At 73.9% G+C, this 228,691-nt stretch carries 203 protein-coding genes, 2 pseudogenes and 1 riboswitch (2 of these 206 only partly in view); of the genes and pseudogenes, 84 read left to right on the forward strand and 121 right to left on the reverse strand.

The features are described 5' to 3' along the window. From ACFY23_RS19085 to ACFY23_RS19100, 4 genes are all read right to left on the reverse strand, one after another. Window positions 1–676, reverse strand: partial view of a hypothetical protein gene (locus ACFY23_RS19085; RefSeq protein WP_350686373.1) — the 5' portion only. Its footprint begins 248 nt before the window's first position; the window shows 676 of its 924 coding nt (coding positions 1–676); the start codon lies at window positions 674–676; the stop codon falls past the left edge of the window. Beyond that, on the reverse strand, window positions 666–1,175 hold the full coding sequence (locus ACFY23_RS19090; protein ID WP_350686371.1) for a SigE family RNA polymerase sigma factor: 510 nt from the start codon (window positions 1,173–1,175) through the stop codon (window positions 666–668). Before ACFY23_RS19090 ends, ACFY23_RS19085 begins: the two co-directional genes overlap by 11 nt. 165 nt (window positions 1,176–1,340) lie before the next feature. Further along, window positions 1,341–4,367 carry a UPF0182 family protein gene (locus ACFY23_RS19095; RefSeq protein ID WP_350686369.1) on the reverse strand — a complete coding sequence of 1,009 codons (3,027 nt, stop codon included), beginning with the start codon at window positions 4,365–4,367 and terminating at the stop codon, window positions 1,341–1,343. A 223-nt stretch (window positions 4,368–4,590) separates the two neighbouring features. Beyond that, window positions 4,591–5,604, reverse strand: a complete 1,014-nt coding sequence (locus tag ACFY23_RS19100) for a PDZ domain-containing protein (RefSeq protein WP_350686368.1) — start codon at window positions 5,602–5,604, stop codon at window positions 4,591–4,593. A gap of 113 nt (window positions 5,605–5,717) precedes the next feature. Here ACFY23_RS19100 and ACFY23_RS19105 point away from each other — a divergent pair, with 113 nt between their 5' ends. Next, entirely contained in the window at window positions 5,718–7,016 is a 1,299-nt protein-coding gene (locus ACFY23_RS19105; protein ID WP_350686367.1) for a zinc-dependent metalloprotease, read from the forward strand. Window positions 7,017–7,226: 210 nt separating this feature from the next. Here the strand turns inward: ACFY23_RS19105 and ACFY23_RS19110 are convergent, their stop codons facing one another. Both ACFY23_RS19110 and ACFY23_RS19115 read right to left on the reverse strand, forming a co-directional pair. Beyond that, a complete protein-coding gene (locus ACFY23_RS19110; protein WP_350819001.1) occupies window positions 7,227–7,841 on the reverse strand; it encodes a hypothetical protein in 615 nt (204 codons plus the stop codon). A 163-nt stretch (window positions 7,842–8,004) separates the two neighbouring features. After that, window positions 8,005–8,535: a M48 family metallopeptidase gene (locus ACFY23_RS19115; RefSeq protein WP_350687257.1), complete on the reverse strand. Its 531-nt coding sequence runs from the start codon at window positions 8,533–8,535 to the stop codon at window positions 8,005–8,007. A gap of 513 nt (window positions 8,536–9,048) precedes the next feature. On the opposite strand from ACFY23_RS19115, the gene ACFY23_RS19120 reads away from it, so the two are divergent. The 3 genes from ACFY23_RS19120 (at window position 9,049) to ACFY23_RS19130 (ending at window position 12,159) form a co-directional block, all read left to right on the forward strand. Next, window positions 9,049–9,216, forward strand: coding sequence for a DUF5679 domain-containing protein (locus tag ACFY23_RS19120; RefSeq protein WP_165945332.1), 168 nt, complete (start codon window positions 9,049–9,051; stop codon window positions 9,214–9,216). A 278-nt stretch (window positions 9,217–9,494) separates the two neighbouring features. Further along, window positions 9,495–10,544 (forward strand): hypothetical protein, encoded by a 1,050-nt coding sequence (locus ACFY23_RS19125; protein WP_350687255.1) that lies wholly within the window; start codon window positions 9,495–9,497, stop codon window positions 10,542–10,544. A gap of 268 nt (window positions 10,545–10,812) precedes the next feature. Continuing rightward, window positions 10,813–12,159: an AarF/ABC1/UbiB kinase family protein gene (locus ACFY23_RS19130; protein WP_350682263.1), complete on the forward strand. Its 1,347-nt coding sequence runs from the start codon at window positions 10,813–10,815 to the stop codon at window positions 12,157–12,159. Between the two features lie 316 nt (window positions 12,160–12,475). Here ACFY23_RS19130 and ACFY23_RS19135 read toward each other — a convergent pair whose 3' ends face one another. The 3 genes from ACFY23_RS19135 to ACFY23_RS19145 all read right to left on the reverse strand — a co-directional run bounded on the left by ACFY23_RS19135 (window position 12,476) and on the right by ACFY23_RS19145 (window position 15,518). Next, window positions 12,476–12,841: a WhiB family transcriptional regulator gene (locus ACFY23_RS19135; RefSeq protein WP_350682265.1), complete on the reverse strand. Its 366-nt coding sequence runs from the start codon at window positions 12,839–12,841 to the stop codon at window positions 12,476–12,478. A 133-nt stretch (window positions 12,842–12,974) separates the two neighbouring features. After that, window positions 12,975–13,232 (reverse strand): hypothetical protein, encoded by a 258-nt coding sequence (locus ACFY23_RS19140; RefSeq protein WP_350682267.1) that lies wholly within the window; start codon window positions 13,230–13,232, stop codon window positions 12,975–12,977. A gap of 126 nt (window positions 13,233–13,358) precedes the next feature. Continuing rightward, on the reverse strand, window positions 13,359–15,518 hold the full coding sequence (locus tag ACFY23_RS19145) for an ATP-dependent DNA helicase UvrD2 (RefSeq protein WP_350682268.1): 2,160 nt from the start codon (window positions 15,516–15,518) through the stop codon (window positions 13,359–13,361). Between the two features lie 92 nt (window positions 15,519–15,610). Between ACFY23_RS19145 and ACFY23_RS19150 the strand changes: the two genes are divergently transcribed. Then, the gene (locus tag ACFY23_RS19150; RefSeq protein ID WP_350682269.1) at window positions 15,611–15,853 is read left to right on the forward strand and encodes a mycoredoxin; all 243 of its coding nucleotides are present in this window, start codon (window positions 15,611–15,613) and stop codon (window positions 15,851–15,853) included. A 147-nt stretch (window positions 15,854–16,000) separates the two neighbouring features. Here ACFY23_RS19150 and ACFY23_RS19155 read toward each other — a convergent pair whose 3' ends face one another. After that, entirely contained in the window at window positions 16,001–17,296 is a 1,296-nt protein-coding gene (locus tag ACFY23_RS19155; RefSeq protein WP_387036361.1) for an MFS transporter, read from the reverse strand. A gap of 226 nt (window positions 17,297–17,522) precedes the next feature. Here ACFY23_RS19155 and ACFY23_RS19160 point away from each other — a divergent pair, with 226 nt between their 5' ends. From ACFY23_RS19160 to ACFY23_RS19170, 3 genes are all read left to right on the forward strand, one after another. Then, window positions 17,523–18,503, forward strand: coding sequence for a helix-turn-helix transcriptional regulator (locus ACFY23_RS19160; RefSeq protein WP_350682272.1), 981 nt, complete (start codon window positions 17,523–17,525; stop codon window positions 18,501–18,503). A gap of 72 nt (window positions 18,504–18,575) precedes the next feature. Continuing rightward, window positions 18,576–18,812: a DUF397 domain-containing protein gene (locus ACFY23_RS19165; RefSeq protein WP_350682274.1), complete on the forward strand. Its 237-nt coding sequence runs from the start codon at window positions 18,576–18,578 to the stop codon at window positions 18,810–18,812. A gap of 214 nt (window positions 18,813–19,026) precedes the next feature. After that, window positions 19,027–19,302, forward strand: a complete 276-nt coding sequence (locus ACFY23_RS19170) for a hypothetical protein (RefSeq protein WP_350682276.1) — start codon at window positions 19,027–19,029, stop codon at window positions 19,300–19,302. Between the two features lie 171 nt (window positions 19,303–19,473). Here the strand turns inward: ACFY23_RS19170 and nudC are convergent, their stop codons facing one another. The 3 genes from nudC to ACFY23_RS19185 are packed head-to-tail and all read right to left on the reverse strand — an operon-like array spanning window position 19,474 to window position 23,115. After that, window positions 19,474–20,412 carry an NAD(+) diphosphatase gene (nudC, locus tag ACFY23_RS19175; protein WP_350682278.1) on the reverse strand — a complete coding sequence of 313 codons (939 nt, stop codon included), beginning with the start codon at window positions 20,410–20,412 and terminating at the stop codon, window positions 19,474–19,476. Continuing rightward, entirely contained in the window at window positions 20,409–21,749 is a 1,341-nt protein-coding gene (locus tag ACFY23_RS19180) for a pitrilysin family protein (protein WP_350682280.1), read from the reverse strand. The genes nudC and ACFY23_RS19180 overlap by 4 nt, the downstream gene beginning before the upstream one ends. 55 nt (window positions 21,750–21,804) lie before the next feature. Next, a complete protein-coding gene (locus ACFY23_RS19185) occupies window positions 21,805–23,115 on the reverse strand; it encodes a pitrilysin family protein (RefSeq protein ID WP_350682282.1) in 1,311 nt (436 codons plus the stop codon). A 263-nt stretch (window positions 23,116–23,378) separates the two neighbouring features. Here ACFY23_RS19185 and ACFY23_RS19190 point away from each other — a divergent pair, with 263 nt between their 5' ends. Genes ACFY23_RS19190 through ACFY23_RS19205 form a run of 4 tightly spaced genes read left to right on the forward strand, consistent with a single transcriptional unit; the run spans window position 23,379 to window position 26,544 of the window. Then, window positions 23,379–24,443: an ABC transporter substrate-binding protein gene (locus ACFY23_RS19190; protein ID WP_350682284.1), complete on the forward strand. Its 1,065-nt coding sequence runs from the start codon at window positions 23,379–23,381 to the stop codon at window positions 24,441–24,443. Beyond that, the gene (locus tag ACFY23_RS19195) at window positions 24,440–25,219 is read left to right on the forward strand and encodes an ABC transporter ATP-binding protein (RefSeq protein WP_350682286.1); all 780 of its coding nucleotides are present in this window, start codon (window positions 24,440–24,442) and stop codon (window positions 25,217–25,219) included. Before ACFY23_RS19190 ends, ACFY23_RS19195 begins: the two co-directional genes overlap by 4 nt. Further along, on the forward strand, window positions 25,209–26,093 hold the full coding sequence (locus ACFY23_RS19200; RefSeq protein ID WP_350682288.1) for an ABC transporter permease: 885 nt from the start codon (window positions 25,209–25,211) through the stop codon (window positions 26,091–26,093). Before ACFY23_RS19195 ends, ACFY23_RS19200 begins: the two co-directional genes overlap by 11 nt. A gap of 1 nt (window position 26,094) precedes the next feature. After that, window positions 26,095–26,544, forward strand: coding sequence for an Rrf2 family transcriptional regulator (locus ACFY23_RS19205; protein WP_350682290.1), 450 nt, complete (start codon window positions 26,095–26,097; stop codon window positions 26,542–26,544). Window positions 26,545–26,562: 18 nt separating this feature from the next. On the opposite strand, the gene ACFY23_RS19210 is transcribed toward ACFY23_RS19205, so the two are convergent. The 7 genes and pseudogenes from ACFY23_RS19210 to ACFY23_RS19240 form a co-directional block, all read right to left on the reverse strand. Continuing rightward, the gene (locus ACFY23_RS19210; protein ID WP_350682292.1) at window positions 26,563–26,751 is read right to left on the reverse strand and encodes a hypothetical protein; all 189 of its coding nucleotides are present in this window, start codon (window positions 26,749–26,751) and stop codon (window positions 26,563–26,565) included. Between the two features lie 306 nt (window positions 26,752–27,057). Further along, window positions 27,058–28,410: a DEAD/DEAH box helicase gene (locus ACFY23_RS19215; RefSeq protein ID WP_350682294.1), complete on the reverse strand. Its 1,353-nt coding sequence runs from the start codon at window positions 28,408–28,410 to the stop codon at window positions 27,058–27,060. A gap of 222 nt (window positions 28,411–28,632) precedes the next feature. Next, window positions 28,633–28,836, reverse strand: coding sequence for a cold-shock protein (locus tag ACFY23_RS19220; protein ID WP_007464836.1), 204 nt, complete (start codon window positions 28,834–28,836; stop codon window positions 28,633–28,635). Window positions 28,837–29,041: 205 nt separating this feature from the next. After that, complete coding sequence (locus ACFY23_RS19225; protein ID WP_350682297.1) at window positions 29,042–32,536, reverse strand: UvrD-helicase domain-containing protein; 3,495 nt, start codon at window positions 32,534–32,536, stop codon at window positions 29,042–29,044. Between the two features lie 107 nt (window positions 32,537–32,643). Then, complete coding sequence (locus ACFY23_RS19230) at window positions 32,644–36,300, reverse strand: ATP-dependent DNA helicase (RefSeq protein WP_350682299.1); 3,657 nt, start codon at window positions 36,298–36,300, stop codon at window positions 32,644–32,646. 168 nt (window positions 36,301–36,468) lie between these two features. Further along, window positions 36,469–37,014 (reverse strand): TIGR00730 family Rossman fold protein, encoded by a 546-nt coding sequence (locus tag ACFY23_RS19235; RefSeq protein ID WP_350682301.1) that lies wholly within the window; start codon window positions 37,012–37,014, stop codon window positions 36,469–36,471. Window positions 37,015–37,161: 147 nt separating this feature from the next. Then, a pseudogene (locus ACFY23_RS19240) lies at window positions 37,162–38,001 on the reverse strand (TIGR00730 family Rossman fold protein); the annotation flags it as partial. 154 nt (window positions 38,002–38,155) lie between these two features. Here ACFY23_RS19240 and ACFY23_RS19245 point away from each other — a divergent pair. Continuing rightward, window positions 38,156–38,320, forward strand: coding sequence for a hypothetical protein (locus ACFY23_RS19245; RefSeq protein ID WP_350682303.1), 165 nt, complete (start codon window positions 38,156–38,158; stop codon window positions 38,318–38,320). Window positions 38,321–38,465: 145 nt separating this feature from the next. Here ACFY23_RS19245 and dapE read toward each other — a convergent pair whose 3' ends face one another. After that, window positions 38,466–39,539: a succinyl-diaminopimelate desuccinylase gene (dapE, locus tag ACFY23_RS19250; RefSeq protein WP_350682305.1), complete on the reverse strand. Its 1,074-nt coding sequence runs from the start codon at window positions 39,537–39,539 to the stop codon at window positions 38,466–38,468. Window positions 39,540–39,667: 128 nt separating this feature from the next. Here dapE and dapD point away from each other — a divergent pair, with 128 nt between their 5' ends. Further along, a complete protein-coding gene (gene dapD / locus ACFY23_RS19255; RefSeq protein WP_350682307.1) occupies window positions 39,668–40,624 on the forward strand; it encodes a 2,3,4,5-tetrahydropyridine-2,6-dicarboxylate N-succinyltransferase in 957 nt (318 codons plus the stop codon). A 51-nt stretch (window positions 40,625–40,675) separates the two neighbouring features. On the opposite strand, the gene ACFY23_RS19260 is transcribed toward dapD, so the two are convergent. Beyond that, entirely contained in the window at window positions 40,676–44,047 is a 3,372-nt protein-coding gene (locus ACFY23_RS19260; RefSeq protein WP_350818997.1) for a S8 family serine peptidase, read from the reverse strand. A gap of 97 nt (window positions 44,048–44,144) precedes the next feature. Between ACFY23_RS19260 and ACFY23_RS19265 the strand changes: the two genes are divergently transcribed. Next, window positions 44,145–44,702 carry a sugar O-acetyltransferase gene (locus ACFY23_RS19265; protein WP_350684591.1) on the forward strand — a complete coding sequence of 186 codons (558 nt, stop codon included), beginning with the start codon at window positions 44,145–44,147 and terminating at the stop codon, window positions 44,700–44,702. Window positions 44,703–44,789: 87 nt separating this feature from the next. Here ACFY23_RS19265 and ACFY23_RS19270 read toward each other — a convergent pair whose 3' ends face one another. The 5 genes from ACFY23_RS19270 to fdxA form a co-directional block, all read right to left on the reverse strand. Then, complete coding sequence (locus ACFY23_RS19270) at window positions 44,790–45,437, reverse strand: nucleoside/nucleotide kinase family protein (RefSeq protein WP_350684590.1); 648 nt, start codon at window positions 45,435–45,437, stop codon at window positions 44,790–44,792. Further along, on the reverse strand, window positions 45,437–46,081 hold the full coding sequence (locus ACFY23_RS19275) for an SIMPL domain-containing protein (RefSeq protein WP_350684589.1): 645 nt from the start codon (window positions 46,079–46,081) through the stop codon (window positions 45,437–45,439). Before ACFY23_RS19275 ends, ACFY23_RS19270 begins: the two co-directional genes overlap by 1 nt. A gap of 141 nt (window positions 46,082–46,222) precedes the next feature. Beyond that, a complete protein-coding gene (locus ACFY23_RS19280; RefSeq protein ID WP_350684588.1) occupies window positions 46,223–47,248 on the reverse strand; it encodes a prephenate dehydrogenase/arogenate dehydrogenase family protein in 1,026 nt (341 codons plus the stop codon). Window positions 47,249–47,298: 50 nt separating this feature from the next. Beyond that, window positions 47,299–48,405 carry a succinyldiaminopimelate transaminase gene (gene dapC, locus ACFY23_RS19285; RefSeq protein WP_350819012.1) on the reverse strand — a complete coding sequence of 369 codons (1,107 nt, stop codon included), beginning with the start codon at window positions 48,403–48,405 and terminating at the stop codon, window positions 47,299–47,301. After that, the gene (gene fdxA, locus ACFY23_RS19290) at window positions 48,402–48,728 is read right to left on the reverse strand and encodes a ferredoxin (RefSeq protein WP_089005361.1); all 327 of its coding nucleotides are present in this window, start codon (window positions 48,726–48,728) and stop codon (window positions 48,402–48,404) included. Before fdxA ends, dapC begins: the two co-directional genes overlap by 4 nt. Window positions 48,729–48,807: 79 nt before the next feature. Here fdxA and ACFY23_RS19295 point away from each other — a divergent pair, with 79 nt between their 5' ends. After that, window positions 48,808–49,767, forward strand: coding sequence for a GNAT family N-acetyltransferase (locus ACFY23_RS19295; protein WP_350684587.1), 960 nt, complete (start codon window positions 48,808–48,810; stop codon window positions 49,765–49,767). 124 nt (window positions 49,768–49,891) lie between these two features. Here the strand turns inward: ACFY23_RS19295 and ACFY23_RS19300 are convergent, their stop codons facing one another. The 3 genes from ACFY23_RS19300 to mshB form a co-directional block, all read right to left on the reverse strand. Continuing rightward, a complete protein-coding gene (locus ACFY23_RS19300; RefSeq protein ID WP_350684586.1) occupies window positions 49,892–50,359 on the reverse strand; it encodes a hypothetical protein in 468 nt (155 codons plus the stop codon). A 78-nt stretch (window positions 50,360–50,437) separates the two neighbouring features. Continuing rightward, window positions 50,438–50,878, reverse strand: a complete 441-nt coding sequence (locus ACFY23_RS19305) for a hypothetical protein (RefSeq protein WP_350684592.1) — start codon at window positions 50,876–50,878, stop codon at window positions 50,438–50,440. 17 nt (window positions 50,879–50,895) lie between these two features. Continuing rightward, window positions 50,896–51,822 (reverse strand): N-acetyl-1-D-myo-inositol-2-amino-2-deoxy-alpha-D-glucopyranoside deacetylase, encoded by a 927-nt coding sequence (mshB, locus tag ACFY23_RS19310; RefSeq protein WP_350684585.1) that lies wholly within the window; start codon window positions 51,820–51,822, stop codon window positions 50,896–50,898. Window positions 51,823–51,908: 86 nt separating this feature from the next. Between mshB and ACFY23_RS19315 the strand changes: the two genes are divergently transcribed. Then, window positions 51,909–54,050: a prolyl oligopeptidase family serine peptidase gene (locus ACFY23_RS19315; protein ID WP_350684584.1), complete on the forward strand. Its 2,142-nt coding sequence runs from the start codon at window positions 51,909–51,911 to the stop codon at window positions 54,048–54,050. A gap of 135 nt (window positions 54,051–54,185) precedes the next feature. Here the strand turns inward: ACFY23_RS19315 and ACFY23_RS19320 are convergent, their stop codons facing one another. The 5 genes from ACFY23_RS19320 to ACFY23_RS19340 form a co-directional block, all read right to left on the reverse strand. Further along, the gene (locus ACFY23_RS19320) at window positions 54,186–55,928 is read right to left on the reverse strand and encodes an ABC transporter substrate-binding protein (RefSeq protein ID WP_350684583.1); all 1,743 of its coding nucleotides are present in this window, start codon (window positions 55,926–55,928) and stop codon (window positions 54,186–54,188) included. Window positions 55,929–56,084: 156 nt separating this feature from the next. After that, window positions 56,085–57,071 carry an ABC transporter permease gene (locus tag ACFY23_RS19325; RefSeq protein WP_350684582.1) on the reverse strand — a complete coding sequence of 329 codons (987 nt, stop codon included), beginning with the start codon at window positions 57,069–57,071 and terminating at the stop codon, window positions 56,085–56,087. 9 nt (window positions 57,072–57,080) lie between these two features. Next, the gene (locus ACFY23_RS19330) at window positions 57,081–58,088 is read right to left on the reverse strand and encodes an ABC transporter permease (protein ID WP_350684581.1); all 1,008 of its coding nucleotides are present in this window, start codon (window positions 58,086–58,088) and stop codon (window positions 57,081–57,083) included. After that, window positions 58,085–59,200, reverse strand: coding sequence for a dipeptide ABC transporter ATP-binding protein (locus ACFY23_RS19335; protein WP_350684580.1), 1,116 nt, complete (start codon window positions 59,198–59,200; stop codon window positions 58,085–58,087). The genes ACFY23_RS19330 and ACFY23_RS19335 overlap by 4 nt, the downstream gene beginning before the upstream one ends. Before the next feature lie 55 nt (window positions 59,201–59,255). Beyond that, window positions 59,256–60,311 (reverse strand): ABC transporter ATP-binding protein, encoded by a 1,056-nt coding sequence (locus ACFY23_RS19340; protein ID WP_387036493.1) that lies wholly within the window; start codon window positions 60,309–60,311, stop codon window positions 59,256–59,258. Window positions 60,312–60,585: 274 nt separating this feature from the next. Between ACFY23_RS19340 and ACFY23_RS19345 the strand changes: the two genes are divergently transcribed. From ACFY23_RS19345 to ACFY23_RS19370, 6 genes are all read left to right on the forward strand, one after another. Then, window positions 60,586–60,759: a hypothetical protein gene (locus ACFY23_RS19345; protein ID WP_350684578.1), complete on the forward strand. Its 174-nt coding sequence runs from the start codon at window positions 60,586–60,588 to the stop codon at window positions 60,757–60,759. A 113-nt stretch (window positions 60,760–60,872) separates the two neighbouring features. Then, window positions 60,873–62,309, forward strand: coding sequence for a TldD/PmbA family protein (locus ACFY23_RS19350; RefSeq protein WP_350684577.1), 1,437 nt, complete (start codon window positions 60,873–60,875; stop codon window positions 62,307–62,309). Window positions 62,310–62,433: 124 nt separating this feature from the next. Beyond that, window positions 62,434–63,873 carry a metallopeptidase TldD-related protein gene (locus ACFY23_RS19355; protein ID WP_350818996.1) on the forward strand — a complete coding sequence of 480 codons (1,440 nt, stop codon included), beginning with the start codon at window positions 62,434–62,436 and terminating at the stop codon, window positions 63,871–63,873. Window positions 63,874–64,209: 336 nt separating this feature from the next. Continuing rightward, window positions 64,210–65,016, forward strand: a complete 807-nt coding sequence (locus tag ACFY23_RS19360; RefSeq protein WP_350679393.1) for a hypothetical protein — start codon at window positions 64,210–64,212, stop codon at window positions 65,014–65,016. A gap of 13 nt (window positions 65,017–65,029) precedes the next feature. Further along, the gene (locus ACFY23_RS19365) at window positions 65,030–66,979 is read left to right on the forward strand and encodes a fumarate reductase/succinate dehydrogenase flavoprotein subunit (RefSeq protein ID WP_350679395.1); all 1,950 of its coding nucleotides are present in this window, start codon (window positions 65,030–65,032) and stop codon (window positions 66,977–66,979) included. After that, on the forward strand, window positions 66,979–68,076 hold the full coding sequence (locus tag ACFY23_RS19370; RefSeq protein WP_350679397.1) for a succinate dehydrogenase/fumarate reductase iron-sulfur subunit: 1,098 nt from the start codon (window positions 66,979–66,981) through the stop codon (window positions 68,074–68,076). The genes ACFY23_RS19365 and ACFY23_RS19370 overlap by 1 nt, the downstream gene beginning before the upstream one ends. 76 nt (window positions 68,077–68,152) lie before the next feature. On the opposite strand, the gene ACFY23_RS19375 is transcribed toward ACFY23_RS19370, so the two are convergent. Next, on the reverse strand, window positions 68,153–68,590 hold the full coding sequence (locus ACFY23_RS19375) for a (deoxy)nucleoside triphosphate pyrophosphohydrolase (protein WP_350679399.1): 438 nt from the start codon (window positions 68,588–68,590) through the stop codon (window positions 68,153–68,155). A 183-nt stretch (window positions 68,591–68,773) separates the two neighbouring features. Between ACFY23_RS19375 and ACFY23_RS19380 the strand changes: the two genes are divergently transcribed. Continuing rightward, complete coding sequence (locus ACFY23_RS19380) at window positions 68,774–69,079, forward strand: 4a-hydroxytetrahydrobiopterin dehydratase (protein ID WP_350679401.1); 306 nt, start codon at window positions 68,774–68,776, stop codon at window positions 69,077–69,079. Between the two features lie 128 nt (window positions 69,080–69,207). Here ACFY23_RS19380 and ACFY23_RS19385 read toward each other — a convergent pair whose 3' ends face one another. Together ACFY23_RS19385 and ACFY23_RS19390 are read right to left on the reverse strand one after the other, a co-directional pair. Further along, the gene (locus tag ACFY23_RS19385; protein ID WP_350679403.1) at window positions 69,208–69,600 is read right to left on the reverse strand and encodes a VOC family protein; all 393 of its coding nucleotides are present in this window, start codon (window positions 69,598–69,600) and stop codon (window positions 69,208–69,210) included. Continuing rightward, window positions 69,597–69,734: a hypothetical protein gene (locus tag ACFY23_RS19390; RefSeq protein ID WP_350679405.1), complete on the reverse strand. Its 138-nt coding sequence runs from the start codon at window positions 69,732–69,734 to the stop codon at window positions 69,597–69,599. Before ACFY23_RS19390 ends, ACFY23_RS19385 begins: the two co-directional genes overlap by 4 nt. Window positions 69,735–69,821: 87 nt before the next feature. On the opposite strand from ACFY23_RS19390, the gene ACFY23_RS19395 reads away from it, so the two are divergent. The 3 genes from ACFY23_RS19395 (at window position 69,822) to ACFY23_RS19405 (ending at window position 71,916) form a co-directional block, all read left to right on the forward strand. After that, window positions 69,822–70,706: a LysR family transcriptional regulator gene (locus ACFY23_RS19395; protein ID WP_350679493.1), complete on the forward strand. Its 885-nt coding sequence runs from the start codon at window positions 69,822–69,824 to the stop codon at window positions 70,704–70,706. 75 nt (window positions 70,707–70,781) lie between these two features. Continuing rightward, on the forward strand, window positions 70,782–71,519 hold the full coding sequence (locus tag ACFY23_RS19400; protein ID WP_350679407.1) for a class I SAM-dependent methyltransferase: 738 nt from the start codon (window positions 70,782–70,784) through the stop codon (window positions 71,517–71,519). 34 nt (window positions 71,520–71,553) lie between these two features. Then, entirely contained in the window at window positions 71,554–71,916 is a 363-nt protein-coding gene (locus ACFY23_RS19405) for a PH domain-containing protein (RefSeq protein WP_350679409.1), read from the forward strand. Between the two features lie 250 nt (window positions 71,917–72,166). Here ACFY23_RS19405 and ACFY23_RS19410 read toward each other — a convergent pair whose 3' ends face one another. From ACFY23_RS19410 to ACFY23_RS19425, 4 genes are all read right to left on the reverse strand, one after another. Continuing rightward, complete coding sequence (locus ACFY23_RS19410; RefSeq protein WP_350679411.1) at window positions 72,167–73,177, reverse strand: hypothetical protein; 1,011 nt, start codon at window positions 73,175–73,177, stop codon at window positions 72,167–72,169. Then, a complete protein-coding gene (locus tag ACFY23_RS19415) occupies window positions 73,174–73,734 on the reverse strand; it encodes a DUF3995 domain-containing protein (RefSeq protein WP_350679413.1) in 561 nt (186 codons plus the stop codon). Before ACFY23_RS19415 ends, ACFY23_RS19410 begins: the two co-directional genes overlap by 4 nt. Continuing rightward, complete coding sequence (locus tag ACFY23_RS19420; protein ID WP_350679415.1) at window positions 73,721–74,182, reverse strand: hypothetical protein; 462 nt, start codon at window positions 74,180–74,182, stop codon at window positions 73,721–73,723. The genes ACFY23_RS19415 and ACFY23_RS19420 overlap by 14 nt, the downstream gene beginning before the upstream one ends. Window positions 74,183–74,262: 80 nt before the next feature. Continuing rightward, window positions 74,263–74,877 (reverse strand): TetR/AcrR family transcriptional regulator, encoded by a 615-nt coding sequence (locus ACFY23_RS19425; protein ID WP_350679417.1) that lies wholly within the window; start codon window positions 74,875–74,877, stop codon window positions 74,263–74,265. A gap of 113 nt (window positions 74,878–74,990) precedes the next feature. On the opposite strand from ACFY23_RS19425, the gene ACFY23_RS19430 reads away from it, so the two are divergent. The 3 genes from ACFY23_RS19430 to ACFY23_RS19440 all read left to right on the forward strand — a co-directional run bounded on the left by ACFY23_RS19430 (window position 74,991) and on the right by ACFY23_RS19440 (window position 77,590). Continuing rightward, window positions 74,991–75,854, forward strand: coding sequence for an SDR family oxidoreductase (locus tag ACFY23_RS19430; RefSeq protein WP_350679419.1), 864 nt, complete (start codon window positions 74,991–74,993; stop codon window positions 75,852–75,854). Window positions 75,855–76,251: 397 nt separating this feature from the next. Further along, window positions 76,252–77,031 carry a hypothetical protein gene (locus ACFY23_RS19435; protein WP_350679421.1) on the forward strand — a complete coding sequence of 260 codons (780 nt, stop codon included), beginning with the start codon at window positions 76,252–76,254 and terminating at the stop codon, window positions 77,029–77,031. Between the two features lie 217 nt (window positions 77,032–77,248). Beyond that, window positions 77,249–77,590 (forward strand): hypothetical protein, encoded by a 342-nt coding sequence (locus tag ACFY23_RS19440; RefSeq protein WP_350679423.1) that lies wholly within the window; start codon window positions 77,249–77,251, stop codon window positions 77,588–77,590. Window positions 77,591–77,791: 201 nt separating this feature from the next. On the opposite strand, the gene ychF is transcribed toward ACFY23_RS19440, so the two are convergent. Continuing rightward, window positions 77,792–78,877, reverse strand: coding sequence for a redox-regulated ATPase YchF (gene ychF, locus ACFY23_RS19445; RefSeq protein WP_350818994.1), 1,086 nt, complete (start codon window positions 78,875–78,877; stop codon window positions 77,792–77,794). 131 nt (window positions 78,878–79,008) lie between these two features. On the opposite strand from ychF, the gene ACFY23_RS19450 reads away from it, so the two are divergent. Beyond that, on the forward strand, window positions 79,009–79,569 hold the full coding sequence (locus ACFY23_RS19450) for an exonuclease (protein ID WP_350679427.1): 561 nt from the start codon (window positions 79,009–79,011) through the stop codon (window positions 79,567–79,569). A 3-nt stretch (window positions 79,570–79,572) separates the two neighbouring features. Here ACFY23_RS19450 and ACFY23_RS19455 read toward each other — a convergent pair whose 3' ends face one another. Continuing rightward, entirely contained in the window at window positions 79,573–80,307 is a 735-nt protein-coding gene (locus ACFY23_RS19455) for a Type 1 glutamine amidotransferase-like domain-containing protein (protein ID WP_387036323.1), read from the reverse strand. Between the two features lie 82 nt (window positions 80,308–80,389). Continuing rightward, a complete protein-coding gene (locus ACFY23_RS19460) occupies window positions 80,390–80,872 on the reverse strand; it encodes a hypothetical protein (RefSeq protein WP_350679431.1) in 483 nt (160 codons plus the stop codon). Between the two features lie 142 nt (window positions 80,873–81,014). Here ACFY23_RS19460 and ACFY23_RS19465 point away from each other — a divergent pair, with 142 nt between their 5' ends. The 5 genes from ACFY23_RS19465 to ACFY23_RS19485 all read left to right on the forward strand — a co-directional run bounded on the left by ACFY23_RS19465 (window position 81,015) and on the right by ACFY23_RS19485 (window position 88,448). Beyond that, window positions 81,015–82,475, forward strand: a complete 1,461-nt coding sequence (locus ACFY23_RS19465; RefSeq protein ID WP_350679433.1) for an AlkA N-terminal domain-containing protein — start codon at window positions 81,015–81,017, stop codon at window positions 82,473–82,475. Then, entirely contained in the window at window positions 82,472–82,972 is a 501-nt protein-coding gene (locus tag ACFY23_RS19470) for a methylated-DNA--[protein]-cysteine S-methyltransferase (protein ID WP_350679435.1), read from the forward strand. The genes ACFY23_RS19465 and ACFY23_RS19470 overlap by 4 nt, the downstream gene beginning before the upstream one ends. A 48-nt stretch (window positions 82,973–83,020) precedes the next feature. Then, window positions 83,021–84,838 carry an ABC transporter ATP-binding protein gene (locus ACFY23_RS19475; RefSeq protein ID WP_350679437.1) on the forward strand — a complete coding sequence of 606 codons (1,818 nt, stop codon included), beginning with the start codon at window positions 83,021–83,023 and terminating at the stop codon, window positions 84,836–84,838. After that, window positions 84,835–86,703 (forward strand): ABC transporter ATP-binding protein, encoded by a 1,869-nt coding sequence (locus ACFY23_RS19480; RefSeq protein ID WP_350679439.1) that lies wholly within the window; start codon window positions 84,835–84,837, stop codon window positions 86,701–86,703. The genes ACFY23_RS19475 and ACFY23_RS19480 overlap by 4 nt, the downstream gene beginning before the upstream one ends. Window positions 86,704–86,858: 155 nt before the next feature. Continuing rightward, the gene (locus tag ACFY23_RS19485) at window positions 86,859–88,448 is read left to right on the forward strand and encodes a trypsin-like serine protease (protein ID WP_350679441.1); all 1,590 of its coding nucleotides are present in this window, start codon (window positions 86,859–86,861) and stop codon (window positions 88,446–88,448) included. Between the two features lie 94 nt (window positions 88,449–88,542). Here ACFY23_RS19485 and ACFY23_RS19490 read toward each other — a convergent pair whose 3' ends face one another. Next, complete coding sequence (locus ACFY23_RS19490) at window positions 88,543–89,202, reverse strand: nitroreductase family protein (RefSeq protein WP_350679443.1); 660 nt, start codon at window positions 89,200–89,202, stop codon at window positions 88,543–88,545. A gap of 56 nt (window positions 89,203–89,258) precedes the next feature. On the opposite strand from ACFY23_RS19490, the gene valS reads away from it, so the two are divergent. Continuing rightward, the gene (gene valS, locus ACFY23_RS19495; RefSeq protein WP_350679445.1) at window positions 89,259–91,823 is read left to right on the forward strand and encodes a valine--tRNA ligase; all 2,565 of its coding nucleotides are present in this window, start codon (window positions 89,259–89,261) and stop codon (window positions 91,821–91,823) included. 36 nt (window positions 91,824–91,859) lie between these two features. Here the strand turns inward: valS and ACFY23_RS19500 are convergent, their stop codons facing one another. The 5 genes from ACFY23_RS19500 to ACFY23_RS19520 all read right to left on the reverse strand — a co-directional run bounded on the left by ACFY23_RS19500 (window position 91,860) and on the right by ACFY23_RS19520 (window position 96,055). Beyond that, window positions 91,860–92,510, reverse strand: a complete 651-nt coding sequence (locus ACFY23_RS19500) for a hypothetical protein (protein WP_350818992.1) — start codon at window positions 92,508–92,510, stop codon at window positions 91,860–91,862. A 90-nt stretch (window positions 92,511–92,600) separates the two neighbouring features. Beyond that, window positions 92,601–93,311: an ABC transporter permease gene (locus ACFY23_RS19505; RefSeq protein ID WP_350679449.1), complete on the reverse strand. Its 711-nt coding sequence runs from the start codon at window positions 93,309–93,311 to the stop codon at window positions 92,601–92,603. Window positions 93,312–93,313: 2 nt separating this feature from the next. Continuing rightward, a complete protein-coding gene (locus tag ACFY23_RS19510) occupies window positions 93,314–94,273 on the reverse strand; it encodes an ABC transporter ATP-binding protein (protein WP_350679451.1) in 960 nt (319 codons plus the stop codon). Further along, the gene (locus ACFY23_RS19515) at window positions 94,270–95,148 is read right to left on the reverse strand and encodes an ABC transporter permease (protein ID WP_350679453.1); all 879 of its coding nucleotides are present in this window, start codon (window positions 95,146–95,148) and stop codon (window positions 94,270–94,272) included. The genes ACFY23_RS19510 and ACFY23_RS19515 overlap by 4 nt, the downstream gene beginning before the upstream one ends. Next, window positions 95,141–96,055, reverse strand: a complete 915-nt coding sequence (locus ACFY23_RS19520; protein ID WP_350679455.1) for an ABC transporter ATP-binding protein — start codon at window positions 96,053–96,055, stop codon at window positions 95,141–95,143. Before ACFY23_RS19520 ends, ACFY23_RS19515 begins: the two co-directional genes overlap by 8 nt. 226 nt (window positions 96,056–96,281) lie before the next feature. Here ACFY23_RS19520 and ACFY23_RS19525 point away from each other — a divergent pair, with 226 nt between their 5' ends. The 4 genes from ACFY23_RS19525 to galT all read left to right on the forward strand — a co-directional run bounded on the left by ACFY23_RS19525 (window position 96,282) and on the right by galT (window position 101,493). Continuing rightward, on the forward strand, window positions 96,282–97,796 hold the full coding sequence (locus ACFY23_RS19525; protein WP_350679457.1) for a glycosyltransferase family A protein: 1,515 nt from the start codon (window positions 96,282–96,284) through the stop codon (window positions 97,794–97,796). Between the two features lie 175 nt (window positions 97,797–97,971). Beyond that, window positions 97,972–99,501 carry an adenylyl-sulfate kinase gene (cysC, locus tag ACFY23_RS19530; protein WP_350679459.1) on the forward strand — a complete coding sequence of 510 codons (1,530 nt, stop codon included), beginning with the start codon at window positions 97,972–97,974 and terminating at the stop codon, window positions 99,499–99,501. Between the two features lie 106 nt (window positions 99,502–99,607). Continuing rightward, complete coding sequence (locus ACFY23_RS19535; protein WP_350679461.1) at window positions 99,608–100,411, forward strand: DeoR/GlpR family DNA-binding transcription regulator; 804 nt, start codon at window positions 99,608–99,610, stop codon at window positions 100,409–100,411. Further along, window positions 100,408–101,493: a galactose-1-phosphate uridylyltransferase gene (gene galT, locus ACFY23_RS19540; protein WP_350679463.1), complete on the forward strand. Its 1,086-nt coding sequence runs from the start codon at window positions 100,408–100,410 to the stop codon at window positions 101,491–101,493. Before ACFY23_RS19535 ends, galT begins: the two co-directional genes overlap by 4 nt. Window positions 101,494–101,859: 366 nt before the next feature. On the opposite strand, the gene ACFY23_RS19545 is transcribed toward galT, so the two are convergent. Further along, entirely contained in the window at window positions 101,860–103,077 is a 1,218-nt protein-coding gene (locus ACFY23_RS19545; protein WP_350679465.1) for an NADP-dependent isocitrate dehydrogenase, read from the reverse strand. 136 nt (window positions 103,078–103,213) lie between these two features. Here ACFY23_RS19545 and ACFY23_RS19550 point away from each other — a divergent pair, with 136 nt between their 5' ends. Next, window positions 103,214–104,020 (forward strand): MBL fold metallo-hydrolase, encoded by an 807-nt coding sequence (locus ACFY23_RS19550; protein WP_350679467.1) that lies wholly within the window; start codon window positions 103,214–103,216, stop codon window positions 104,018–104,020. A gap of 57 nt (window positions 104,021–104,077) precedes the next feature. On the opposite strand, the gene mdh is transcribed toward ACFY23_RS19550, so the two are convergent. Further along, complete coding sequence (gene mdh, locus ACFY23_RS19555) at window positions 104,078–105,028, reverse strand: malate dehydrogenase (RefSeq protein ID WP_350679469.1); 951 nt, start codon at window positions 105,026–105,028, stop codon at window positions 104,078–104,080. Window positions 105,029–105,214: 186 nt separating this feature from the next. Beyond that, entirely contained in the window at window positions 105,215–106,075 is an 861-nt protein-coding gene (locus ACFY23_RS19560) for a bifunctional methylenetetrahydrofolate dehydrogenase/methenyltetrahydrofolate cyclohydrolase (RefSeq protein ID WP_350679471.1), read from the reverse strand. A 430-nt stretch (window positions 106,076–106,505) separates the two neighbouring features. On the opposite strand from ACFY23_RS19560, the gene ACFY23_RS19565 reads away from it, so the two are divergent. The 5 genes from ACFY23_RS19565 (at window position 106,506) to ACFY23_RS19585 (ending at window position 112,374) form a co-directional block, all read left to right on the forward strand. After that, window positions 106,506–108,110, forward strand: coding sequence for an ABC transporter substrate-binding protein (locus ACFY23_RS19565; protein WP_350679473.1), 1,605 nt, complete (start codon window positions 106,506–106,508; stop codon window positions 108,108–108,110). Window positions 108,111–108,195: 85 nt separating this feature from the next. Further along, window positions 108,196–109,134, forward strand: coding sequence for an ABC transporter permease (locus ACFY23_RS19570; protein WP_350679475.1), 939 nt, complete (start codon window positions 108,196–108,198; stop codon window positions 109,132–109,134). A gap of 60 nt (window positions 109,135–109,194) precedes the next feature. Beyond that, a complete protein-coding gene (locus tag ACFY23_RS19575) occupies window positions 109,195–110,151 on the forward strand; it encodes an ABC transporter permease (RefSeq protein WP_350679477.1) in 957 nt (318 codons plus the stop codon). Between the two features lie 173 nt (window positions 110,152–110,324). After that, on the forward strand, window positions 110,325–111,362 hold the full coding sequence (locus ACFY23_RS19580; protein ID WP_350679479.1) for an ABC transporter ATP-binding protein: 1,038 nt from the start codon (window positions 110,325–110,327) through the stop codon (window positions 111,360–111,362). Beyond that, window positions 111,346–112,374, forward strand: a complete 1,029-nt coding sequence (locus ACFY23_RS19585; protein WP_350679481.1) for a dipeptide ABC transporter ATP-binding protein — start codon at window positions 111,346–111,348, stop codon at window positions 112,372–112,374. The genes ACFY23_RS19580 and ACFY23_RS19585 overlap by 17 nt, the downstream gene beginning before the upstream one ends. Before the next feature lie 181 nt (window positions 112,375–112,555). Here the strand turns inward: ACFY23_RS19585 and purH are convergent, their stop codons facing one another. Continuing rightward, window positions 112,556–114,127: a bifunctional phosphoribosylaminoimidazolecarboxamide formyltransferase/IMP cyclohydrolase gene (gene purH, locus ACFY23_RS19590; RefSeq protein WP_350679483.1), complete on the reverse strand. Its 1,572-nt coding sequence runs from the start codon at window positions 114,125–114,127 to the stop codon at window positions 112,556–112,558. Further along, window positions 114,124–114,744, reverse strand: coding sequence for a phosphoribosylglycinamide formyltransferase (gene purN, locus ACFY23_RS19595; protein ID WP_350679485.1), 621 nt, complete (start codon window positions 114,742–114,744; stop codon window positions 114,124–114,126). Before purN ends, purH begins: the two co-directional genes overlap by 4 nt. A 183-nt stretch (window positions 114,745–114,927) precedes the next feature. On the opposite strand from purN, the gene ACFY23_RS19600 reads away from it, so the two are divergent. Then, entirely contained in the window at window positions 114,928–115,227 is a 300-nt protein-coding gene (locus tag ACFY23_RS19600; RefSeq protein ID WP_350679487.1) for a CD225/dispanin family protein, read from the forward strand. 21 nt (window positions 115,228–115,248) lie between these two features. Beyond that, window positions 115,249–115,836, forward strand: coding sequence for a DUF4190 domain-containing protein (locus tag ACFY23_RS19605; RefSeq protein WP_350679489.1), 588 nt, complete (start codon window positions 115,249–115,251; stop codon window positions 115,834–115,836). 89 nt (window positions 115,837–115,925) lie between these two features. Here the strand turns inward: ACFY23_RS19605 and ACFY23_RS19610 are convergent, their stop codons facing one another. After that, window positions 115,926–117,218: a DUF6350 family protein gene (locus ACFY23_RS19610; RefSeq protein WP_350818990.1), complete on the reverse strand. Its 1,293-nt coding sequence runs from the start codon at window positions 117,216–117,218 to the stop codon at window positions 115,926–115,928. Window positions 117,219–117,375: 157 nt separating this feature from the next. On the opposite strand from ACFY23_RS19610, the gene ACFY23_RS19615 reads away from it, so the two are divergent. After that, window positions 117,376–117,633, forward strand: coding sequence for a hypothetical protein (locus ACFY23_RS19615; protein WP_350684226.1), 258 nt, complete (start codon window positions 117,376–117,378; stop codon window positions 117,631–117,633). 46 nt (window positions 117,634–117,679) lie between these two features. Here the strand turns inward: ACFY23_RS19615 and sucD are convergent, their stop codons facing one another. The 3 genes from sucD to ACFY23_RS19630 all read right to left on the reverse strand — a co-directional run bounded on the left by sucD (window position 117,680) and on the right by ACFY23_RS19630 (window position 120,697). Continuing rightward, window positions 117,680–118,567 carry a succinate--CoA ligase subunit alpha gene (sucD, locus tag ACFY23_RS19620; protein WP_350684227.1) on the reverse strand — a complete coding sequence of 296 codons (888 nt, stop codon included), beginning with the start codon at window positions 118,565–118,567 and terminating at the stop codon, window positions 117,680–117,682. 2 nt (window positions 118,568–118,569) lie between these two features. Then, on the reverse strand, window positions 118,570–119,748 hold the full coding sequence (gene sucC, locus ACFY23_RS19625) for an ADP-forming succinate--CoA ligase subunit beta (RefSeq protein ID WP_350684228.1): 1,179 nt from the start codon (window positions 119,746–119,748) through the stop codon (window positions 118,570–118,572). Window positions 119,749–120,292: 544 nt separating this feature from the next. Next, window positions 120,293–120,697, reverse strand: a complete 405-nt coding sequence (locus ACFY23_RS19630) for a cobalamin B12-binding domain-containing protein (protein ID WP_350684229.1) — start codon at window positions 120,695–120,697, stop codon at window positions 120,293–120,295. A 441-nt stretch (window positions 120,698–121,138) separates the two neighbouring features. Here ACFY23_RS19630 and ACFY23_RS19635 point away from each other — a divergent pair, with 441 nt between their 5' ends. Both ACFY23_RS19635 and ACFY23_RS19640 read left to right on the forward strand, forming a co-directional pair. Then, window positions 121,139–121,858 (forward strand): M23 family metallopeptidase, encoded by a 720-nt coding sequence (locus tag ACFY23_RS19635; protein WP_350684230.1) that lies wholly within the window; start codon window positions 121,139–121,141, stop codon window positions 121,856–121,858. A gap of 272 nt (window positions 121,859–122,130) precedes the next feature. After that, window positions 122,131–122,892 (forward strand): peptidoglycan DD-metalloendopeptidase family protein, encoded by a 762-nt coding sequence (locus tag ACFY23_RS19640; protein WP_350684231.1) that lies wholly within the window; start codon window positions 122,131–122,133, stop codon window positions 122,890–122,892. A gap of 57 nt (window positions 122,893–122,949) precedes the next feature. On the opposite strand, the gene pcrA is transcribed toward ACFY23_RS19640, so the two are convergent. Next, complete coding sequence (pcrA, locus tag ACFY23_RS19645; RefSeq protein WP_350684232.1) at window positions 122,950–125,355, reverse strand: DNA helicase PcrA; 2,406 nt, start codon at window positions 125,353–125,355, stop codon at window positions 122,950–122,952. A 446-nt stretch (window positions 125,356–125,801) separates the two neighbouring features. Here pcrA and ACFY23_RS19650 point away from each other — a divergent pair, with 446 nt between their 5' ends. Continuing rightward, complete coding sequence (locus ACFY23_RS19650) at window positions 125,802–126,191, forward strand: chorismate mutase (RefSeq protein ID WP_350684233.1); 390 nt, start codon at window positions 125,802–125,804, stop codon at window positions 126,189–126,191. Between the two features lie 128 nt (window positions 126,192–126,319). Here ACFY23_RS19650 and ACFY23_RS19655 read toward each other — a convergent pair whose 3' ends face one another. The 5 genes from ACFY23_RS19655 to ACFY23_RS19675 all read right to left on the reverse strand — a co-directional run bounded on the left by ACFY23_RS19655 (window position 126,320) and on the right by ACFY23_RS19675 (window position 132,144). Further along, the gene (locus ACFY23_RS19655; protein ID WP_350684234.1) at window positions 126,320–127,333 is read right to left on the reverse strand and encodes a dipeptide ABC transporter ATP-binding protein; all 1,014 of its coding nucleotides are present in this window, start codon (window positions 127,331–127,333) and stop codon (window positions 126,320–126,322) included. Further along, window positions 127,326–128,348 carry an ABC transporter ATP-binding protein gene (locus ACFY23_RS19660; protein ID WP_350684244.1) on the reverse strand — a complete coding sequence of 341 codons (1,023 nt, stop codon included), beginning with the start codon at window positions 128,346–128,348 and terminating at the stop codon, window positions 127,326–127,328. The genes ACFY23_RS19655 and ACFY23_RS19660 overlap by 8 nt, the downstream gene beginning before the upstream one ends. A 26-nt stretch (window positions 128,349–128,374) precedes the next feature. Further along, window positions 128,375–129,352, reverse strand: coding sequence for an ABC transporter permease (locus ACFY23_RS19665; protein WP_350684235.1), 978 nt, complete (start codon window positions 129,350–129,352; stop codon window positions 128,375–128,377). Between the two features lie 75 nt (window positions 129,353–129,427). Then, the gene (locus tag ACFY23_RS19670; RefSeq protein ID WP_350684236.1) at window positions 129,428–130,354 is read right to left on the reverse strand and encodes an ABC transporter permease; all 927 of its coding nucleotides are present in this window, start codon (window positions 130,352–130,354) and stop codon (window positions 129,428–129,430) included. Window positions 130,355–130,500: 146 nt separating this feature from the next. Then, on the reverse strand, window positions 130,501–132,144 hold the full coding sequence (locus ACFY23_RS19675; protein ID WP_350684237.1) for an ABC transporter substrate-binding protein: 1,644 nt from the start codon (window positions 132,142–132,144) through the stop codon (window positions 130,501–130,503). A 430-nt stretch (window positions 132,145–132,574) separates the two neighbouring features. On the opposite strand from ACFY23_RS19675, the gene ACFY23_RS19680 reads away from it, so the two are divergent. Beyond that, complete coding sequence (locus tag ACFY23_RS19680; protein ID WP_350684238.1) at window positions 132,575–133,309, forward strand: PIG-L deacetylase family protein; 735 nt, start codon at window positions 132,575–132,577, stop codon at window positions 133,307–133,309. A gap of 68 nt (window positions 133,310–133,377) precedes the next feature. On the opposite strand, the gene ACFY23_RS19685 is transcribed toward ACFY23_RS19680, so the two are convergent. The 3 genes from ACFY23_RS19685 to ACFY23_RS19695 form a co-directional block, all read right to left on the reverse strand. Next, window positions 133,378–134,550: a Cys-Gln thioester bond-forming surface protein gene (locus ACFY23_RS19685; RefSeq protein ID WP_350684239.1), complete on the reverse strand. Its 1,173-nt coding sequence runs from the start codon at window positions 134,548–134,550 to the stop codon at window positions 133,378–133,380. A 187-nt stretch (window positions 134,551–134,737) separates the two neighbouring features. Beyond that, the gene (locus ACFY23_RS19690) at window positions 134,738–135,424 is read right to left on the reverse strand and encodes a response regulator transcription factor (RefSeq protein ID WP_350684240.1); all 687 of its coding nucleotides are present in this window, start codon (window positions 135,422–135,424) and stop codon (window positions 134,738–134,740) included. Beyond that, window positions 135,424–136,689: a PspC domain-containing protein gene (locus ACFY23_RS19695; RefSeq protein ID WP_350684241.1), complete on the reverse strand. Its 1,266-nt coding sequence runs from the start codon at window positions 136,687–136,689 to the stop codon at window positions 135,424–135,426. The genes ACFY23_RS19690 and ACFY23_RS19695 overlap by 1 nt, the downstream gene beginning before the upstream one ends. Window positions 136,690–136,860: 171 nt before the next feature. On the opposite strand from ACFY23_RS19695, the gene ACFY23_RS19700 reads away from it, so the two are divergent. From ACFY23_RS19700 to ACFY23_RS19710, 3 genes and pseudogenes are all read left to right on the forward strand, one after another. Beyond that, window positions 136,861–138,525, forward strand: a complete 1,665-nt coding sequence (locus tag ACFY23_RS19700; protein WP_350684242.1) for a PspC domain-containing protein — start codon at window positions 136,861–136,863, stop codon at window positions 138,523–138,525. Continuing rightward, window positions 138,522–138,773, forward strand: a pseudogene (locus ACFY23_RS19705) (hypothetical protein); the annotation flags it as partial. The gene ACFY23_RS19700 and the pseudogene ACFY23_RS19705, both read left to right, overlap by 4 nt. Window positions 138,774–139,266: 493 nt before the next feature. Then, window positions 139,267–140,520 carry a phosphatidylserine decarboxylase gene (locus ACFY23_RS19710; protein WP_350679905.1) on the forward strand — a complete coding sequence of 418 codons (1,254 nt, stop codon included), beginning with the start codon at window positions 139,267–139,269 and terminating at the stop codon, window positions 140,518–140,520. 60 nt (window positions 140,521–140,580) lie between these two features. Here the strand turns inward: ACFY23_RS19710 and ACFY23_RS19715 are convergent, their stop codons facing one another. The 3 genes from ACFY23_RS19715 to ACFY23_RS19725 form a co-directional block, all read right to left on the reverse strand. Continuing rightward, the gene (locus tag ACFY23_RS19715) at window positions 140,581–141,498 is read right to left on the reverse strand and encodes a CDP-alcohol phosphatidyltransferase family protein (protein ID WP_350679911.1); all 918 of its coding nucleotides are present in this window, start codon (window positions 141,496–141,498) and stop codon (window positions 140,581–140,583) included. 379 nt (window positions 141,499–141,877) lie between these two features. After that, entirely contained in the window at window positions 141,878–142,786 is a 909-nt protein-coding gene (locus ACFY23_RS19720) for an NUDIX domain-containing protein (RefSeq protein WP_350679903.1), read from the reverse strand. Window positions 142,787–142,911: 125 nt separating this feature from the next. Next, entirely contained in the window at window positions 142,912–143,859 is a 948-nt protein-coding gene (locus ACFY23_RS19725; RefSeq protein WP_350679901.1) for an NUDIX domain-containing protein, read from the reverse strand. A 144-nt stretch (window positions 143,860–144,003) separates the two neighbouring features. Here ACFY23_RS19725 and ACFY23_RS19730 point away from each other — a divergent pair, with 144 nt between their 5' ends. Continuing rightward, a complete protein-coding gene (locus ACFY23_RS19730; RefSeq protein ID WP_350679899.1) occupies window positions 144,004–144,321 on the forward strand; it encodes a PspC domain-containing protein in 318 nt (105 codons plus the stop codon). Window positions 144,322–144,328: 7 nt separating this feature from the next. Here the strand turns inward: ACFY23_RS19730 and guaA are convergent, their stop codons facing one another. Together guaA and ACFY23_RS19740 are read right to left on the reverse strand one after the other, a co-directional pair. Then, window positions 144,329–145,882, reverse strand: a complete 1,554-nt coding sequence (gene guaA, locus ACFY23_RS19735; RefSeq protein WP_350679897.1) for a glutamine-hydrolyzing GMP synthase — start codon at window positions 145,880–145,882, stop codon at window positions 144,329–144,331. A gap of 144 nt (window positions 145,883–146,026) precedes the next feature. Next, a complete protein-coding gene (locus ACFY23_RS19740; protein WP_350679909.1) occupies window positions 146,027–147,724 on the reverse strand; it encodes a GMC family oxidoreductase in 1,698 nt (565 codons plus the stop codon). A 136-nt stretch (window positions 147,725–147,860) separates the two neighbouring features. On the opposite strand from ACFY23_RS19740, the gene ACFY23_RS19745 reads away from it, so the two are divergent. After that, window positions 147,861–148,991 carry an LCP family protein gene (locus tag ACFY23_RS19745; RefSeq protein ID WP_350679895.1) on the forward strand — a complete coding sequence of 377 codons (1,131 nt, stop codon included), beginning with the start codon at window positions 147,861–147,863 and terminating at the stop codon, window positions 148,989–148,991. Between the two features lie 6 nt (window positions 148,992–148,997). Here the strand turns inward: ACFY23_RS19745 and ACFY23_RS19750 are convergent, their stop codons facing one another. The 4 genes from ACFY23_RS19750 to guaB all read right to left on the reverse strand — a co-directional run bounded on the left by ACFY23_RS19750 (window position 148,998) and on the right by guaB (window position 154,753). Then, window positions 148,998–150,455 carry a M1 family metallopeptidase gene (locus ACFY23_RS19750; protein WP_350679893.1) on the reverse strand — a complete coding sequence of 486 codons (1,458 nt, stop codon included), beginning with the start codon at window positions 150,453–150,455 and terminating at the stop codon, window positions 148,998–149,000. Between the two features lie 106 nt (window positions 150,456–150,561). Beyond that, on the reverse strand, window positions 150,562–151,986 hold the full coding sequence (locus ACFY23_RS19755) for a M1 family metallopeptidase (protein ID WP_350679891.1): 1,425 nt from the start codon (window positions 151,984–151,986) through the stop codon (window positions 150,562–150,564). A gap of 56 nt (window positions 151,987–152,042) precedes the next feature. Next, window positions 152,043–153,161, reverse strand: coding sequence for a GuaB3 family IMP dehydrogenase-related protein (locus ACFY23_RS19760; RefSeq protein WP_350679889.1), 1,119 nt, complete (start codon window positions 153,159–153,161; stop codon window positions 152,043–152,045). Between the two features lie 29 nt (window positions 153,162–153,190). After that, complete coding sequence (gene guaB, locus ACFY23_RS19765) at window positions 153,191–154,753, reverse strand: IMP dehydrogenase (RefSeq protein WP_350679887.1); 1,563 nt, start codon at window positions 154,751–154,753, stop codon at window positions 153,191–153,193. A gap of 185 nt (window positions 154,754–154,938) precedes the next feature. Here guaB and ACFY23_RS19770 point away from each other — a divergent pair, with 185 nt between their 5' ends. Next, window positions 154,939–155,349, forward strand: a complete 411-nt coding sequence (locus ACFY23_RS19770; RefSeq protein ID WP_350679885.1) for a DUF5319 domain-containing protein — start codon at window positions 154,939–154,941, stop codon at window positions 155,347–155,349. 99 nt (window positions 155,350–155,448) lie between these two features. On the opposite strand, the gene ACFY23_RS19775 is transcribed toward ACFY23_RS19770, so the two are convergent. After that, window positions 155,449–156,282, reverse strand: coding sequence for a LuxR C-terminal-related transcriptional regulator (locus ACFY23_RS19775; protein ID WP_350679883.1), 834 nt, complete (start codon window positions 156,280–156,282; stop codon window positions 155,449–155,451). A 253-nt stretch (window positions 156,283–156,535) separates the two neighbouring features. Between ACFY23_RS19775 and ACFY23_RS19780 the strand changes: the two genes are divergently transcribed. Then, on the forward strand, window positions 156,536–156,919 hold the full coding sequence (locus ACFY23_RS19780) for a WhiB family transcriptional regulator (RefSeq protein WP_350679881.1): 384 nt from the start codon (window positions 156,536–156,538) through the stop codon (window positions 156,917–156,919). Between the two features lie 172 nt (window positions 156,920–157,091). Here ACFY23_RS19780 and groL read toward each other — a convergent pair whose 3' ends face one another. After that, on the reverse strand, window positions 157,092–158,738 hold the full coding sequence (groL, locus tag ACFY23_RS19785) for a chaperonin GroEL (protein ID WP_350679879.1): 1,647 nt from the start codon (window positions 158,736–158,738) through the stop codon (window positions 157,092–157,094). 70 nt (window positions 158,739–158,808) lie between these two features. After that, the gene (gene groES / locus ACFY23_RS19790) at window positions 158,809–159,123 is read right to left on the reverse strand and encodes a co-chaperone GroES (protein ID WP_088998427.1); all 315 of its coding nucleotides are present in this window, start codon (window positions 159,121–159,123) and stop codon (window positions 158,809–158,811) included. Window positions 159,124–159,372: 249 nt separating this feature from the next. Between groES and ACFY23_RS19795 the strand changes: the two genes are divergently transcribed. From ACFY23_RS19795 to ACFY23_RS19820, 6 genes are all read left to right on the forward strand, one after another. After that, window positions 159,373–160,596 carry a methyltransferase domain-containing protein gene (locus tag ACFY23_RS19795; protein WP_350679877.1) on the forward strand — a complete coding sequence of 408 codons (1,224 nt, stop codon included), beginning with the start codon at window positions 159,373–159,375 and terminating at the stop codon, window positions 160,594–160,596. 51 nt (window positions 160,597–160,647) lie between these two features. Further along, window positions 160,648–161,127, forward strand: coding sequence for a Cys-tRNA(Pro) deacylase (gene ybaK, locus ACFY23_RS19800; RefSeq protein ID WP_350679875.1), 480 nt, complete (start codon window positions 160,648–160,650; stop codon window positions 161,125–161,127). A 190-nt stretch (window positions 161,128–161,317) separates the two neighbouring features. Continuing rightward, a complete protein-coding gene (locus ACFY23_RS19805) occupies window positions 161,318–162,418 on the forward strand; it encodes a substrate-binding domain-containing protein (protein ID WP_350679873.1) in 1,101 nt (366 codons plus the stop codon). Window positions 162,419–162,526: 108 nt separating this feature from the next. Further along, on the forward strand, window positions 162,527–163,357 hold the full coding sequence (locus ACFY23_RS19810) for an ATP-binding cassette domain-containing protein (protein WP_350679871.1): 831 nt from the start codon (window positions 162,527–162,529) through the stop codon (window positions 163,355–163,357). Continuing rightward, complete coding sequence (locus ACFY23_RS19815; RefSeq protein WP_350679869.1) at window positions 163,354–164,613, forward strand: ABC transporter permease; 1,260 nt, start codon at window positions 163,354–163,356, stop codon at window positions 164,611–164,613. Before ACFY23_RS19810 ends, ACFY23_RS19815 begins: the two co-directional genes overlap by 4 nt. 27 nt (window positions 164,614–164,640) lie before the next feature. Continuing rightward, window positions 164,641–165,822, forward strand: coding sequence for an ROK family protein (locus tag ACFY23_RS19820; protein WP_350679867.1), 1,182 nt, complete (start codon window positions 164,641–164,643; stop codon window positions 165,820–165,822). A gap of 76 nt (window positions 165,823–165,898) precedes the next feature. On the opposite strand, the gene ACFY23_RS19825 is transcribed toward ACFY23_RS19820, so the two are convergent. The 13 genes from ACFY23_RS19825 to ACFY23_RS19885 form a co-directional block, all read right to left on the reverse strand. Next, the gene (locus ACFY23_RS19825) at window positions 165,899–167,671 is read right to left on the reverse strand and encodes an ABC transporter ATP-binding protein (protein ID WP_350679865.1); all 1,773 of its coding nucleotides are present in this window, start codon (window positions 167,669–167,671) and stop codon (window positions 165,899–165,901) included. Beyond that, on the reverse strand, window positions 167,671–169,371 hold the full coding sequence (locus tag ACFY23_RS19830) for an ABC transporter ATP-binding protein (RefSeq protein WP_350679863.1): 1,701 nt from the start codon (window positions 169,369–169,371) through the stop codon (window positions 167,671–167,673). Before ACFY23_RS19830 ends, ACFY23_RS19825 begins: the two co-directional genes overlap by 1 nt. Before the next feature lie 214 nt (window positions 169,372–169,585). Next, window positions 169,586–169,840: a hypothetical protein gene (locus ACFY23_RS19835; protein WP_350679861.1), complete on the reverse strand. Its 255-nt coding sequence runs from the start codon at window positions 169,838–169,840 to the stop codon at window positions 169,586–169,588. Window positions 169,841–169,857: 17 nt separating this feature from the next. After that, complete coding sequence (gene tsaD / locus ACFY23_RS19840; protein ID WP_350679859.1) at window positions 169,858–170,904, reverse strand: tRNA (adenosine(37)-N6)-threonylcarbamoyltransferase complex transferase subunit TsaD; 1,047 nt, start codon at window positions 170,902–170,904, stop codon at window positions 169,858–169,860. A gap of 3 nt (window positions 170,905–170,907) precedes the next feature. Further along, window positions 170,908–171,363, reverse strand: a complete 456-nt coding sequence (rimI, locus tag ACFY23_RS19845; RefSeq protein ID WP_350679857.1) for a ribosomal protein S18-alanine N-acetyltransferase — start codon at window positions 171,361–171,363, stop codon at window positions 170,908–170,910. Continuing rightward, window positions 171,360–172,037, reverse strand: coding sequence for a tRNA (adenosine(37)-N6)-threonylcarbamoyltransferase complex dimerization subunit type 1 TsaB (gene tsaB, locus ACFY23_RS19850; protein ID WP_350679855.1), 678 nt, complete (start codon window positions 172,035–172,037; stop codon window positions 171,360–171,362). Before tsaB ends, rimI begins: the two co-directional genes overlap by 4 nt. A gap of 46 nt (window positions 172,038–172,083) precedes the next feature. Continuing rightward, a complete protein-coding gene (locus tag ACFY23_RS19855) occupies window positions 172,084–172,935 on the reverse strand; it encodes a maleylpyruvate isomerase family mycothiol-dependent enzyme (RefSeq protein ID WP_350679853.1) in 852 nt (283 codons plus the stop codon). An 86-nt stretch (window positions 172,936–173,021) separates the two neighbouring features. Continuing rightward, window positions 173,022–173,723, reverse strand: coding sequence for a uracil-DNA glycosylase (gene ung, locus ACFY23_RS19860; protein ID WP_350679851.1), 702 nt, complete (start codon window positions 173,721–173,723; stop codon window positions 173,022–173,024). Window positions 173,724–173,783: 60 nt separating this feature from the next. Beyond that, on the reverse strand, window positions 173,784–174,266 hold the full coding sequence (tsaE, locus tag ACFY23_RS19865) for a tRNA (adenosine(37)-N6)-threonylcarbamoyltransferase complex ATPase subunit type 1 TsaE (protein ID WP_350679849.1): 483 nt from the start codon (window positions 174,264–174,266) through the stop codon (window positions 173,784–173,786). Then, the gene (locus ACFY23_RS19870) at window positions 174,263–175,354 is read right to left on the reverse strand and encodes an alpha/beta hydrolase (RefSeq protein WP_350679847.1); all 1,092 of its coding nucleotides are present in this window, start codon (window positions 175,352–175,354) and stop codon (window positions 174,263–174,265) included. The genes tsaE and ACFY23_RS19870 overlap by 4 nt, the downstream gene beginning before the upstream one ends. Next, window positions 175,351–176,469: an alanine racemase gene (gene alr / locus ACFY23_RS19875; RefSeq protein WP_350679845.1), complete on the reverse strand. Its 1,119-nt coding sequence runs from the start codon at window positions 176,467–176,469 to the stop codon at window positions 175,351–175,353. The genes ACFY23_RS19870 and alr overlap by 4 nt, the downstream gene beginning before the upstream one ends. 63 nt (window positions 176,470–176,532) lie before the next feature. Further along, a complete protein-coding gene (locus ACFY23_RS19880; RefSeq protein ID WP_350679843.1) occupies window positions 176,533–178,002 on the reverse strand; it encodes an NAD(P)H-hydrate dehydratase in 1,470 nt (489 codons plus the stop codon). Window positions 178,003–178,051: 49 nt separating this feature from the next. Then, window positions 178,052–178,420: a holo-ACP synthase gene (locus ACFY23_RS19885; protein ID WP_350679841.1), complete on the reverse strand. Its 369-nt coding sequence runs from the start codon at window positions 178,418–178,420 to the stop codon at window positions 178,052–178,054. Between the two features lie 175 nt (window positions 178,421–178,595). Here ACFY23_RS19885 and ACFY23_RS19890 point away from each other — a divergent pair, with 175 nt between their 5' ends. Both ACFY23_RS19890 and ACFY23_RS19895 read left to right on the forward strand, forming a co-directional pair. Beyond that, window positions 178,596–178,892 (forward strand): type VII secretion target, encoded by a 297-nt coding sequence (locus ACFY23_RS19890; protein WP_350679839.1) that lies wholly within the window; start codon window positions 178,596–178,598, stop codon window positions 178,890–178,892. 155 nt (window positions 178,893–179,047) lie between these two features. Further along, a complete protein-coding gene (locus ACFY23_RS19895) occupies window positions 179,048–180,631 on the forward strand; it encodes an alpha/beta hydrolase (RefSeq protein WP_350679837.1) in 1,584 nt (527 codons plus the stop codon). A gap of 106 nt (window positions 180,632–180,737) precedes the next feature. Here the strand turns inward: ACFY23_RS19895 and glmS are convergent, their stop codons facing one another. Beyond that, window positions 180,738–182,651, reverse strand: coding sequence for a glutamine--fructose-6-phosphate transaminase (isomerizing) (gene glmS / locus ACFY23_RS19900; RefSeq protein WP_350679835.1), 1,914 nt, complete (start codon window positions 182,649–182,651; stop codon window positions 180,738–180,740). 204 nt (window positions 182,652–182,855) lie between these two features. Between glmS and ACFY23_RS19905 the strand changes: the two genes are divergently transcribed. Further along, window positions 182,856–184,052, forward strand: a complete 1,197-nt coding sequence (locus ACFY23_RS19905) for a pyridoxal phosphate-dependent aminotransferase (RefSeq protein WP_350679833.1) — start codon at window positions 182,856–182,858, stop codon at window positions 184,050–184,052. A gap of 20 nt (window positions 184,053–184,072) precedes the next feature. On the opposite strand, the gene ACFY23_RS19910 is transcribed toward ACFY23_RS19905, so the two are convergent. Beyond that, the gene (locus tag ACFY23_RS19910) at window positions 184,073–184,678 is read right to left on the reverse strand and encodes a helix-turn-helix transcriptional regulator (protein ID WP_350679831.1); all 606 of its coding nucleotides are present in this window, start codon (window positions 184,676–184,678) and stop codon (window positions 184,073–184,075) included. A 97-nt stretch (window positions 184,679–184,775) separates the two neighbouring features. On the opposite strand from ACFY23_RS19910, the gene ACFY23_RS19915 reads away from it, so the two are divergent. Then, window positions 184,776–187,610, forward strand: coding sequence for an FtsX-like permease family protein (locus ACFY23_RS19915; RefSeq protein ID WP_350679829.1), 2,835 nt, complete (start codon window positions 184,776–184,778; stop codon window positions 187,608–187,610). Between the two features lie 2 nt (window positions 187,611–187,612). Then, on the forward strand, window positions 187,613–188,362 hold the full coding sequence (locus ACFY23_RS19920) for an ABC transporter ATP-binding protein (protein ID WP_350679827.1): 750 nt from the start codon (window positions 187,613–187,615) through the stop codon (window positions 188,360–188,362). A gap of 71 nt (window positions 188,363–188,433) precedes the next feature. Here the strand turns inward: ACFY23_RS19920 and glmM are convergent, their stop codons facing one another. From glmM to ACFY23_RS19955, 7 genes are all read right to left on the reverse strand, one after another. Further along, on the reverse strand, window positions 188,434–189,789 hold the full coding sequence (gene glmM, locus ACFY23_RS19925; RefSeq protein WP_350818989.1) for a phosphoglucosamine mutase: 1,356 nt from the start codon (window positions 189,787–189,789) through the stop codon (window positions 188,434–188,436). A 111-nt stretch (window positions 189,790–189,900) separates the two neighbouring features. Then, window positions 189,901–190,368, reverse strand: coding sequence for a 30S ribosomal protein S9 (rpsI, locus tag ACFY23_RS19930; protein WP_350680952.1), 468 nt, complete (start codon window positions 190,366–190,368; stop codon window positions 189,901–189,903). A gap of 20 nt (window positions 190,369–190,388) precedes the next feature. After that, entirely contained in the window at window positions 190,389–190,832 is a 444-nt protein-coding gene (gene rplM, locus ACFY23_RS19935) for a 50S ribosomal protein L13 (RefSeq protein WP_018720634.1), read from the reverse strand. A gap of 191 nt (window positions 190,833–191,023) precedes the next feature. Beyond that, the gene (locus tag ACFY23_RS19940) at window positions 191,024–192,400 is read right to left on the reverse strand and encodes an MFS transporter (protein ID WP_350681008.1); all 1,377 of its coding nucleotides are present in this window, start codon (window positions 192,398–192,400) and stop codon (window positions 191,024–191,026) included. A gap of 133 nt (window positions 192,401–192,533) precedes the next feature. Then, window positions 192,534–192,827 (reverse strand): type II toxin-antitoxin system PemK/MazF family toxin, encoded by a 294-nt coding sequence (locus tag ACFY23_RS19945; protein WP_350680954.1) that lies wholly within the window; start codon window positions 192,825–192,827, stop codon window positions 192,534–192,536. Beyond that, the gene (locus tag ACFY23_RS19950) at window positions 192,817–193,074 is read right to left on the reverse strand and encodes a DUF6364 family protein (protein ID WP_208417965.1); all 258 of its coding nucleotides are present in this window, start codon (window positions 193,072–193,074) and stop codon (window positions 192,817–192,819) included. The genes ACFY23_RS19945 and ACFY23_RS19950 overlap by 11 nt, the downstream gene beginning before the upstream one ends. 218 nt (window positions 193,075–193,292) lie before the next feature. Beyond that, window positions 193,293–193,988, reverse strand: a complete 696-nt coding sequence (locus tag ACFY23_RS19955; RefSeq protein WP_350680956.1) for a class I SAM-dependent methyltransferase — start codon at window positions 193,986–193,988, stop codon at window positions 193,293–193,295. 238 nt (window positions 193,989–194,226) lie between these two features. Here ACFY23_RS19955 and ACFY23_RS19960 point away from each other — a divergent pair, with 238 nt between their 5' ends. From ACFY23_RS19960 to ACFY23_RS19980, 5 genes are read left to right on the forward strand one after another with little or no spacing between them, the layout of a single operon-like run. Further along, on the forward strand, window positions 194,227–196,326 hold the full coding sequence (locus ACFY23_RS19960) for a molybdopterin oxidoreductase family protein (RefSeq protein WP_387036487.1): 2,100 nt from the start codon (window positions 194,227–194,229) through the stop codon (window positions 196,324–196,326). Then, window positions 196,323–197,762, forward strand: a complete 1,440-nt coding sequence (locus tag ACFY23_RS19965; protein WP_350680960.1) for an FAD-dependent oxidoreductase — start codon at window positions 196,323–196,325, stop codon at window positions 197,760–197,762. Before ACFY23_RS19960 ends, ACFY23_RS19965 begins: the two co-directional genes overlap by 4 nt. Next, window positions 197,759–200,314, forward strand: coding sequence for a nitrite reductase large subunit NirB (gene nirB / locus ACFY23_RS19970; RefSeq protein WP_350680962.1), 2,556 nt, complete (start codon window positions 197,759–197,761; stop codon window positions 200,312–200,314). Before ACFY23_RS19965 ends, nirB begins: the two co-directional genes overlap by 4 nt. A gap of 55 nt (window positions 200,315–200,369) precedes the next feature. Further along, window positions 200,370–200,753: a nitrite reductase small subunit NirD gene (nirD, locus tag ACFY23_RS19975; RefSeq protein WP_350681010.1), complete on the forward strand. Its 384-nt coding sequence runs from the start codon at window positions 200,370–200,372 to the stop codon at window positions 200,751–200,753. Next, a complete protein-coding gene (locus ACFY23_RS19980) occupies window positions 200,754–201,842 on the forward strand; it encodes a uroporphyrinogen-III synthase (protein WP_350680964.1) in 1,089 nt (362 codons plus the stop codon). Window positions 201,843–201,908: 66 nt separating this feature from the next. On the opposite strand, the gene ACFY23_RS19985 is transcribed toward ACFY23_RS19980, so the two are convergent. The 4 genes from ACFY23_RS19985 to ACFY23_RS20000 all read right to left on the reverse strand — a co-directional run bounded on the left by ACFY23_RS19985 (window position 201,909) and on the right by ACFY23_RS20000 (window position 206,515). Continuing rightward, the gene (locus tag ACFY23_RS19985; RefSeq protein WP_350680966.1) at window positions 201,909–202,532 is read right to left on the reverse strand and encodes an ATP/GTP-binding protein; all 624 of its coding nucleotides are present in this window, start codon (window positions 202,530–202,532) and stop codon (window positions 201,909–201,911) included. After that, window positions 202,513–202,878 (reverse strand): DUF742 domain-containing protein, encoded by a 366-nt coding sequence (locus ACFY23_RS19990; RefSeq protein ID WP_350680968.1) that lies wholly within the window; start codon window positions 202,876–202,878, stop codon window positions 202,513–202,515. Before ACFY23_RS19990 ends, ACFY23_RS19985 begins: the two co-directional genes overlap by 20 nt. A gap of 86 nt (window positions 202,879–202,964) precedes the next feature. Continuing rightward, window positions 202,965–203,372, reverse strand: a complete 408-nt coding sequence (locus tag ACFY23_RS19995; protein ID WP_067359650.1) for a roadblock/LC7 domain-containing protein — start codon at window positions 203,370–203,372, stop codon at window positions 202,965–202,967. Beyond that, window positions 203,369–206,515 carry a nitrate- and nitrite sensing domain-containing protein gene (locus tag ACFY23_RS20000; RefSeq protein WP_350680970.1) on the reverse strand — a complete coding sequence of 1,049 codons (3,147 nt, stop codon included), beginning with the start codon at window positions 206,513–206,515 and terminating at the stop codon, window positions 203,369–203,371. The genes ACFY23_RS19995 and ACFY23_RS20000 overlap by 4 nt, the downstream gene beginning before the upstream one ends. A 448-nt stretch (window positions 206,516–206,963) precedes the next feature. Here ACFY23_RS20000 and ACFY23_RS20005 point away from each other — a divergent pair, with 448 nt between their 5' ends. Continuing rightward, window positions 206,964–208,145: an ABC transporter substrate-binding protein gene (locus ACFY23_RS20005; RefSeq protein ID WP_350680972.1), complete on the forward strand. Its 1,182-nt coding sequence runs from the start codon at window positions 206,964–206,966 to the stop codon at window positions 208,143–208,145. A 185-nt stretch (window positions 208,146–208,330) separates the two neighbouring features. Here the strand turns inward: ACFY23_RS20005 and ACFY23_RS20010 are convergent, their stop codons facing one another. Continuing rightward, window positions 208,331–209,146, reverse strand: a complete 816-nt coding sequence (locus ACFY23_RS20010; RefSeq protein WP_350681012.1) for an ABC transporter permease — start codon at window positions 209,144–209,146, stop codon at window positions 208,331–208,333. Window positions 209,147–209,328: 182 nt separating this feature from the next. Continuing rightward, a complete protein-coding gene (locus ACFY23_RS20015) occupies window positions 209,329–210,357 on the reverse strand; it encodes an ABC transporter substrate-binding protein (RefSeq protein WP_350680974.1) in 1,029 nt (342 codons plus the stop codon). A gap of 312 nt (window positions 210,358–210,669) precedes the next feature. Between ACFY23_RS20015 and ACFY23_RS20020 the strand changes: the two genes are divergently transcribed. The 4 genes from ACFY23_RS20020 (at window position 210,670) to ACFY23_RS20035 (ending at window position 215,576) form a co-directional block, all read left to right on the forward strand. Then, window positions 210,670–211,455 carry an ABC transporter ATP-binding protein gene (locus ACFY23_RS20020; protein WP_350680976.1) on the forward strand — a complete coding sequence of 262 codons (786 nt, stop codon included), beginning with the start codon at window positions 210,670–210,672 and terminating at the stop codon, window positions 211,453–211,455. A gap of 2 nt (window positions 211,456–211,457) precedes the next feature. Continuing rightward, a complete protein-coding gene (locus ACFY23_RS20025) occupies window positions 211,458–212,408 on the forward strand; it encodes an LLM class F420-dependent oxidoreductase (RefSeq protein ID WP_350681014.1) in 951 nt (316 codons plus the stop codon). Continuing rightward, the gene (locus ACFY23_RS20030) at window positions 212,405–212,707 is read left to right on the forward strand and encodes a cupin (RefSeq protein ID WP_350680978.1); all 303 of its coding nucleotides are present in this window, start codon (window positions 212,405–212,407) and stop codon (window positions 212,705–212,707) included. The genes ACFY23_RS20025 and ACFY23_RS20030 overlap by 4 nt, the downstream gene beginning before the upstream one ends. Before the next feature lie 76 nt (window positions 212,708–212,783). Beyond that, the gene (locus ACFY23_RS20035; protein WP_350680980.1) at window positions 212,784–215,576 is read left to right on the forward strand and encodes a hypothetical protein; all 2,793 of its coding nucleotides are present in this window, start codon (window positions 212,784–212,786) and stop codon (window positions 215,574–215,576) included. Window positions 215,577–215,637: 61 nt separating this feature from the next. On the opposite strand, the gene thiC is transcribed toward ACFY23_RS20035, so the two are convergent. The 7 genes from thiC to thiE form a co-directional block, all read right to left on the reverse strand. After that, window positions 215,638–217,230, reverse strand: coding sequence for a phosphomethylpyrimidine synthase ThiC (gene thiC / locus ACFY23_RS20040; RefSeq protein WP_350680982.1), 1,593 nt, complete (start codon window positions 217,228–217,230; stop codon window positions 215,638–215,640). Window positions 217,231–217,246: 16 nt separating this feature from the next. Further along, the gene (thiD, locus tag ACFY23_RS20045; RefSeq protein WP_350680984.1) at window positions 217,247–218,035 is read right to left on the reverse strand and encodes a bifunctional hydroxymethylpyrimidine kinase/phosphomethylpyrimidine kinase; all 789 of its coding nucleotides are present in this window, start codon (window positions 218,033–218,035) and stop codon (window positions 217,247–217,249) included. Then, on the reverse strand, window positions 218,032–218,790 hold the full coding sequence (locus tag ACFY23_RS20050) for a thiamine phosphate synthase (protein WP_350681016.1): 759 nt from the start codon (window positions 218,788–218,790) through the stop codon (window positions 218,032–218,034). Before ACFY23_RS20050 ends, thiD begins: the two co-directional genes overlap by 4 nt. A 68-nt stretch (window positions 218,791–218,858) precedes the next feature. After that, window positions 218,859–219,629, reverse strand: a complete 771-nt coding sequence (locus ACFY23_RS20055; RefSeq protein ID WP_350680986.1) for a thiazole synthase — start codon at window positions 219,627–219,629, stop codon at window positions 218,859–218,861. 4 nt (window positions 219,630–219,633) lie between these two features. Beyond that, window positions 219,634–219,834: a sulfur carrier protein ThiS gene (gene thiS / locus ACFY23_RS20060; protein WP_350680988.1), complete on the reverse strand. Its 201-nt coding sequence runs from the start codon at window positions 219,832–219,834 to the stop codon at window positions 219,634–219,636. Next, a complete protein-coding gene (gene thiO / locus ACFY23_RS20065; RefSeq protein WP_350680990.1) occupies window positions 219,825–220,946 on the reverse strand; it encodes a glycine oxidase ThiO in 1,122 nt (373 codons plus the stop codon). Before thiO ends, thiS begins: the two co-directional genes overlap by 10 nt. Beyond that, on the reverse strand, window positions 220,940–221,566 hold the full coding sequence (gene thiE, locus ACFY23_RS20070; protein WP_350680992.1) for a thiamine phosphate synthase: 627 nt from the start codon (window positions 221,564–221,566) through the stop codon (window positions 220,940–220,942). The genes thiO and thiE overlap by 7 nt, the downstream gene beginning before the upstream one ends. Further along, window positions 221,561–221,669, reverse strand: a riboswitch (TPP riboswitch). It overlaps the preceding gene by 6 nt. Before the next feature lie 122 nt (window positions 221,670–221,791). On the opposite strand from thiE, the gene ACFY23_RS20075 reads away from it, so the two are divergent. Further along, window positions 221,792–222,073 carry a DUF559 domain-containing protein gene (locus ACFY23_RS20075; RefSeq protein ID WP_350680994.1) on the forward strand — a complete coding sequence of 94 codons (282 nt, stop codon included), beginning with the start codon at window positions 221,792–221,794 and terminating at the stop codon, window positions 222,071–222,073. 283 nt (window positions 222,074–222,356) lie between these two features. Here ACFY23_RS20075 and ACFY23_RS20080 read toward each other — a convergent pair whose 3' ends face one another. From ACFY23_RS20080 to ACFY23_RS20095, 4 genes are all read right to left on the reverse strand, one after another. After that, on the reverse strand, window positions 222,357–223,319 hold the full coding sequence (locus ACFY23_RS20080; protein WP_350680996.1) for an aldo/keto reductase: 963 nt from the start codon (window positions 223,317–223,319) through the stop codon (window positions 222,357–222,359). A gap of 197 nt (window positions 223,320–223,516) precedes the next feature. Further along, complete coding sequence (locus tag ACFY23_RS20085; protein WP_350680998.1) at window positions 223,517–224,314, reverse strand: nucleotidyltransferase domain-containing protein; 798 nt, start codon at window positions 224,312–224,314, stop codon at window positions 223,517–223,519. After that, the gene (locus ACFY23_RS20090) at window positions 224,311–225,990 is read right to left on the reverse strand and encodes an ATP-binding cassette domain-containing protein (RefSeq protein ID WP_350681000.1); all 1,680 of its coding nucleotides are present in this window, start codon (window positions 225,988–225,990) and stop codon (window positions 224,311–224,313) included. The genes ACFY23_RS20085 and ACFY23_RS20090 overlap by 4 nt, the downstream gene beginning before the upstream one ends. Window positions 225,991–226,031: 41 nt before the next feature. Continuing rightward, window positions 226,032–226,637, reverse strand: coding sequence for a methyltransferase (locus ACFY23_RS20095; protein ID WP_350681002.1), 606 nt, complete (start codon window positions 226,635–226,637; stop codon window positions 226,032–226,034). Window positions 226,638–227,184: 547 nt separating this feature from the next. Between ACFY23_RS20095 and ACFY23_RS20100 the strand changes: the two genes are divergently transcribed. Continuing rightward, the gene (locus tag ACFY23_RS20100; RefSeq protein ID WP_350681004.1) at window positions 227,185–228,060 is read left to right on the forward strand and encodes a hypothetical protein; all 876 of its coding nucleotides are present in this window, start codon (window positions 227,185–227,187) and stop codon (window positions 228,058–228,060) included. Window positions 228,061–228,276: 216 nt separating this feature from the next. On the opposite strand, the gene truA is transcribed toward ACFY23_RS20100, so the two are convergent. Continuing rightward, window positions 228,277–228,691, reverse strand: the end of a protein-coding gene (truA, locus tag ACFY23_RS20105) for a tRNA pseudouridine(38-40) synthase TruA (protein WP_350681006.1). Its footprint extends 416 nt past the window's final position; only the last 415 of its 831 coding nucleotides appear in the window; its start codon lies off the right edge, out of view; the stop codon is at window positions 228,277–228,279.

Below are 228,691 nucleotides of genomic sequence, written 5' to 3' on the forward strand. Positions count from 1 at the left end.
GCGAGGTGGACGGGTTGCCGCCGCTCACCCCCGGCTGCTCCGGGCAGGCCCGCACCGCCGCCCGCAACTCCCCCAGGAAGTCGTCGGCCCGCCCCGGGCGGTAGACGGTGACGCTGTGCGCGTAGCTGCCGTCGGGGACGTACCCCCGCGGGGTCTGCGGCAGCTTGTAGGCCAGGTTGCGGGTGCGGCGCTGCACGATCCCGGCGTCGCTCGGGTACCGGGCGTCGCAGAGCTTCGGCAGCGCCGTGGTGTCGCGGAAGACCGGGTCGATGCCCGTCCGGTTCGCGGCCGCCTGGACGAAGAACGCCCGGTCCGGAATCGAGGCGGGCGTACGGGGCGGCGCGGCGCCGGTGCTCCCCGCCGTCGTCGCGGGCGCGCCCGTCGCCGGTGGCGTGCTCGTCGCCGCCGCGGACGGGGACGGGGTGGGCGCCGGGGCGGTCGCCGTCGGTGCCGGGGTGCCGGCGGGCGGCGGAAGGGGGGCGGCGTCCCCGGCCAGCACCAGCCGGGTGCCGGTGGCCACCCCACCGACCAGCAGTGCCGTCGCTAGCGCCGCACCGGTGATCCGGACCCGGGCCCGCCGGTCGGCGCGCCGCCGCACCTGCTCGGGGGCGGCCAGGGTACGGCCGTCGGCACCCTCGGCGAGCGACCGGTAGAAATCGGACAGTTTACGCGACATCGTTCGCCTCCAGCTCCTCGACGGACAGGTCGGGCAGCAGCGTGGCCAGCCGGGCCCGCCCCCGCGCCAACCAGGACTTCACGGTGCCGGTCGGTACCTGCGTCTCCTGGGCGATGTCCCGCACCGACATGTCGAAGAGGTAGTGCAGGGCGAGCGCCTGCCGCTGGGCGGCCGGCAGTTGACGCAGCGCGCCCACCAGCAGCACGCCGTCCTCGCCCGGCGGCGGCACCGGCTCCGGCGGCCCCGTACGGCTCAGCATCGCGCGCCAGCCGTGCAGCCGGCGCCACCGGTCGGTGGCCAGCCGCGCGACCACCAGCCGCAGCCACGCCTCCGGCGCCGGGTGGGTGGTCAGCCGGCCCCACTGCCGCCAGGCCCGGGCGTACGCCTCCTGCACGAGGTCCTGCGCCTCGGTGTGGTCACCCACCACCGCGTAGCCGTAGCGGAGCATCCGCCGCGAGGTGCTCCGGTAGAACTCGTCGAAGCTTGTTGCGTCCCTCATCTCCCGACCACGCTCCCCCGGCCGTTCCCGCCTCTTGCAGGGAAGACGGCGTCAGGAGAGGGCGGGTTGCGGGGGTCGGGCCGCCGGTCGGGAAAGCGACAGCGCCCCCGGCGCCGCGGACCGGATCGGTCCGCGGGCCGGGGGCGCTGCGGCGGGTGGCCGGGGTCAGCCGCTCGGCGTCGGTGCGGCGCTGCCGCTGGCCGCCGGGGACGCCGGCGGGCTGCCGCTGGGCGTGGCGCCGGGCGTCGGGGCGGCCGCCGCCCGCTGGGCCTGCTGGAAGGCGGTGAGCGCCTCGTCCAGCGCCTTCAGCGCGCGCCCGTACCGCTCGAAGTCGCCGGACGTCTGCGCGGCCCGAACCTCCGTGATGGCGGTCTGCACCCGGTCGGCCGCCTCGGCCAGCTCACCGGTCAGCGCGGGCGGCGTCCCGCCCGGCGGGGTGCCGCCGGGAGGGGTGCCGCCGGGCGGCGGTGGCGCACCCGGGGCGGCGGCCTGCTTGCCCTGCTCGACGAGCTGCTTGATGCCCTCCGCGACGTTGTTGGCCAGCACCACGTAGGAGCCGCCGTCGCCGTAGGACATCAGCACCCGCTGCAACAGCGGCGGCGCGTTCTGCGCGGCGGTCTTCACGTAGACCGGCTCGACGTAGAGCATGCCGTCGCCGAACGGCAGGGAGAGCAGGTTGCCGTACTGCACCTGCGCCTGCGCGGACTGGAGCAGGTTGAGCTGCTGTCGGATGGTGGCGTTGTTCGTCATCGACTGGTGCACCTGCACCGGGCCGGAGACCCGCGTCTGGTCGGGCAGGTCGAGCACCTCCAGCTTCGGCTGCCCGTCGACGTACGACCCGGAGATCAGCGCGGCGAGGTTCTCCCGGCCGTTCGGGGTGACCGCCGAGGTGAGCTGGAAGCGCGGCGACTCCTGGCCGGGGAACTGCGTGAACAGGTAGTACGGCGGCTGCTTCTGGCCGGTGTCGGGGGCGTCCGGCACGTTCGGCACCTGCCAGAAGTCCTGCGCCGAGTAGAAGTCGCCGGGGTCGGTCACGTGGAACCGGGTCAGCAGGTTGCGCTGCACCTTGAACAGGTCGGACGGGTAGCGGAAGTGCTCGGCCAGCTCCACCGGGGTCTCCGACTTCGGCACCACCAGGTCGCCGCCGAACGCCTTGTTCCACGCCTTGAGCACCGGGTCGGTCTCGTCGAACTCGTAGAGCCGGACGGTGCCGTCGTACGCGTCGACGGTGGCCTTGACCGAGTTGCGGATGTAGTTGACGTTCTCCCGGGCGAGCTGGAACGTGCCCCGACCGGTCAGCTCGTCGGCCGTCTGCTCCTGGAGGTTGATCCGCTCGGCGTACGGGTACGTCGCCGCCGTGGTGTAGCCGTCGATGATCCACTGGATCCGGCCGTCCACCACCGCCGGGTACGGGTCGCCATCCAGGGTCAGGAACGGGGCGACCTTCTCCACCCGGTCCCGCGGGTTGCGCACGTAGAGCAGCTTGGAGTTGTCGTTGACCGCGTCGGAGAGCAGGAAGTTCGACTCCTGCTCCTTGATCGCGTAGAGCAGCCGGCGGGTGAACGAGCCGATCTCGACGCCGCCCTCACCGGTGTAGGTGTAGGACTCGCCGCCCTCGCCGACGGGCCGGTCGAACTCCGCCTTCCGCTCCGGGTCGGTCTGGCCGACGATCGCGTAGTCGCCCTCGTCCATCCGCTCGCCGTAGTAGATCCGGGGCTGCTTCGCCGGGACCTGCTCGGTCTGCGCGGCGCACTGCTCGTTCGTCTGCGCCTGGCCCTCCTGCTTCTGCTGTTCCTGGGGGTCGCCGAGGAAGCCGGAGACGAAGAACGGCTGACCGCCGCAGACCACCCGGCTGCCCGGCGCCGCCACGAGGCCGTAGCCGTGGGTGTAGACGGTGTGCCGGTTGATCCAGGTGTTCTGCTGGGGGGTCAGCTGCCGGTAGTTGACCTCGCGGAGGCCGACCACGTAGTCCTGCACCTTGCCGTTGACCGCGTACCGGTCGACGTCCAGCTTCTCGCCGAAGTCGTAGAACTGCCGGACCTGCTGGCGCTGGGTGTACGTCTCGGAGACCAGTTGCGGGTCGAGCAGCCGGATGTTCGGCACCACGGAGGTGTCCGTGGCCAGGCTCGCCGGCGGGGTCAGGTTGCTCGCCGCGTACGGCGTGGTGGTGGCCCCCTCCAGCCCGAACGCCGCCCGGGTGGCCTTGATGCTGCGCTCGATGTAGGGCGCCTCCTTCTCCTTGGCGCTCGGCTTGACCTCGAAGGTCTGGACCGCCCAGGGGTAGACGCCGCCGATGGCGACCGCGGAGACGCCGAGCAGGGCGAGCGAGATGCCGGGCCAGACCAGGTTCCGCATCCACGCGTTGGAGAAGACGATGATCGCGATGGCCACCACGATGGAGATGTACGCGAGGATCTCCTTGGCCGGCAGCAGCGCGTTGACGTCGGCGTAGCCGGCGCCGTAGACGTTGGCGCCGTCGTTGTACTCCAGCAGCATCGCCCGCCGGTCCAGCACGTACGCGACGGCCTTGAGCAGGACGAAGACCGCGACCAGCGTGCTCAGGTGGGCCCGGGCGGCGTTGGTCATCCGGTCGCCGACGCCCTGGAGCCGGACGCCGCCGAAGATGTAGTGCACGGCCAGCGCGCCGACCACGGACAGCACCACCGCGGTGAAGCCGACCCCGAGCAGGTAGCGCCAGAACGGCAACTGGAAGACGTAGAAGCCGATGTCCACCCCGAACTCCGGGTCCTCGACGCCGAAGTCCCCGCCGTTGCGGAAGAGCAGCCACTGGTTCCACCGGCTCTGCGCCGACAGCCCGGCGAAGAGGCCCACCACGCTGGCGACCAGCGCGATCCACAGGCCGAGCCGGGGGCTCAGCAGCATCCGGTAGCGCTCCAGGGTGGCCTGCTCCGGCGAGTGCGGCCGCATCCGGGGGCGCAGCCGGTGGGCCAGCCAGAGGTTGCCGCCGACGATCACGGCCATGCCGAGGCCGACGGCGAGGAAGAGCAGCAGCCGGGTCGCCAGCACGCCGGTGAAGACCTGCGTGTAGCGGACCTCGTCGAACCACAGCCAGTCCGTCCACGCCTGGACACCCCAGCCGAGCAGGGTGAAGAGCACGAACACCCCGACCAGCACACCGATCGTGACGCGTCCGCGTCGGCTCATCCTCGGCAGGGGGCTGCTGCTACGCATGACCACTGTTGGCTCCGCACGCTCGATGTGATCGGCTCCGACCAGGCACCCAGAGTACGGGGTGTTCCTGAACGTGTCGGTCCAAGGTCACGCGGCGACCACGCGGGGCCGCCCCGCGCCGGCCGACGGCGCCCACCGCGGCGACCGGGCGCGCACCTGATCGGCGCGTGCTCCCCGACGCGACGGGGTCGGCGGCGGCGACGGGACCGGCCGCGCGCGGCGGTCAGCAGCGGGTCGGCTGGCCGCCGGCGCGCAGCGTCTCCAGGGCGGTCAGCGCCTCGTCCAGCGAGCCGACCCGCAGCAGCGGCAGGCCGGGCTGCGGGTTGCGGACGGCCTCGGCGCAGTTGTCCGCCGGCACCAGGAACGCCACGGCGCCGGCCTCCTTCGCGCCCACCAGCTTCTGCGCGATGCCGCCGATGGGGCCGACCCGGCCGGCGTCGTCGATGGTGCCGGTGCCGGCGATGATCTTCCCGCCGGTCAGGTCCTCCGGGGTCAGCTTGTCCACGATGCCGAGGGCGAACATCAGGCCGGCGCTCGGCCCGCCGATGTCCTCCAGGTCGATGTTGAGGGTGAACGGGTGCGGCTGCTGCTGCTCGATCTCGACGCCGATGCGGGGCCGGCCGTCCTGCTCCCGGCTGGTCACCTTCGCCGTGGCGGCGGCGCCGCCCCGGGTGTAGCCGATCTCCAGCGCGGTCCCGGCGGGCTTGGCCCGGATCAGCTCGGTGAGCCGGGCGGCCACCGGCACCGGCTGCCCGTCCACCGAGGTCAGCACGTCGCCGGGCTTGAGCACCCCGGCGGCCGGGCCGTCGCCGGCCACGGTCTTGACCACCACCTGGACCGGGTACCCCAGCTCGCTCAGCGCCGCGGTCTCCGCGCTGGTCTGCGAGACCTTGAAGTCCTCCGCGTTGCGCTCCTCGACCTCCTCGCGGCTCTCCCCGGGCGGGTAGACCAGCTCGCGCGGCACGACCGCCTCGTCGTCGGAGAACCAGCCCTGGATCGCCGAGCGCAGCTTGACCGTGGGCTGTACCCCGACCGTGGTCAACCGGAGCTGCCCGGCGGACGTGGACGTCTCCCGGCCGGAGACCTGGATGACCTCCTTGCCGTTCTCCTTGCCCAGCGTGTTCACGGTCGGCCCGGGGCCGAGCACCACGTACGGGATGGGCGCGCCGAGCACGCCGATGCTGAGCAGGGTGGTGAGCAGAGCACCGAGCAGGACGGTCACGCCGCGACGTCTCATGCGGCAGAGCGTACCGACCGGGGTGGGGCGCGCCGGCGGGTGAACCACGACTTCGCCCTCAGCGCAACGCCAGCGGCGGCGACCTGGGGCGCGGCGCGCGTACCGTAGACGTCGTGCCTGATATTCCGTTCGGTTTCGCGCTCCCGGGTGGGCAACCACCAGACCCCAACGATCCCGCGCAGATGCAGCAGTTCATGTCGCAGTTGCAGCACCTGCTCTCCGCGTCGGGCAGCGGGCCGGTCAACTGGGACCTGGCCCGGCAGGTGGCCGCCAGCCAGCTCGCCGCCGCCGGTGACCCGGCGGTCTCGCCCTACGAGCGCAACGCGGTGGAGGAGGCGCTGCGGCTCGCCGACCTGTGGCTGGAGCCGGCCTCCGCCCTGCCCTCGGGCATCCAGACCTCGGTGGCCTGGAACCGCAACGAGTGGATCTTCAAGACCCTCGACGTCTGGCGCAAGCTCTGCGACCCGGTGGCCAGCCGGATGGTCGGCGCGATGGGCGACCTGGTGCCGCCGGAGGCGCGCGCCCAGCTCGGCCCGATGCAGTCCATGGTCGCCACCCTCGGTGGCGCGCTCTTCGGCGGCCAGCTCGGCCAGGCGCTCGGCTCGCTCGCCGCGGAGGTGCTCTCCGCTGGCGACATCGGGCTGCCGCTCGGCCCGGCCGGCACGGCCGCGCTGATCCCGGCCAACATCCGGGCGTACGGCGAGGGCCTGGAGCTGCCGGAGGATGAGGTCCGCCTCTACGTGGCCCTGCGCGAGGCCGCCCACCAGCGGCTCTTCCAGCACGTGCCGTGGCTGCGCGGGCACGTGCTCAGCGCCGTGGAGATGTACGCGGCGGGCATCCGGGTCAACCGGGAGGCGATCGAGGAGGCGATGGGCCGGGTCGACCCGACCGACCCGGAGTCGATGCAGGCGATCGCGCTGGAGGGCATCTTCACCCCGGAGGACAGCCCGGCGCAGAAGGCGTCCCTGGCCCGGCTGGAGACGGCCCTGGCCCTGGTGGAGGGCTGGGTCTGCCACGTGGTGGACAGCGCGGCCGGCGGCCGGCTGCCCAGCGTGGTCAGCCTCGGCGAGGCGTTCCGCCGTCGCCGGGCGGCCGGCGGACCGGCCGAGCAGACCTTCGCGGCCCTCGTCGGCCTGGAACTGCGCCCGCGCCGGCTGCGCGAGGCGGCGGCGCTCTGGGCGGCGCTCACCGAGCACCGGGGCATCGCCGGCCGGGACGCCCTCTGGGGCCACCCCGACCTGCTCCCCTCGGACGCCGACTTCGCCGACCCGGTGGCCTTCGCGATGGCCCAGTTCGACCTCAGCGAACTGGAGAACTTCGACTTCACCGCGCCGGGCGGCCCCGAGGAGAAGGCCCCGGGCGAGCCGGAGCAGCGCCCGGACGACACCGAGGGCGGCGACGCCCGCCCCTGACCCGGGTCCACCGACGGGTGCCGCCCGACCCGCCCGGGTCGGGCGGCACGGTCAACGCCGCTCGCGCGGTGCCGTCGTGCCCCTCGTCGCGGTGTGGCCGCGACCCTCGTCGCCGTGCGGTCAGCGCCCGTCGCACGCTCCGGTCAGCGCCGCTCGCGCAATGCGGTCACGGCCTATCGCCGCCGGGTGCGCGTGGCCCTTCCGGTGCCGTCAGCAGGCTCGGCCGGTGCCGGAGAGCAGGGCGCGGGTGGTCTCCCAACCCTCCACGGCCGGGTCGAGGAAGGCCAGGTCGGCCGGCCCGCGCAGGCGGCGCCACGCCGGGGTGACCGCCACGTCGCCGGGGCGCGGCGCCGCCGCGCGCACGACCGCGGGCCGCGCGGTGTCCAGGTCCAGCGTCGGCAGCCACGCCGGCGCGGGCAGCCGCGCGGCCACGCCGAGCAGCCCCGGTCCGTCGCCCTCGACGGGCGCGACCGCCACCGGTCGGGTGGTGAGCGGGCGGAGCAGCTTGCCGATCGTCAGGCCCGGCACGTCGGGGGCGTCCCCGGCGACCACCGCCGCCTGGTCGTACCCGGTGCCGGCGAGGGCGGCGAAGACGGCGTTCGGGGTCGGCTCCGGCACCTCGTGGACGGCCGTGTCGGGCCAGACCACCGCGTCGGCCAGCCAGCGGTCCTCCGGTGTGACCGCGACCGCCGTCTCGACCTCGTTGAGCGTGGCGAACAGGTCGACCACGTCCTCGGCGAGCGCGGCCCGCCAGTCCACCGGATCGATGCCGGGCGGCGACCAGGTCACCGGTCCGAGCAACGCCACCACCACACGTCGGGTCACCCGCCGACCCTAGCCGGCACACCCGTCACGGGACGAGCGACGGCGCGGATGCGGGGCGGCGTCAGCCGGCCGGCGGAGGGCACCCACGGTGTGGCACGGGGTCACGGGCGAAGTGGGCCGGCCCGGCACCGGCGGGCCGACGACGGCGCGGGCGCGAGCGGCTTCAGTCGGCCAGCGGGGCGCCCGCGGCCGCGGCGACGCCCTCCAGGTAGCCGCGCGCCCGCTCCGTCTTGGGGTAGCGCGCGACGAGCGCCCAGAACCGGGCGTTGTGGCTGGGCACGATGAGGTGCGCGAGCTCGTGCAGGAGCACGTAGTCGATCACCCAGTCCGGCATGTCCTGGACGCGGTGCGAGATGCGGATCGTGCCGTCGGCGGGGGTGCAGGACCCCCAGCGGCCGTTCTGGTTGGTCACCCAGCGGATGCTCGTCGGCACCGCCTGCGTGCCGTGCTCGGCCAGATAGAGCTTGATCAGTCGGGTAGCCCGGGCGAGCAGCTCGGCGTCGGACCGGGCGAGGCGCCCCTCCCGGGCTGCCAGGCGGGCGAGCATGCGGTCGACCCACTCGCTCTCCTCGGCCCGGGAGAACTGGTCCGGTATGAGGACGACGACCCGCTCACCGTCGCGGTACGCGGACACCGTACGTCGCCGGCGCTGGCTGCGCCGTACTTCGACGACCGGCTTGCGCGCCCCTGCCATCAGCAGACCGCGCAGCCTCGGATTCCTGCCACGAAGGAAAGCTAATGCGTACTGACCAGGGGTCCGCAAGAGTCAACACGACGACACGCGCCCGGAAAATGGTGATTGGTCGGCAGAGTCCCGAAAAAACTTTGAACCGGCGGCCGTGAATCGCCGCCGTCACCCTTCGTGGCGGCCGGTGGCGGGCGTACGGCGACGCACCCCCACCGTAGGTGATCATCCCGCAGGGCGCAGCTCGGGGCCCCCGTGCGGGGGCATTCGACCGGGTTCGGTCGGCGTGTCCCCGCCAAACTGACTTATCAGACGTAATTCGCCATGCACACTCTCGACGTCGACTTGCTCACAGTGACGAAGCACAGCTGACATGGAACCGCCCACATCTGGGTAGGGTCCGCGGACCAGCGGTCACGACGGTGGCCGCGGGAGAACGACCCAGCGCCGGCGCCCGCGTGGCCCGCCGCCGGGCAACCCGCCGGGACGGCATCGGCCGGCGGACGAGACGAGGAGGGCACCGTGGCCGACCAGGCCCAGACCTACAACGGTTACTGCGTCAAGTGCAAGGAGAAGCGGGACTTCGAGGGACGCATCGAGGTCTCGAAGACCGGCATGAACATGGCCAAGGGCAAGTGTCCGGTGTGCGGCACAACAGTGAACCGCATCCTGGGCAAAGCGAAGGTCTGACCCGTACGGGTGCTTCGGAGGGGGTGGCCGCCGGCCACCCCCTCCGGCGTCCCCGCCCCTGATCCGGGTCACGGGCCACCACCCGAGCCGCCCGGCCCCCTCCCGGGGCCGGTCGCACGCTCCGCGATCCCCGCCCGGCCGACACTGTCGGCTCACCGACATGATTACCGGCCGGTTGTGGATATCGCGGGATTTCCTGTGGACAGCGCTGGACAGAGCGCCGCGCACCTGTGGACAACGATCGACGGACAGCACAGACGCGGTCACGATTCGTTGTCATGCACCGAGCCCCGCTCCCCCGCCCCACGCTGCTGCCCGGCCTCACCCGCCTCTGGCGGGACCGGCACACCCTCCAGCTCGGCGTCGAGCCGGGCCGCGCCGTACTGCTGGAGATCGCCGACCCCCGGGCGGCCCGGCTGCTCGACCTGCTCGACGGCACCCGCAGCGAGCGGCTGGTGCTGGCGCAGGCCGTCGCCGCCGACGTGGCGCCCGACGCGGCCCGCATCCTGCTCGACGCGCTGCGGGCCGCGGGGCTGGTCGTACCCGCGCACACGCTGCTGCCGAGGGACCTGGCCGGCCCGTCCCGGGCCCGGCTCGCCGCCGAGGCCGGGTCGCTCGCGCTGACCGCCGCCCGGCTGCCCGGCACGCCCGCCCAGGTGCTGCGCCGCCGGCTGGCCGCCCGGGTCGTGGTCACCGGGGCCGGCCGACTCGGCGCCCCGATCGCCCTGGCGCTGGCCCAGGCCGGGGTCGGGCACGTGCACCCGGACCTGACCGGCCCGGTGCGCCCGGCGGACCTGGTCGGCACCGGGATCCCGGCCGCCGCGATCGGCCGCCCGCTGGCCCCGGCGGTACGCGACGCCGTCGAGCGCGCCGCCCCGGGCACGGGCACGGGTCCGCTCCGGCCCGGTCGGGCCGACCTGGTCGTCCTGCTCGGCGCGGACCGTCCGGCCGCCCTGCTCGCCGCCGCGCACGCCCGGCGCCGCCAGCCCCACCTGGTGGTCGCCCTCCGGGAGGGCGTGCCCGTCGTCGGCCCCCTCGTCCGCCCGCCCGCCGGCCCCTGCCTGAACTGCCTCGACCTGCACCGGACGGACCTCGACCCGGACTGGCCGGCGCTGGCCGCCCAGCTCGCCGGCGGCGCGGAGCAGGCGTGCGCCACCGCGACGCTCCTCGCGGCCGGGGCGTACGCGGCGGCGGAGGCGCTCGCCCAACTCGACGGGAGCGCCCCGGAGACGCTCGGCTGCGCGGTGGAGGTCGCCGGGCCCGGCCGGTTCCGCCGCCGGGTGTGGCCCCCGCACCCCTCCTGCCTCTGCGCTCGGGGACGCCGGTGACCGCCGGCGGGCAGCTCGACAGGTGCCCGGGGGGACGTCGGTGGCCGCCCCGGCAGGTGCCCAGCAACGCCGGTGGCCGCCGCCGGTGGCCACTCCGGCGGGGCGCCCGGTGACCCGGATCCGCCACCCCGCAGGCCCGCAGCGCCTCGCGCCGGGGCGCGGCGACGGCCGTCCCGCGGACCCGGTCGGCGGCCCCGAAGGGCGGGGTCCACCACCCGGCCCGGCGGCAGAGCAGCCGCAGGCCCCCCGAGTCGGTAACAATGACCGGGTGACCGACATCCCGCGCCGGGCCGTGTCCCGGACCGCCAAGCTCGCCGCTCTGCCGCTCGGCTTCGCCGGTCGGACCGTCCTGGGCATGGGTAAGCGCGTCACCGGGCTCGCCTCCGACGTGATCTCCGCAGAGATCCAGCAGCGCACCGCCGAGCAGCTCTTCAGCGTGTTGGGGCAGCTCAAGGGCGGTGCCATGAAGTTCGGCCAGGCGCTGTCGGTCTTCGAGGCCGCCCTGCCCGAGGAGATCGCCGCCCCCTACCGGCAGGCGCTGACCAAGCTCCAGGAGGCCGCGCCGCCGCTGCCGGCGGCCAGTGTGCACAAGGTGCTCACCGAGCAGCTCGGCCCGGACTGGCGGGACCGGTTCGTGGAGTTCGACGACACGCCGGCCGCCGCGGCCAGCATCGGCCAGGTGCACCGGGCGGTGTGGCGGGAGTCGGGCTACGACCCCTCGGGCGCGCCGCACAGCCGCGACGTCGCCGTGAAGATCCAGTACCCGGGCGCGGGCGACGCCCTGCTCGCCGACCTCAAGCAGCTCTCCCGGCTGGGCGGGATGTTCCGGGCGATCCAGCCCGGGCTGGACGTCAAGCCGCTCCTGGTCGAGTTGCGGGAACGGATCACCGAGGAACTCGACTACGAGCTGGAGGCCGAGTCGCAGCGCGCCTTCGCCGCCGCGTACGCCGACGACCCGGAGATCCACATCCCGGCGGTGGTCTCCGCGTCGCCCCGGGTCCTGGTCACCGAGTGGGTCGAGGGCACCCCGCTGGCGGACATCATCCGCGACGGCACCGAGGAGCAGCGCGACGAGGCCGGCCGCCTGATGGCCATCCTGCACCTGTCCGCGCCCCAGCGGGCCGGGCTGCTGCACGCCGACCCGCACCCGGGCAACTTCCGGCTGCTGCCGGACGGCCGGCTCGGCGTGATCGACTTCGGCGCGGTGGCCCGGATGCCGGAGGGTACGCCCGAGCCGATCGGCCGGATCGCCGCGCTGGCCCTGCGGGGCGACGCCGACGACGTGGTGGCGGGCCTGCGCGCCGAGGGCTTCATCGCCTCCACCGAGGAGATCGACGCCCAGGCGGTGCTCGACTTCCTCCGTCCGATGCTGGAGCCCATCGCCACCGAGGAGTTCCGGTTCACCCGGGCCTGGCTGCGCGCCGAGGCGACCCGGCTGGCCAGCCCCCGCTCCCCCGCGTACCAGCTCAGCCGGCAGCTCAACCTGCCGCCGTCGTACCTGCTCATCCACCGGGTGACGCTCGGGTCGATCGGCGTGCTCTGCCAGTTGGAGGCGAAGGCGCCCTACCGGGGCATCCTGGAGCGCTGGCTACCGGGTTTCGCCCCGGCCCCCTGAGCGGTCGCCACGACGACGGAACGCGCCGAGGGGCGGTGGCCGAACCGGCCACCGCCCCTCGGGCATCGGTGTGGATCAGAGAACGCCCAGGTCGCGCGCCGACTGGTTGCGGCTGTGCATGGCGACGGAACGGGCGGAACGGGTTGCCTCAGTGCTCGTGGTGGTACGACCGGCCTGAGGCCGGCGCATTCGAGCCCGGGACAACGCTTCGTGAAGTAATTGCATCTCGGCGACTCCGTCAAGAACGTTCAGCATGGTGGTCAGCTCTCTCGTCGCCGGTGTGACACCGGCGTGGGTGGTACGGATCGGGTTCATGTCAGGCCGCCAGCCGGACCGCGTTGCGCGACTCGGACAGCCCACTGGCCGCCAGCCGCGCCTCGGCCTCGACCCGGAGCGCCGCGTCGCGGGCGAGGTCCTCCTTGCGCGGGCGGCCACGGGGCCGCTTGCGCGGGACGACCGCGCCACGCTCGAAGATCTCGCCGCCCCAGACGCCCCAGGGCTCGGCCCGCTCCACCGCGCCGGCCAGGCACTCGACGCGCAGCGGGCAGTCCCCGCAGAGCGACTTGGCCAGCTCGAGCTCGGCGGGCGAGTCGGAGAACCACAGGTCGGGGTCGAACTTCCGGCAGGGCAGGTTCGCCTCCACCTCGACGCTCACGTCGAGCGGGGCCAACGCCAGACTCATCGCCCGGTCACCTCTCTCTCGTTTTCGATCTCGTGGATCGCACTTCCGACGTACTTGGCGGGCAAAAAAACTGAGGCCGCGGATCCCGGTATGCGGGTTCCGCGGCCTCGAGGTGAGCCGGTGGTCTGATGAATCAGACCGGTCTACCTCGAGGTGGAACTCCGCGGACGTCCATGCGCTTGTTGGCGACATCGACGCCCTTGCCCGTGAAGCCACTGGTCCCCTGGATTCCGGTCGGCGCGACGGCGAGGATCAGCTCGGCCTGAGCCTCGACCTGGTGCACCTGCGGAACCGACGGTCGCGCAGCGGCGAGGGCCACCCGGACAGCCGACAGTGGAGCGACGGCAGCGGGCAGCGCCGCCGGACGCTCGTTGATGTAGAAGATCACCATTGGTGCCACCTCCCTGACGTTCTCTCGTGCCGACACGGTCTCGACCCCTCGTGAGCAGCCCGAATGGCGCCGCTCGCGAGGTGTGCCATGAGGCTATTCCTCGCTTGGGGGCGAGGGCAAACGAATTTACGACGAGATTTCGAAAGTTTTCTCCGGGCAGACGTCGTCGACCGCCGCGCCCGCCACCAGCGCCAGCACCGCCTCCCCGTAGAGGCCGAGCTTGCGCGGCCCGATGCCGGCGATCGCGATCAGTTCCTCCGCCCGGGCGGGACGCCGCTCGGCCAGCGCGACCAGCGTGGCGTCGGTGAAGACCACATAGGCCGGAACCCGCTGCCCACCGGCCACCCGCTGGCGCCACTCGCGCAGCCGTCCGTGCAGCTCGTCGTCGATGTCGGAGGGGCAGGTGGGGCAGCGGCCGAGCTTGCGGTCCGGCCCGGCGAGCAGGGTGGCGCCGCAGATCCGGCAGGAGACGATCTGGGTCCGTCGCCGCTCCGGCCGCCGCCCCGGGCCGGCGCCGGCCCGCTCCGTGCCGCCCGAGCGGTCCAGTTGCGGCAGGAACCGCGACGGCCGCCGGGCCCGCCCGCCCGGCGAGCGGGCCGAGGCGTACGACAGCCACAGCCACTCCCGCGCGCGGGTGATGCCGACGTAGAGCAGCCGGCGCTCCTCCTCGACCTGCTCGACGGTCTTGGCGTACGTGGTGGGCAGGGTGCCCTCGGAGAGCCCGACCAGGAAGACCGCGTCCCACTCCAGCCCCTTGGCCGAGTGCAGTGAGGCCAGGGTCACCCCGTCGACGGTCGGCACGTGCTGGGCGGCGGCCCGGCGGGCCAGCTCGTCGTTGAAGTCGGCCAGGGTGACCGGGCGCTCGACGGAGGCGGCCGGCCCGATCGGCAGCACCTCCGGGGTGGCCGCGTACTCCTCGGCGAGCTGGACCAGCGCGGCGAGCGCCTCCCACCGCTCGCGGGCGGCGCCACCGGCCGGGGCGGCGTCGGGGGCCCAGCCGACCGCCGCCAGCGCCTCGACGACGGCGGCCGGCAGCGGGGTCTCCCCGGGGATCGCGCGGGTGGCGGCCCGCAGCGCGACCATCGCCTGGCGGACCTCGGCCCGCTCGAAGAACCGCTCCGCCCCCTGCACCACGTACGGCACCCGCGCCTCGGTCAGCGCCTTCTCGTACGCCTCGGACTGCGCGTTGGTCCGGAACAGCACGGCGATCTCCTTCGCCGGGGTGCCGGCGTCGACCAGCGCGCGGCAGCGGGCGGCGACCGCGTTCGCCTCGGCCGGCTCGTCGGTGAAGATCCGCAGCTCCGGTTCGGGGCCCGGCGGGCGCTGGCCGACCAGCTCCAGCCTCAGCCGCGCCTCGGCGCCCCGCGCCTGCGAGATCACCGCGTTGGCCAGCCCGACGACCTGCGGGGTGGAGCGGTAGTCGCGGACCAGCCGGACCACCGTCGCCCCCCGGTACCGGCGCGGGAAGTCGACCAGGTAGGACGAGGTGGCCCCGGTGAACGAGTAGATCGTCTGGCTGGCGTCGCCGACCACGGTCAGGTCGTCCCGGCCGCCCAGCCACGCCTCCAGCAGCCGCTGCTGGAGCGGGTTGACGTCCTGGTACTCGTCGACCACGAAGTGCCGGTACTGGGCGCGGACCTGCTCGGCGACGTCCCGGTGCTCCTCGATCCCCCAGACCGCGGCACGCAGCATGTCCTCGAAGTCGATCACGCCGTTGGAGCGCTTGAGACGCTCGTACGCGGCGAAGACGTCGGCGACCTTCGCCGGCTCGTGCGGGGTGTCCCGCAGCGCCTTGGCCGCCGCGACGACGTACTCCGCCGGCTCCACCAGCGACGACTTGGCCCACTCGATCTCACCGGCCAGGTCCCGGGCTGCCGCCCGGTCGGCGCGCAGGCCGACCTTGGCGGCGGCGAGGGTGACCAGCCGCACCTTGCTGTCCAGCAGCTCGGGCATGGCCCGCCCCTCCAGCAGCCGGGGCGCGAAGTACCGCACCTGGCGCAGGGCCGCCGCGTGGAAGGTCCGCGCCTGCACACCCGGCACCCCCAGCACGGCGAGCCGGCTCCGCATCTCGGCGGCGGCCCGGGCCGTGAAGGTCACCGCGAGCACGTGCCGGGCCGAGACCTCCCCGGACAGCGCGCGGTGGGCGATCCGGGAGGTGACGGCCCGGGTCTTGCCGGTGCCGGCGCCGGCCAGGATGCAGACGGGGCCGGCGGGGGCGGTCACCGCCGACCGCTGCTCCGGATCCAGACCGGCGAGCACGCGTTCGGACGCTGAGTGAACCACCACAGCGAGGAATTGTCTCAGCTCCGCCGGGCGTTGCAGCGGTTAGCCTGGGCTTGATCGGCAAGCCGCCGGGCGGACCGTTGGAGGATCTGACCATGCTGACGATGTATTCCACCCCCTGGTGCGGCTACTGCTACCGGCTGAAGTCGCAGCTCGACCGCGAGGGCATCGGGTACGAGGTGGTCGACATCGAGCAGGACCCGAAGGCCGCGGAGTTCGTGATGAGCGTCAACGGCGGCAACCAGACCGTCCCGACGCTGCGCTTCGCCGACGGCAGCGCCCTGACCAACCCCTCGATCACGCAGGTCAAGCAGCACCTGGCCAGCCTGTCCGCCTGACCTGGCGCACCACCCGCCCACGAGCGGCCGACCCGGACGGGCCGGCCGCTCGTCGCGTCGGGCCGCCCTCAGTGCTCCGGCCACCCCCGAGGCCCCGGCCGCCCCCCGGAGGCCCCGGCCGGTGCGGGGTCGACCCGCTGGGAGCCGTCACCTTCCCCGACGTGGGCGGGTCGTGCCGACGACCTCCTGACCTGCCGAGACGAGCCCGTCGGCGGGGCCGACCCGGTCGGCCGGGCGTCGCGGGGCGGGGATCCGGGCGGCCGGCGGCGGGCTGAGGGCGCGGCCGTGCCAGAGGTAGCCGCCGGCGAGCAGGGTGGCCAGGCCGATCAGGGCGAAGAGCAGGCGGTAGTCCAGCGCCCCGACGAGCAGCGCCCCGGCGCCGATCGAGAGCGCCTGCGGGCCGCTCACCACGGCCTCCGAGGCCGCGGCGACCCGGCCGAGCAGCCCGGACGGGGTGCGCCGCTGGATGAGCGTGTGCAGGCCGACCATGGTCAGCGGCAGCGACACCCCGGCCAGCAGCACCGCGACGAAGCCGAGCCAGATGCTCGGGTACGTCAGCGCCAGCGAGGCCGGCCCGAAGAACGCCACCCCGGCGGCGAGCGTGCCCACCTCGCCGGCCCGGCGCACCACCGCCGGGGAGAGCAGCCCGCCGACCAGCCCGCCGATCCCCTGAACGGTGACCAGCACGCCGACGAACGCGGCGTCGCGGCCGAGACCTTGGTCGACGTACGCGAAGATCAGCGACTCGCTGAAACCCATCGCCAGCGAGCCCAGCCCGTAGCCGAACAGCGCCCGGCGCAGCGCCGGCTCCCCGGCCAGGTGCCGCAGCCCGGCGCCCACCTCCGCGGGCCAGCGCGACCCCGGCCCGGCCGGCGGTGTATCCGTCGTCCGCAGCGCCCCGACCACGGCCGCCGCGGACAGGAAGCCGACCATCCCGATCGCGGCCAGCATCCACCCGCCGACGGCGGCGTAGAGGCCGGCGCCGGCCAGCGGGCCGATCAGCCGCAGCCCCTGGCGTACGGTCTGGAGCACGCCGTTGGCCTCCGCCAGCAGGTCCAGCGGCACGACCTGCCGGATCAGACCGCTGAGCGCGGCGCTGAGCGTGATGTACGACAGGCCGTACAGGGCCGCCACCGCGTAGATGATCCACACGTCGGCCCGGTCGCGGACGGCGAACAGCGGAGTGAGCAGCACCGCCGTGACCAGGTTCGCGGCCACGAAGAACGGGCGGCGCGGGTAGCGGTCGACGAACCATCCGACCAGCGGGGCCAGCGTCATCGGCGCGATGACCGCGAAGATGGTGGCCCCGGCCAACCCGTCCGACCCGGTCAGGTCCTTCACCCAGATGGCGAGGGCGAGCAGCAGGATCGACTCGGCGGCCATGCTGGCGAGCAGGCCGCCGAAGAGCAGGCGGAAATCCGGGCGGCGCAGGACGGTGCGCATGGGGTCCCTCCGGCGGGGGTGGTGCGCGCTCGGCGCGGTCGGGGGTCGCGCGGTCGGGTCGGAACGGCGTCGTACCGGCCGCCGCGCCCTTCCACGGTCCTCTTTTCTGCGAGACACGCGCCCGCCGGAACCTCCGGCGGGGGTTGCGCCGTCCATACTGACCGTGGGGGGCGAATTTCATACAGTTACCGTCGCGTCTGCGGCGGTCCACGGGAAAGAGGACGTCGTGCCTCCTGCCTCACCCAGCCCGATCCTGCGCCGTCGCAGGTTGGGCACCGAACTGCGCCGGCTGCGCGAGGCCAGCGGTCTCACCGGGGACCAGGTCATCGAGCGGATCGGCTGGGCCTCCGCGTCCAAGTTGTCCCGCCTGGAGAACGGCCGTAGCCGTCCGGATCCCGACGACGTCCGCGTCCTGCTCGACCTCTACGGCGCCGAGCGGGCGGTGCGCGAGGAACTCCTCGGCATCACCCAGGAGGCCGGCGACATGCGCGGCTGGCTGAAGAACTACCCGGTGATGACCCAGCAGCAGCGCAGCTTCGCCGAGCTGGAGGCGGGCTGCGCCGAGATCTCCGAGTACAACCCCGTCCTGGTCCCGGGCCTGCTCCAGACGCCGGGCTACGCGTCGGTGCGGATCGCCTCGGCCCGCCAGGTCGGCGAGGAGGCGGGCGACCCGGAGACCGGGGAGGACATCGACACCGAGGTGCGGGCCCGGCTGGCCCGCCAGTCGCTGCTGACCCGCACGCCCGACGCGCCCCGCTACACGGCGGTGCTGGAGGAGGCGGCGCTCGGCGGCCGGGCCGGGCCGCCCGAGGTGCTGCGCGAGCAGCTCGGGCAGCTCTGCGAGCTGGCGATGCTGCCGAACATCACGCTGCACGTACTGCCCCGTGACACCCAGATCGGCAACTGGTACCTCCCGCCGACGGCGTTCTCCGTCTACCGGTTCGCGGACCCCCTCGATCCGGAGACGCTGGCCATCGAAGGGGGCTTCACCGACGTCATGTCGACCGAGGTAAACGCGCTAAATCGCTATAAAGTGGTGTTCGAGTGGTTATGCACGGCGGCGCTCTCCGCATCGGACACCCTCTCCTGGCTGATCGAGGCGACGGGACGGCTGCCCGGCACGGCGACCGCGTCCGCGGTGGCGTACGGATCGGCAACGGCGCCGACCCAGCGCCGCCGGCACTCAGGGCGCCTGACGGAACGGTGATCACGGGGGACCACCGTCGGGTCGTGCGACGCCACTCGTTCCATCGGTGCAGTTCACCTCAGGAGTGACGCCATGAACGAGATCCGTAACACCCCGTCCGTCCGCGCGCGGCTCGCCGACGCCCCGTGGCGAAAGAGCACGCGCAGCCAGACCTCGAACTGCGTCGAGGTCGCGCCACTGGGGACGGGGCCGGCCGCGGTGGCCCTGCGGGACAGCAAGGACCAGGGCGGTCCGGTGCTGCTGTTCAACCGGGCGGGCTGGCTGGGCTTCATCGCCGGCGCCAAGAACGGACAGTTCGATCTGAACTGATCCGCCGACCGTCGCGGGGCCGCCGGCACGGCGCCGGCGGCCCCGCCGCGTCTTCGGCCCGCGTCTGCTGTGACCAGGCATCCGCTGATCGGACGAGGCTCCCCACCGATCGTCGAGTTTCACTTGCTGAGACCCTGGCGCGGCGTAGCATGGCGACAGAGTGACGTGGAACTTCCACCCGTTCCCTGCCGTCGCGGTTCATCCGGAGACCCACATGCGTTTCCTGATCGTTCGCACCGACATCCGCGCCGCCGCCGACGTGGACATCGCCGCCGTCTGGGCGTGCGGTGGCCGCCTGCGGGACGAGACCACCACGCCGGAACCGCGCCGACAGATCGTGCACGCCGAGGACCGGGACGCCGCGCTGCTGCTGGCCCGGGCCCTGTCCACGGTGGGCGCGGTCCGCTCCGGAAAACAGCGGGTCAAGGTGCTCCCGCTCGACGAGCCGGCCCTCGGCTGGCGCGCCGCACGCGGCGACCGGGGCAGCTGACCCGGTCCGAGACGTCCGTCGTGGCCGACCGGCTCCCCCGCCGCGTTCCTTGCCCAGCCGACCACGACGGCCCGTGTTCCCGGCCCGTGACCGTCGCGGCAACGGCGGCCACGGGCCGGGACCACATGTCCGCCCGGTCCCCGGCCCGGCCTCCCGGGTGCCGGGGCCGGTTCAGCAGTGGCCGTCGAGCCAGCGGTGGATCAGGAACAGCGCGATCGACGACCTCGGCGGCAGCACCAGCCGGGCCCCGCCCACCTCCACCGGCCGACCCGCCAGGACCGCGCCGATCTCGGTGCGGGTGAACCACCGGGCGTACGCGATCTCCGCCGGGTCGAGCCGCACCGGGTGCTCCGGGTCGGCCGTGGCGAGGAAGCCCAGCATCAGCGAGCCGGGGAACGGCCACGCCTGGCTGCCCGCGTACGCGATGTCCTCGACCGGGACGCCGACCTCCTCGCGGACCTCGCGCAGCACCGCGGCCTCAGCCGACTCCCCCGGTTCGACGTAGCCCGCCAGGCAGGAGAATCGGCGCTCGCCGGGGGTCTGCGGCCAGGTGGCGTTGTTGCCGAGCAGGCACCGCCCGCCCGGCCCCGGCACGCCGTCGTGCACCAGCACGATCATCGCCGGATCGGTACGCGGCCAGATCCGCTCCCCGGCCCGGTCGACGCGGGACCAGCCGGCCTCGTCCACCTCCGTCGGATGCCCCGTGGCCGACGAGTAGTGGTGCCGCAGGTGCCAGTTGACCAGCGCCAGCGCGGTGGTGAACAGCCCGGCGTCCCGGTCGACCAGCAGGTGGCCGACCTCGCGCAGGTGCGCCGGCCGGGCCCCGGGCACCGCCGGCAGCGGGGCGTCCACGGCGAAGACCGGCACGCCGTCGGGCTCGACGCCGAGAAACATCGGGGACGCCGCCTGCGGCACGTCGGCCGAGTCCAGCAGCACCAACGCCGGCGGCGACGTGTCGGTACGCACGAGCGCCCGGCCCTCGTCGCCGGAGTCGAGCACCAGCACCCGCGCCCGGTCCCACGCCTGCGCCAGCCACCCCGGGTCCGTGCGCCGGTGTGCCGCCCGGTCCAGGGTGGAGCGGGCCAGCGGCGGCGTGGGCTCCCCGCTCACGGCGCCGGCTCGGTGACGACCGGGGTGAGCGCGGCGAGCTGCGGTGCGATCCGCTCGGCGTCGCCGAGCACCACGGTCACCGCACGGGCCGGGGCGAGGTAGCGGGCCGCCGCCTCGGCCACGTCGGCCACGGTGGCCTTCGCCAGCCGGGCGGCGTGCTCGGCCAGGAACTCCAGACGCAGCCCGTTGCCGGCGTACGCGCTGGTCAGCGAGGCCAGCCCGGCCTGGGTGGACATGCCGAGCTGGAGGGTGCCGAGGGCGTACTGGCGGGCCTGTTCCAGCTCGTCCTCCCGGGGCGGGAGGCTGGCCAGCCGGCCCAGCTCGTACGTCGTCTCCAGCAGCGCCGGCCCGGTCACCTCGGTGGCCACCTCGGCGGCGGCGACCAGCACCGACCCGGCCACCGAGTGCTCGACGAGCGAGTGAGGCCCGTACGTGTAGCCCTTGTCCTCGCGGATGTTCTCCACCCAGCGGGAGGAGAAGTAGCCGCCGAAGACCAGGTTGGCCAGTTGCAGCGCGGCGTGGTCGGGGTGGGTGCGGGGCACCGCCGGCAACGCGATGCGCAGCGAGGACTGCACCGACCCCGGCCGGTCGACCAGCAGCAGCGGCCCGGGCTCCAGCGGCGGGGCGGGCGGCAGGTCGGCGGTGTGCCCGGCGCCGTTCCACCCCGACAGGGCCTTCTCGGCGGCGTCCAGCGCCCGCTCCGGCTGCACGTCGCCGACCAGCACCAGCACCGCGTCGGCGGGGTGCACCCGCTGGGCGTGCAGGGTGCGCAGCACCCCCGGCCGGACCGCGCGGACCGCGTCCGGGTCCGGGGTCTGCACCGCGTACGGGTGCCTGCCGTAGACCCGCTTGAGCAGGGCGGTGCGGGCCAGGTGCGAGGGCTGGCTCTGCGCAACCTGGATCCGGTCGACCAGCCGGTCCCGCTCGGTCGCCACGTCCTCGTTCGGGTAGGTCGCGCCGGTGAGCACGTCGGCGAGGATCTCCAGCATCCGGTCCAGCCCGGTGACCAGGCCGGCGCCGGAGAGCATCAGCCGGTCCGGGTCGATCCCGGCGGACAGCCCGCCGCCGACCTTCTGCAGCTCGGCGGCGATCTGCACGCTGGACATGCCCTCGGTGCCGGAGAGCAGGGTCTGGGCGAGCATCGCGCCCCGGGCGAGGTGGGTACGGCCGAAGGGCATCCAGAGCCGCAGCTCGACCAGGGGGACCGCCGGTCGGCGTACGGCGATCACGGTCAGCCCGTTGCCCAGCGTGCGCTCGGCCTGCTTCGGCAGCTTGAGCCGGCGGTTCGGGCCGAGCGGCGGCAGCTCCCGCGGCCCGGCCGGTGCGGTTGCCGTCACCTGATCTCCTTCGTTCGCGGCTGCGGGGCTCGCAAACCCGGCTCACTCCTCGCGCTCACCGGCCACCGCCGGCGATGACCTCGATGGACGCGCGGCGCTCGGGCCGCAGGGTGGCCGCGGCGGCGCGGACCTGCTCGTCGGTGACCTCGCCCACGAGCCGGGGCAGGTCGTTGAGCAGCCCCGGCTCGCCGCGCTGCTGCTCCAGCACGGCCATCCGCAGCGCCCGGCCGAGCACCGCGTCGGTGTCGCGCAGCAGGTGGGTCGCCATCCGGGCCTGGGTGCGGGCCAGCTCACCCTCGGTCAGGCCGTCGGTGGCCAGCCGGTCCAGCTCCTCGTCGATGGTGCGCAGCACCTTGTCCACGTCCCCGCCGGGCGGCAGGTGCGCCTGGAGCAGCAGCGCCGTCGGGTCCCGCACGTCGAACGGGTCGCCCATGAAGCCGAGGTAACCGCCGAGGCTGGTCACCGCCCGGTCCCGCTGCACCAGCCGCTCCACCAGCCGGGAGGCGTCGCCGTCGGTGAGCACCTCGGCCAGCACGACGTACGGCAGGTAGCCGGCGAAGTCGGTGACCGGGTCGGGCACCCGCCAGGCGCCGGCCACCGCCGGCAGCGGGGCCAGCTTGTCCGTGTACGAGGTGCGCCGCTCCGCGGTCAGGTCGGGCTCGGCGAAGTCGGGCCGCTCCGGCGCGGGCCGGGCCGGGACGTCGCCGAAGTGCCGCTCGACCAGCGCGGTCGCCTCGGCGACGTCGATGTCGCCGCTGACGGCCAGCACGGCGTTGCCGCTGGCGTAGTAGCGGCGGAAGAAGTCGGCGGCGTCGGCGACGGTGGCCGACTCCAAGTCGACGAAGGAGCCGTAGCCGTCGTGCGCGTTCGGGAAGGTGTCGAACATGACCGGCGGCAGGGTCAGCCAGGGGAAGCCCCCGTACGGCCGGTTGAGGACGTTGACCCGGATCTCCTCCTTGACCACGTCGACCTGGTTGCGCAGGTTCTCCTCGGTCAGCCGGGGGCCGCGCATCCGGTCGGCCTCCAGGAACAGCGCCCGCTCCAGGGCGTTGCTCGGCAACGTCTCGAAGTAGTCGGTGTAGTCGAGATGGGTCGAGCCGTTGAAGGTGCCGCCCGCCCCCTGCACGTGCCGGAAGTGGGCCAGCTTCTCCAGGTTCTCCGAGCCCTGGAACATCAGGTGCTCGAAGAGGTGGGCGAAGCCGGTGCGTCCCTCCGGTTCGGAGCGGATGCCGACGTCGTAGACCACGGCCACCCCGATCACCGGGGCGCTGCGGTCGGGGGTCAGGACCACCCGCAGGCCGTTGTCGAGGGTGAACCGCTCGACCGGGTACTTCGTCGCTGGAATTCTCGATCTCCGCGCCGCCACGGGATCGACCCTAGCGCGTCGGCACCCCCGCCATCGCCGACCTTCGGCCAGCCGCCGCGGCCGGCGCGCCAACCGGCGCGCCCGGCGGTCCCGGCGACCGGCGGCGACGCCGGTCCGGCAGGCCACAAAGCCCATCCAATGGGTAGAGATTGCCGCCTTTGCTGGGACGCCAGTCTCGCCATGTGGTTGACCCTTGACGCTAGCTCACCGCCTGACCCACTCTTCCTACCAACTAAGTAGGAATACTGCGGATTGGATGGACGATGAGACGGCTCCCCTTGCGTCGGTTGGTCTCCCTGGCCACCCTCGCCGTCGTCGGCGCGGCGACCCTGGGCACCGCCGCCGCCTGCGGCGACGACAGCGAGAGCGCGGGTGGCGGCTCCGGCCCGGTGCCCCTGCGGCTCGGCTACTTCCCCAACATCACCCACGCGCCGGCGGTGGTCGGCGTGGAGAAGGGCATCTTCGCCGAGAAGCTCGGCACCGGCGTCACGCTGGAGACGAAGACCTTCAACGCCGGCCCCGCCGCGATCGAGGCGATCTTCTCCGGCGCGCTCGACGCCACGTACATCGGCCCGAACCCGACCGTGAACGCCTTCTCGAAGTCGAAGGGCGAGGCGGTCCGGGTCGTCTCCGGCGCGGCCTCCGGCGGTGTGGCGCTCGTGGTGAAGCCCGAGATCACCTCGGTCGAGCAGCTCCGGGGCAAGAAGATCGCCACCCCGCAGCTCGGCAACACGCAGGACGTGGCGATCCGCCACTGGCTCAAGGAGAAGGGCCTCACGACGACCAAGGAGGGCGGCGGCGACGTCAAGATCATCCCGCAGGAGAACGCCCAGACGGTGGAGACGTTCGGCAGCGGGGCGATCGACGGCGCCTGGGTGCCCGAGCCGTTCGTCTCCCGGCTGGTCAACGCCGGCGGCAAGGTGCTCGTCGACGAGCGCGACCTCTGGCCGGACGGCAAGTTCGTGATCACCAACCTGATCGTCAGCACCAAGTTCCTCAAGGCCCACCCCGACGTGGTGCGGAAGCTCGTCGAGGGCCAGGTGGCGGCGAACGAGTTCGTCAACGGCAGGCCCGACGAGGCGCAGCAGGCCATCTCCGACCACATCGGCAAGATCAGCGGCAAGCCGCTGGACCTCAAGCTGATCAAGCAGGCCTGGCCGACGCTGGAGTTCACCAACGACCCCATCGCGTCCTCGCTGAAGACCGGGCTCGACCACGCCGTCGCGGTCGGGCTGACCCAACCGGTCAGCCTCGACGGGCTCTACGACCTGACGTACCTCAACGAGGTGCTCAAGGGCCAGGGCAAGGCCGAGGTCGGCCAACCATGACGTCGACCACGACGACGCCCCGCAGCGCGACCGGCCCGGTCGCGCTGCACGGCGTCACCAAGGTGTACGGGCGCGGGGCGAACGCCGTCCTCGCCCTGGACGGGGTCTCCCTCGACGTCGTGCCCGGCGAGTTCGTCTGCCTGGTCGGGGCCTCCGGCTGCGGCAAGAGCACGCTGCTCAACCTCGTGGCCGGCCTGGACCGGCCCAGCGGCGGGCGGATCGCCCTCGGCGAGGGGGTCGAGCCGGGGCTGATGTTCCAGGAGCCGGCCCTCTTCCCCTGGCTGACCGTCGAGGGCAACGTCGAGGTGCCGCTCAAGCTGCGCGGGCTGCCCCGGGCCGCGCGCCGGGAACGGGTCGCCGAGCTGCTGGGAACGGTGCACCTGACCGACTTCGGCCGCAAGCGCCCGCACGAACTCTCCGGCGGCATGCGCCAACGGGTGGCGCTCGCCCGCACCCTCGCCCTGGACACGCCGGTGCTGCTGATGGACGAGCCGTTCGGCGCGCTGGACGCGATGACCCGCGACATCCTGCACGACGAGCTGGAACGGATCTGGACCGAGCGGCGGCTCACCGTGCTCTTCGTCACGCACAACGTCCGGGAGGCGGCCCGGCTCGCCGACCGGATCATCCTGCTCTCCAGCCGGCCCGGCCGGATCATCTGGTCCACCCCGGTCGACGTGCCCCGGCCGCGACGCATCGACTCCCCCGAGGTCGCCGCTGTCGCCGCCGACGTCACCGACCGCCTGCGTACGGAGGTGGGCCGCCATGGCCGGTGACACCCTCGCCGCCGTCCCGCGTACCGACGCGGAGATCTCCGGGCTGGACGCCCTGGAGCTGGCCGGACGGGAGCAGAGCCGGCCGCGGGCCGCCCGGCTCTGGGCGGCGACCTGGCCGAAGCTGGCCGCGCTCAGCATCGCCGTCGCCGCGTGGCAGGTCGTGGTCTGGACCGGCTGGAAGCCCGAGTACGCGCTGCCCGGCCCGGCCGCCGTGGGGCAGGAGCTGCTCCGGCAGGTCAGCGGCGTCCAGCTCTGGGACGGACTCGCGACCACCCTGCGCCGGGCGGCCGTCGGCTACCTCTTCTCGGTCGCCGTGGGCCTGCTGGTCGGCCTCGCGGTGGCCCGGTCACGGATCCTCCGGGCGGCGATCGGTTCGATGATCACCGCATTGCAGACGATGCCGTCGATCGCCTGGTTCCCGCTGGCGATCCTGCTCTTCGAGCTGAGCGAGAAGGCGATCTTCTTCGTGGTGGTGCTCGGCGCCGCGCCGTCCATCGCCAACGGCGTGATCGCCGGCGTGGACTACGTGCCGCCGCTGCTGCTGCGCGCGGGCCGCAACCTCGGTGCCCGGGGGCTGAACCTGTACCGGTACGTCATCGCGCCAGCCGCGCTGCCGGCCATCGTGGCCGGGCTCAAGCAGGGCTGGGCCTTCTCCTGGCGCAGCCTGATGGCCGGCGAACTGATCGTGGTCGGCATCTCGCAGACCTCGCTGGGCGCGCAGCTGACCTACTCGCGGGAGCTGTCGGACTCGCCCTGGCTGATCTCCACCATGATCGTGATCCTGGTCCTGGGCCTGGTGGTCGACGCCGCGTTCGGGGCGGCGGACAAGGCGATCCGGCGCCGCTGGGGCGTGCTGGACCAGGCCGGTCAGTGACGTGTACGTCTCCGCGCGCAGCGACTACGCGCTCCAGGCCATGCTCGCCGTCGCCGCCGCCGACCCGGTCGGCGGCGGCGGGCTGGTCAAGGCCGCGGCCCTGGCCGCCCGCCAGGACATCCCGTTGAGCTTTCTCCAGGGCATCCTGGTCGACCTGCGCAGGGCCGGCCTGCTGCACAGCCACCGCGGCACGGACGGCGGGTACACCCTCGCCCGCCCCGCGGCCGAGATCAGCGTCGGCGACGTGCTCCGTGCGGTGGGCGGATCGCTGACGACAGTCCGCGGGCTACCAGCCGAACAGGCCGGCTACCGGGGCGCGGCGACCGGCCTCCGGGATGTCTGGCTGGCCGTGCACGGGGCGGTCGCCCTGGTCGTCGACCGGACCACCCTCGCCGACCTGCTCGGCACGGAGCACCCGGCGGCCAGCACGCGGCAGGCCCCCACCCGCTGACCGCCGCCCCGGCCGGGCTCAGCCGGCGATGGTGGTCGGCCCTCCGGTCGGGCTGTGCAGCTCGACCGGAGCGGCCGGCGCGGCCCCGCCCGGGGTGGCATGCCACGGCGTGAAGACCGCGACCATGGCGAGCAGCAGCCCGGCGAGCGCGACCGCGAGCACCAGCAGCAGCTCACGCACCGCGCCCGTGCCGACGTCGCCCGCCATGATCACCCCTCCCGCGCCGGGCGGTCCCGCCCGGGTCGTTCCCCCCGCCCCAGCTTCCACCACCACGGGCCACCGGAACAGTCGCCGATCGGACGTAACGTCCGCTGTTTACCGACTCAGCCGTCGCCGTCCGGAACGGGTGCCGGCGTACCGTCACGACCGGCCCGGCGCGGGTGCCTGCCCGCCGCGCGACCGGGGCCGGGCCGGGCCGGGCCGGGCCGAGGGAGGGCAGTCGTCGGGAGGATGCGCGGGTCGCCGGGGACGGCAACCCACCGGCCACCCCGGGGGACGGGAACGGAGCCGGCGTCAGGAGGCGCGGGGCGTCCGGGGACGCCGTGGCCGGCGCGGCCGTCCGGAGGCGCGGTGCGGAGCCCGACCGCCCTCACCGGCCCGCCCGCCCTCGCCGGACCGGCCACCCGAGCGTCCGGCGGCCGGCGTGGCGGAGGCGGCGGCCTGCGGCGGGGGCGGCGCGATCGTCACCGGCACCCCGGACGGCTCGCGGGCGCCGGTCACCCGGGCCAGCGCCTCGTCGCCGGGGCGCACCTGGACGGACTCGGGCCGGATGCCGGCGGTGGCCATCAGCCGGGACACGTCCCGGCGCTGCTCCGGCAGGACCAGGGTGACCACCGTGCCGGACTCCCCCGCCCGGGCGGTACGCCCGCCCCGGTGCAGGTAGTCCTTCGCCTCGGTGGGCGGGTCCACGTTGACCACCAGGTCCAGCCCGTCGACGTGGATGCCCCGGGCCGCCACGTCGGTGGCGACCAGCGCGGTCACCTGCCCGTTGCGGAACTGCTCCAGGATCCGGGTGCGCTGCGGCTGCGACTTGCCGCCGTGCAGCGCGGCCGCGCGTACGCCCTTGGCCAGCAGCTGGCGGGCGACCCGGTCGGCGCGGTGCTTGGTGCCCATGAACAGGATGGTGCGGCCCTCGCGGGCGGCGATCCAGGTCAGCGCGGCCGGCTTGTCCGCCGCGTCGACGTGCAGCACGTGGTGGGTCATCGCGGTGACGGTGGCGGTGCCCGGGTCGACCGAGTGCGAGACCGGGTCGGTGAGGAAGCGGCGGACCAGCTTGTCCACGCCGCCGTCCAGGGTGGCCGAGAAGAGCATCCGCTGCCCGTCCGGGGCGACCTGCTCCAGCAGCTTCGTCACCTGCGGCAGGAAGCCCATGTCGGCCATCTGGTCGGCCTCGTCGAGCACCGTGATCGCGACCTGGTCCAGCCGGGCGTCGCCGCGGTTGATGAGGTCGTGCAGCCGCCCGGGGGTGGCCACGACCAGCTCGGCGCCCGCGCGCAGGGCGTCCGCCTGCCGCTGCAGCGACAGGCCGCCGACGACGGTGGCGCAGCGCAGCCCGACGGCCCGGGCGTACGGGTCGAGCGCGGTGGTGACCTGCTGTGCCAGCTCCCGGGTCGGCACCAGCACCAGGGCCAGCGGCCGGCCCGGGCGGGCCCGGCGGCCGGCGGTGCGGGACAGCACGGGAAGGCCGAAGGCGAGGGTCTTGCCGGAGCCGGTGCGGCCCCGGCCGAGCACGTCCCTCCCGGCGAGCGAGTCCGGCAGGGTCGCCGACTGGATCGGGAACGGCTCGGTGATGCCCTGGGCGGCCAGCTCGGCGAGCAGCGCCGGGGCCAGCCCGGTATGGGCGAACGACGGAATGACAGTGGTCATGCGGAAGCCTTCCTCGACGCGGCACGTGTCGAGGGAGGGCGCCGGATGCGGCGCTGTCACCGGCGGACCAGGCCGCGGGTGACTCACAAGCACGAACCGAAAGGGGTACGGGGCCCGGCCCGCCGCCGACTCGCCGCCTGCTCACGCAGGTCGACGGGGCGGCGGACCGGTCCCGTCACCACGCCCGGAGGGCGCGGTGGGTGTTACCTGAAGATCCGAAGATCAGAGCGGGCGGATGTTCTCCGCCTGCGGGCCCTTCTGGCCCTGGGTCACCTCGAACTCGACCCGCTGGTTCTCGTCCAGGCTCCGGTAGCCGGAGGACTGGATCGCCGAGAAGTGGGCGAAGACGTCGGCGCCGCCGCCGTCCGGGGTGATGAAGCCGAAGCCCTTGTCAGCGTTGAACCACTTGACGGTGCCAATAGCCATTTTTGTCTCGTCTCCTTGACGGAACGTCGAACCCGCACCTGTTGCGGGCTCGAAGAGGAGCGCGCCACGCGGAACTGCCTGGCTCGCTTGTCGCTTCTGGTCGCCCCGCCCGGAGAACTCCGGACACAACAAAGAGCGCCTGGGCCACAATCCTCCAGGCGCACACAGAGTCTCTGGGAACCATAACTGCAACGCGACCAACCTATCACGGATTCGCCGGATGGCCATCGTCTGCCGGATTTTCCGGCACCGAAATGATCAGCGCGGTCAGCCCGTCGGCGTCGAGCAGGTCGGCGGGGCGCACGGTGACCCCGTCGCGCACGTAGTGGAACGCCGCGCCGACCCGCTCCACCGGCACCCCGACCAGCTCCGCCCAGGCCAGCCGGTAGACCGCGAGCTGCACCGCGACCACGTCGGCGGCGGGACCGGCGGGCTGCCGGCCGGTCTTCCAGTCGACCACGTCGAACCGCCCGCCGGGGCGGGCGAAGACCGCGTCCATCCGGCCCCGCACCACCACCCCGGCGATCACCGTGGCGAACGGCACCTCCACCTCGACCGGCACCCGGTCGGCCCACTCGCTGGCCAGGAAGCGCTCCTGGAGTTCGGCGAGCGCCTCGTCGGGCGCGGCGTCCGCGTCGGCCGCGCCGGGCAGCTCGTCCAGGTCGAGCAGCCGGTCGGCGCCGAACCGCTGCTCCAGCCAGGCGTGGAAGGCGGTGCCCCGGCGGGCGTACGGGCTCGGCTCGGTGGGGACCGGACGGCGCAGCGCCCGGGCCAGCGCCGCCGGATCCCGGCGCAGGGCCACCAGCTGGGTCACCGAGAGCTGCCCCGGCAGCGCCACCTCGACCGCACCGGCCTGCCGGGTCAGCTCGGCCCGCTCGGCGAGCAGCAGGTCGGCCTCCCGCCGCCACCGCGCGACGTCCGGGTCGTCGACCGGCGGCTCGGCACCCTCCCCGGCCGGCCGTTCCGGGCCCGTCCCGGCGGCGTCGTCGGCGGGCCGTTCCGAGCTCGTCCCGGCGCCGGGTTCCGGGCCGGCGGCGCCCCGCTCGCCGGCCGGCGGGCGGCCCGCCGCGTCGCCGTCGGCGAGGAAGCGGCGGACCAGGACGGCCGCCTCGGCCAGCGCCGGGCGGCGGGCGCCGAGCGGGTCGGCCGGCCACTCGGCGCGGAGCACCACCTCGGTGGTCGGGTTGACCGCGTCGCCCGGCGGCTCCGGCGCCCACTCGTCGACCAGATGCCCCGCGCGGCCGTCCAGGCAGGCGTCGTGCACCTCCCGCAGCAGCACCGACGGGCCACGCGGCCGCTTGGTCCCCTCCCCCCACCAGTGACCGGAGCAGAGCAGCAGCCGGCGGGGCCGGGTCACCGCCACGTACGCCAGCCGGCGCTCCTCCCGCTCGTCGTGCGCCCGCCAGGCGTCGGTGAAGTCCTCCAGCGCCCGGGCCACCCCCCGCTGGTCCTCGGCCTCGGCCAGCCCCAGCCCGGGCAGCCCGTCGGCGTCGCCGCGCAGCGGGAACGGCAGCACGCCGAGCCCGCCCAGCCAGTGGTCGGAGTTGCGCACCGGCCCCGGCCACACGCCCCGGCTCAGCCCGGCCACCGCGACCACGTCCCACTCCAGGCCCTTCGCGGCGTGCGCGGTGAGGATCTGCACCGCCCCCTCGACCACTTCCACCTCGCCCGGGCTGAGGCCGCGCTCCTCGTCCTCGGCGGCGGCGAGGTAGGCCAGGAAGCCCGACAGGGTGGCGCCCGGCGTCTCGCCGCTGAACCGGGCGGCGACGTCGCCGAGCGCGTCCAGGTGGCCCCGGGCCAGGCCGGCGTCTCCGGCGCCGTCCCGGCCGGCGCGCACGGCCACCTCCACGTCCAGACCGATCGTGCGCTCGATGTCCGCGATCAGCTCCGGCAGGGACTGGTCCAGCCGGTAGCGCAGCAGCCCCAGCTCGTGGGCGTACGCCCGCAGCCGGGCGTAGCCCTCCGCCGAGTACGCCTGGGCCGGGCCGAGGTCGGCCAGCGCCTCGACGAGGGTCGCCTCGTCGAGCAGGTCGGGCGTGATCTCCGGGCTGCCGTCGTCGGCGAGCTTCCGCCGGGCGGCGGCGATGCCCTTCGCCCGGCGGTGCAGGGCCACCAGGTCACGCGGGCCGATCCGCCAACGCGCCCCGGTCAGCAGCCGCAGCAGCGCCGCTCCGTCCGTCGGGTCGGCCAGCACCCGCAGCGTGCACACCACGTCCCGCACCTCGGGGGTGTCCAGCAGGCCGCCCAGGCCGACCACCTCGACGGGCAGCCCGCGCTCGCGCAGCGCCGACTCGATCGCGGGGATCTGGCTGCGCAGCCGCACGAGCACGGCCGTCGTCGGCCGCAGCGGCACCGGGATGTGCTCGGGCAGCGCGCCGGGCATGGCGGCCGCGCCGCGCCAGGCGTGCAGCACGCTGTCGGCGATCCAGTCGGCCTCGTCGGCGTACGTCGGGAGCAGGGCGCAGTGGACGGTGCCGCCGGCGGCGCCACGGGCGCTACGGTGCGGCACCGGATCCTTGACGCTCATCGCGGCGTGCAGCTCCGGCACCCGGGCGCCGGCGGCCCGCAGCGGGGTGGCCAGGGCGTTGGCGACGCCGAGGATCTCGGGGCGGTTGCGCCAGCTCGTCGTGAGACCGAGCACCTCGGCCGGCGCGCCGTCGGCGCGGGCGAACTCCGTGGGGAAGCGGTCCAGGGTGCCGGCGCTCGCCCCGCGCCAGCCGTAGATCGACTGGCAGGGGTCACCGACCGCCGTCACCGGGTGCCCGCCGCCGAAGAGCGCGTTGAGCAGCACCACCTGGGCGTGGCTGGTGTCCTGGTACTCGTCCAGCAGCACCACCCGGAAGCGGTCCCGCTCGATCTCGCCGACCCCGGGATGGTCCCGGGCCACCCGGGCCGCCCGGGCGAGCTGGTCGGCGAAGTCCATCGCCTCGAAGTCCTCCTTGCGCCGGGCGTACGCGCGCACCAGCGGGAGCAGCTTCAGCCGAGTCTGTTGGAGGGCCAGGGCCTTCCGCACGTCGGCGTAGACCCGGCCGGGTCGGGCCTGCACCTCGGCGAAGAACCGGCCCGTCCAGGCGGCCAGCTCGTCCGGGTCGACCAGGTGCTCGTCCAGCTCGCCGGCGAGCGCCAGCACGCCGTCGGTGACCGTGCTCGGCATCCGGTCCACCTCGGACATGTCGCCGTCGTAGTTGCGCACCAGCAGGTCGACGAGCTGCCAGCGGGACGCCTCGGTGAGCAGCCGGGTGGATGGCTCGTAGCCGGCCCGCAGCCCGTGCTCGGTGACGATCCGGCCCGCGTACGAGTGGTAGGTGGAGACGGTCGGCTCCCCCGCCAGCGGGTCGTCGAGCGGGTCCCGCCCCCGCCGCCCGAGCCGCCGCACCAACTGGTCGAGCCGCGTACGCACCCGGTGCGCCAGCTCGCCGGCGGCCTTGCGGGTGAAGGTGAGCCCGAGCACCTGCTCCGGCCGCACGTACGAGTTGGCGACCAGCCAGACCACCCGGGCCGCCATCGTCTCGGTCTTGCCCGAGCCGGCGCCCGCGACCACCAGCAGGGGCTCCACGGGCGCGGCGATGATGGCCGCCTGCTCCCGGGTGGGCGCCGGCAGTCGCAGCAGCTTCGCCAGCTCCACCGGCGTGTACCGGGGGCCGGCGTCGGCCACCCGGGGCGCCGGTGTCGCCGTGCCGAACAGGGCGGGCTGGGTCACCGCACCACCACCTCAGTCCGCGGCTGCGGGGCTCGCAAGCTCACTCCTCACACTCAGGGTGCCGTCCTGCTTGGCGGCCGCGGGGCTCGCAGGTCCGCTCCTCGCGCTCACGGTTGCTCGGGGCGGCGGGCGGTCGGGGGCTCGACCACCTGGCGGCCCTGCCCGGACACCGGGCAGCTCGACCGCACCGGGCAGACCCGGCACTTCGAGTTGGCGACCGCGGCGAACGTGGCGGCGGCCATCGTATCGGCGGTGCGCCGTACCAGCGCGGTCGCCCAGCCGGCCTCCGGGCCCTCCCCGGCCGGCGGCTGGCTCTGTTCCTTCGCGTCCTTCGCCCCGGTGCCGAGCTGCACCAGCGCCGCCCCGCCGGACTCCTCGCCGAACTCGGCGAACGCCCCTGCCTCGACCGCCGCCTGGTACGCGCCGAGCTGCGGGTGCTCGGCCAGGTCGTTCGCGGTGACCGCGGTGGACTTCCCGGTCTTCAGGTCGATCACGACCAGCCGGCCGTCGGCGTCGACCTCCAGCCGGTCCACCCGGCCGACCAGCTCGACGGGCCGGTGCGGGTCGTCGAGGCGCACCGCGAACTCGTGCTCGATCGCGAGCAGCCGGCGCGGATTGGCCGCCAGCCAGCGCAGCAGCTTGTCGACCATCGCCTCGGCGCGGGCCCGCTCGGGCCCGACCATCCAGCGGGCGGCCAGCTCGATCACGTCGAACCGGGCGGCGACGTAGTCCAGCAGGGCACCCCGGTCGGCGCTGGCGTCCTCGGCGAGCATCGCGGCGGCGTGCACGAGGTTGCCGACCCCCTGGGCGGCGCTGGCCGGGGCGCTGCCGCCGTGCCGCTCCAGCAGCCAGCGCAGGCTGCACCGCAGCGCGCTCTCCATGCCCGACGGGGTGACCCGGACGGGCTCCCCCTCGTCGACGAGCGGGCGGTCGTCGGAGAGCTGCCGCAGCCCCCACCAGTCGTCGGGGTGCGCGCCGGCCACCCCGGCGGCCGCGAGGCGGGCCAGCTCGACCGCCGCCGCCTGCCGCCGGGTGTAGGGCGCGTCCGGGTCGCTGACGGCCGTACGCAGCTCCGCCACCAGCGCCGGCAGGGTGAGCGCGCGGGGCGGCCGGCTCACCGGCAACGTCCCCGGCCGGTCCGGTTCCTCCTCGGCCGCCACCGGGTCGTCGCCCACCGGCGCCGCCCCGGCTCCCGGCCGGTCCGGGCCGGACCCGCCGGGCGTCGATCCCGCCCGCGCCGGCTCGGCCGGGGCCGGTGCCGCGGGGTCACCGGCCTGCGACGGCCCGGCCGGGGCCTGGCCCGCCGGCTCCCCGCCCGGAGTCGACCCCCGCGGGACCGGCCCCGCCGCGCCCGGTCCGGCCGGCGACGGCCCGGCCGGGGGCGGGCCCGCCGGGTCCGGCCGGCCGGGGGGCGGGGGGCCGTCGTCCGGCGCGGGCGGGTCGGTGGGGCCCAGCTCGTAGAGGAATCGGCTCGGCTGTTCCTCGTGGTCGTCGCCACCGACGGCGGCGGAGGCGACCGCGCTGACCAGCAGCCGGCGCCGGGCGCGGGTGACCGCCACGTGGAACAGCCGCCGCTCCTCGTCCAACAGCGCCGAGGTCTGCCCGACCAGGGTGGCCACCGTGCCGGCGCCGGCCGCCCGGCCGGCGAGCAGGTCGACCAGCCGCTCGGAGCCGAGCAGGCTGCCGCGCAGCCGCAGGTCGGGCCAGACGCCCTCCTGCACCCCGGCGACCGCCACCAGGTCCCACTCCAGCCCCTTGGCGGCGTGCGCGGTGAGCAGCCGGACCGCCTCGCCCCGGTCGGCGGTGGGGGCGATCGTGTCGGCCGGCAGGTCCTGACCGAGGACGTGGTCGAGGAAGACCTCGGTACGCGCGCCGGGCAGCCGATCGGTGAACCGGGCCGCCGCGTCGAAGAGCACCATCACGGCGTCGAGGTCCCGGTCGGCGGCCTCGGCGCGCCGGCGACGGGCGACGTCCCCCTCGCCGGCCACCGTCTGGCCCCGGCCGATCGCGGCGGACCACAGCTCGGCCAGCCCGCTGGCCCGCCAGACCGCCCACAGCACGTCCTCCGCCGTGGCGCCGGGCCGGGCGGCGGTCTCCCGGGCGACGGCCAGCAGGCCGGCCACCGTCTGCGCCGGCTCCGCCCAGCGCCGCTCGATCCCGGCCAGCTCGGCAGGGTCGCGCAGCGCCTCGACGATCAGCTCGCCCGAGGGCCGGCGGTCACCGGCGGCCAGCGCCAGGGCGCGCAGCCCCTGCCGCAGCCGCCGCTCGGCCAGCGGATCGGCGCCGCCGAGCGGCGAGTGCAGCAGGGCGACGGCGGCCTCCTCGTCGAGCCGCTCGGGCTCCAGGGCGCAGCGCAACAGGAGCAGCAACGGCGCGACCGCCGGTTGCAGGTGCAGCGGCAGGTCCTCGCCGTGCACCACGGTGGGCACCCCGGCGGCGTGCAGCGCGCGTTGCAGCGAGGGCAGTTGCCGCCCGGTGGAGCGCACCAGCACGGCCATCTCCGACCACGGCACGCCGCCGAGCAGGTGCGCCTCGCGCAGGGCGTGGGCCAGCCAGGCCGCCTCGCTGGTGGCCGAGCGGAAGGTGCGTATCTCCACCGAGCCGGGCGGCGCGTCGGGCAGCGGGTGCAGCCTGCGGTGCGCCGCCGGGCCGCGCAGCCGCCGCGCCAGCCGGCCGGACGCGGCGAGCAGCCGGGGGCCGGCCCGGTAGGAGGTGGTCAGCACCACCTGCGCCGCCGGCGCCCCGGAGGCGGTGCGGAAGCGGTGCGGGAACGCGGTCACCACGGCGGGGTCCGCGCCGCGGAAGGCGTACGTGGACGAATCCGGGTCGGCGAACGCGACGAGGGGCTTGCCGCCGCCGGCCACCGTCGCCAGTAGCTCCTGCTGGGCGGGGTCGGTGTCGGCCAGCTCGTCGACGTAGACGTACGCCAGCCGGCGGCGCTCGGCCGCGAGCAGTTCGGGGTCGTCGAGCAGCATCCCGGTGGCGGCCCGGACCAGCTCGGCCGGGTCGTACGCGACGGAGCCGCGGTTGCTGACGTCGCGCAGGGCGAGCACGGCGACGTACTCCCGGAGGAAGCGCGCGGCGGCCGGCCAGTCGGCGCGGCCGAGCTTCTCGCCGAGCCGGGCCAGCTCGACGGGGCCGACGCCGCGCTCGGCGGCGCGCATCAGGAGATCGCGCAGCTGCGCCGCGAAGGCCCGGGTGCGCAGCGCGGGGCGCAGGTCCTCCGGCCAGCCGACCGGGTCGTCGCCCGGTTCCTCGCCGACCACGTCGAGCAGCTCGCGGATGATCAGATCCTGCTCGGGACCGGTGAGCAGCCGGGGCGACGGCTCGCCCCGCTCGGCCGCGGCCCGGCGCAGCAGCCCGAACGCGTACGCCGGGAAGGTGCGCACCAGCGGCTCGCGCAGCACGCGGTGCCCGCCGCCGGCCGCCCGGGCCTCGATCCGCTGGCGCAGCGCGGTGGCGCCCCGGCGGCCGAAGGTGAGCACCAGGATCCGCTCCGGGTCGACGCCCTCGGCCACCCGCGCGGCGACCGCCTCGACCAGGGTGCTGGTCTTGCCCGTGCCGGGACCGCCGAGCACCAGCATGGGCCCGTCGGTGTGCGCGACGACCTCCGCCTGGCGCGGGTCGCTCAGCCGCGCCGTCCCACGGTGCGCGTCACCGCCGGCCGGTCCACCGGACCGCCCGTCCCCCCGGGCCGGCCCGCCGGACCGGTGGCCCTCCGGGGCCGCCTCGGCGGGCCGGCGCACCAGCCGGTACGCCTGCATCCCCTCATCCCACCACGCCGGTACGACACCCCCACCCCGCCACCCCGGCCCGCACTGCCTCGCGGGAACGACTCGCGTCGATCACGAGGTCGGCCGCACGGTTCGCCCCTTTCGTCCCCGCCGACCTCGTGACCGGCGGAGCGGCCGGGGCGGGCACGCGCGGCCGGGTCAGGTGAGGCGGAGTTCCAGGGTGTCCAGGGCGGCGGGGACCGTGTCGGTCACCGTGAGCAGGCCCAGCCCGGCGGGCTTGAGGAAGGTCTGGTCGGCCAGGGCGCGCAGCCAGTCGAGCATCGGGCGGTAGAAGCCGTCGGTGTCGACCAGCACCATCGGCTTGGCGTGCAGGGCGAGCGTCGCGGTCGTCCAGATCTCGAACAGCTCGTCGAGGGTGCCGAGGCCGCCGGGCAGGGTGAGGAACGCGTCCGACTTGTCGATCATCAAAGTCTTACGGCTGGCCATCGAGCCGGTGACGAGCAGTTCGTCCGACGCCAGGTCGGCGACCTCCAGGTCGACCAGCGACTGCGGGATGATCCCGATCGTCCGCCCGCCGGCGGCCCGCGCGCCGTCCGCCAGCGCGCCCATCATGCCGACGCACCCACCGCCGCTGACCAGCGTGTGCCCGCGCCGGGCGATCTCCGCGCCCGTCTCGGCCGCGAGGTCCAGCCAGCGCCGGTCGAGCGTACGGGAGGAGGCGCAGAACACGCAGATCGCCGCCACGCCTCAGCGCTCCCCGCTCGCGTCGCCCGCCCGGCGGGGCCCGGCCGACGCGGCCCCGCCCGACGCACCGCCACCCGCCGCGCCACCGCCCGACGTGGCGTCGCCGGTCACGTCGGCGCCGCCCGCCGATCCGGCGCCGTTCGCCGCCCCGGCCGCGGCGGCGGCCTGCTGTTCGGCGGCGGCGACGGCGACCGCCTCCTCGCGGACCGCGTCCTGCTCGACGGAGAGGGCGGCCTCGGCCTCCACGATGTGCCGGACCGCCGCGTCGACGTCGTCGGTCACGCAGATCAGTTCCAGGTCGACCGACCCGATCTTGCCGTCGGCCGCCATCGTGTCGCGGAGCCAGTCGAGCAGGCCACGCCAGTAGTCGGCGCCCATCAGCACCACGGGGAACCGGGTGACCTTGCCCGTCTGCACGAGGGTGAGCGCCTCGAAGAGCTCGTCCATGGTGCCGAATCCGCCGGGGAGCACGACGAACGCCTGCGCGTACTTGACGAACATCGTCTTGCGGGCGAAGAAGTAGCGGAAGTCGATGGCCAGGTCGACCCAGTCGTTGAGGCCCTGCTCGAAGGGGAGCTCGATGCCGAGCCCCACGGAGAGCCCGCCCGCCTCGCTGGCGCCCCGGTTGGCCGCCTCCATCACGCCGGGCCCGCCGCCGGTGATCACCGCGTAGCCGGCCCGGGCCAGGGCCCCGCCCAGCGCCTCCGCCAGCCGGCACTCCGGGCTCTCCGGCCGGCTCCGGGCGGAGCCGAAGACGCTGACCGCCGGGGGCAGGTCGGCGAGGGTGTCGAAGCCCTCCACGAACTCGGAGAGGATGCGCAGGGCCCGCCAGGCGTCCTTGGTCTTCCAGTCGCCGCGCCCCCGGGAGTCGAGCAGGCGCTGGTCGGCGGTGCTGCTCGTGATCGCCTGCCGGCGCAGCGTCACGGCGCCCCGGTGCCGTTCCCGTCCCGGCTCGCGGCCGGCCTCGCGCCCGTTGCTCTGACCCATGGAAGCAACCGTAGTGGAGCGACACCCGTCGGGCGCGCGGGGCGACGAGCCCGGAAATTAGTTCCGGATCATGGGCAACTAATTCGGTCGCCCGCACGTCTTACTATTCACATACCGGGTATGCCCGGCGCGCGCCTTCGGGGGAGGAGCCAGCGTGATCAGCAACAGCGAGATGATCCGGATCCGGCGACAGATGCAGCGCCGGATCCGCGACGTGGTGGCCGAGCGCCGCCGCGCCCGTCTGATGGAGCCGTCCGCCGCCGACCACGGCGGCCCGGCCGACGCCCGACCCACCGCCGACGCGTCCGTCACCGTCTGACCGCACCACCGTCCGACCGCACCGACGACACGCGACCGGGAGGCTCGCGTCACCGGGCACCACCCGGCCGACGCGGACCTCCCGGTCGCGCATGGGCAGGCCGCCGGGGCGACCGGCAGGCGGCAGGACGACCCCGGGGAGGCCGTCAGGCGGGGGCGAGCCAGCGGTGCAGCGTGGCGGCGCCGTCCCGGATCTTGCTGATCTCGACGTGCTCGTCCGGGTGGTGGGCCAGGTTCGGGTCGCCGGGACCGAAGTTCAGGGCCGGGATGCCCATCGCCGCGAACCGGGCCACGTCCGTCCAGCCCAGCTTGCCGATCGGGGCGGCGCCGACCGCCGCGAGGAACTCCCGGGCCGGGGCCGCCTCCAGCCCGGGCGGGGCGCCGGCGGCCGAGTCGGTGACCCGCACGTCGAAGCCGGCGAAGACCTCCCGCAGGTGCGCCTCGGCCTCGGCCGGCGTACGGTCCGGCGCGAACCGGTAGTTGACCTCGACCTCGCACCGGTCCGGCACCACGTTGCCGGCCACGCCGCCGTTGATGCGGACCGCGTTCATCCCCTCCCGGTAGTCGCAGCCGTCGATGGTGACGCGCCGCGCCTCGTACCGGGCCAGCCGGTCGAGCACCTCGCCCGCCGCGTGGATCGCGTTCACCCCGTGCCACGAGCGGGCCGAGTGGGCGCGTACGCCGGTGGTGGTGACGACGGACCGCATGGTGCCCTGGCAGCCGGCCTCGACGATCCCGTACGTCGGCTCCAGCAGCACCGCGAAGTCCGCCTCCAGCCACTCCGGGTGCGCTTCGGCGACGAGGAACAGGCCGTTGTACTTCGACTCGATCTCCTCGGCCTCGTAGAAGAAGTACGTCACGTCGTAGCGCGGGTCCGGCAGCGTCACCGCCAGGTGCAGCGCGTACGCCACCCCGGACTTCATGTCGGAGGTGCCGCAGCCGTACATCAGGTCGCCGCGCATGCTCGACGGGAAGTTGTTGTTCAGCGGCACCGTGTCCAGGTGGCCGGCGAGCACGATCCGCTGGTCCCGACCCAGGTCGGTCCGCGCCATCACCGTGTTGCCGTGCCGGTAGGTGGTCAGGTGCGGCACGCCCCGCAGCACCTCCTCCACGCAGTCGGCGATGGCCTTCTCGTTGAGGGACACGGACTCTATGTCGACCAGCGCACGGGTCAGGGCCACCGGATCGGCCAGGACCTCGGGGGTCAGCGGGTTCTCCATGCTTCGCACGGTACCGTCAGGTCGGGTGGGCGCGAGGAGCGAGCGTTCCCCGGGCGGCCGGCGTGGGACGCGGCCGCGCGGGGGCGCGAGGGGAACCCGACCCGCAGCCGCGAACGAGAGGTGAATCAGTGACGTCCGAATCCGCCTGGGGCATCGGCCTGGCCACCGTGACCGCTGAAGACCAGGTGCTCGACGCCTGGTACCCGACCGGCAAGCTGGGGCTCGGCGAGCTGCCGCTGGTCGCCGGCGAGGACGAGGCGGACGTGCTGGACCTGCCGCCGGGGGCGGTCGGCGACCGGGCGCTGCCCGGGCTGCGTACCGTCCAGGTGGTCACCGTGATCGGCTCGCTGGACGACCCGATCAAGGACGCCGCCGACGCGTACCTGCGGCTGCACCTGCTCTCCCACCGCCTGGTGCGGCCCAACGAGCTGAACCTCGACGGCATCTTCGGCAAGCTGGCGAACGTCGCGTGGACGTCCGCCGGGCCGTGCCCGCCGGAGCGGGTGGACGAGCTGCGGGTCATCGAGCGGGCCGCGGGCCGCCACCTGGCCGTCTACGGGGTGGACAAGTTCCCCCGGATGACCGACTACGTGGTGCCGTCGGGCGTGCGGATCGCCGACGCGGACCGGGTGCGGCTCGGCGCGCACCTCGCCGCCGGCACCACCGTGATGCACGAGGGCTTCGTGAACTTCAACGCCGGCACGCTCGGCACCTCGATGGTGGAGGGGCGGATCGTGCAGGGCGTGGTGGTCGGCGACGGCTCCGACATCGGCGGCGGCGCCTCCATCATGGGTACCCTCTCGGGCGGCGGCACCGAGAGGGTGCGCATCGGCGAGCGGAGCCTGATCGGCGCGAACGCCGGCGTCGGCATCTCGCTCGGCGACGACTGCGTGGTGGAGGCGGGCTGCTACGTCACCGCCGCCTCCAAGATCACCCTGCCCGACGGCCGGGTGGTCAAGGCCCTGGAGCTCTCCGGCGTGGACGGGCTGATGTTCTGGCGCAACTCGGTCACCGGGGCGCTGGAGGCGAAGCAGCGCACCGGCCGGGGCATCGAGCTGAACGCCGCCCTGCACGCCAACGACTGACGGCCGCCCCGCCGGGCCCGCGGTCGGCCGCGGACCCGGCGGGGGTACGCCTCACCGCAGGCGGTACGCCTGGATGACGCGCTGGGTGACCGTGTTGCCGGCGGTGTCCCGGGCGGTGGCCCGCAGCGAGACGTGTCCCGTGCCGGCCGGGTGCCGCACGGTGGCCGTCCAGCCGTCCCCGCCCGGCCGGACCCGGGCCGGCTGCCACGTCTTCCCGCCGTCGTAGGAGACGTCGACGGTCAACGCGGCCACCCGGGCCGACGGTGCGCCCGGCTGCCGCTGCACCTGGACCGGGATCGCGAAGGTGCGCCCGGCCGGGGCCGCATGGTCCTGGTCGAGCCGGGGCGCGAAGCGGATCGCCGACGCCGGCAGCGCGGCCGGTTCGTCCTCGGCGACGTGCCGGGACCGGAACGTCCACGTCGCCGCCACCTCGGTGGCGAGGTCGGTGAAGCTCCGCTTCGACAGCACCTCCACCCGGTAGTCCGCCGCGCCGGGCGGCACCTCGAACTGGCCGTACGCCGGATCCGGGGTCTCCCCGACCAGCACCCCGTCGCGGTAGAGGGCGGTGCGGGCGGTGTCGGCGACGGAGCCGCCCGGGTGCCCCTCGGCGTCAGTGTGCAGCGGCAGGCTCACCTCGACGCGGTCGCCCTGGCGGGTGATCCCGGCCACCGGGAACGATGGCCCGTACGGCGCTCCGTTCCAGCTCTCCCGGTAGTGCCGGCCGGCCCGCAGGCTCCGCTCCTCGGAGAACAGCACCGCCTTGACGTCGGTCCAGCCGTCCTCGGTCGGCACCCCGAAGTCCAGCTCGGACGACCAGCGCACGCCCCGGGTGTTGTAGCGCTCGACCCGCTGCCCCGGCGCGGCGGTGGGCAGGACGACGGCCCAGCCGCCGACGTCGGGCTCCCGGTGCGGGAAGACCACGCGCTCGGCGACCATGCCGGGGGGTCCGCCCCGGAACCGGTGGGTGACGGTGGCCAGGTCCTCCGCCCGGTAGTGCCGGACGAAGCCGGTCGGCATCCGGCCGGGCACCGCCTCGCTCAGCGCGTAGAGGTAGGGGCTGCTGGCGGCCTCCAGGTCGGCCAACTGACTGCTGATCGTGGCGACGAAGCGCTCCCCGGGCACCGACGGGCCGAGACCGGCGCTGAAGAGACCCTCGAAGTCGAAGGCCAGCAGGCCGAAGCTGTAGCTGCCCTCGTCGGTGAAGAAGTTCGCGCCGATGTCGACCAGCACCGGGGTGGCCGAGCGCTCCGGAACGCTCATCCGGACCGGCTTGCCCCGTCGGGCGTCCACCGTGACCCGCGTGTCCCCGGCGACCACCAACTCCGGCTGGGCGAACTGCGTGACCCCGGCGAACCGCTCGCCGTCCACCTCGAACACGAGGCTGTTCAGCCCGTACCGGCCCTTCGGCAGCCGCAGCTCGGCGGTGCCGTCCGGGTCGTACAGGTCGTACGGGGTGCGCCCGTCCAGCGAGACCAAGGTGGTGCCGTGCTCCGCGGCGGCCCCGCCGGCGCGGTTCAGGTGCTCGACCGTCACGGTGTAGCTCTCCACCTCCCGGTGCACGGCCAGCGGGGTGACCACCGCCACCGTGCCGCCGCTGCGGGCGACGACCCGACCGCTGTAGTGGCCGTCCGGGCCGTCGACCCGGGTGTCGGCGGTGACGGCGGCACTCGCCGTGCCGCCCGCCGGCACGCTGAGCCGGGTCGCGCCGAGGGTGAACATGCCGGCCGGGGCCGGCTTGCCGTCCGGGCCGGTCGCCTCGACGGCCAGGTCCAGGGTGACGGCGGCCGGGCCGTCGTTGTGCCAGGTCACGGTGCGGGTGACCGGGGTGTCGTCGTCGTGCGGCCAGAGCGCCCGGCCGAAGGAGACACTCGCTGGGTCGCTGGTCACCGCCTGGGTGACGGCGCGGGCCACGTCGACCCGCCCGGCCCCCTGCTGGTACGCGGTCAGCCCGGCATGGGGCTTCGCCGAGGCCATCAGGGCGGCCTTGAGCCGGCCGGCCGTCCAGCCGGTGTGCTGCTGGGCCAGCAGCGCCGCCGCGCCGGCGACGTGCGGGGCGGCCATCGACGTGCCGGACAGGGCGACGTACCCGTCCCCGGCCGGCTCGCCGATCACCCCGTCCCGGCTGCGGGCCGCGACGATCCCCACGCCGGGGGCGGTGATGTCCGGCTTGAGCCCGTCGTCGCCGACGCGGGGTCCACGGCTGGAGAAGCCGGCGAGGTCGTCGTCCCGGTCGACGGCGCCCACCGAGAGGGCGGCGTCGGCGGTGCTGGGGGAACTGACCGGGGCGAAGGTGCCGCTGTTGCCGGCGGAGACCACGAAGAGGGCGCCGGTCTGCGCGGTGAGCGTGTTGACGGCCTCCTCCAGCGGGTCGACCTCCGGGGTGTCGAAGCCGCCGAGACTCAGGTTGATCACGTCCGCCCGCTGCTCGACGGCCGCCCACTGCATGCCGGCGAGGATCGCCGACTCGGGGCAGCCGAACGTCTCACAGACCTTGCCGTCGAGCAGCGTCGCGTCGGGGGCCACGCCCCGGTGCCGGCCGCCGGAGGCGGTGCCGCCGCCGGCGATGATCGAGGCGACGTGGGTGCCGTGCCCGACCACGTCGCCCGACGCGGTCTCCTCGGTGAAGTTGCGGGCCTGCGCCACCCGGCCGGCCAGGTCCGGGTGCGTGGCGTCGACGCCGGTGTCCAGCACCGCCACCCGCACGCCCCGACCGGTGAACCCGGCCTGATGGGCGGCCGGCGCGCCGATCTGCGGCACGCTGCGGTCGAGGGTGATCCGCCGCCGGCCGTCGAGCCAGATCCGGGCGACACCCCCCGCCGCGCCGACCCGCGCCCCGGCGGCGGTGACCGCCGCCCACACCTCGCCGGCCCGGGCCTTGGCCGCCGTCCCGGCGACCCCGCCCACGGCGGGCAACTCGCGGGTGACGGTCACCCCGGCCGGCGCCGCCGCACGCCGGGCCGCGCCCGACCGGCCGGTGACCAGCACCGGCAGGTCGTCGCGCCGGGCGTCGTCGTAGCCGGCCTCGATCAGCCCGGTGACGTCGAACAGCCGCCGGTCGACCCGCCCCGCCTGGATCAGCGCCACCGCGTCCTGCGGCACGACACTGAGCCGCCCCTGCTCGCGGCGGGTCAGGAAGCGGATCTTCTCGCGCCCCGGCCCGGGACGCACACTTGCCCCGGCGCCGGTGACGGTGACCCGGTCCCCGGTGAGCAGGGTGACGGTGCTGGGACGGCTGCCCGGCTGCGGCGTCGGGGCGACGCCGGCGGTCGGGTCAGGACCGGCGGGGCCGGCGGGCGCCTGGGCCACGGCCATCCCCGGCGTCCCGAGCACCAGGCCGAGCACGAGACCGAGACCGGCCAGTTTTCTTCTTCGCTGCAACGGATCCTCCTCGTCGGGCGTTACTACCTGTGGAGAGACGTGCATTGACGGTCATCATATTTACATACCGGGTATGCAGAATAAAGACGCGAAGATGACGGACCAGCCAACGGATGCGCCCGACCGTCGGGATGATCGACCGGTGACCTCCATGAAGGAACGCATGCTGGCCGGCGAGCCGTACATCGCCAACGAGCCGGAGATCCTCGCCGACCTGGACCGCGCCGCGCGGCTGATGGAACGCTTCAACACCAGCCCCGCGGCCGACCCCGAGGGCCGGCTCGCGGCCCTGCGCGACCTGCTCGGCGAGGTGGGCGAGGAGACCTGGGTGCGGCCGCCCTTCCACTGCGACTACGGCCGGCAGATCCGGATCGGGCCGCGCAGCTTCGTCAACTTCAACGCGGTCTTCCTCGACGTCGCCCCGATCACCATCGGCGCCGACGTCCAGATCGGACCGAACGTGCAACTGCTCACCCCCACCCACCCCGTCGAGCCGGGGCCGCGCCGCGACAAGTGGGAGGCGGCCAAGCCGATCACCATCGGCGACAACGTCTGGCTCGGCGGCGGGGCGATCGTGCTCGCCGGCGTCACCATCGGGGAGAACACCGTCGTCGGCGCGGGCGCCGTCGTGACGAAGGACCTGCCGGCCAACGTCGTCGCTCTGGGCAACCCGGCCCGCGTCGTACGCCAGCTCGACTGACCCCGGTCAGGCCCTACCACCTGCGCAAACGTCCATCCGCGGCTGTCGCGGACGACCCCGTCCACGGCACTGTGGGTGGTGACGTCGTCAGGCCGGCGGCGGCTCGTCGAGCCGGACGACCAGGTCCGCGGCGTGCGCGGTGCCCGCCACCAGGGCGGCGTTGGCCTCGTCGCTGCCCGTCGCCCAGGCCCGGGCCTGCTCCGCCGACCGCCCGTACGCCTGGTGCCGGGCGGTCAGCCGGCGCAGCCGCAGCTCGGCGTCCAGGTCGAGGAACCACGTCTCGTGCAGCAACGACCGCACCTCGTCCCAGGGCGGCGCGTCCACCAGCAGGTAGTTGCCCTCGGTGACGACCAGCCGTACCGACGGCGGCACCTCGATCGCCCCGGCCACCGGCTCCTCCAGGTCCCGCCGGAACGCCGGCGCGTAGACCGCGGTCGGCTCCAGCCGGCGCAGGCGCCGCAGCATCGAGACGTAGCCGTTGGCGTCGAACGTGTCGATGGCGCCCTTGCGCTCCGCCCGGCCCAGCCGGTGCAGCTCGGCCTGGGCCAGGTGGAAGCCGTCCATCGGCACCAGCCGGGCGGCCGGGCCGATCTCGTCGACGATCCGCTCCGCCAGCGTGGACTTCCCCGCGCCGGGCGCTCCGGCGATGCCGAGCAGCTGTCGCGGGCCGGCGTCGGCGAGGGCGCGCGCCCGCGCGACCAACTCGTCGGCCCCGACGACCCGGGCGGTCGTCATCAGCGGAGGACCGGCTCGCTGATCGAGAACCGCGCCTGCACCGCCGCCTGCACGGTCTGCGGCTGCGGGTCGAGCTCCAGCTCCGGCGGCCCGCCCTCGGCGCCGCCCGTCCCGTACGCCATCCGGCTCATCATGGGCCGCTCCGCCGCGCCCACGTCGGCCAGCTCGATCAGGGCGGTCACCCGGGCGCCGAGCGCCTCCGCGTACTCGCGGGCGCGCAGCAGCGCGTCGGCGATCGCGGCATGCCGGGCCTCCCGGTGGGCCGGGCTGTCCGGCCGCAGCGACCACCACGGCCCGGCCACCTCGACCTGGTCCTGGTCGGCCAGGCGCAGCATCAGGTCGCCGAGCGCGGTGAAGTCGCTGACCGTCACGGTGGTCGCCACGCTGCCGTGGTACGCGATCACCCGCTCGCCGGAGCGCTTGGTCTCCGGCCGGACCCGCAGCTCGCCGGTCTCCCGCCGGTCGATGGCGGGGCCGTAGCCGTCGAGCAGCACCCGGACGGCGGCGGCCCGCTCGGCCAGCCGGGTCAGGGTGGCCTCCCGCTCCCGGTCGCGGGCCGTGGCGGTCACCGTGAACCGGGCGATCTCGGGAGGGACCTCCCGGTACGCCTCGCCGCGCACCGCCACCACCGGCCCGTCCACCATGCCCTCACCCTAACCGCGCGCCCGTCCGCCACGCGCGGGAAGCAACGCGGACGACGAGCGGCCGACGTGCCGCGGTGCGCCGCCGACCGTCCTGGCCCCCGGTGTGCGGGCGCAGGGGATCTGCCGGGCGGTGCGCCCCCGTCAGGCGGGGTCGGCGGGCGCCGGGAGGTGGCCGGTGTAGGCGACCGTGTCGGGCCCGACCCGGCAGCCGGTGAGGTGCCCGCCCGCCTCGCCCAGCGCCAGCAGGTACGCGAGTTCGTCGGCGTGGTCCCCGTCGGTCGGGAACTCCCGCCGGGACGCGTGCAGGTCCCGGTCGAGCAGGGCCATCCGCAGGTCGCGGGCCTGCCGGTAGCCCCCGACGAGCGCGTCCAGGTCGTCGCGGGCCAACGCCGCCGACAACTCGTCCAGGAAGGCGCGCACCCGGTCGAGCTGCCGGACGACCTGCTCGCGGTTGTGGAACAGCATGTCCGCGGTCCGCTTCGCCGGCGTGCCGGCGATCCGGGTGCCGTCCCGGAAGCTGCCCGCGGCGAGCCCGAGCACGGCGTCCCGGACGTCCGACCGGGCCACCGCGCCGGCGAGGCTGCCGGCCAGCAGGTGGGGGACGTGGGACGACAGGGCCACCACCGCGTCGTGCACGGACGGGGACATCGGCACGACCCGGGCCGCGAAGACGTCCACGACGAGGCCGGCCAGGAGCCGGAACGCGTCGATGCCCTCCGGCGCCGGGCAGAGCACCCAGGCCGCCCCCTCGAACAGCGCCGGCACGGCGGCGGTCAGCCCGAACCGTTCCGTGCCGGCCATCGGGTGCCCGGGGACGAACCGGCCGGTCAGGCCGTGCTCGACGGCGAAGGCCGCCAACCCGCCCTTGGTGCTGCCCACGTCGGTGACCACGCAGCCCTCGGCCGTGTGGGCGGCGACGGTGACCAGGGCGTCCGGCAGGGTCGGCAGTGGCCCGCCGAGGAACACCAGGTCGCGGTCGCGCACCGCCTCGACCAGCTCGTCGGCGAAGGCGATCCCCCGCCGACGGCCCTCCGCCCGGGTGGCCTCGTCGGGATCCCAGCCGGCGACGTCGACGCCCGCCTCGTGCAGCCGCACCAGGATCGATCCGCCGATGAGGCCGGTGCCCACCACGGCGGCCCGCAACGGCCCGCCGGGTCTCTCACGCATCAGGCACCTCGGCGTTCCGGTCGGTACATGTCGAGGACGCCGGCCGTGCCTCAGCCGCGCAGCCGGCCGGCGACCGCCGCCACGTGCGCGTCGGACGCGGTCAGCGCCACCCGGACGTGCTGCCCGCCGCTCGGGCCGTAGAGGGCGCCGGCGGCGGCCAGGATGCCCCGGCGGGCCAGCCAGTCGACCGTCTCCCAGCAGTCCTCGCCCCGGGTCAGCCAGAGGTAGAGGCCCGCCTCGGAGTGCTCGACGGTGAAGCCGGCCCCGGTGAACGCGGCGTGCAGGATCTCCCGCCGGGCCCGGTAGCGCTCCCGCTGCTCGTCGGCGTGCCGCTCGTCGCGCAGCGCGGCCACCATCGCGGCCTGCACCGGCGCGGGCACGATCATCCCGGCGTGCTTGCGGACCTTGAGCAGCTCGGCCACCAGCGCCGGATCGCCGGCGACGAACCCGGCCCGGTAGCCGGCCAGGTTGGACCGCTTGGAGAGCGACTGCACCGCCAGCACGCCGTCGTACGACCCGCCGCAGACCTCGGGCGAGAGCACCGAGACCGGCTCGGCGGACCAGCCCAGAGGCAGGTAGCACTCGTCGCTGGCGACCACCGCGCCGCGCTCCCGGGCCCAGTCGACCACCTTGCGCAGGTGGGCCGCCGGCAGCACCCGCCCCGTCGGGTTGCCCGGCGAGTTGACCCAGACCAGGCGTACCCGGGGGGTGGGGCCGACCGCGGTCAGCGAGTCGGCGCGCACGACGGTGGCCCCGGCGAGCCGGACCCCGTCCTCGTACGTCGGGTAGGCGACCGACGGCACCACGACGACGTCACCGGGGCCCACCCCGAGCAGGGTGGGCAGCCAGGCGACGAGTTCCTTGGAGCCGATCGTCGGCAGCACGCCGAGGCCGTCGACGCCCGCCCCGCAGGCCCGCGCGACCCAGGCGGCGATCGCCTCGCGCAACGCTGGCGTGCCCGCGGTCAGCGGGTAGCCCGGGGCGTCCGACGCCTCGGCGAGCGCCCGCCGGATCACCTCGGGCACCGGATCGACCGGCGTGCCCATGGAGAGGTTGATCAGGCCCTCCGGGTGCGCCGCGGCCAGCGCGGCCGCGGCGTCCAGGGTGTCCCAGGTGAACTCGGGCAGCCGCGACGAGACCGGCACGGGGCGGCTCAGTGGCCCTCGCCGCGCGGCGGCTGCGCGGCGACGAAGGACGCGTCCTTCTCCACCTTGCCGATCTTCGAGGCGCCACCGGGCGAGCCCAGGTCCTCGAAGAACTCGTAGTTGGCGCCGGTGTAGTCCTTCCACTGCTCCGGGACGTCGTCCTCGTAGAAGATCGCCTCGACCGGGCAGACGGGCTCACAGGCACCACAGTCGACGCACTCGTCGGGGTGGATGTAGAGCATCCGGTTGCCCTCGTAAATGCAGTCGACCGGGCACTCCTCGATGCATGCCTTGTCGAGCACATCCACGCACGGCTCGGCGATGATGTAGGTCACCGGTCTTCTCCTCCGCAAGACACGCCGCGATCACCCGCGACGGTAAGAGCCTAGTATCTCGCCGGGGAGGGGGTCGATCGTGCTCCGACAGCAGGATGTGGGACACCGGATCGTGGTTCGCCGGATTGTGGGGATTCGCGAAGGCCGGCCCCTCTTCTCGGACGCTCTCGGCGAGCTGGTCGAGCTGAGCGAGACCCATCTCACTCTCGCCACCGCCCAGGGCCGGCTCCGGGTCCCGGTGGCCGAGGTGCACCGGGCCAAGCGGGTGCCGCCGACCCGCCGGCCCACCGCCGCGGCCGTGGTCGAGCTGGAGCTGGCCGCCGACGAGGCGTGGCCCGCCGCCGTCCGGGATCGCCTCGGGGAGTGGCTGCTGCGCGCCGCCGACGGCTGGACCGGCCGGGCCAACTCGGCGCTGCCGGTGGGCGATCCGGACCGGCCGCTGCCCGCCGCGCTCGACGCGGTGGAGCGCTGGTACGCCGACCTCGGCCAACCGGCCCTGGTCAACACCCCGCTGCCGCTCGCCGCCCCGGTCGGCGCCGAGCTGGACGCGCGGGGCTGGGGCAGCCGGCCGCCCGTGCTGGTGCAGACCGTGCCGCTGGCGGGACTGCCGCCGGCCGCGCCGGCGCCCGCCGGGTCACCGCCGGTCGAGCTGGCCGCCGCACCCTCGGACGACTGGCTCGCCGTCGCCGCGGGCCGCAAGGGCGGCCTGCCGGACGCCGCCCGGCACGTGCTCACCGCCGTGGACCAGGTCCGCTTCGCCCACGTGTACGCCGACGGCACGCTGCTCGCCATCGGCCGCGGCACGGTCACCGGGCCGGGGCGCTGGCTCGGGCTCAGCCTCATCGAGGTGCGGCCCGAGGCGAGGCGGCAGGGCCTGGCGGGCCGGATGATCCGGGCGCTCGCCGACTGGGGCGCCGCCACCGGCGCCTCGCGCGCCTTCCTCCAGGTCGAGCAGCGCAACACCCCGGCGGTGGCCCTCTACCGCACCCTCGGCTTCACCACCCACCACACCTACGTGACCCGCACCGCCCCGCACTGACCGCGCGACGCCCCCGCCCGCCCACCAAACTCGGCGATCTTGCACCTTCCGCCCCGACATCCTCCGCGAATCATGGGCACAAACTGCAAGACCGCGGGCGGAAGGGTGGGGATGGGTGCGCGGGTCAGCGACGGACGACCTTGCGGGGCTTGGTGACCTTCAGTTCGGCGTACCGCTTGAGGGACTGCGAGCGGTGGTCGAGGCCGAGCGCCGTGAGGAGCAGGTAGCCGAGCAGCACCCCGACGCCGGTGGCCGCGAGGTAGAGCCAGATCTGGGCGAAGAAGGTGCCCGCGCCCCCGCCGAACGGGTTCTCCCCTACCAGCAGCGGCCCGACCAGCACCGTCAACAGCAGCGCGATGCCGACCGCGGCGGCCATGTCGGACCCCCAGGCGGCGACCGGCTGACGCCTGCCCCAGAGGAAGGCGACCGCCGCCAGCACCAACCCGATCACCGCGAACATCCCCAGCGACACCCGGTCGGCGACGGCGGTGTCGTCACCGTCGAAGCCGAACCGGATGACCAGCCGGGCGACCACGTTGACCGCGAACAGCGCGACCGCGAGCACCCCGATCGCGCGCCACCGCTCCCTCATCGCACGCCTCCCGCCGTACCGCCCGCCTCGGCGGCGGGCTTCCTGGCAGGAATATCTACCACCGGAACCTGTGTGTCGTCAGTCCCCCGGACGGGCCGGCGGCGGCGCCAGGATCTGCCGGAAGCCCATCACCGCGAAGGTCATCGCGCCGGCCACGATCATCGCCAGGCCGACCCAGTTGTCGCCGGCGACGAGCAGATCCCCCTCGGCGGTGCGGACGGCCGCGACCGCCATCAGGACGAACCAGGGCAGCGCGGGCAGCGCCACCGCCCAGCGACGGCCGACCGCCTCGTGGGCGAACCAGCTCAGCGCGATGTTGGCGGCGACGGCCAGGACCACCGAGAGGCCGATCAGCTGCCCGCCGACCCGGAGCGTGGCGAACAACAGCTCCAGCACCGCGGTCAGCACCCCGCCGAGAACGGCGACCAGCGCGCCGGCCACCCGCAGGGCCAGGTCGAGCAGCAGCCGGGACCGGCCGGGCGGCGGTGGCGGGGCGCTCTCCTCGGGGACGACCGACATCGGCGCGGCGGGCAGCGTCACCGGAGACCGGCCGCCCCGACCGGGGACCGGTCCGGGCCGTCGGCGACGTCGAGCCCGGCGAAGAGGTCGTCCTCCCAGCCGTACGGCCCGCTGCCCGGGCCCTTCTCGCCGACCGCGAGGGTGTAGTACTCCACGCCCATGAACTCGCTGCCGAAGTTGCCGGCGATCGAGTAGAGCCAGGAGGAGTCGGGGATCTGGGTGGCGTGGGCGCGCATCGCCGCCTCCTTGGCGGCATGCTGGTCGGTGGCGTCGATCCGCGCCGCGATCTGCGCGTCCGGCGTGCAGAACGGCAGCTCGGTGGCCTGGTCGATGCCGGCGAAGGGGTTGTCCGACGAGCCGGCGAAGTGCTCCATGCCGGCTTCCAGCACGCTCTGCGGCATGGCCGTCCAGTAGACCTTGGCCGGGGCGAGGCCCTCGGCGCGGGCCAGCTCGACGGCGCGCATCGTCACCCGGTGCGCCTGGATGTGGTCGGGGTGCCCGTAGAAGCCGTTGCCGTCGTACGTGACCACGACCTGCGGGCGTACCTCCCGCATGATCTCCACCAGGTGGCCGGCGGCCTCGTCGAGGTCGGCCTGCCAGAAGGCCCGGGGGTGCTCGTTGGTGGCGAGCCCCATCATGCCGGAGTCGCGGTAGCGGCCGGCGCCGCCGAGGAAGCGGTGGTCGGTGACGCCGAGCGCGGCGCACGCGGCGTTCAGCTCGGCGATCCGCCACCCGCCGAGCTGGTCGGCCTCGGCCGCGGCGAGCTGGGCCAGCGCCGGCACGTGGATCTCGCCCTCCTCGCCGAGCGTGCAGGTCACCAGGGTGACGTGGGCGCCGGTGGCGGCGTAGTGCGCCATCGTCGAGCCGGTGCCGATGGACTCGTCGTCGGGGTGCGCGTGGACCAGCAGGAGGCGGCGGTCGGGCAGCGTCGTCACGGTGGTCACTCTATCCGGCGGTTCTCCCCCGCCAGCCGTGACGCGTCCAGCCAGGTCGGCCACATCACCCCCGGCACCGCTCTACGATCTGGCCTGTGGACTTTCCGGAGCTGGCCGCCCGTACCCGCCGGTTCAGCCGCGGAGCGCCGCGCGCGGTCGCCGTGGCCGACGACGGTTCCCGGGTGGTCTTCCTGCGCTCCGCCGGCCCGGAGGACCCGGCCGACGCGCTCTGGCTGCTGGACGTGGCGACCGGCGAGGAACGGCTGGTCGCCGACCCGGCGGCGCTGCTCGGGGCGGACGCCGACGTCGACGCGCTCAGCCCGGGCGAGCGAGCGCTGCGCGAACGGCTGCGGCTGAGCGCCTCCGGCATCGGCTCGTACGCGCTGGACGCCGCCGGCCGGGTGGCGGTCTTCGCGCTGGCCGGCCGGCTGTTCCGGGCCGACCTGGTGCACGGTGACGTGGTCGAGGTGGCCACCGTCGGCCCGGTGCTCGACCCGCGGCCCGACCCGACCGGGCAGCGCCTGGCGTACGTGACCGACGCCGCCGAGGGGGTCCGCCGGGGTCAACTACGGGTGGTCGAGCACGACGGCACGGACACCCTGCTGGCCGGCGAGGACTCCGGGGTGACCTGGGGGTTGGCCGAGCACATCGCGGCCGAGGAGTTCGACCGGTTCCGCGGCTACTGGTGGGCGCCCGACGGGCGTTCGGTGCTGGCCGCCCGGGTGGACGAGTCCCGGCTCGACCGCTGGCACCTGCACGACCCGGCCGACCCGGCGAGCCCGCCGACCACGGTCGCGTACCCGCGGGCGGGCGGCCCGAACGCCGAGGTCAGCCTGCACCTGCTCGACCTCGACGACGGCTGGGTCGACGTGCACTGGGACCGGGAGACCTACCCGTACCTGACCGCGGTGCACTGGGCCGACGGCGGACCGTTGATCACCGTGCTGCGCCGTTCCCAGCAGCACGGCCTGGTGCTCGCGGTCGACCCGCGCACCGGCGAGACGCAGGTGCACGCCGAGCTGGCCGACCCGCGCTGGGTGGAGCCGATCCCCGGCACCCCGGCGCACCTGCCCGACGGTCGGGTGCTGGTCGGCGGGGAACTGGCCCACGACGGGTACGACGCCCGTTGCCTCTTCGCCGACGGCACCCTGCTCACCCCGCCGTCGCTCTACGTGCGGCGGGTGGTGGGGCGGCTGCCCGGCGGCACCGGCCCGGCCGACCTGCTGGTGGAGGCGAGCGACGGGGAGCCGAGCGAGCGGCACCTGTTCCGGGTACGCACCACGATCGGCGGGGGCGTCGACGCCCGCCGGATCACCACCGACCCGGGCTGGCACACCGCCGCCGTCGGCGGGGACGTGCTGGTGGTGGGCAGCGCCTCGCTCGACCACCCGGGCACCCGGTGGACGGTGTGGCAGGGCGAGCGCGAGGTGGCCGTGCTGCGCTCGCTCGCCGCCACCCCGCCGTACTCGCCGCTGCCGCTGCTGGAGCGGGTCACCGACCGGCGGCTGCCGACGGCGGTGCTCTACCCCGACAACTACGTCACCGGGCGGCGGCTGCCGGTGCTGCTGGACGTCTACGGCGGGCCGGGGCACCAGGAGGTGCTCGCCGCCCGTTCGGCCTGGCTGGAGCGCCAGTGGTGGGCCGACGCCGGCTTCGCGGTGGTCACCATCGACAACCGCGGTACGCCGGGCGTGGCCCCCTCCTTCGAGAAGGCGATCCACCGGCGGGTGGCCGACGTCGTGCTGCTCGACCAGGTGGACGCGCTCACCGCGCTGGCCGGCAAGCACCCCGACCTCGACCTCGGCCGGGTGGCCGTGCGCGGCTGGTCGTTCGGCGGCTGGCTGGCCGGGCTGGCGGTGCTGCGGCACCCGGAGCTGTTCCGGTGCGGCATCGTCGGGGCGCCGGTCACCGACTGGGCGCTGTACGACACCGCCTACACCGAGCGCTACCTCGGCCTGCCGGCCGACGGCACGGACATCTACGCGCACCACTCGCTGGTGGAGTTGGCCGGCGAGCCGGTGACCGACCCGGCGGCGGCCCGGCCGCTGCTGCTGGTGCACGGCCTGGTGGACGACAACGTGGTGGCCGCGCACACCCTGCGCCTGTCGGCGGCGCTGCTGGCCACCGGTCGGCCGCACTCGGTGCTCCCGCTGACCGGGGCCACCCACATGGCCGCCGGCGGCACCGCGGAACGCCTGCTCAGACTGGAGCTGGACTTCGTCCGCCAGCACCTGTGAGGAAGGGCACCTTGTTAACGCCTGCGGTAGAGGAAGGGGCCCTTCCTCACAGCTGGGCGTGCGCGGGGCGGATGCGCGGCGGCCCCGGTCGACGACGCTGTCGACCGGGGCCCGTCCGTGCGGTTGGTGCCTGAGTTACTGCTTGACGTACGCGTTCACGAAGGACGGGTAGCCGAAGACGCTGGAGACGAAGACCCCGCCGGCCTTGGAGCCGTGCACGAGGTAGGCCACGTCGACGTAGAGCGGCACCACCGGGGCGTGCTCCTTCATGATCCGCTCGTCGAGCTTGGCCCACTCCGGGCCCTGCTCGGCCGGCGGCAGGGCCAGGATCCGGTCGAACTCGGCGTTGATCGCCGGGTCGTTGAAGAAGGCGCTGTTGCTGTTGCCCTCGGGCTTGATGGTGCGGCCGTCGTAGAGCACCGGCAGGATCGAGGCGCCGCTCGGCCAGTCCGCCGCCCAGTTACCGATGTACAGGTCCCAGGGGTTGTCCTTCTTCTTGACCTCGTCGAGCTTCGAGTCGTCCGGGATGTTGCGGACGGTGATCTTGAAGCCGGCCCGCTCCAGGTTGCCCTTGAGCTGGGTGGCCATCTGCTGCTCGGTCGTGTTGTCGGCGACGCCGAGGACCAGCTCCGGCGTCTGGCCGCCGAGCAGCTCCTTGGCCTTGTCGACGTTGCCGTTGGCGCCGGCCGGGTAGGCGTCGTACGCCTTGTAGCCGATCGTCGACGGCGGCATCAGCGTGGTCATCGGGGAGGCGACGGTCTGCCCGCCGACGGACTTGATCAGGCCCTCGCGGTCGATGGCGTAGTTCAGCGCCTGGCGGACCTTCAGGTCCTTGACCCGCTGGTTGTTGATGACGAGCTGGTTGGAGCTCGGCGTCGGGGAGAGGATGGTCCGCTCCTTGAGCGCCGGGTCGTTGGCGACCTTGGCGACCAGCGAGGCCGGCACGTAGTTGAAGGCGACCGCGCTCTGGTCGGCGCCGTTGTCGGCGATCACCCGGTTGTTCGCGGCGTCGGCGGTCGGGCCGAAGCTCCAGACGAACTGGTCCGGGTACTGGTGCCGCACCGGGTCGGTGTTCGGGTCCCAGTGCGGGTTGCGGTCCAGGGTGATCTGCACGCCGACCTGGTTCTTGGCGATCTTGTAGGGCCCGGACGAGAACGGCGCGTTGTCCAGGTTGACGCCGGTGTCCTTGTCCGGCGGCAGCGGCGCGGTGGTCGGCAGCGAGACCGCGAACGGCAGGTCACAGCGGGGCTTGGCGAACTCGAAGCGCAGGGTCTTCGCGTCCGGGGTGGTCAGGCCCGGGGGCAGCGAGGTCTTGTTGGCCTTGAAGTCCCACTTGGTGTCGAACTGCGGGCTGTCGGCCAGCCACTCCTGGATGTAGGTCGGGCCGCCCGACAGGTCCGGGTCGAAGGAACGGGCGATGCCGTACGCGATCTCCTTGGAGGTGATCGGCCGGCCGTCCTCGAACTTGACCCCGTCCTTGATCTTGAATTCCCAGACCTTGCAGTCGTTGTTGACGTTGGTGCCCGGCGTCTCGGCCAGGTCGCCGACGAGGACCAGGCCGCCCTTGCCGTCGTCCTTCCACGTCGTCAGGTAACGGGAGAACAGCGGCGACGTCATCAGGCCGGCGAACGAGTACGTCCGCTGCGGGTCCAGGTGGGAGATGGGGGTCTCCCGGATGATGGTGAAGGTGCCGCCCTTCTGGGCACCCGGCACCTCGGCCGCCGGACCCCTGGAGTCCTTCGGGTCGGTCGCGATGACCCCGGTCTGCTGCCGGTTCGTGTCCACCGTGGTGCCCTCGCCCGTGTTCTCCGAGCACGCACCCAATGTCACCACCAGTGCGATCGCGCCGCCTGCGGCGGCCGCCACGCGTGGTCGCATCTCCTACCTCCTCCACCCAGGTGCCGCCGGGCGTGAACGCCGACGTCCCGAGGATCGTAAAGAAGAAAACCTACGAGTTGTGTAACGTTGTCGATAAATTTCACCGCCGCCCGACCGGCGGACACCCGGTGGGGCGTGCCGGCCGGGACGGTCGGGTCACCCCAGCCGTACGCGGGGGTCGATCGCGGCGTAGAGCAGGTCGACCAGCACGTTGGCGAGCACCACGAAGACCGCCGAGACGAGCACGGTCGCCATGATGGTGGGCAGGTCGCCCGCGCGCACCGCCTCGACCGCGGTCCGCCCCAGCCCCTGCATGCCGAAGGTGGTCTCGGTGATCACCGTGCCGCCCAACGCCGCCCCGACGTCCAGGCCGGCGATGGTGACCACGGGGGTGATGGCGGCGCGCAGCGCGTGCCGCCCGTACACCTTCGGTTTCGCCAGGCCCTTCGCCCGCGCGGTGCGGACGAAGTCCTCGGAGAGCGTCTCCAGCATCTGCGCCCGCGACAGCCGGGCGTAGATAGCGGAGAAGAGGAAGGCCAGCGCGACCCAGGAGAGCACCAGCCCGCTGGCCCACTTCACCGGATTGTCGAAGATCGACGTGTAGCTCGGCACCGGCAGCAGGCGCAGGTTGTAGACGAAGACCAGCAGCAGCACCGCGCCGACGAAGTAGAGCTGGAGCGAGGCGCCGGTCAGCGAGAAGCCGATCGCGGCCCGGTCCAGCCAGGTGCCCCGGCGCAGCGCCGAGACCATGCCGAGGCCGACGCCGAGCAGCAGCCAGAGGATGGCCGCCGGGATCACGATGCTCAGCGTCACCGGCAGCACCCGGACGATGGTGTCCAGCACCGCCTCGTTGTTGACGTACGACCAGCCCAGGCAGGGCGCGTCGCACCGGCCGCCCTGGGCGCTGCCCAGGTCCCGCCCGGTGAAGATGCCCTTCATGTAGCCGGCGTACTGGGTGATGAGCGGGTCGCGCAGGCCCAACTCCTCGCGGACCCGCTCCAGCCGCTCGGGGTTGCAGTTCTTCGGGCACATGCCGCTGACCGGGTCGCGGGGCAGCGCGAAGAACATCAGGAAGGTCAGCACGCTCACCGCGAACAGGGTGAGCACCGCCGAGAAGATCCGCTTGATCAGGAAGCGCGTCATCGGAAACCCCTACCGGGACGACTTCGGGTCGAGCGCGTCGCGCAGCGCGTCGCCGAAGAGGTTGAACGCGAACACGAGCGCGAAGATCGTGATGCCGGGGAAGAAGACGAACGCCGGGTCGGTCTGGAGGTAGTCCAGGCTCTGGTAGATCATCCGTCCGAAGCTCGGCGTCTCCTCGGTCAACCCGACGCCGATGAACGACAGCGCGGCCTCGCTGGTGATGAACTGCGGTACCGCGAGCGAGAACGAGACCAGGATCGGCGCCCAGATGTTCGGCAGCAACTGCCGGAAGAGCATGTGCCCCAGCCCGGCGCCGCTGGCCTTGGCGGCCTCCACGAACTCCCGCTCGCGCAGCGCGATCACCTGACCGCGGACCAGCCGGGCGGTGCTGGTCCAGCCGAAGAGCGCGAAGACGGCGATCAGCACCCCGACCCCGAAGGCCGGGGAGACCGCGTCCCGCTCGCCGTAGAAGCGCAGCGTCAGGGTCGGGGTCAGGGCCAGCGCGATGACCAGGAACGGCATGGCCAGGGTCAGGTCCGTGAACCAGTTGATGACGGCGTCGAGCCAGCCGCCGAGGTAACCGGCGAGCGCGCCGAGCGCGATGCCGATGACCGCCGTGATCACCGCCGCCGCGAACGCGATCAGGAGGGAGGTACGCAGGCCGTAGACCAGCCGGATGAAGATGTCCCGGCCGAGGTTGGGCTCCAGCCCGAAGAAGTGGTCGCCCGACACGCCGCCGGCGTAGCCCAGCGGCATGCCGAAGCCGTCCAGCTTGCCCTGGAACTGGTCGCGGGGGCTGATCCCGTAGAGCATCTCGATCAGCGGCGCGGCGAGCGCCACCAGCACGAAGAAGACCAGCATCCCCCCGCTGACCATCGCCGTCCGGTCGCGGCGCAACCGGATCCAGGCGAGTTGGCCGGGCGAACGGCCGACGAAGCCCTTCCCCTTCGGCGCGTCGGCGTCGCCGCCCGACTCGATCTCGACCAGCGCCACGCCCTCCACCGGGGACATGCTCATCTCGACACCTCCTCGACGCCCGCACCCGTGTCCGCCGCGCCCGCGCCCGCGCCCGCGTCCACGGGTCCGGCACCCACGCCGGCTTCCGCCCGCTCGGCGCCCGCGGCGGCCGGCGGCGCGTCCTCGACGGAACCGCGCTCCGGGAAGTGGCAGGCCGTGGCCTGGTTGCCGCCGTCGCGCGGCGCCAGCGCCGGCTCCTCCGTGGCGCAGATCTCCTGCGCCTTCCAGCAGCGGGTGCGGAACCGGCAGCCCGACGGCGGGTTGAGCGGGGTGGGCACGTCGCCGGCCAGCCGGATCCGGCCGGCCGGGCCGAGCTTGGTGACGTCCGGGATCGCCGAGAGCAGCGCCCGGGTGTACGGGTGCTGCGGGCGCTCGTAGATGTCGTCCCGGTCGCCGATCTCGACGATCTTGCCGAGGTACATGACCGCGACCCGCTGGCAGAAGTGCCGCACGACGGCCAGGTCGTGCGCGATGAAGACGAACGCCAGGCCCAGGTCGCGTTGCAGGTCGCGGAGCAGGTTGACCACCTGCGCCTGGATCGACACGTCCAGGGCGGAGACCGGCTCGTCGGCGACGATCAGCTTCGGCCGCAGCGCCAGCGCGCGGGCGATGCCGATGCGCTGGCGCTGGCCACCGGAGAACTCGTGCGGGTACCGGTTGTAGTGCTCCGGGTTCAGCCCGACCAGCTCCAGCAGCTCCTGCACCCGCGCCTTGATCCCGCCCGGCGGGTCGATCCCGTTCACCTGCAACGGCATCGCGACGATCCGGCCGACGGTGTGCCGGGGGTTCAGCGAGGCGTACGGGTCCTGGAAGATGATCTGCAGGTCCTGCCGCAGCGGGCGCAGCTCACGACGCCCGGCGTGGGTGATGTCCCGGCCCTCGAACTCGATGCTCCCCGCGCTGGGCTCCAGCAGGCGGACCAGCATCCGGCCGGTGGTCGTCTTGCCGCAGCCGGACTCCCCTACCAGGCCGAGCGTCTCGCCCGGGCGCACGTCGAAGTCCAGCCCGTCCACGGCCCGCACCAGGCCCGTGTTCCGCAGCCCGCTGCGCACCGGGAAGTGCTTCGCCAGCCCGCGCACCCGCAGCAGCGGCTCCACCGTGTCCACACTCATCGGGTCCCACCTTCGTTCGCGACCGCGGGACTCCGCTCCGCCGCGTTCCTCGCGCTCACCGGGCAACCCCCACGTGGGCGATGTCCTCCGCGTACAGCCGGGTCCGGTCGTCGGCGGAGAGGTGACAGGCCACCAGGTGGCCGGGCGCGCCGGCCGGGCGCAGCTCCGGGACCTCGGTGCGGGACCGGTCGCCGTTGCGGTCGGCGTACCGGCAGCGTGGGTGGAAGGCGCAGCCGGGCGGCAGGTTGATCAGGCTGGGCGGGTTGCCCTTGATCGGCACCAGGTCCGCGTCCGCGTCGCCGTGCAGGGAGGGCACGCTGGAGAGCAGACCCCAGGTGTACGGGTGCTGCGGCCGGCGGAGCACCTGCTCGACGCTGCCGTGCTCGACGGCCCGGCCGCCGTACATGACCAGCACCTCGTCGGCGACCTGGCTGACCACGCCCAGGTCGTGGGTGATCATGATGATCGCGGAGTGGAACTCGGACTGGAGGTCGGCCAGCAGGTCGAGGATCTGCGCCTGCACGGTCACGTCCAGGGCGGTGGTCGGCTCGTCGGCGATCAGCAGGTCCGGGTCGTTGACCAGCGCCATGGCGATCATGGCCCGCTGCCGCATGCCGCCGGAGAACTCGTGCGGGTACTGGTCGAAGCGGCGCGCCGGCTGCGGGATGCCGACCCGGCCCAGCATGTCCACCGCGCGCTGGCGGGCCTCGCGTTTACCGGCGCTCGGGTGGTGCACCCGGTACGCCTCGGCGATCTGCCTGCCCACCGTGAAGTACGGGTGCAGCGCGGACAGCGGGTCCTGGAAGATCATCGCCATGTCCCGGCCGCGCAGCCGGCGTACCTCCTCCTCGGACAGGCCGACCAGTTGGCGCCCGCCGACGGAGATCTCCCCGGTGATGGTGGTCCGCTTGGCGTTGTGCAGGCCGAGGATGGCCAGCGAGGTGACGCTCTTGCCCGAGCCCGACTCGCCGACGATGCCGAGCGTGCGCCCGCGCTCCACCGCGAACGACACCCCATCGACGGCGCGCACCACGCCGTCCTCGGTGTCGAAGCGGACCCGCAGGTCGCTCACCCGCAGGTACGGGTCCTGGCCGGAGCGCTGCTCCGGCACGCTGGGGCGGCCCGGTTCCCCGGACGACGCCGACTCCGGACTGCCCACGACCGCCTCCCTCAGTGACGAAGAGAACCTACAGGAATTCACTGAGGGTGAAAATAAGCTACATAACCGGAGGCTGTCAGCGGGCCCCAGCGTAACGACTCTGCAACAGGCTCCGACACCCCCCACCAGCACATCCACGAGCATTGACCCCTCGGCTCGCACGCCGGGTGCGACGATGGTGTTGGCGAACAGCGGAGCATTCCGGGCAGCACGAGGTGGAGGTGACATGACCGCGGCGGTGTTCGACCACCTCCTGGTCGAGCAGGAGACCGGAGGGCTACGCCTGTACCGCCGTCAGGGCCGCCACTACGTGGAGCGGTCGGCGGCCAAGCGGGGAGAGTCGCTGGAGCTCGCCGAGCCCGTCCGGGCCACGATCCGACCGGAGCAGCTCGTCCCCTGACGGATGTCGGTGGGCTCGCCTAGGGTCGGGCGCATGAGCGAGCGCCAGCGAGCGAATCATCGACGCGGTCCGGTGGTGCCTCATGACGGCACACAGCGCAGCGAGGTGCCGTCATGACCGAGTTCGACGCGGCGGCCGCCGCGGTGCAGGCCGCGCTCGACGCGGGAGCCCGGTATGCCGACGCCCGGGTGATGCACCGCCGCTACGAGTCCATGTCGGCCCGCAACGGCGACATCGAGGAGCTGACCCAGGACGAGAGCATCGGGCTGGGCGTCCGCGCGCTGGTCGGGTCGAGCTGGGGCTTCCACGCCGTACCGGAGCTGTCGGACGCCGCCGCCCGCGAGGCCGGCCGGCGCGCCGCACGGATCGCCGCCGCGAGCGCGCGGGTCCCGGGGCCACCGATCGACCTGGTGCCGGTCGAGGCGGTCACCGCGAGCTGGGCGTCCCCCTGCGCGGTGGACCCGCTCGGCGTGCCGCTCTCCGACAAGGGCGACCTGCTGGTCGGGGCCACGCGGGCGATGGCGGAGCAGGGCGCGGACGTGGCCGAGGGCCTCTACCAGATCTGGGACACGGCCAAGTGGTTCGTCTCCAGCGAGGGGCACCGGATCGACCAGCGGATCCGGGAGTGCGGCGGCGGCATCTCCGCCACCGCCATCGGCGACGGGGAGACCCAGCGTCGCTCCTACCCGAGCTACCGCGGCCAGTACGGCACCACCGGCTGGGAGCTGGTCACCTCGCTCGACCTGGCCGCGCACGCGGCGCGGATCGCCGAGGAGGCCCGGGCACTGCTCACCGCGCCGCCCTGTCCCGCGGGCGAGACCGACCTCATCCTCGGCGGCGAGCAACTCGCCCTGCAGATCCACGAGTCGGTCGGGCACGCCATCGAGCTGGACCGGATCCTCGGCTGGGAGGCCGCCTTCGCCGGCACCTCCTGGTTGGACCTGGCCCAGCTCGGCTCGCTGCGCTACGGCTCCGAGCTCATGAACGTCACGATCGACCCCACCATCCCCGGCGCGCTCGGCAGCTTCGGCTTCGACGACGAGGGCTCCCCGGCCGTCAAGCGCGACGCGGTGCGCGAGGGGCGCTGGGTGGGCGTGCTCGCCGGGCGGGACTCGGCCGCCGTCGCCGGCCTGGACCACGGCGGCAGCGTACGCGCCGACGGCTGGGCCCGGCTGCCGATGGTCCGGATGACCAACGTGGGCCTGGAGCCCGGCCCGCACACCCTGGAGGAGATCGTCGCCGCCACCGACGACGGGGTGCTGATGGACGTCAACCGCTCCTGGTCGATCGACGACAAGCGGCTCAACTTCCAGTTCGGCTGCGAGATCGGCTGGGAGGTGAAGAAGGGCCGGCGCGGGCGGATGCTGCGCAACCCCACCTACACCGGCATCGGTCCGCTCTTCTGGCGCTCGATGGACATGCTCTCCTCGGAGACCGTCGCCTGGGGCACGCCCAACTGCGGCAAGGGCCAGCCCGGCCAGGTCGGCCACACCGGCCACCCGGCCGCACCGGCCCGCTTCCGCAACGTCCGGGTAGGAGTTCGCGCGTGAGCGCGAGGAATGAGCGAGCGCAGCGAGCGAGTCCCGCAGTCGCGAACGAAAGCGACACCGTGAGCGCGAGGAATGAGCGAGCGCAGCGAGCGAGTCCCGCAGTCGCGAACGAAGGAGGTGCAGCATGAGTGAGCTGGAGATCGCCGGTCAGGTGGTGGAGCTGGTCCGCCGGCTCGGCGGGCGCGACGCGCAGGCCGAGGCGGTGGTCACCCGGGCCGACCTGGCGCTGACCCGGTTCGCCAACTCGTTCATCCACCAGAACGTGGCGGAGTCCGGCGTCGAGGTCCGGCTGCGGCTGCACGTCGACGGGCGCACGGCCGCCGGCGGCGGCAGCGTGGTCACCGCCGACGGGCTGCGCGCGCTGGTCGAGCGCACCCTCGCCGCGGCGCGGCTCTGCCCGCCCGACCCGGCCTGGCCCGGCCTCGCCCCGCCGGCGCCGGCGCCGACCGCCGCGACCTTCGACGAGGCCACCGCGTACGCCGAGCCGGACGAGCGGGCCGAGCGGGTGCGCGCGTTCGTCGCGGCGGCCGGCGGGCTGGAGACGGCCGGCTACTGCCGCACGGCACACCGCTCCTCCGCGTTCGCCAACTCGGCCGGCCACTCGGCATGCGGCCGCGCCGCCGAGGCGGCGATGGACGGCATCGCCCGCACCGGCGGCTCCGACGGCGTGGCCCGGTTCTGCGCCGACCGGCTGGCCAATCTCGACGGTGCCGCGCTCGGCGCCCGGGCGGCGGCCAAGGCGCGCGCGGCGGCCGACCCGGTCGAGTTGCCGCCCGGCCGCTACGAGGTGGTGCTGGAGCCGGCCGCGGTCGCCGACCTGCTCCAGAATCTCTCCTGGTTCGGTTTCAACGGCAAGCGGTACGCCGAGCGGCAGTCCTTCGCCGAGCCAGGGGCGGCCCAGTTCGACCGGGCGGTCACCCTGGTCGACGATCCGCTCGGCGGCTCCGGGTTGCCGTTCGACGTCGAGGGCACGCCCCGGCGCGCGGTGACCCTGGTCGAGGCGGGCACCACCCGGGCGGTGGCGCACGACCGGCGTACCGCCGCCGAGGCCGGCGCGGCGTCGACCGGGCACGCGCTGGCCGGCGCGGCGACGTGGGGCCCGATGCCCCGTAACCTGCGCCTGGGCGCGGCCGGGCCGACCGGCGGCGGGCCGGGGGCGACGCCGGGCGCCCACGCGACGGGCCCCGACGTGCCGGGCACGGCGGACGCGGGCGGCGGGGTGTCGGGCGTGGTGGTCGACGGGGACACCGCCGCGCTCGTCGGCCGGGTGCGGCGGGGGCTGCTGGTCAGCGACCTCTGGTACACCCGGGTGCTCGACCCGAAGAGCCTGGTCGTCACGGGCCTGACCCGCAACGGCGTCTGGCTGGTGGAGGACGGCGTGGTGACCCGGGCGGTCCGCGACCTGCGCTTCACCGAGTCCTACCCCCGCGCCCTCGGCCCGGGCGCGGTGCTCGGCGTCGGCAGCCGGGCCGTGCGCCAACCGGACCGGACGGACGGCGTCTGGTGGGAGGCCCCGCCGCTGCGGCTGGCCTCCTGGAACTTCACGGGCGGCGCGTCCGGCTGACCCCAGGCCCGGCGGGCGCGCTCCACGACGGAGTCCGGGCCGGCGACGCTTCCGGGTGAGTGGCGCGCGTACGCCGGACAGGCGTCCGGTGAGGTTCTTAACATCCGGACATCGATCATCGTTCGGGGCTTTCCACCGGCCGGGACACACGGGACACTGCCTTGCGCGGACGGCCCGCAAAGATCGGCGTAACGTGTGTCACTTAGCTGCGCCGTATCGCCGGCGCGGTCGTTGGTGTGCGCATGACGTGGCAAGCGGGTGCGGGTTCGCCGGTCCGCGTGCCGACCGGAAACTGATCCGCCCGCGCCTGCGGGCCCCGTCAGGGAGACGACTCGAATGACATCAACGGCAACGAGGCCGCGGGGAGCGCGGGCGCGCGCCGCCATCGCGGCGAAGACGTTGCGTACCGATCGCTGGTGGCTCGCCCCGCTGCTCACCGTGATCGGGCTCGGCGCGTGGGTCGCGTACGCGACGGTCCGGGTCTTCATGCACAAGTGGTACTGGGTCGAGGACTTCCACTACCTGACCCCGTTCTACTCCCCCTGCGTGACGGACCGGTGCGTCGAGGGCGCCGCGCACTTCGGACGGTTCCTGCCCGGCTGGTGGATCATCCCGGACGCCGCGCTGACCCTGCCGTTCCTGCTGCTGTTCCGCCTCACCTGCTACTACTACCGCAAGGCGTACTACCGGTCGTTCTGGCTGTCGCCGCCCGCGTGCGCCGTGCCGGACGGGCACCAGTCCTACGGCGGCGAGACCCGGTTCCCGCTGCTCGGCCAGAACCTGCACCGCTACTTCTTCTACGCCGCCGCCGTCATCTCGCTGATCAACACCTGGGACGCGATCCTGGCCTTCCACTCGCCGAAGGGCTTCGGGTTCGGCCTGGGCAACATCATCCTGCTCGCCAACGTGGTCATGCTGTGGGCGTACACGATCTCCTGCCACTCGTGCCGGCACATCATCGGCGGGCGGCTCAAGCACTTCTCCAAGCACCCGGTGCGCTACCGGGCCTGGACCGGCGTGTCCTGGCTGAACGTCCGGCACATGCAGCTCGCCTGGATCACCCTCGGCACCCTGGCCCTGACGGATTTCTACGTCATGGCGGTCGCGGCCGGCTGGTTCAACGACCTGCGGTTCATCAACTAGAGGGCCCCCTGACATGACAAATCCTCACCAGCACACGTCCACCACCCGGATCGAACGACACCACTACGACGTCGTCGTGATCGGGGCCGGCGGCGCCGGCCTGCGCGCGGCGATCGAGGCCCGGCTCGCCGGCAAGAAGACCGCGATCATCTCGAAGTCGCTCTTCGGCAAGGCGCACACGGTGATGGCCGAGGGCGGCGCCGCCGCCGCGATGGGCAACGTGAACAGCCGGGACAACTGGCAGGTGCACTTCCGCGACACCATGCGCGGCGGCAAGTTCCTGAACAACTTCCGGATGGCCGAGCTGCACGCGAAGGAGTCGCCGCAGCGGATCTGGGAGCTGGAGACGTACGGCGCGCTCTTCGACCGCACCAGGGACGGGAAGATCTCGCAGCGCAACTTCGGCGGCCACGAGTACCCGCGCCTGGCGCACGTCGGCGACCGGACCGGCCTGGAGCTGATCCGCACCCTCCAGCAGAAGATCGTCTCGCTCCAGCAGGAGGACAAGAGGGAGCACGGCTCCTACGACGCCCGGATCAAGGTGTTCGCCGAGACGACCATCACCGAGCTGCTGCTCGACGGCGACCGGGTCGCCGGCGCGTTCGGCTACTACCGGGAGTCCGGCGAGTTCGTCCTCTTCGAGGCGCCGGCCGTGGTGCTGGCGACCGGCGGCGTCGGCCGTTCCTACAAGGTCACCTCGAACTCCTGGGAGTACACCGGTGACGGGCACGCGCTGGCCCTGCGGGCCGGCGCGACGCTGATCAACATGGAGTTCCTCCAGTTCCACCCGACCGGCATGGTCTGGCCGCCCTCGGTGAAGGGCATCCTGGTCACCGAGTCGGTCCGCGGCGACGGCGGCGTGCTGAAGAACTCCGACGGCAAGCGGTTCATGTTCGACTACGTTCCCGACGTCTTCCGCAAGCAGTACGCGGACAACGAGGCCGAGGCCGACCGCTGGTACAAGGACCCGGACAACAACCGGCGCCCGCCGGAGCTGCTGCCCCGCGACGAGGTGGCCCGGGCGATCAACAGCGAGGTCAAGGCCGGCCGGGGCACCCCCGCCGGCGGCGTCTACCTGGACATCGCCTCGCGGCTGCCGGCCGAGGAGATCCGCCGCCGCCTGCCGTCGATGTACCACCAGTTCAAGGAGCTGGCCGACGTCGACATCACCAAGGAGCCGATGGAGGTCGGCCCGACCTGCCACTACGTGATGGGCGGCGTCGAGGTGGAACCGGACTCGGGCGCCGCGTACGGCACCGTCCGGGGGCTCTTCGCGGCGGGTGAGGTCTCCGGCGGCATGCACGGCTCCAACCGGCTCGGCGGCAACTCGCTGTCCGACCTGCTGGTCTTCGGCAAGCGCGCGGGCGGCCACGCCGCCACGTACGCCGACAGCCTGCCGGCCCGTCCCAAGGTCCACGTCGCGGCGGTGGAGGCCGCGGTGGAGACGGCGCTGGCGCCGTTGCAGCGGGACACCGGCGAGAGCCCGTACACCCTCCAGCAGGACCTCCAGGCGGTGATGGGCGACCTCGTCGGGATCATCCGGCGTGAGGGCGAGCTGGCCGACGCGCTGAGCCGGCTGGCGGAGCTGCGCGAGCGGGTGGCCAAGGTCAGCGCGAGCGGCGGCCGCCGCTACAACCCGGGCTGGCACCTGGCGCTGGACCTGCGCAACATGCTGGTGGTCTCGGAGTGCACCGCGAAGGCGGCGCTGGAGCGGCAGGAGTCGCGCGGCGGCCACACCCGGGAGGACTACCCGGCGATGGACCCGAAGTGGCGCCGGGTCAACCTGGTCTGCTCGCTGGACGGCGACACCGTGCGCCTGGATCGCAAGCCGTTGCCGAAGATGCGCGCGGAGCTGATCGGCCTCTTCGACCGCGCGGAGCTGGCCAAGTACCTCACGGACGAGGAACTCGCCGAGTTCGACGCCCTCGTCGCCGACGCCGAGGCCGAGGAGGCGGGCAAGTAATGGCGGAGAAGAAGTCCCCCGGGGCCGGCAAGCCCGGCACCAAGCGCCAGTTCCGCATCTGGCGCGGCGACGAGAACGGCGGCGACCTGCAGGACTACATGGTCGAGGTGAACGAGGGCGAGGTCGTCCTCGACGTCATCCACCGCCTTCAGGCCACCGACGCCCCCGACCTGGCCTGCCGGTGGAACTGCAAGGCCGGCAAGTGCGGCTCCTGCTCGATGGAGATCAACGGCAAGCCGCGGCTGAGCTGCATGACCCGGATGTCCACCTTCACGGAGGACGAGACGGTCACGGTCACCCCGCTGCGCACCTTCCCGGTCATCCGGGACCTGGTCACCGACGTCTCGTTCAACTACGAGAAGGCGCGGGAGACCCCGGCGTTCGCGCCGCCGGCCGACCTGGCTCCCGGCGAGTACCGGATGCAGCAGGTCGACGTGGAGCGCTCGCAGGAGTTCCGCAAGTGCATCGAGTGCTTCCTGTGCCAGAACGTCTGCCACGTGATCCGGGACCACGAGGAGAACAAGCAGGCGTTCTCCGGGCCGCGGTTCTTCATCCGGGCCGCGGAGCTGGACATGCACCCGCTGGACGCGAAGACCGACCGCAAGGAGTACGCGCAGGCCGAACAGGGCCTCGGATTCTGCAACATCACCAAGTGCTGCACCGAGGTCTGCCCGGAGCACATCAAGATCACGGACAACGGGATCATCCCCATGAAGGAGCGGGTCGTCGACCGCAGGTACGATCCCCTTGTGTGGCTTGGTAGCAAGATCTTCCGGAGGGGTCAGGTGCCTCAGACCATCGTGACCAGCGGGCACGCCAGCGGTGCGGTGCACGGCAGCGCGGCCCACGGGGGCGTGCACTCGCACGCGGGCGGCTCGCACGACCCGCGGGCCGAGGTGCAGGCCCAGCGCGGCGTCAACTGGCACCGCGAGGTGCCGAAGCCGACGGCGCCGGCGGTGGACGACCACGGCAAGCTGCCGCTGACGGAGCTCACCTTCGACCGGGCGGCGGCGCCGTCGCCGTTCGGCGAGGACGTGAAGTTCCCGCTGCCGCCGGAGCACCTGAACTTCGCCCACCCGGAGCAGGACAAGCACTGAGAGCGTCGACGATGACGGGGGCCGCGGCTGTTGCCGACGGCCCCCGTCCCGTTTTCGCCGTGGTGTCCGCTTCGGCTCAGCCGGGCGCGAGGATCGGGCGGAGGGCGGCGACGATGGGTGCGTCGGCCGGCAGCCAGGTGACGGTGTCCAACTCGTCGGCGGAGAGCCAGCGCAGCGCCGAGTGCTCCAGCGCCTGCGGCTCGCCGTGCAGCAGTCGGGCCGCGTACACCTTGAGCACCGAGCGGCCGTGCGCCATCCGGACGTTACGGCCGACCCGGTCGCCGATCTCCACGCGTACGGCAAGTTCCTCGGCGCACTCGCGGACGAGCGCGGCGGTCTCGCTCTCGCCCGGCTCCACCTTGCCGCCGGGGAACTCCCACATGCCCGCCACCTCGGGCGGGGCGGCCCGGGCACAGGCGAGCACCCTGCCGTTCCTGATGATCGCCGCCCCGACGACGACCTTCAGGTCCCGTCGTTCGGCCTGCCCGCCGTTGTTAGCCCGTTCGGTCCGCACGGGCGTCCAGCGTGCCAGATCAATCGGCGGTTTGGGTAGCGTGGCCGACCGTCAGGGCAGGAGAACACGGAAGTGTGGGCGTGGACACACCAACCGTGCGGCGACAGACTAGAGGGCACCGACAAGACACGGGGCGGCGACGATTTGGCCACAAGCCGGCAACGGCGCCTGGGAGGTGCGGTGATGCGCGTGCTGTTCAACGGCCGGGCGAAGCACGACTACCTCAGCGACGCCCTCACCCTGCTCACCGGTTGGACCCGGGAGGGTGAGCAGATCCGCCGCACCCTCGTGATCGACGACTCGCAGCACGCGGCCCTCACCGAGCGGGTGAAGGTGGTCGCCGACGCGCTGCACCTGCGGCCCGAGATCAACCGGCGCGCCGGCCACACGCACATCAAGGTCGGCCACGGCAACACCCCGCTGACCGAGCGCGAGGTGCTGCTGGCCGCACGGATCGAGGACGCGTATCGCGCGGTCACCCAGCCCTGACCGACGCTTCCGCGTCGCGCCGGCCACGCCGCGACAACGACCCGCGCGCCAACCGCTGACTCGTCGCACACCCGTCGGACAGGCCCCGCCGGCCGTCGCGCCGGCGGGGCCTGTCGCACGTCGGCCCGCTACGCGGCGTCCTGGGGATACCAGCGCAGCTCGACGGAGTTGCCGTCCGGGTCCCGCACGTAGAGGGAGGTGGCGCTGCCGCGCGCGCCGAACCGGCCCACCGGTCCCTCCAGAACCGTGAACACGCCCGCGTCGACGACGTGCTGCCAGTCCAGCGGCTCCACCACCAGGCAGAAGTGGTCCACGTTGGATTCGCCCCGGTCCCGGTGGACGAGGTCGATGATGGTCTCCGGGCTGACGCGTACCGACGGGAACGGGACCTTGCCGGCCCGCCACTCGTCGACCCGCACCGGGGCCAGGCCCAGCACGTCGCAGTAGAAGCCCAGCGCCCGCTCGACGTCGGAGACGTTGAGCACCAGGTGGTCGAAGCCCGTGACCCGCACCGCGCTCACTTCGCCTCCAGGTCCTTGGCCTGGCGCAGCCAGTCGGTGAACAGGGCCGGCTCGACGGGGAGGAGCTGCTCGCCGATCTCCCGCAGCGGGCCGTCGAGGCCGGCCAGGTGGTCGATCACTGTCGTCGTTTCCATGCCCCCCACGATGCGCCGGCCGGGCGGGCCGACCAAGACGCGATCACACTACGATCGTTGAGCCGGATTCAACGACGGGACGCCGACGTGCTGGAACGCCACGAGCTGGAGACCTTCCTGACGCTCGCCGAGGAGTTGCACTTCGGCCGGACGGCCGAACGCCTGCGGGTGACGACCGGGCGGATCAGCCACGTGGTCAAGAAGCTGGAACGCCGGATCGGAGCCCCGCTGTTCGCCCGCACCAGCCGGGTCGTGCAGCTCACCCCCATCGGCCGGCAGCTCGCCGACGACCTGGCGCCGCTGGTCGCCGGCATGGACGAGGCGGTACGCCGGGCCGTCGAGGCGGGGCGGGGCGTCACCGGACGGCTGCGGGTCGCCTTCCTCGGCGAGTGGACCGCCCCGGTGCTGCTCAAGGCCGTCGCCCTGTTCTCGCAGCGCCATCCGGACTGCCAGGTCGAGGTGCACGAGGTCCAGCTCTTCAACTCGCGCCCGAGCCTGGTGGACGGCTCGATCGACATCCTGATGGCCGCGTACCCCTTCGACGGGATGGCCTGCGGGCCGGCGCTGCTGGAGGAGGAGCGGGTGCTCGCGGTGGCGGCGGGGCACCCGCTGACCCGGCAGGAGTCCGTCTCCCTGGAGGTGCTCGGCGACCACCCGGTGGTGCAGTACCCGGCGGTGACCTCGGCGGGGTTCAAACGCGACCGCACGCCCGAGCACACCCCGTCGGGACGGCCGGTGCCGAAGGGGCCGGCCGGCAACACCTTCTCGGAGATGCTGACGCTGGTCGCGATGGGGCGGGGCGTGCTGCCGGTGGGCGAGCACACCCGGCGGTACTACCCGCGCCCCGACGTGGCGTACGTGCCGATCCGTGACGCGCCGCCGATCCGGCGCGGCCTGGTCTGGCAGGAGAGCAACACCACGGCCCGGGTCCGCGAGTTCGTCCGGGCCGCGACCGACGCGAACGGGCGCTGACCCGCGCGGTGGAGGCCCGGCCGTTCCGGTCCGGAGGGCAGCCTGGCGCGGCACCGGATGGCACGATCAGCGTCGATGAGACACGGCGAGTTCCACCATCCGCGGCTGGTCCGCGTCTACGACGCAGAGTGCCCCTGGGGGCGCGACGACGACTGGTTCCTGGCCCTGGTCGACGAGACGCCCGCCGCCCGCGTGCTCGACCTGGGCTGCGGCACTGGGCGGTTCACCCTCGGCATGGCCGCCGCCGGCCACACCGTCACCGGCGTCGACCCGGCCGGCCCCTCGCTGGCCGCCGCCCGCGTCAAGCCGGGCGCGGGCCGGGTGACCTGGATCGAGGGCACCTCCGCGCTGCTGTCGGACCGGTCGTACGACGTGGCGGTGATGACCAGCCACGTGGCGCAGTTCTTCGTCGACGACGCCGAGTGGGCGCGTACCCTCGCCGACCTGGCCCGGGCGCTGGTGCCCGGCGGCCGGTTGGCGTTCGACTCGCGCGACCCGGCGGACCGGCGGTGGGAACGCTGGAACCCGGTCGACTCGCGGCGCCGGATCACCCTGCCGGGCGGCGAGGTGGTGCGGGCGTGGACGGAGGTGACCGCCGTCGAGGGCGACACGGTCGCCTTCACCCACCACTACCTGTTCGGTGACGGCGAGGAGTTGCTCAGCTCGGCCACCCTGCGCTTCCGCGCCGAGGACGAGCTGCGCGGGTCGCTGCGGGCCGCCGGGTTCGCGGTCGAGCGGATCCACGGTGGCTGGGGCGGGGAGCCGGTGGGCCGGGGCGACGGCGAGTTCGTCGTGCAGGCCCGCCGAGAGTGATCTTGGGTTGGCACGCCCGGCCTACCGTGGGGTCATGGCCAACGCGACGTACGACCGCAAGGAGCAGTTCCAGCAGATCCAGAGCGGCCTGCTCCACGGGGAACAGATCATCGCCGTCTACGACGCCGTCGGCACGGGCACGGGCTTCATCGGCCTGACCGACCGGCGCGTGATCATCCAGGACCGTTCCTTCGTCGGCAAGCGGTACGCCATCACCAGCATCCCGTACTCGAAGATCACGAGCGTCAGCGTGGTCAGCAACAAGTCCTGGGGCGGCTCGTTCTTCTCCACCGGCGCGATCGCGATCCACGTCGGCACGCACACCTACGAGGTGGAGTTCCGCGGCGCCCAGAAGAGCCACCACGTGCACAACGTGATCCTCCACCACATCAGCTGAGCCGGTCGGCGCGATCGGGCAGGGCGCGGCGCTCCGCCGCGGCAGCCCGGCGGAACAGCGCGGCGGCCCGCACCGTCGCCCTGCCTGAGCTGGCCGCCGATCAGACGCCCCGCCAGCGGCTGACCGCCGTCGGCAACGGGCCTGCCCCGCTACTCCCGCGCGTGGAACACCATGGCTGCCAACGCACCTGTTTGACACCCATGGTGTTCCACTCGTCCCCTGGAGGACGGATTCGTCGACACCACGGGCGTTACTGCTGGTCGAGCAGGAAGGGGACGTCCGGGCAGCTCAGGCACACGAAGATGCGCAGCGCCCCGTAGCGACCGACGACCACGCCGGTCGGCTCGTACGGGTCGTCGTCGTCCGGTGCGCCGTCCGCCCGGGCGGGTTGCCACCGGTCGGCCCCGCGCTCGGACGAGTCGATGACGAGGGCCAGCGTGGTGGGGCCGGCGCAGCGGGGGCACGGCGTCGGGAGCAGGTCCGTGAGGCTCCACCGGGCGTACCCGCCGACCTTCCATCCGGGCGCCATGAAGGTGTCGAGGTACTCCTCGTCCTCGTCCGCCTCGGCGAGCGCCCGCAGCTCCGCCGGCAACTCCTCGATGTACGGATACTCGACGATCTGCTCCGGGTGCAGCCGGCACGGCTGGGGCACGTACCCGTCCGCCCCGGTCTCGCCGCGCGGCGGCTCCGTCAGGATGCCGGTGACGTCCGCCTCCCGCCGCCACCGCAGTTCCACGGTCGGCCCCCACGGCGGTGTGTCGTGCTCGAACGGGCACCACAGCACCTGCAACAGGTCCGCCCCGCCGGGCCGGGGCAGGTCGGGAACGTCCGCCGCGCGTAGTTGCGCCAGCGCCACCATCGGGTTCGGCCGGGGGTGGGGTCGCGGCCCGTACCGGTAGCCCACGGTCGGGCCACCGTTCACCGAGCCCCAACCGCTGAACCCCGGGCCGACCAGCCGGGCGAGCTCCTCGTGCAGCTCGATCTCGCCGTCGGCCAGCACGTGCGGCACCGTACGGCGGCTCTCCGCCTCGCGCATCCGGGCCAACAGCTCCGCCGGGATCGGCACCTCCTCCTGCACCATGCACGGCGTGGCACAGGTGGGCCAGGGCTCGTCGGCCGGCCAGAGCAGCGGCCCTCCGACGTGGCTCCCGGTGGCCGTGACCGCCCCGCGACGGGGGTGCAGCCGGGTGGCCGTGCGGCCGAGCTTCTCCAGCCCGGGGTAGCGGGCGAGCACGTCGGGCGCCAACGGCGGAGTGATCACGACCAGATGGTAGGGCTCGCCGCATCCACCGCCGGCGCCGGACCATCGGACACAGTGGACCTGCGGTGCAGCCGCCATCCCGCCACCGTCCAGGACGCGCCCCAGAGCAGGAAGAACGGCGACCACAGCAGCAGGTCCCACCGCGCCAGTTCGCGCGCCAGCGCGGCGTGCTCGGCCGGCGGCGGGCGGACCCCGGTCAGCAGCAGCGCGTCACCGACGAAGCCGAACCCGAGCACCCCGACCGACCGGGCGATCATGAAGATCCCCAGCGTCCCGGCGATCGCGAGCAACAGGCGGCGCGGGAGGGCCGCCCGCCAGGGTCGCAGCGTGGCCAGCGCGACCACGACGCCGACCACGGCCGCGGTGGCCAACAGCCAGTGGCTCGCCACGAACATCGGGTCTCGCGCGAGCAGCCGTTCCCGCAGCTCCGGGGGCAGCGGATCCTTGTCGGCCAGCGCGTTGGCCCCCAACGCCTGCGCCAGCTTCATCGAGCCGTACGCCGCCGCGCAGGCCGCCGCCCCGTAGGCGCCCCAGCGCGCGGCGTCAGGCCGCGACACGCTTCGTCGCCGTCGCGTAGGACCGGATCGTCTCCAGGAGCAGCCCGATCACGACGAGCCCGAGGATCGCGTGGTACCACTGCCAGCCCACACCGATGCCGACGAAGCCGTCCACCACCATGATCATCGCGCCGGCCCCGACGGCCAGCAGCATGCCGGCGAGCGCCAACAGCATCAGCGTCCTCGGCACCCGGCGCCCCAGCGTCGTCACCGTGGCGACGGCGAGGCAAGCGGCCAACAACCCGGTCGCGGTCGCCGACCACTGCGCGGTGGCCACGCCCATGACGTCGCGGGCGTAGCTCTCGTGCTCGGCGGCCGACACGACCGGGCCACCCGGGAACCCGAGCCGGGACTGCGCGGCGAAGACGGCCTTCCCCGTGGCGTACGCGAGGAACAGCACCGCCAGGGCGTACGCCGGCCATCGCCGGGGGTGAACATGATCGACCATGGATACGACGGTATTGACGGTGACCCCCCGGCCCCTCCCGTCGGTGAGGGATCCTCCTCCCCCACGGGAGGGACAGCGGGCTACCGGTCGCGGGGCCGGAGGCCGCGCAGCGCCGTGTCCACCACCTGATCGGCGTATTCGGGGTTCAGCGGGCCGGTGCGCTGGAGCCACCGGTTGAGGACCGGCCCGAACAGCATGTCGACGGCGACGTCGAGCTCGACGTCCTCGGCCAACTGCCCCGAACGCTGGGCGGCGCGCAGGCGCTCCTTCTTCAGCTCCCGCATGGGCTCGTCCAACCGCTTCGCGTAGTCGGCGGCCAGCGCGGGATCGTGGACGATCTCGGTGTGCAGGGCGCGCATGGGCTGGTCGTAGCGCGGGTCGTTCAGTTCGGCGACGGTGGCCCGCAGGACCACCTTCAGGTCGGCCGCCAGGTCGCCGGTGTCGGGCAGGGCAACACTCTCGCCGTCCTGCCCCTCGGTGGTGAGCGCGAGGAAGGCGTCGAACAGCAGCGCGCCCTTCGAGGGCCACCAGCGGTAGATGGTCTGTTTGCCCACGCCTGCGGCGGCGGCGATGCCCTCGATGCTGAGCTTCGCGTACCCCACCTCACCGACGAGGTCGAAGGCGGCGGCGAGGATGGCTCGCCGCGCCGTCTGGCTGCGGCGACTGGAGTCGGGGGCGACCTTCTGCGTGGGCACGGGCTAAATCTAGCAAGAGAGACGAGACGGTCCGTCTTGACAGTCGGGCCCGATCGGGTAGGGTCACCCGCAACAAGACGATACGGTCCGTCTCGTCTGACGGAAGGACTTCCATGGAAACCTCAGGCACCGCCGCATCCCGCGTCTGGTTCATCACCGGGGCCAGCCGCGGCCTCGGCCGCGCCTTCACCGAGGCCGCGCTCGCCGCCGGTGACCGGGTCGTCGGCGCGGCCCGCGACGTCTCGCCGCTCGACGACCTCGCCGCGCGGCACCCCGGCCGGCTGCTGGCACTGCGCCTCGACGTCACGAACCGCGAGGCGGTCGTCGACGTCGTCGCCCGGGCGGTGCGACACTTCGGCCGGCTCGACATCGTCGTGAACAACGCAGGGGCGCTCTTCGCCGGCATGGTGGAGGAGTTCACCGAGGCCGAGGCCCGCGCGCAGCTGGACCTCAACTTCTTCGGCGCGCTCTGGGTCAGCCAGGCCGTCCTGCCGCACCTGCGGGCCCAGGGCGCCGGACACATCGTGCAGATCTCCAGCATCGGTGCGCTCGGCGGCTTTCCCAGCACGGGGCTCTACAGCGCGAGCAAGTTCGCGCTGGAGGGCATGAGCGAGGCGCTGGCCGCCGAGGCCGCCCCGTTCGGCGTCAAGGTCACCATCGTCCAGCCGGGAGGCTACTGGACGGACCTCTACACCAGCAGCACGGCGACCACCCCGCATCCCGCCTACGACGCGCTGCGCGCGGAACTGGAGAAGCAGTGGGCCGAGGGGTCGATCGACAGCGAGCCACGGCTGGCCGCCGAGGCCCTGATGACGCTGGTCGCCAGCGACGACCCGCCGCTGCGACTGCTGCTGGGCAGCATGGTCTACGACCTCGCCTTCGACATCTCCAGGCGACGCATGGACACCTGGGCGGGCTGGGAAGAGGTGAGTCGCGCCGCCGAGAAGGCGGTCCCGGCCCCGGGCGCGCCGAGCTGACCCGGTGCACGCCGGCGGTCACCAGTGCCCGGCCGCGCTCGACCGGCTACTGCCCGGATCCCGACTGCTGGCCGGCGGTCGCCGCAGCACTCGATCGCCTGGGCGTACCGCATCCCGGCGGCTTCACCGAAACGGTGACCTTCCGACGTTGCACAGTCTGCGGGGAGCGCAACATCGTGCGAGACAAGGACTTCGTGTGCGTCCTCTGTGACGGTGTCCTGCCGCCGCACTGGAACTTCGCCTGACTGACAAGACACTCCAGCCGGACGTTCACCACCATCCGAGATCGATCCGGCACCCATCAGACGGAGCCCGACATCGCCGGCAGGTGTTGACCGCCGCATCGGGCAACGGCCTGCGCTCTGCGGTATCAACGGCCGATCTGTAACCTCTTCGCGTGACGCCTACCCGCCACACGGGCGAGCCTGCGAGGGTTGGTCCGCTGCTCGATCCTCATGCGCTGCTTCACGGCACGGACTGGGCCTCGCTCTGCCACGCGTATGGGTCAGCCGAGGATACGCCGTCGACGCTCACCAAACTGATGGACGACGAGCCCGCAGTCAGAGCCGATGCGTTGCAGCACCTGTTCAACACGGTGTACCACCAGAACAGCATCTACCCAGCCACCGTACCCACCACCCTGTACCTCGCGGCGATCCTGTCCGAACCCCGCGCCGCCACCACCCTCGTCGATGAGCGGATCGGCTATCGGTCAGCCCCGCCCCGTCCGCTGCGAGTGCTGCTCCTGGACTGGCTTGGCGGAATTGCCGAGGACGTCAACGACGCTGTAGTAGCACAGTTGGAGCGCGTCGGATTCTCCCTGGACGGCTACCCGGCAATGGCCGAGCTCCGCGCCCAGCGCCCGGTAATCCTCCAGGCCGTCTCCGCCTTCCTGCGCGACCCTGACCCTGCCACCCGGCACGCGGCCGCAATCGCGGCCGCGCTGCTCCTCGACAGTCCCGACCTGATCCGCCGAGCGGACCTTCCTCTCTTGATACGCGCGGCGTCAGCCGAAACCACCGATGAGCGTCATCGTGACCGCGCCACCGACATCCTTGACGCCTGCACTACGAAGACCGAAACCGCGACGCTGCCTTCTGCTGCCCCGCACCAGGAAAGCCAGCCCACCGGCCGTACCACGTCAGGCTCACCTTTGACGGCTCGTTCGCCGTCATAACGGAGGCTGACGACGATGCGCTGGACGTCCGCGAGCTTGTTCCGGTCGAAGGGGGAACGTGGGCGGGCTGCTGTTCGACAACCCGAGGCTGGGGTTGGCCCCGCATCTGACGTGGAGTTTCCGATTTCCCTTCGACGAGGTGACCCGGGACTACGGGAGCAGCCCAGTCTCCCTGGACATCGAATAGCTGTCTCTCTCTACAGCCAGTTGGCGCAGCATGACCGGTCAAGCGGTTCGAGGCGTCGCCGAACCTGCCGAGTCCAGCGTCTACTTCTTCCAGCATCACCGGTACGGCCTCACCGACCTGGAGATCTTCGAGCAGCGTGACCTGTGGATTCATGCCCGGGCCACGCTGTCCGGCGACCTGGACGGCCTGGGTGTGGACCCTCTGATCGCCGACGCCCGGTTACGCTTCGACGGCATTCGGGTCCATCTTAGTGACACGACCTCGGATGAGTCAGCGCTCGCTCGGCTCCAGGACTTCGCCGCCACCGACGGGTTGTCGTACACGCCGACGCCCGGCAGCCCTTCCTTTCGGTTCGCGCCTGCGGATTCCTAGCGGCGGTCCAGGGCATCGCAGCACGTCGCCCCTCGGCGCGGCGACCATTCGCTGCGCCGGTCACCGACCCCGATTCGTACGGGCACCCGATGCCGGGCTCGGAGGAGCGCATCCGTCGCGCCGTCGATGAGGCGTGGGGTGTGCCCCCGGTGTGCCCCAGGGCAAGAGGACAACACCCTGACCAGGGCGAACAGGCCGGGTTCAGACGTTGAAGCGGAACTTTACGACGTCGCCGTCCTGCATCACGTACTCCTTGCCCTCGATGCGGACCTTGCCCGCCGCCTTGGCCGCCGCCATCGACCCGGCGGCGACCAGGTCGGCGTAGGAGACCACCTCGGCCTTGATGAAGCCGCGCTGGAAGTCGGAGTGGATGACCCCCGCGGCCTCCGGCGCGGTCGCGCCGACCGGGATGGTCCAGGCCCGCGCCTCCTTGGGGCCGGCGGTGAGGTACGTCTGGAGCCCGAGCGTGCGGAAGCCGACCCGGACGAGCTGGTCCAGGCCCGGCTCCTGCTGGCCGATCGACTCCAGCAGCTCGCGGGCCTCCTCCTCGGGCAGGTCCACCAGCTCGGACTCGATCTTGGCGTCCATGAAGACGGCCTCGGCCGGGGCGACCAGGGCGCGCAACTCGTCGAGGAACTCGGCGTTGCCCAGCTCGGCCTCGTCGACGTTGAAGACGTACAGGAAGGGCTTGGTGGTGAGCAGGTGCAGCTCGCGCAGGTGCTCCAGCTCGATGCCCGCGTCCTTGGCGCCCGCGTAGAGGGTGACGCCGGTGTCGAGCAGCTCGGCGGCCTTCTTGGCGGCGGTCAGCGCGGCGGCCCGGTCCTTGCGGAGCTTGGCCTCCTTCTCCAGCCGCGGCACCGCCTTCTCCAGGGTCTGGAGGTCGGCGAGGATCAGCTCGGTGTTGATCGTCTCGATGTCGTCGGCCGGGGAGACCTTGCCGTCGACGTGCACCACGTTCGGGTCGGAGAAGGCCCGCACCACCTGGCAGATCGCCGAGGCGTCGCGGATGTTCGCCAGGAACGCGTTGCCCCGGCCCTGCCCCTTGGAGGCGCCGCGTACGAGGCCGGCGATGTCGACGAACGACACGGGGGCGGGCAGCACCTTCTGCGAGCTGAAGATCTCGGCGAGCTTGTCGAGCCGCTCGTCCGGCAGCCCGACGACGCCGACGTTGGGCTCGATGGTGGCGAACGGGTAGTTCGCCGCGAGCACGTCGTTCTTGGTCAGCGCGTTGAACAGGGTGCTCTTGCCGACGTTGGGCAGGCCGACGATGCCGATGGTGAGACTCACGACGGGCCAGCTTACGCCGCTCGCCGCCGGCCTTGGACAGGCAGGCTCCACCCGGCGGAAAAACGACCGCCGGAGATCGCCCGACCGTTGTTACCGTGCCACCGTCCGCGCGAGCGACCCAAGGAGGCGGGATGAGCCGGCTGCCGGAGTTGTACGTGGCGGTCGACGTGGAGGCGGACGGGCCGATCCCCGGGCCGTACAGCATGATCTCGCTGGGCATGGCGGTCGCCGGCCGCCCGGAGCTGGCCTTCTACACCGAGCTGAAGCCGATCTCCGACGAGTTCGTGCCTGCCGCGCTCGCGGTCTCCGGGCTGGACCGGGACCGGCTGATCCGCGAGGCGCCCACGGCCGAGGAGGCGATGGGCGCCGCCGCGAGATGGGTGAACGGGCTACGCGGGATCGGCCGGCCGGTGTTCCTGGCGGCCCCGGCGGTCTGGGACGGCATGTTCGTGCACTGGTACTTCACCCGGTTCGTCGGGCACAGCCCGTTCGGCGCCACCGGTTCCGGTGTCGACCTGCGCAGCTACTGGATGGGGCTGACCGGCTGCGAGTGGGTGCAGACCCGCAAGGGCACGATCAAGCACGAGCTGGGCCTGACCGACGTGCCGCACACCCACCACGCCGGGGAGGACGCCGCCGAGCTGGCCCAGGTCTTCGACGCGGTCCTGCGGCGCCGCGGCCAGGAGCGGTAGGAGTCAGCCGAGCAGGCGCGGCCCGATCGGGGTCTCCCGCACGCTGCCGTCCGGGCCGCGGCTGACCTCGTACGCGCAGACGCCCGGGCGGTCCGCGACCGCCTCGACCAGCCGCTCGCCCCGGTAGAGCAGGCCGGTGCCGTCGTCGGTGCAGTGCGCGGTCGGCAGCGTGCCGTCGCCGACCAGCCGGTGCATCAGCGGCCGGCGCTGCGCCTCGCTGTCGTAGTGCACGCCGTTGCCGTAGGGCAGCCAGCCCAGCCCGTCGGTGAAGCCGCGCAGGGTGGTGCCGAAGCTGTCGGTGGCGCCGCCAGCGTGCCAGCAGATCGAGCCGGCGGATACGCCGCCGAGCACGACGCCCGCCTCCCAGCACTCCCGCAGGATCTCGCCGAGGCCGTGCACCCGCCACACCGCGCAGAGGTTCGCGACGCTGCCGCCGCCCACCCAGACCACGTCCTGCGCGAGCAGGTGGGCGCGGATGTCGTCGACGTTCGGCATCGGGAAGAGCGCCAGGTGCGTCATCCGGAACCGGCTGCCGGCAAACGCCTCGTAGACCCGGGCCAGCGTGGTCGGCTGGTCGCCCTCGGCCTGGTTGAGGAAGCAGATCCTCGGCTCGGGCCCGGCCCCGGCCAGGTCGGCGGCGAGGTCGAAGACGGGGTTGACCCGCCGGGCCTCGCCCTCGCGGCGGGGAGCGTAGATGCCCATGCTGGTGGCGAGGATGGTCGGTTCGCTGGCGGGCACGGTCGTCCTTCCGTCGGTGTCGGCGCCGCCCATCCTGCCGCCCGGACGGTCAGCGGCGAGGGCCGGGCTGCCGCGCGGCCGGTCAGTCGCGGGGGCCGGGCTGCCGCGGGACGACCGGCTCGATCCGCAGGGCGTCCGGGGCCAGCCCCCCGGCGGCGGCGAGGGGCAACGTGAAGCGGGCGTCGGCGGCGGGACCCGCCGCGTACGACTCGCGGAGCATCCAGCGCACCTCGTCTGCCGTCCAGCCCAGCCCGGGACGGCCGGCGATCTCCCGGACCAGGCGCAGCGCCACCCGGGTGTCGTCGTCGTAGAAGCGCATGCACCAGTGGTGCACCCACATGCCCAGCGCGCGGAGCCCGTCGGCGTCCAGCGAGCGCACGAGCCGGCCGCAGGCGGTGTCGCCGAACGCCCGCCCCGGGTCGCCGGCCCGGTCCCGCTCGATCGCGCCGACGGCGGCCGGGGCGACCGCGCGCATCCGGTCGTAGAAGCCCTGCACCACCGCGTCGTCCAGCGGGAGGTGCCCGTCCCGTGTCGACGCCGCTTCCCGACCCGCCACGCTCACCATTGCCGCGCCCCTTCTTGAGTTGGTGGCCCGGACGGTACCGACCACAACCGACACTTTCGGCGCCGGACGTCCCGTTCCCACCCGCACGGCCGCGTCCGATTTCCGCGAGCCCAGGGCGACGAGCAGGGGCATCATCGGTGACGTGGAATTGGACTTTGAGCGGTGCTACCGGGCCGTCGACAGCCGCGACCAGCGGTTCGACGGCTGGTTCTACACCGGCGTGACCTCGACCGGGATCTACTGCCGGCCGTCCTGCCCCGCGATGACGCCGAAACGGCAGAACGTCCGGTTCTTCCCCTCGGCCGCGGCGGCGCAGGGCGCCGGGCTGCGCGCCTGCCGGCGGTGCCGGCCGGACGCCGCCCCGGGCTCTCCGCAGTGGGACGTCCGGGCCGACGTGGTCGGCCGGGCGATGCGGCTCATCGCCGACGGGGTCGTCGACCGGGACGGCATCCCGGGACTGGCCGCCCGGCTCGGCTACACCGAGCGCCACCTGCACCGGATGCTCCGGGCGGAGATGGGCGCCGGCCCCCTCGCCCTGGCCCGGGCGCAGCGCGCGCAGACCGCCCGCACCCTGATCGAGACCACCGGCCTGGGCATGACGGAGATCGCGTTCGCCGCCGGGTTCGGCAGCGTCCGGCAGTTCAACGACACGGTCCGCGAGGTGTTCGGCAAGGCCCCGTCCGAGCTGCGTACCGCCCGTGGTCGGTGCCCCGCGCCGAGCGGGTCGGGCACGATCACGCTGCGGCTCGCGTACCGCCCGCCGCTGCACGCGGGGGCGCTGCTGGACTTCCTCGCGCTGCGGGCGCTGCCCGGCGTCGAGGAGGTGCGCGACGGGACGTACCGCCGGGGGCTGCGGCTGCCGCACGGCCCGGGCGAGGCGACCCTGGCCCCGGCGGACGGGCACGTGACCGCGACCCTGCGGCTGACCGACATGCGCGACCTGGCCCCCGCGGTGGCCCGCTGCCGCCGCCTGCTCGACCTCGACGCCGACCCGGTCGCCGTCGACGGCACCCTCGCCGCCGCCCCGGCCCTGGCCGGGGCGGTCGCCGCCGAGCCGGGCGTCCGCCTCCCCCGCTCGGTCGACGGCTTCGAGATGGCCCTGCGCGCGATCGTCGGCCAGCAGGTCTCCGTCCGCTCGGCCCGCACCACCCTCACCCGCCTGCTGGAGCACCTCCGCCCGCCCGTCCCCCACCCCTCCGACGCCGGGGACGGGCCGGGGCCGTGGCTGGCCGCGTTTCCCACCGCCGAGGAGGTGCTCGGGGTGCCGGACGAGGTGTTCGGGATGCCGGCCGGGCGGCGGGCGACGATCCGCGCCCTGGCCGGGGCCGTCGCCGACGGGTCGCTGGACCTGGCGCCGGGCGGGGACCGGGAGGAGACCGTCCGGCGGCTGCTGGCGCTGCCCGGGATCGGCCCCTGGACCGCCGGCTACGTCGCGATGCGCGCCCTCGGCGACCCGGACGTCCTCCTCCCCACCGACCTCGCGGTGCGCCGGGGCGCCGCCGCCCTCGGCCTGCCCGACGACCCGAAGACCCTCGACACGTACGCCGACCGCTGGCGCCCCTGGCGCTCGTACGCGGTGATCCGACTCTGGAGAGCAGCATGAGCATGAACGACAGCACCGTGGTCGCCACCCCCGCCGGACCGCTCAGCATCGTGGCCGGCCCCGACGGGGCGGTCCGGGCGGCGGGCTTCACCGGCGAACCCGAGCACCTGCTCCCCCTGGTGCACCCGACGCTGCGGGCCCCGCTGCGGCACCGGGCCGACCTCGGCCCGGTCACCGCCGCCGTCGCGGCCTACCTGGACGGCGAGTTGACCGCGATCGACACCGTGCCGGTGGAGCAGCACACCGGCGGCGTGTTCATGGCGCACGCCTGGCAGGTGCTGCGCGAGGTGAAGCCGGGTGATCCGGTGACCTACACCGGGTTCGCCGGGCTGGCCGGCCGGCCCGCGGCCGTACGGGCCGCCGCGGCGGCCTGCGCCCGCAACGCGGTCGCCCTGTTCGTCCCCTGCCACCGGGTGCTGCGCACCGACGGGACGCTCGGCGGCTACCGCTGGGGGCTGGACGTGAAGAAGTGGCTTCTCGGACACGAGCGGCCGTGACGGGAAGCTGACAGGGGCGCCATTCACATTTGCCGCTACCGTCGGATGGTGCCTGCGGACGGCGACGGGAATCCGGCTTCCCGGGTCGAGGCCGGCCCGCATCCGCTGCGCAACCTCTGGCGACTGCGCCACTACCTGCGCCCCCACGCGGCCGAGTTCGGCTGGCTGCTGCTGGCCGGGCTCGCCGCCACCGGGGCGGGCATCGCCGTCCCGCTGGTGACGCAGCGGGTGGTGGACGGCCCGGTCGCGCGGCAGGACCCGGCCGGGCTGTTCCGGCTGGCCGGGCTGGCGCTGCTGCTCGGCCTGGTCGAGGCGCTGCTGATCTTCATCCGACGCTGGGTGCAGTCGTCGTCCTCGATGCGGATCGAGGCGGCGATCCGCGCCGACGTCTACGCCCACCTACAACGGCTGCCGGCCAGCTTCCACGACCGGTGGCAGTCCGGCCAGCTCCTGTCCCGGATCACCAGCGACCTCTCGGTGCTGCGCCGGTTCCTCTCCTTCGGCCTGTTCTTCCTGGTCCTCAATCTGGTGACCTACCTGGCCGTGGTGGCGCTGCTGATCCGGCTGCACCCCGCCCTGGGGCTGCTGGTGGCGGCGAGCGCGGTGCCGCTGTTCCTGATCACCCGGCGCTTCGCCCGGCACTACCACGCCGCCTCCCGCCGGATGCAGGACCAGCAGGGCGACGTGGCCACGCTGGTCGAGGAGACCGCGCAGGGGCTGCGCACGATGAAGGCGTACGGGCGGGGGCGGGAACTGGCCGCCCGCTTCGCGGCCGGCGCCCGGGCGCTGCACGACACCGGGGTCGGCAAGGGCCGGCTGCTGGCCCGCACCTCCGCCCTGCTCGACCTGGTGCCGAACCTGACCCTGGGCGTGGTGCTGGTGGCCGGCGCGGCGGCCGTCGCCGGGGGCGTGCTGACCATCGGCGAGCTGGTCGCGTTCGTCAGCCTCCAGTTGATGCTGATCTGGCCGGTGCAGTCGCTGGGCTGGATCATCGCCAACGGCCAGGAGGCAGCGACCGCCGCCGACCGGGTGCTGGAGGTGCTGGACAGCCCGCCCGCCATCGTGGACGCCCCGGGTGCGGTCGCCCTGCGCCGCGGCGAGGTGCGCGGCCGGCTGCGCTTCGAACGGGTCTCGTTCCGCTACCCGGGCACCGCCGCGCCGGTGCTGCGGCAGGTCGACCTGACCGTCGAGCCGGGCGAGACCGTGGCGCTGGTCGGGGCGACCGGCTGCGGCAAGAGCACGCTGCTCTCCCTGGTGCCCCGGCTGCACGACGTGACCGGCGGCCGGATCACCCTGGACGGGCACGACCTGCGCGACCTGCGGCTGTCCTCGCTGCGCCGGCTGGTCGGGGTGGCCTTCGAGGAGCCGACGCTGTTCTCCATGTCGGTGTGGGAGAACCTCACCCTGGGCCGGCCGGAGGCCGGGGAGGAGGAGGTCCGGGCCGCCCTCGCGCTGGCCCAGGCGGACTTCGCGTACGAGCTGCCGTGGGGGCTGGCCACCCGGGTGGGTGAGCAGGGGCTGTCGCTCTCCGGCGGGCAACGCCAGCGGCTGGCCCTGGCCCGGGCGGTACTCGGCCGGCCGGCGCTGCTCGTGCTGGACGACCCGCTCTCCGCGCTCGACGTGCACACCGAGGCGCTGGTGGAGGCCGCGTTGAAGCGGGTGCTGCGCAGCACCACGGCCCTGCTGGTGGTGCACCGGCCCTCCACGATCGCCCTCGCCGACCGGGTGGCGCTGCTGGAGGGGGGCCGGATCACCGCCGTCGGGCGGCACTCCGAGCTGCTCGCCGACGTGCCGGCGTACCGCGCGGTGCTCTCCGCCGAGCCGACCGCGGCACCGCCCGACGGACGCGGCCTGGTGCGGTCGTGACCGGCGGGGCCGCCCACCCGGGCGGGGCGGACCTCGCCCGGTGGCGCGGCGTCGCCACCGACCCCGACGCCGACCGCAGCCAGGCCGAGGACACGGCGCCGGAGGCGGTGGCCCGGCTCCGGGCCCGCAGCCGGGTGCTGCTGCGCGACCTGCTGCGCCCGCACCGGCGCCGGCTCGGGCTGGCCGTCGCGCTGCTGCTCGGCCAGAACGCGGCCGCGATGGCCGGGCCGTACCTCGTCATGCTCGGCATCGACCGGGCCATCGCGCCGCTGCGGGCCGGCGAGCCCGGCCCGTTGCTGGCCGTCGCCGCGGCGTTCGCCGCCGCCGCCGTCGTCGAGTACGCCGCCCGCCGGGGCTTCCTGAGCCTCTCCGCGCGGATCGGTCAGGCCGTCCTGCTCGACCTCCGCGAGCGGGTGTACGGCCACTTTCTGCGCCTGTCGGTGGCGTTCCACGAGCGGTACACCTCGGGCCGGATGGTCTCCCGGCTCACCAGCGACCTGGACTCGATCGGGGAACTGGTCGGCGGCGGCATCGACGGCCTGGTGCTGGCGGTGCTGTCGATCCTGTCGGTGGCCGGCATCCTGCTCTGGCTGGACCTGCCGCTGGCCGCGGTGACCCTGCTCGCGTTCCCGTTCCTGTTCTGGCTGTCCCGCTGGTTCGCGCGGGCGTCGGCGGACGCGTGGCGGCGCACCCGCGAGACCGTGGCGCTGGTCATCGTCCACTTCGTGGAGTCGATGCGGGGCATCCGGGCGGTGCAGGCGTTCCGTCGGGAGCCGCGCAACCAGCGGATCTTCGCGGCGGTCAACGACGACTACCGGCTGGCGAGCCGGCACGCGTTCCGGCTGATGGCGACGTACTCGCCGGGGATCAAGGTGATCGGCAACGTGACCGTGGCGGTGGTGCTCTGCTACGGCGGTTGGCGGGTGCTCGGCGGGGCGACCGAGATCGGGGTGCTGGCGGCGTTCCTGCTCTACCTGCGGCGGTTCTTCGAGCCGATGCAGGAGCTGAGCCAGTTCTACAACTCGTTGCAGTCGGCCACGGCGGCCCTGGAGAAACTGGCCGGGGTGCTGGACGAGCGGCCGTCGGTGGCCGAGCCGGCCCGGCCCGTGCCGCTGCCCGCCGGGCCGGGGCGCGGGGCGGTCGCCTTCCGCGCGGTCACCTTCGGCTACCGGCCGGACGCGCCCATCCTCGCCGGGCTGGACCTCGCCGTCCCGGCCGGGCAGACCGTGGCGCTGATCGGGCCGACCGGCGCCGGCAAGTCGACCATCGCCAAGCTGCTCGCCCGGTTCCACGACCCGCTCGCCGGCACGGTCAGCCTGGACGGCGTCGACCTGCGCGAGGTCGCCGACGCGGAGCTGCGCCGCGCGGTGGTGCTGGTGACCCAGGAGACGCACCTCTTCGGCGGGACGGTCGCGGAGAACATCCGGTTCGGCCGTCCCGGCGCCGACGACGCCGCCGTGGAGGCCGCCGCGCGGGCGATCGGCGCGCACGACTTCATCGCGGCCCTCCCCGAGGGGTACGCCACGCAGGTGCACCGGCGTGGCGGCCGGCTCTCCGCCGGGCAACGGCAGCTCGTCGCGTTCGCCCGGGCGTTCCTGGCCGACCCGGCGGTGCTGGTCCTGGACGAGGCGACCTCGTCGTTGGACGTGCCGACCGAGCGACTGGTGCAGCGCGCCCTCGGCACCGTCCTGCGCGACCGCACCGCCCTGGTGATCGCGCACCGGCTCTCCACCGTGGAGACCGCCGACCGGGTGCTGGTGCTCGACGGCGGCCGGATCGTCGAGGACGGCCCGCCCGGGCGGCTCGTCGCCGCCGGCGGCCGCTACGCCGCCCTGCACCGGCAGTGGCGCGAATCCCTGGTGTGAGCGCCGGTCCCTGGTGTGCGCCCCGGCCGGTCGCGCCGACCATCGCCCACGGTCCATGGGCCCCACGATGAACACCGGTGCCACTAGACTCACCGCGCCGAGCGGAGCGGTCCACCGGGTGGCCGTCCCGACGGCGGCGACGGGGGAGGTTGCGAGTGCGGTTCGGACGACGGGTGATGGTGGCCGGGGTGGTCATCGCCTGCGCGCTGGGGGCGGCGGCGGTCGCCGGGATGCCGTTCGGCGACGCCGGCCGGACGACGGCCACGCCCACCGCCGGAGAAACCCCGGCGGTGCCGGGCGAGGACGCCGCGCCGGCGGACGCACCGGCGGACGCGCCGGCCCGCGGAGACAGCGGCCTCGGCAGCCGCCCCGCAGGCGGCGCCACGCCGAGCGCGGCGGTGACCCTCCGGGCCCGCCCGGCCACCGAGGTCGCCGCCGACAGCCCCGCCTCGGTCTCCTACCTGCGCGACCGCTACCGGGTCGACGCCGACGAGGCGGCCCGGCGGCTCGCCCTCCAGGAGCTGTCCGCGCCGCTGGCCGCCCGGCTCGCCACAGAGTTCCCCGACGCGTACGGCGGGATGTGGCTGGACCAGGCCGCCGGCGGCGTGTTGACCGTCGCCGCCAGCGGCGTCGAACCGGTCCGGGCGGCGCTGGCCGGCATGCCGGACGCGGCGCACGTCCGGGTGGTGCCGGTGCGCCACCCGCTGCGGCAGCTCACCGAGGCGGCGGCCCGGCTGGCCACCACGCTCGACGCCACGGCCGGCGCCGACGTGGTGGTGGACGAGCGGGCCAACGAGGTCGTCGTGCTGACCGGCGACCGGATCGCCGCCGACGACCCCCGGCTGGCCGGCGCGCTGCGCACCGCCGGGGTGCCGGCCCGCGCGCAGGCCCGGATCGCCGACACCGCGGTGCAGAAGGCCTGCGACCCGCGCGACTGCGCGCAGGCGCCGATGCGCGGCGGCATCCGGCTGGACGTGCCGCGCGACGACGGCACCGTGGGCGGCTGCACGACGGGCTTCAACGTGATCGTCGGGGTGCGCGACCCGTACGTGCTGACGGCGGGGCACTGCGTCGTCGGGGGGCGGCACCAGCTGGTGGACCGCACCTGGCACCAGTTCCTCGGCCCGAAGGTGCCGGTGACCGTCGAGGCGTCGCGGGCGGGGCTGGCCGAGAACGCCTACCCGTACGACTACGCGATCATGCCGTACCAGACCGGCGCGGTGAGCCGGTGGGCGTACCCGGCAGCCGCCACGCAGACGCCCAGCCTGGTCAACTACTGGTGCGTGCCGGACAACCCCCGCTGCGCCACCGGAGGCAGCCGCGACGTGGCGATCACCGGGCACGTGGCGTGGAGCGCCATCCAGCCCGGCTGGGTGGTCTGCGCGACCGGCGCGGCGTACACGCCGAAGGCCGGCGAGCAGTACGTCGACTCGGGCGCCGGGGCCGGCTACGTGCCCGGCACCCGCTGCGGGGAGATCATCGGCAAGACCAGCGGCGGCATCGACGTACGCATCTGCGCCCGCCCGGGCGACAGCGGCGGCCCGCTCTTCACCGAGACCGACGGCAAGGCGCTGGGCATCCTGTCGCACGGCGACCCGGGGCAGGGCGCGTGCACCAACCCGGACGAGCGCAACTCCTACGCCCCGGTCTCCACCATCCTCGACCGGGCGAACGCCCGCACCTACGGGGGCCTGCGGATCCGACTGGCCACCAAGGGCCCGCTGAGCGGCCCCATCGCCCGCTGACCCGGCCGGCGGCCCGTCGACCGGGTCGCCGGCACCGGGCCGACCGACCGTCGCGCCGGCACCGGGCCGATCGACCGTCGCGCCGGCCGGCGGCTCACCAGCGGTCGACGTGCAGGACCTCGTCCAGGGGCTGCCGCCGCGCCGGCCGGAAGCCCTCGCCGGTGTGGAACGCGGTGGGAATCAGCGCGGCCTGGCGCACGGTCGCGGGCAGCCCCAGCAGCTCGGCGACCTCCGCCTCGTACGCCAGGTGCAGCGTGGTCCACGCGGTGCCGAGGCCGCGCGCCCGGGCGGCGAGCATGTAGCTCCACGCGGCCGGCAGCACCGACCCCCAGAGCCCGGCCTGGTTGCCGGCCGGCAGCTCGCCGGAGTCCACCTGGATGCACGGGACGAGCAGCACCGGCACCTGCCCCATCCGGTCGGCGAGCCAGGCCACGCTCTCCCCCACCCGGCGCTGCACCTCGGCCCGCTCCGGGTCGTCGGCGAAGAGCCGGGCGGCCGAGTGCTCCGAGGCCAGGTAGCCGTGCGCCGCGCGCTGGTAGATCCGGCCGATCAGGTCCCGCTTCGCCGGATCGGTGACCACGATCCACTGCCAGCCCTGCCGGTTCGACCCGGACGGCGCCTGGAGGGCGATCTCCAGGCACTCGCGGACCAGCTCCATCGGCACGGGCCGGGTGAGGTCCAGCCGCCTGCGGACCGAGCGGGTGGTGGTGAGCAGCTCGTCGGGGCTCAGCGGGAGTGTCGGCACGACTTCCATCGTGGCACGCCGGTTAACCCGTGGTCCGGTCGTTGGCCGGTGCCTACCATCGACGGATGACTGATACGGCGAGGACGGCCCGCGCCGGCGTCCCCGAGCGTCCGACCCTAAACGGGCTCGAGGAGACCTGGGCGCGCCGCTGGCAGGAGGAGGGCACGTACGCGTTCGACCGCAGCAAGGAGCGGACGGACATGTACGCGATCGACACCCCGCCGCCGACCGTATCCGGCGAGCTGCACATGGGCCACGTCTTCTCGTACACGCACACCGACATCGTCGCCCGGTTCCAGCGGATGCGCGGGCGGGCGGTGTTCTACCCGATGGGCTGGGACGACAACGGCCTGCCGACCGAGCGCCGGGTGCAGAACGTCTACGGCGTGCGCTGCGATCCGGCGCTGCCGTACGACCCGTCCTGGGTGCCGCCGGCCGCCCCCGTCGACGACGCCGCCCGCAGGGACCCGACACCGGTCTCCCGGCGCAACTTCATCGAGCTGTGCGAGCGGCTGACGATCGCCGACGAACAGGTCTTCGAGGCGCTGTGGCGGCGGCTCGGGCTGTCCGTGGACTGGTCGCTGACGTACACGACGATCGGGCGGGTGGCCCGGGCGACCTCGCAGCGGGCGTTCCTGCGCAACCTGGCCCGGGGCGAGGCGTACCAGGCGGAGGCGCCGACGCTGTGGGACGTCGGGTTCGCCACCGCCGTCGCCCAGGCGGAGCTGGAGGACCGGGAGCGGCCCGGGGCGTACCACCGGCTGCGGTTCGCCGGGCCGGGCGGGCGCGAGGTGCTGATCGACACCACCCGGCCGGAGCTGCTGCCGGCCTGCGTGGCGCTGGTCTGCCACCCCGACGACGAGCGGTACGCCGACCTGGTCGGCGGCACCGCGCGTACGCCGCTCTTCGGGGTCGAGGTGCCGGTGCGGGCGCATCCGCTGGCGGACCCGGCCAAGGGCACGGGCATCGCGATGGTCTGCACGTTCGGCGACCTGACCGACGTGACCTGGTGGCGGGAGCTGCGGCTGGACACCCGGGTGGTGATCGGCCGGGACGGCCGGCTGCTGCCGGACGCGCCCGCCGGGATGCCGGCGCAGCCCTACGCGGCGCTGGCCGGGCAGACCGTCAACGGGGCCCGGCGGACCCTGGTGCAGCTGCTGGCCGACGCCGGCGACCTGGTCGGCGAGCCGCGCCCGATCACCCACCCGGTGAAGTTCTACGAGCGCGGCGACCGGCCGCTGGAGATCGTCTCGACCCGGCAGTGGTACCTGCGCAACGGCGGCCGGGACGCCGCCCTGCGCGAGGAGCTGCTGGCCCGGGGCGGGGAGCTGCGCTGGGTGCCGGAGCACATGCGGCACCGCTACGAGCACTGGGTGGGCGGCCTGACCGGTGACTGGCTGGTCAGCCGGCAGCGCTTCTTCGGCGTGCCGGTGCCGGTGTGGTACCGGCTCGACGACGCTGGCGAGCCGGACTACCGCCACCCCCTCACGCCGGACGAGTCCGCGCTGCCGGTCGACCCGTCCAGCGACGCCCCGCCCGGGTTCGAGGAGTCCCGGCGCGGCCGGCCCGGCGGCTTCGTCGGCGACCCGGACGTGCTCGACACCTGGGCCACCTCGTCGCTGACCCCGCAGATCGTGGGCGGGTGGGAGACCGACCCGGACCTGTTCGCGCGGGTCTTCCCGATGGACCTGCGCCCGCAGGGGCAGGAGATCATCCGCACCTGGCTCTTCTCCACGGTGGTCCGCTCGCACCTGGAGCACGGGGTGCTGCCCTGGCGGGACGCGGTCCTCTCCGGCTGGATCCTGGACCCGGACCGGAAGAAGATGTCCAAGTCCAAGGGGAACGTGGTCACCCCGATGGCGTTGCTGGAGCAGCACGGCTCCGACGCGGTGCGGTACTGGGCGGCGAACGGCAGGCCGGGCATGGACCTCGCCTTCGACCCGGCCCAGATCAAGGTCGGCCGGCGGCTGGCCACCAAGCTGCTCAACGCGTCGAGGTTCGCCCTCGGGCTGGGCGCCGCGGACGCGTTGCGCGCCCCGGCGACCGAGCCGCTGGACCGCGCGATGCTCGCCGAACTGTCCGGCGTGGTCGCCGCCGCGACCGCCGCCCTGGAGGCGTACGACCACACGGCGGCGTTGCAGGCGGCCGAGTCGTTCTTCTGGCGGTTCTGCGACGACTACATCGAGCTGGTGAAGGAGCGCGCCTACGGCTCCGGGCCGGGGGCGGACTCGGCCCGGGCGGCGCTGGCCACCGCGCTCTCGGTGCAGTTGCGGCTGTTCGCCCCGGTGCTGCCGTACGCGACCGAGGAGGTCTGGTCCTGGTGGCGCTACGGCTCGGTGCACCGCGCGCCCTGGCCGACCACGTACGAGGTGGACCGGGCGATCGAGGGCACCGGCGAGCCGGCGCTGCTGCGGCTGGCCGGGGACGCGCTCAGCCAGGTGCGCCGGGCCAAGTCGGAGCGGAAACTGTCGATGCGGGCGGAGGTGCCGCTGGCCGAGGCGCTCGGCCCGGCGGCCCTGCTGGACCAGCTCACCGTGATCGCCGACGACCTGCGTGCCGCCGGCCGGATCACGAAACTGGACCTGCTCCCCGACCGCACCACCGAGCTGGTGATCGCCTGCGCCTTCTGAGCGCGGCCCCGCCGCGCCCGACGGGGCGCGGCGGGGTCACCAGCCGCGCAGCAGGCGCAGGCCGAGCAGGAAGGCGACGACGGCGGGACCGACCAGCAGGGTGATCGCCTGGAGCCGGTACGGCATCCGGTGCCGGGTCAGCTCGACGGCGTTGCCCAGCACGATCACCCCCGCCAGCATCAGGAACGCGCCCCACATCGGGGCGGTCCCCACGTCGACCAGGCCGACGCGGGTCAGTTGCAGCGTCCCGCCGAGCAGCAGGGCGCCGGCCAGCGCCAGCAGGGCGGCCGTCCGGTGCAGCCCCCGGGCCAGCGGGTGCAGCGGCCGCCAGTGGTAGGTGCCGGCGACCGCCAGGCACGGCAGGATGACCATCAGCGGCCAGCCCCTGCCGAACGCGCCGAACATCAGCAGCGCCCCGACCGCGAACACCAGCGTGCCGAGGCAGGCGACCACGTAGCCGGCGAAGGCGCGCCCGCCGCCCCGGGCCAGCAGCGGCCCGCCGGCGGCGGCGATCAGCGCCCCGGGGATCAGCACGAACCCGGCCCACCAGTGGAAGTGCCCGCTGGCCTGGGCGGCCGTGGTCGTCGTCGCCGCCGCCAGCCCGGCGACCGCCAGGCTGACCAGCCGGTGCCGGCCGGCGCCGGGGTAGGAATCGCGCGACATGACCAGACCCGCTTCCGCACTCACTCCCACAGCCTCGCCCAGCGGCGCGGCCCGGTCCATCCGGCCAGCCCTACCATCGGGGGTCGGGCCGCCCGGACGGCCGTCACGCGGGGGTCAGCTCGTCTCGCCGGCCACGCTGAACGATCGGAGCCGGTCGATCGCCAGCACCGTGAAGCCCACGCTGATCAGCACGGTCATCACCGCCGCCACCGGCACCGAGACGCTGGTCTCCAGCAGCCCGGTGGGGGCCAGCCGGTCGGCGAGCGCGATCACGTACTGCTGGATGGAGAGGACCTTGGTGCCGCTGACGAAGTTGCCGAGCAGCCCCTCCCAGATGAGCACGTAGACCAGGCCGAGCAGCACGGGCCGCCGGGTGAGCAGACTCAGCGCCACGAACAGCGCCGAGTACGCCAGCGCCCCGACCGCCGCGGCGGCGGCGAGCGCCAGGCCGAGGCGTACCGAGTGGGCTAGCACGCCCGCGACGTAGAGCGGCACCGCGACGGTGACGGCGCTGACGCCGGTGGCCACGGCCAGCTTCGGCAGCACGATCTGCCAGCGCGGCAGCGGCTTGGTCAGGATGTGCACGACGGTGCCGTCGTCGATCTCGGCCCCCAGCACGCCGGTGCCGACGATCAGCGCGACCACGGGCAGCACCACGGCCAGGCCGAGGCCGACCAGCACCGGCGGGCCCCACTCGCCCGGGTCCACCCCGAGCCCGCGGGAGAGCACGGCGAGCACCACCAGCACCGCCGGGAGCGGCACCAGCAGGAGGAACCGGCGACGCCCGAACAGCCCCCGCGCGGTGATCCAGGAAACGGTAGACATGCTCAGGCCTCCACCAGGTAGGAGAAGACGCTCTCCAGGGACTCGTCCTCGGGCACCAGTTGCCGCACCCGGATGCCCTCGGCCAGGGCGATCTTCGGCAGCGCGCGGGTGAACGCGCCGTAGTCGCCGGCCCGCACGGTCAGCCCCGTGCGGCCCAGCTCCACCCCGGTCACCGACGCCTCGGCCATCAGCGCCACGGCGAGCGCCCGGTCGTCGGTGGAGTGGACCGCGAAGACGTGCGGCCGGTTGGTCATCAGCCGGCGGATGGTGCGGAAGTCGCCGGAGGCGGCGAGCCGGCCGGCGACCATCACCTGGACGGTGCCGGAGACCTGCTCGACCTCCTCGAGGATGTGCGAGCTGAACAGGATCGTCCGGCCGGCGTCGCCGAGGCGGTGCAGCAGCTCCATCATGTGCAGCCGCTGGCGCGGGTCCATCCCGTTGAACGGCTCGTCCAGCAGCAGCACCTGCGGCTCGTGCACGAGCGCGGCGGCCACCCGGGCGCGCTGCCGCATGCCCTTGGAGTACGTGCCGATCCGGCGGTCCTGCGCCCCCTCCATCTCCACCAGGGCGATCGCCCGGCGGGCCGCCTCCGCCGGGTCCGGCAGCCGGTGCAGCTTCGCGCTCGCCAGCACGAACTCGTGCGCGGTGAGGAACGTGTGCACCGCCTCCCGCTCGCTCACCAGGCCCAGCCGGCGGTAGACCTCCGGGTTGCGCCAGGTGGGCCGGCCGTCCAGGGTCACCGCGCCGCGCGACGGGGCCAGGAAGCCGGCCATCATGTGCAGCAGGGTGGTCTTTCCCGCGCCGTTCGGGCCGAGCAGCCCGGTGACGCCGGGGCCGAGGGTCATGCTGACGTCGTTGACCGCCACCACGTTGCCGTACCAGCGGGAGACGCCGGCGAGGTCCAGGGTGCTGGCGGCGGCGGTCGCGGCCCCCGCCGTGGACTCGGCGCTCGTCGTGGTCATCGGGCGGCCACCTTCCGGTATCGCAGCAGTAGCAGGGCGACACAGCCGCCCACCAGCAGGACGGCGGCGGCCGCGTAGACCGGGCCGAAGTCGCCGATCATGAGCCCCTCCTCTCCCTTGGGGAGCAGGTCGCCGAGGGTCCAGTCGCCGACGCCCCGCACCAGCGTGGACGGCGAGGCGAGGAAGGCCAGCTCGTTGATCGTCTGGGACGGCATGATCGACAGGGTGCCGACGACCGGGGTGGTCATCAGGAACACCGCCACGATCCCGCCGGCCGCGAACGCCCGCTTGCCGGTCAGCGACGCGACCAGCAGGCCGACCGAGGCGAAGACCACCGCCCAGAGCCCGGCGTAGAGCAGGCCGGGCAGCAGGTCGAGCAGCTCGTTCCAGACCCCGCGCATGCCGGCGTCGGTGGTGAAGGCGGCGCCGAGGAACATCACCAGCTGCGGGCCGCCGAGCAGCAGCCAGAGCGCGGTCACCAGCGCCAGCAGCTTGGCCAGCGGGTAGTCCGACCGGGGCAGCGGCCGGGAGAAGTAGAGCGGCAGCACCCCGCTGTGCAGGTCCCGGGAGACCAGCTCGGGGGCGACCACCGCGACGAAGAAGATGACCAGCCAGCTCATGTTGTCGGCGAACTGCGCGTACGTCATCACCGCCTCGCCGATCTGGCTGCGCACCGCGGTGAGGCCCGCGGCCACCACGGTCACGATGCCGACCACCAGCCAGGGGAAGATCTTGGCCTTGGCGCTGCGCCCGAAGCCGAACGCGGTGCGCAGGCCGTGCAGGTAGAGCGCGCCGAAGACCTGCCGGCGACCCAGTCGGGGGCCGGTGTAGCGCTGGTATCCGATGTCGTGGATGACACCGGTCGGCTCAGGCATGGCTGGGCTCCCTCGTGGCGAAGAGCTCGGCGACCCGGTGCCGGCGCTGGTCCAGCCGGTGCAGCGGCAGGTCCAGCTCGGCGACCGCACCGAGGATGAGGTCGTAGGTGGCGTCGTCGGCGAGCTCGACGAGCAGCAGCCGTCCGTCCCGGCGGACCGGCAGGCGCAGCGCGGCGAGCCGGGCGGCCAGCTCCTCGGTGCCCTCGCTGACCTCGACGGCGAGCACGTCGGTGGCCGAGGTCATGGCGGAGATGTGGTCGGCCCGCAGCAGCCGCCCGCCGTCGATGGCGACCAGCGTGTCGCAGATCCGCTCCACCTCGCCGAGCAGGTGCGAGCAGACCAGCACGGAGATGCCGAACTCGGTGCCGATCCGGTGCACCAGGGCCAGCATGGCGTCGCGGCCGGCGGGGTCGAGGCCGTTGGTCGGCTCGTCGAGCAGCAGCAGGTCGGGGTCGTGCACCAGGGCCTGGGCGAGCTTCACCCGCTGCTTCATGCCGGTGGAGTAGCCGCCGACCGGGCGGTAGCGCTCCTCGTAGAGCCCGACGTGCCGCAGCGCCTCGGAGGCCCGCTCGCGGGCGACCGTACGCGGCAGCCCGCTGATCCGGCCGAGGTGGGTGACCAGTTCGGCGGCCGAGAGGTCCGGCGGCAGGGCGTCGTGCTCGGGCATGTAGCCGACCCGGGCGCGAACCCCGGCGGCGTCGGTGGTCGGGTCGAGCCCGAGCACCCGGACCCGCCCGCTGGTCGGGGCGAGGAGGCCGAGCAGGATCTTGATCAGGGTGGACTTGCCGGCGCCGTTCGCGCCGACCAGTCCGATGATCCCCGGCTCGACCGCGACGGTCAGGTCGGCCAGCGCGGTGACCCCACCCCCGTACGTCTTGGTCAGCGACTCGGTCGCGATCAGTGTCACGACCTCCAGCGTAGGAGGCGGAAGCCCCCGTCGGCAGCGGCACGCCCCCGGCGCTCCCCTGATCCTCGCGGCCCGCGTCCCCTAGGGTCCGCCCTCCGGACGCGGAACCTCGCGGAAATCTCCGTGCAACCGGGACGGCGGGAACGGCGTCCACTATAGAGCGGTGCCACCGCTACCCGGGGTGGACCAGAGGTCCGCCGGGGCCGACCGACACACGGGGGAGAGCATGATCGGCGGTACGACGTCGCCCAAGGTGAGCGTGGTGGTGCCCACGCACGACAGCGGGCCACACATCGAGAAGCTGGTGGCCTCGCTGCTGCGCCAGTCACTGCCTCCCACGGAGTTCGAGGCGGTCTTCGTCGACGACGGCTCGACCGACGGCACCCCCGCCCGGCTGGCGGAACTCGCCGCCGCGCACCCGCACTTCCGGGTGCTGCGGATCGAGAACTCGGGCTGGCCGTCCCGGCCGCGCAACCTCGGTGTGACGCAGGCCCGGGGCGAGTACGTGCTGTTCGCCGACGACGACGACTGGCTCGGCGACGAGGCGCTCGAACGGATGCACGACTGCGCGCGGACGCACGACGCCGACGTGGTGATCGGGCGGATGGCCGGGCACGGGCGCGGCGTGCCGCGCGAGCTGTTCCGACGGAACCGGTTCGACGCCACGCTGGCCAACGCGCCGCTCATCGACAGCCTCACCTGCCACAAGATGTTCCGCCGCGCCTTCCTCGACGAGCACCGGCTGCGGTTCTCGGAGGGGCCGCTGCGGCGCCTGGAGGACCACCGGATGGTGGTCCGGTCGTACTTCCTGTCGAGGCGGACGTGCGTGCTGTCGGACTACACCTGCTACCACCACGCCCGCCGCGGCGACGCCGGGAACGTCACGGCCAACCGACTGGACCCGGCGGAGTACTACGCCAGTCTGCGGGAGGCGCTCGACATCGTCGACGCGCACACCGAGCCGGGGCCGCTGCGCGACCGGCTGCACCGGCGGTGGCTGCGCAACGAGATGCTCAACCGGGTACGCGGCCGGAGGATGCTCGACGCGCCCGAGGAGTGGCTCGCGCAGGTCGTCCGGGAGATCCAGGGGGTGATCCGGGAGCGGTTCGCCCCCGGGGTCGCCGCCGGCCTGCCCCCGCTGCAACGGGTGCTGGCCCACCTCGCCGAGCAGGGCCGGGTCGCGGACCTGCGCCGGCTGGCCGAGTGGGAGGCGGGCGTCCGCGCCGTCGGCGCCGTCGACCGCCTCGAGCGGGCCGGCAGGACGCTGACCGTCGACGTCTCCGCCCGGCTGGTGTCCGCCGACCGGCCGATCGCCTTCGCCGAGGACGGCGGCCGGGACCTGCTGGTGCTCCCGGTCGACGGGCTGGACCGGGAGCTGCGCGACCTCACCGGGGCGCTCGGCCGCAGCAGGCTGGACGTCGTCGCCCGCCACGGGCAGACCAGCGAGGAGGTCTTCCTGCCGGTGTCGTTCGCCGCGGAGCGGGTGCCCGCCGGCGACGGCACCGCGCACGTCGTGCACCGGGCCACCGCCACGATCGACTTCACCGCCCTCAACGGGGGCCGCACCGCGGGCACCTGGTCGCTGAGGGCCCGGGTCACCAGCGCCGGGTGGACCGAGGACGCCCGCCTGCCGCTGCTGCTGAGCTGCGCCGCCGACGGCGCCGCCCCGGTGGTGGAGGACGAGCGGGCGTTCGGGCACCGGCTGCGCCGGGCGGTGCGGCGCCGGCTCGGGCGGCGCTGACCGGCCGGGGCAGCGTCTCGACCTGGTGCAAGCGGTTCGCCGTCTCGTTCGGCGCGGCGCCGCTGGCTCCGCTCCGCTGATCCCCGGCCGCCGGTACGGGCGGCGTGGAGTGGCGCTCTCGACCGATCGCCGACAGGCTGAGAAACTGTGTGCCGGTCAGCGGGTTGGGGGATGGATGAGCAACGGCTGGGTGGTGCCCGACGAGGTGCTCCGGGACGCGCCGGCGTACACGCCGCGCCCCGGCGAGCTCGCCGACCTGGAGCTGCTGCTGACCGGGGCGTACGCCCCGCTGACCGGCTTCATGACCCGCGCCGACCTGGTCTCGGTGAGCCGCCGGGGTCGGCTCACCGACGGCGCCCCGTGGCCGGTGCCGGTCACGCTCCAGGTGCCCGCGGCGCTCGCCCAGGGGCTGGACCCGCGCGACGAGGCGCGCCGCACTCTCGTGCTGACCGACGGCGAGGGCGCGCCCGTCGCGGCGTTGGAGGTCGCCGACGCCTGGCAGGTCCGCGACGGGGTGGCGGGCGTCGGGGGCCCGGTCCGCCGGCTCGGCGACGGCGGTCACGGCCCGTTCCAGCGGCTGCGCCGCACGCCCGAGGAGGTACGCGCGCTGCTGCCGCCCGGCCGGGTGCTCGGGGTGGTCGCCGACCGCCCGTTGCACCGGCCGCAGCTCGCCCAGATCGCCCACGCCGTCCGTACCCTCGGCGCCCACCTGCTGGTGATGATCCCCGTCGGCGAGGACGGCCTTGGTGGGCTGCCCCCGGAGGCGCTGGTGCGCGGCATCTTCGCCGCCCGGGACCGGATGCCGCCGGCCACCCTGGTCGCCGTGCCGCTCAACCGGCGCCGCGACGAGATCAGCGACGCGCTGCTGCGGGCCCGGGTTTCGGCGGCGTACGGGGTGACGCACCTGCTCTCCACCGGCGAGATGCTCTCGGGCGCGGGCCTGCGGGTGCTGGTGCCACGCGAACTGGCCTACGACAACCGCGACGGGCAGTGGCGCTGGCGGGAGGACATCCCGCCGCGCAACCGGCGCCTCGCGCTGACCCAGGCGGAGATCGACGACCTGCTGGACCGGGGCTTCCCGCTGCCCGAGTGGCACACCCCGCCGGCGGTGGCGAAGGAGCTGGCCCGGGCCCGCCCGCCACGGCGGCACCGGGGCCTGGTGGTCTTCCTGACCGGGCTCTCCGGCTCCGGCAAGTCGACGATCGCGCGCGGCCTCGCCGACGCGCTGCGCGAGCAGGGCGACCGGACGATCACGCTGCTCGACGGCGACGTGGTGCGCCGGGAGCTCTCCGCCGGCCTGGGCTTCAGCAAGGCCGACCGCGACCTCAACGTGCGGCGGATCGGCTGGGTGGCCGCCGAGATCGCCCGGCACCGCGGCGTCGGCATCTGCTGCCCGATCGCCCCGTACGCCCAGGCGCGCGCGACCGCCCGGGAGATGGCCCTGGCCGCCGGGGCGGGTTTCCTGCTGGTGCACGTCGCGACCCCGCTCGAGGTCTGCGAGCAGCGCGACCGCAAGGGTCTGTACGCCCGGGCCCGGGCGGGCCTGCTCACCGGGATGACCGGCATCGACGACCCCTACGAGGAGCCGACCGACGCGGACCTGGTGGTCGACACCAGCGACCTGACGGTCGACGAGGCGGTCCAGGCCGTCCTGCACCACCTGACCGAGACGGGATGGGTGGAGCCCAAGCTCCAGTCCGTCTGATCCGCCCGCGCCTCCTTCCGTGGGTGGCCCCTCCGCGCTAGTGTTCATCTTTGTTCGAACACGTTTGGTCGCGTGAGAGCGCGCGGGGAGCACGGAGGGGCGGCGGATGCTGGCTCAGCAGCGCCAGGCGGCCATCCTGGACCGGGTGCGTGCCACGGGCGGGGTGCGGGTCACCGACCTGGCCGTCGAGTTCGGCGTCTCCGACATGACCATCCGGCGCGACCTGGAGGCGCTGCACGAGCGTGGCCTGCTGGCCAAGGTGCACGGCGGCGCCACGGTCGCCGGATCGACCGACGAGCCGGGGTTCCGGGCCAAGTCGGTGCGGCAGTTGGCGGAGAAGGCGGCCATCGCGGGACGGGCCGCGGAACTTGTCCGGCCCGGCGCGGCGATCGCCCTCTCCGCCGGCACCACCACCGCCGAGCTGGCCCGCCGGCTGGTCGACGTGCCGGGCCTGACCGTGGTCACCAACTCGCTGCCGGTGGCCGAGATCCTGCACGCCGGGGGCCGTCCGGACCAGACCGTGGTGCTCACCGGCGGGGTGCGTACGCCGTCCGACGCCCTGGTCGGGCCGCTGGCCGTCGGCGCGATCCGGTCGCTGCACCTGGACCTGCTCTTCCTCGGCGTGCACGGGATCAGCGAGCGGGCCGGGTTCACCACCCCCAACCTGATGGAGGCGGAGACCGACCGGGCGCTGGTCGCCGCGGCCGACCGGCTGGTGGTGCTCGCCGACCACACCAAGTGGGGCACGGTCGGCATCTCCTCCATCGTCGCGCTCTCCGCCGCCCACGTGCTGGTCACCGACGACCGGTTGCCGCCCGAGGCGCGGCGGTCGCTCGACGACCGGGTGGGCGAACTGGTGGTCGTGCCGGCGACGGACGGGACGCGGGCGGCGACGGGGGTGGCGCGATGAAGCGGACCGCGATCGAGCTGGCCGACGGCCGCGAACTGATCTACTTCGACGAGCGGGACGACGCCGTCCGCGACCAGCCGGACCGGCGCGAGCTGTCCCCGCCGCCGCCCGCGTCGCAGCTGCGCCACGACCCGCTGACCGACGAGTGGGTGGCGGTCGCCGTGCACCGGCAGACCCGCACCTTCCTCCCGCCGGCCGACCAGTGCCCGCTCTGCCCCTCCACCGCCGACCGGCTCAGCGAGATCCCGGCCCCCGACTACGACGTCGCAGTCTTCGAGAACCGGTTCCCCTCGCTGAGCGGCCGGGTGGCCGACGAGCCGGCCGGGATCACGCCGTTCACCCCGGTCCGGCCCGGCCGGGGCCGCTGCGAGGTGGTCTGCTTCACCGACGACCACAACGCCTCCTTCGCCGGCCTGCCGCCGCGCCGGGTGCGGACCGTGCTGGACGCGCTCGCCGACCGGACCACCGCGCTGAGCGAGCTGCCCGGCGTGGAGCAGGTCTTCCCGTTCGAGAACCGGGGCGTGGAGATCGGCGTGACGCTGCACCACCCGCACGGCCAGATCTACGCGTACCCCTTCGTGACGCCGCGCACCCGGGCGATGCTGGCCGCCGCCCGCCGGCACGCCGACCGCACCGGCGGGCGCAACCTCTACGCCGACGTGCTCGCCGCCGAGCGGGCCGCGGGCGACCGGGTGGTCGCCGCCAACGAGCACTGGACGGCGTACGTCCCGGCGGCCGCGCGCTGGCCGTTCGAGGTGCACGTGGCCCCGCACCGGCCGGTGCCGGACATCCCGGCGCTGGACGACGCCGAGCGGGACGCCTTCGGGCCGCTCTACCTGGACGTGCTGCGCCGCTTCGACGGGCTGTTCGACCTGCCGATGCCCTACATCGCCGCCTGGCACCAGGCCCCGGTACGCGTCGACCGCGAGCTGGGCCACCTGCACCTGCAGCTGTTCAGCATCCGGCGGGCCCGGGACAAGCTGAAGTACCTGGCCGGCTCGGAGTCCGGCATGGGCGTCTTCATCAACGACATCGCCCCGGAACGCGCCGCCGAACTTCTGAAAGGAAGGGCACCTTCCTAACGCCCACGGTGGAGGAAGGGCCCCTTCCCAACGTCTGGCGGCACCAGCACGTCAGGCCGGAGGTGGTGCGGACAGGGCGCGGGGGGCCCGGGACAGGGCCCCCCGCAGGGAAGGGACGGCTGGCTGTGCGCGACAGCCGGGAAGGCTGGCTGATCGGCACGCATGCCACGAGGCGACCGCGGTCAACCTTCCTGGACGCGACTGGCATCTCGTCCACACTGGTCAACGAGGCGCGCCGGACGAAGTGACGCACTCCGCGTGTCGGCCCGCGACACGCCGCGCGAGGGCCACGGAACCCGTCCGGGGCAAAAGACGACGGAGCCCGCCGGCGGGGCCGGCGGGCTCGGTCGGTGTGACGGAGGAGAATCAGGCGGCGAGCTTGCGCGCCAGGTTCTCGTCCAGGGCGTTCATGAACTCGTCGGTGGTCAGCCACGGGGCGTCCCGCGAGATGAGCAGCGCGAGGTCCTTGGTCATCTGGCCGCCCTCGACGGTGTCGATGATGACCTGCTCCAGGGTGTTCGCGAACTCGGTGACCGCCGGGGTGCCGTCCAGCTTGCCCCGGTGGGCCAGGCCCCGCGTCCAGGCGTAGATGGAGGCGATCGGGTTGGTCGAGGTCTTCTCGCCCTTCTGGTACTGCCGGTAGTGCCGGGTGACGGTGCCGTGCGCGGCCTCCGCCTCGACCGTACGGCCGTCCGGGGTCATCAGCACCGACGTCATCAGGCCCAGCGAGCCGAAGCCCTGCGCGACGGTGTCGGACTGCACGTCACCGTCGTAGTTCTTGCAGGCCCAGACGAAGCCGCCCTCCCACTTCAGCGCGGCGGCGACCATGTCGTCGATCAGCCGGTGCTCGTAGCTGATGCCGGCGGCCTCGAACTCGGCCTTGAACTCGTTCTCGAACACCTCGGCGAAGATGTCCTTGAACCGGCCGTCGTACGCCTTGAGGATGGTGTTCTTCGTCGACAGGTAGACCGGGTAGCCGCGGTCCAGGCCGTAGCGCATCGAGGCGCGGGCGAAGTCCCGGATCGACTCGTCGAAGTTGTACATGCCCATGGCGACGCCGCCGCCGGGGAAGTTGGCGACCTCCATCTCCACGGGCGCGGAGCCGTCGGTCGGGGTGTAGGTGATGGTCACCGTACCCGGGCCGGGGACGACGAAGTCGGTGGCCTTGTACTGGTCACCGTGGGCGTGCCGGCCGATGATGATCGGCTTGGTCCAGCCGGGGACCAGCCGCGGCACGTTGGACATGATGATCGGCTCGCGGAAGACGACGCCGCCGAGGATGTTGCGGATGGTGCCGTTCGGCGACCGCCACATCTTCTTCAGGCCGAACTCCTCGACCCGGGCCTCGTCGGGGGTGATGGTCGCGCACTTGACGCCGACGCCGTGCTCCTTGATGGCGTTGGCGGCGTCCACGGTGACCTGGTCGTCGGTCTCGTCGCGGTGCTGAATCGACAGGTCGTAGTAGTGCAGGTCGACGTCGAGGTAGGGCAGGATCAGCTGCTCCCGGATCTGCTTCCAGATGATCCGGGTCATCTCGTCGCCGTCGAGCTCCACGACCGGGTTGTTTACCTTGATCTTCGCCATCGGCCGGCGCTCCTCTCGGGGGACACGTGCTCAAGCAGTACGAGCGTACTGGAAACTGGTCGGCAGTCCCCAGCCGGCCTCGGTCGGCCGGAAAAACGGGTGGCACGGCACGGGACCGCGCTGGCACCATCGCCCGATGCCACCGCGCCGCATCCTCGGGTCTATCACGGTCACCGCGCTCACCGACGGCGAGGGGCCCTTCTTCCAGCCCCGCGCGGAGGCGTTCCCGGACGCCACGCCGGAGCACTGGCGCGCGGCCGATCGGCGGGACCCGGGCACGGTGACCGCCGACGGGCGGTGGTGGTTGCCGTTCCGCGGCTTCGCGATCCGCGCCGGGGACGGCCCGGTGACCCTGGTCGACGCCGGGATCGGCCCGGCCGGCTCTCCCGCGTCGAGCTGGGCGCCGGTGCCCGGGCGGCTGCCGGCCGAACTCGCCGCCGCCGGCATCGACCCGGCCGACGTGCGCACGGTGGTGCTCACCCACCTGCACAGCGACCACATCGGCTGGGCGGTCACCGGCTCGCCGGGCACGCCGTACTTCCCGAACGCCGACTACGTCCTCCAGCGGGCCGAGCTGGCCGCCGTGGAGAGCATCAACCCGGCGCTGCCGGCCGGCCTCGTCGCGCCGTTGCGCGCCGCCGGCCGGCTCCGGGTGGTCGACGGCGAGGTGCGGCTCGATCCGACGGTACGACTGCTGCCGACGCCGGGGCACACGCCCGGACACCAGTCGGTGCTGCTGGAGGTCGGCGACGAGCGGCTGCTGGTCACCGGCGACCTGCTGGTGCACGCCGTGCAACTGGTCGACCCGGAGCTGGCGTACGCCCACGAGGAGGACGCGGCGGCGGCGCGCGCGTCGCGGGTGGCGCTGCTGCGCGACCTGGCCGCGCGCGGCCCCGCGGTGCTCGCCACCCCGCACCTGGGCGACGCGTTCGTGGCGCTGTAGGGGGCGCAACGACGAGGGGCACGCCGGCGGACCGGCGTGCCCCTCGACAGTGGTGGATCACATGTTGGCGACGTCGCCCTGCTTGGCACGGACGGCCTCGGCGGCCTCCTTCAGGCTGGCCAGCTCGTCGGCGTCCAGGTCGGTCTCGACGACCCGCTTGACGCCCTCGGCCCCGATCTGGGCCTCGACGCCCAGGTAGACGCCGGAGATCCCGTACTCGCCGTCGACCCAGGCGCAGACCGGCATGACCTCGCCGGAGTCCTCCGCGACGGCCTTGGCCATCCGGGCGGCGGCGGCGGACGGGGCGTAGTACGCCGAGCCGGTCTTGAGCAGCGCGACCACCTCGGCGCCGCCGTTGCGGGTCTTGACGACCAGCTCCTCGATCTGCTCGGCCGGCATCGCGTCGCGCAGCGGCTTGCCGTTCACCGTGCTCTTCGACGGCACCGGCACCATCGTGTCGCCGTGCGAGCCGAGGGTCAGGGTCTTCACCGACTTCACCGGTACGCTCAGCGCCTCGGCGACGAAGTTGGTGAACCGGGCGGTGTCCAGCATGCCGGCCTGGCCGAGCACCCGGTTCTTCGGGAACTGGGTGGCGAGCTGGGCCAGTGCGGTCATCTCGTCCAGCGGGTTGGACACGACGATGACGACGGCGTTCGGGGCGTACTTGGCGACGTTCTCGGAGACCTGGCGGACGATCTTGGCGTTCGTCTCCAGCAGGTCCATCCGGCTCATCCCGGGCTTGCGCGGCAGGCCGGCGGTGATCACCACGACGTCCGAGCCCTCGATCGCCTCGTAGCCCTCGCCGTTCGGGCCCGTGGTCACGCCGACGACCTTGGTCTCGAAGCCCTCGATCGCGCGCGACTGGTTGAGGTCCAGGGCGAGACCCGCGGGCTTGCCCTCCACGATGTCGGTGATCACGACGGTGTCGAAGACGTCGTACTCGGCCAGGCGCTGCGCGGTGGTGGAGCCGTAGAAGCCGGCCCCGACGACAGTGACCTTCTTACCCATGGTCGTCCCACTCCCTGCTACCAGTCGGTTTTCCGGACCGTATCAGTCATCCTGGCACCGATCAGGTCAGGGGCGGACGGTTATGACCCCGATGGGCCGTACGCGCGGGCACAGTCGCCCTGGCAGGTGTGAGGAAGGGACCCTTCCGCTACCTCAGGCGATAGGTAAGGTGCCCTTCCTGACGCCTCAGTCGCGTTCAGCGCGCTCGACGACGTTGGTCAGCAGCATCGCGCGGGTCATCGGGCCGACGCCGCCCGGCATGGGCACCAGCTTGCCGGCCACCTCGGCCGCCTCCGGGGCGACGTCGCCGGTGTAGCGGCCCTTGCCGTCCGGGCCGATCACCCGTGTGATGCCGACGTCGACCACCACCGCGCCCGGCGTGACCATGTCGGCGGTGAGCAGGCCCGGCACCCCGGCGGCGACGATGACGATGTCGGCGGCGCGGGTGTGCGCGGCGAGGTCGAGGGTGCCGGTGTGGCACAGCGTCACGGTGGCGTTCTCGCTGCGCCGGGTCAGCAGCAGGCCGAGCGGGCGGCCGACCGTGTTGCCCCGGCCGACCACGGCGACCTTCGCCCCGCGCAGCGCCACGTCGTGCCGGCGGAGCAGCTCGACGATGCCGCGCGGGGTGCAGGGCAGCGGGCCGTCGTAGCCGAGGACGAGCCGGCCGAGGTTGACGGGGTGCAGGCCGTCGGCGTCCTTGTCGGGGTCGATCAGCTCCAGCACCCGCTGGGTGTCGAGGTGGCCCGGCAGCGGGAGCTGGACGATGTAGCCGTGGCAGGCCGGGTCGGCGTTGAGCTCGGCGAGCACCGCGTCGACCTGCTCCTGGGTCGCGTCGGCCGGCAGCTCCCGGCGGATCGAGGCGATGCCCACCTCGGCGCAGTCGCGGTGCTTGCCGTTGACGTACGCCTGCGACCCGGGGTCGGCGCCGACCAGGACGGTGCCCAGCCCGGGCGTGATGCCGCGTTCCGCCAGTGCCTTGACCCGCGTCCGCAGCTCGTCCTTGATCTCGGCCGCGGTCGCCTTGCCGTCCAGAAGCGTCGCCGTCACGCCCAGATCGTCTCACGGTCGACGCCCGGTGATCCGACGACCTGCGCCAGCCCGTCGCTTGATGACGAAGAGTGACGTGCGGTTCATCACTGTGAGTTACCACATGTGGATTACGTCACGGCGGCATCCGGACGCCGCGACCGCCACGGGGACGAGCCCGGACAGGCGGGCAGAGGCGGCGCGAGAGGGTCGGGAGGCGGCGGGAGCGGCCACGCGCACGACGACGACGCGCAGGTGAGCCGCCCCTCGCCGCCCCGACCGCCTATAGCAGGGGCGAGTCCGCCCGGCAAGCCCCTGGACGGGGTTCCGTTATCGCTTCGCAACGCGCTCGTTGTCGAACGCCGACCCGCGACCTACCGTTGCCCGATGTTGCGCAGCGTAAACCCAGCGCCGGGCCTGATTGCGCAGCGTGAGGAGATGAGGAGGCTACATGCGCGTTCGCAGGCTCGCTACCTGGACCGCCCTCCCGCTCGCGGTGACCCTGGGCCTGGTGGCCTGCGGCTCGGGCGGCGACGGCGGATCCGGCGAGAGCAACCCCGACGCGGCCGTGCGGATCGAGATCGCCGAGCCGCAGCACCTGGTGCCGACCAACACCAACGAGACGAGCGGCTCGCAGGTGCTCGCCGCCCTGTTCAGCCCGCTGGTCGACTACGACGAGGCCAACAAGCCGTACGAGGTGGCGGCCGAGTCGGTGACGTCCGAGGACAACACCACCTGGACGGTCAAGCTCAAGGACGGTTACACCTTCCACAACGGCGAGAAGGTCACCGCCGACAACTACATCGACGCCTGGAACTACGGCGCCTACGCGCCGAACGGGCAGAACTCGAGCTACTTCTTCGAGAAGATCGCCGGCTACGAAGACCTGCAGGGCGAGACGCCGAAGGCCAGGACGCTGACCGGCCTGAAGAAGGTCGACGACCTGACCTTCACCGTCACGCTGTCCGAGCCGTACAGCGAGTTCAAGACCATGCTCGGCTACACCGCCTTCTACCCGATGCCGAAGGCCGCGTTCTCCGCGCCCGGCGTGCTGGCCGAAGGGTACGAGCAGGCGCCGATCGGCCAGGGCCCGTTCAAGATGAAGGGCACCTGGCAGCACGACGCCAAGGTCGAGGTCGAGAAGTACGACGCCTTCCCCGGCGAGAAGCCGAAGGTGGCCGGCGTCGAGTTCCGGATCTACCAGCAGCCGACCGCCGCGTACGCGGACGTGCTGTCGGACAACCTGGACGTCATCAAGACCATCCCGACCGAGAACCTGTCGACGGCCGGCACCGACCTCGGTGACCGGTTCAAGCAGAGCCCGGCCTCGTCGCTCCAGGTGCTGGCGTTCCCGACGTTCCAGAAGGAATTCAGCAACCCGGACGTGCGCAAGGCCATCTCGATGGCGATCGACCGCGACGAGATCACCAAGTCGATCTTCAAGGACTCGCAGCAGCCGGCCCGCTCGTTCGTCTCGCCGGTCGTCGCGGGCTACCGCGACAACACCATCGGCGAGGCCGGCGAGTTCGACCCGGCCAAGGCCAAGGCGCTGTACCAGGCCGCGGGCGGCCCGGCGAAGATCGAGCTGTCCTACAACGGCGACGGCGGCCACAAGGACTGGATCGACGCGACCTGCAACCAGCTCAAGGCCAACCTGGGCGTGGACTGCGTGGGCAACGCCGAGCCGAAGTTCGCGGACCTGCTGACCAAGCTCAAGGCCAAGCAGCCGGTCGGCCTGTTCCGGATGGGCTGGGTCATGGACTACCCGTCCATGGAGAACTACCTGGGCCCGCTGTACAGCAGCAACGGCTCGTCGAACTACTACGGCTACAGCAACCCGGCGTTCGACAAGCTGCTCGCCGAGGGCGCCAGCGCCGCGAACGAGGACGAGGCGATCAAGAAGTACCAGGCGGCGGAGGACCTGCTGGCCAAGGACCTGCCGGTCATCCCGCTGCGGTACGGCCAGAACAACTTCGGCCACTCGACCAAGGTCAAGAACGTGGAGATGGATCTCTTCGACCGGATCGACCTGCTGAAGATCGAGGCCGTCAAGTAACAGCGCGGCACGGCGGGTCGGGTCATCGGCGGACGGTGACCCGACCCGCCATCCTCTTCGCACTTTTTCAGAGAGACTGCCAAGTATGTTCCGCTTCATCCTGCGGCGTCTGCTCCAGATGGTCCTCGCGTTCTTCGGGACCACGCTGATCGTCTACGCGCTGATGTTCGCCGGTCAGGGTGACCCGATCCAGGCGCTCGCCGGCGAGCGCCCGGTCACGGCCGCGCAGCGGGCATACCTGACGGAGAAGTTCCACCTCGACCAGACCGGGGTCGGCGGCTTCTTCTACCGCTACTTCGACTACATCAAGAACCTGCTGCAGGGCGACCTCGGGCAGTCGCTGACCGGGCGCTCGATCGGCGACATCCTCGCCGCCGCCTGGCCCGTCACGGTCAAGCTGGCGCTGATCGCCATGGTCGTCACCATCGTCTTCGGGGTCACCGCGGGCGTCCTCGCCGGCATCCGGCGGGCCAGCATCTTCGACAACTCGACGCTGCTGCTGACCCTGCTGGTGCTCGGCATCCCCACGATCGTGCTCGCCCCGCTCGCGCAGTACCTCCTCGGTGTCAGGTGGCAGCTCTTCCCACCCACCGCCGGCGCCGACCCCGACCTGTACGCGCTGCTGCTGCCCGGCATCGTGCTCGGCTCCCTCTCGCTGGCCACCGCGCTGCGGCTGACCCGGACCTCGGTGGCGGAGAACCTGCGCGCCGACTACGTCCGGACCGCCCGCTCCAAGGGACTGGCCAGGCGGCGCATCGTCAGCGTCCACGTGCTGCGCAACTCGCTCATCCCGGTGGTCACCTTCCTCGGCGTCGAGCTGGGCAACCTGATGAGCGGCGCGATCATCACCGAGGGCGTGTTCAACATCCCCGGTGTCGGCTTCAACCTCTTCCGCGGCATCCGCACCGAGGACGGCCCGCTGGTGGTGGGCATCGTCAGCGTGCTCGTCGTGGTCTACCTCGTCTCCAACCTGGTGGTGGACGTCCTGTACGCCGTACTCGACCCGAGGATTCGCTATGAGTGAGCGCAGCGAACGAGTCAGGGCAGCGTTTCGTGCCAGCGCCGAGCGGATCGGGGTGCGGGCATGAGCGACTTCGAGACCGTCGCGGCGAGCGAGAACCAGGCCGCGCGGCGGGGGCCGTCGGGCGAGCCGGGGGCGCCCGGTCAGGCGGGCGTACCGCAGAAGCCCCGCAGCCTGGCCGGCGACGCCTGGCGCGACCTGCGCCGCAAGCCGATCTTCTGGATCAGCCTCGCGCTGGTGGTGCTGGTCGCCGCCATGGCCGCGGTTCCCGGACTGTTCACCGCGAACGACCCCCGCGACTGCGTACTGGCCCGCCAGCACGCCGGCCCGTCCGGTGGGGCGATCTTCGGGTACGACTTCCAGGGCTGCGACACGTACTCCCGGGCGGTGCACGGCGCCCGCGCGTCGCTGCTGGTCGGCGCCCTCTCCGCGCTGCTCACCGGCCTGATCGCGCTCGTCGTCGGGATGGTCGCCGGCTACTTCGGCCGCTGGGTCGACGCGGTGCTCTCCCGGGTGATCGACATCGTGCTCGGCATCCCGCTGCTGCTCGCCGCGATCGTGCTGCTGAAGCGGGTGAACAGCGACAGCTCCGCGGTCCGGATCGGCGCGGTGATCTTCGTGCTGGCGATCCTCGGCTGGACCACCGCCGCCCGCGTCGTCCGCTCCTCGGTGATCACCGCGAAGGAGCAGGACTACGTGGCGGCGGCCCGGATGCTCGGCGCCGGCGACGGCCGGATCATGCTGCGACACATCCTGCCGAACGCCCTCGCCCCGGCGATCGTGGTGCTGACCATCGCGCTCGGCTCGTTCATCGCCGCCGAGGCGACGCTCTCCTTCCTCGGCATCGGGCTGAAGGCGCCGACCATCTCCTGGGGCATCGACATCGACGCCGGCCGGGTGCACATGCGGGAGTCGGCCACCCCGCTGGTCGTCCCCTCGACGTTCCTCGCGCTGACCGTGCTGGCGTTCATCATGCTCGGCGACGCGATCCGCGACGCGTTCGACCCGAAGCTGCGGTGACGGATGCGCGCGAGCGAAACGAGCGCGGCAGTCGCGAACGAGAGGCAGGAATCCGTGCGAGCGCGAGGAGTGGGCGCAGCGAACCCAGCGGTCGCGAGCGAAAGGCAGAAACCCGTGCGAGCGCGAGGAGTGGGTGCAGCGAGCCCCGCGGTCGCGAGCGAAAGGCGAGCGCAGTGAGCCAGTCCGCCGTCCGGCCGACGCCGGCCTCCCCGACGCCCGAGGGCGGGCACCTGCTGGACGTACGGGACCTGCACGTCGAGTTCCGCACCGGCGAGGGCGTGGCCAAGGTGATCAACGGCGTCTCGTACCACCTGGACCCCGGCGAGACCCTCGCCGTGCTCGGCGAGTCCGGCTCCGGCAAGTCGGTCACCGCGCAGGCGATCATGGGCATCCTCGACACTCCCCCCGCGGTGATCCGCTCCGGCCAGATCCTCTATCAGGGTCGCGACCTGCTGAAGCTGTCGGAGGAGCAGCGCCGGCAGGTGCGGGGCAAGGAGATCGCGATGATCTTCCAGGACGCCCTCTCCGCGCTGAACCCCGTCTTCCCGGTGGGCTGGCAGATCGGCGAGACCCTGCGCCAGCGCGCGGGCATGTCCAAGGCGGACGCCCGCCGGCGGTCCGTCGAGCTGATGGACCTGGTGAGGATCCCGGCCGCCGCCAACCGGCTCGGGGACTACCCGCACCAGTTCTCCGGCGGCATGCGCCAGCGGGTCATGATCGCGATGGCGCTGGCCATGAACCCGAAGGTGCTGATCGCCGACGAGCCGACCACCGCGCTGGACGTCACCGTGCAGGCCCAGATCATGGACCTGCTGGCCGACCTGCGCCGCGACCTGAACATGGCGATGATCCTGATCACCCACGACCTCGGCGTGGTCGCCGGCGTGGCGGACCGCATCGCCGTCATGTACGCGGGCCGGATCGTCGAGCACGCCGACGTCCGCTCGCTGTACCGGGCGCCGGCCCACCCGTACACCAAGGGGCTGCTGGAGTCGATCCCGCGGATGGACGTGCGGGGCCAGCAGCTCTCCACCATCAAGGGGCTGCCGCCCAACCTGATGCGGATCCCGTCCGGCTGCCCCTTCCACCCCCGGTGCCCGTACGTGCAGCAGGTCTGCGTGGACGTGGTGCCGCACGACCTGGTCCTCGGCGACGGCCGGACCAGCGCGTGCCATTTCGCGCAGGAGGTTCGTGATGACAGCGCCCGCTAGCCCGACCAAGGTCCGGGGCGAGACGATCCTCGCCGTCGACCACCTCGTCAAGCACTTCCCGATCCGCCGGGGTGTGCTGTTCCAGAAGCAGGTCGGCGCGGTCAAGGCCGTCGACGGGGTCAGCTTCGAGCTGCGCCGCGGCGAGACCCTCGGGGTGGTCGGCGAGTCCGGCTGCGGCAAGTCCACCCTGGCCCGGCTGCTGATGCGGCTGGAGACGCCGACTGCGGGCCGGGCCACCCTGGAGGGCCGGGACCTGTTCAGGGCGTCCGGCGCCGAGCTGCGCCGGCTGCGGCGCAACATGCAGATGGTCATGCAGGATCCGTACACCTCGCTGAACCCGCGGATGACGGTCGGCGACATCATCGGCGAGCCGTTCGAGATCCACCCCGACGCGGCGCCGAAGGGCAGCCGGCGGCAGCGGGTGCGGGAACTGCTCGACGTGGTCGGCCTCAACCCGGAGCACATCAACCGGTACCCGCACCAGTTCTCCGGCGGTCAGCGGCAGCGCATCGGCATCGCCCGGGCGCTCGCCCTGCGGCCCGAGATCATCGTCTGCGACGAGCCCGTCTCCGCCCTCGACGTGTCGATCCAGGCGCAGGTGATCAACCTGCTGGAGCAGCTCCAGGACGAGTTCGGCCTGTCGTACATCTTCATCGCCCACGACCTGTCGGTGGTCCGGCACATCTCCGACCGGGTGGCGGTGATGTACCTCGGCAAGATCGTCGAGATCGGCACCGAGGACGAGATCTACGAGCGGGCCACCCACCCGTACACCCAGGCGCTGCTGTCGGCGGTGCCGGTGCCGGACCCGGACGCCCGCGACCAGCGCACCATGATCCGTCTCACGGGGGACGTGCCGAGCCCGGCCGACCCGCCGAGCGGCTGCCACTTCCGCACCCGCTGCTGGAAGGCCCAGGAGGTCTGCGCCCGGGAGGAGCCGCACACGGTGCCCCGCGCGGCGGACCCGCACCCCTCGGCGTGCCACTTCGCCGAGCTCCGCCCGGTCGGCTGACCCGCCCGACCCGTCCGACCCGTCCGACCCGCCCACGCCCACGCCCACGCCCACGCCCACGCCCACGATCTTGCACTTTGTGCCTGCGGATCGCGCTCTTTGTCCGATGTGCCAGGGCACCAGGTGCAAGATCGACGGCAAGCCGGCGCGGAAGGCGTGGGCGTGGGCCAGGGGTCAGTGGTCAGTGGAAGAAGTGGCGGGTGGCGGTGAAGTACATGGTGATGCCGGCCTGCTTGGCGGCGGCGATCACCTCCTCGTCGCGGATCGAGCCGCCCGGCTGGACGATCGCACGGACGCCCGCGTCGATGAGGATCTTCGGCCCGTCGGCGAACGGGAAGAACGCGTCGGAGGCGCAGACCGCGCCGCGGGCGCGATCCGCCCCGGCCCGGCTGACCGCGAGCTGCGCCGAGTCGACCCGGTTGACCTGGCCCATCCCGACACCGACGGTCGCCCCGTCCTTCGCGAGCAGGATCGCGTTGCTCTTCACCGCGCGCACCGCCCGCCAGGCGAAGGCCAGGTCACGCAGGGTCGCCTCGTCGGCCGCCTCGCCCGCGGCCAGTCGCCAGTTGGCCGGGTCGTCGCCGTCGGCGTCGATCCGGTCCGCCATCTGCACCAGCACGCCGCCGGTGACCTGCCGCCACTCGGCCGGCAGCGGGTCGAAGGCCGGCGCGCGGAGCAGCCGGATGTTCTTCTTGCCCTGGAGGATCTCCACGGCGCCCTCGTCGAAGCCGGGCGCCACCAGCACCTCGGTGAAGATCTCCGCGACCTGCCGGGCCAGCTCGACCGAGACCGGCCGGTTGACCGCGATCACCCCGCCGTACGCGGACACCGGGTCGCAGGCGTGCGCCTTGCGGTGCGCCTCGGCCACGTCGGCGCCGACCGCGATGCCGCACGGGTTGGCGTGCTTGATGATCGCCACCGCCGGCTGGTCGGGGAAGTCGTTGGCCGCCCGCCACGCGGCGTCCGCGTCGACGTAGTTGTTGTACGACATCTCCTTGCCGTGCAGCTGCTCCGCCTGCGCGAGCCCGGCCGGGCTGGACGGGTCGACGTAGAGGGCCGCCGCCTGGTGCGGGTTCTCGCCGTAGCGCAGCACCGCCGAACGGCGCAGCGACAGCCCGGCGAAGCCCGGCCAGCCGTCCTGCTCGGGCGCCAGCACGGCGGCGCACCACTCGGCCACCGCCACGTCGTACTCGGCGATGACCGCGAACGCCTGGGCGGCCAGCACGCGCCGCTGGGCCAGGGTGAAGCCGCCCTCGTCGAGCGCGGCGAGCAGGGCCGGGTACGCGGCCGGGTCGGTCACCACGGCGACCGAGGCGTGGTTCTTGGCGGCCGCCCGGACCATCGCCGGCCCGCCGATGTCGATCTGCTCGACGCACTCCTCGACGCCCGCGCCGGAGGCGACCGTGGCCTGGAACGGGTAGAGGTTGGAGACCAGCAGGTCGATCCCCGCGATGCCGTGCTCGTCGAGCTGGGCGGCGTGCGAGTCCTTGCGCAGGTCGGCGAGGAGCCCGCCGTGCACCTTCGGGTGCAGCGTCTTGACCCGGCCGTCGAGGATCTCCGGGAAGCCGGTCACCGCCTCCACCGGGGTCACCGGCACCCCGGCGTCGGCGATGGTCGAGGCCGTGCTGCCGGTCGAGACGATCTCCACCCCGGCCGCGTGCAGCGCCCGGGCCAGCTCGACCAGGCCGGTCTTGTCGTAGACGCTGACCAGCGCCCGTCTGATCGGGCGGCGTACGTCCTGAGTGGAACTCACGGAACCGTGACCTTTCTTCCGGTGATCGTCCAACCTTCGCGGACCAGGCGGCCCACCTGCTCGACGAGCTGGCGCCGCTCGGCGTCCTTGATGCGCTCGGTGAGCGTCTCCACGTCGTCGTCGTCGCGCACCGGCACGGCGACCTGCGCGACGATCGGGCCGGTGTCCATCCCGGCGTCGACGAAGAAGAGGGTGGCCCCGGTGATCTTCACGCCGTAGGCGAGCGCGTCGCGGGGGCCGTGGATGCCGGGGAACGCCGGCAGCAGCGTGTTGTGTGTGTTCAGGTAGCGGTCGCCGAAGGCGGCCAGGAAGCGCGGGCCGACCAGCTTGAGGAAGCCGGCGGAGACGACCAGGTCGGGCCGGTGCTCGGCGACCCGGGCGGTCAGCGCCGCGTCCCAGTCCTCGCGGGTGGGATGGTCCTTGACCCGCTCGACGAAGGTCGGCACGCCCGCCGCGGCGGCCCGGTCCAGCCCGGCGATGCCGTCGCGGTCGGCCCCGACCGCGACCACCCGGGCCCCGTACGCCGGATCGGCACCGGCGTCGAGCAGGGCTTGGAGGTTGCTCCCGGAGCCGGAGACGAGGACGACGATGCGGGCGACGGACGCGGGCTCGGTCACCTGACCAGCCTATCGGGCAGGTCGGAGGGTCCAACCGCTGGGCAGCGCGACATTCACCGACGACGTGACTGGGCAGAACCGGGTACGCTGCCGGTCGCTCGGGACCGGCGCGCGCGTCCGGCCCGCACCCGTCAGTGATCCGGCGCCCTTTGTGGTGTCGAGTGGAATGAGGAGTACGCCGAGATGCAGCCCGGATACCCGCCGCAACAGCCCCAGGTCAACAACAACATGGCGATGTCGATCGTCGCCATCTTCCTCTTCTGGCCGCTGGCCATCCCGGCGATCATGAACGCCTCCAAGGTGAACCCGCTGCTCGCGCAGGGCGACTACGCCGGGGCCCAGGCCGCGGCCGCCGAGTCGAAGAAGTGGTCCAAGTGGGCCCTGATCGTCGGCATCAGCTGGTATGTGATCGTTCTGGTGTGCTGCCTGCTCGGTGGCCTCGCCGGGCTGATGGGCGACAGCAGCTCGGCCAGCAGCTACTGACAGAACTGACGAGGAGTTCGCATGCAGCCCGGCTACCCCGGTCAGGATCCCTACGGTCAGCAGCCGTACCAGGACCCGACCGCGCCGCACCACGACCCGTACGCCCCGCCGCCGGCGGCGCCGTACGGGCAGCAGCCCGTCACCGGGCAGCCGAACGACCCGTACGCCGCACCGCAGAACCCGTACGGCCAGCCGCCGACCTCGGGCCAGCCCTACGGCCAGCCGCCGACCTCGGGGCAGCCGAGTTCGGGCCAGCCGTACGGGCAGCAGCCGTACCCGGATCCGTACGCCCAGCAGGCGTACCCGCCGCCGCCCATGTACCCGAACGCCGGGTTCGCCGGCAAGGGGCCGGGGCAGCAGCAGAACACCCTCGGCCTGGTGTCGATGATCCTCGGCATCGCGTCGATCCCGCTGGTCTGCTGCTACCTCGGCATCCCGCTGGGCATCGCCGCCGTGGTGACCGGCTGGATGGGCAAGCAGAAGGCCGCCCAGGGGCTGGCCGACAACCAGGGTCAGGCCCTCGCCGGCCTGATCTGCGGCGCCATCGGCGCCGTGCTGGGCCTGCTCCAGATCGTCCTGCTGATCTTCGGGTTCGCCTACCAGCCCTGACCGGCACGGCACGAAAGGGCGTCCCGGCTCGTCCGGGGCGCCTTCGTCGTACCGGAAGGTCGAGCCGGCCCGGGGGCGTGCGGCGGGGGTCAGCGGAGCGTCGAGCGGGAGAGCACCCGGGTCCCGGCGGCGCCCAGCAGCGCGCCCACCGCGATCACCGCGGTCGCCACGCCGGCCACCTGCCAGGGGACGGGGCCCACCTCGGCCAGCCGGCCGCCGCCCAGCGACCCGGCGGAGGCGGCCGCGGCGGCGCCCAGCAGCACGCCGGCCACCGGCCCGGCGAGCGCCGCCGGCCCGAGCAGCGGGCCCCAGCGCAGCGGCGTCCGGTCGTCGGCGGCGAGCCGGAGCAGCCGGCGGGCCAGCAGCCAGCCCGCTGCCATCCCGGCGAGGACCGGCACCGCGAGCAGGGCCGCCCCGATGCCGTCGACCGGACCGCGCGGCAGCCCCGCCAACAGCGGCAGGGCCGGCAGCGCGCCGACGGAGACCTCGCTGGTGCGGACCGCCGTGTCGGTGCCGACGGCGAAACCGGGCCCGAGCAGGTAGCTGACCGACCAGATGGTGGCGTTCGGCGCGTAGGCGAGGCTGACCAGCGTGATCCCGGCCTGCCCGGCGACCCCGGTGCGGTAGGCCCCGATGAGGTCGGCGGCGTCCCCGCCCCCCGTGGCCACGGCGAGCCCCGCCGCCCCGCCGCCGGCGGCGAGCAGCAGCAGCCCGGCGACGAGCCCGGTGCGGATCCCGTCGCGCAGCGGCTCCGGGGACCGCGCGGCCAGCAGGCCGGCGACGTGGGTCGTCCGGGCCGAGCCGACCAGGGCCGCGAGAGTGCCCAGCACCGCGAGGGTGACCCCGGCGCGGACCGGTGACGCCCCGGGGCCGCCCGCGCCGGCCAGCACCGCCGCGAGCACGCCGATCAGCGCGTACGCGATGCCGACCGCGCCGGCCGCGACGAGCGCCTGCCGGGGTGACCGCCCACCGCGCGCGCCGATCGCCCGGCTGGTGTGCACGCCCGCCCGGGTCAGTCGCCAGACCACCAACGCGGTCAGCGCCAGCGGGGCCAGCCCGAACGGGCCGGCGCCGGTGTCGAGCGGGACGCCGTGCCCGAGCAACCAGCCGGCCAGCCCGGCGCGGAGCGCGCCCGGCACGGAGGCGGCGTCCTCGCTGAGCTGGAACAGCCAGAGCACGACCACCACCGGCAGCCACGAGGTGAGTGCCGCCCAGCCGGCGGCGACCGCCGCCGCGACGGCCAGCGGGGCGCGGCTGCGAGGGGGCTCGCCGCCCCGCGGCGCGGGCACCCGCCGGCCCCGCCCGGTGGGTGCGGCCGCCCGGGCGTCGGTGCCGGCCGCGACGCCGGGGCGGCTCGGCTGATCAGGGGTGACGGAGGACATCGGGTCTACTCTGGCATGCCGCGGGCGCGGTGGCAGTCCGATACCGCCCCCGAGCGGCGGCGAGTTCCGTGATCCACCGTCTCCCGCCCCCGATCCGGTCTAGCCTCAGCCCCAGGGACGCGACCGAAGTCGCGGCACCGACGCCCGGAGGGAAGCCGTGAACGCTCCGCCACCGCCGCCACCGCCCACGACCGGCCAGGACCGCACCACGCTCTGGGGCGTGCTCGGCATCATCCTCGGCCTGCTCTGCTGCGGCATCCTGGGGATCGTCTTCGGCTACCTGTCGATCCGGGACGCCAAGCGCTTCGGCCAGTCGCCGGTGCTCGGCTGGCTGGCGATCGCGTTCGGCGTGCTCAACATCATCGGCAGCGGCATCCTCTGGGCCGGCGGCAACTACCCGCTCTACAACGACTGAGGGCCGACCGCGAACGGTCGGCCCCCTGGTCGTACGCCAGCCCGGGTCAGCCCGCGGACATGATCTCCCGCATCAGCTTGGCGGTCTCGGTCGGCGTCTTGCCGACCTTGACGCCGACGGCCTCCAGCGCGCTCTTCTTGGCCTCGGCCGTGCCGGCGGAGCCGGAGATGATCGCGCCGGCGTGCCCCATGGTCTTGCCGGGGGGCGCGGTGAAGCCGGCGATGTAGCCGACCACCGGCTTGGTCACGTTCGCCTTGATGAACTCGGCGGCCCGCTCCTCGGCGTCGCCGCCGATCTCACCGATCATGACGATCGCGTCGGTGTCCGGGTCGGCCTCGAACGCGGCCAGCGCGTCGATGTGGGTGGTGCCGATGATCGGGTCACCGCCGATGCCCACGCAGGTCGAGAAGCCGATGTCGCGCAGCTCGTACATCATCTGGTAGGTCAGCGTGCCGCTCTTGCTGACCAGGCCGATGCGGCCGGTGCCGGTGATGTCGGCCGGGATGATGCCGGCGTTGGAGGCGCCCGGCGAGGCGATGCCCGGGCAGTTCGGCCCGATGATCCGGGTCCGCTCGCCCTTGGCCACGTTGTACGCCCAGAACGCGGCGGTGTCGTGCACCGGCACGCCCTCGGTGATCACCACGGCCAGGTCGATCCCGGCGTCGATCGCCTCGACGACCGCGCCCTTGGTGAACTGCGGCGGTACGAAGATCACGGTCACATCGGCACCGGTCTGCGCCATCGCGTCCGCGACGCTGGCGAAGACCGGCAGCTCGGTGCCGTCGAAGTCGACGGTCTGGCCCGCCTTGCGCGGGTTGACGCCGCCGACGACGTTGGTGCCCGCGGCGAGCATCCGCCGGGTGTGCTTGGAACCCTCGGAACCGGTCATCCCCTGGACGATGACCTTCGAGTCCTTGGTCAGCCAGATAGCCATTGTCAGACCCCCGCAGCCGCCAGCTCGGCGGCCCGCTCGGCCGCGCCATCCATCGTGTCGACCCGCTGGACCAGCGGGTTGTTCGCGCCGTCGAGGATCGCCCGGCCGGCCTCGGCGTTGTTGCCGTCGAGGCGGACGACCAGCGGCTTGGTGACCTTCTCGCCGCGCTGCTCGAGCAGGGCCAACGCCTGCACGATGCCGTTGGCGACCTCGTCGCAGGCGGTGATGCCGCCGAAGACGTTGACGAAGACGCTCTTCACCGACGGGTCGGACAGGACGATCTCCAGCCCGTTCGCCATCACCGCGGCGCTCGCGCCGCCGCCGATGTCGAGGAAGTTGGCCGGCTTGACGCCGCCGTGCCGCTCACCGGCGTACGCGACCACGTCGAGGGTCGACATGACCAGGCCCGCGCCGTTGCCGATGATGCCGACCTCGCCGTCGAGCTTGACGTAGTTGAGGTCCTTCTCCTTGGCGGCCTGCTCCAGCGGGTCCACCGCGGCCTGGTCGACGAGCGCCTCGTGGTCCGGGTGCCGGAAGCCGGCGTTCTCGTCCAGGGTGATCTTGGCGTCGAGCAGCAGCAGCTTGCCCTCGCCGGTCTTGGCCAGCGGGTTCACCTCGACCAGCGTGGCGTCCTCGGCGACGAAGGCCTTCCACAGGCCCACGGCGACCTCGACGACCTGGTCGGCGACCTCGGCCGGGAAGCCGGCGGCGGCGACGATCTCGCGCGCCTTCGCCTCGTCGACGCCGGTGTTGGCGTCGATCGGGGCCTTGACGACCTTCTCCGGGGTGTCGGCGGCGACCTGCTCGATGTCCATGCCGCCCGCGACGCTGGCGATGCAGAGGAAGGTGCGGTTCGCCCGGTCGAGCAGGTAGGAGAAGTAGTACTCCTCGGCCACGTCCGCGGTCACGGTGATCATGACCTTGTGGACGGTGTGACCCTTGATGTCCATGCCGAGGATGTCGGTGGCCCGGGCCACCGTCTCATCCGCGCCCTCGGCCAGCTTCACGCCGCCGGCCTTGCCCCGGCCGCCGACCTTCACCTGCGCCTTGACGACCACCCGACCGCCGAGGCGTTCGGCGATCGCGCGGGCCTCCTCCGGGGTCGTGGCGACGCCGCCGGCGAGCACGGGCAAGCCGTGCCGCTCGAACAGGTCCCGCCCCTGGTACTCGTACAGGTCCACGTTTGCGCGTCCCGTCCCGTCTCCGCGGCGCGCCGTCGCGCCGCCACCAGCGTTATGGAAAACAGTTTGACGCCTGTCATCAGTTGAAACAGGCCATTGGGCGCAGCCTAGCGAGGTGGACACCGGCCGCAACCGAGCGGGTGCGCGGTGTGCGGTAATGCACAACCAGCGGCGTCGCGCGGCCTTTCCGCGACTTCGGGCCCCGACGTCAGCCGTCCGGGCGATGTTGTCCGGGCTGCGTAACCCCTGCGCGGGGGCGTCGTTGAGTCAGGTGTCGGCGCGCTGATGCAGCGCGGCGGCGGGAGACGGCCGATGCCCTGTCGGTCGAGGGGTGGCGGCGGGGCATCGTGCATAGAGGGGCCGGACGTGTGAGGGGTGCGTCCGGCCCCTCCCCCTGTCCGGCGTCAGCCGTCGACCGCCCCGATGCCCGCGACCGGCCGACCGCCCCGAGTCCACGACCGGGTCGACCGCTCCGATGCCCGCCGACCGTGGTCGGGCGCCCGGAGACTGCGGCCGGTCGACCGCACCGAGCCCGCGACCGCGGTCAGGCGACCGGCTGGGCGACGTTCTCCCGCACCCACTCCACGATCGAGGCGGTGGTGGCGCCCGGCGTGAAGATCTTGGCGACGCCCAGCTTCTGCAGCTCGGGGATGTCCGCGTCGGGGATGATGCCGCCGCCGAAGACGACGATGTCGCGGGCGTCCCGCTCGCCGAGCAGCTCCACCACCCGCCGGAAGAGCGTCATGTGCGCCCCGGACAGCACGGAGAGCCCGACCGCGTCGGCGTCCTCCTGGATCGCGGTCTCCACGATCTGCTCCGGGGTCTGGTGCAGGCCGGTGTAGATGACCTCCATACCGGCGTCCCGGAGGGCACGCGCGACGACCTTGGCGCCACGGTCGTGGCCGTCCAGGCCCGGCTTGGCGACGACGACCCGAACACGAGAGCTCATCTGCGCATCCCTTTCACCGGCTCCGCGGCTTCACCTGAACGAACGGTAACCCGCCCCGCCCGGCCCCGGAAATCCGGGCGGCGAAGCGCACGGCGCGCCGGCCGGCGACCCCCGGGAAGGCTGCCGCCGCCGACGGTACCCGTGCCGTAGATGATCACCGTCGTCAAGCCGGACGACTCCGCCGTTTGGTCACCCTGCGCGACGAACGGTCAGTTACGGGGGCACCGTTCGACGGGTACGAGGCATGACAATCACGGATGCAAAGGGACAGAACGCAGTAGCAATTCGGCGCTTTGGCTTGTGACGGGCCTGGTCGTTGGCTACCGTGTCCACGGTTGTCATCAGGTCCACGGACGGGTGACGACGCGGTCAGCCGACGTTCACCGGAGTTTCACGAGCGTCGAGGAAGCCGCATCGGATCCCCGACAACGGAGGGTGTGCGTGCGCCAGCGCCTGTCGTCTGAGCCCGATCGATATCGCGGCCGCCGCCGCGTACCCACCCCTCCGCGTAGCCGCTACGCCGCCGTCGTCACCACCGCGCTCGTCGGGGCCGGTGTCGTCGCGCTCGGCGCGGGCGCCATGCCGGACGCGAAGAGCGTCGACCCGTCGGTCCTCGACGAGCTCAAGGCCGCCTCGACCCTGAGCCAGGACGCCGCGGCCCGCGCCGACGCCGCCGACCGCGCCTCCCGCGACAGCACCCGCGCCGCCGGAACCGAGGACGCCGCCGAGCGCGAGGTCTGGCTGCTCCCCCTGCAGGACTACGAGTTCCAGACGCCCTACGGCATGCGCTGGGGCAAGCTGCACACCGGCGTCGACCTGGTCGCCCCCGAGGGCACGCCCTATGTCGCCATCCACGCTGGCACCGTCACCAAGGCCGGCTGGTTCGGCGGTTACGGCTACACGGTGATCGTCCAGCACGCCGACGGCAGCGAGGCGATCTACGGCCACTCCTCCGCGCTGAGCGTGCGGGAGGGGCAGCAGGTCAAGGCGGGCGACCAGCTCGGCCTGGTCGGCAACACCGGCCATTCCTACGGCGCCCACCTCCACCTGGAGGTCCATGTCAAGGGCGAGCCGCTCGACCCGGTGCCGTGGCTCCAGGATCGCGACGTGGACATCAAGCTACAGGTCGAGGCAATTTACAACGACGTAGCCGCCTCCTGACGCTGCGCACCGACCGTTGACCGCCCGGATCTGTCGATCCGGGCGGTTTTTCGTTGCCCCACCGACGGGCAAAGTCTTCTGGGTCACAGCCGCGAGTGTGATCGGCGCCACGGCCAACCATGATCACTTATCGCTACCAAAGCCGCAGGGCGGGAGGTAACGGACGCCGGAGGCACCGCCGCTCCGTCCCGACCCGGTCCCCCTACCCGCTGCGGACCCCGCTGACACCAGTATTTCGAGGTCAAGTGCCCCTCGATCAGTGAAGGTCCGCCGTGCAGGAAGACATTCAGAACGAGAACACCCCCGACGCCCCCGCTCGGCACCGGAGGCTGACCGGCGGCCGCACCCGAGTGATCGTCGCCGCGGCGGCTCTGATCGGCCTCGGTCTCGGCGGCGCCGCCTTCGCGGCCACCGGTGACGACGAGCCCTCCGTCCCGGCCGCCGTCTCCCTCGACGCGCAGGCCCGCGCCGAGGCCGCCGACCGCGCCGACCGGTCCGCGCGCGAGTCGACCGCTCCGGCCAGCCCCTCGGCCAGCCCGACACCGAGCACCACGACGGCGAGCCCGTCGGCGAAGCCCAGCCCGAAGGCGACCACCGCCAAGCCGACGCCGAAGAAGACCAGCAAGCCGAAGCCGAGCTGGGTCGTCCCGATGAAGGGCGCGGCGATCACCTCCTGCTACGGCCCGCGCTGGGGCACCCTGCACGCCGGCATCGACTTCGCGCTGCCCGCCGGCACCCCGGTCCGCGCCGCCTTCGGCGGGACGGTCACCAAAGCCGGCGACGTCGGCGACGGGTACGGCATCTCGGTGGTCGTCGACCACGGCAACGGCTACCTGACCCACTACGCCCACCTCAGCACCGCCAAGGTGGGCGTAGGCGACAAGGTGGGCGCCGGCGAGACCATCGGCCTGGAGGGCTCCACCGGCGACTCCACCGGACCGCACCTGCACTTCGAGGTCCACCAGGGCCAGATGTGGAACCAGATCGACCCCGCGCCGTTCCTGCGCGCCCGGGGCATCGACGTGGCCTGCTGACCCGTACCGACCGGGACGGCCCGGTCCGGCGTGCTGCCGGGCCGGGCCGTGGCCGTCTCAGAGCTTGTCGATCGGCGCGTGCCGCAGCACCAGCCACATCGTCTGGTCGCCGAAGTCGATCTGCGCCCGGGCGCCCGGGCCGTGCCCCTCCACCGCGAGCACCCGCCCCAGGCCGTAGCGCTGGTGGTTGACCCGGTCGCCGGCGGACACCTTCGGCCCCTGCGGCAGCTCGCTCGCCGTGGTCAACCGGCTGGCGTCGACGCCGAGCCGCTTCGCCAGCTGGGCTGCCTTGGGGGTGCCGCCGTTGAAGCCGCCGCGCCCGCCGGGCACGCGGTCCGCGCGGCCCCCGACGCCGCCACCCCCGCCGGCCCACGAGGTGTACGACCCCTCGGTGCGCTCCCAGCGGACCAGCTCCGGCGGCAGTTCCTCCAGGAACCGGGACGGCGGGTTGTAGGACGGCTGCCCCCACGCCGAGCGGGTCACCGCCCGGGAGAGGTAGAGGCGCTGCCGGGCCCGGGTGATGCCCACGTACGCCAGCCGGCGCTCCTCCTCCAGCTCCCGGGTGTCGCCGAGCGAGCGCAGGTGCGGGAAGACGCCGTCCTCCAGGCCGGTCAGGAAGACGACCGGGAACTCCAGCCCCTTGGCGGTGTGCAGCGTCATCAGGGTGACCACGCCCTGGTGCTCCGGATCGTCGGTCGGCACCTGGTCGGCGTCGGCGACCAGCGCGACCTGCTCCAGGAAGCCGGCCACGGTGGCCCGCTCCCCCTCCTCGCCGGTCGCCTCGATCCGCTCCGTGTACTCCCGGGCGACGCTGACCAACTCCTGGAGGTTGTCGACCCGGCCGGCGTCCTGCGGGTCGAGGCTCTCCTCCAGCTCGGTCAGGTAGCCCGAGCGGGTGAGCAGCGCCTCCAGCACCTCCTCCGGGGTGCCGGTCCGGGCCAGCTCACGGGCGCCGTCGAGCAGGGCGACGAACTCGGCGATGCCGTTCGCGGCCCGGGTGGAGATGCCCGGCGCGTCCTTGGCCCGGCGCAGCGCCGCGCCGAAGGAGATCCGGTCCCGGCTGGACAGCGCCTCCACGCACGCCTCGGCGCGGTCGCCGATGCCCCGGCGGGGGGTGTTGAGGATCCGCCGCAGGCTGACCGTGTCGTCGTCGTTGACCACCGCGCGCAGGTAGGCCAGCGCGTCGCGGACCTCCTTGCGCTCGTAGAAGCGCACCCCGCCGACCACTTTGTAGGGCAGGCCGACCCGGATGAACACCTCCTCGAAGACCCGGGACTGGGCGTTGGTGCGGTAGAACACGGCCACGTCGCCGGGGCGGGTCTCGTCGGCGTCGACCAGCCGGTCGATCTCCCGGGCCACCCAGTCGGCCTCGGCGTGCTCGGTGTCGGCCACGTAGCCGACGATCCGCTCGCCGGCGCCCGCCTCGCTCCACAGCCGCTTCGGCTTGCGCGAGGTGTTGCGGTCGATCACCGCGTTGGCGGCGTTGAGGATGGTCTGGGTCGAGCGGTAGTTCTGCTCGAGCAGGATCGTCCGGGCGTCGCTGAAGTCGCGCTCGAACTCGAGAATGTTGCGGATCGTCGCGCCGCGGAACGCGTAGATCGACTGGTCGGCGTCGCCGACCACGCACAGCTCCGCCGGCTCGATCCCCTCGGTGCCCGAGACCAGCTCCTTGATCAGCACGTACTGGGCGTGGTTGGTGTCCTGGTATTCGTCGACCAGCACGTGCCGGAACCGCCGGCGGTAGCTCTCCGCGACGTGCGGGTGCGACTGGAGCAGGTGCACCGTCGTCATGATCAGGTCGTCGAAGTCGAGCGCGTGCGCCTCACGCAGCCGCCGCTGGTAGAGCGTGTAGGCCTCCGCCAGCGCCCGCTCGTTGGGGCCCTTGGCACGGCCCGCGAACTCCTCCGGGTCGACCAGCTCGTTCTTCAGGTTGGAGACCTGTGCGGCCAGCCCGCGCGCCGGGTAGCGCTTCGGGTCGAGGTCGAGCTCCCGGGCGACCATCTGCATCAGCCGGCGGGAGTCGTCCGCGTCGTAGATCGAGAAGGTCGACTTCAGCCCGGCGTGCTCGTGCTCGGCGCGCAGGATGCGCACGCACGCGGAGTGGAACGTCGACACCCACATCAGCCGGGCACGCGGGCCGACGAGGTGCGCGACGCGCTCCTTCATCTCGCCGGCGGCCTTGTTGGTGAACGTGATCGCGATGATCTCGCCGGGGTGCACGTCCCGGGCGGCCAGCAGGTAGGCGATCCGGTGGGTGAGCACCCGGGTCTTGCCCGAACCGGCGCCGGCCACGATCAGCAGCGGCGAGCCGGCGTGGGTGACGGCGTCGCGCTGCGGCCCGTTCAGGCCCTCGACCAGGGCCTGCGGGTCGAGGCGGGCGGCGGCGGACCCCGGCCGGTGCGGCGGGGTCGGAGCGGGCGCCGGCGCGGGCGGGGACACGGGGATGTCGAAGAGAGGATGCATCGCACGGCGAGTCTATGCCGCCGGACGGACACTTCCCCGCCGCGTGGACCCCGGTGCGACCGAGCCGTCATCCGGACCGGCCGCCCCGAGGACGCCGAACCCCGTCCGGCGCCGCCCGCCCGGCACCGCCCATCCGGCCGCCGGACGGGGCGTGCCGGGTCCCGGCATCGCTGCCGTACGCCGCCTCCGGTCCCGCCTCGGGCGACGGCGCCGGGGCCGTGGGTCCGGACACGTGTCCGGTCGAATCCTTGCGCGGCCCGGCCCGGGGTCGGCATACTCGACGGCGTGTTGGGTCAGCGCTTCTACTTTTACTACGGCACCGGGAGTCCGGCAGCCGTGGGTCGCGCCTGATCAACCAGACCTACGAAAGCCCCGGGCTCCTGGAGCCCGGGGCTTTCTCCGTCCCGGGATCCGGGCACCGGGCACCTGACGGCGAGGGGTACCCGATGATGACAGACGTGGTGGAGTCCAACGGCAGCCTGACGCGGCCCGGGGCGGGCCGGCCCGACCCGGAGGCACCCGGCCCGGTCGACGCGCCGGGCGGCGCCGACGACGCGAAGCCGGAGTCGCGCACCGGCACGGAGGAACCGGGCGCGGCCGCCCGGATCGTGGAGATCCGGGAACGGATCGACGAGATCGACCGGGCGCTGATCGAGCTGTGGCAGGAGCGGGCCCGCCTCTCCCAGGAGGTCGGAGTGACCCGGATGGCCTCCGGCGGCACCCGGCTCGTGCTCTCCCGGGAACGGGAGATCCTGGAACGTTTCCGGGTCGCCCTCGGCGCCGACGGCACGCAGCTCGCGCTGCTGCTGCTCCGCGCCGGTCGCGGCCCTCTGTGAGGCGCACGCGGGCGGGCGGGCCGTGCGGCGCGGGCACTGCGCCCCGGCCGCCGGCCGCCGCGCCCGCCCGGAAACGACGAAACCGCCTGCCGTCGTCGCGATGACGTCGGCAGGCGGCCCCGTGGGTGTCACGCCTCGTGCGTCTGCACGATCTCCCGCTTCTCGGCGAAGTGGCAGGCGCTCGGGTGGTCCGAGCCCGACCGGATCTCCAGCAGCGGGACCTGCTCGGCGCAGACGTCCTGCGCCTTCCAGCAGCGGGTCCGGAACCGGCAGCCCGAGGGCGGGCTGACCGGCGACGGCACGTCACCGGTGAGGCGGATGATCGCCTTGTTCTCGCGGACGGTCGGGTCCGGCACCGGCACCGCCGACAGCAGCGCCTGGGTGTACGGGTGGGTCGGCCGCTCGTAGATCTCGTCCTCGGTGCCGATCTCCGCGATCTTGCCCAGGTACATCACCGCGACCCGGTCCGACAGGTGCCGGACCACCGACAGGTCGTGCGCGATGAACACGTACGACAGGCCGAACTCGCCCTGGAGCTGCTCCAGCAGGTTCATCACCTGCGCCTGGATCGACACGTCCAGGGCGGAGACGGGCTCGTCGCAGACGATGATCTCGGGCCGCAGCGCGAGCGCCCGGGCGATGCCGATGCGCTGCCGCTGACCGCCGGAGAACTGGTGCGGGTACCGGTTGATGTGCTCCGGGTTCAGACCGACGAGGTCGAGCAGTTCCTTCACCTTGCCCCGGCGGCTGCCCTTCGGCGCCACCTCCGGGTGGATCTCGAACGGCTCGCCGATCAGGTCGCCGACCGTCATCCGCGGGTTCAGCGAGGTGTACGGGTCCTGCATCACGAGCTGGATCTGTCGGCGCAGCCGCCGCAGCGCCCCGCCAGAGAGCTTGGAGATGTCCTGGCCCTTGTAGAGCACGCTGCCGGAGGTCGGCCGCTCCAGGTTCATCAGCACCCGGGCCAGGGTCGACTTGCCGCAGCCGGACTCGCCCACCACGCCCAGGGTCTCGCCTGCCTTGAGGTCGAAGGAGACCCCGTCCACCGCCTTGACGTGACCGATGGTCTTCTTGAAGACCACACCCCGGGTCACCGGGTAGTGCTTGACCAGGTCACGGACCTCGAGGATGTTCTCAGTCACGGTTCACCAGCTCCTCGGCGAAGTGGCAGGCGCTGGCCCGGCCGGCACCCACCTGCAGCAGCGGCGGGACCTTCTCCCGGCAGACCGGCTGCGCCATGGGGCAGCGCGGGTTGAACGGGCAGCCCGGCGGGATGTTCATCAGGTTCGGCGGGAGGCCCTTGATGGTCCGGAGCTGCTGCCCCTTCTCGTCCAGCCGGGGAATCGAGTTGATCAGGCCGATGGTGTACGGGTGCGCCGGCTTGGCGTACAGGTCGTACACGTTGGCTTCCTCGACGATGCGACCCGCGTACATGACCGCGATCCGGTCCGCGACGTCGGCGACCACGCCGAGGTCGTGGGTGATCAGGATCATGCCCATCTGCCGCTCCCGCTGGAGTTCGGCGAGCAGGTCCATGATCTGGGCCTGCACGGTCACGTCCAGCGCGGTGGTCGGCTCGTCCGCGATCAGCACCTCCGGGTCCAGCGCCAGCGACATCGCGATCATGGCGCGCTGCCGCATACCACCGGAGAACTGGTGCGGGTAGTTGCTGAACCGGCCCTTGGCGTTCGGGATCTTGACCTGGTCGAGCATCTCGATCGCGCGCTTCTTGGCGTCGGCGCGGCTCATGCCGCGCCGCACCCGGAACTGCTCGGCGATCTGGAAGCCGACCGTGAAAACCGGGTTGAGCGCGGAGAGCGCGTCCTGGAAGATCATGGCGATCCCCTCGCCGCGGATGCGGCGACGCTCCTCGAAGGACATCTTGAGCATGTCCTTGCCGTGGAAGCGGACCTGACCGCCGGTGACGAAACCGGGCGGCGTGTCGAGGATGCCCATGATGGTCTGCGCGGTGACGCTCTTGCCGGAGCCGGACTCGCCGAGCACGGCGAGGGTCTCCCCCGCGTCGACGTGGTACGTGACCCCGTTGATGACCTTCGCGACGCCGTCCCGGGTGCGGAACTCCACGCGGAGGTCGTCGACCTCGAGCAGACGGCCGGACGGGCGACCGGAGGTACCCGCTGCGGACTGCTCGGACACGAGAATGTCGGACAACTGAATCGCCCCTAGCGGAGTTTCGGATCGAGGGCCTCGCGGACCGTCTCACCGAGCACCACGAAGCTCAGCACGGCGGTGACGAGGAAGGCGGCCGGGAAGAAGAGCAGGTACGGCGCGACCCGGATGTACTGCTGGGCCTCGTTGATCATGATGCCCCAGGAGACCACCGGGCTCTTCAGGCCGACGCCCAGGAAGGACAGCGTCGCCTCGGCGCCGATGAACGAGCCGACCAGGATCGTCCCGTAGACCAGCAGCGGCGCGAGGCTGTTCGGCAGCAGGTGCTTGAGGATGATCCGGCCGGTGCCGGCACCCAGCGCACGGGCCGCGACGATGTAGTCCGACTCCTTGGTGGCCAGCACGGAGGAGCGCATCAACCGCATCACGACCGGCCAGCCCAGCACGATAAGGGACATGCTCACCAGGGCCATGATCTCGGCCTTGCTGTTGCTCGTGCCCGACCCGTTGAAGGTGGTCAGGATCACGATGGCACCCAGCACGAAGGGCAGACCGAAGAAGACGTCGGCGACGCGGGAGAGCAGGGCGTCCACCCAGCCGCCCCGGTAGCCGGCGATGATGCCCATCGCGCCGCCGATCAGCAGCACGCCGAGCACGGAGAGCACGGAGACCACGATCGACGCGCGGGCGCCGTAGATGACCCGGGCGTAGACGTCCCGGCCCTGCACGTCGTAGCCGAACCAGGCGTCCGACGACGGGCCGACCAGGCTGTTGCTCAGCGAGCCGTTCGCCGGGTCGCCGGAGCTGAAGACCGACGGGAACGCCGTCATCACCAGGAAGATGGCGATGAACGTGGCGGAGATCCAGAACAGCGGCTTGCGACGCAGGATGAGCCAGGCGTCGCCGAGCAGGCCGCGCGGCTTCTCCTTGCGGGCGTTCTCCGGCTGGCCCGCGTTGGTGGGCGCGCCCAGCTCGGTCGGCGCGGTGGCCGGGGGCGTACTGACGATCGACGCGGCACTGGGGTCGCTCATGCCGGCACCTCGCTCCGCTCGACCCGGGCGTGGGTGCCCGGGCACGCTGCAATGACCAGGTTTCGTTCGCTGCGCTCACTCATAGCGGATCCTCGGGTCGAGGGCGGCGTAGAGCAGGTCCACCAGGAGGTTCATGAACAGATAGACCAGCACCAGGACCACCACGATGGAGACAACCGTAGCGCTCTCCTTGGTGACGATCGCGCGGAAGACCTGGCGGCCGATCCCGTTGATCTGGAAGATGCCCTCGGTCACGATCGCGCCGCCCATCAGGGCACCGAGGTCGGTGCCGAGCAGCGTGACCACCGGGATGAGGGAGTTGCGCAGCAGGTGCACCCCGACCACCCGGCGCATGGGCAGGCCCTTGGCGATCGCGGTGCGGACGTAGTCGGCGCGCCGGTTCTCGGCGATGCTCGTCCGGGCGACCCGGGCGATGTACGCCATCGAGGCGCTACCCAGCACGAAGCCGGGCACGATCAACTCCGAGAGGCGCATCTCGCTGGAGACGGTGGGCTTGATGATGCTCCACTGCACGCCGAGCACCCACTGGAGCACGAAGCCGATGACGAAGATCGGCAGCGCGATCAGGAAGAGGCTGGAGACCAGGACCAGGTTGTCCAGGAAGCCGTTACGGCGCAGGCCGGTCAGCACACCCGCGGTGAGGCCGATGAGCGCCTCGATGACGAGGGCCACCAGGGCCAGCTTCAGGGTGTTCGGGTACGACGTGGCGATGATGTCGCCGATCTCCCGGCCGCCGAACGTCTGCCCGAAGTCGCCCTGGAACAGGTTCTGCATGTAGTTGCCGTACTGCACCCAGATGGACTGATCCAGCTTGAACTTCTCGGTCATCATGTTGACGTAGCTGTCCGGGCAGGCGCGGTCGCCGCACTTGCCGGCGAACGGGTCGCCGGGCACCGACCAGACGAGCCAGTAGATCAGGAACGTCGTTCCGATGAAGACCGGGATGAGTTGGAGCAGCCGTCTCAACAGATAACGGCCCATGGGGTGGTCCTCCAGACAGGGGGCGCGTCGGACGGCCGACACGGGGATGACGGACGTGGCGAGGGACTGTTGTAACACTCCCTCACGGAACGGCCCGGGTCGGGCCCACCGGTAGGTGAGCCCGACCCGGGGTCAGACCGTTCGGATCAGAGCTCGACCGAGGTGAGGTCCAGCTCGCCGACGTTGGTCAGCTCGAGCTTCTTGATCTTCTCCGAGTGGCCGGACTGCTGACCGCCGAAGTAGACCGGGATCGTGGGAACGTCCTGGTCGATGAGGGCGACCGCCTGCGCGAACTTCTCGTGCGCGGCCTCCAGGCTCGGCGAGGAGCTGGCCTCGCGGGCCAGGGTGTCGACCTGCGGGTTGCTGTACAGACCGTCGTTCGAGGAGCCACCCTTCACGTAGAGCGGGTTGACCCAGTTCTCCACGTCCGGGTAGTCCTGCTGCCAGCCGGCGCGGTACATGCCCTTCATCTTGTGGGCGTTGATGTTCTGGCGGAACACCGCGAAGGTCGGCATGCCCTCGGCGCGGGCGTTGATGCCCAGGTTGGTCTTGACCTGCTGCGCGACGGCCTCCATCCACTCCTTGTGGCTGGCGTCGGCGTTGTAGTACATGACCAGCTCGCCGGTGAAGCCGCCGGCCTCGGCCAGAAGCTTCTTGGCCTCCTCCGGGTTGAACTGGCAGGCGGTGCAGTTACCCGGCTTGGCGCCCGGGGTCAGCGGGTTGGCCCAGCTGTCGGCCGGCTTCCGGTTGCCGAAGAAGATCTTGTCGCTGATCTCCTGGCGGTTGATCGACAGCGAGATCGCCTTGCGCAGCTTGGCGTTCTGGAAGCGCTTGTCGTAGATCGGGAAGGCGATGATGCCGGTCGACGGGGTGGTCGAGGAGACCGCCCGCTCGCCCAGGTCCTGCTTCCACTTGTCGCCCGCGAGCGAGGAGACCGGGACCTGCTGCATGAAGTCGATGTTGCCGGCGAGCAGGTCGTTGTAGGCCGCCGTGTCGTCCTGGTAGATCTTGACGGTGACGTCCTTGATCTTCATCTTGTCGCGCAGCGTGTAGTCGTCGAACCGCTGCAGCTTGATCTGGACGTCGTCTTCCCACGACACGAACTTGACCGGGCCGTTACCGATCGGCTTCTTGCCGAAGGCCTCGGCGCCCTGGGTGAAGAACGCGTCCGGCAGCGGCATGAAGGTGCTGTAGCCGAGCTTGGTCGGGAACACGGCGGTCGGCGCGGCGAGCGTGACCTCGAAGGTCCAGTCGTCGACGACCTTCAGGCCGGTCATCTCCTTGGCCTTGGGCTCGGGGGCCTTCTGCGGGCCCTCGGCGCCGTCCGGGTCCTCGGTGTGGACGTCGGCGAAGCCCTGGATGTCGGCGAAGAAGCTGCCGTTCTGCGCGCCGTTCGGCGAGTAGGCGCCCCAGTTCCAGGCGTCCACGAAGTTCTTGGCCTTGACGGGGGTGCCGTCGTGGAACTTCGTGTCCTTCTTGATCTTGATCGTGTAGACCTTGGAGTCGGTCGTCTCGATCGACTCGGCGAGAGCGTTGCGCGGAGCGCTGCCGTCGTTCGGGTACTCGACCAGACCGGTCCACATCCAGTCGATGATCTTGCCGCCACCGGTCTCGGTGGTGTTCGACGGGACCAGGCCGTTCTCCGGCTGGGTGCCCTCGATCGTGATCGCGCCGTCGGCGCTGGCGCCGGCGTCGCCGCCGTCGCTGTCGCTGCTCGAGCAACCGGTCGCGACGAGCGCGAACGCCGCGCCCAGCGCGACCGCGCTGCCTGCCCGCTTCGAGACTCTCATTCCGAGGGGCCTCCTCTTTCTAACCTGGTTCCGTCGTGGGTTTCACGCACGCAAGGGGGGTGACGCGTCCGCCGGCCCGCAGTGCGGGACGCCGGTTTCACCGCAGTGAAATCGGGACAAGCAGTTGTACCGATCCGCCGGGCCACCCCGCCAGCCGGGGTCGGCACCGCGCACGCGAGACCACCACGGGGCACCGTCGACAGACAGCGGCCGTGGTCATCGAGCCGTACGGAGTGCCTCACTCGAGGGGCGAGGTGCTGCCACTGTGACACTTACCGGCCCGTTCCGTGAAGGTGCCGTTATCAAGCCGTTAGTTGCCCGCCACGTTGCCGATACTTGAAAAAAGATCATGAACGGTCCTGGTCGTACCGCTCTGAGCAGGAAAGATACGTTCTGCGGGAGGGCGAAGCCAGGCGTACGCTCGACGTTTGTGAGCTTCCCCGCGTCTGCGCCCGCACTTTCGGACGTCGTCCGGGCACTGGCAGTTTTTGCCCATCCGGACGATATCGACTTCGGCTGTGCGGGCACAATGGCCAACTGGGTGGACGAGGGGATCGAGGTCGTCTACCTGATCGTCACCCGGGGCGAGGCCGGCGGCTGCGGCAGCACCCCGCGCGGGTCGGTGACCCGGCTGCGGGAGGAAGAACAGCGGGCGGCGGCCGCCGCGGTCGGGGTACGGCAGGTGGAGTTCCTCGACGGGTACGTCGACGGCGCCCTCGCCCCGGCGCTCGACCTGCGCCGGGACATCACGGCGGCGATCCGCCGGCACCGGCCCGACCGGGTGCTGACCACCTCGCCGCTACGCCGGTGGGAGCACCTCGCCGGGCCGGGCCACCCCGACCACCTCGCCGTGGGCGAGGCCGCGACCTGCGCGGTCTACCCGGACGCGCGCAACCCGTGCGCCCACCCGGAACTGCTGGCCGAAGGGCTCCAGCCGTGGGTGGTCCGCGAGATCTGGTACGCCGGCGGCCCGGCGCCGGACCACGCCGTCGACGTCACCGGGCAGTACGCGCGCAAGGTCGCCGCGATGCGGGCGCACCACTCGCAGACCGCGCAGATGGACGTGGAGACCTGGGTGCGGGACCAGCTCACCACGGCGGCCGGCGAGGCCGGGCTGCCGGCCGGCCGGATGGCCGAGGCGTTCACCGTGCTGCGTACCGGGTGACCGAACGGGTCCGGCCCCGGCACCGCGCGGGGCGGGCGCCGGGGCCGGGGCCGCGGAACGGACGTCGGTCAGGCCGTGAAGCGCAGCTTGCGACGGCGGACCACCAGCACGGTGACCGCACCGGCGGCCAGCAGCGCCACGCCGGCCGCGATCGCGGCGGCGATCGGGGAGCCGGTCTGCGGCAGGTCCCCGCCGTTGCTGGCGGGCGAGGTCGACGGGGCCGGGCTCTCGACCGGGGCACTCGGCGACGGCGACTCGGCCGGAACGCTCGGGGACTCCGCCGGAGCGCTGGGCGTGGGCGACCCGGTCGGGGCGGCGGCGAAGGTGGCCCGGGCCTTGGCGGTCACGGTCTCACCGGCGCTGCCACCGAGGATCAGCTTCTGCGCGGCCCGCTCGCCGGTGAACAGGAAGACCCGGCCGAAGGAGACCGAGCCTTCGGCGGAGACGGTCGCCTCGACCTCGCCGGCGGCGTCCGCGGTCAGCCAGAACTGCCCGCCGTTGGTGGTCGTGGTGACCGACTTGCCCTCGGCGTCGACCGCCGAGCCACCGCTGACCGTGACGGTGATGTCGCCGGCCGGGCCCTTGACCGTGAACGGGCCGGCCTTCTCGCCGACCGTGGCCTTCACGCCGGCCGGGTCGACGCTCAGCTCGGCCTTCGGCTCCGGCTGGTCGGTGGCGTTGGCGACGAGGTAGTCGTGGACCTTCTTGATGACGGCGTAGGACTGCTCGGCGTGCTCGCCGGCCTGCGGGAGCAGGCCCGGCTCCCAGTCGCCGAGGGTGACGCCGTCGCTGAAGTGCCAGACGGCGGTCTGGGTGCCGAAGTAGAGCAGGTTGTCGGCGGCGGAAGCGGTCACGCCCTGCGGCACGGTGGCGCCGGCCGCGGCCAGGAGCTTCGCCTTGTCGGCGTTCGGGTAGCCGTGGGTCAGCACCCACTGCACCTTGCCCAGGTTCGGCACCCGGGACTCCGTCCAGGTGTCCTCGGCGTACGTGCCGCCGATCGCCACCTGCGTGCGGTAGTCGATGCAGAACGCCGGCGCCCACTCACCGTCGATCTTCAACCGCAGCTGCGACGTGGTCTTATCCACGCCGTTGAGCTTCAGCGTGAGCTTCGTGCCCTCAACCGACCCGGCCACACCGGTCGTTTCGGCGGCGGCCGGCGCGGCGAAGCCGAGCGCCAGCGCACCACCGGCGACGGTCGCCAGGGCGATTCGCGCCCAGCGCCGTCCTCGTTTTCCGAACATCGGATTCGCGTACCTCTCCCCAGGGGTACCCGCTCACGGCGGGTGAGTGAAGCCGCCGTTCCCGCGGGTTCGCACCACCCGCACGCGAGAACGCGACGGGGCATTATGGGACGCGAATTGATCGTTTGTCAGCCCCTGCGAGGCAGATTCGTCACTTCCGCCCGAAATGGTGGGAGAAAGAAGTGGATCACACGAGCCGGCGGTCGGCCGCCCAGCGGGACAACTCGTACCTGTTGGACATCTGGAGCTTGCGCAGCACGTTCGACACGTGGGTCTCGACCGTCTTGATCGAGATGTAGAGCTCCTTGGCGATCTCCTTGTAGGCGTACCCCCGGGCGAGCAGCCGCAGCACCTCGCGCTCGCGGTTGGTGAGCTGGTCCAGCTCCGGATCGGCCACCGGCGCGTCCGGACGGGCCGCGAACGCGTCCAGCACGAACCCCGCCAGCCGGGGGCTGAACACCGCGTCGCCGTCGGCGACCCGGCGGATCGCGGCGGCCAACTCATCCGGGGAGATCGTCTTGGTGACGTAGCCCCGCGCGCCGGCCCGGATCAGCCCGATCACGTCCTCGGCCGCGTCCGAGACGCTCAACGCCAGGAACTTGACCTGCGGGTGGGTACGCCGCATCGCCTCCAGCACCGCCCGGCCGCCGCCGTCCGGCATGTGCACGTCGAGCAGCACCACGTCGGGCAGCGTGGCGGCGATCCGGGTGACGGCCTCGCCGACCGTGCTCGCCTCCCCCACCACCTCGACGTGCGCGCCCAGCTCGGCGCGGACCCCCGCGCGGAACATGGCGTGGTCGTCGACGAGGAAGACCCGCAGCCGCTCCGCGCCGGCACCCGCTTCCTCGACCGGTCCCATCGACTGCTCGGTCATCACTTGTCCCTTTCCGCCGTGGACGAGTCCCGGGAGATCGGCAGGATCAACCGGACCTCGGTCCCCTCCCCCGGCTCGGACCGGATCTCCGCCCGGCCTCCGTGCCGCTTCATCCGCCCGATGATCGAGCCCCGGACGCCATGCCGGTGATCCTCCACCGTAGCCGGGTCGAAGCCCTTCCCCCGGTCCCGGACGAAGACACTGACCTGCTCCGGCTCGACCTCGGCGTACAGCGAGACCGTCTGTACCCCGGCGTGCCGGGCGGCGTTCACCAGCGCCTCGCGGGCGGCGGCGACCAGCGCGCCCACCCGCTCGTCGGTCTCCCGGTCGCCGACCACCACCGCCTCGACGGTGATCGCGAAGGTGTCCTCGACCTCGGCGGCGGCCTGCTCCAGGGCGGCGGCGAAGCGCTCGGTCGGCGATCCGGTGGGCTTGTAGAGCCAGTTGCGCAGCGAGCGTTCCTGCCCCCGGGCGAGCCGCTGGACCGTCTTCACATCGGCCGCGTTGCGCTGGATCAGAGCCAGCGTGTGCAGCACCTGGTCGTGCACCATAGCGGCCAGCTCGGCCCGCTCCTGCTCGCGGATGCGCCCCTCGCGCTCCGAGCGGAGCTGGTTCCACGTCCGCCACAGCACCGGCGCGGCCACCACCCCGACCCCGGCGAGCCCGACCAGCGCGAAGATCACGCCGTTGAGCACCGCGTCGAAGTTCTGCGCCGGGGAGTAGACCGCGGCGACACCGATGATGCCGACCGCGACCAGCACCCCGCCGCCGATGAACCGCAGCACGAAGGCCCGCCGGTCGCTCTCCTCCACCACCGCGCCCAGCCAGGGCACCGGCATGGAGTCGCCCCACTGCCGCCGCCGCTCCGGCGCCGACTGGTGCCAGATCACCCCGGCGCCGACCGCGATGATCGCGACGAGCCAGCCGGCGGTGCCGGCCGCGCCGACCGAGTCGAAGAGCATCACCTGCACCATCAGCACGCCGAGGCCGATCGCCACGAACGGCAGCAGTTGGGCGACGTCCCGACGGGGCGGCACGCCGGTGTCGCCGGGCCGCAGCGGCACGACCGCCCAGAAGGCCGCGTAGAGCAGCAGGCCGAAGCCGCTCAGCCCGAGCAGCACCATGAAGGCGAGCCGCACCCGGCGCACCGAGATGCCGAGGTGGTCGGCGATGCCGGCGGCCACCCCGGCGGCCATCCGGTGCTCGGGGGCGCGGTAGAGGCGAGGTGGCTGGGTCACGGCGTCGATCGGAGGCTCCCTGGTCACGACTGGCACGGGCCGGCGGCCGTCCGCTGCCGGCGCCGGTTCGATCGTCACACGCTGCGCCGCCACCCCACCACGGGGACGCCCCCGACATTCCGGCCGCCGGGATCTCAGGGTGGGGTCAGGGTCGGGTCCTGAGGTCGTCCGGGCGGTCGGGGCAGCAGGATCGAGGGCATGACCGAGGAAGCTGCCCAGTCCCCCCGTCCCGGGGCGGCACAGCCGGGTGGACCGCCACCCGCCGCGACGCCCGCCGACGGGCCCGCGTCCACCGCCTTCGGGGCGCCGCCGGTGGCCGCGCCGGGCGCGGCCGGGTGGACGCCGCCGCCCGCCACCGGACCGGGCGTGGATCCGGGCGCCGGGCCGCAGCCGCCGTCCGGCGGCGTCGGCTTCACCTCCCGGTACGGGCTGGTCCGCCCCCGCGACGGTCGCTACCTGGCCGGCGTCTGCGCGGCGATCGGCCGGGCCACGAACACCGACCCGGTGCTCTGGCGGGTGCTCCTCGCCGTGCTCGGCTTCTTCGGTGGCATCGGCATCCTGGTGTACGTCACCGCCTGGCTGATCATCCCGGGCGAGGGGGACAGCGCCTCCCCCGTCGAGTCGATGCTCGGCCGGGGCCGCTCCAGCATGTCCCCGATCACCGTGATCGTGCTCAGCATCCTGGTCGCGATCAGCTTCGGCTACATCGTCACCGACGCGTTCCGGGCGGTGCTGCTCGGCGCCACGATCCTGATCGGCGGGGCGCTGATGCTCAACCGGGACAACCGGGGCACCGGGGCCACGCCGGCCGACGCGGTCCCGCCCGCACCGCCCGCCCCGCCCGGCCCGGTACCGCCGGTCGGCTATCCCGCGCCGGCCGCGTACCAGGCCCCGCTGAGCGTCGCCGTGGCGCCCGGCGGGACCCCGGCCCCGGCCACGCCCGCGGCTGGCGTCCCGGTCGCCGGCCAGCCGGCCGAGCCGACCGCCGAGCTGCCCGCCTGGCCGCCGGCCGCCCCGCCCGCGCCCGCTCCCGTCCCCGGGGGTACGCCGACCGCCGGCTGGCCGCCGGCCGCGCCCACGTCCGGCTGGCCCGCCCCGACCTCGGGGGGCGCACCCGCCCCGGCCGGCCCCGCGCCCCTGCCGCCGGGCTACCGGCCCCCGTTCGCCCCGCACGGCCCGTACGCCGGCCAGGCGGGCATCCCGCCGCAGCCGCCGAAGCCGCCGCGACCGCCGAAGCCGCCGAAGCGCCCACGTGAGCGCTCCCCGCTCGGCGCGGTGACCTTCTCGTTGATCTTCCTCGCCCTCGGCGCGGTCGCCGTCGTCGACCTGCTGGACGTCGCCGACGTCGGGGCGTCGGGGTACTTCGCCGCCACCCTGGCCACCATCGGGTTCGGCCTGCTGGTCGGCACCTGGTTCGGAAGGGCGCGGTGGCTGATCGCGCTCGGCGTGGTGGCCGCCGCCGCCCTCGGGGTGGCCACCGTCGCCGAGTCCTACGACCGGGTACGGGGCGTCGACGGCAACGTCACCTGGGCCCCCACCGACCACCGCGACCTCGCCGTCCGGTACGAGAACAGCTTCGGCGACGCGGTCCTCGACCTGCGGGCGGTCGACTTCGACAAGAAGAACACCGAGATCACCGTCTCCGTGAACTTCGGCGAGTGCACCGTGGTGGTGCCGCCGAACGTCGACGTCACCACGGTGGCCGACGTCAACGCCGGTGACGCGGTCGTCTTCGGCAAGCGCTCCGGCGGGCTGGACGGCCCGCTCCGGGAGACGGTCGACCTGGGCGCCGACGGCGCCGGCGGCGGCACGCTGCGCCTCTACGTCCACATCAACGCCGGCAACCTGGAGGTGACCCGGTGAAGGCCCACCGCACCGACATCGTGTCCTTCGCCTTCGGGCTGATCTTCGTCGGGCTCGCCGCGTGGTGGCTGCTCGCCAAGTTGCTCGGGCTCGCCCTGCCGCCCGTCGGCTGGTTCCTCGCCGGCGCGCTGATCCTGATCGGTCTCCTCGGCCTGGTGGGCGCGCTGCGCTCCGGGCGCTCCGCCGCGAACGCCCAGGGCGTCGCGCCCACCCCGGACGAGGTCGCGCCCACCCCCAGCCAGCCGGCCGCCGGGCCCGGCGGCGACCAGCCGGACCGGCTCCCCACCGAGGTCGACCCGACCCGGTGGGACCTCGACCGGCCGGCCCCGGCCGACGAGCCGGCGGCATGGGGCACCGGGCGGTCCGACTGGGGCGGGCGATCCGAGTGGGACGTGTCCGCGCCGATGTCGGGCGCGCCGACGGTCGGCCCACGGACCGGGGACGACGCCGACGAGTGGCCGACCGAGGCGGTCACCGACGCCCGCGCCGACGCGGTCGAGGACCGGCCCGCCGACGAGGACGACCGGCCGGGCCCGGTCGGTGGTGCGCCGTCCGGCGAGGAGCGCCCGCGCGGCTGACCACAGCGGTGCGGCGCGCCTCCGCAGCCGCCTATGCTGGCCGGTGGAGATCTCGCCTCCGCCGGCCGGCCCGCGCCGACCTGGCCGCCGAGCCGGCCGGACTCGCCGTCCGTGGCGGTCCCGCCGTGATTCCCGTCTCTACCCCGTCAGGAGCCCGTCCGACATGACGCAGTCCCCCGCCGTGCGCCCCGCCGGCCGCTCCGGTCCGGTCCGCATCGGCGAGCGAGCCGCCCGTACCCTCGTCGCCGAGCTGGCCCGGATGAACGACCCGAAGGCCGCCCTGCTGGTCGGCGCGACGCCGGAGTCCGCGGTACTGGCCGCGGCGATCGAGGCGCTGCTGCCCGGCGACACCCTCACGCTGGTGCCCGCCGGGTCGACCAGTCCCGGGGCGCTGCGGGAGCACGTCACCGCCCAGGGCCGCTGGGTCGCCGACCGGGTCCGGGTGGTCGACACGCTCACCGAGGCCGAGCCCGCCGCGGTGGTCATCGCCGGGGAGCCGTTCACCGGCACGGCCGACGAGACCCGTGGCGCCGTCGAGGCCCTGACGAAGTACCTCACCGACGGCGCGGTGCTGAGCGTGGCGACGACCGCCACGCCGGGGCGCACGGCGGGCGCGGCGGCGGAACTGGACCGGCAGGGCGCGCTGTACGGCGTGGGCACCGACCTGGTACTGCGCAACACCCCGCCGCTGCGGGTGTACCGGCTCCGCTTCACCCCGGCCGACGCCGCCTCGGCGGCGTCGCTCGCCCCGGCGTACCGCCCGTCGAGCGTGCCGCTGACCCGCGGCATGCACATCGACTCCAACGGGGTGGCCGCCGCCGGCATCACGCTCGGCCTGGCCGCGCTGGCCCGGCTCGCCCGGCCGAAGTCGAAGCTCTGGCTGCTCCCCGCCCTGGCCGCCGCCCCGGTGGCCGCCTTCTTCCGGGACCCGGAGCGCGACGTGCCGGAGGACCCGTCGGCGGTGGTCGCCGCGGCCGACGGCCAGGTGCTGTCGGTGCAGCGGCTGCACGACGAGCGCTTCGGCGAGGGCGAGTGGCTGCGGGTCGCGGTCTTCCTCTCGGTGCTGGACGTGCACGTCAACCGCGCCCCGGTCGCCGGCAAGGTGGTCGACTACTTCGTCGCCGACGGCGGCTTCGCCAACGCGATGAAGCCGGCGGCGGAGCACAACGTCGCCGCGTACACGGTGCTGGACACCGCGCACGGCACGGTGGTCGTGGCGCAGCGCACCGGCCTGATCGCCCGGCGGATCGTGCAGCGGGCGCCGATCGGCGCGCTGCTGGCCAGGGGCGAGCGGTTCGGGCTGATCCGGTTCGGCTCGCGCACCGACGTCTACCTGCCGGCCGACGCCGCCGAGCCGCTGGTCGGGCCCGGCGACAAGGTGGTCGGCGGCTCGACCGTCATCGCCCGCTGGCGCTGACCTTGACGGACACGAAAGGGGCGCCGCGGGATCGCGGCGCCCCTTTCGGCGTACGTGGGGTCAGGCGGTGCGGCGCTGGCGGAGCCAGAGCACCGGGCCGCTGACCAGGTAACCGACCACGATCAGAGCGAAGGTGAGCCGGATGTCGATCAGCGCGCCGATCACCGGAGCCAGCCACACCCACGGCGGCAGCTTGACCAGGCGGGCCAGCTTCGCGTACGGGAAGCTGGAGACCATGGCGAAGGCGAGCAGCGCCACGCCGGCGACCTGGACCGTGCCCGGCACCGGCAGCCCGATGGCGACGGTCAGGGCGAGGACGGCGGCCGCCATCGTGGTGGGCACCCCGCAGAAGAACCGGCCGTCCTTCGGCGAGACGTTGAACCGGGCGAGCCGGATGGCCGCGCACGCCGCGACGAGGGCGCACGCCACCGCCGCCGCCGCGGTGGAGACCGACCCGGCCAGCGAGGCGTAGACCACCACGGGGGCGGCCAGGCCGAACGAGCACATGTCGGCCAGCGAGTCCATCTGCGCGCCGAACGGGCTGGCCACGCCGAACTTGCGGGCGAGCGCGCCGTCGAGGCCGTCGAACACCACGCAGGCGATCAGGAACAGCGCGGCGACCCGCACCTCGCCCTGCATGGCGAGGAAGATCGCCAGCATGCCGAGCATCAGGCTGCTGAGCGTGCAGGCGTTGACGACCGCGAACTTCATCCGGCGGGCGACCGTCCGCTCGCCGGGGAGCAGCGGGATCGCCCTGGCCGGCTCGTCGACCGGGGTCGCCGGGGGAAGGGCGGGGCTGACCGGGGCGATCGACGTGACGTCGCCGCGCTCGAACCGGTTCAGACCGTAGCGGCGGCGCGGCCGGTCGGCGTACCGGTGCTCGGGCAGCGACAGGTCGGTGGCGCCGCGCAGGTCGCCGTCGCGGCGGCCCACCCGGACCAGCAGCACCTGCCGGGCGAACGTGCTGCTGCGGCGCAGGGGGCCCGCCCAGCGGCGCCCGGCGGGGCGCGGACTGTCAGTGGTACGACGCCGGCGCCATGGGGCTCTCGGCACGTTTCCTCCATCACCGGATCGACTGACCGCCACGGGGGCGGGGTGTCCGGCTGTCTCGTGCCGGACCTTTCTGGCCCGGCAGCCATTTTGCGGAGTACACCATCGCATAGGGGAACGGGGATTGGCGATAGCTGCCGGCGGTACTTATATCTCCCTTAAACCGCGCGAACCGCTCTCATATTCCCATCCCGGGCTCCATCGCCCGTTTCCTCCACCAACCCCACATCGAATGTACCGGACGCCCTCGCCACCGGCTCGGCGAGCGACCGCCGCCTGCTCGATGTCCGATTACGGACCGTCGTCGTCAGCGGGACCGGTGGCCCAGCGCCAGGGCGGCGATCTCGGTGAGCGGCAGCCCGGCGAGCTGCTCGGGGGTGAACCAGCCGGCCCGGGCGGTGGAGCCCCCGGCCAGCTCCGTCACCCGCGGCTCGGTCGGCGCGTCGACCGCCACCCGGTAGATCACCCGGATGCCGTGCCAGTCCAGCGGGCGCCCCTCCGGGCCCAGCGCGGCCGGGTTGTGCAGGTTGTCGACGCCAACCAGCTCGACCACCCGGCCGAGCTGGCCGGACTCCTCGACCAGCTCGCGCAGCAGGGCGGCCACCGGCTGCTCCCCGTGGTCGGTGCCACCGCCGGGCAGGTGCCACCGGCCGGCGCCCGGGTAGCCGTCGGCGATCATGGTGAGCAACACCCGCCCGGCCGGGTCGGTCACCAGCCCGTACGCCCCGAAGCGCTGCCGCCTGTCGACCGGCGGCGCGCCCTCGCGGGGCAGCGACCGGGGCAGGCCCGCCGGCAGGGGCGTGACGGGGAGGCCGAGCACCTCGGCGGTGAACGGCATCAGCGGCACCGCCGACGCCTCGTCGGGGGCGAACCAGGCCAGCTCGTCGCTGCCGCCGGCCGGCTCGGGCCGTGGTTCGCCGCCCCGCGCCGTGACGTCGAAGACGAGGCGGTCGGTGTGCACCGCGACGCCGGAGTCACGGAACGTGGTCACGTCGGCGAGCACGGCGCGCAGCCCCGTCACCTCCACGGCGAGGCCGGTCTCCTCGGCGAATTCGCGGACCACGGCGTGCGCGGGATCCTCCGCGTGCGCCAGCCCGCCGCCCGGCAGCTGCCAGACGCCGGGGAACGGGCACGAGGCCGATCCCCGGGCCAGCAGCACCCGACCGCCGGCGCCCCGGCACACCCCGTACGCCTCGACCCGCCGCCGTTCCTCCACCCGCCCGTACTCCCCACCCGCGCCGACCCACCCCGTCGATCATGAGGTTAGCGGCAGCGGAGCCGGCGTGCCGCCCGGTCGACCTCGCGATCGAGGGACGGGCGGGAGAAGGGGCGCGGACCGGGTCAGGCCAGGCGGGCTGCCTGGACGGCCTCCGCCGTGACCTCGGTCAGGCGGTCGGTGGGGAGGGCGCCCAGTTCCTCCCGGGCGAACCAGCGGGCCTCGCAGGTGGAGCCGCCCACGTCGGCGACGGTGGGCGGGGCCGGCTTGTCGACCACGACCCGGTAGAAGGCGCGGACGCCGTGCCAGTCGATCGGGTAGCCCTCCGGGCCCAGGGACGCGGCGTCCCGGTGGCTGGCCACGCCGAGCAGCTCCACGAGGCGGCCGGTCTGCCCCGTCTCCTCGACCAGCTCCCGGATCAGGGCCGCGCCGGGCTGCTCGCCGTAGTCGGTGCCGCCGCCGGGCAGGTGCCAGCAGCCCGCGCCCGGGTAGCCGTCGGAGACCCGGGTGAGCAGCACCCGCCCGTCCGGGTCGGTCACCACGGCGTACGCGGCGAAGCGCTGGGCCCGGTGCAGCCCATCCGGGCCGGGCACGGCGTAGAACGAGGGGAACTCCGGCGGCTCGTCCGGGACGATGTCGGCGGACGAGGCAGGCAGCCCGAGGGCGCGCGCCGTGAACGACCGCAGCGGCAGCTGGCGGGCCTCTTCGGGGGTGAACCAGCGGGCCAGGTCGGTCGGCCGGTCGACCCGGTCGGCGAGCGTCCCGCCCCGGACGGAGACGTGGTAGATCAGGCGGTCGGTGTGGATGGTGATGCCCCGGTCCGGCAGCGCCCGCATGTCGGCCAGCACGTCGTGCAGGCCGTCGACGGTGACGGAGAGGCCGGTCTCGGCGGCGGTCTCGCGGACGACGGTGTGGTTCGGGTCCTCACCGTGGTCGACCGCCCCGCCGGGCAGCGACCACGTGCCGGGGGTGCCGGAGCGCTCCGAGGCGCGAACCAGCAACACTCGGCCGACCGAATCAGCACAAACTGCGTATGCCGCGATCCTGCGGAGCGGCTCCAGCATGGTGGTCACGGGGCCAAATTCTCCCCGGCCAGCGTTACCTGCATCGAAAAGAGTCAGATTCCTGACTCAAGGCTCGCGTCTCAGGGGCAGGTCAGGGTAGGGCTCGGGGCGGTCACCGAGGTCGGTCGGGTCGGCGGCGCGGATGGTGGAGGCATGACACCCACCACCTCTTCCCAGCCCCCGTACAAGCAGCTCCGTCGCCCCGTCACCGACCGCATGGTCGCCGGGGTGGCCAGCGGCCTCGGCCGCTACTTCGCCGTCGACCCCACGCTCGTCCGGGTGGTCTTCGCGGTCGCCGGACTGCTCACCGCCGGGGTCGCGCTGCTCGCGTACCCGATCATGTGGTTCCTGATGCCCGAGGAGCCGGCCGACGCCCCCGCCTGGCCACACCCGCCGCAGGCCGCGCCGCCCACGGTGGCGCAGCCGACCGTGGCGCAGCCCACGCCGCCGACCTACCCGCCGGGGGCGTGAGGCCCGGTCACTCCCACTCGATGGTGCCCGGCGGCTTGCTGGTCACGTCGAGCACCACCCGGTTGACCTCGGCGACCTCGTTGGTGATCCGGGTGGAGATCTTCGCGATCACCTCGTACGGCAGCCGGGACCAGTCGGCGGTCATCGCGTCCTCGCTGGAGACCGGGCGCAGCACCACGGGATGCCCGTAGCTGCGCCCGTCGCCCTGCACCCCGACGCTGCGCACGTCGGCGAGGAGCACCACCGGGAACTGCCAGACGCCGCGGTCCAGGCCGGCGGCGGTCAGCTCCTCGCGGGCGATCAGGTCGGCCTGACGGAGCAGGTCGAGGCGCTCCCGGTCGACCGCGCCGATGATCCGGATGGCCAGGCCCGGCCCCGGGAACGGGTGCCGCCAGACCATCGCCTCGGGCAGGCCGAGCTGGAGGCCGAGCGTCCGGACCTCGTCCTTGAAGAGCGTGCGCAGCGGCTCGACCAGGGCGAACTTCAGGTCCTCCGGGAGGCCGCCGACGTTGTGGTGGCTCTTGATGTTGGCGGTGCCGGTGCCGCCGCCGGACTCGACCACGTCCGGGTAGAGGGTGCCCTGCACCAGGAACTCCACGTCGCCGTGGGCGGCGACCTCGCGGGCGGCGGCCTCGAAGACCCGGATGAACTCCCGGCCGATGATCTTGCGCTTCTGCTCCGGGTCGGTCACCCCGGCCAGCGCGCCCAGGAACCGCTCCTGCGCGTCGACCACCTTGAGCTTGATGCCGGTGGCGGCGACGTAGTCCTTCTCCACCTGCTCGGCCTCGCCGGCGCGGAGCAGGCCGTGGTCGACGAAGACGCAGGTGAGCTGGTCGCCGATCGCCTTGTGCACGAGCGCGGCGGCGACGGCCGAGTCGACGCCGCCGCTGAGGGCGCAGATGACCTCCTTGTCGCCCACCTGCTCGCGGATCCGGGCGACCTGCTCGTCGATGATGTTCTCGGGCGTCCAGGTCGGCTCGATGCCGGCGATGTCGTAGAGGAAGCGGCGCAGCATCTCCTGGCCGTGCGCGGTGTGCCCGACCTCCGGGTGGAACTGCACGCCGGCCCGGCGGCCGGTCAGGTCCTCGAACGCGGCGACCGGCGCGCCCGCCGACTCGGCGGTCACCGTGAAGCCGGCTGGCGCCTCGGTGACGCAGTCGCCGTGGCTCATCCAGACCGGCAGGTCGTCCGGCAGCTCGCGGAGCAGCACGCCGGCCTCGGGGCGGGCGTGCAGCGGGGTGCCGCCGTACTCGCGGTTGCCGGTGCGCGCCACCGTGCCGCCGAGCGCCTGGGCCATCGCCTGGAAGCCGTAGCAGATGCCGAAGACCGGCACCCCGGCGTCGAACATGCCGGCGTCGATCTGCGGGGCGCCCGGCGCGTAGACGCTGGACGGGCCGCCGGAGAGGATGATCGCCGCGGGCTCCTTGGCCAGCATCTCGGCGACCGGCATCGAGTGCGGCACGATCTCCGAGTAGACGTTGGCCTCGCGCACCCGGCGCGCGATGAGCTGGGCGTACTGGGCTCCGAAGTCCACCACGAGGACGGGGCGAGGCGTGCTCATGTGCAGAAAGCCTACCCACCCGCGCCTCCGCCCCGACCCCGGCCCGCCGCACGTCACACCACCGCGCGCGATCTTGGGCCGTTCGCGCCGACAGGCGGTTCGAAAACCACCCACCCGGGGTCGAAGGTGCGGCGTCGCGGGAGGTCAGGGGCGGAGGGCGCCGGGGGCGTGCGGGGGCACCGCCGGGTGGCGCGGGAGGACCGGGTCCACGCGGGCGTACGCGGAGCCCAGGGGCGGGCGGGGGTCCTCCTCGCCCTTGTTGGGCCAGAAGGACATGGCACGCTCCGCCTGGGCGGTGATGGTGAGCGACGGGTTCACCCCGAGGTTCGCCGAGACCGCCGCGCCGTCGACCACGTGCAGCCCCGGGTGGCCGAAGACCCGGTGCCACGGGTCGACCACGCCGTCGGCCGGGGTGGCGCCGATCACCGCCCCGCCGAGGATGTGCGCGGTCATCGGAATGTCGAACGGCTCGGTGAGCGCCCCGCCGGGCGTACCGCCGATCTCCTCGGCGAGCAGCCGGGCCGCCTGGTTGCCCGCCGGGATCCACGTCGGGTTGGGCACGCCGTGCCCCGGCCCGGAGACCAGGCGCCACCCCAGCGGGCCGCGCCGCAACCGGGTGGTCAGCGAGTTGTCCGCCGACTGCATCACCAGGGCGATCACCGTCCGCTCCGACCAGTCGCGCACCGACAGCAGCCGGGCCGCCGTGCCGGGCTGGCGCAGCAGCGCGCCCAGCCAGCGGCGCACCCGGTGCGGGCCGCCGTCGACCAGCAGCGACTGGAGCAGCCCCATCGCGTTGGAGCCCCGCCCGTAGCGGACCGGCTCGATGTGGGTCTGCGGGTCGGGGTGGAACGAACTGGTGATCGCCACCCCCTCGGTGAAGTCGAGCCCGTCGGCGCGGGCCCGCCGGCGGGGCACCGAGGCGCCGAGGATCGCCTCCGAGTTGGTCCGGGTCAGCTCGCCGAGGCGGGGCGAGAGCGCGGGCAGCGCCCCCTCGGCCCGCATCGCGTGCAGCAGCCGCTGCGTGCCGAGGGCGCCGGCCGCGAAGACGACCTGGTCGGCCCGGACCACCTGCCGCCGCGCGCGCAGCCAGGCCCCGGTGCGCACGGTGTGCACCGCGTACCCGCCGCCCTCGGCCGGGCGGACGGCGGTCACCGTGGTCAGCGGGTGCACCCGGGCGCCGAGCCGCTCGGCCAGCCACAGGTAGTTCTTGACCAGGGTGTTCTTCGCGCCGTGCCGGCAGCCCGTCATGCACGCGCCGCAGTGCGTGCAGCCGGTGCGCTCCGGTCCGGCGCCGCCGAAGTAGGGGTCGGCGACCCGCTGGCCGGGCCGGCCGATGTGCACGCCGACCGGGGTGGCGTGGAAGGTGTGCCCGACGCCCATCCGCTCGGCCACCACCCGCATCGCCCGGTCCGCCCGGGTGACCACGGGGTACGCGGTGACGCCGAGCATCCGCTTCGCCTGGTCGTAGTGGCGGGCCAGCTCGTCGCGCCAGTCGGTGATGTCCCGCCACTGCGGGTCGGCGTAGAAGGCGTCCAGCGGCTCGTAGAGGGTGTTCGCGTAGACCAGCGAGCCACCACCCACCCCGGCCCCGGAGAGCACCAGCACGCCGCCGCCGGCCTTTCGGTCGGCCGGTCGCAGCAGGGTGAGCCGCTGGAGGCCGTAGCAGCCGAGGCGGGGCGCCCAGAGGAAGCGGCGCAGCCGCCAGGAGGTCTGCGGGAACTCGTCGTCGGCGAAGCGACGCCCGGCCTCCAGCACACCGACCGTGTAGCCCTTCTCGGCCAGCCGGAGCGCGGTGACGCTGCCGCCGAAGCCGGACCCGATGACGACCACGTCGTACCGCATGAACGCATCATTACCGCTGAGTAGCCATCGCGCCAGCACCGGGTTTCGCGCGATCATGCTCCGGTCCGTCGATCCGGGGACGCCCACCCGAACCCGGGCCCGGAGTCCGAACGTTGTTCCACACGGGGGGTGTCGCATGGCTCAGGGGACAGGGGCGCAGCGCCCGAGGTGGGTGCTGGGGCTCGCCGCCCTCGCGGCGGTGGTGCTGGTGGCCGCCGGCGTGCTGGTGGTCACCCGCCTCGTCGGCGACGACGGGTCGCGGCGGACCGGCCCGGCCGCCACCGCCACGCCGGCCGCGAGCGCCACGCCGCGGGCGGACGCCACCCCGAGCCCCACCGCGCCGCCGGGCGCCGGCATCACCGGCCCGCTCAACCTCCTGCTGGTCGGGGTGGACACCCGGGTCAGCGTGCCCGGCTGGGAGCCGCACGGCGACGCCGTGCTCGTGGTCCACGTGCCGAAGGGGCTCGACCGGGCGTACCTCTTCTCCCTCCCCCGCGACCTGCTGGTCGACATCCCGGCCTTCCCCAAGGCCGGCTACGGCGGCGGGAAGACCAAGCTCACCCACGCGATGAGCTACGGCAGCCGGGTGCCGGGCAAGCCCAAGGAGCCCAGCGCGGCCCAGGGGTTCGAGCTGCTGCGCAGCACGGTCAGCGGCTACACCGGGCTGCGCTTCGACGCCGGCGCGGTGCTCACCTTCAACGGCTTCGACAAGCTCGTGGACGAGCTGGGCGGGGTGGACCTCTACATCGACCAGCGGGTGGTCTCGCTGCACCGCCGCCCGGACGGCCGGCACCGGGAGCCCGCGCCGGGCGGCGGCGGCTACGTCGGGCCGCAGATGGTGTACGAGCAGGGCGAGCGGCACCTCACCGGCTGGCAGGCACTGGACTACGCCCGGCAGCGCTACATCACCGGCGGCGACTACGCCCGGCAGCGCCACCAGCAGCAGCTCGTCAAGGCGCTGGTGACCAAGATCCTCGACGAGAACCTGGCCCGGCAGCCGGAGCGCGTCCAGCGGGTGGTGGACGCGCTCGGCGACACGCTGGTCTACGCGGGCGGGCCGCGGATCGTGGACGTCGCGTACGCCCTCGGGGGGCTGTCGGCGGACCGGTTCGTGCTGGTCGGCCTGCCCGGCGAGGGGGTGGGCCGGGGCAGCGCCTACCGGGGCGAGCAGCTCAAGCCGACCGGCCGGACGTTCCTCACCGAGCTGCGCGCCGGCCGGGCGGACGCGTACCTCGCCGCCCACCCGGAGCTGCGCGTCAAGGGCTGACCGCCGTCACAGCGGCTCGGGCCGGGCGGGGCGCTCGGTGCCGCGCAGCCAGTCGTCGAAGAGGTCGTCGAGTTTCTTGCCCGAGACCTGCTCGGCCAGCGCGACGAACTCGGCCGTGGTGGCGTTGGCGTTCCGCTTCTGCACCGCCCACGTCCTCAGGATCTCGAAGAACGCCTTGTCGCCGACGGCCACCCGCAGCGCGTGCACGGTCATCCCGCCGCGCTGGTAGACCGACTCGCTGAACAGGTTCGACACCCCCGGCTCGCCCGGCGGCGTCCGCCACACCTGGCCGGACGAGCCGGCGTACCGGTCGTCGAACGCCTGCTGGGCGGTGCGCCCGCCGTCGTGCTCGGCCCAGAGCCACTCGGCGTACGTGGCGAGCCCCTCGTTGAGCCAGATGTCCTGCCACCTGGCCAGCGACACGCTGTTGCCGAACCACTGGTGGGCCAGCTCGTGCGCGACCACCCCGGTGTTCTCGCCGCCGCGGAAGAAGCCCGCCGAGTAGACCGGGCGGCTCTGCGTCTCCAGGGCGTACCTGATCCGGGCGTCGGAGATCACCACGCCGCCGTACGCCCCGAACGGGTACGGCCCGAAGACGGTCTCCAGGTAGTCGGCCACCTCGACCGTGTCGGCGATCGACCGGTCGGCCGCGCCCTCCGGCAGGTCCGTGGTGACGGCGTGGAACACCGGCCGTCCCTTGTGTTCGCCCTCCGTGATCCGGAACTTCCCGATCACGACGGTGCTGAGGTAACTCGCCATCGGGCTGCGCTCGGCCCACTTCCAGGTGGTCCAGTCGCCGGCCGTGCTCTGCCCCGCCGGCACGCCGTTGCTGACCGCCGTGAGTCCCTTCGGGACGGTGATCTCGAAGTCGTAGGTCGCCTTGTCCGAGGGGTGGTCGTTGACCGGGAACCACGTGCTCGCCGACTCGGGCTGGCCGAGCGCGATGGCGCCGTCGGCGGTGTGCAGGAAGCCCCCGACGCCGAGGGTCTCGTTGCGCAGCGGCTCCGGCTCGCCCTCGTACGCGATCTCGGCGACGAAGCCGTTGCCCGCGATCAGGCCGCTGGCCGGCGTGACCACCAGCTCGTCGTCCTTGCGGCTGTGCTTCGCCGGGGCGCCGTCCACCGTCACCGATCGCACGGTCAGCCCGGCCAGGTCCAGGTTGAACGCCGACAGGTCCTTCGTCGCCGCCGCCTGGACGGTGGTGGTGCCGGTGAGCCGGTCCTGCTCCGGGTCGTAGCGGACCTTGACCGTGTAGCGGCTGACGTCGTACCCGCCGTTGCCGTAGGTCGGGAAGTACTCGTCGCCGACGCCGGCCGCCCCGGGCGTGAACTGGCGGGCCGCGCTCGACGAGGCGGCGGTCGTGGCCGGGGCCGATTCGTCGGCCGACCCGCACCCGGTCAGCCCGAGTGCCCCGGTCAGCAGCAGGCCGGTGCCCGCGCGCAGAACCCGCCGCGACAGCGTCATCGCCTCGTCCCCTCCCCTGTGCCGCCGGCTGCCGCCGGCGACCCCGCGCCGGACCCGCGCCCCGGCCGATCCGGCGGCAGCCTACCGAGCGTCGCTAGGAGCCGCGTCAGGGCAGGGCGGGGGCGGACCCGCCGACGAGCCAGGCGTCGAAGAACGGGCGCAGGGACTTCCCGGAGACCCGTTCGGCCAGAACGATCAGGTCCTCGGTGGTGGCGTTGCCGCCCCGCCGCTCGGCGGTCCAGGTGCGCAGGATGCGGAAGAACGCGTCGTCGCCGACCGTGCGGCGCAGCGCGTGCACGGTGAGCGCGCCTCGCTTGTAGACGGCCGTGCCGAACAGCCGCGCCCGCCCGGGGTCGACGACCGGGCGGGACCAGTCGGTGGCGGCGTACTCCAGCTCGAAGTTGCGCTGCGCGGTGCGACCGCCGTCGTGCTCCTCCCACAGCCACTCCGCGTAGCTGGCGAAGCCCTCGTTGAGCCAGATGTCGCTCCACCGGCTCAGCGCCACGCTGTTGCCGAACCACTGGTGGGCCAGCTCGTGCGCGACCACCCCCGGGTTGGGCCGGCCGCCGCGGAAGAAGCCGGGCCCGTAGACCGGCCGGGACTGGGTCTCCAGCGCGTAGCCGACCCGGGCGTCGGTGACCACGACCCCGCCGTAGGCGTCGAACGGGTACGGCCCGAACCGGCTGGCCAGGAAGTCGGCGATCTCGCCGGTGCGGGCGAGCGAGGCGGCCTCGGGGCCGGTGGCCGGCAGGTGCGCCGGCACGGCGGTGACCATCGGCTTGCCGCCGTGCGTGCCGGTCTCCACCCGGTAGTCGCCGATCACCAGGGTGGTGAGGTAGCTGGCCATCGGCGCCGGCTCGGCCCACCGCCAGGTCGTCCAGCCGTCGGCGCTCGTCTTCTCCCCCGGCACCCCGTTGCTCAGCGCGGCCAGCCCGTCCGGGACGGTCACCTCGATGTCGTACGTGGCCTTGTCCGACGGGTGGTCGTTGACCGGGAACCAGGCGGCCGCCGACCAGGGCTGCCCGAGCGCGACCGCGCCGTCGGCGGTGTGCAGGAAACCGCCGCTGCCGAGCTGCCCGTCGGCCTTCGTGACCGGCACGCCCGAGTAGTCCACCTCGACCGTGAACTGCCGTCCCCGCGGGAGCCCGTGGCGCGGGGTGACCACCAGCTCGTCGCCGTCGCGCCGGTGCTCGGCGCGGGCGCCGCCCATCGTGACCGCGGTGACGTCGAGGCCGGCGAGGTCGAGGGTGAACCGGGACAGCCCGTGCACCGCCGTCGCCACGACCTTCGCCCGCCCGGTCAGCCGGTCGGTCGCCGGGTCGTACCGGACCGCCAGGCGGTAGTGCGAGACGTCGTACCCGCCGTTGCCGGCGCCCGGCACGTACGGGTCGGCGAGGTCGACGCTGCCCGGGCGCAGGCCGTCGCGTCCGCCCCGCCGGTCGGCGGCATCGGTGGTGCAGGCGACCAGCAACGCGAGCGCCGCCGCCACGGCGACGAGCGTCGGGCGGACCCGGTCAGGAGTACGACGCACCGGCCGAGCCTATCGGCGCGACCGGTGCGTGCGGCGCTTCTTCGTGTTCGGTGCGGTCAGCGGTCGAGGACCAGGCCGACCTTCTGGAACTCCTTGAGGTCGCGGTAGCCGCACTTGGCCATCGCGCGGCGCAGCCCGCCGAAGAGGTTGAGCTGGCCGTCCGGCTCGTCCGCCGGGCCGAAGAGCAGCTGCTCCATCGACCCCAGCGGCTCGCCGGCCACCTCGAACGCGCCCCGGGGCAGGGACGGGTGGCTGGCGGCGGAGTGCCACCAGGCGCCGCCGGCCGGCGCCTCCGCGCAGAGCGACAGCGGCTCGCCGAGCATCACCGCGTCCGCGCCGCAGCCGAGGGCCTTCGCGATGTCGCCCGAGGTCTGGATGTCGCCGTCGGCGATCAGGTGCACGTACCGGCCGCCGGTCTCGTCCAGGTAGTCGCGGCGGGCCGCGGCGGCGTCGGCGATGGCGGTGGCCATCGGCACCCGGATGCCGAGCACGGAGTCCGTGGTCGACCACTCGTCGCCGCCGATGCCGACGATCACACCGGCCGCGCCGGTGCGCATCAGGTGCAGCGCCGTCTTGTAGTCGGTGCAGCCGCCGACGATGACCGGGAGGTCCAGGTCGGCGATGAACTCCTTGAGGTTCAGCGGCTCCTCGGTGGTGGAGACGTGCTCGGCCGAGACGATGGTGCCCTGGATGACCAGGATGTCCACGCCGGCGTCGAGGATCACCGGGGCCAGCGCCAGGGTGTGCTGCGGGCTGACCCGGACGGCCACCGTCCCGCCCCCGGCGCGCAGCTCACGGACCCGCTCGGCGATCAGGTCGGGGCGGATCGGCTCCGCGTACACCTCCTGGAGTCGCTTGGTGGCGCGGGCGTCCTCGCCGAGCGCGGACAGCTCCTCCAGGACCTTCGTCGGGTTCTCGTAGCGGGTCCACAGGCCCTCGACGTTGAGCACGCCGAGACCGCCGAGCTGGCCGAGCCGGACGGCGGACGCCGGGCTCATCGTCGCGTCGGAGGGGTGCCCGACGCAGGGGATGCCGAACTGGTACGCGTCGAGCTGCCAGGCGGTGGAGACGTCGTCGACGTCCCGCGTCCGGCGGCTCGGCACGATGGCGATGTCGTCCAGGTGGTAGCCGCGCTGCGCGGTCTTGCCCAGCCCGATCTCGACCACGTCACGCATGGGGGACTCCAGTTGTCACAGGGGGATGGTCAGCGGGAGTGGTAGTTGGGCGCCTCGACCGTCATCTGGATGTCGTGCGGGTGGCTCTCCTTGAGCCCGGCCGCCGTGATCCGGATGAGCTGACCGCGGCGGTGCAGCTCGGGGATGCTCTCCGCGCCGACGTACCCCATCGCGGCGCGCAGCCCGCCGATGAGCTGGTGGGCGACGGCGGACAGCGGGCCACGGTAGGGCACCTGACCCTCGACGCCCTCGGGGACCAGCTTGTCCTCCGCGAGCACGTCCTGCTGGAAGTAGCGGTCCTTCGAGTAGGACTTGGCCTGGCCGCGGGACTGCATCGCGCCGAGCGAGCCCATGCCCCGGTACGCCTTGTACTGCTTGCCGTTGATGAAGATCAGCTCGCCGGGGCTCTCCTCGCAGCCGGCCAGCAGGCTGCCGAGCATCACCGTGTCGGCGCCCGCGACCAGCGCCTTGGCGATGTCGCCCGAGTACTGGATGCCGCCGTCGCCGATCACCGGGACGCCGGCCGGCCGCGCGGCGCGGGCGGCCTCCATGATCGCGGTGATCTGCGGTACGCCCACCCCGGCGACGATCCGGGTGGTGCAGATGGCACCCGGGCCGACCCCGACCTTCACGCCGTCGGCACCGGCGTCGACCAGCGCCTTCGCGCCGGCGTACGTGGCCACGTTGCCGCCGACGATGTCGATCGTGACGTCCTTCTTGAGCTGGCGGACCATGTCCAGCACCGCCCGCTGGTGGCCGTGCGCGGTGTCCACGATCAGCACGTCGACGCCCGCGTCGACCAGGGCCCGCGCCCGCTTGTACGCGTCGTCGCCCACCCCGACGGCGGCGGCGACCCGCAGCCGGCCGGCGTCGTCCTTGGTGGCGTTCGGGTACTGCTCGCTCTTGGTGAAGTCCTTGACGGTGATCAGCCCGCGCAGCCGGCCCGACTCGTCGACGATCGGCAGCTTCTCGACCTTGTGCTGGCGCAGCAGGCCCAGGGCGTCGTCCTTGCTCACCCCGACCGGGGCGGTGACCAGCGGGGTGCGGGTCATGATCTCGCGGACCGGGGTGGCCGGGTCGGAGACGAAGCGCATGTCGCGGTTCGTGACGATGCCGACCAGCTGGCCCTCGCCGTCCACCACGGGCACGCCGGAGATGCGGTAGCGCCCGCAGAGCGCGTCGACGTCCCGCAGGGTGTCGTTCGGGCTGGCGGTCACCGGGTTGGTGATCATGCCGGACTCGGAGCGCTTGACCAGGTCGACCTGGAGGGCCTGGTCCTCCAGGGAGAGGTTGCGGTGCAGCACGCCGATGCCGCCCTGGCGGGCCATCGCGATCGCCATCCGCGCCTCGGTCACCGTGTCCATCGCGCTGGAGAGCAGCGGGACGCTCAGGTTGATGTTGCGGGTCAGCTTCGTCACCGTGTTGACCCGGCTGGGCACGACGTCCGACTCGCCCGGCTGGAGCAGCACGTCGTCGAAGGTCAGGCCGAGCGGGACCACCCGAGCCGAGCCGGCGGGCAGCTCGGGCAGGTGGCCGCCCAGCTCGCCGCTGTCGGCGGCGGTCGGCAGGTCGGTGCTGGGCGAAAATTCCACGATTGCTCCCCTGAGCTGCTCGGACGGGCTTCAGCGAGGTGGCGCGGGCGGGCACCGGCGCACGCCGGGTGACGGCGCGTCGTCCCATCGTACCCACTGATCCGGGCCGCCCCCGCCGGTGGCGGCGCAGGTCACCGAGGGCCCGGGGGCGGACGCGGCCCCGGCGTTGGGTCTACGGTGAGGGGGTGCACGACGAGCCCATCGACCCCTTCAACGGCGACCCGGCCGACCCGGCCGCCGGTCTGCACGATCCGGGCGACGACGCCCCGCTCGACCCGCTGACCGACGTCGAGCGGCAGGACGTGCTGGAGGACCTCGCCGACCTGGAGATCTACCAGGCGCTGCTGGCGCCGATCGGGGTGCGCGGGCTGGTCATCGAGTGCGAGGACTGCCGGGAGCCGCACTACTTCGACTGGGACCTGCTCCGGGGCAACCTGCGTCACCTGCTCAGCTCCGGGCGGCCCCGGGTGCACGAGCCGGCCTACGACCCCGACCCGGACCACTACGTCACCTGGGACTACGCCCGGGGCTACGCGGACGGCGTGCACGACACCCTGACCGAGGGCGCGGAGGACGAGCCCGGCACCGAGCGCTGAGGCACGGCCGCCACCGCGGGGCGCAGTCCGGCGGCGCCGCCGGCAGCTCACCGGCCCCGCGCCGCCCGCCGCCAGCCCACCGGGCCGGCACACCCGGCCTCAGGCCACCAGCCCGGCGCGGAAACCGGCGGCCACGGCGTGCGCGCGGTCCCGCGCGCCGAGCTTGCGGAACAGCCGGCGGGCGTGGGTCTTCACCGTGTCCTCCGAGACGAACAACTCGCGGCCGATCTCGGCGTTGCTCTTGCCCTCCGCCATGCCGAGCAGCACCTGGAGTTCGCGCTCGGTCAGCCCGATCTGGGACCGGCCGCCGCGCGCGCCGGAGGCGCCCCGCTGCCCCGCGGGCGGCGGCTCCACCGGCTCACCGGCCGGGTCGGCCGGCTCGGCGGGGTCGTCGCCGCGTTGCGCCGGCACCACGGTCGGCGCGCCGCCCGCGCCGTCGGCGGACGGGGTCGGCCAGGCGGGGCCCGGGTCGGCCGGCGGCCGACCGGCCGGGGTGGCGCGGGTGGACCCGCCGACCGCCGCGGTGTCCCGCGCCGGGTCGGTGATCCGGCTCCGGGTCGACCGGCCGGGGGCCACGAGCAGCAGCAGGGCCTTGGCCACCGCGCTGGTCAGGTCGTGGTCCGCGCCCTGGATCAGGCCCCGGGCGCCGGCGCTGATGGTGGCGGCGGCGGCCTCCGACTCCTCGGTGCCGAGCAGCAGCACGGAGGCCTGCGGCGCGCGGGCGAGCACCCGGCGCACGAAGCCCGCGCTGTCCGGCCGGGTGAGGGCCGTGTCCGCCAGCACCACGTCGGCCGGACGCTCGGCCAGGCGCAACATCACCTCGGGATCGGAGACGGCGGTCCGCACGACGGCGGACAGCCCGAGCCGGGCCGCCGCGGACGTCAGATGCTGCGCCGCAAGCGGTGTCCGAACGCACACGAGAACCGTACGCACAGTGGTCTCCTCTCCGCCCACGAGCAGACCATGACCGAGTCGGGTCGCGAGGAGGTTCCCGGCAATCCTCCGAACTTTTCCGACAAGTAGGTCATATGCCGCGAGTTGTCCAAGGTTTTGGATCACAGATGTGTGAGCCGGGGAAAGCTCGGGTAGGGAGCATCCAGGCCGGAAACGGCGCGCCTGCGCGGACCGCCGCCCGGACGCCGGTTCACATGGATCTCCGCGGTGCCGCGCGGGAGGAGGGGTGCTGATGTCGAACGTACGTAGACTGCCCGGACCCATCGTCGATCTCTGGGACTGGCAGCGGCTCGGTGCCTGCCGGGGCCGGGACAGCGCGCAGTTCTTCCACCCCGACGGCGAGCGGGGCTCGTCGCGCCTGCGCCGCGAGTCCGGCGCCAAGGCCGTCTGCCGCACCTGCCCCGTCCGGGCCGAGTGCGCCGCGCACGCCCTCTCCGTCCGCGAGCCGTACGGCGTGTGGGGCGGCTTCAGCGAGTCGGAGCGGCTGCGGCTGCTCGCCGTCGGCTGGGAGGACCTGGCCGACCGCCGGCAGACGCGGGTCGACATCGCCCGGCTGGAGGCTCGCCTGGGCCGGCCGCACAAGTCGACCGTCCCGGCCCAGCGCAAGATCGCCTGAGCCCGGCCACCCGAGGACCACACCGACGCCGCGCCCCCGCCCGGGGCGCGGCGTCGCGCCGTCCCCCGGTCCACGGCGTCGGGGCTCCCCCGTGGGCGTCGCGCCCCCCTGAAACGGCGTCGGGGCGCACCGTCACGCGGACGGTGCGCCCCGACGAGGCGTACGGCGAGGGTCAGAAGCCCGGGCCGTGCTGGTGGCCGTGACCGTGGCCGTGGCCGTGCCCACCGGCGGCGGCCGGCTCGGCCTTCTCCGGCTTCTCCACCACGAGGCTCTCCGTGGTGAGCAGCAGGCCGGCGATCGACGCGGCGTTGCTGACCGCGTTGCGGGTCACCTTCACCGGGTCGAGGATGCCGGACTTCGCCAGGTCGACGTACTCGCCGCTGGCGGCGTCGAGGCCGTGGCCCCACTCCTTGCCGACGACCTTCTGCACCACGACGTAGCCGTCGTGGCCGGCGTTCTGGGCGATCCAGCGCAGCGGCTCGACCAGCGCCTTGCGCACGATCGAGACGCCGACCTTCTCGTCACCGGTGAAGCCGAGGTCGTCGTCCAGCGCCGGCAGGATCTGCGCCAGGGCGGCGCCGCCGCCCGGGACGGTGCCCTCCTCGACCGCGGCCTTGGTCGCGGCGATCGCGTCCTCGATGCGGTGCTTGCGCTCCTTCATCTCGACCTCGGTCGCGGCGCCGACCTTGATGACCGCGATGCCGCCGGACAGCTTGGCCAGCCGCTCGGCGAGCTTCTCCCGGTCCCAGTCGGAGTCGGAGGCCTCGATCTCCTTGCGGATCTGGGCCACCCGGTCCGCGACCTCGCTCGCCTGGCCGCCGCCGTCGACGATCGTGGTGTTCTCCTTGTCGACCACCACGCGGCGGGCGCTGCCGAGCACCTCCAGGCCCACCTGGTCGAGCTTGTAGCCCAGCTCCGGGGCGACCAGTTCGGCGCCGGTGAGGATCGCCATGTCCTGGAGCATCGCCTTGCGGCGGTCGCCGAAGCCGGGGGCCTTGACCGCGCAGACCTTGAGGGTCTTGCGGATCGAGTTGACCACCAGGGTGGACAGCGCCTGGCCCTCGACGTCCTCGGCGATGATCAGCAGCGGCTTGCTGTTCTGGAGGACCTTCTCCAGCAGCGGCAGCAGCTCCTCGATCGCCGAGATCTTCTGGGTGGTGATCAGGATGTACGGGTCCTCCAGGACCGACTCCTGACCCTCCACGTCGGTGACGAAGTTCGGCGAGATGAAGCCCTTGTCGAACTGGAGTCCCTCGGTGACGTCCAGCTCGGTGGTGAGCGCGGAGCCCTCCTCGACGGTGATGACACCGTCGCGGCCGACCCTCTCCATCGCCTCGGCGATCAGCTCGCCGATGGTGGCGTCCTGCGCGGAGATGGTCGCGACGTGCGCGATCGACTTCCTGTCCGCGACCTCGACCGCGCGGCCGAGCAGCGCCTCGGAGACCTTGGCGGCCGCCGCGTCGATGCCCCGCTTGAGGCCGGTCGGGTTGGCGCCGGCGGCCACGTTGCGCAGGCCCTCGCGGACCATCGCCTGGGCCAGCACGGTGGCGGTGGTGGTCCCGTCGCCGGCGACGTCGTTGGTCTTGGTCGCCACCTCCTTGACCAGCTGCGCGCCGAGGTTCTCGTACGGGTTGGTGAGCTCGATCTCCTTGGCGATGGTCACGCCGTCGTTGGTGATCGTGGGCGCACCGAATTTCTTGTCCAGGACGACGTTGCGCCCGCGCGGGCCGAGGGTCACCTTGACCGCGTCCGCGAGGGCGTTGACACCGTGCTCGAGCAGGTGCCGGGCGTCGTCCGAGAAGCTCAGGATCTTCGCCATGAATGTCCCTTCGAAGCGACGCTGCCCCGGCCCGGCGAGCCGGACCGGGGCAACGACACTGATCGGTTGCTTACTTCTCGATGACCGCGAGGACGTCGCGGGCGGAGAGCACCAGGTACTCCTCGCCGGCGTACTTGACCTCGGTGCCGCCGTACTTCGAGTAGAGGACGGTGTCGCCGACCTTGACGTCGACCGGCACGCGGTTACCCTTGTCGTCGATCCGGCCCGGGCCGACAGCGAGGACGGTGCCCTCCTGCGGCTTCTCCTTGGCGGTGTCGGGGATCACGATGCCCGACGCCGTGGTGGTCTCAGCCTCGTTCGCCTGGACCACGATCCGGTCCTCGAGCGGCTTGATCGCAACCTTGGTCGCGGTAGTCACGGGCATACCCTCCTGGGGTACTGGTTTCGTTACCGGACGGCATGCCGACCGGCGTCAATCTGCCACATGCCACCGGGCGGGGCCGTCGTCGCGGGTGCCGGTCCGCCTGGCGTTCAGCGCCCGGACCTGACGGCCCGGAAGCTGGCACCCTCGGGGTGAGAGTGCTAATCGCAGGTTATTCCTCGGCTAGCACTCCGTCAAGGAGAGTGCCAACCCGCCGGTCGGCGCGTCGGGCCGAACGGCCAGAATGACCGCGTGGACCTCGACCAGCTCGCCGCCCTGCGTACGCCCGAGGGGTCGGTCGCGCTCGACGCCGCCGCGCGGGTGGCCGGCGGCGATCCGCTGGCCGCGGCGGCCGCGCTCCGCTCGGCCGGGATGCCGCCCGCGCTGGCGGCGGCCGCGCTCACCCAGGCCGAGCTGCGCCGCCGGGCGGTCGGCAAGTTCGGGCCGGCGGCGGCGGGAATGTTCCTGACCCGGGCCGGGCTGGAACAGGCCACCCGCCGGCCGGTGGCCGATCGACGGGCCGCCCGGCTGCGCGCCGCCGGCGTGCGCACCCTGGCCGACCTCGGGTGCGGCCTCGGCGCGGACGCGCTCGCCGCGGCTCGGGCCGGCATCCGGGTGTACGGGGTGGAGGCCGACCCGGTGACCGCCGCGATGGCCGCCGCCAACGCCGAGGCGGCCGGGCTGGCCGAGCTGTTCACGGTGGAGTGCGGCGACGCCACGGCGTTCGACGTCGGCCGGGTCGACGGGGTGTTCTGCGACCCGGCGCGGCGGAAGGCGGGCACCGGGCGGCGGGTCTTCGACCCGAACGCCTACTCCCCACCCTGGGACTTCGTCGTCGACCTGGCCGCGCGGGTGCCGTACACGGTGGTGAAGGTGGCGCCCGGGATCGACCACGCGCTGATCCCCGCGGGCGCCGAGGCGGAGTGGGTGAGCGCGGACGGCGACCTGGTCGAGGCGACGCTGTGGTGCGGCCGGCTCGCCGAGGTCCCCCGCCGGGCCACCCTGCTGCGCGGTAAGGAAGGGCCCCCTGTTGACGCCTCCGGTAGAGCAGGGGTCCCCTGCCATCAGTTGACCGGCTCCGGCGACGCCGAGGCGCCGGTCGGGCCGGCCCGCCGCTTCCTGTACGACCCGGACCCGGCGGTGGTCCGCGCGCACCTGGTCGCGGAGCTGGCCGACGCCCTCGACGCGACGCTGGCCGACCCGAGCATCGCCTACCTCTACGCGGACACCCCGAAGGCGACCCCGTTCGCCCGCTGCCTGGAGGTCACCGACGTGCTGCCGTTCTCGCTCAAGCGGCTGCGGGCGCTGCTGCGGGACCGCCGGGTCGGGCGGGCGGAGATTCTCAAGCGCGGCTCCGCGCTGGAGCCGGAGAAGCTGCGGCGGGACCTGCGGCTGGCCGGCGACGAGGCGGCGAGCCTGGTGCTGACCCGGGTCGCCGGGGCGCCGACGGTGCTGGTCTGCCGGCCGGTCGGGTAGCCGGCCTTATCGACTCGCGGGTCACCCGCGCCCGGGGTTAGCTTGACGGTCATGGCGGGACAGGGCACTCCGGCGACCGCGCTGCTGACGAAGCGGAAGATCGCCCACAGCACCCATCCGTACGACGTCTCACCGGACGCGCCGAACTACGGCGCGCTGGTCGCGGCGGCGCTGGGGGTGCCGCCGGAGCGGGTGTTCAAGTCGCTGGTCACCGAGGTCGACGGCGCGCTCACCGTGGCGGTCGTGCCGGTCACCGGCGAGCTGGACCTGAAGGCGCTCGCCGCGGCGGTCGGCGGCAAGCGGGCCGCGATGGCCGACCGGACGGTGGCCGAGCGGGCCACCGGCTACGTACGTGGCGGGATCAGCCCGCTCGGTCAGCGCCGGCGGCTGCCCACGGTGCTCGACTCGTCGGCGCTCGACCATCCCACCGTCTACGTCTCGGCGGGCCGGCGCGGTCTCCAGCTCCAGCTCGCCCCGGCGGACCTGGTCGCCCTCACCGGGGCGGTCACGGCCCCGCTGTCCGCCCGCTGAGCTGCGCCGATCCCGGCGCCGACGGGAGAGCGCTCCCGTGCGGGTGGCGGCCGGGTGTCAGCGACGTTGCTGAATTGTTACTGCCAACAACAAACTCGCGACCTCGGCACTCTTGTGCCCGCAATGTGACGCGAAATACGTTGCCCGGCACAACAAAACAACGTCCCCCACCCCCGAAAGGACCCTGCACATGCGCAAGGGCTTCCTCACCCTCGCCGCCGTGGGCCTGCTCGCCACGGGCGGCGTGGCCGCCTGCGGCGGTGACTCCGGCAGCGGCGACCAGGCCGGCGGCAACGACAAGGCTCCGAAGATCGGCGTGATCCTGCCGGACAGCAAGTCCTCCGCCCGCTGGGAGGGCGCGGACCGCAGGTTCCTGGAGGAGGCGTTCAAGGCCGCCGGCGTCGAGTACGACATCCAGAACGCCCAGGGCGACAAGAACGCGTTCCAGACCATCGCCGACCAGATGATCACCAATGGCGTGACCGCCCTGATGATCGTCAACCTGGACTCCGGCACCGGCAAGGCCGTGCTCGACAAGGCCAAGTCCCAGGGCGTGGCGACGATCGACTACGACCGGCTCACCCTGGGCGGCTCGGCCACCTACTACGTCAGTTTCGACAACGAGGCCGTCGGCAAGCTCCAGGGCGAGGGCCTCAGCAAGTGCCTCACCGACAAGGGCGTCAAGAACCCGGTCGTGGCCTACCTCAACGGCTCCCCGACGGACAACAACGCCACCCTGTTCAAGAACGGGTACGACTCGGTGCTCAAGCCGAAGTTCGACTCGAAGGAATACGCCAAGGGTCCGGACCAGAACGTCCCGGAGTGGGACAACGCCCAGGCCGCCACGATCTTCGAGCAGATGCTCACCCAGACCGGGGGCAAGATCGACGGCGTGCTCGCCGCCAACGACGGCCTCGGCAACGCGGCCATCTCGGTGCTGAAGAAGAACAAGCTCAACGGCAAGGTCCCGGTGACCGGCCAGGACGCCACCCCGCAGGGCCTGCAGCACATCCTCGCCGGCGACCAGTGCATGACCGTCTACAAGGCGATCAAGGAGGAGGCACAGGCCGCCTCGGAGCTGGCCATCGCGGTGGCCAAGGGCGAGAAGAAGGAGACCGGCCAGACGGTCAGGGACCCGGAGGGCAACCGGGACGTCCCGGCGGTGCTGCTGACCCCGAAGGCGATCTACAAGGAGAACGTCAAGGACGTCATCGCCGACGGCTACGTCACCAAGGACGAGGTCTGCGCCGGGACGTACGCCAAGCTCTGCGCCGACGCCGGCATCAGCTGACCCGTACCCGATCCACGCGCACGCCGCCCGGCACGGACCCCCTTGTGCCGGGCGGCGGCTCGCGCCGGACGGGACCCGAGACCTCCCCTCCGTCTGAAGGAGACCCCCGTGTCCGCAACCCCCCTGCTGGAACTACGCGGGATCGACAAGAGCTTCGGTCCCGTCCAGGTCCTGCGCGACGTCGCCTTCGCCGTCCACCCGGGCGAGGTGACCGCGCTGGTCGGCGACAACGGCGCCGGCAAGTCGACCCTCGTCAAGTGCATCAGCGGCATCCATCCCACCGACGCCGGCGAGTTCCTCTTCGACGGCCGGCCGGTGACCATCAGCAGCCCCCGCGACGCCACCACCCTCGGCATCGAGGTCGTCTACCAGGACCTCGCGCTCTGCGACAACCTCGACATCGTGCAGAACATGTTCCTCGGCCGGGAGAAGCGCACCGGCATCGTGCTCGACGAGCCGACCATGGAGCAGATGGCCGCCGACACCCTCGCCGGGCTGAGCGTACGGACCGTGAAGTCGCTGCGGCAGCACGTCTCCAGCCTCTCGGGAGGCCAGCGCCAGACCGTGGCGATCGCCAAGGCCGTGCTCTGGAACAGCAGGCTCGTCATCCTCGACGAGCCGACCGCCGCGCTCGGCGTCGCGCAGACCGCCCAGGTGCTCGAACTGGTCCGCCGGCTCGCCGACAACGGCCTGGCCGTGGTGCTCATCTCGCACAACATGAACGACGTCTTCGCCGTCTCCGACCGGATCGCCGCGCTCTACCTCGGCCAGATGGTCGCCCAGGTGAAGACCACCGACATCACCCACTCGCAGGTGGTCGAGCTGATCACCGCCGGGCGCTCCGGCGGGCTCGGGCTCGGGCTCGCCACCGAACCGGCCGACGGCGGCAACGGGCACGGCGCGGAGCCGGCCGACAGCAACGCAGGAGGCGTCCGATGACCACGACCGTCGTGCGGAAGGACGGCCCGGCGGCCGTCACCCCACCGCCCACCCTCGGCAGCCACGTCCGCGGCTACGTCAGCCGGGTCCGCGGCGGCGACATCGGCGCGCTGCCCGCCGTGCTCGGCCTGGTCGTGCTCTGCACGGTCTTCTCGATCATGCGGCCGTCGTTCCTCACCGCCGGCAACTTCGCCAACCTGTTCACCCAGGGGGCCGCGGTCACGCTGATCGCGATGGGCCTGGTCTTCGTCCTCCTGCTCGGCGAGATCGACCTCTCCGCCGGCTTCGCCAGCGGGGTCTGCGCCGCCGTCCTCGCCAATGTCGTCACCGTGCTCGGCTACCCGTGGTACGTGGCCGTGCTCGCCGCGATCGTCACCGGCGTGGTGATCGGCACCGTCCTCGGCTTCCTGGTCGCGAAGGTCGGCATCCCGTCCTTCGTGGTGACCCTCGCCGGGTTCCTCGCCTTCCAGGGCATCGTGCTGATGCTCATGGAGGAGGGCACCAACATCTCGGTCCGCGACGAGGTGCTGGTGGCCATCGCCAACCGCAACCTCTCCCCCGTCCTCGGCTGGCTGCTGGCCGCCGTGGCGGTCGCCGGCTACGCGGCCGTACAGCTGCTCCGGCACCGTACGCGGGCCTCCCGGGGGCTGGTCACCGACCCGATCGCGGTGGTGTTCGCCCGGATCGGCGGGCTGGCGCTCGTCCTCGGGGCGGCGGTCTTCATCCTCAACCTGGAGCGCAGCCGCAACGTCGTGATCAGCTCGCTCAAGGGCGTGCCGATCGTGGTGCCGATCATCGCGGTGCTGCTGGTCTTCTGGACCTTCGTGCTCCAGCGCACCAGCTACGGGCGGCACGTCTACGCGGTGGGCGGCAACAGGGAGGCGGCGCGCCGGGCCGGCATCGACGTGGACCGGATCCGCATCTCGGTCTTCGTGATCTGCTCCTCGATGGCGGCCGTCGGCGGCATCGTCGCCGCCAGCCGGGCCAACTCGGTGGACCCGAACACGGGTGGCAGTAACGTACTGCTCTACGCGGTCGGCGCGGCGGTCATCGGAGGCACCAGCCTCTTCGGCGGCAAGGGCCGGGTGCTCGACGCCGTCCTCGGGGGTGCGGTCGTCGCGGTCATCGACAACGGGATGGGCCTGATGGGATACAGCTCGGGGGTGAAGTACGTGGTCACCGGCGTGGTGCTGCTGCTCGCCGCGAGCGTGGACGCGTTCTCCCGCCGGCGGTCCACCGCCACCGGCAACCGCTGACCGGCAGCACCGGAAGTGACGACAGCGATGCGCGCAGGCCCCAGCCAGGACGAGATCCGCCGGCAGAACCTGGGCGCGTTGCTGCGGTACGTGCACGTGCACGGGGCGACCACCCGCGCCGAACTCACCACCACGCTGGGGCTCAACCGCAGCACCATCGGCGCGCTGACCGCCGACCTGGCCGGCGCCGGGCTGGTCAGCGAGGGCGCGCCGAAGGAGACCGGCCGGGCCGGGCGACCGTCGCTGGTCGTCCGGCCCGAGTCGGAGCGGGTGCACGCGTACGCGTACAGCATCGAGGTGGACCGGCTGCGGGCCGCGCGGATCGGTCTCGGCGGCGCGGTGCTCGACCGCCGGGAGTTGGCCCGGCCCCGGGGTCTGACCGCCGCGGAGGCCGCCCCGCTGCTGGCCGGCGCCGTCAAGGAGATGCAGCAGGCGGTGCCGGCGGACACGGTCTGCGTCGGCGCGGGCGTCGCGGTCTGCGGCATGGTCCGCCGCGACGACGGGCTGGACCGGCTGGGACCGACCACCGGCTGGGTGGACGAGCCGATCGGCGCGGCGCTCGCCGCCGAGCTGGGCTGCGAGGTGCCGGTCACGGTCGGCAACGTGGCCGACGTGGCGGCGTTCGCCGAGCACGCACGCGGCGCGGCGGCCGGCTGCGACAACGTCATCTACCTGTACGGGGACGTGGGCGTGGGCGCCGGCATCATCGCCGGCGGGCGGCGGCTGACCGGGCACGGCGGCTACAGCGGCGAGGTCGGGCACATGGTGGTCGTCCGCGACGGCCCGCCCTGCGAGTGCGGCTCGCGCGGCTGCTGGGAGACCCAGATCGGCGAGCACGGGCTGCTCCGGGCGGCCGGCCGCACCGACGCGCGGGGCCGGGACGCGCTGCTGGCCGTCTTCGACGCCGCCGACCGCGGCGACGCCCGGGCGCAGACGGCCGTCCGCCAGGCCGGCGACTGGCTCGGTTTCGGGGTGGCCAACCTGGTGAACATCTTCAACCCGGAAATGGTCATCTTCGGCGGCACCATGCGCGACCTCTACCTCGCCGCCGCCGCCCAGGTGCGCAGCCGGCTCAACTCGATCGCCCTGCCGGCCTGCCTGGAGCACGTCCGGCTGCGCACCCCGAAGCTGGGCGACGACGCGGCGTTGATCGGCGCCGCCGAGCTGGCCTTCGAACGGCTGCTCGCCGACCCGCTCGACGTCGGCTGACGGTCGACCGGCCGGCGCGTCCCAGGTCGCAGCGGCCGGGCGCGGCGACGTCAGGGCCGGTGACGGGCGTTCGGCGTCAGGAGCGGGTGCCGTGCCAGGAGCGCCAGAGGGCCGCGTAGGAACCGTCCGCGGCGACCAGCTCGTCGTGCGGGCCGATCTCGGTGATCCGGCCGTCCTCGACCACCGCGACCCGGTCGGCGTCGTGCGCCGAGAAGAGGCGGTGCGCGATGGCGATCACCGTCCGGCCCTGGAGCACGGCCGCGAGGGAGCGCTCCAGGTGCCGGGCGGCCCGGGGGTCGATCAGCGAGGTGGCCTCGTCCAGCACCAGCGTGTGCGGGTCGGCCAGCACCAGCCGGGCCAGCGCCAACTGCTGCGCCTGCGCGGGCGACAGCGGGTGACCGCCGGCGCCGACCACCGTGTCGAGCCCGTCCGGCAGCGCGTCGGCCCAGTCCAGCGCGTCGACGGCGGCCAGCGCCGACCGGACGGCCGCCTCGTCGGCGCCCGGCCGGACCATCGCCACGTTGTCGCGCAGCGTGCCGATGAAAACGTGGTGCTCCTGGGTGACCAGCGCGACGTGCGTGCGCAGTTCGGCCAGGGGCAGCTCGTCGAGCCGCCGCCCGGCCACGGTGACCGAGCCGGAGCGGGGCGCGTGCACCCCGGCGAGCAGCCGGCCGAGGGTGGACTTGCCGGCGCCCGAGGGGCCCACCATCGCCAGTTTCTCCCCCGGCTCCGGAGCCAGGGTCACCCCGTGCAGCACGTCCCGCCCCGCCCGGTACGCGTACCGCACGTCCCGGGCGGCGAGCTGCCGGTCGCCCGTCGGCGCGTCGGTGCCCGCCCGCCTCGGCGACCCGGCCGAAGCCGTGGTCGGGGCGTCGGCGTCGGCCACCCCGAGCAGGCGGGCCAGCGAGGCGCCGCCCACCTGCAGCTCGTCCAGCCAGGAGAGCAGCCGGTCGATCGGGTCGATCAGTTGCTGCACGTAGAGCGTGGCGGCGGTGACCTCGCCGAGGCTCACCCAACCCCGCAGGTGGAACCAGCCGCCGATGATCAGCGTGGCGACCACCGGCACCACGTAGCCGATCTCGGTGACCGGGAAGAACACCGTGCGCAGCCGCAGGGTGTAGCGCTCGGCCGCGTACGACCGGCGGATGTCGGCGTCGGTGCGGGCCCGGCGGCGCGCCTGCTGCCGCAGCGCCTCCGTGGTGCGCGAGCCCTCGACGGTCTCGCTGATCCCGTCGGTGATGTCGGAGTAGGCGGCGTTCTCCCGCAGGTAGGCGTCCGGGGCGCGGCGCAGGTACCACCGGGCGCCGGCCCACATCAGCGGCACCGCGACCAGGCAGGGCAGCGCGAGCAGCGGGTTGACCAGCAGCAGCGCGCCGACGATGAAGCACCCGGTGACGATCGCGATGAGCGTCTCCGGCACCGCGAGGCGGACCGTCCGGGACAGCGCGGAGACGTCCCGGGACGTCCGGGTGAGCAGGTCGCCCGTCCCGGCCCGCTCCACGGTGGCCAGCGGCAGCGCCAGGATCCGGTCGACGAACTCCTCGCGCAGCTCGGCCAGCACCCGCTCGCCGAGCCGCGCCGACGCCAGGTGGGCGAGCCGCACCAGCACCGACTGCGCCAGCACGAACCCACCGATCAGCAGCGCGATCCGGTCGACGGTGACGCCCGTCGTGCCCCGGGAGATCCCCTCGACCAGGTCGCCGAGCAGCCACGGCGCGACCAGGCCGGCCGCGGCGGCCAGGGCGTGCAGGCCGAGCGCCACGCCGAGCGCGCGCGGGTGCCGGCGCACCAGCGTACGGGCGTAGCGGCGCACCTGGCGCCCGTCGGCGACCGGCAGTGCGGTGGCCATCAGTCCTCCCCCCGGCTGACCGTCGCCCGGTAGCGCGGTTCGCCGTCGAGCAGTGCGGTGTGCGCCCCCTCGGCCACCACCTTGCCGTCCTCCACGAAGATCACGTGGTCGGCGCGGTCCAGCACGAGCGGGCTGGTGGTGCAGACCAGCGTGGTCCGGCCGGCCCGGGCCGCGCCGAGCCGCTCGGCGATGCGGGCCTCGGTGTGCGCGTCCACAGCGCTGGTCGGCTCGACCAGCAGCAGGGTCTCCGGGTCGGCGACGAGCGCCCGGGCCAGCCGCAGCCGCTGCTGCTGGCCGCCGGAGAACTCCCGCCCGCGCTCGGCCACGGCGCTGTCCAGCCCGTCGGGCAGGGCCTCGACGATGTCCGTCGCGCTCGCCGCCGCCAGCGCCGCCACGATCGCCGCCTCGTCGGCCCGGTCGTGCGGGTCCAGCTCCGCGCGCAGCGGGCCGGTGAACAGGTGCGCGTTGTTGTCGGCCACCAGGATCCGCTCCCGCACCGTCGCCAGCGACAGCGCCCGCAGCGGTACGCCGTGCAGCGTCGCGTCCGAGTCGACGTAGCGGCCGAGGCGGTCCACGATGGCCGCCGCGTCCTCGGGCGCGGTCGCGGCGAGCGCGGTGAACCGGCCGGGCCGCAGGGTCACGCCCGACTCCACGTCGACCAGCTCGCCGGGGCCGTCGGGCAGCGCCGCCGGGCGGGGCGCGTCCACCAGCTCCGGGTCGAGCCGCAGCAGCCGCACCACGCGCCGGGCGGCGACGTGCCCCCGGGTCAGCTTGTCCACCGCCTCGGTGAGCTGCCGCAGCGGGCTGACCAGGAACGCCGTGTAGCCGTAGAACGCCACGAGCTGGCCGGCGCTGATGTCGCCGCGCAGCGCGAACCGGGCGCCGAGCCAGGTGACCAACACCAGGAACGCGCCGGGGAGCAGCACCTGCGCCGCCTCCAGCAGCGACTCGATCCGGGCCACCCGGAGGCCGTCGGCGCGCAGCGCCTGGGACCGCGCGCGGTAGCGGGCGGAGAGCACCGGCTCGCCACCGACGCCGCGCAGCACCCGCAGCCCGGAGACGATGTCGCCGGCCCGCGTGGTCAGCGCCCCCTCGGAGTCCCGGTACGCCTGCTGCTGCCGGTGCAGGGGCCGGATGAGCAGCCCGACCACCGCCATCAGCACGGGCACGCCGAGCACCACGACCAGCCCGAGCGGCAGGGAGGCGCCGAGCAGGATCACCCCGACGGCCACGATCGCGACGACCGCGCCGGTGCCCCGGGCGGTGATGTCGATCGCCGAGCCGATCTGGCTGATGTCGGCGGTGCCGATGCTCACCACCTCGCCGGCGGCCACCCGGCGGGGCAGCGCGGCGCCGAGCCGGTTCGCCGCGCCGACGGTGAGCTGCACCGTCCGGTACGCCCCGCCGAGGAAGTTGTGCACCGCGCAGCGGTGCCGCAGGATCCCGGCGACCGCCTGGAGCACGCCCAGGCCCAGCAGCACGAGCCCCCAGGTGAGCAGCGCGTCCTCGTCCCGGCGGGTGAGCCCGTCGACGGCCCGGCCGACGGCCGCCGGCACCAGCGCCTGGGCGACCATCCAGACGACGCCGAGCAGGATGCCGACGCTGAACAGCGCCTTGTGCCGCCCGGCCAGCCACAGCAGGTAGCGGGTCGCCGAACGGGTGTCGGGTACGCCGGGGTCGCCGGCCGGTGAGAAACGCATGGCCCACCGACGCTAGGCGGCCCGCCGGCCGGGCCGCCAACCAATTACCGCTGCGACATGCCGCTGCGCACGTCGAACGGCGGCGGCGCGCCGCGATCCACGCGGAACCGTGGCGGCGGCCCCGGCGCACGTCGAACGGCGGCGGCGCGCCGCGATCCACGCGGAACCGTGGCGGCGGCCCCGGCGCACGTCGAACGGCGGTGGCGCGCGTCGGTCAGCGGTCGACCTGGGTGAAGTCCCACGAGTGCGGCGGGCGGGCGAGCAGCATCGCGGGCGGCTCCGGCAGCGGGCGCGGGTTGCTGCGCCACTTGGAGATGACCACCACCCGGTGGTCCGTGGAGGAGAAGACCTCGCTGGACAGGTGCATCGGGTCGTGCTCGAACTCCGGCAGCGCCGTGTCGCAGACCCAGGTGATCAGGTCGGCGACGCCGTACGACTCGGCCCGCGCCTCCCACATCCGCACGATCACGTCATCCGTCCCTGGGTTCAGACGCTGACGGTGGTCAGCGGCATGGCCGAGTCGGCGGGCAGGTCCAGCCGGCTCGGCGCGACACCCGAGGCGACCAGGTGCGAGCCGAGGGCGGCGACCATCGCGCCGTTGTCCGTGCAGAGATTCGGTCGGGGCACCCGGACCCGGATGCCGTGCTTGGCGGCGCGGTGCTCGGCCATCGCCCGCAGGCGCGAGTTGGCCGCCACGCCGCCGCCGATCACCAGCGTCTCGACGCCGTTGGCCCGGCAGGCGTCCAGCGCCTTGCGCACCAGCACGTCGCAGACCGCCTCCTGGAAGGACGCGGCCACGTCGGCGACCGGCACCGGCTCGCCCGCCCGCTGCCGCGCCTCGACCCAGCGGGCCACCGCCGTCTTCAGCCCGGAGAAGGAGAAGTCGTAGCGGTGGGCGGCGAGGTCCTTCGCGGCGGTCAGGCCGCGCGGGAAGCCGATGGCGGCCGGGTCGCCGGCCCGGGCCTCCCGGTCGATGTACGGCCCGCCGGGGAACGGCAGGCCCAGCAGCCGCGCCACCTTGTCGAACGCCTCGCCCGCCGCGTCGTCGATGGTGGCGCCGAGCGGGGTGACGCCCCGGGCCAGGTCGTCGACGAGGAGCAGGGAGGAGTGCCCGCCGGAGACCAGCAGGGCGATCGCCGGCTCGGGCAGCGGCCCGTGCTCCAGGGTGTCCACGGCGACGTGCGCGGCCAGGTGGTTGACGCCGTAGACCGGCTTCTCGGCGGCGAGCGCGTAGCCCTTGGCGGCGGCCACCCCGACCAGCAGCGCGCCGGCCAGCCCCGGGCCGGAGGTGACCGCGATCGCGTCGATGTCGGCGAGGGTCACCCCCGCCTCCTTCAGCGCCCGGTCCATGGTCGGCACGATGGCCTCCAGGTGCGCCCGGCTGGCCACCTCGGGCACCACCCCGCCGAACCGGGCGTGCTCCTCGACGCTGGACGCGAGCGCGTCGGCCAGCAGCGTGTGCCCCCGCACGATGCCGACGCCGGTCTCGTCGCAGGACGTCTCGATGCCGAGGATCAGGGGTTCGTCAGTCATCGCTCACACATCCCGGGTGCGCTGCATGACCAGCGCGTCGGTGTTGCTCGGTTGGTAGTAGCCGCGCCGTACGCCGATCGGCTCGAAGCCGTACGCCGCGTAGAGCAGTTGGGCGGGGGCGTTGTCCGCCGCGACCTCCAGCAGGGTGCTGCGGGCCCCGAGCCGGGCCGCCTCGGCGAGCAGCGCCTCCAGCAGCGCCCGGCCGACCCCGCGCCGCTGGGCGTCCCGGCGCACCGCGATGTTCTGCACCCACGCCTCCTCGGGCGGGGCCGCGGTGAGCCCGGCGTAGCCCAGCACGGCGCCGTCGTCGTCGGTGGCGACCAGGTAGAAGTGCCCGTTGGCCAGCTCGTTCCAGAACATCGCCGCCGACCACTGCTCGGCGCCGAACAGGTCCGCCTCGATCGGCAGCACCTCGTCGATGTGCCACCACCGGAACCTCTGGAGGCGCACACCGGTCATGGCAGGACCGGCTTGCGGGCCGTCGCCGCCACGGCGTCCGGCCGGCGCAGGTAGAGCGGGGTGAGCGCCTCGCCGGGGGCGCCGGCCCGGATCCGCTCGGCGGCCAGGGTCGCCAGCACGCCGGCGTCCGGGTAGCGCGGCTCGGCCCGCACGGGCAGGCCGAGGGTGTCCGCGTACCGGTGCGCGCCGTCGCCGACCGCGACCGTGACGGCCAGGCCGCGGGCGCGCTCGGCGGCGACCGCCGGGGCGGACACCTCCGGCCCGACGATCCGCTGGCCCGCGCCGTCGTAGACCGCCCAGTAGACCTCCCGACGGCGCGCGTCGCTCGCCGCCAGCACCGGCTCGCCGGCGGCCGCCGGGTGGCCGATGGCGTCCAGCGAGCAGACGCCGTACGTCGGCACGCCCAGCACCTGACCCATGGTGGCGGCGGTGACCAGCCCCACCCGGAGCCCGGTGAACGGGCCGGGGCCGAGCCCGGCGACGATGGCGCCCAGGTCGGCCGGGCGGGCGTCGGCGTCGGCGAGCACCGCGTCGACCTGCGGGGCGAGCAGTTCGCCGTGGGCGCGGGCGTCGACCGTGCAGCGGTGCGCCCGGGTCGAGACGCCGTCCGCCGCGACCTCCACCAGCGCCGCCGTCACCGCGGGCGTCGAGCTGTCCACCACCAGTACGAGCACGGTAAGCCAGCCTAGCCGGCCCCCTCGTCCGACCCGGCGACGCGGGTCAGCTCGGGGTGCGGAACTTACGCAGGAAGGCCGGCAGGAGCCAGGGCCGCCGCCCGCTGACGCGCACCTTGCCGCTGAGCACCGCCCGGGCCCGGCTGATCCGGCCGAACATCATCAGGTTGAGCGTGGCGGGGTCGTGGTCGACCACGGCGTCGGGCCGGTCGTCCGGCTCGGCGAACGACACTCGGCCCCGGTGCAGCAGCAGCCGGACCGGGGCCGCGTGCGCCGAGCGGAACTCGACCACGATCCGGCGCTCGCTCGGCGGCGGGCCGCCGTCGATCAGCCGCCCGTAGCCGTGCCGGACCACGCCGGTCAGGAACAGCTCCAGGAAGAGCGCGGCGTGCGGGTTGGGCACCTCCCACGGCAGCCCGGTGGCGCGCGAGATGTCGTGGCCGTGGACGAGCACCTCGTTGACCAGGTGGGCGCAGAGACCGGCGAGGGTGACCTGCGCCCCGCCGAGCCACGACACCGTCTCGTCGGGGTGCCGCTCCTCGCAGGCGACCAGGAACTGCTTCACGTCGGCCTGGAACCGGTCGAGCAGGAACTGCGGGTCGCGCTCGGTGAGGTGGCCGAGCAGCACGTCGTTGAAGTCCGCCACCGTGTCGACGCTGGTCTCGGGGAGCAGACCGTCGAAGCCCGGCACCGGCGGGAGCGGTCGCTCCGGATCCACCAGGCAGACGTACAGCCAGGCGATGCTGCCGACGTGGGCGAGCGTGTCCGCCACCGTCCAGTGGGCGGTGGCCATGGTCTGCGGCGGGGCGGCGCGGACCAGATCGACGAAACGGTCGGTCTGGTCCGCCAGGGCCGTCCGCGCCACCCGCCACCGTTCGTCGCTGACCGTCGCCGTCATCCGCCGCCTCCCGGCTCGCCGACCGCTGGAGGCAACAGGCTACAGCGCACGGTCACCGCCCGGTGACGCGCAGCTTGCGGACTTCGTCAGCCGGCCGAGCGCTCCCAGTCGATCATGGGCAGGCCCACGTCGGCGAGGGCCTTGTTGGCCGCGCTGAACGGCCGGCTGCCCAGGAATCCGCGCGGGTTCATCGGGCTGGGGTGCCCGGCCTCCAGCACCACGTGCTGCGGGTTGGTGACCAGCGCGGCCTTCTTGCGCGCGTAGCCGCCCCAGAGCAGGAAGACCACCCGCGAGCCCATCGCGTCGAGCGCCCGGATGGTGGCGTCGGTGAACTCCTCCCAGCCGCGGTTGGCGTGCGAGCCGGGCGTGGCCTCGCGGACGGTGAGCACCGAGTTGAGCAGCAGGACGCCCTGCGCCGCCCAGCCGCTCAGGTTGCCGCTGCGCGGCTTCGGCACGCCGACGTCCTCGCCGAGCTCCTTGAAGACGTTGCGCAGCGACGGCGGCACGCTCACGCCCTCGCGCACGCTGAAGCTGAGCCCGTGCGCCTGCCCCGCCTTGTGGTAGGGGTCCTGCCCGAGGATCAGCACCCGGCAGTCGGCCGGCGCGCAGAGCCGGTAGGCCGAGAAGAGGTCCTCGACCGGCGGGAAGACGGTGCGGGTCGCGTACTCCCCGGCGACGAACGCGGCCAGCTCGGCGGTGCGGGCCGGGTCGAGGTGCGGGGTGAGCACGGCACGCCAGTCCTCTGGCAGCAGCGCCAGCAGGTCCAGGGTGGGGGCGTCGTCGGGCATCGGCAACCTTTCGCCTGTCGAATCCGTCCCGCGCACTCTAGGCAGACGGTACGACAGCGCTCACCCGAGGGCGGCGAGGCGCTGCGCCCAGTCGCCGCCGACCGGCTCCAGCTCGACCACCCGGGTGTCGTCGTCGCGCCGGTCGACACGCACCCGCAGGTGCGCCTCGACGAGCTGCTCGACCAGGCCCTCGCCCCACTCGACCACGGTCACCGACTCGTCCACCGAGGCGTCCAGGTCGAGGTCGTCGATCTCGGCGCGCGGGTCCGCGGCGTCGCCCAGCCGGTACGCGTCGGCGTGCACCAGCGCCACCGTGCCGCCCCGGGTCGGGTCCGGCCGATGCACCCGGGCGATCACGAAGGTGGGCGAGGTGATGTCGCCGAGCACCCCGAGCCCGGCGCCGATGCCCTGGGTCAGCGCCGTCTTGCCGGCGCCCAGCGGCCCGGTCAGCAGCAGCAGGTCGCCGGCGCGCAGCAGCCCGGCCAGCCGCCGCCCGAACCCGTGGGTGTCGTCGAGCGTCGGCAGCTTGGCGACGTACGTCACAGCTCCTCCAGGAAGCGCGTCAGGGCCGCGTTGACCTCGTCGGCGTGCTCCAGCATCACCACGTGCCCGCTGTCGGAGATCTTGACGAACTCGGCGTGCGGCAGCCGGCGGACGATCTCCTCCGAGTGGGTCACCGGGGTGATCATGTCCTTGTCGCCGACGACGACCAGGACGGGGGTGTCCGCCAGCGCGGCGAGCGCCGGGAAGCGCGAGTGCGTCGCCAGCGTCCGCAGGTAGCGCGTCACCGTGTCGGCGGACGTGCGCGAGTTCATCGTCTCGACGTACGACACCAGGGCGGGGCTGGGGCGGCGGGTGCCGAAGCCGTACTTGCGGGTGAGCAGCCAGGCCACGTTGGTGGTGGACTTGCGGGCGCGGTCGATCATCGTGCCGCCGTAGCGGGTGACGTTGCCGACCATGTAGAGCACGGGTGCGCCGACCCGGCCGAGCAGGGCCGGCGCCACCAGCTTGGTCTCGGCGAGCAGGCCGCCCGAGGTGGCCATCAGCACGGTGCCGACGACGCGGTCGCCGAACAGCTCCGGGAACAGCTCGGCGAAGGCCATGATCGTCATGCCGCCCATCGAGTGGCCGACGAGCACCAGCGGCCCCTCCGGGGCGACCCGGTCGATCACCTCGCGCAGCGTCCGGCCGAGCGCGGTGAGGTCGTACTCGCCGGTCTCCAGCCGCCCGGAGCGGCCGTGCCCCGGCTGGTCGTACGCGACGATCCGGTGCTCGCCCCGCTCGGCGAGCATCTTGCGCTGGAAGTGGAAGGTGCCCATGTCCAGGCAGAAGCCGTGCACCAGCACCACGGTCGGGTTGCCGGGCGTCGGCCGGGTCGGCTCGACCACCTCGACGTGGATGTCGGTGCCGTCGGGCATCTCCAGCCGGAGCGCCTCGTCGTAGCGCTGCTCGTCGAAGACCTCGTCGGCGTACCGGTCGGTGGGGTCGGACTTGAGCTTGCGGACCAGTGCGCGTTCGGTGGCGACGCCGGCCGCGAGCCCGGCGGCGGCGACCCCGACGGCGGCCAGCGCCCCCACGGCGGCCCTGGCGTGCCCGGAGCGGGGCAGCGGGATCCGGGAACGGGACGTCACGGGCGCTCGCCGTCGTAGACGCGGGGCACCCGGCTGCTGCCGAACCGGGTGACGATCTCGTAGTTGATGGTGCCGGCCGCCTCGGCCCAGTCGTCGGCCGTGGGCTCGCCGCCGACGCCGCTGCCGAAGAGCGTGGCCACGTCGCCGGCGGCCACCGGGTCGTCGCCGCAGTCGAGCACGAACTGGTCCATGCAGACCCGGCCCGAGATCCGCCGCCGCCGGCCGCCGAGCTGCACCGGACCGCTGTTGGAGGCGTGCCGGGGCACCCCGTCGGCGTAGCCGAGCGGCACCACGGCCAGGTTCGCCTCCCGCTCGGTGGTGTAGGTGTGCCCGTACGAGACGCCGGAGCCGGCGGGAACGCGCTTGGCGAGCATCACCCGGGCCCGGGCGGTCATCGCCGGGCGCAACCCGTAGGTCTCGCCGGCCACCGGGGAGAGCCCGTAGACGGCGAGCCCGGGCCGGACCAGGTCGAAGTGCGTGTCCGGCCGGGTCAGCGTGGCGGCGGAGTTGGCCAGGTGCCGGTAGCGGGGCCGCAGGCCGGCCTGCTCGGCCATGCCCACGCCCTCGTGGAAGACGGCGATCTGGCGGTCGATGGTCGGGTGGCCGGGCGAGTCCGCGTAGACGAAGTGGCTCCACACCCCGACCACCTCGACCAGGCCGTCGGCCTGCGCCTTGGCGGCGGCGTCGAGCAGGGCCGGCCAGTCGGCGACGGTCGCGCCGCCCCGGGACAGCCCGGTGTCGATCTTGAGGTGCAGCCGGGCCGGCCGTCCGGCCGCGCGGCCCGCCTCGACCATCTCGTCGAGCTGGGGCAGGCTGGCGGCGCCGAGGTCGACCCCGGCGGCGACGCCCTCGTGCAGGGGCAGCCCCGGCGCGAGAAGCCAGGCCAGCACCGGCACGGTGATCCCGGCCCGACGCAGCGTCAGCGCCTCGTCCAGCGTGCAGACGCCCAGCCAGTCCGCCCCGGCGTCCAGGGCGGCGCGGGCGGCCGGGACCATGCCGTGGCCGTAGCCGTCGCCCTTGACCACCGCCATCAGCTCGGCGCCGGTGCCGGCCCGCAGCCGGCTCACGTTCTCGCGGATCGCGTCCAGATCCACCCGCACCTCGGCCTGCCACATGCCCCCAGCCTACTTCCGCGCTGATCTCCCCGGCCCAGGCCGGCGGAGGCGCCGCGGCTGCGGTCAGCCGAGGCGGGCGAGGACCGGGCGGAGGGCGTCGGCCACGTCGGGCGCGGTCACCGGCCCGCCCCGGGCCGCCTCCCGACCGGCCAGCCCGTGCAGGTACGCGGCCGCGGCCGCCGCGCGCTCCGGCGCCAGCCCGGCCGCGAGCAGCGAGCCGAGCAGCCCGGCCAGCACGTCGCCGGTGCCCCCGGTGGCCAGCGCCGGGGTGCCGGTCGGGTTGACGTACGCCCGGCCGTCCGGCGTGCCGATCACCGTGCGGTCGCCCTTGAGCAGCACCACGGCATTCATCCAGGCGGCCAGCCGCAGCGTGGCCGCCACCCGGTCGGCGCCCGGCGTCTCCCCGCAGAGCCGGGTGAACTCGCGGTCGTGCGGGGTGACCACGATCGGGGCGTCCCGCTTGCGCAGCCGGTCGGCGAGCGAGCCGTCGACGAGCAGGGTCAGCGCGTCGGCGTCGAGCACCACGGGCACCGGGGCGGAGAGCACCGCGCGCAACTCCCGGGCCGCCTCCTCGCCGGTGCCCAGCCCGGAGCCGCAGACCCAGGCCTGCACCCGCCCCGCGTCGGCGACCCGGCCGGTCGCGATCACCGAGGGGTGCCGGTGCAGCACGTCGGCCCGGGCGGAGCCGGCGTAGCGGACCATGCCGGTCGGGCCGGCCAGCGCCCCGGCGACCGAGAGCACCGCCGCCCCGGGGTAGGTGGCCGAGCCGGTGGCGACGCCCACCACGCCCCGGGTGTACTTCTCCGACGCCGGGCCGAGCCGGGGCCACCAGTCCGCGACGTCCGACCACTCGGTCACGCGCAGCGCGGGGCTGCCGCGCAGCCACGGCTCCAGCCCGATGTCGACCAGTTCCACCTGCCCGGCGAGCCCGGCGGCCGGGCCCACCACCAGCGCGGGCTTCAACGCGCCGAACGCGACCGTCACGTCGGCGCGGACGGCGCTCGGCCGCCCGCTGGCGGTCAGCGGCACGTCCCCGGTGTCGACCGCGACGCCGCTGGGCACGTCCACCGCGACCACGGTGGCCGGGGCGCCGTCGCGCCCGCAGTGCCGCACCAGGCTGGCAGCGAGCTGGTCGGCGGTGTCCCGGAGCCCGCCCTGCCCGCCGATCCCGACGATGCCGTCCAGCACCATGTCGACCGTCGCCGGGGGCCGCTCCACGATCCGCCCGCCGGCGGCGCGCAGCGCGGCCAGCCCCTCGGCGTGCGCCCGGCCGGGGCTGAGCAACAGCGCGGACACGGCCGCGCCGCGGCGGGCCAGGTGCGCGCCGGCCAGGAGCGTGTCGCCGCCGTTGTCGCCGGAGCCGACCAGCAGCAGCACCCGGGCGGCGTAGACCCCGCCCCGATCGGCGAGCAGCAGCGCGCAGCGGCGGGCCAGCCCGGCGGCGGCCCGCTTCATCAGCGTCCCGGGCGGAAGGGTGGCCATCAGGCCCGCCTCCGCCACGCGTACGTCCGCGACCCGCCACACCGGTCTCACGCCACCGCCCCCGTCCGAGCTTCCGACGCGCCAGGTCGGCGCGCCCCGATCACCGTTCCGCGACCACCATGGCCGAGGCGATCCCGCCGTCGTGGGACAACGACAGATGCCAGCGGTTGACCCCGCGCTCGGTGGCCGCCGCCGCGACCGTCCCGGAGACGGTCAGCCAGGGGCGGCCGTCCGGGTCCGGCACGATCTCGCAGTCGTGCCAGCTCAGCCCGGTCGGCGCGCCGAGCGCCTTGGCGACCGCCTCCTTGGCCGCGAACCGGGCGGCCAGCGACTCGGGCGAGCGCGGGTTGCCGGAGCTGGTGTAACGCTCGGCCTCCGTGAAGAGCCGGTCGGCGAGCAGCGGCGTCCGCGCCAGGGCCCTGGCGAACCGCTCGACCAGGACGACGTCGATGCCGACAGCGACGATCACGGGCTCACCCTACCGGCGCGGGCGGCCGCACATTAGCCGGCGGCTCGGGGCGGGGCAACGCCTGTGGACGACGGGCGTCCGCCCGCCGGGGCCGTCGTCCACAGGGCGCCCGTGGGGGTGTGGACGCCACCTAGCGTTCCGGTCGTCGATGTTCCGCGAGGCACGGGGGCCGAGAATGATCGAGGAGCCGATCACCGTACGACCCGACGCGCTGCGCCGGGCGGCGAGCGCGCTCGGCGACGACGCGTACCGGCTGGGGCACGGGCTGGCCGGGGTGGCCGGGCTGGTGGTGCCGGCGCCGGAGTGGGCGGCCGGCGCGGCCCTGACCGGGCTGGAGTCGGCGGTGCACGCCTGGTTCGGCGGGCTCGGCGCCCGGATGGCCGCGACGGCCGGGGCGGTGCGGGCGGCGGCCGACGCGTACGAGTCGGTGGACGACCGGGCAGCCGGCCGGCTCGCCGCCCTCCCCCGGTGACCGCGCCGGCGCGACCGGCGGCGGGCGGAGCCCCGGCACCACCGGCGGTGGCCGGAGCCGGACCCTCCGGGCGCCCGGCGCACCCCGCCGAGCGGGCCACGGGCGGAGCCGTGCCCTCCGGGCGCCCGGCGCACCCCGCCGAGCGGGGGGCGGCCGTGGGGTACCGGCAACTCTGGGCGGCCGACCCGGGTGCCTGGCGGGCCGCCGGGGCGGCCTGGCGGGGGCTGACCGACCGGGTCGGCCGCCGGGCCGACGAGTTGTCCGCCGGGGCGGCGGCGCTACGCGCCGACTGGTCGGGCGGCGCGGGCGGGGCCGCGGACGCCCGACTGGCGGCGCTGCGCACCGAACTGACCACGGTCTCCCCCGCCCTCATCGAGGCCGACCAGGTGCTGGCCGAGTTCGCCGGCCGGCTGGAAGCGGCGAAGGCCCGGCTCGCCGCCGCGGTGACGCGCGCGGACGAGGCCGGGCTGCTGGTCGACCGGCAGGGACGGGTCGCCGCCGATCCCGCCCGCGCGCCGACCTCCCCACGGTCGGGGCAGGTCGCGGCCGGGCTGGGTGCGGCGATCCGGGAGGCGCTGGCGCTGGCCGGGGCGGCCGACCGGGAGGCCGCCGACCGGCTGGACGCACTGTCCGCAGCCGCCCGGTCGACGTGGGTCGCCCCGCCGCCGCCCGGCCGGCCCCCGCCCGGCGCCACCCCGGCCGCGGTGCGGGCGTGGTGGGCCGGGCTCACCCCCGCGCAACAGCGGTGGTTGGTGGCGCACGAGCCGGCGCTCGTCGGCCGCCTCGACGGGGTGCCGGTGGCCGCCCGCGACCAGGCCAACCGGCTGCTGCTCGGGGCGCGGCGGGAGGAGCTGCTCGCCGCGCGGCGCCGGCTGCTGGAGCGGGTGCCGCGCGGGCCGGTCGAGCTGGCCGGGCTGCTCCGGGCCGAGCGGGCACTGGCGGGGCTGGACGCGCTGACCGGGCGCCTGGCCGCCGGCGAGGCGCCCCGTGCGTACCTGCTGGGGCTGGACACCGCCGGCGAGGGGCGCGCGGTCGTGGCGCTCGGCAACCCGGACCGCTCGGCGCGGGTGCTGACGCACGTGCCGGGGACGACCGCCGGCCTGGACGACGTGCCCGGCGAGCTGGGCCGGGCGGCGCGGGTGGTGTCCCGCTGCGCCGCGCTGGCCCCCGAGGAGGAGACCGCCGCGGTGCTCTGGCTGGACTACGACGCCCCCGACTTCCTGCACGAGGCGGCCTGGCCGGGGCAGGCCCGGGACGCCGGCCCGGGGCTGCACCGGTTCCAGGAGGGGCTGCGGGCGACCCACGAGGGGCCGCCCGGCCGGCAGACCGTGCTGGGGCACAGCTACGGCTCGCTGGTGGTCGGCACGGCCGCCCGCGACCACGGGCTGGCCGCCGACGCGCTGGTCTTCGTCGGCTCGCCCGGGGTGGGCGTCGCGCACGCCGCCGAGCTGGGCCTGCCACCCGGTCAGGTCTGGGCGAGCCTCGCGCCGGACGACGTGATCCGCTTCGCCCGGCCGCCGGACGAGCTGGCCCGGCAGGCCCTGTCCGCCGGGTCGCCGTTCGGCCTGGCCGCCCGGCTGGCCGGCGGGTCGGAACGCGAGCTGTGGTTCGGCCAGGATCCGGCCCACCCGGGCTTCGGCGGGCGCACCTTCCCCAGTGACCGCCGCGGCCACAGCGGCTACTGGGCGGCCGACAACCCGGCGCTGGACGGCATGGCCCGCGTCGTGGTCGGCCGCTGACGTGGCGACGCCGCCCGAGACCTCGGCGACGGACGGCCCCGGAGAAGCGGCGGGTGTCCGGGATTCCGCGGAGGGCTGGCGGCGGGTGCGCGCCGCCGGCCCGGCGTCACTCGACCGTCACCGACTTGGCCAGGTTGCGGGGCTGGTCCACGTCGTGCCCGCGGGCGGCGGCGATCTCGGCGGCGAGGACCTGCAACGGCACGGTGGTGACCAGCGGCGCGAGCAGCGTCGGCGTACGCGGCACGTGGATCAGGTGGTCGGCGTAGCGGACGACCGCCTCGTCGCCCTCCTCCGCGATCACGATGGTCCGGGCGCCGCGCGCCCGCACCTCCTGGATGTTGGAGACCACCTTGTCGTGCAGCATGCCCCGACCGACGGGCGACGGCACGATGCAGATCACCGGGGTGCCCTTGTCGATCAGGGCGATCGGGCCGTGCTTCAGCTCGCCGGCGGCGAAGCCCTCGGCGTGCATGTACGCCAACTCCTTGAGCTTGAGCGCGCCCTCCAGGGCCACCGGGTAGCCCACGTGCCGGCCGATGAACAGCACGGTCGGCTCGGACCGCAGGTCGCGGGCCAGCTCGCGGACGGGTTCGATGCGCTCCAGCAGCTCGCGGAGCTTGCCCGGCATCTCCTGGAGCTGGGCGACCACGGCGGCCACCTCGTCGGCGAACTTGATCCCCCGCACCTGGGCCAGGTGCAGGCCGATCAGATAGCACGCGACGAGCTGGGTCAGGAACGCCTTGGTCGAGGCGACGGCGATCTCCGGGCCGCCGTGGGTGTAGAGGACGGCGTCGGACTCGCGGGGGATGGTGGAGCCGTTGGTGTTGCAGATGGCCAGGACGCGGGCCTTCTGCTCCTTGGCGTGCCGCAGGGCCATCAGGGTGTCCATCGTCTCGCCGGACTGCGAGATCACCACGATCAGCGTGGACCGGTCGAGGACCGGGTCGCGGTAGCGGAACTCGCTGGCCAGCTCCACCTCGCAGGGGATCCGCGTCCAGTGCTCGATGGCGTACTTGGCGACCAGGCCGGAGTGGTACGCGGTGCCGCAGGCGACGATGAAGATCTTGTCGACGTCGCGCAGGTCCTGGTCGCTGAGGCGGACCTCGTCGAGCATGATCTCGCCGGTCTCGGTGAGCCGGCCGAGCAGGGTGTCGGCGATGGCCTGGGGCTGCTCCTCGATCTCCTTGAGCATGAACCAGTCGTAGCCGCCCTTCTCCGCCGCCGAGGAGTCCCAGTCGATGTGGAAGTCCTTGCCGCTGGCGGGCTGGCCCGAGAAGTCGGTGATCTCGATGATGTCGCCGGTGATGAGGACGATCTGGTCCTGACCCAGCTCGACCGCGTCCCGGGTGTGCTCGATGAACGCGGCCACGTCGCTGGCCAGGTAGTTCTCCCCGTCGCCCCGCCCGACGACCAGCGGCGAGTTGCGGCGGGCGCCCACGACCGCGCCGGGCACCGCGGCGTCGACGGCGAGCAGGGTGAACGCGCCCTCCAGGCGCTGGCAGACCACCCGCATGCCGGCGGCGAGCAGCTGCGGGCCCTCGGGGTGGCCGGCGGCGCGCAGGTCGGCCAGCGCGGCGGAGAGCAGGTGCGCGGCGCACTCGGTGTCGGTGTCGCTGGTGAACTGGACGCCGTCGGCCTCCAGCTCGGCGCGGAGCTTCGCGAAGTTCTCGATGATGCCGTTGTGGATCACGGCGACGCGGCCGTCGGGGGCGACGTGCGGGTGGGCGTTGCGGTCGGTCGGGCCGCCGTGGGTGGCCCACCGGGTGTGCCCGATGCCGGTGGTGCCGTCCCCGATGCCGATGGGGCTGGCCGCGCAGGACGTCGGGTCCTCGGCGGCCCGCTCGGAGAGCACCTTCTCCAGGTTGGCCAGCTTGCCGGCCTTCTTCTCGGTCAGCAGCTCGCCGTCGCAGACGATGGCGACGCCGGCCGAGTCGTAGCCGCGGTATTCCAGCCGCCGCAGTCCGTCGAGCACGATGCCGAGCGCCGGGCGCGTGCCGGCGTAACCCACGATTCCACACATGTCCCGCAGCCTAACCCAGTTTCGCTCATCGTGCGTGCGCGAAAGCCGGGTAAACGATCACTGAATTTGAGCGAACGGGAGGGACGCGGCACCGTACGTGACGAAGCCTCCGACCGACAAGGCGGACAGACATGCCCGATTCGGGCAACGGCGGCGCAGTCCGTGGGGATTGAAGCCGCGCCGGAAGTCCGTAGGCTGGCGGGCGTGACGACCACCGCCGAGGTCGACCCGCTGGTGGCGCGGATGCGCGCGTTCGGGACGACCGTCTTCGCCGAGATGTCCGCCCTCGCCGTCCGCACCGGCGCGGTCAACCTCGGCCAGGGCTTCCCGGACACCGACGGGCCGGCGGAGATGCTCGCCGCCGCGGCCGAGGCGCTGCGCACCGGGCAGAACCAGTACCCGCCGGGCCCGGGCGTCCCGGCGTTGCGCGCGGCGGTGGCCGCACACCAGCGCCGGTTCTGGGGGCTGGAGTACGACCCGGACGGCGAGATCGTGGTGACGGCGGGCGCCACCGAGGCGATCGCCGCGGCGATCCTCGGGCTCTGCGAGCCGGGCGACGAGGTGGTCTGCTTCGAGCCGTACTACGACTCGTACGCCGCCTCGATCGCGCTGGCCGGCGCGGTCCGGCGCCCGGTCACGCTGCGTCCCGCCGCCGACGGCCGGTACGCCTTCGACCCGGCAGCCCTGCGCGCCGCGTTCGGCCCGCGCACCCGGCTGGTGCTGCTGAACTCGCCGCACAACCCGACGGGCAAGGTGTTCACCCCCGACGAGCTGGCCCTGGTCGCCGAGCTGTGCCAGGAGCACGGCGCGTACGCGGTGACCGACGAGGTGTACGAGCACCTCGTCTTCACCGACGCCGCCGCCGGCCACGTGCCGCTGGCGACCCTGCCCGGCATGCGCGAGCGGACGCTGCGCATCTCCTCGGCCGGCAAGACGTTCTCCTGCACGGGCTGGAAGGTCGGCTGGGTGAGCGGCCCGGCGGCGCTGGTCTCGGCGGTGCTGCGGGTGAAGCAGTTCCTCACCTTCGTCAACGCCGCGCCGTTGCAGCCGGCCGTCGCGGTGGCGCTGGCCCTGCCGGACGACTACTTCACCGGCTTCCGGGACGGCATGCAGGCCCGCCGGGACCAGCTCGTCGGCGGGCTGACCGACGCCGGGTTCGAGGTGATCTCGCCGGAGGGGACGTACTTCGTCACCGCCGACGTCACCGCGCTCGGCGGGCGCGACGGGGTGGAGTTCTGCCGCTCGCTGCCCGAGCGGTGCGGGGTGGTCGCCGTCCCGACGCAGGTCTTCTACGACGACCCGGAGGCCGGCCGGCGCCTCGTCCGCTTCGCGTTCTGCAAGCGCCCCGAGGTGCTGACCGAGGCGGTCAGCCGGCTGGGCCGGCTGACCGAGACGCGGTGACCGGCGCGTACGCCTGACCGTCAGCCGGCCGCGCGGGTCTGCCTGCTCCCCCGCTCCGACGGCGTCCCCTCGGAGCGGGCCGCACGAAGCCTGGCGAGCACCGCGCCGCCGTCGGCGAGCAGCACCCCCTCGGCGTCGTCGACGAAGGCCAGGTCGGCCTCGACGTGTCGACTCGCCGCCGCGAGCAGCAGGCCGACCACCGGGTCGTCGGCCCGGCGGCGCAGCCCGTCGAGGTTGCGCAGCTCCCGCATCAGGTGGCCGCGTTGGTTGCCGAGCACCGTCCGCACCGTGGCCGGGTCGCCGGACCGGGCCGCGGCGGTCACCTTGAGGAAGAAGTCGTCCCGGAACCCGCCGCTGCGCGGGCTGGGCTCGGCGAGCCAACGGTCCAGCTCGGCGTGGCCGTCCGGGGTGATCTCGTAGACCACCCGGTCGGGCTTGACGGGCTGGGGATGCCGTTCGGCCACCACCAGGCCGTCGCGGGAGAGCCGGTCGAGGATCTGGTAGAGGTGCCCGATGTTGAGGGGCCCCCACTGCGGGCCGACCGCCTCCTCGAAGGCGCCCTTCAGCTCGTAGCCGTAGCTGGGGCCGCCGGCGAGCAGGGCCAGGACCGCGTGCTGTATCGCCACCGTCTTCTCCGATCCGATCCGGGCTGGCCCGCCCGGCGGGCCTTGCATTGTCACAATGTATCGCGCACAGTGTGTTCAGCACACGGGGAGGCGCGACATGCTGAACATCATCTGGAAGCAGCTACGTGGCCGTGCGGGACGGTCGGTGGCGCTGCTGGTCGGCGTGCTGGTGGCGACCACCGGCTTCGTCGTCCTGACCGGCGCCACCACCACCTCCCGACTCGAGGTAACCGGCGCCGTCGAGCGGCACACCGAGGCCGCCTACGACATCCTGGTCCGTCCGAAGGGCGCGCGGACGCCGCTGGAGGCCGAGCGCCGGCTGGTCCAGCCCAACTACCTCTCCGGTCTCTTCGGCGGCATCACCATGGCGCAGTACGACCAGGTGAAGGCCCTCACCGGGGTGGACGTCGCCGCCCCCATCGCCATGCTCGGCTACTCCACCGCCCCCGTCGCCACCGCGATGGACCTGACCGACGCCGTCGACCGCTCGCTCGACCAGCAGGTCATCCGGATCGACCCGCGCTTCGTCGCCGAGCGCGGCCTCTCCACCGCCCCGGGCCGCGCCCGGTACCTGTACGTCACCAAACACCCGATCATCCACGCCCGCGAGGACCAGGTCTCCAGCGCCGACGCCACCCCCTACACCGACGGCCGCAGCTACCCCTGGGACGAAACGTGCGGCCCCTCCCCACGCGAGGTCCTGCCCGGCGGCCGGACCCAATTGATCTGCGACCCGCGGTACGCCATGGGCAGTCCGGGCGCCTACTCGGAGCGGGAGGACTGGGCGGTGATGCCTGTGCGGCTGCTGCCCGACGGCCGGTTCGAGGCCCACGTCAATGTCCTCGCCGACGGCGAGGGTCACGGGCCGGGTTACGTGACCACCTCGGACCGGCTCCGGATCCGGTACAACCTGACCGTGCCCTTCCTGCTGGCCGCGGTGGACCCGGCCGCCGAGGACCGGCTCGTCGGCCTGGCCGGGACGGTGGTCGAGGGGCGGGCGCTCCGTCCCGACGACTCGGTCGTCGAGGGAAGCAGGATCGGCCACCACACCGTCCCGGTCCTCACGACCAGCCGTCCCTTCCTCGACGAGGAGCTGCGCGTCGGCGCCACGCGGCTGCCCGCCGCGCGCCCGGGTGGCGTGCCGTTGGCCGATCTGGAGCGGGAACTGCGGCGGGGGCCGGCGATCCCCGCCGGGGACGCCAGCGCCGACGTCGTCTCCGGCTGGCGTTCCCGGTTGGCCGAGGGCTTCTCCCCGACCGGCTGCTGCTACGGCCAGCTTCAGGACATCGTGCAGGCCGGGCCCGCGGAGTACGACCGGCTCCCCGACGGCACCCTGCGGGTCCGTCCACTCCCGCCGGCCGCCCCCGAACTCTACGGCGGGCAGCAGGACTTCAACCCGTACCCGCGTCCCTGGCTGACGGAGGACGTCGGTGCCCGCCCGCTGCGCGAGCTGCCGTTGGAGAAGTCGACCCCCAAGACACCCCTCTGGCGCGAATGGCGGGCGGTGGGGGTCTTCGACCCGGAGAAGCTGACCGGGTTCAGCGACCTGGGCAAGGTGCCGCTGGAGACGTACGAGCCGCCGCGGGCCGCCGGCGCCGACGCCGCCAGCCGGGACGCGCTGGGCGGGCGGCCGCTGGAGCCGAGCGGCAATCCCGCCGGCTACCTCGCCGCCCCGCCGCTGCTGCTGACCAGCCTGGACAGCGTGCCGACGCTGCTGGCGGGCGGCGGCAGTCCGCAGGCGAAAGCCCCGATCAGCGCGATCCGGGTCCGGGTCGCCGACGTGGGCGGCTACAGCGAGCACGCCGCCGAACAGGTCCGGCTGGTCGCCGAGCGGATCGCCCAGGTCACCGGGCTAGACGTCGACATCACGCTCGGCTCGTCCCCGGCTCCGCAGGCCGTGGAGCTGCCCGCCGGGTCGTTCGGCCGGCCGGCGCTGCGGCTGGCCGAGAACTGGTCGGCGCTCGGGGTCGCCTCGGTGATCACGAAGGCGGTGGACCGCAAGAGCGCCGCGCTCTTCGTGCTGGTGCTGGTGGTCTGCGCGCTCTTCCTCGGCAACGCGGTCGCCGCCGCCGTCCGGGACCGCCGGTCCGAGCTGGCGGTGCTCGCCTGCCTGGGCTGGCCGGCCCGGCGGATCGGCGCGCTGATCCTCGGCGAGGTCGCCGTCCTCGGGCTGGCCGCCGGGCTGCTCGCGCTGGCGCTGGCGGTCCCGCTCGGCGCCGCGCTCGGCATCGACGTGGGGTGGCGGCGGGCCCTGCTGGCCGTACCGGTGGCGCTGCTGCTGGCGCTGGTCGCGGGCCTGACGCCGGCCCTACGGGCCGCGCGTGCCCACCCGGCCGCCGCGCTGCGCCCGGCGGTGGCGACCCCCCGCTGGGTACGCCGACCGCGCACCCTGTCCGGCCTGGCCCTGGCCAACCTGGCCCGCACGCCCGGCCGCACCCTGCTCGGGGCCGGTGCCCTGGCCATCGGGGTGGCCGCGCTGACCCTGGTCGCCGCGGCAGGGTACGCCTTCCGCGGCGCCATCGTCGGCAGCCTGCTCGGCGACACGGTGTCGCTGAGCGTGCGCGGCGCGGACACCATGGCCGCCGTCGCAACGGTGCTGCTCGGTGCCGCGGCGGTCGCCGACGTGCTCTACCTGAACATCCGGGACCGGGCCGCCGAGTTGGCCACCCTGCGCGCGGTCGGCTGGAGCGACGCCGCGCTGGGCCGCCTGATCGGGTACGAGGGGCTGGCCCTCGGGCTGCTCGGCGCGGTCAGCGGCGCCGGCCTCGGGCTGGCCGGGGCAGCCTGGCTGGTCGGCGCCGTGCCCGGCACGTTGGTCACGGTCGCCGCGCTGGCGGCGGTGGCCGGTGTCCTGGTCACCTCGATGGCCGCCCTGGTCCCGGCCGCGCTGCTGCGCCGGCTGCCGACCGCACGACTGCTCGCGGAGGAGTGACGATGGAGACGACGACGGTGGGCAGCTCGGTCCGGGTCGCCGGGCTGGTCCGACGGTTCGGGGCCGGTCCGCAGCAGGTGACCGCGATCGACGGCGTGTCCCTGGAGATTCCGGCCGGGGCGGTGGTGGCGCTGACCGGGCCCAGCGGCTCCGGGAAGTCCACGCTGCTGCACGCGATCGGCGCGATCGAGCAGGTCGACGCCGGCGCCATCACGGTGGACGACCTGGAGATCACCGGGCTCGGCCGGTCCGCCCTGACCCGGTACCGGCAGCGGGTGGGCTTCGTCTTCCAGCGCTACCACCTGCTGCCCGCGCTGACCGTGCTGGACAACGTGATCGCGCCGGTGCTGCCCCGCCGGGGCCGGGCCGACCACGCCGCCCGGGCCCGGGAGCTGCTCGACGCGGTGGGCCTGGCCGGGCGGGAGCGGGCCCTGCCGGCCCAGCTCTCCGGCGGTCAGCAGCAGCGGGTGGCGATCGCCCGGGCGTTGATGGGCTCCCCCGGGCTGCTGCTCGCCGACGAGCCGACCGGCAACCTCGATTCGGCCACCGGCGCGCAGATCCTCGACCTGCTGCTGGACCTGCGCGACCGGCACGGCATGACGATCCTGCTCGCCACCCACGAGCGGGCGGTGGCCGCCCGGTGCGACCGGCTGATCCGCCTCGGCGACGGGCAGGTCGTCGAGGACGTGGACCTCACCGACGGCGAGGACCCGGCGGCCACCTTCCAGCGCGCCGCGGGCCTGCGCCTGTAGAGCCGGTCGCCGACCTCAGCGAAGGCGTCGGCCCGGGCCCGCCGGTGGCGGGCCCGGGCCGACGGGAGAAGTCAGGCGGTCGGGCTGGCGGTGCGGACCTGCTGGGCGATGCGCTCGGCGACGCTCCGGGCGGTGTGCTCGGTGGCGGCCTCGACCATCACCCGGACCAGGGGCTCGGTGCCAGAGGGGCGCAGCAGCACCCGGCCGGTCTCCCCCAGCTCCGCCTCGGCCCGCTCGACCTCGGCCCGGACGGCGGGCGCCGCCGCGCCGACCGTACGGTCGCCGACGGGGACGTTGACCAGCACCTGCGGCAGCCGGGTGATCACGCCGGCCAGCTCGGCCAGGGACCTGCCGGTCGCCGCCATCCGCGACATCAGGTGCAGCCCGGTCAGCACGCCGTCGCCGGTGGTGGCGTACGCGGGCATCACGATGTGGCCGCTCTGCTCGCCGCCCAACGCCAGCCCGGACGCCCGCAGTTCCTCCAGCACGTACCGGTCGCCGACCTTGGTCTCGACCAGCCGGATGCCCTCGCGGGACATCGCCAGGCGCAGGCCCAGGTTGCTCATCACGGTCGCGACCAGCGTGTCCTGCGTCAGCGTGCCGGCCTCCCGCATGGCGAGGGCGAGGATCGCCATCACCTGGTCGCCGTCGACCTCGTCGCCGTCGGCGGTCACCGCGACGCAGCGGTCGGCGTCGCCGTCGTGGGCGATGCCCAGGTGCGCGCCGTGCTCGACGACCGCGGCCCGCAGGGCCTCGATGTGGTTGGAGCCGCAGTCGTCGTTGATGTTGAGGCCGTCGGGCTCGGCGTGGATGGCGACGACCTCGGCGCCGGCCTCCCGGTACGCCACCGGGGCCACCTCGGCGGCCGCGCCGTTGGCGCAGTCGACCACGACCTTGATCCCGTCCAGGCGGTGCGGCACGGTGCCGACCAGGTGCTGCACGTAGTGGTCGGCGCCGTCGAGCAGGTCGTGCACCCGGCCGACGCCGGCGCCGACCGGCCGCTCCCAGGCGCTGGTGGCGTTCGCCTCGACGGCCGCCTCGATCTGCATCTCGATCTCGTCGGGCAGCTTGTGCCCGCCGGCGGCGAAGAGCTTGATCCCGTTGTCCGGCATCGGGTTGTGCGAGGCCGACAGCATCACGCCCAGGTCGGCCTTGGCCTCGGCGGTGAGGAACGCCACGGCCGGGGTCGGCAGGACGCCCACCCGCACCACGTTGGCGCCGGCGCTGGTGAGCCCGGCCACGACGGCGGCCTCCAGCATCTCGCCGCTGGCCCGGGTGTCCCGGCCGACCACGGCGAGCGGGGGATGGCTCTTGTCCGACTCGGCGAGCGTGTGCGCGGCGGCGACCGCCACCGCGAGCGCCAACTCGGGCGTGAGATCCGCGTTCGCCCGCCCGCGTACGCCGTCCGTGCCGAACAACCGACCCATACCCGCCAACCTCCGATGAAACGGTCCAGGGAAAAGGCGAACGGCCGGGCCACCTCCCGCCAAGGGGAGGCGACCCGGCCGTTCGTCAGAAGTACAACGTGCCGCTGAAGGTCAGCGCTTCGAGTACTGGGGAGCCTTACGGGCCTTCTTGAGGCCGTACTTCTTGCTCTCCTTGACCCGGGCGTCCCGGGTGAGGAAGCCGGCCTTCTTCAGCGCCGGACGGTCGTCCGGCTCGCTGACGATCAGGGCCCGGGCGATGGCCAGCCGGAGCGCGCCGGCCTGACCGGTGGTGCCGCCGCCACGCAGGTTGGCGATGACGTCGAACGCCTCCGGCTTCTCGGCGGTGACCAGCGGGTCCTTGATCAGCTGCTGGTGCACCTTGCTCGGGAAGTAGGCCTCGAGGTCCCGACCGTTGCAGGTGATCTTGCCGGTGCCCGGCACGATGCGGACCCGGACGATGGCCTCCTTGCGGCGACCCACGGTCTGGATCGGCCGGTCACCACGAGGCGCGCGGGCGACGGGCGCCGGCGCCTCGGTGGCCTCCTCGGGGGCAACCTCGGTGGCGGTGATGTCGGTCATGCTGATTCCTTCGCCCGCGCTCACTGCGCGATCTGCTTGATCTCGAACGGCACCGGCTGCTGCGCGCCGTGCGGGTGCTCGGCACCGGCGTAGACCTTCAGCTTCTTGATGAGCTTACGGCCGAGCTTGTTGTGCGGGAGCATCCCCTTGACGGCGAGCTCGATGGCCCGCTCGGGACGCTTGGTCAGCAGCTCGTCGTAGCCGACCTGCTTCAGACCACCCGGGTAACCGGAGTGGCGGTAGGCGATCTTCTGCTGCCGCTTGTTGCCGGTCAGCGCCACCTTGCCCGCGTTCACGATGACGACGAAGTCGCCCGTGTCGACGTGCGGCGCGAAAGTCGGCTTGTGCTTGCCGCGCAGCAGCGTGGCGGCGTGGGTGGCCAGGCGGCCCAGCACGACATCAGAGGCGTCGATGACGTGCCACTGACGCTCGATCTCACCCGGCTTCGGGCTGTACGTACGCACAGGTCTACCTTGTCTCGTCGTCGGTCTGGGGTCGCGCGCCGAGGTGACCAGGCGCGCACGAACGACCAAGCGTACCTCAGGCGGCACGCCTCTGGATGTCGTACAACAGCAGGCAACGATACCCGCCGCCCCGTCGGCAGGTCAAAACGGGGTGCCGCCCCGCCTGACCTGCGGCGGAAGCATGGCCCGGGTCACACCCCGGCCAGCCGGCGCGGGCCCGGCCGCAGGTAGACCGACCAGGTCACCCCGAAACACACGACGTACGCCACGACGAAGGCGACATACGCCGCGTCCGCGCTGCCCTGGGTGAGGAACGACTGCCGGAAGGCGATGTTCACCAGCACCCCGCCGGCGGCACCGACCGCCCCGGCGATGCCGATCAGCGCCCCGGTCATCCGCCCGGCCCAGCGCCGCGCGGCGGCCGCGTCCCGCCGGCCCGCGTCCACCGCGTCCGCCGCCCGGGCCCGGAAGATCGCCGGGATCATCTTGTACGTCGAGCCGTTGCCGATCCCGGAGAACACGAACAGCGACAGGAAGCCGAGCAGGTAGAGCCCGAACGACCGCTCCCGGGCGGCGAAGAGCACCAGCGACGCGCCGACCGCCATCGCGACGAAGTTCCAGAAGGTCACCCGGGCCCCGCCCAGCCGGTCGGCGAGGTGGCCGCCGACGGGCCGGACCAGCGAGCCGATCAGCGGGCCGAGAAAGGTCAGCCAGGCGGCGTCGACCGGGGTCGGGAAGCGGTCGGCGAACTGGAGCTGGAGCACCTGCCCGAAGGCGAAGCCGAAGCCGATGAAGGAGCCGAAGGTGCCGATGTAGAGCAGCGACATGATCCAGGTGTGCGGGTCGCGGGCGGCCTCGCGCAGCGCGCCCGGCTCGTTGCGCGCCCCGGGGATGTTGTCCAGCCCGCGCGCCGCCGCCAGCGCGGCCAGCACGATCAGCGGCAGGTAGACCGCCGGCACCAGCCGGGGGTACGCGGCGCCCGCCGTCGCCAGCACCGCCAGCCCGACCAACTGCACCGCCGGCACGCCGAGGTTGCCGCCGCCGGCGTTGAGCCCGAGCGCCCGCCCCTTGAGCCGCTGCGGGTAGAAGAGGTTGATGTTCGCCATCGAGGAGGCGAAGTTGCCGCCGCCGACGCCGGTCAGGCAGGCCAGCACCATCAGCGTGGTGTAGGAGACGCCCGGCTCCAGCAGCACGGTCATCGGCACGGCCGGGACGAGCAGCAGCAGCGCGCTGACGATGGTCCAGTTCCGCCCGCCGAAGCGGGCCACGGCCAGCGTGTAGGGCAGCCGCAGCACCGCCCCCAGCGCGGCCGGCACGGCGGTGAGCAGGAACTTCCCCGCCGGGTCGATGCCGTACTGCGGGCCGAGGAAGAGCACCGTGACCGACCACAGGCTCCACACGGAGAAGCCCACGTGCTCGGCGAAGATCGAGACCCAGAGGTTGCGCCGGGCGATCGGCGCGCCGGTCGTACGCCAGAATTCCGGGTCCTCGGGGCGCCAGTCGTCGATGCGGTGCCGGCGCCCGGCGGCGGCCGGGGCGGCCTCGGCCAGGGGTGTGGTGGGGGCCAGTGCGCTCACGGCGACTCCTCCTCGTCGATGTGACCTGGAGGGACGCTAGGAATCCGGGATTACCCCACGGTGCCCGTCGCGGGTCGGGCCGGAAACGAGGATCGCACCTCGGCCGGGCCCCGCCGGTGAGATGTCAGAGCTGTTGCAGGATGCGCAACGCCCGGCCGACCCGGAGCATGGTCTCGGTGTCGGCGACGTCCACGCACTCGGTGAACCACTTCTTCATCGGCGAGGAGAGCCGGTCGGGCATCACCACGTACGCGCCCATCGGCACCGCCAGGGGCGAGTCGCGCAGCAGCGCCTCCTCGACCACCTCGGCCACGATGACGATCGGCACGTCGGTGGAGTTGTAGACGTCGGAGCTGATCACCAGCCCGAGCCGTTCCCGGGCGCCGTCGATGCGCCAGACCTCGCCCCTACGCAGCACGCGGGCGCCCGCCGAAGAGCACGTCGTCGACCATGCCCACCTCGCGGGCGTCGGCGAGGGCGGCGGACTCGAGGTCGAGCCCGGCCCGACCGACGGCGGCGGCGTGCGCGGTGAAGACCTCGCGCAGCGCCTTCTCCCGGGCCGCCTGGTCCATCCACGCCGACAGGGAGAGCCCTTCGCGCTTCGCGAACCGCCGGGCCTCCTCGATCGTCTCGTCCGAGAACGACAGGGTCACCTTGGCAGTCATGCCGAGCAGATTACCCACTGGTATGACCGCCAGTCATCCCGCGTTCCTGTTGGCGGAAAACCGGACAAGACGCCGGCGGGGGTGGGCGGGACGGTCTCGCCGCGGGCGATGACCCGGCCTGTGACCGGGCCCGGCACGGCGGGCCGGTTCAGGAACGGACGTGGTGTGGCCGGCGTCCGCGGGGTCAGGAAGGCAGCGGGGCCAGGAACGCAGCGGGGTCAGGGACGACGGCCGCCGAACACGGCGAACCGCCACTGCTTGAAGAAACAGTCGACGTCGACCAGGCCCGCCTCGGTCAGCCAGCGGCACTGCTCGGCGACGGGCGCCGGCCGGTCGTACGCCATCCGGCCCTCGGCGGCGGCGATCTCGTCGGCGTCGGAGCCCAGCTCCGCGACCTGCGCCAACCACACGTCGTGGTAGCGCCGGTCGAGCGCGGGGGTGGGGCCGGCGACCTGCTCGGCGTTGACGAAGACGCCACCGGGGGCCAGCGCCCCGGCCACCCGCCGGTAGAGGTCGCGCTTGCCGGCGTCGTCGAGGTGGTGGATGGCCAGCGCGCTGACCACCGCGTCGTAGCGGCCGGCGGGCAGCGGGTCGGCCAGGTCGGCCCGGACCGTCCGGTGCGCCACCCCGCGGGCCCGCAGGTGGTCGGCGGCGACGGCGAGCATGGCCGGCGCGCCGTCGACCAGGGTCGGCCGGGCCCCCGGCACCGCCGCCGCGAGCAGCAGCGACAGCAACCCGGTGCCCGCGCCCAGGTCCAGCACCTCCGGGGTGCGACCCGCGGCGAGCGCGGCCCGCAGCGGCGGCGCGGCCACCTCGACGGCCGTGCCGTAGAAGGCGTCGAAGCAGGGCACCAGCCGCCGGCGGGCCTCGTCGTAGCTGCCGGCCACCGCGTCGAAGGCCTCGCTCACACCCATGTCGCATCTCCCAAATCCCGGGACAGTTGTCTCATATTGTAAACGCCGCGATTCGGCGCGCCGCTCCGGTGCGGTGTGAGGGGCTCTTGACAGGACCGAAACAAACGAGACCCGGACCGGAAACCGCCCGCCGGCACGCTTTGCCGACATGACGGACGGTGCGCGGGCGGCGACACGGGCGGGGCGAACGCCCCGGGAGGTGGCCACGCACTGCCCGTACTGCGCCCTCCAGTGCGGCATGACGCTGCGCGAGGAGGCCGGCCGGGTGGCGGTGCTCCCCCGGCAGTTCCCCACCAACCGGGGCGGCCTCTGCCAGAAGGGCTGGACCTCCGCCGAGCTGCTCGACCACCCCGAGCGGCTGACCACCCCGCTGCTGCGCGACCCCGACACCGGCCAGCTACGCCCCGCGAGCTGGGACGCCGCCCTCGACCGGATCGTCGCCGGCATCCGGGCCGTCCAGGATGGACACGGCCGGGACGCGGTGGCCGTCTTCGGCGGCGGCGGGCTCACCAACGAGAAGGCGTACGCGCTCGGCAAGTTCGCCCGGGTGGCGCTGCGCACCCGACACATCGACTACAACGGCCGGTTCTGCATGTCCTCCGCGGCGGCGGCCGGGATGCGCGCCTTCGGCGTCGACCGGGGCCTGCCGTTCCCGCTGGCCGACCTGGGCCGGGCCGACACGCTGCTGCTCGTCGGCGCGAACCCGGCGGAGACCATGCCTCCCCTGGTGCGCTGGCTGACCGAGCAGCGCGAGCGCGGCGGCCGGCTGATCGTGGTCGACCCCCGGGTCACCGCCACCGCCCGGCAGGCCGACCTGCACCTGCAACCCCTGCCCGGCACCGACCTGGCGGTGGCGAACGCGCTGCTGCACGTCGCGCTCACCGAGGGCTGGGTCGACCGGGACTACGTGGCCGCCCGCACCACCGGCTTCGAGGCGGTCCGCCGCAGCGTGGCGGGCTGGTGGCCGGCCCGCACCGAGGCACTCTCCGGGGTGCCGGTGGCCGACCTGGAGGCGACCGCCCGGGCCCTCGGCACCGCCGAACGCGTGATCATTCTGACCGCGCGGGGCGCCGAACAGCACGCCAAGGGCGTGGACACGGTCACCGGCTTCGTCAACCTGGCGCTCGCCCTCGGTTTGCCCGGCCGCCCCGGCTCCGGCTACGGCTGCCTGACCGGCCAGGGCAACGGGCAGGGCGGGCGGGAGCACGGGCAGAAGGCCGACCAGCTCCCCGGCTACCGGAGGATCGACGACCCCGCCGCCCGGGAGCACGTCGCCGGCGTCTGGGGCGTACCGGCCGACGAGCTGCCCGGGCCGGGCGTGCCGGCGTACCAACTGCTCGACTCGCTGGGCACGTCGGCCGGGCCGAAGGCGCTGCTGGTCTTCGGCTCCAACCCGGTGGTCTCCGCGCCCCGGGCCGCCCGGATCGAACGCCGGCTGCGCGACCTCGACCTGCTCGTCGTCGCCGACTTCCTGCTCTCCGAGACGGCCGCGCTGGCCGACGTGGTGCTGCCCACCGCGCAGTGGGCCGAGGAGGACGGCACGATGACCAACCTGGAGGGCCGGGTGCTGCGCCGCCGGGCCCTGCGCCCACCGCCCCCCGGCGTCCGCACCGACCTGGCGATCCTCGCCGCCCTCACCGCCGGCCTCCAGGCGCAAGGAAGGGCACCCTCTTATCGGATTCCGCATAGGAAGGTTCCCTTCCTTGCACCCAGCCCGGGTGGTGCCGGCGGGGTGGACGACAGCGATCCGCGGGTGGTGTTCGAGGAGCTGCGCCGGGCGTCGGCCGGCGGGATCGCCGACTACGCCGGAGTGAGCTGGGAGCGGATCGACGAGCGCGACGGGTTGTTCTGGCCCTGCCCGGCCGAGGACGGGCCGGACACGCCCCGGCTCTTCGCGGACCGCTTCGCCACCCCCGACGGGCGGGCCCGGTTCCACCCGGTGGAGCACCGGCCGGCCGCCGAGGAGGTGTGCGCCGAGTACCCGCTGCACTTCACCACCGGCCGGGTGCTCGCGCAGTACCAGTCCGGCACCCAGACCCGCCGGGTCGACGCGTTGCGCCAGGCCGCTCCAGACGCCTTCGTCGAGCTGCACCCCGACCTGGCCGCCCGGCTCGGCATCGGCGACGGCGAGCCGGTGCGGGTGGTCTCCCGCCGGGGCGAGCTGCGGGCGCCGGCCCGGCTCAGCCCCACGATCCGGCCGGACACCGTCTTCGCGCCGTTCCACTGGGGCGGCGCCGCGCGGGCCAACTCGGTCACCAACGACGCCGTCGACCCGGTCTCCGGGATGCCGGAGTTCAAGATCTGCGCCGTCCGGCTGGAAAGGATGGACGAACCGTGACCGACCGCGTCGTGATCGTCGGCAACGGGATGGCCGGCTCCCGGTTGGCCGGCGAGCTGCACGCCCGGGGCGGGAACCGGAAGGTCACCGTGCTCGGGGCCGAGCCGCACCGGGCGTACAACCGGATCATGCTTTCCACGCTGCTGACCGGCAGGATCGGCGAGGCGGACGTGGAGCTGGCCGAGGCCGCCGGGCAGGGCGTCGACCTGCGTACCGGGGTGACCGTCACCGCGATCGACCCGGCCGCCGGCACCGTCCACACCGACGACGGCGACCGCATCGCGTACGACCATTTGGTGCTCGCCACCGGCAGCCGGGCCGTGGTGCCCCCGCTGCCCGGCCTGGACGGGCCCGACCTGCCCGCCCGGGTGGTCCCGTTCCGCACCCTGGACGACTGCCGGCGGATCCTCGCCGTCGCCGAGGGTGCGCGCAGCGCCCTGGTGCTCGGCGGCGGGCTGCTCGGGCTGGAGGCGGCCCGCGGGCTCGCCGCCCGGGGCCTCGACGTCGGGGTGGTGCACCCGGTGCCGTACCTGATGGAGCGGCAGCTCGACCCGGCCGGCGCGGCGGTGCTGGCCGGCACGCTCGCCGGCCTCGGGGTGACCACCCACCTGGCGGCGTCGGCCACCCGCGTGGCCGCGGACGCCGACGGGGTCCGCCTCGACCTGGCCGACGGCCGGTCGCTCACCGCCGACCTGCTGGTCCTCTCCTGCGGGGTACGCCCCGACACCGCCCTCGCCGCCGCGGCCGGGCTGGCCGTGGAGCGGGGCGTGCTGGTCGACGACCGGCTGCGCACCAGCGATCCACGGATCTCGGCGATCGGCGACTGCGCCCAGCACGACGGCGCCCTCACCGGGCTGGTCGCCCCGGCCTGGGCGCAGGCCCGGGTGGTGGCGCAGATGCTCACCGGCGAAGACCCGCTGGCCCGCTACCGACCCCGCCCCGTGGTGACCCGGCTGAAGGCCGCCGGCATCGACCTCGCCGCGATGGGCGACCCGGCCGACGGCGGGGCCGGCGAGGAGTTGACCTTCGCCGACCCGGCCCGGGGCACGTACGCCCGGCTGCGCATCCGCGACGAGCGGCTGACCGCCGCGATCCTGCTCGGCGACAACCCGGCGGTCGGCACGGTCGTCCAGCTCTTCGACCGGGGTCAGCCGGTGCCGGCCGACCGGCGGTCCCTGCTGCTCGGCCGGGCCTTCGGCGCGGCCCCGGCGACGCCCGCCGCGTCCCCGGCGCTGATGCCGGACGCGGCGACCGTCTGCCAGTGCAACTCCGTCAGCAAGGGGGCGCTGGTGAGCTGCTGGCGCTCCGGGGCCCGGACGGTCGACGCCGTGGTGGCGGCCACCCGGGCCGGCACCGGCTGCGGCGGCTGTCGGGACGCGGTCGCCGGCATCGTCGCCTGGCTGTCCGAGGTGGACTCCGTGGAGGTGACGCAATGAGCGAGCGAAGCGAGCGAATCATCAGGCCCAGTGCGAGCGGCGGCAGGCTGGTCGTCGTCGGCAACGGCATGGTCGGGCAGCGCTTCGTCGACGCGCTGCGCGCCCGGGACCCCGAGCGGCGGTGGCGGGTCACCGTGCTCGCCGAGGAGACCCGCCCGGCGTACGACCGGGTGCGGCTCTCGGCGTTCTTCGACGGGGTGGGCGCCGAGGAACTGAACCTGCACACCCCCGACGACGGGGTGGAGCTGCGCCTCGGCGAGCCGGCCACGGCGGTCGACCGGGAGCGGCGGGTGGTGCGCACGGCGGCCGGCGAGCACCCGTACGACGCGCTGGTGCTGGCCACCGGCTCGTACGCCTTCGTGCCGCCGGTGCCCGGGGCGTCCCTGCCCGGGGTCTTCGTCTACCGGACGCTGGACGACCTGGAGGCGATCCGCGAGCACGCGCGCGGCCGGCGCACCGGCGCGGTGATCGGCGGCGGGCTGCTCGGGCTGGAGGCGGCGAACGCGCTGCGGCTGCTGGGGTTGGCCACCAGCGTGGTGGAGTTCGCGCCCCGGCTGATGCCGGTGCAGGTGGACCAGGCCGGCGGCGCGATGCTCCGCCGGTACGTCGACGAGTTGGGCGTGACCACCCACCTGGGCGTCGCCACCACCGCCGTGCGGCCCGGCCCGGACGGCGCCGTCGCCGGGCTGGAACTGGCCGACGGCACGGTGGTCGACGCCGACCTGGTGGTGGTGGCGGCCGGCATCCGGCCCCGCGACGAGCTGGCCCGGGCCGCCGGGCTGGCGCTCGGCCCGCGCGGCGGGGTGCTGGTCGACGGCACCTGCCGGACGGCCGACGAGCGGATCTGGGCGGTCGGCGAGTGCGCGGCGGTCGACGGCACCTGCCACGGCCTGGTCGCCCCCGGCTACGCGATGGCCGAGGTGGTCGCCGACCGGCTGGTCGGCGGGGCGGCCACCTTCCCCGGCGCGGACACCGCCACGAAGCTGAAGCTGCTCGGCGTGGACGTGGCCTCGTTCGGCGACGCGCACGGCGCCACCCCGGGCTGCCTCGACGTGACGTTCACCGACCCGGCCACCCGGGTGTACGCCAAGCTGGTCCTCTCCGACGACGCGAAGACCCTGCTCGGCGGGGTGCTGGTCGGCGACGCGGGCGCGTATCCGACGCTGCGGGCCAGCGTCGGCGGCCCGCTGCCCGCGCCTCCGCTGGCGCTGCTCGCCCCGGAGGGCGCGGCGGGCGCGGGTGCCGGCGCGCTGCCCGCCACCGCGCAGGTCTGTTCCTGCAACGCGGTGACCCGCGCCGACGTCGACGCGGCGATCGCCGGCGGCTGCGCGGACGTGCCAGCCCTGAAGGCGTGCACGCGGGCGGGGACGAGTTGCGGCTCCTGCGTGCCGATGCTCAAGCAACTCCTCGACGCGGCCGGGGTGCGGCAGTCCACCGCGCTCTGCGAGCACTTCGACGCCAGCCGACAGGAGCTGTTCGACATCGTCCGGGTGCGGGGCATCCGCACGTTCTCGCGGCTCGTCGCCGAGCACGGTCGGGGGCGCGGCTGCGACATCTGCAAGCCGGTGGTCGCCTCGATCCTCGCCTCCCTGGGCGCCGGGCACGTGCTCGACGGGGAGCAGGCGTCGTTGCAGGACACCAACGACCACTTCCTGGCCAACCTGCAACGCGACGGCAGCTACTCGGTGGTGCCCCGGATCCCCGGCGGCGAGATCACCCCGGAGAAGCTGATCGTGATCGGCGAGGTGGCCCGCGACTTCCGGCTCTACACGAAGATCACCGGAGGGCAGCGGATCGACCTGTTCGGGGCCCGGGTCGAGCAGTTGCCGCAGATCTGGCGCCGGCTGGTCGACGCCGGCTTCGAGTCCGGCCACGCGTACGGCAAGGCGCTGCGCACGGTGAAGTCCTGCGTCGGCGAGACCTGGTGCCGGTACGGGGTGCAGGACTCGGTCGGGCTGGCCATCGCCCTGGAGCTGCGCTACCGGGGGCTGCGCGCCCCACACAAGATCAAGTCGGCGGTGTCGGGCTGCGCCCGCGAGTGCGCCGAGGCCCGCAGCAAGGACTTCGGCATCATCGCCACCGAGACCGGCTGGAACCTCTACGTCGGCGGAAACGGCGGCTTCCGGCCCCGGCACGCCGACCTCTTCGCCACCGATCTGTCCACCGAGGCGCTGATCCTGCTGGTCGACAGGTTCCTGATGTACTACGTCCGCACCGCCGACCGGCTGCAACGCACCGCCGCCTGGATCGAGGCGATGGATGGCGGCCTCGACCACCTGCGCGCCGTCATCGTGGACGACTCGCTCGGCCTGTGCGCCGAACTCGACGCCGCGATGGCCCGGCACGTCGAGTCGTACTCCGACGAGTGGCGGGACGTGCTGGAGGACCCGGCCCGGCTGCGCCGGTTCGCCTCCTTCGTCAACGCCCCCGAGGTGCCCGACCCGTCGATCACCTTCGCGCTGGAACGCGGCCAGCCGGTCCCGGCGGACCGCGCGCCGTGGGCGGAGGGCCAGCAGCCGGTCGCGCTCGGGATGCCGGAGGTGCGGCCATGACCACCACGACGACCGGAGTGCCGGAGGTACGGCGATGACCACGACGACCACCACCATGCCGACGACCGCCGCGAAGCCGACGACCGCCACCGTGCCCGCCGCCACGCCGCGCGCCTGGACGCCCGTCTGCCGGCTCGACCGGCTGGAGCCCGAGCGGGGCGTCGCGGCGCTGGTCGACGGCGTGCAGGTGGCCCTGTTCCGCACCGCCGACGGGCTGTTCGCCCTCGACAACCTCGACCCCGTCGGCCGGGCGTACGTGCTGTCGAGGGGCATCGTCGGTAGCCGGGGCGGGGTGCCGACGGTCGCCTCGCCGCTGCACAAGCAGGCGTACGACCTGCGCACCGGGGTCTGTCTGGACCTGCCCGGGGTCGCCGTGACCCGGCACGAGGCGCGCTGCCGGGACGGGCTGGTCGAGGTGCGGCTGCGACAGGAGGGGTGAATGCGCGACGAACTGGCCGGCTTCACCATCGGGGTGACCGCCGACCGCCGGCGGGACGAACTCGCCGCGCTGCTCCAGCGGCGGGGTGCCCGGGTGGTGATCGCCCCGGCCCTGCGGATCGTGCCGCTGGCCGACGACACGGACCTGCGCGAGGCCACCCGGGCCTGCCTGGACCGGCCGCCGGACATCCTGATGGCCAACACCGGCATCGGGATGCGCGGCTGGCTGGAGGCCGCCGAGGGCTGGGGGCTGGCCGAGCCGCTGCGCGGCGTGCTCGCCGACGCGTACGTGGTGGCCCGGGGCCCCAAGGCGCGCGGGGCGATCCGCGCCGCCGGCCTGCACGACCAGTGGTCACCGGAATCGGAGAGCTGCGACGAGGTGGTCGACCACCTGTGCCGGCGCGGCGTCGCCGGGCAGGTGATCGCCATGCAGCTGCACGGGGATCGGCAGCCGGAGTGCACGATGGCGCTGGAGGCGGCCGGGGCCACCGTGATCGAGGTGCCGGTCTACCGGTGGGCGCCGCCGACCGACCCGGCCCCGCTGCACCGCCTGATCGACCTGGTCGCCGGCCGGCTGGTCGACGCCGTCACGTTCACCTCGGCCCCGGCGGCGGAGGCGCTGCTGCGCGCCGCCGGGGAGCGCGGCGACGCGGTGCTGGACGCGTTCCGGCGCGACGTGCTGGCCAGTTGCGTGGGGGCGGTCACGGCGGAGCCGCTGCTGCGGCGCGGGGTGCCGGTCAGCGCGCCGTCCCGGGCTCGGCTGGGCGCCCTGGTCCGGACCATCGTCGACGAGCTGCCGCGCCGCACGGTCACCCTGAAGGCGGCCGGCCACCTGCTGACCCTGCGCGGGCACGCCGCCGTGGTCGACGGCGAGTTGCGTCCGCTGGCCCCGGCGCCGATGGCGGTGCTCCGGGCCCTGGCCCACTCCCCCGGCCGGGTGCTGTCCCGGACCGCGCTGCTGCGGACGCTGCCGCGCGGCGCCGACGAGCACGCGGTGGAGATGGCGGTGGCCCGGCTGCGCGCCGGGCTGCGGGCACCCCGGGTGGTGCAGACCGTCGTCAAGCGCGGCTACCGGCTCCGGGTCGACTGACGCGGCAGGGCGGCCCCTGCCGCCCGCACCGGGGCGGCCACGGGCACCGTCCGGCCGTGGGAGTTCTCAGCCGACCGGAGCCGGGAAGCCCCGGCCGTGCTCGGCCTGGAGGCGGATCATGGCGTGCTCCACGACGGTCACCAGCACCTGCTTGACCGACTCCCGGTGCCGGGCGTCGGTCAGCACCAGCGGCACGTCCTGCGAGATGGCCAGCGCCTCCCGGACCTCCTCCAGCTCGTACTGCGGCGCGCCGTCGAACCGGTTCAACGCCACCACGTACGGCAGCCTGCGGTTCTCGAAGTAGTCCAGCGGCGCGAAGGCGTCCGTGATCCGGCGGGTGTCCACCAGGACGGCCGCGCCCACCGCGCCCTTGATGATCTCGTCCCACATGAACCAGAACCGGGTCTGGCCGGGCGTGCCGAAGAGGTACAGGATCAGGTCCTCGGCCATCGTGATCCGGCCGAAGTCCATGGCGACCGTGGTGGTCTGCTTCCCCGGCACCTTGGACGGGTCGTCGATGCCGACCCCGGCCGCGGTCATCACCGCCTCGGTTCTCAGTGGGGTGATCTCCGAGATCGCGCCGACCAGCGTCGTCTTGCCCACGCCGAAGCCGCCCGCGACCACGATCTTCGCGGAGACGATTCCCCGGCTCTGGCGGGCCCCGGCGGGGTCATAGCCTGCGAAGTCCACTTAGCACCCTTCCAAGGATTTCCATCCGCTCCTCGAACCCCTCGGCGGGAGCGGCAGTGTGTAGCGTCAGCAGGCTCTCGGCCACCATGTCGGCGACCAGCACCCGGGTGACGCCCAGCGGCATCCGGGTGTACGCGGCGATCTCGGCCAGCGACTGCGCCCGCCCCTCGCAGACGGTGGCGATGCGGTGCTTGTCGTGCCCCGCGAAGCGGGACTCCGCGACCTGGGTGGGAGTGGCCGACAGGACCGCTTCCAGGGCGATGTCCAGCTGCGCCTCGGTCCGACCGCGGGTGACCGCGTACGGCCGTACCAGCGCACCGCGCGGGTCCGCGCGCCGTTGGTCCATTCGCGATCACCTCCTCTCCCCGGCCGGGCCTCCTGGCACCGGTCTCCTCATCCCCTGGCCGACGCGCAGCCCGCGTCGCGTCCCGGCTACGACCGCACGGCGTCCCGGGGCAGCGGCACCAGCGCAGCGCCGACCCGCTCGACCAGGAGCGCCATCTCGTAACCCACCTGCCCGACGTCGCAGCTACGGGCCGCCAGCACCGCCATCGACGAGCCGTCGCTGATCGACATCAGGAAGAGGTAGCCGCTGTCCATCTCGATGACCGTCTGGAGCACCCCGCCGGCGCTGAACATCCGGGCCGCGCCCTCGGTCAGGCTGACCACGCCCGAGGTGATCGCCGCGAGCTGGTCCGCCCGGTCCGCGGGCAGGTCCCGCGAGGAGGCGAGCAGCAGCCCGTCGGCGGACACCGCCACCACGTGGGCGATGCCCGCCACGCTGTCGGCGAAGTTGGTGAGCAACCAACTCATGTCCTGCATGGCCGCTGGCCTGTTCATCGACTCGTCTCCTTGGTCGAGGTGCTGTTCTGGTCCGTTCCGGCCGCCCGCCCGCGCTGCACACCGCGGTGGTAGGCCGACAACAGACCCCGTACTTCGTCGGGGGTGCGCCGGCTGCGGTCGCGGCCGCCCTGGGGCTCGATCCCGCCGGGCACGAGCTGCGCCTGCGGCACCCGCTTCGGCAGCCCGGAGCGGGTGGTGCCGCCGGCGGCCGGCTCCGCGGCCCGGCTGGCCCGGGACCAGCCCTCGTCGGCCGCCGTCCGCCAGGCGTCCGCGTCGGCCGCGGGCGCCGCCGGCGGCGTTTCCGCGACCGGCGTCGCGGCGGGCGCCGCGGCCGGCTTCGCGGTCGGCGCGTCCAGCGTCGCGGGCCGCGCCGGGGCCGGCGGAGTGTACGACGGCGGCGGCGGCTGCGCGGGCGGCGGGGTGGCCGTGCTGCCCGGCGTACGCGTGGGCAGCCGTGGCGGACGCGACTCGCCCGTCGTCGGCTGGGCCGCGGCCGGCGCTCCGGCGGACGGTTGGGCCTTCGGCGGCTGGCTGAAGTCCGGGCGGGCGAAGATGGCGGTGGCGTCGTTGCCGTGCGAGCGGAACCACACCGCCTCCATCTCGCGGAAGATGGGCGCCTCGGCCGGCAGCTCGGCGCGCGGGGTGATCGGCGCGGCCGGGGCGAGCGGGGCGGTGGCGGCCAGGTTGGCCCCGAGGCCACGGCCGGCACCCGGGTCGGCGCCGAATCCGCCCGCCGGGGCGGGACCGGCCGGCAGCGGGGTGGTGGCCGGCTGGCCGGCGACCGGGCCGGCCGGCAGCACCGGCGCGGCGGGCGCGGCCGGCGCGACGGCCTCCGCGGCGGGTACGCGCTTGGGCAGCGGCTCGACCGCGGGGAACGCGGCGGTCGGCGTGCCGGCCGAGATCCCGCCGCCGGTCAAGGTCGGCTGGGCCGGCGTCGCCGGGGCGGCCGACGGCGTCCCCGTCAGGCCGCCGGCCTGCACCGGGGACGCGGCGTCCCGCGCCTGCTCGGGCGCCTGCCACGGCGCCGGCGCGGACCGCCACTGGTCGGTGAGGGTGGCGGTACGCCCCGCGCCGGCGATCGGCTCGCCGAGGCCGACGGGGGTGAGCGGCGTCTGCTCGACGGCGAGCGGCTGCCGGGGCCGGGTGATCTGCTGGTCGCGGCCGTGGAGCTGCGGCAGCACCACCGTCGCGGCGGGGAGCGTCACCTGGGCGACGGTGCCGCCCTCCACGTTGCGGCGCAGCTCCACGCGGATGCCGTAGCGGGAGGCGAGCCGGCTGACCACGGCCAGACCCATCAGCCGGAACGCCGCGACGTCGACGCTCGGCGGGGCCGCCAGCCGGCGGTTGAGCGAGTCCAGCTGCTCGTCGGTCAGGCCGAGGCCCCGGTCCTCCACCTGGATGAGCACGTAGTCCCGGATGCGCCGGCCGTCGGCGACCACCGTGGTGGTCGGCGGCGAGAAGCGGGTGGCGTTGTCGAGCAGCTCGGCGACCAGCCGGACCACGTCGTTGACCGCGTGCGCGGCCACCGAGATGTCGGTGTCGACGGTGCCGAACTCGATCCGGTTGTAGAGCTCGACCTCGGACTGCGCGGCGCGCAGGACGTCCACCAGGAGGGCGTCGTCGCGCCGCGGCACGGCCGAGTCGGCGCCGGCCAGGACGAGCAGGTTCTCGTCGTTGCGGCGCATCCGGGTGGCGAGGTGGTCCAGCTCGAAGAGCTTCGCCAGCCGCTTCGGGTCCTCCTCGCCGCGCTCGATCGCGTCCAGCTCGCCGATCATCCGGTCGACCAGGGTCTGACTGCGCCGGGCCAGGTTGAGGAACATCGCCGAGACGCTGGTGCGCAGCGCGGCCTGCTCGGCGGCCACGCGGACCGCCTCGCGGTGCACGACGTTGAAGGCGAGCGCCACCTGCCCGACCTCGTCGCGGCTGTTGAGCTGGATCGGGTCGCGCACCTGCCGGACGATCTCGTCGACGCCGCCGTCGCCGACGTTGCCGACGTTCTGGAGCCGCTTCACCGCGTCCGGCAGGTCGTGGTTGGCCACCGAGAGGGCGCCCTCCCGCAGCCGGCGCAGCGAGCGGTTGAGCGAGCGGGCCAGCACCACGGCGAGGCTGACCGCGATGGCGAGCGTGAGCAGCACCAGCACCGACTCGACGACGGCCTGCCGGATGACGTCCGAGCGGGCCTGGTCGGCCTGGTCGAGCAGCCGGTCCTGGAGCCGGATCTCGGCCCACCGCATGAGGTCGTTGACCGCGCCGAAGGCGGCGTTGGCCTCCTGGTCGGTCACCAGCGGGCTCTGCCCGACCGAGCGGGTGATGTCGGCCGCGACCCGGTCGGCGAGGGTGACCGCGTCGCCGGAGACGGTGCCGTCGACGAGGGCGCGCTGGGTCGGGTCGGCGGCCAGGGAGAAGGCGAGCAGCGCCTCCTGCTGGCTGGTCAGGGTGGCGACGAAGGAGGAGAACTGCTCCTCGTCGAGCGAGCCGGCGCTCAACGCGGTGAAGGCGACCGACTGCTCCTCGGCGACGGCCGCCTTGGCGCGGGTGAACGCGGCGACCGCACGCCGGGCATCGGCCAGCCGCTCCTCGCCGGGCAGCTGGGCGAGCCCGTCGCCGTACGCGACCAGGTCGGTGATGATGACCCCGTAGCGCAGCGCCGCCTCGGCGACCGCCATCTGCTGGCGGTCCAGCACCTTCTGCCGGGTGGCGGCCAGCGTCTCCAGGTGCTCGTCGATGGTGGCCAGCCGGTCCCGGACGGCGGCCGGCACCTCGCCGATCCGCCCGCGCTCCGCCCGGTAGGCGTCGATCCGCGCGTCGGTGCTGCGCACCCGCAGGTTGTAGGCGTCGGCCTTCTGCTGCGGCGCGGCCAGGAAGGCGGACGCCGCCATCCGCTCGGCGTGCAGGTCCTGGGTCATCGCGGAGATGTCGATGGAGAGCGCGGTGACAGCCCGGGCCTGGGTCGCGTCGAGGGCGCCCTCGCCGACGGAGATGAGCCGGACGGTGGCCAGCGCGATCACCGCGGCGACCGGCACCACCAGGATCAGCGCGAGCTTGGAGCGGATCCGCGCGTCGCGCAGCCGCGGCATCCGCCGGCGCTTCGACTGCTCGCTCTCGCCGCCGCCGGGCAGGGTCGTCGGTCCGGTGCTCACGACATCGCCTCCGTCGTTTCTTCCACGCCTGCCCCGCCGACTCGCGCCCGGTGCAGCGGACTGCGCCACACGCGGCACGGCCGCGATTTCACCAGAAGCGATCCTGTTTGGGAAGCCGCAGTGGGGAAGGGAACGTTTGGAGGGCACGCATCCCGTGATCCGGTCAACTAATACCTTCAATTCTTCATGCCCGTGAACAGGGCATGTAACTCCAGAGTGGTCACCCGTGTCGGATTAGTGAGCACTGGCAAACTTCTCGCGGCCCCACCATGTGGGATGCGCGTCCCGAAACGGCTCCGACGCGCGCGCTTGACCACAGGGCCCGGCGTTGGCAAGGTTTTGCAGGCTTCGCGCACACCGTACGGCAGACCGATACCGTTCCTCTACTGAGGACGGAAACAACCCGGCGGTGACCGGGCAGCGCCCGGGCCGCATCTGGAGGACTGAGTTGAGCACCATCCGCTCCGCGACCGCCGCGGCGCTCGCATCGGCCGTGCTGGCCACCACGCTCACCGGCTGCCAGTTCGGCGCGGACGAGCAGGACACGAGTCCCATCGTCATCGCGGCGGACCTCGAACTCTCCGGCGCGGCGGCGGCGGTCGGCAAGGCGTACCAGCGGGCGTTGGAACTGAAGATCGAGCAACTTAACTCCTCGGGCGCGCTGAACGGCCGCAGGATCGAACTCAAGGTGAAGGACAACCGGTCGGACCCGGCCGAGTCGCTGCGCAACATCGGTGACTTCAGCGCCGATTCGCAAGTCAGCGCGATCATCATGGGCGGCTGCAACGAATGCGCGGTCGGCGCCGTGCGGACCATCAACGAGAAGCGAATTCCCACCATTGCGCTCGCCTCCTCCGGCGCGGTGTCCGCCCCGGTCGCCGACCGGCGGTACGTGTTCAAGCTCGCCCCCAACGCGGCCGACAGCGCCGCCGCCCTCGCCGTCGAGATGCGCCGCAAAAACGTCAAGACGGCCGGCGTGCTGTACAGCGACGACGACTACGGGCGCGAGGGACTGGCCGCGCTGCGCAGCGAGTTCGCGAAGCGCGGCATCAAGCCGCCGCGCGGGGAGTCGGTCAAGACCACCGACACCGAGGTCGGCGAGCAGGTCAAGGCGCTGACCGAGGACGAGCCGGACGCGCTGGTGGTGTGGACCTCGCCGGAGCAGGCGGCGCTGGCCGCCACCGCGGCCCAGCAGGCCAAGTTCAAGGGATCGCTCTTCTTCGACGCGGCGGCCGCCGGCGACCTCTTCCTCGGCGCCGCCGCCCGGGCGACCGAGCGGGCGACCATGGTCTTCACCCAGACCATGGTGATCGACGACGTCATCGCCACCACCCCGGCGAAGGCGGCTCGCCGGCAGTGGTTCCAGGACTACACCGCCCGGTTCGGCGGCTACAACGGCTCGTCCTCGTTCGCGGCCGACGCCGTGCAGCTCATCGCCGACGCCGAGCTGCGGGCCGGCGGCGAGCCCGGCCAGGTCGACCGCGACGGCATCCGCAACGTGCTGGAGACGTCGCAGATGGACGGCCTGTCCGGCCCGATCCGGATGACGCCGGACAACCACTCCGGCCTGATGCCGCAGGCCCTGACCACCCTGGTCGCCCGCAACGGCCGGTGGCGCCTCGCGGGCTGAGGGTGGTGGGCGGTGTGGCCCGCCGTACCCGGCTCCGGGCGGTCAGGCTTGATCCCTGCGCCGGGCACGGCGGGCCACACCTTGGCTGGTCCAGCCGGTGACCTGTCGACGTCCGTCACCGGTCGATGCGAGGGACCGGTGTCGGCCGGTCACCGGTTGACACCGGGTGACCGGCCGAACGTGGGTCACCGGGCCGACGTGGTGGCCCGGACCCAGGGCAGCGCGAGCCGCTCGACCAGGGAGAGCGCGCTGTAGAGCAGGATGCTCATCAGCGCGATCAGCACGATCGCGGCCCAGGCGGTCGCGGTGTCACCGACGCCGTTGTACTGGAGGATCTGGTAACCCAGCCCCGGCTTGTCCGAGTAGAACTCGCCGATCACCGCGCCGATCGCCGCCAGCGGCATCGCCACCTTGAGGCCGACGAAGACCTGCGGCAGCGCGGCCGGGAAGCGCACCTTGCGGAACGCCTGCCACCACGACGCGTTCAGCGACCTGGCCAGCTCGGCCAGGTCCGCCGGGGTGGTGGTGAGACCCGTCGCGGTGGAGAGCACGATCGGGAAGAAGCACAGCAGGAACACCATGGTCAGGATGGGCTTCTCCCCCCAGCCGACCGAGACCACCAGCAGCGGGCCCAGGGCGATCTTCGGCACCGCGTTGACCGCCACGAGCAGCGGCGCGAACATCCGCTCGACGCGGCGGGACGCGGCCAGGGCCATCCCGATCAGCACCCCGGCGACCGCCGAGAGCAGGAAGCCGACCAGCGTCAGCAGGGTGGTCACCCCCAGCGCCGGCAGCAGCACGTCGGCCGAGGTGGTCAACGACTTCCACACCGCCTGCGGCGGCGGCAGGGACGCCGGGTGCACCAGCTCCAGCACCGACGTGACCAGCCACCAGGCGGTCAGCGCGATCACGGCGCCGAGCAGCGGCAGGCCGACGGCCGCCGGGCGTACGCCGGACCGGCGGGCGGCCGTGGCAACCGGCGGCGTGGTGGGCGTCGCCACCCCGGGCGCGCCGGCCGGGGCCGGAACGGTGGCCTTCCGCCCCGCCTCGGTGGGGTCGGACCGGGTACCTGTCGTCTCCGTCACGGGTCCTCCTCTCCTGCCGGCCAGGGCCGGCACGCGGCGGGGGTGCGGCCCTCCGGTCATCCCGGTGGGTCGCACCCCCGCGGCACTGTCGGCGTCGATCAGGCCTTCGGCGCGAGGCTGAAGTCGATGATCTGCTCGGGGGTGATGTTCTGCGTGAGCTGGCCGGCGCCCTGCAGGATCGCGATGCTCTTGGCCACCCGGCCGCTGTCCAGCGTGCCGAGCTGGGTGCCGGAGTTGCTGGACCGCACGTAGGCGGCCATCAGCTGCAGCTCGGCGGCGGCGGCGGCCGGGTTGGCGGCGTCGACGTTCTTCTTCAGGATGTTGCCCGCCTCCTGCGGGTTGGTCAGCGCGTACTCCAGGCCCTTCATCAGGGCCGCGGTGAACCGCTTGACCATCTCCGGCTTCTCCTTGGCGATCTTCGAGGAGGTGATCAGCACGTTGCCGTAGAGGTCCTGCATCACGTTGCTGTAGGGCAGCAGGACGGCCTTCTTCTTGGTCACCGTCTCGATGGTCGGCTGGCCGACGACGAACTGGCCGATGCCGTCCACCGTGCCGCCGGCGAGCGTGCCCATCAGGGTCTGCGCGTCGCCGTTGACCCAGGTCACCTTGCTCGCGTCCACACCGGCCATCCGGGCGTACGTCGGGAAGAGGTTGCGGACGACGGAGCCGGGGGTGTCGGCGAGCTTCTTGCCCTCGAGGTCCTTCGGCGACGCGATGCCCTTGCCCTCGACGGTCGCGATGGCGGCCATCGTGCGCTGCTGGATGGCGGCGACCGCGACGAAGTCCTTGGCCTGGCCGTTGCCGAACTGGAGCAGCCCGCCGGTGAGGTCGATCGGGCCGAAGTCGGCCTGCCCGCCGGTGATCGTCTGGATCACGCCGCCGGTGCCCTGGCCCGGCTTGATCTCGACGTCGAACCCGGCCTCCTTGAAGAAGCCCTTCTCCTTCGCCACCCAGGCGTAGGAGTCACGGCCGAAGTTGCCGAACGAGGTGAGGTAGGTCACCTTCTCCAGCGCGCCGTTGCCGCCCTTTGCGTCGTCGCCGGAGTCCGAGCCGCCGCTGCACGCGGAGACCAGGGCGAGGGCGGTGGCCAGCGCCGCCGCGGCGACCGTACGGGTCAGCCTTCTCATCAGTGCACCATGTCCTTTCCGACCGGTGCGGCGCGCCGCCGCCCGGTGGGGGTTGTTCGGCGGGCCGGCGGAGGGGTTGCCGGCGCCACCGTCGTGAGGGGATCCATCGCCGGCACAGCGTACGAGAAAACAAGCTTTGCGGTGCCAGGCGTATCGGGTTGCGGTACGGAAACAACTCGTGTCCGCCCGTGACGGCCCACCGTCATCCACTGCGGAAGAAGCAGGTGATCCACCCCGGACGGTGCGATCCGTGGGCAGGCCGGCTACCCTGTGCCGCGACTGTTGATCGCCGACTCAGGGAGGCCGCCGGAGATGATCCGCCTGTCCGGGGTGTCCCGCACCTTCGACGGCCGCAGTGGCCGGGTGGAGGCGCTGCGCGGCATCGACCTGCACGTCGCCGACGGCGAGTTCGTGGCGGTGCTCGGCCGCTCCGGGTGCGGCAAGTCCACGCTGCTGCGCCTGATCGCCGGCCTGCTGCCGGTGTCCGACGGCGAGATCACCGTGGCCGGTACGCCGATCACCAGGCCCCGCCGCGACATCGCCATGCTGTTCCAGCGGCCGGCCCTGCTCCCCTGGCGCACGGTGCTGGACAACGTCCTGCTCCCGGTGGAGATCTTCGGCTGGAAGCGGGCGAAGCACCGCGAGCGGGCCCGGCAGCTGCTGGACCTCGCCGGGCTGGGCGGCTTCGAGAAGCGGCTGCCCCACGAGCTCTCCGGCGGCATGCAGCAGCGGGTCTCGCTGTGCCGGTCGCTGATCGGCGAGCCCCGGGTGATGCTGATGGACGAGCCGTTCTCCGCGCTCGACGCGCTCACCCGCGAGGAACTCTCCGGGGAACTCCAGCGGGTGCACATGGAGTCCAAGCCCACCGTCGTCTTCGTCACCCACTCGATCGACGAGGCGGTGCTGCTGGCCGACCGGGTGGTCGTGCTCAGCCCCCGGCCCGGCCGGATCCGCGAGGTGGTCGACGTGGACATCCCCCGGCCGCGCACCCTCGGCCGCAACGCGCACCTGGCGGACGTCGCCCGGGTCAGCGCCGACCTGCACGAACTCCTCATGGAGCGGGACCTGCCGGCGGGGGCCGGCGCGGAGGGGCGATGAGCATGCGGGTCACCGTGTTCACCGAGCCGCACCGGGGCGCCAGCTACGACGACCAGCTCCGCTTCGCCCGGCTGGCCGAGGCCGGCGGGTTCGAGGGCTTCTTCCGCGCCGACCACTACCAGGCGATGGGCGACGAGCCGGCGCTGCCCGGCCCGACCGACTCCTGGTTGACCCTGGCCGCGCTGGCCCGGGAGACCACCCGGATCCGGCTCGGCACCCTGGTCACGTCGGCGACCTTCCGGCTGCCCGGCCCGCTGGCGGTGATGGTGGCCCAGGTCGACCAGATGAGCGGCGGCCGGGTCGAGCTGGGCATCGGCGCCGGCTGGTACGAGCGGGAGCACACCTCCTACGGCATCCCGTTCCCCCGCGTCGGCGAGCGCTTCGACCGGCTGGCCGAGCAGCTGGAGGTCATCACCGGGCTGTGGCGGACCCCACCGGGCGAGACGTACAGCTTCACCGGCGACCACTACCGGCTGGTCGACGCCCCCGCGCTGCCGAAGCCCGTGCAGGTGCCCGGGCCGCCGGTGATCGTCGGCGGACGCGGCCCGAAGCGCACCCCCGAACTCGCCGCCCGGTACGCCGACGAGTTCAACATGCCGTTCAAGACCGTCGAGGAGACCGCCGAGGCGTACGAGCGGGTGCGGGAGGCCTGCGAGCGGGCCGGCCGGGCCGAGTCCGGACGCGCCCCGCTGACGCTCTCCGCCGGGATCGTGGTCGCGATCGGGCGCACCGACGCGGAGGCGCAGCGCCGGGCCGCCCCGCTGCACGTCAAGAGCGCGCTGCCGCCGGAGGACCCGGTGGTCGGCTCGCCCGCCCAGCTCGTCGACCGGATCGGGGAGTTCGCCGCGATCGGTGCCACGCGGGTGCACCTGCGTCTGATCGATCTCGACGACCTCGACCACCTGGAGCTCATCGCCGCCGAGGTGCTCCCCCGACTGGCCGCAACCCGATGACCGACGCGCAGCTCGAACTCGGCCCGGTGGGCCAGGAGATCGTGTACGAGAACGACCGGGTCCGGGTGTGGCACATCCGGCTGGAGCCGGGCGAGCGGCAGCCGCTGCACCGGCACGACCACCCGTACCTGGTGGTGGCGGTCCAGGGCGCGAAGAACGTCGTGCAGACGATCGACGGGACCACGATCGACGCCGACGAGCCGACCGGCGGGGTGGTCTACCGGGACCCGGGCGCCGTGCACATGCTCACCAACGTCGGCGACACGACGTACCTGGCGCGGCTGGTCGAGTTGAAGTAACCGCTGGCCGGCGGGCCGACACCCGCTCGCGGCGCGCCGGTGGCGGCGTGCCCAACAGGTGCGTAACGTGCCGGACATGGCCTTTCGGACCTGGGGCAGACTGCTGCTCACGGCGCTCGGGGTGAGCCTGCTGGCCGGGGCCGGTCAGCTCGGCGTCGCGTTCGGCTTCGGCATCGTCCGGCTCACCGGCGCCTTCACCGGCGCCACCGTCAACCAGTGGCCGGCCCAACTCGTCTGGGCGGGCTGGTTCGCCGCGAACGCCGCCGTGGTCGGCGCGTTGCTCACCGAGCGCCTGGCCCGCCGCGACGGCCCGCTGACCGGCACCGGCCGCCAACTCGCCGTCGTCAGCGGCGCCGCGCTGGGCGCGACCGTCGTCGCGCCGCTCTGCATGCAGCCCGCCCGGGCCGCCGAATTCGTCTCGATGGACCCGGTCTGGGCCGTCGGCATCTGCGCCATCCTCGGCGCGCTGGCCGGCGCGGGTGCCGCGCTCGCCGTCCTGCTCCGGCCGCCGGCGGGATGGAACATGGCGGCGGTCGCGGGCGCCGTCTGGCTGCTGGCGCTGCTGTCGACGGCGCCGTCGGTCGCCTCGACCGGGCCGCTGCCCAGCGTACGACTCGGGGTGTTGGAGCCGGCCTGGCTCGACGCCGGCGCGGCCCAGCGGCTGGCCCTGGTGATCCTGCCCCTGGTGGCGCTGCTCGCCGGCGCGGCGACCGGCGGGCTGGCCCGGTGGCGCGGCCACCCGCCGCTGGTCAGCGGCTCGACCGGGGTGGCGGGCCCGGTGTTGGTGGCGTTCACCTACGTGACCGCCGGTCCGGGCGACGCGACCGACCGCTACCAGCTCCTGCCGTACTACGGGGCGTTGGCCGCGGTGGCCGCCGGCGCGCTCGGTTCCGCCGCCGCCGCGCTGCTGCGCTGGCCGCTCGTCACACCCACCGCCCCCGGCGACGCCATCGAGCCGACCGAGGTCCTGCGCCCGCTGCCCGCCGGCCCCGCGCTGCCGCACACCCCGGAGCCGGCCGCCGAGCCGGCGACGGTCGACCTGGCCGACGCCGGGCGCCTCGCCGCAGACCGACCCCCCGCGGGTACGGGCTCCGGCGGGACCGCCGACGGCGACGCCGTGCCGCCGCGGGCCGCCCCGGCGCACTGGGACTGGCCGGCGGACGGCACCGTCCCGACGACACCCGCCACCGCTGCGGCCACGGCCTCCGTGGCCCCGGCTTCCGTGGCCCCGGACCGGGCCGCCGGATCGCCGCCCCCGGCGTTCACGGAGGTGGCGCAGCCCGCCGGATCACCGACGACAACGAACGCGGCGCGCCCTGCCACGCCGCCACCCCCAGCGGTCACCGACACGCCGCAACCCACCGCGACACCTGCGGCGGAGGAGGCGGTGCCCCCGCCCGGAGCGCCGGCCCCGCCGGTCACCGACACGGCACACCCGGCCGGGTCGCGGCCGGCGACCGATGCGGCGGTCCCTGCCGAATCGCGGACGGCAACGGATGCAGCGGACGCAGGGGTCCCTGCCGAGTCGCCAGCGGTGACGCCTGCGGCGGGATCGCCACCCTCCACGGCAACGGACGCGACGGGATCGGCCGAGTCACCAGTGGCAACGGTCGCGGCGGGATCGCCGTCGGCGGCCACGGAGGCGACGCGGTGGACCGGGTCGCCGCCCCCGGTGGCGGCCGCGTCCGCCGCCAGGGGTGACCGTGCCGACGAGGGCGGCCAGGCCCTTACGGCTGCGGGCGAGCAGCCACCGGCTGCGGCGGAGGACGCCGCGCCTGCCGCGCAGCCGGCCGTCCCGGCCGCCCGCAAGCCACGGCGCACCCGTAAGCCCCGGTCGACGAAGCAGCCGACGGCCTCGGCGGCGAACCGCGCCGACCCGACGCCCGCGGCCACCGACTCCCCCGCCGACCCGCCGACCGCACCGGCGGCACCGGGCGCCGACGCTCGGGCCACGGCAGCGATCCCCGCTGCGACAGGAACGCGGGCCGCCGGGGACGACACGACCACTCCGACGGGGAGCAGTGCCGCCGGACCGGCCCCGACCACCGAGGCCGGTCCGACCGCCGAGGTCGGTCCGACGGCCGACGTGGGCCCGAGCACCGAGATCCGTCCCACCACCGAAGTCAGTCCGGCCACCGAAGCCAGTCCCACCACCGAAATCGGTCCGACCGCCGGAGCGGATCGGAGGGCCGGGGAGGCCCCGACCGCCGGGGTCGGCGACCCGATCGGCGCGACGTCCGGGGCCGGCTCCCACGTGCCGGAACCGGACGGCAGCGGTCCACGCCCGGCGCCACCCTCCCCCGCTGACGAGCTGGCAACCGGTCGGGGCGGCGAGCCGGATCCGGCGCTCCGGTCGGCCTGGCGCCCCGCGCCGGCGTGGCCGGCAGCGCCCCGGGTCGGGCCCGACGACGCCCCGGACACATCCCGCCCGGCCGCCGCGCAGCCCACGCCCGAGCCGGCGCCCCGGCCCCGGCACCGGGCCCCGCTGCCCGACCTGGCCCGGGCCGCGAACTGGGACGCCCTCGCCACCGCGCGACGCGGGGGCCCCGCGCCGGCGCCGGTGGACGCCGCGGCGGAGAGCGCGACCGCTGCCGCCGGGGAACCCGAGGGGCCGGCCGACGGCGAGGCGCCGGACGGTCCGGCCGCACAGCCCAGCGGCCGGACCCGTGGTCGGCTGGGGCTGTTCCGGCGTAACCGGTCCCGGGCCGAGGACGCTCCGGCGGACCGGGATTCCGAGCCGCTGCCGGCCCAGGACGAGGAGTACGTGGACTGGGTCGCCGGCCTGAGCAGGTCGGTCGCGGACAACGAACCCGAGCAGGAGATCGGCCGGCGGTCGTTGCGCTCCACCGGCCGCCACCACCGCGACTGACCCGGGCACCGCCCGAGCGGCGGCCCGCCCCCGGTACGACGGGGCGGGTCGCCGCTTCCGGTCAGGCCAGCGGCAGGTAGACCCGGCCGCCCGAGGAGACGAACTCCTCCGACTTGTCCTTCATGCCGCGCGCCGCGTACTCCTTGAGTTCCTGGGTGATCTTCATGGAGCAGAACTTCGGCCCGCACATCGAGCAGAAGTGGGCCGTCTTCGCCGGCTCGGCGGGCAGGGTCGCGTCGTGGTACGACCGCGCGGTCTCCGGGTCCAGCGAGAGGTTGAACTGGTCCTCCCACCGGAACTCGAACCGCGCCTTGGAGAGCGCGTCGTCCCACGCCTGCGCGCCGGGGTGCCCCTTGGCCAGGTCGGCCGCGTGCGCCGCGATCTTGTACGCGATCACGCCGGCCTTCACGTCGTCCCGGTCCGGCAGCCCGAGGTGCTCCTTCGGGGTCACGTAGCAGAGCATCGCGGTGCCGAACATGCCGATCATGGCAGCGCCGATCGCCGAGGTGATGTGGTCGTACGCCGGAGCGATGTCGGTGGTCAGCGGGCCGAGCGTGTAGAACGGCGCCTCGTGGCACCACTCCTGCTGGAGGTCCACGTTCTCCTTGATCTTGTGCATGGGCACGTGCCCCGGGCCCTCGATCATCACCTGGACGTCGTGCTCCCAGGCGACCTTCGTCAACTCGCCCAGCGTGCGCAGCTCCGCGAACTGCGCCTCGTCGTTGGCGTCCGCGATCGAGCCGGGACGCAGCCCGTCGCCGAGCGAGAACGTCACGTCGTACCGCGCGAGCAGCGAACACAGCTCGGCGAAGTTCGTGTAGAGGAAGTTCTCCTCGTGGTGGGCCAGGCACCAGGCAGCCATGATCGAGCCGCCCCGCGACACGATCCCGGTGACCCGGTCCACCGCCAGGGGCACGTACGGCAGCAGCACCCCGGCGTGCACCGTCATGTAGTCGACGCCCTGCTCGGCCTGCTCGATAACCGTCTCCCGGAACACCTCCCAGCTCAGCTTCACCGGGTCGCCCCCGACCTTCTCCAGCGCCTGGTAGATCGGCACGGTGCCGATCGGAACCGGTGAGTTCCGCACGATCGCCTCGCGGGTCTCGTGGATCCGCTTGCCCGTCGACAGGTCCATCACCGTGTCCGCGCCCCACCGGGTCGCCCAGGTCAGCTTCTCCACCTCCTCGGCGACCGACGAGGTGACCGCCGAGGTGCCGATGTTGGCGTTCACCTTGACCAGGAACGCCTTGCCGATGATCGCCGGCTCGCACTCGGGGTGGTTGACGTTGAGCGGCAGCACCGCCCGCCCGGCCGCGATCTCGTCCCGGACGAACTCCGGCGCCATGCCCTCCCGGATCGCCACGAACTCCATTTCCGGCGTGACGATCCCCGCCCGGGCGTACGCGAGCTGCGTCGGGCGCTTCCCGTCCACCCCGGCCAGCGGCGTGCCCGCACCCCGCACCGGGGCCACGTCCCCGCGCTCGGCGATCCACGGCCCGCGCAGTGGCGGCAGCCCGACCTCCGGGTCGGACCCGGGACCAGAGGTGTCGTAGAGCCGGACCGGCGGGTTGTCGCCGGTCAACTCCACCTCGGCGAAGGGCACCCGGACATCCGGCCGGGACCCCTCCACATGGACCTTGCGACGTGCCTGCATGACAGCCTCCCTGTGCTCACGCGGACCACCCGAAGTGGTCCAGCGGGCCGCGTCCCGCGCCCAGCTCCCAGTCCCGCCCGCCGGTCAGCGCGCGGAAGACGTACTCCTTGGCGGCGGCGACCGCCGTCGGCACCGGGTCGCCCAGCGCCAGCCGGACGGCGATGGCCGCCGAGAACGAGCACCCCGTGCCGTGGTGGTGCCGGGTGGCGACCCGGGGCGCACGGAGCAGCGTGGTGGTCCCGTCGCCGTGCAGCACGTCGACCGCCTCGCCGTCGGAGTCCACGTCGCCGCCCGTCACCACCACGTGCTCCGGTCCGCCGGCCGCCAGCGCCTCGGCGGCGGCCACCATCTCCTCGACCGTGGTCACCGGGCGTCCGGTGATGGCCGCGGCCTCCGCGCGGTTCGGCGTCGCCACCCGGGCGTACGGCAGCAGCCGCTCGAATGCGGCGACCACGCCCAGCCGGCGCCCGCTGGTGGCGACGAGCACCGGGTCGACGACGAGGTTCGGCAGCCGGCCGTCCCGGGCGACGTCGGCGACCGCGTCGGCGATGGCCGGGGTGCCGAGCATGCCCGTCTTGACGGCCCGCACCGCGAAGTCGGCGAGCACGCTGTCGAGCTGCTCGGTGACCGTGCGCGGGGGCAGCGGCAGGACGGCGTCGACGCCCCTCGTGTTCTGCGCGGTGACCGCGGTGATCACGCTGGTGCCGTACGCGCCGAGGGCGGCGAAGACCTTGAGGTCGGCCTGGATACCCGCTCCGCCGCCGGAGTCCGACCCGGCGATGGTGAGCACTGTCCTCGGCGTCACCGCGTGTCCTCTCCGTTGGGGCTCGTCGTGGTCGGTGCTGGGGGCTGCGGCCGACCGTGCCCACTCCGGGCGGTCAGGCTTGATCCCTCCGTGGGCACGGTCGGCCGCAGCCCCGTCCCGGAGACCTCCGCCCAGTCGTGCCGGCCACACGGCTGCTCGGCAACCGCAGGCCGGACGGCTGCGGTCAGCGTGGCGGCTGCCTCCTCGGGATCGTCGGCGCGCATGATCGCGCCGAGCACCGCCACTCCCACCGATCCGGCCGTCACGCAGGCGTGTACCTGTTCCGCGGTCTCCACCCCGCCTAGCGCCAGGATCGGCACCGGGCTGGCCTCGGCCAGCTCCCGCAGCCCGCCGGGGCGCAGGGGTGGGCCGTAGCCGGGCTTGGTTCTGGTCGGGTAGACGGGCGAGAGGGTGGCATAGTCCTCCGTGGTCAGTCGCGCCAACTCGGCCCGATCGTGGCAGGAGCGGCCGACCAGACCGAGGCGCGGCGGCGGATACGGGCCGGCCGACGGCAGGTGCACCGCGTCCCCGTCGAGCGGGTCCGGGCCGGCCACCACCAGCGTGCCGCCGACCTCGGCGAGGATCGCGCGCAGCTCGACGGCGAGGGCCGCGCGCTCGGCCCGGGGCAGGTCCCGCTCCCGCAGCACCACCCACCGCACTCCCCCCGCCACGGCCCCGGCGACCACCTCGGTCAACGGCCGCCGCGCCTGCCACCGGTCGGTCAGCAGCACGACGCCGGACGGCCCACGCGAGATCCTGGCGGGAAACGGCCCCTCCGGGAGCGCTTCCGCACCAAGATCGGCAGGAACGGGACCGGGGCGGGTCACAGTTCCGGCCGTCCCTCGTCGGGGGTGGAGGCCAGGGCGTGGAAGCGGCGGGCGATGCGGCCCGCCCCGTACGCGAGCCGCCCCGCCTCGACCGCGTACCGCATCGCGGTGGCCATCGCCACCGGGTCGACGGCGCGGGTGACCGCGCTGGCCAGCAGCACCGCGTCGCAGCCCAACTCCATGGCCAGCGCCGCGTCGGAGGCCGTGCCGATGCCGGCGTCCAGGATCACCGGCACGTCGACGCTCTGCCGGATCAGCCGGATGTGGTGCGGGTTCGACACGCCCAGGCCGGAGCCGATCGGCGCGCCCGCCGGCATCACCGCGGCGCAGCCGACGTCGGCCAGCCGCCGCGCCAGGATCGGGTCGTCCGACGTGTACGGCAGCACCACGAACCCGTCCGCGACGAGTTCCTCGGCGGCGCGCAGCAGCTCCACCCCGTCGGGCAGCAGCGTGCGCTCGTCGCCGATCACCTCCAGCTTCACCCAGTCGGTGCCGAACGCCTCGCGGGCCAGGTGGGCCACCTTGACGGCCTCGCCCGCCGTGTAGCAGCCGGCCGTGTTCGGCAGCAGCCGCACCCCGCACCGGTCGAGCAGGTCCAGCAGCCCGCCGGCGGCGCCGGGGGCGGTGTCGACGCGGCGCAGGGCCAGGGTGACCAGTTCGGTGCCGGAGGCGCGGATCGCGTCCTCCAGCACGCGCAGGTTGGCCGCGCCGCCGGTGCCGAGGATCAGGCGGGACGTGAGGCTCACGCCGCCCAGGTCGAAACCCACCGCGTCACCCGCCCTGGGCGGCGCTGAGCACCTCGACCCGGTCGCCGTCGCGCAGCACGGTCGCCGGCCAGCCGGTACGCGGCACGACCTCCCCGTTGACCGCGACGGCGAGGCCGCGCTGCTGGTCGGTGACCGCGCGGACCAGGTCCGCCACCGTCGAGCCGCCGGGCACGCTGCGCCCGGCGCCGTTCACCGTCAGTTCCACGCGATTTCCTCCTCGGGTGCGGACGGCCCGCGGGTCACGGGCGGCGCGAACCGGTCCGGGGTGAAGGGGGCGAGCAGCGGGTCCGCCGTACCGGTGACGACCAGGTCGGCGATCAGGTCGGCGGTGACCGGGGTGAGCACGATGCCGTGCCGGTGGTGCCCGGTCGCGGCGAGCACGCCCGGCCGGCCGGGCAGCGGGCCGAGGATCGGGGCGTTGTCCGGGGTGCCGGGGCGCAGGCCGGCGAGGGTCTCGACCAGGTCGTACTCGGCCAGCTCCGGCAACAGGTCGACGGCGGCGCGGAGCAGGCGCAGCACCGCCCCGGCGGAGACGTCGGTGTCGGCGCGCTCCTCGACGGTCGCGCCCACCACCACCTCCCCGCTGTCGCGGGGCACGAGATAGACGTGCTCGCCGTCGGCGTACCCCCGGATGACGTGCCGGAAGCCCGGCGCGCCGCCGCCGGGCGCGCGGAGCCGCAGCACCTGGCCCTTCACCGGCCGCACCGGCAGCCCGGTCAGGGCCGCCGCCCCGCAGCCGGCCGCGACCACCGTGACGCGGGCATCCACCTCGGACAGATCGCGCACGGCGGCGGGCACCAGCGTCGCGCCGGCCCGCTCGGCGGCCGTGCGCAGCGCCGGCACCAGGCGGCGCGGGTCGACCTGGTGGTCGGTGGCGGCGAGCGCGCCGCCGCGCACCCGGGGCGCCAGCGCCGGCTCGCGGTCCCGCAGCGCCGAGGGGCGCAGCGGCGTCACCGGCAGTCCGAGACCCTGCTGGTACGCCCACAGCCGCCGCGCCTCGGCCAGGTCGTCGGCGGTGAGCCCGACCACCAGGGTGCCCTCGGTCCGGTAGCCGACGTCCGCGCCGGTGGCGGCGGTCAGCTCGGCGGCGAAGGCCGGCCAGCGGGCGGCGGAGGCGGTGAGCAGCCCGGTCAGCTCGTGCTCGCCGAAGTACGCCTCGGCGACCGGGGCGAGCATCCCGGCGGCGACGTGCGACGCGCCGGAGCCCGGGGCGGGGTCGTGCACGACGACGCGGAGCCCCCGCGAGGCGCAGCGCCAGGCGATCGCCAGCCCGACCGGTCCCGCCCCCACCACGGCGACGTCCGGCCGGCTCAGCACCCCAGCGCTCCCAGCAGCTCCGCCGTCGCCCGGGCCGGATCGGCCGCCCCGGACAGCGCCCCCACCACCGCCACCCCGTACGCCCCGGCGGCCAGCAGCGCGGGCGCGTTCGCGGCGGTCACCCCGCCGATCGCGACGACCGGCACGTCCACGGCGGCGGCGACGGCGCGCACCCCGGCCGGGCCGATCGGCGCCGGCAGGCCGGTCTTGGTGCTGGTGGCGTGGCAGGGGCCGACACCCAGGTAGCTGGCTCCGGCGGCGACCGCCTCGGCGGCCGTCCCCGGCTCGCGGGCGGTTGCCCCGAGCACGGCGGTCGCGCCGAGCACCCGGCGGGCCGCCCCGACCGGAAGGTCCGCCGCGCCGACGTGCCCGCCTGCGGCGCCCACCGCCAGCGCCACGTGCAGCCGGTCGTTGACGAGGCAGGGGACGTCGTACGGCGCGCAGAGCGCGAGCACCCGGCGGGCCAGGTCGTACGCCTCCCGGTCGGTGGCGTCGTCCGCCACGCGGACCTGCACGACCAGCTCGGCGCGGGCCACCGGCAGGGCGGCCCGGAGCACGGTCAGCGGATCCCGCCCGGGTCGGGCGTCGGTGATCAGATGCAGTCGTCCCAGGGACGGCACGGCAACACTCCTCCCTGCGCCGGCATTACCCGGATCAGGTTCGACGGTCGGGGGCTCTCAGCCCCCCTCTCAGCCCGGTGCACCGGGCTCCCGTGGGTCACTTGCGCGTGTCACCGTACGACGGATCGCCGGATACGCCAAGGGCGGGACGCGGATTTCACACCGACCGTCCGAAGCCGACGACCGGGGCGGCGAGTGACCTCCCCGTCACGCCATGCTGTCCGGATGCCCTCCGGCGCTCGGGGACGGTTCGTCGGTCGGGTCGACCTGGCCTGGCCCGCCCTGCGCGTCGCGGTCGAGTACGACGGCGACCACCACCGGGAACGCGCCCACTTCCGGCAGGACGTCGCCCGGCTGAACGCGCTGCGTGCGGCCGGCTGGGTCGTCCTCCGCTTCACCGCCGACGACGTGCTCCGGCACCGGACCCGGACCGTACGCCTCGTCACCGACGCCCTGTATGAACGCGCTGACGAGCGGAACAGCAGGGCTGTCACCCACTCGCAGTGACGGCTCTGCCGTTCCACCCGCCGGCGCGCGTTCGCTCCTACAGGTGGCGCGGCGCCCCGCCCGCCCGGCACGCGCCAATGGGACGGCCGCCCGGCAACGGCCGCGCGGCAGCAGAGGGCGCCCGGCGAAAAGGCGACAGGGACGGGTGGAACACCAGAGCTGGCTCCCAGTGCCGGAGACATGCCTGGTGTTCCACCGGTGGAATACGGCCCGGCCCCGGACGAGCGCGTTGGCCGGCGGACCGCCCCGACACCGCAGCGGGTGCCGAGGCGGCGTACGCCGGTCAGAGGATGGCGCGCAGGGCTTCCAGGTCCTCGTCGGTGGGCTGCCAGGCGCCCGCCTCCGCGTTGGAGCGCACCTGCTCGGGCGTGGTGGCGCCGGCGATCACCGACGTCACCGCCGGCATGGCGGCCAGCCCGCCGATGGCCACCTGCAGCATCGACAGCCCCCGCTCGTTCGCGTACGCCTCGATGGCCTCGATGGTGTCCCAGTTGGCGGCGGCGAGGCGCTGGGCGTACCGGCCGCCACCGGCGAGGCGGCTGCCGGCGGGCGGGGCCTGGTCGCGCTTGTACTTGCCGGTGAGCAGCCCGTTGGCCAGCGGGAAGAACGGCAGCAGCCCGAGGCCGAACCGCTCACAGGCCGGCACCACCTCGGCCTCGACGGAGCGTTCCAGCAGGCTGTAGTGGTTCTGCGCGCTGATGAACCGGGACCGGCCGTTGGACGACGCCACCCAGTCCGCGTCGGCGATCTGCCACCCGGCGAAGTTGGAGTTGCCCAGGTAGCGCACCTTGCCCGCGCGGACCAGGTCGTCCAGCGCGGCGAGGGTCTCGTCGATCGGGGTGCCCGGGTCGGGCTCGTGCATCTGGTACAGGTCGATGTGGTCGGTGCCGAGCCGGCGCAGCGACGCCTCCACGGCGCGGGCGATGTAGCGCCGCGCGCCCCGGGCGCCGAAGTCGGGGCCGTTGAGCCCGTGCATGTCCATGCCGAACTTGGTGGCCACCACCACGTCGTCGCGGCGGCCCTTGAGCGCCTGGCCCAGCAGCTCCTCGGAGCCGCCCTGCGGCTCGCCGTAGATGTCGGCGGTGTCGAAGAAGTTGATCCCGGCGTCCAGCGCGGCGTCGACCACCGCCCGGGTGCCGTCGAGGTCGAGCTTGCGGCCGAAGTTGTTGCAGCCGATGCCGACCACGGACACCACGAGCCCGGAGTCGCCCAACCGGCGGTAGTTCATCTCAGTCACGAGATCCACCCTATGCCCGCCGGCCCGCCGCACGCCGCTGACCTCGAAGTCGACCGCCGCACGCCGGAGCTCGAAGTCGACCGCCGCACGCCGGAGCTCGAAGCCGACCGCCGCGCGCCGGGGCCCTCGAAGCCGGCCCGCGGCACCAGGTCGGCCCGCCACGACTCGGCGAGCCGACGGGCCGCCCGGCCCACCCGCCGGGACCGTCAGTCGAGCACGTCGGCGACGAGCCGGCCGGCGGCGGAGAGTGTGCCGGCCAGCTCGTCCGGCGTGTGCCCGGCACCGCCGAGCAGCGCGTGCGCCCGCCGGGCGAAGTCGGGCGGGGCGCCCGGCAGCCGCCCGGCGGAGGCGATCATGCCCTTCTCGTTGACCAGCCACCGCCCGGCCCGGGCGTGCAACACCTGGGCGAGTACGCCGACCGCCCGGAACAGACAGCCGGCCACGTACCCGCTGTCGCCGGCCACGGCGGCCTTGGCGGCGCCGGCGAGCAGGAACCGGGCCTCCCAGCCGCCGGCCCGGAGGGCGTCGGCCAGGGCCGGCGGGTACGCCCGTGTCTCCCCCCGCAGCGCGGTCAGCTCGCCGGTCGGGTCAGCGAGCACACGGCAGAGCGCCACCTCGCCGGCGTACGCGGACGAGTAGAAACCGAGCGGATGCCCGGCCTGCACGCCGACGTCGTACCAGCCGGCCTGGCAGTCGGCCCAGACCCGCTGCACCCGGTCGAGGTCGCGGTAGATCCAGTCGACCGCCGCCCCACCGACGCGCAGCCATCCGCCGCCGTCGACCCACGGCCCCCAGCCGCCGGGAGCGGTCAGTTCGACCTGCTCGTCGGCGACCGACGCGGCGACGGCGCGCAGCCCCGGCACGTCCAGTTCGCCCCGGTAGTAGAGGCCGAGGTCCCAGTCGGAGTCGGGCCGGTGCTCGCCGCGGGCCCGGCTGCCGCCGAGCGCGACCGCGACGACCCCGCCGACCGCGCACAGGCGGTCGGCCAGGTCGGCGGGGATCACGCCACGTCCCAGACGGGCTCGGGGGTCTCCACCACCTCGTTGTCGCTCCGGAAGAGGAGGAACCGGTCGAACGAGCGGGTGAACCAGCGGTCGTGGGTCACCGCGACCACGGTCCCCTCGAACGCCGTCAGCCCGGCCTCCAGCGCCTCCGCCGACGCCAGGTCCAGGTTGTCGGTGGGCTCGTCGAGCAGCAGCAGCGTCGCGCCGGACAGCTCCAGCAGCAGCACCAGGAACCGCGCCTGCTGCCCGCCGGAGAGGGTGCCGAAGCGCTGGTCGCCCTGCCCCGCCAGCTCGTACCGGGACAGCGCCGCCATCGCCGCGTGCCGGTCCATGCCGGCGCGGTGGTCGTCGCCCCGCCAGAGGATCTCGACGAGGGTCTTCGCCATCAGCTCCGGCCGGTCGTGGGTCTGCGAGAAGTGCCCGGGGCGCACCCGGGCGCCGAGCCGGGCCACCCCGTCGTGCGCGACCGGCGCGAGCGCCGCCGCGCCGTCGACCGGGCCGTTGGCCGGATCCGGGTCGCTGCCGCCACGGGCCAGCAGCCGGAGGAAGTGCGACTTGCCGGTGCCGTTGGCGCCGAGCACCGCCACCCGGTCGCCGTACCAGATCTCCAGGTCGAACGGGTAGGTCAGGCCGTCGAGTTCGAGCTGCTCGCAGACCACCGCGCGCTTGCCGGTCCGCCCGCCGGTCAGGCGCATCCGGATGTCCTGGTCCTTCGGCGGTACGGGCGGCGGCCCGGCCTCCTCGAACTTGCGCAACCGGGTCTGCGCGGCCTGGTAGCGCGAGGCCATCCCGTCGTTGTACGCGGCCTTCTGCTTGTACATCAGCATCAGCTCGCGCAGCTTCTGGTGCTCCTCGTCCCAGCGTTTGCGCAGCTCGTCGAGGCGGGCGTGCCGGGCCACCCGCGCGGAGTGCCAGCTCGCGAAGCCGCCGGGGTGCACCCAGGCGCTGCCGCCCTCCACGGCGACCACCCGGTCGGCGGTGTGCGCCAGCAGCTCCCGGTCGTGCGAGACGTAGAGCACCGACTTGGCCGACTCGCGCAGCCGCCCCTCCAGCCAGCGCTTGCCGGGCACGTCGAGGAAGTTGTCCGGCTCGTCGAGGAGCAGCACCTCGTCGGGGCCGCGCAGCAGCAGTTCGAGGGCGAAGCGCTTCTGCTGGCCGCCGGAGAGGGTACGCACCGGACGCTCCCGGGCGCCGTCCCACGGCAGGCCGAGCACGATGGTGGCGACGGTGTCGAAGAGCACCTCGGCGTCGTACCCGCCGACCTCGCCCCAGGCCGCGAGCGCGTCCGCGTACGCCAACTGGGCCTTGCCGGCGGCGGTGCTGTACTTGCCGCGGACCTCGGCCGCCCGCATGGCCGCCTCGGTCTCGGCGAGCCGGCGGCCGGCGTCGCGCAGCGCCGGCGGGGCGAGCGACAGCGCCAGGTCCGCCAGTGTGGACTCGTCGCCGATCATGCCGATGAACTGACGCATCACGCCCAGCCCGCCGGACCGCGCGATCGCGCCGGTCTTGACCGGCAGGTCGCCGGCCACCATCCGCAGCAGGGTCGTCTTGCCGGCGCCGTTCGGCCCGACCAGGGCCACCTTGGCGCCCTCGCCGACCCGGAACGAGACGTCGGTGAAGAGTTCCCGCCCGTCGGGGAGGATGTGCCCGACGGCTGCCACGTCCACGTATCCCACGCCGGCATCCTGCCCGAGCACCCCCCGGGCGGCCCAACCAATTACCGGGTGACGCGCAGCACCCGGTAGCCCTTCTGGCTGGCGTGCCGTTCGACCTGCCAACCCTGGTCGACCAGCCAGCGTTGCAGCGAGTCGCCGCCGAGATGGCGGGCGACCACCAACCAGGCGACGCCGTCCGGGGCGAGCCGGGGCAGCCAGCGCAGCAGCATCCGGTGCAGTTCGTCCTTGCCCACCCGGATCGGCGGATTGGACCAGAGCTGGGCGAACGTCACGTCGGCGGGCACGTCGTCCGGCGCGGCGACGCGTACCCGGTCGGCCGCGCCGATCCGCGCCGCGTTGGCCGCGGTCAGCTCCCGGGCCCTCTCGTTGACGTCGACGGCCCAGACGGTCGCCGACGGCGCCGAGGTGGCGAGCACGCAGGTGATCGGCCCGAAGCCGCAGCCGAGGTCGAGCAGGGCGCCGGTGGTGCCCGCGGGCGGCAGCTCCGCCTTGCGCAGCAGCACCGCCGTGCCGGGGTCGAGGCGGGCGGCGGAGAAGACCCCGCCGGAGGAGGTCAGGGTGTAGTCGCGGCCGGCGGCGGCGAACTCGACCTCGCGCGGGTGGGCGGCCGTCGCGGGTTCAGCGGTGAAGTAGTGGTCGCCGGTCACGCCGGCAATTCTCGCACCGCCCTCGCCGCCGACCGGTTGGGGGCCGAGGAGCGGGCGCAGCACGACACCAAACAGCTAGACCCACAATTTCCCAAAATTACCACCTAAAGGGACAATGCCTCCTACCCTGGGCGACATGGTGTATCGGTACCAGTCCGATGAGGACGTGTTCATGGAGTACCCGGATCCCGGGTCCGACCGGCCGGTGCTCGGTGCCGGTCCGCCTCCACCGGCAGGTCCCTCCCCCTCCCGCTTCCCGACGCCGTCGCTGCCCCGGGTCAGCCGGGTCGCGCCGCCCTCCGCCGAGCCGGAGCGGGTCCGCGCCGCAGCCCCGGTGCCCCCCACGCAGCACGCGCCGGCGGAACAGGCACCCCCAGCGCAACAGGCGCCCCCGGCACCGCCAGCACCGCCAGCGCCGCAGGCGCCCCCAGCGCCACAGGGGGAGGTGGGGCTGGCCCCGCCGGCGCCATCGGACCCGCCGGCCCCATCGGACCCGCCGGTGCGGTCGGACCCGCAGGTGCACCCGCCCGCACCGGCGGAGCCGCCCGTGGCCGTCGAGACACCCGAGGCGGTCGAGGCACCCGTGACCGTCGAGGCACCTGGGGTGGCCGAGCGTCCCGTGCCGCAGCGGGGCGGCGGCGGCCGGCTGTGGCAGGTGCTGGTCGGCGGAGCGGCCGTGCTCGTGCTGCTCGCGCTCTGCGGCCTCGGCGCCGCCGCCCTGCTGGTCGAGCGCGACCTGACGCCACGGGCCACGCCCACCGACCAGCCCCAGGTGGCCGAGTCGGCCGGGGCAGAGGCCGAGGCGCACGACCTCGACTCCCGGGACACCGACCAGACACCGCTCACCGCCAAGGAGCTGTTCCCCGGCACGCAGCTCGTCGTCGCCGACGGGCAGCCCGCGTACCGGGTGCTGAAGACCCACTCGAGCGCCAGCTGCGCGGTCGCGGCCACCGGGGAGGTCGCCGACCTGCTGGTCCGGCTCGGCTGCAACCAGGTGGTCCGGGCCACCCTGCGCACGGCCGACGGCGACCACCTGGTCACCGCCGGTCTGTTCAACCTGACCGACCGCGCCAGCGCCGAACGCGCCCGCGACCGGATCCGGCAGATGCTCGACGAGCGGCAGGGCCGGTTCCGGGGCATGGCGGCCGACAACGACACCCAGGCGATGGCCACCGCTCCGGCGCGGGTCGGCTGGCAGGTGCGCGGCCACTACCTCGCGTACGCGGTGGTCGTCCGCGCCGACGGCGAGACGATCGGTTCGGGCGACACGAAGGCCCGGGAGATCCTCTTCGACATGATCGAGCTGCACCTCAACCGGGGTGTGCTGGAGCGCCGGGCGGACGGCGGGACGGCCAGCCAGCCGACCGACGAGGGCGCGGACCGCACCGGCACGCAGGACGGGGGCGGGCTGCCGGGCGAGTGACGAGCCCTCCGGTGTGGACGGGTGCGCGGGGCTCGGGACCGCGCACCCGTTCCGTTCGGCGCCCCCGGAGGCCAGCTCTCCACCGGTCGACCTGGCCCAATCAACGCGCCTCGAACCGGCCGCTTCCCGAGCGGGGCCGGGGCAACGGCCGGCGCCCGGGGCGGCTCGGCGCCGACCCGCCGAGGTGGCAGGCGGCGGACGAGCGCGTCCCGGCGGTCAGCCCTCCAGGGGTACGCGCAGCCGCCGGGTCGCCTCGGCGCGGCGGGCGTACTCGGCCGGGTCGTCGGGGTAGCCCACGGCGACCAGGGTCAGCCCGTGCGCCGGCGCCACGGTCACCTCGCTGGAGCGTTCCCGGCGGGTGAGCAGGCTGCCCGGCCACCCGACCGGACGGCGCCCGTCCCCCGCGACCAGCATCGCGCCGACCAGGCTGCGCACCATCGCCTGGCAGAACGCGTCGGCCTGTACGGTGGCCACGAGGAGCCCGTCGGGGTCCCGCCGCCAGTCCAGCCGGGTCACCTCGCGCAGGGTGGTGGCGTTCTCCTTGCGCCGGCAGTACGCGGCGAAGTCGTGCTCCCCCACCAGCCCCGCCGCGGCGGCGTTCAGCGCGGCCAGGTCGAGCGGCTTCGGCCAG

The sequence above is a fragment of the Micromonospora sp. NPDC000121 genome, assembly GCF_042899165.1.
Classification (GTDB): Bacteria; Actinomycetota; Actinomycetes; order Mycobacteriales; family Micromonosporaceae; genus Micromonospora.

Bases quoted from the DNA above. Each gene is read 5' to 3' on its own strand.
- ACFY23_RS19090 (WP_350686371.1), bottom strand. From the start codon at position 1,175: ATGAGGGACGCAACAAGCTTCGACGAGTTCTACCGGAGCACCTCGCGG.
- ACFY23_RS19095 (WP_350686369.1), bottom strand. From the start codon at position 4,367: ATGCGTAGCAGCAGCCCCCTGCCGAGGATGAGCCGACGCGGACGCGTC.
- ACFY23_RS19100 (WP_350686368.1), bottom strand. From the start codon at position 5,604: ATGAGACGTCGCGGCGTGACCGTCCTGCTCGGTGCTCTGCTCACCACC.
- ACFY23_RS19115 (WP_350687257.1), bottom strand. From the start codon at position 8,535: ATGGCAGGGGCGCGCAAGCCGGTCGTCGAAGTACGGCGCAGCCAGCGC.
- ACFY23_RS19125 (WP_350687255.1), top strand. From the start codon at position 9,495: ATGCACCGAGCCCCGCTCCCCCGCCCCACGCTGCTGCCCGGCCTCACC.
- ACFY23_RS19135 (WP_350682265.1), bottom strand. From the start codon at position 12,841: ATGAGTCTGGCGTTGGCCCCGCTCGACGTGAGCGTCGAGGTGGAGGCG.
- ACFY23_RS19140 (WP_350682267.1), bottom strand. From the start codon at position 13,232: ATGGTGATCTTCTACATCAACGAGCGTCCGGCGGCGCTGCCCGCTGCC.
- ACFY23_RS19150 (WP_350682269.1), top strand. From the start codon at position 15,611: ATGCTGACGATGTATTCCACCCCCTGGTGCGGCTACTGCTACCGGCTG.
- ACFY23_RS19155 (WP_387036361.1), bottom strand. From the start codon at position 17,296: ATGCGCACCGTCCTGCGCCGCCCGGATTTCCGCCTGCTCTTCGGCGGC.
- ACFY23_RS19165 (WP_350682274.1), top strand. From the start codon at position 18,576: ATGAACGAGATCCGTAACACCCCGTCCGTCCGCGCGCGGCTCGCCGAC.
- ACFY23_RS19170 (WP_350682276.1), top strand. From the start codon at position 19,027: ATGCGTTTCCTGATCGTTCGCACCGACATCCGCGCCGCCGCCGACGTG.
- ACFY23_RS19190 (WP_350682284.1), top strand. From the start codon at position 23,379: ATGAGACGGCTCCCCTTGCGTCGGTTGGTCTCCCTGGCCACCCTCGCC.
- ACFY23_RS19195 (WP_350682286.1), top strand. From the start codon at position 24,440: ATGACGTCGACCACGACGACGCCCCGCAGCGCGACCGGCCCGGTCGCG.
- ACFY23_RS19200 (WP_350682288.1), top strand. From the start codon at position 25,209: ATGGCCGGTGACACCCTCGCCGCCGTCCCGCGTACCGACGCGGAGATC.
- ACFY23_RS19210 (WP_350682292.1), bottom strand. From the start codon at position 26,751: ATGGCGGGCGACGTCGGCACGGGCGCGGTGCGTGAGCTGCTGCTGGTG.
- ACFY23_RS19215 (WP_350682294.1), bottom strand. From the start codon at position 28,410: ATGACCACTGTCATTCCGTCGTTCGCCCATACCGGGCTGGCCCCGGCG.
- ACFY23_RS19220 (WP_007464836.1), bottom strand. From the start codon at position 28,836: ATGGCTATTGGCACCGTCAAGTGGTTCAACGCTGACAAGGGCTTCGGC.
- ACFY23_RS19230 (WP_350682299.1), bottom strand. From the start codon at position 36,300: ATGCAGGCGTACCGGCTGGTGCGCCGGCCCGCCGAGGCGGCCCCGGAG.
- dapE (WP_350682305.1), bottom strand. From the start codon at position 39,539: ATGGAGAACCCGCTGACCCCCGAGGTCCTGGCCGATCCGGTGGCCCTG.
- ACFY23_RS19260 (WP_350818997.1), bottom strand. From the start codon at position 44,047: ATGCACGTCTCTCCACAGGTAGTAACGCCCGACGAGGAGGATCCGTTG.
- ACFY23_RS19270 (WP_350684590.1), bottom strand. From the start codon at position 45,437: ATGACGACCGCCCGGGTCGTCGGGGCCGACGAGTTGGTCGCGCGGGCG.
- ACFY23_RS19275 (WP_350684589.1), bottom strand. From the start codon at position 46,081: ATGGTGGACGGGCCGGTGGTGGCGGTGCGCGGCGAGGCGTACCGGGAG.
- ACFY23_RS19280 (WP_350684588.1), bottom strand. From the start codon at position 47,248: ATGCGTGAGAGACCCGGCGGGCCGTTGCGGGCCGCCGTGGTGGGCACC.
- ACFY23_RS19300 (WP_350684586.1), bottom strand. From the start codon at position 50,359: ATGAGGGAGCGGTGGCGCGCGATCGGGGTGCTCGCGGTCGCGCTGTTC.
- ACFY23_RS19305 (WP_350684592.1), bottom strand. From the start codon at position 50,878: ATGTCGGTCGTCCCCGAGGAGAGCGCCCCGCCACCGCCGCCCGGCCGG.
- ACFY23_RS19320 (WP_350684583.1), bottom strand. From the start codon at position 55,928: ATGCGACCACGCGTGGCGGCCGCCGCAGGCGGCGCGATCGCACTGGTG.
- ACFY23_RS19325 (WP_350684582.1), bottom strand. From the start codon at position 57,071: ATGACGCGCTTCCTGATCAAGCGGATCTTCTCGGCGGTGCTCACCCTG.
- ACFY23_RS19330 (WP_350684581.1), bottom strand. From the start codon at position 58,088: ATGAGCATGTCCCCGGTGGAGGGCGTGGCGCTGGTCGAGATCGAGTCG.
- ACFY23_RS19335 (WP_350684580.1), bottom strand. From the start codon at position 59,200: ATGAGTGTGGACACGGTGGAGCCGCTGCTGCGGGTGCGCGGGCTGGCG.
- ACFY23_RS19345 (WP_350684578.1), top strand. From the start codon at position 60,586: ATGACCGCGGCGGTGTTCGACCACCTCCTGGTCGAGCAGGAGACCGGA.
- ACFY23_RS19350 (WP_350684577.1), top strand. From the start codon at position 60,873: ATGACCGAGTTCGACGCGGCGGCCGCCGCGGTGCAGGCCGCGCTCGAC.
- ACFY23_RS19355 (WP_350818996.1), top strand. From the start codon at position 62,434: ATGAGTGAGCTGGAGATCGCCGGTCAGGTGGTGGAGCTGGTCCGCCGG.
- ACFY23_RS19360 (WP_350679393.1), top strand. From the start codon at position 64,210: ATGACATCAACGGCAACGAGGCCGCGGGGAGCGCGGGCGCGCGCCGCC.
- ACFY23_RS19365 (WP_350679395.1), top strand. From the start codon at position 65,030: ATGACAAATCCTCACCAGCACACGTCCACCACCCGGATCGAACGACAC.
- ACFY23_RS19370 (WP_350679397.1), top strand. From the start codon at position 66,979: ATGGCGGAGAAGAAGTCCCCCGGGGCCGGCAAGCCCGGCACCAAGCGC.
- ACFY23_RS19380 (WP_350679401.1), top strand. From the start codon at position 68,774: ATGCGCGTGCTGTTCAACGGCCGGGCGAAGCACGACTACCTCAGCGAC.
- ACFY23_RS19390 (WP_350679405.1), bottom strand. From the start codon at position 69,734: ATGGAAACGACGACAGTGATCGACCACCTGGCCGGCCTCGACGGCCCG.
- ACFY23_RS19400 (WP_350679407.1), top strand. From the start codon at position 70,782: ATGAGACACGGCGAGTTCCACCATCCGCGGCTGGTCCGCGTCTACGAC.
- ACFY23_RS19405 (WP_350679409.1), top strand. From the start codon at position 71,554: ATGGCCAACGCGACGTACGACCGCAAGGAGCAGTTCCAGCAGATCCAG.
- ACFY23_RS19420 (WP_350679415.1), bottom strand. From the start codon at position 74,182: ATGGTCGATCATGTTCACCCCCGGCGATGGCCGGCGTACGCCCTGGCG.
- ACFY23_RS19430 (WP_350679419.1), top strand. From the start codon at position 74,991: ATGGAAACCTCAGGCACCGCCGCATCCCGCGTCTGGTTCATCACCGGG.
- ACFY23_RS19440 (WP_350679423.1), top strand. From the start codon at position 77,249: ATGACCGGTCAAGCGGTTCGAGGCGTCGCCGAACCTGCCGAGTCCAGC.
- ACFY23_RS19450 (WP_350679427.1), top strand. From the start codon at position 79,009: ATGAGCCGGCTGCCGGAGTTGTACGTGGCGGTCGACGTGGAGGCGGAC.
- ACFY23_RS19460 (WP_350679431.1), bottom strand. From the start codon at position 80,872: ATGGTGAGCGTGGCGGGTCGGGAAGCGGCGTCGACACGGGACGGGCAC.
- ACFY23_RS19470 (WP_350679435.1), top strand. From the start codon at position 82,472: ATGAGCATGAACGACAGCACCGTGGTCGCCACCCCCGCCGGACCGCTC.
- ACFY23_RS19490 (WP_350679443.1), bottom strand. From the start codon at position 89,202: ATGGAAGTCGTGCCGACACTCCCGCTGAGCCCCGACGAGCTGCTCACC.
- valS (WP_350679445.1), top strand. From the start codon at position 89,259: ATGACTGATACGGCGAGGACGGCCCGCGCCGGCGTCCCCGAGCGTCCG.
- ACFY23_RS19505 (WP_350679449.1), bottom strand. From the start codon at position 93,311: ATGTCTACCGTTTCCTGGATCACCGCGCGGGGGCTGTTCGGGCGTCGC.
- ACFY23_RS19510 (WP_350679451.1), bottom strand. From the start codon at position 94,273: ATGACCACGACGAGCGCCGAGTCCACGGCGGGGGCCGCGACCGCCGCC.
- ACFY23_RS19515 (WP_350679453.1), bottom strand. From the start codon at position 95,148: ATGCCTGAGCCGACCGGTGTCATCCACGACATCGGATACCAGCGCTAC.
- ACFY23_RS19525 (WP_350679457.1), top strand. From the start codon at position 96,282: ATGATCGGCGGTACGACGTCGCCCAAGGTGAGCGTGGTGGTGCCCACG.
- cysC (WP_350679459.1), top strand. From the start codon at position 97,972: ATGAGCAACGGCTGGGTGGTGCCCGACGAGGTGCTCCGGGACGCGCCG.
- ACFY23_RS19535 (WP_350679461.1), top strand. From the start codon at position 99,608: ATGCTGGCTCAGCAGCGCCAGGCGGCCATCCTGGACCGGGTGCGTGCC.
- galT (WP_350679463.1), top strand. From the start codon at position 100,408: ATGAAGCGGACCGCGATCGAGCTGGCCGACGGCCGCGAACTGATCTAC.
- ACFY23_RS19545 (WP_350679465.1), bottom strand. From the start codon at position 103,077: ATGGCGAAGATCAAGGTAAACAACCCGGTCGTGGAGCTCGACGGCGAC.
- ACFY23_RS19550 (WP_350679467.1), top strand. From the start codon at position 103,214: ATGCCACCGCGCCGCATCCTCGGGTCTATCACGGTCACCGCGCTCACC.
- mdh (WP_350679469.1), bottom strand. From the start codon at position 105,028: ATGGGTAAGAAGGTCACTGTCGTCGGGGCCGGCTTCTACGGCTCCACC.
- ACFY23_RS19565 (WP_350679473.1), top strand. From the start codon at position 106,506: ATGCGCGTTCGCAGGCTCGCTACCTGGACCGCCCTCCCGCTCGCGGTG.
- ACFY23_RS19570 (WP_350679475.1), top strand. From the start codon at position 108,196: ATGTTCCGCTTCATCCTGCGGCGTCTGCTCCAGATGGTCCTCGCGTTC.
- ACFY23_RS19575 (WP_350679477.1), top strand. From the start codon at position 109,195: ATGAGCGACTTCGAGACCGTCGCGGCGAGCGAGAACCAGGCCGCGCGG.
- ACFY23_RS19585 (WP_350679481.1), top strand. From the start codon at position 111,346: ATGACAGCGCCCGCTAGCCCGACCAAGGTCCGGGGCGAGACGATCCTC.
- ACFY23_RS19600 (WP_350679487.1), top strand. From the start codon at position 114,928: ATGCAGCCCGGATACCCGCCGCAACAGCCCCAGGTCAACAACAACATG.
- ACFY23_RS19605 (WP_350679489.1), top strand. From the start codon at position 115,249: ATGCAGCCCGGCTACCCCGGTCAGGATCCCTACGGTCAGCAGCCGTAC.
- ACFY23_RS19610 (WP_350818990.1), bottom strand. From the start codon at position 117,218: ATGTCCTCCGTCACCCCTGATCAGCCGAGCCGCCCCGGCGTCGCGGCC.
- sucD (WP_350684227.1), bottom strand. From the start codon at position 118,567: ATGGCTATCTGGCTGACCAAGGACTCGAAGGTCATCGTCCAGGGGATG.
- ACFY23_RS19630 (WP_350684229.1), bottom strand. From the start codon at position 120,697: ATGAGCTCTCGTGTTCGGGTCGTCGTCGCCAAGCCGGGCCTGGACGGC.
- pcrA (WP_350684232.1), bottom strand. From the start codon at position 125,355: ATGCATCCTCTCTTCGACATCCCCGTGTCCCCGCCCGCGCCGGCGCCC.
- ACFY23_RS19650 (WP_350684233.1), top strand. From the start codon at position 125,802: ATGATGACAGACGTGGTGGAGTCCAACGGCAGCCTGACGCGGCCCGGG.
- ACFY23_RS19665 (WP_350684235.1), bottom strand. From the start codon at position 129,352: ATGAGCGACCCCAGTGCCGCGTCGATCGTCAGTACGCCCCCGGCCACC.
- ACFY23_RS19670 (WP_350684236.1), bottom strand. From the start codon at position 130,354: ATGGGCCGTTATCTGTTGAGACGGCTGCTCCAACTCATCCCGGTCTTC.
- ACFY23_RS19675 (WP_350684237.1), bottom strand. From the start codon at position 132,144: ATGAGAGTCTCGAAGCGGGCAGGCAGCGCGGTCGCGCTGGGCGCGGCG.
- ACFY23_RS19685 (WP_350684239.1), bottom strand. From the start codon at position 134,550: ATGTTCGGAAAACGAGGACGGCGCTGGGCGCGAATCGCCCTGGCGACC.
- ACFY23_RS19690 (WP_350684240.1), bottom strand. From the start codon at position 135,424: ATGACCGAGCAGTCGATGGGACCGGTCGAGGAAGCGGGTGCCGGCGCG.
- ACFY23_RS19700 (WP_350684242.1), top strand. From the start codon at position 136,861: ATGACCGAGGAAGCTGCCCAGTCCCCCCGTCCCGGGGCGGCACAGCCG.
- ACFY23_RS19710 (WP_350679905.1), top strand. From the start codon at position 139,267: ATGACGCAGTCCCCCGCCGTGCGCCCCGCCGGCCGCTCCGGTCCGGTC.
- ACFY23_RS19730 (WP_350679899.1), top strand. From the start codon at position 144,004: ATGACACCCACCACCTCTTCCCAGCCCCCGTACAAGCAGCTCCGTCGC.
- guaA (WP_350679897.1), bottom strand. From the start codon at position 145,882: ATGAGCACGCCTCGCCCCGTCCTCGTGGTGGACTTCGGAGCCCAGTAC.
- ACFY23_RS19740 (WP_350679909.1), bottom strand. From the start codon at position 147,724: ATGCGGTACGACGTGGTCGTCATCGGGTCCGGCTTCGGCGGCAGCGTC.
- ACFY23_RS19745 (WP_350679895.1), top strand. From the start codon at position 147,861: ATGGCTCAGGGGACAGGGGCGCAGCGCCCGAGGTGGGTGCTGGGGCTC.
- ACFY23_RS19750 (WP_350679893.1), bottom strand. From the start codon at position 150,455: ATGACGCTGTCGCGGCGGGTTCTGCGCGCGGGCACCGGCCTGCTGCTG.
- ACFY23_RS19760 (WP_350679889.1), bottom strand. From the start codon at position 153,161: ATGCGTGACGTGGTCGAGATCGGGCTGGGCAAGACCGCGCAGCGCGGC.
- ACFY23_RS19780 (WP_350679881.1), top strand. From the start codon at position 156,536: ATGTCGAACGTACGTAGACTGCCCGGACCCATCGTCGATCTCTGGGAC.
- groL (WP_350679879.1), bottom strand. From the start codon at position 158,738: ATGGCGAAGATCCTGAGCTTCTCGGACGACGCCCGGCACCTGCTCGAG.
- groES (WP_088998427.1), bottom strand. From the start codon at position 159,123: ATGCCCGTGACTACCGCGACCAAGGTTGCGATCAAGCCGCTCGAGGAC.
- ybaK (WP_350679875.1), top strand. From the start codon at position 160,648: ATGGCGGGACAGGGCACTCCGGCGACCGCGCTGCTGACGAAGCGGAAG.
- ACFY23_RS19805 (WP_350679873.1), top strand. From the start codon at position 161,318: ATGCGCAAGGGCTTCCTCACCCTCGCCGCCGTGGGCCTGCTCGCCACG.
- ACFY23_RS19815 (WP_350679869.1), top strand. From the start codon at position 163,354: ATGACCACGACCGTCGTGCGGAAGGACGGCCCGGCGGCCGTCACCCCA.
- ACFY23_RS19820 (WP_350679867.1), top strand. From the start codon at position 164,641: ATGCGCGCAGGCCCCAGCCAGGACGAGATCCGCCGGCAGAACCTGGGC.
- ACFY23_RS19825 (WP_350679865.1), bottom strand. From the start codon at position 167,671: ATGGCCACCGCACTGCCGGTCGCCGACGGGCGCCAGGTGCGCCGCTAC.
- ACFY23_RS19830 (WP_350679863.1), bottom strand. From the start codon at position 169,371: ATGCGTTTCTCACCGGCCGGCGACCCCGGCGTACCCGACACCCGTTCG.
- tsaD (WP_350679859.1), bottom strand. From the start codon at position 170,904: ATGACTGACGAACCCCTGATCCTCGGCATCGAGACGTCCTGCGACGAG.
- rimI (WP_350679857.1), bottom strand. From the start codon at position 171,363: ATGACCGGTGTGCGCCTCCAGAGGTTCCGGTGGTGGCACATCGACGAG.
- ACFY23_RS19855 (WP_350679853.1), bottom strand. From the start codon at position 172,935: ATGACGGCGACGGTCAGCGACGAACGGTGGCGGGTGGCGCGGACGGCC.
- ung (WP_350679851.1), bottom strand. From the start codon at position 173,723: ATGCCCGACGACGCCCCCACCCTGGACCTGCTGGCGCTGCTGCCAGAG.
- alr (WP_350679845.1), bottom strand. From the start codon at position 176,469: ATGTGGCAGGCCGAGGTGCGGGTGGATCTGGACGCGATCCGCGAGAAC.
- ACFY23_RS19890 (WP_350679839.1), top strand. From the start codon at position 178,596: ATGATCGAGGAGCCGATCACCGTACGACCCGACGCGCTGCGCCGGGCG.
- glmS (WP_350679835.1), bottom strand. From the start codon at position 182,651: ATGTGTGGAATCGTGGGTTACGCCGGCACGCGCCCGGCGCTCGGCATC.
- ACFY23_RS19915 (WP_350679829.1), top strand. From the start codon at position 184,776: ATGCTGAACATCATCTGGAAGCAGCTACGTGGCCGTGCGGGACGGTCG.
- ACFY23_RS19920 (WP_350679827.1), top strand. From the start codon at position 187,613: ATGGAGACGACGACGGTGGGCAGCTCGGTCCGGGTCGCCGGGCTGGTC.
- glmM (WP_350818989.1), bottom strand. From the start codon at position 189,789: ATGGGTCGGTTGTTCGGCACGGACGGCGTACGCGGGCGGGCGAACGCG.
- rpsI (WP_350680952.1), bottom strand. From the start codon at position 190,368: ATGACCGACATCACCGCCACCGAGGTTGCCCCCGAGGAGGCCACCGAG.
- ACFY23_RS19950 (WP_208417965.1), bottom strand. From the start codon at position 193,074: ATGACTGCCAAGGTGACCCTGTCGTTCTCGGACGAGACGATCGAGGAG.
- ACFY23_RS19955 (WP_350680956.1), bottom strand. From the start codon at position 193,988: ATGGGTGTGAGCGAGGCCTTCGACGCGGTGGCCGGCAGCTACGACGAG.
- ACFY23_RS19960 (WP_387036487.1), top strand. From the start codon at position 194,227: ATGACGCTGCGCGAGGAGGCCGGCCGGGTGGCGGTGCTCCCCCGGCAG.
- nirB (WP_350680962.1), top strand. From the start codon at position 197,759: ATGAGCGAGCGAAGCGAGCGAATCATCAGGCCCAGTGCGAGCGGCGGC.
- nirD (WP_350681010.1), top strand. From the start codon at position 200,370: ATGCCGACGACCGCCGCGAAGCCGACGACCGCCACCGTGCCCGCCGCC.
- ACFY23_RS19980 (WP_350680964.1), top strand. From the start codon at position 200,754: ATGCGCGACGAACTGGCCGGCTTCACCATCGGGGTGACCGCCGACCGC.
- ACFY23_RS19990 (WP_350680968.1), bottom strand. From the start codon at position 202,878: ATGGACCAACGGCGCGCGGACCCGCGCGGTGCGCTGGTACGGCCGTAC.
- ACFY23_RS19995 (WP_067359650.1), bottom strand. From the start codon at position 203,372: ATGAACAGGCCAGCGGCCATGCAGGACATGAGTTGGTTGCTCACCAAC.
- ACFY23_RS20015 (WP_350680974.1), bottom strand. From the start codon at position 210,357: ATGAGAAGGCTGACCCGTACGGTCGCCGCGGCGGCGCTGGCCACCGCC.
- ACFY23_RS20020 (WP_350680976.1), top strand. From the start codon at position 210,670: ATGATCCGCCTGTCCGGGGTGTCCCGCACCTTCGACGGCCGCAGTGGC.
- ACFY23_RS20025 (WP_350681014.1), top strand. From the start codon at position 211,458: ATGCGGGTCACCGTGTTCACCGAGCCGCACCGGGGCGCCAGCTACGAC.
- ACFY23_RS20030 (WP_350680978.1), top strand. From the start codon at position 212,405: ATGACCGACGCGCAGCTCGAACTCGGCCCGGTGGGCCAGGAGATCGTG.
- ACFY23_RS20035 (WP_350680980.1), top strand. From the start codon at position 212,784: ATGGCCTTTCGGACCTGGGGCAGACTGCTGCTCACGGCGCTCGGGGTG.
- thiC (WP_350680982.1), bottom strand. From the start codon at position 217,230: ATGCAGGCACGTCGCAAGGTCCATGTGGAGGGGTCCCGGCCGGATGTC.
- ACFY23_RS20075 (WP_350680994.1), top strand. From the start codon at position 221,792: ATGCCCTCCGGCGCTCGGGGACGGTTCGTCGGTCGGGTCGACCTGGCC.